Origin of the sequence: Pseudomonas sp. QD4, assembly GCF_049199125.1 — a bacterium.
GTDB lineage: Bacteria > Pseudomonadota > Gammaproteobacteria > Pseudomonadales > Pseudomonadaceae > Aquipseudomonas.
In genome coordinates, this window is record NZ_JBLZOM010000002.1 from 835891 (window position 1) to 1065804 (window position 229914).

Consider the following 229914-nt stretch of genomic DNA (forward strand, 5'->3'; position numbering starts at 1 on the left):
CTTGCGCTCGACGTACCAGATATCCGGCGGCAGTTCCTCCTCAGGATCCGCTTCGGGCTGGCCATCCAGGTACTTGCCGAGAGTCCGGTGACGAATCAGCCGGGCCCCCACCAAATCTTCGAAATACAGCACCAGGGCAGTGATAAATCCGCCGACGTTACCCACCGAAAGTGTCGGCGTCGGCTGCGAACCCTGGCCGGACATTTCAAAACCCTCGGCCTGAATCGGCCAAGGGGAATACTCCAGTCCCTGCCAAAAGATCGACGACTGCTGTGGGTAACCGTGAAAACGATAAAGCTCGGCACCAAGACTCGTGGCGTCGAGCTCAAAAAGCTCCACCCACGCGCCTGGCTCCAGGGTCTGGATATCGGCCGTGATCGGCATGGTGATTCCTCAGGCAAAAATAAACCCGCTTGGGGCGGGTAGCGGTGATCGCAGATGCTGTAGCGCTTAAAGCATCCAGTTGGGCTTGAATTGCAAAGGAACCAGGCAATCAACCGCAGCGTTCGAGAGGTACACCCCGTATTGGCCCTGGTGCCCCCAGCCGTAGATCATGCCTTCGTTGTCCATCGCATAGACTACCGAGGCCCCGGTAGCGGCATGAGTAGTGTTCAGAAAGCCAATGTTGTCGATGGTGATGGTCTTCCCGGAGTTGCCAAGCTTTGGCAGCGCTACCAGTGTAGGAGTGGTAAGGCCCCCAACAACGCCGCGTCCCCCGTCGCCATAACCATTGACGCCCATGTGGTACAGGTTGCCCGCAGCGCTCCGGATAAACATCGGGAAACAGTAACTGTAGTAAGGCCGGTCGTAATCTTGAGTCATGATTTTGCCGACTTTACGGTCTGCGGTCGTTCCGTCAAAAGTCGGATGTTTGGTAGGCACTAGAAGATTGGTCGCATTGCCATTGCCCAACTGCGAGGTAGCGTTATAGCCCCAGACCCAAAGCGCACCATCTGCATCCACACCGTAGCAACTGCCCACGCCACCGCCGCATACGCTCAGTTGAGTAAAGGCCTGCGGGATTTTGAAGGGAGTCGCCAGGGAGGTGGTACTCCCACTGCCCAGTTGAGCATAGGTGTTGACGCCACAAGTACGCACCGAGTCCGTGAACCACATCACAGTGAATCCGCTAGCGTTTGCAGCGGTGTCAGCCCATCCGCTGCCGCCTTTGATACTCAAGAGTTTGGCGATTTCATCGGCTCCACCCCACGCAGCGGTCACCTCAGTAAAGGAGACGATGTTAACCGGCGCAGCCACACCGGCCTGCCCATTCCCGTTATAGCCTGCAAAGAACAAACGATTATCCGAGGTCTGTACCCAAGTACGCCCGTAGGAACTGCCAAGGTTCCACACCGACTTGATACCACCTTGAGTCGGCACATCCCAAACCTTGGTCCAGGAGTTTCGCAGGGTGGTGTCACCACTACCGAGCTGGCCATACCCGTTATAGCCGGCAGCGTACAAGCCATCAGCCCTGCGAATCAGCGCCTTACCTCCGTCAAAACTGTGACCAGAGTTGGTCTCATGGAAGTAGATATCGAGCACTCCACTCGTGGATAGCGTGGGTAGTGGAACCAACGCCACGCTCCCAATCCCCAACTGCCCATAGTTGTTATAGCCCCAAGCCCAGAGTTCCCCGTTTGCAAGAAGTGCATAGCCGTTGTAACCCACAGCACCTGCTTTGATTACCGGAGACGTGCTGGGGATATTCACTCGACTGAAGTTATTCAGGCCATAAAGCGAAGTAGAAGCGTTAGGTCCGCGACCGGCTTGAAAGTTGCCATATACAGTCGCGGCACCACACGCGGACCACAGCACTCCATTGACGATGGCGTAAACGCTGTTGACCAGGCAATTGCTGATCCAGGAAGGCTTAATCGGATTGATAACTCCTTCCAACTTCGTGACCCGCTGGGCGCTGTTGTCCACTTGAGTGGCCAGGGCAGGAACATTCACTTCTCCGGGCACAGAAGCAACAGCGGCAGCCATTGTGATCCAGATTACGCTGGAGTTGGCCATACGGGTTTCTGAGCCAACCCGGGGGGGTCCATTAATACGATCGGATACCGCTCCCCCGGTGTGTGTGCAGTACATCGATGCCTGCACAGCTGCCGCGCTGCGTGCACCATTAGTGGTCGCGGTGTCCGTGTTAAAGCCAATAGGGACAAGCGTGCCAGGGGTAGCACTGGCTTCAGCCGTACGATGATTCATCGCCTGTGTCTGGTCAGCCTGGTGACCCCCTACAACCCCAGCAGAGTTCAACCCATAACCCCGGTAAGTGACCCCGCCCACACCAAGCTGGTCGTATTTGCCATTGTCATCCGGCATCCGGAAGGTCGTGGAACCATCACCATGGGAATAGCAGCCGCGGAGTCTGACATTTGACTTCCACTGATCGTCCGCCACTGCTGCAGCCTGGACCTTGGCCCACAACCCAGGCCATACGGCGCGCTGCAGAAGCTGTCCGGAGCGCTCCACGAACCCGGCTGGAATCGTCTCCACCGGCAGGGTCCAGGGAATGGTCGAGCCCACAGGCAAACCGGTGCCGCTGGCCACTTCCTTGAAGGTCCCATCACTGCACAGGAAGCGGTCTTTATCCGTCTCCAACACAGGCGGAGCGGGAACCAGGCCTTTTGCACCGCCAGCGGAGGCTGTCGCCCCCCTCATGGTGGCGCTGTAAAAAGCAGCAGGCTGGCCTGCGAGCTTGTCCGAGTCGGCCGCTGTCTCACTCTTGCCGAGCTTGGTGTTGAGCTGGCCCTGCACCTTGGCAAAGCCCTGCAGCAGCGTATCGCTAGCCACGATTGCAGCGTCGACCTGCTCCCCCATGCCCACCAGCGACGTCGAACGCACCCGGGCCGCAGTGAAATACTGGTTGGTCGCTCCTTCCGCCACCTGGTCGGTTGATCCTGGTGACGAAGGGATCAACACAAATGCCGAACCACTCCATCGATATTGCTTCGTGGGGTTGTTCAGGCTTTCACCATCGTTGACCGCAATATAGATCTTGCCGGCCTCCCCCATCACCGGAAAATCGGCCAGTGTTGGAAACTCCAGCACATCTCGAGGTAACTGCGAAGCTGGCACCGTTCCGTTGACCAACTGCGCCACAGTCGTGCCCAAGGCTGAGGCTGGAACTGCCGCATCAGCTTTGGCCTTGGCGACTGCGGCGTCCGTCACACCCTGGTCAGCCTTGGCCTGCGCGGCGGCAGTGCGGCTGTCCAGCTCCACAAAATTGTCGTTGATGGTCTGGGCACCCGAGCGCAGGTTCTGGCCACTGCCATCGTTGGGTGCACTGCCAACGTTGATCGGATCGATAGTCATGGATGAAACGCCTGTTCAAAAGTTGCGCTGAGCGAATAGACCCCCGCCCCTAACGGCGAGGGCTGATAGGTCTGGCAGCGATACAGCCCTTGCTCGCCCAGCGGCGGCGTCCAGTAAAAAGGCATGGCGCCTTGATGAGAGTCGATGAAGTCGATGATCGGCTTGATCTTCTTGTCATCACCGACAAAGGTCAGTGGCCAGGACTGGGTCTTGTTGTTGATCCCGTCCTGCGCCACCTGCCGATAACCATCACCGAACTGGGCAGATTTAAGACGAAACTCGACGCTGCCCACGGGTTCCACCTTGGGTACCCAGGTGAATGTTTCAATAGTCATGTTTTTCTCCGGGCGTGAGCCGTTGCGGCCGCTGGGAATCAGCGGCCGTTGATGACGGACCAGATTTGGCCGCCCGGTTTCAGGTCACGAGCGATCTGCTCGGCAGCGCCTTGCTTGGCGGCACTGGCGTAGGCATTGGCGAGGTTCTGCGAGTTCATGCCGGCCCCAGAAGCGCCAGCCTGACCGTCGGCCACATTGATGGTCTGCTGGATGACCACTTGCTGGTTACTGGTGGTGCCAGACTGTCCGCCGCCCAACGCAACAACACCCAGCGAACCGTCGGAGCCACGACTCAAAGGCATGATGGCTTCTGGTCCGGCTTCACCGAAAAGGGCCATTGGCGCCAGCGTCGGCCCCATGGCCACGGAGTTAGTAAAGACCCCACCTTTGGCATGAGAAAACACCGGCGGCGTTACACCGGAAGCATCGAGTTGCGGGGTGAACACATTCGATACACCACCCACAGTGAAGGTGCGGGATGCTGGGGCAGCACTGGGGAAAAGACTACTTACCGTAGAACCGATCATGCCGAACAACGAACTTAGCGCACTGGAAGCCGCCGTCTTTGCCGCCAGCATCGCCATGTCCTTGAGCACCGACTTGGCAAAATCTGAAAAGGAGAATTTGCCCGTGGTGGCGAACTGCAGGATCGCCTCATCCATTTGTTGGAAGGCACTGGTAAACACGGCCTTGGTCTTGCCTGCCACGTCGTTGGCGCTACTCATGTAGTCGCTAAAAGCGGACTGCGCTCCATTCTTCCATCCATCGAGCAACTCGCCCATCTGCCCATAATCGCTCTGGATCTGTTGCGTGGTTTCGCTGTGCTTGGCCTTCAATTCATCAAGTTTTGTCGCGTAATCGGCGCTCTGCTGCGTTACCCGGCCGTAAGCATCACCTACTGGAAAACTGATTCCCGCCTTGTCGGTGTAGCTCGCCGGGGCCTGCGCTGCGCTTTGTAACCACTGTTTATCCAGAGACTGGGCATACTCGGCTCCAACACTCTTGTTCTGCTGGAGCAGTGCGTTCAAGGCGCTCTGGCTTTTTACAAATTCATCGGCTGCTTTGGCTGCCGGGTCATAGGCCTTGCGTAGATCGCCGAAGGCACTGGAAGTCGCGTCCAACGCAGACGCAGACGAAATGGCTAAGGCATCAGCCATTTTCTTTCCGGCCTCTTCGACTCGTCGCTGCATGCTGCGCATGCCTTGATCGGTAATACGCTGTGCTTTATCCAAGGCCCGTTCCAGGCTGCCAAGGTCCAGCAGCAGATTCCCTTGGGAAGCAGTTGCCATAGGTTTCTCCGGGTCATGAAAAAACCCGTCGAAACGGGTTTGAGAAAAGTGGCCTGTCCTAGCACCACTCGTTCATTGCGCGCTCGAGTGACATCCCCAAGCGTTGTTCATAAGGCATGAAATCCAGCAATTCAGCCGTGCCCCCGCCCAGCCGGTGGGTCTGCAATGCAACCAGTGCGTTGCCCGCCTCCAGCCGCCTACCGGAATGCAGGGAGCCATATCGATCGATATAGCGCCCCCACGCCAGGGCTTCGTGATAGGTCATGCGCTCCTTGGCTTCAGCTATGGTCCGGCCGCCGACTCCGTTCAGTACAAGTTCGTGCCAGAACTCATCGGCGGCACTCAGTTTTTTGCGGCGGCGCCACCTGTGCCGTTGACCTCATTCACCGCGTTCAGGATCAGGAAACCCAACGACGGTTCAAGGTTATAGGCGTCGTCGTAACTGAGGCTTTCCGCGCCTTCAGCACCCAATGCCACCGATGCGGCGATGAAACTGGCATTGCGACTAGACTCGGACTCACCCTGGGCAAACAGGCGCTCGATCACACCGAAGGACTGCCGACGGATGTGCAGGGTGAAGGTGTCGGTCACCTCCTTCCCCGTTTTGCTGTCTGGATGAGTCCAGCTCACTTCCTTTTTGACTGCTTGACCGTCGACGATGCCGCCTTTGGCTTTCAGTTGTTTGAGGTTCATAGGGCCTCTCAGGCTTTCTTGATCCAGGTGGAACCACCCGTGCGTTGAATGGTGACGGTGGTAGTGACCACCGCGTTCAGCGCGAAGTTGAAAGGGAAGTCCGAGACGTAGCCGTCGAAGGCAAACCAGGTGCGAGTGGCCGGTAGCTCGAAGTTGTCACCCTTGGTGTTGACGGTGGGTACCACGCCTTTACCGTCGGACCAGCCCACCACCCACTTGACGCTGGTGTCGCCATCAGCCTCGGAAAGCTGATGCAGGCGGATATGGCTGGCGTTTGCAGGGTCGGCGTTCAGACCCAGGCTGGCGGTGCCTGGAGTACGCAGACCTTTTTTGTAGCTGCGCTCTGCTGCGTTGAGGCTGGTGTCTTCGATTTGCTCAGCGGGTGCACCGCCTGGATCGAAAGAGGTTGCGTGTTCGATTTCCAACACGGTGTACGGACCGCTGCCGGCGAGCGACGGAACAAGGGCAAAAATTTGAGTACCTTGGGTAAGAATCGACATCGGGTGTTCTCCTGCGAACAATAAAAAACCCGCAATGGCGGGCAATGGGTATGACTCGGTTTGAAAGGCTGGCTCAGGCCGCCCGGCAGCTCACGGAGCGGGCGTGCCATCGAGATAAGGGGGGGCGTTCGGATCTGGCTCTCGGCTCTTGATCAGATCGACCAGCGCCTGATTACTCTGGGCCAGCAGACGGATGGCTGCGTTCAACGCCAACTGACCATCTGCTTGGGTTTGCAGGGCCGCAACCAGACGATTGATCGCCGCCAGTTCTTCATCATTCATCGCTGTTCATTCTCTTCGCGTTGATCGGGGTGGTGATCACGTGGGGCGTTTCAAACGTTGATACATCCAGACTTGTCCTTAATTACTTGGTGATCAACAGGTCGATGGTGCTGGTATCGCAGTAATAAGCGCCCTTCTTGTCGAGAACAAAATAGAGGGAGGACGCTTTGGTAACAGGAACTTTACTTACTGAAACGATAGCCCCCTGACCTTTGGCCAAGGTGCCAGACTGAAGAACCGTACCGTCAAGGTTCAGGGACCAGCTGACACCGTCACCACAACCATAGTGGATGTGATTGATACGCCCGAGAACATTGACCTCTCCAACCACAGGGCTGGCCCAGCGGATGATTGTTTGGCTATTTTTGCCAGGGTGTAGCCCCACGTTACCTGGCTCGAGAACATAGCCGACGTTTTCGGTAAAGGTGTAAGTCTTGAAATGGACCGATACAAGAGACTCAGATACTGGATCTCTCCAGCAGGTTGCTGGCTTGCCGCCACAGTCGTCCGCTTTAAAGTAAGGCAGCAGGGTGTAGTTTTCGGGCTTATTCAGTCCCGAGGCATTCTGCATAAATGTCCAAGGCGAGTTCGTCGCAGGGTTCTCCTTTATAAAGATCACGTCCCTCGCCAAGTTCCAGGACAGTGCGGTATCCGCCCAGGAGTTAATTGAAATACTCATCAACGAAAACAGACTCAACAGCAATACAGCTTTAATCTTTCCCATAACATCTCCGATAGTATTTTTACGAGCTTACGTGCTCATTTTTGAAACGGCCTTGCATACAAAAAACTGCTGCAACTCCTTACGACGTGCGATCAACTAATCGGCGTCCATCACTCATAACTAATTATTAATTGCTCATTGATCAGAGTGAGAGTCCCGCGGTGGCACCTCGCACACCCCAATCCGCTTGGCCGCCCAACGTTCATAAAGGCCGATGGCGACATCGGCGCCGGCCATGGCGGTCAGGCAGCCGAGTGCGCAGGCGGTCCAGATCGACACGCCGACGCCGTACAGCAGCATGATCGCCGAGACACCGCAGACCACGCAGGCGCCGGAGCGCAGGGCCAGTCGTCGCACCAGCAGCCAGCCTCGGGCACCCTCCTTGTCAGCGCGCCACATCTCGCCGGACACGCCACCCACCAGAGCGAGGACGATGACCAGCCAGATCGGCATGTCCAGCAACGCTTGTTGCTCGTTTGTCATGTCTTACCTCCAGTGCGGGAAAAGCCAATTCATTGGCCGGAAAATAATGCGGGTGCTGCTGTGAGCCTGTATCGCCAAGGGGCATACAGTTAGGCAGGCATTCCAAAAAGCCCGGTTGCCCAGGCTTTTCAGTAATGCGGTCCTTCTGATCTTTCGGCGCTACTGGCGCGGTACGGATCCATTTAAATTGTTCCTCCGACCGCGACCCTGTCCGCCGGATAACTGCTTCTGGTGCTTTACGCTGCACACCCGGGTCAGTTGCCAACCCTCTGAACCGTTGAGGCCGGTTCATCGCTGCCTTTGCTTTGCCACTAAAGAGCGGTGTTGGTCGCCGTTGTTGAGCGGCTTGAGACAAAGAATATGCGTTTATGCATATACAGTCAATGCATAAATGCATTTATTTGCGCGCAAGAAATGCACGAGCGCATGAATCCCTTGTCGCACAAGGCTCACGGCTTTTCTGCATGCGAAAAAAAACCCACTCGGTGGCGGGTTTTATCTGACGGCGGTTCGGTTAGCGGGCGTACATGCCCCACCAGAAGACGTGGCCGAGGATGGTGATCTGCTCTTCCTGAATTTCCTGGAAGCTGTAGTCCTCATCCGGATGCTCGTCGCGATTGAAGCTGCGCAGGCGAATGCCGGTAGGCAGGCGATACAGCTGCTTCACCCGCAACTGGCCATTATGGTTAATGGCGTAGAGGTCGCCATCGACGATGTCGCCGATACCGCACTTGCCGGCATTGACGCCCACGGTGGCGCCGTCGCGCAGCACCGGCAGCATGCTGTTGCCGCGCACTGTGACGCACTTGGCCTGGTCAAACTGCACACCGTTATGGCGCAGGCTGCGCTTGCCAAAACGCAGGCTGGCGCGCTCGCTTTCCTCGATGACGAATCTTCCTGATCCTGCAGCCAATTCAACCTCTCGAAGAAAGGGGACCGAGACCTCGTCGTCATCGACAGGCGTATCGTCGTCCCACAGACTTATGTCCTTGAGTTCGGAATGTATCTCGTCGCCAATCGCCGCGCGGCCTGGGGCAATCTCAGCGCGCCCGCGCAGTTGATCGGTACTGACCTGGAAGTACTCGGCGATGCGCGAGATGTGCTTGTCCGACGGATCAACGATCTTGCCGCTGAGGATCCGCGAGAGTGTGGATTGAGGCACGCCGGTTCGACGGTGAAGCTCCGTAGGGGAGATTCCGTTGCGATCGAGCAGTTCTCTTAAGACGGTAGAAACATTGCGTTTTTGCATAACGCGCATATTGCTCGTTCTTTTCGCCGATGACAAATGCTGATTTGCATATTTTATGCATTCTTTTCAGAAACAACCTACGGCCTCACGCCTGCGAAGGGCCGACCGCCCATGGTAACCTTGCGCCCATCGCGGAAACGCCGGGCCGATGCCCCGCCCTTGCCCCACCACTTTCAACGAATTTGCCTACCTACCCGATGAATAAAGCACTCTCAGACTTGTCCTCCCACACACCGATGATGCAGCAGTACTGGCGCCTCAAGAACCAGCACCCTGATCAGTTGATGTTCTATCGCATGGGCGACTTCTACGAAATCTTCTACGAAGACGCCAAGAAGGCCGCCAAGCTGCTCGACATCACCCTGACAGCACGCGGGCAGTCGGCGGGCCAGGCGATTCCGATGTGTGGCATTCCTTACCATGCGGCGGAAGGTTACCTGGCGAAGCTGGTCAAGCTCGGCGAGTCGGTGGTGATCTGCGAACAAGTGGGCGACCCGGCCACCAGCAAAGGTCCGGTGGACCGCCAGGTGGTGCGCATCATCACCCCAGGCACGGTCAGTGACGAGGCGTTGCTCGATGAACGCCGCGACAACCTGATCGCCGCGGTGCTGGGTGACGAGCGTCTGTTTGGCCTGGCGGTCCTGGACATTACCAGCGGCAACTTCACCGTGCTGGAGATCAAAGGCTGGGAAAACCTGTTGGCGGAGCTGGAGCGGGTCAACCCGGTCGAGCTGATGATCCCGGATGACTGGCCACAGGGTTTGCCGGCAGAGAAGCGTCGTGGTGTGCGGCGTCGCGCGCCTTGGGACTTCGAGCGTGACTCGGCCCACAAGAGCCTGTGCCAGCAGTTTTCGACCCAGGACCTCAAGGGATTTGGCTGCGAGAACCTGACCCTGGCCATCGGCGCCGCCGGTTGCCTGCTCAGTTACGCCAAGGAAACCCAGCGCACCGCCCTGCCCCATCTGCGCAGCCTGCGGCACGAACGCCTGGACGACACCGTGGTGCTGGACGGCGCAAGCCGGCGCAACCTGGAGCTGGACACCAACCTGGCCGGCGGTCGCGACAACACCCTGCAATCGGTGGTCGACCGTTGCCAGACCGCCATGGGCAGCCGCCTGCTGACTCGCTGGTTGAACCGTCCGCTGCGTGACCTCAAGGTCCTACAGGCGCGGCAGACCTCGATTACCTGCCTGCTGGATGGCTATCGCTTCGAGAAGCTGCAACCGCAGCTGAAAGAGATCGGCGATATCGAGCGGATCCTCGCCCGTATCGGCCTGCGCAATGCCCGCCCGCGCGACCTGGCACGCCTGCGTGACGCATTGGCGGCGCTGCCCGAATTGCAAGTGGCAATGGCAGAACTGGAAGGTCCGCACCTTACTCAACTGGCACAGACCACCAGCACCTACCCGGAGCTCGCGGCGCTGCTGGAAAAAGCCATCATCGACAATCCGCCGGCGGTCATCCGTGACGGCGGCGTGCTGAAGACCGGCTACGACGTCGAGCTCGATGAACTGCAATCCTTGAGCGAGAACGCCGGGCAGTTCCTGATCGATCTCGAGGCCCGGGAAAAAGCCCGCACCGGCCTGGCCAACCTGAAGGTCGGCTACAACCGCATTCATGGCTACTTTATCGAGCTGCCAAGCAAACAGGCCGAACAGGCTCCGGCGGACTACATCCGACGCCAGACCCTCAAGGGCGCCGAGCGCTTTATCACCCCAGAGCTCAAGGAATTCGAAGACAAGGCCTTGTCCGCCAAGAGCCGGGCCCTGGCCCGCGAGAAAATGCTCTATGAGGCCCTGCTGGAGACCATGATCAGCCACCTGCCGCCCCTGCAGGACACCGCCGCGGCCCTGGCCGAGCTGGACGTGCTGAGCAACCTGGCAGAGCGTGCGCTGAACCTTGACCTGAATTGCCCGCGTTTTGTCAGCGAGCCCTGCATGCGCATCAGCCAGGGACGCCACCCGGTGGTCGAGCAGGTGCTGAGCACGCCGTTCGTGGCCAATGACCTGAGCCTGGATGACAACACCCGCATGCTGGTGATCACCGGTCCGAACATGGGCGGTAAATCCACCTACATGCGTCAGACCGCCTTGATTGTGCTGCTGGCCCATATCGGCAGCTTCGTACCCGCCGCCAGTTGCGAGCTGTCACTGGTGGACCGGATCTTCACCCGGATCGGTTCCAGCGACGATCTGGCGGGCGGCCGCTCGACCTTCATGGTGGAAATGAGCGAAACCGCGAACATCCTGCACAACGCCACCGAACGCAGCCTGGTGCTGATGGACGAAGTGGGCCGCGGCACCAGTACCTTTGACGGTCTTTCCCTGGCCTGGGCTGCGGCAGAACGTCTCGCCCACCTGCGCGCCTACACGCTGTTCGCCACCCACTACTTCGAGCTGACGGTGCTGCCGGAAAACCAGCCGCTGGTAGCCAACGTGCACCTCAATGCCACTGAGCACAACGAACGTATCGTCTTCCTGCACCACGTGCTGCCAGGGCCGGCCAGCCAGAGCTACGGCCTGGCCGTGGCCCAGCTGGCTGGGGTGCCGAGCGAGGTGATCCTGCGTGCCCGCGAGCACCTGAGCCGTCTGGAAACCACCAGCCTGCCCCATGAAGTCGCACGCCCGGCTTCGGAAAAAACGTCGGTTCCACAGCAAAGCGACATGTTCGCCAGCCTGCCTCATCCGGTGCTTGAAGACCTGGCCAAGCTCGATCTGGACGACATGACGCCACGTAGGGCATTGGAAATGCTCTATACATTGAAGACACGCATCTAACGCAGACGCCTTCAAGCTGTTAGAATCTCGCGCGGTTTGGGATGCTGCGGACTTTTAAGCCTGGTCCGCAGACTATCGCTCCCAAACCTGGCGACCCCGTCATGAAGGGGCTCCGCTGCCGCCGCCTGAGGAGAGAATTAGAAATGACCTTCGTCGTCACCGACAACTGCATCAAGTGCAAGTACACCGACTGCGTAGAAGTCTGTCCGGTGGACTGCTTTTACGAAGGCCCGAACTTCCTGGTGATTCACCCGGATGAGTGCATTGATTGCGCGCTGTGCGAGCCTGAATGCCCAGCTGTAGCCATTTTCTCCGAAGACGAAGTCCCGGACGAGATGCAGGAATTCATTCAGCTGAACGTTGAACTGGCCGAGATCTGGCCCAACATCACTGAGAAGAAAGAATCGTTGCCGGATGCCGAAGAGTGGGATGGCGTCAAAGGCAAGATCAAAGACCTCGAACGCTGATTACCGCCGCGTTCCCGAAAAGGCCCCTTGCGGGCCTTTTTGCTTTTCAGGGAAAGAGCTTTTCTACTGTCACTTTTTTACAGGCGAAAAAAAGGGGCGGTATGACCCGCCCACATTTTTCCCTATTCCCTGTAGTCCTTTTCATCGTCCTGATGAATCGCTTCCTGCGATGTCCCTGACCATCGTCCTTGATGGCAGTGTCTATCCGTCGACACAGGGCTGATATTAAAGACTTTCAGCCAGGTAGCAACTGCTGCCGACCCTGTAAGAAGTGCCTTTACTCAACCGCCACATAAAAATAAATACATATAAATCAATTACTTAGAAAAATACCCACACATAAAAGGGCAACTTCCAAGCCGTTAGAGCCCAAACACTTACGAAAGAGTAGGCTTTGGCTTACACGCGATTTCTAACTACTCCCATTTGGCAGTGCATCTCCTTTGCTAAAAACATTCCATAGCCCATAAAAAAGCCCCGAACAGGTCGGGGCTTTTTATCGACGACGGCGGCCAGCGCTATTATTGGAACAATGACTCGCTGGAAAGGCCGTTCTTCTCAAGGATTTCCCGCAGGCGTTTCAGACCTTCTACCTGAATCTGTCTGACTCGTTCCCGAGTAAGACCGATTTCGAGCCCTACGTCTTCAAGGGTGCTGCTTTCATGACCGCGCAAGCCGAAGCGCCGGATGACGACTTCACGCTGCTTGTCGGTCAACTCGGACAGCCATTGATCGATGCTCTGGGACAGGTCGTCATCCTGCAGCAGCTCGCAAGGGTCAGTTGGACGGTCGTCGGTGAGGGTGTCCAGCAAGGTTTTATCCGAATCCGGACCCAGCGAGACATCAACCGAAGAAACCCGCTCGTTCAAGCCCAGCATGCGCTTGACCTCTCCCACTGGTTTTTCCAGCAGGTTGGCGATTTCTTCGGGGGAAGGTTCATGGTCGAGCTTTTGAGTCAGCTCACGTGCGGCCCGCAGGTAGACGTTGAGTTCTTTGACCACATGAATCGGCAACCGAATGGTGCGGGTCTGATTCATGATCGCGCGTTCGATGGTCTGACGAATCCACCAGGTCGCGTAGGTCGAGAAGCGAAAACCACGCTCCGGATCGAATTTTTCCACCGCCCGGATCAGCCCGAGGTTGCCCTCTTCGATCAGGTCCAGCAGGGAAAGGCCGCGGTTGACATAACGTCGGGCGATTTTCACCACAAGTCGCAAGTTGCTTTCGATCATGCGCTTGCGCCCGGCCGGGTCACCGCTCTGCGACAGTCGCGCAAAGTGGACTTCTTCTTCCGGGGAGAGCAACGGGGAAAAGCCGATCTCATTGAGGTACAGCTGCGTCGCGTCGAGCGCTCGCGTGTAATCAATGTACTTGTGTTGCTTAAGCGTTGCGGAGTGTTTGGATTTGGCGCGAACGGAAGGCGGTGCAGCCCCTTCATTATTCGACATCGAATCCATAGCGATGCCGGTCTCCATAAGGAGCACCTCATCGTCGATGTCAAACTCCGGCACTTCTTTACTGAGAGCCATTGTTATAGTCCTTTGGTGAGTTCGACCTCAAGCTCAAGCGGCGCCTTTATCCTTGGCAACGCTGGAGCCTGTTCCCTCTACGTGACGGAACAGGCTGGTAACCGATCAACGACGTGGCAAGAATTGCAGCGGATCTACAGGTTTCCCTTGTCGGCGAATCTCAAAGTGCAGTTTCACCCGGTCTGTACCAGTTGACCCCATTTCGGCAATTGTCTGTCCGACTTTGACCTGCTGCCCCTCCCGAACCAACAACCTGCGGTTATGACCGTAGGCACTGACGTAGGTATCGCTGTGTTTGATGATGACTAATTCGCCGTAGCCCCTTAAGCCACTCCCGGCGTAAACCACCGTCCCATCAGACGCAGCTAAAACAGGCTGTCCCAAATCCCCGGCGATATCAATGCCTTTATTCAAACTACCGTTTGAAGAGAATTTACCAATCAAAATACCGTTCGAAGGCCAGCCCCAGCCAGTCGGGGCGGGGCCTGCAGGCGGTAATGGCGCCGGCGCCGGCTTGCTCGCAATCGTTGGCGAGGCGCCGACAGGGCGCCGCGTGACCGTAGTTTTACTCGAAGAAGAGGCGGTTGATTGTGAACTAGTGACAACTGTCGTTGGCGCCGAACCTGTACGGCCGTCAAAACGGATCGTCTGCCCAGGGTGAATGGTGTAGGGCTCGGGAATGTTGTTGCGCGCCGCCAGTGCCTTGTAGTCCCAACCGTAACGAAAGGCGATCGAGAACAAGGTATCGCCACGCCTTACGGCATATTGCCCAGTGGTCACGGTCGGACGCTGTGGGGCCGCATTGTTGCGGTCAACCACGCCGACGCTGCTGGATTTGGTACTGGAACAGCCGACCAACAAGGAACTCAAGACAAAGCCGATCATCAGTCGCTGAAAGCTTGTGGTACCCATACGCTGCGCAATGACCGTGAGACTCACCCGCCGCTCCCTTTGTGGTGGTGGAATATGAAAGCTGCCCGATTCGGGCATCAAGTGTCGCCAGTATAACTGGCCGCTCGCGCTTTACCGTGGGCTTGACCAAATCATTGGACGCACCACCAGGCTTGCGGGGGCACAAGGCGGGTTTCTTGATTCGTCCGGCTGTAAGACACAGCCGATCAAACAGAATTCACCCCGCGTAAACAAATGCTCAGGCCAGCGGGCCATTGAGCAACGGCACAAACCGCACGGCACCCAGCACATGCCGTGAAAAGCCCTGCTCTTCACGGACAATCAGCATCAGTTGCTGGACTTCGCCGGCGCCGACCGGGATCACCAGACGCCCGCCAGGAGCCAGTTGATCCAGTAACGCCTGGGGCACGTCGGTGGCGACGGCGGTCACGATGATGCCGTTGTAGGGCGCCAGCGCCGGCCAGCCTTCCCATCCATCGCCCCAACGGAATACCACGTTGCGCAGGTTCAACTCGACCAGGCGCTCCTTGGCCCGATCCTGCAGCACCTTGATGCGCTCGACGGAAAACACCCGCTCGACCAATTGCGAAAGTACTGCCGTCTGATACCCCGACCCCGTACCAATCTCCATCACCTTGTCCAGAGGCCCGGCAGCCAGCAGCAGCTCGCTCATGCGCGCCACCATGTAGGGCTGGGAAATGGTCTGGTTGTGACCGATCGGCAGTGCGGTGTCTTCGTAGGCTCGGTGCGCCAATGCTTCATCGACGAACAGATGGCGTGGCGTACGCCTGATGACTTCCAGTACCTGGGCGTTGGACAGGCCTTCGTCGTACAGACGCTGAATCAGCCGCTCGCGGGTGCGTTGGGAAGTCATTCCGATACCGCGACGCAGCAAATCGTCTTGCTCACGAGCCATCAGCGCAGCCCCTCCAGCCAGCCATCGAGGCTGTTGAATGCATCGCTGAAGGTGCGATCGAGCTGCAACGGAGTGATGGACACGTAACCCTGCATGACGGCATGGAAGTCCGTGCCCGGGCCGCCGTCTTCGGCGTCGCCGGCGGCGGCAATCCAGTAGCCGGCCTTGCCGCGCGGATCAACCACCTTCATCGGCGCCGCCGCACGTGCACGATGGCCCAGGCGAGTCAGCTGAATGCCGCGAATATGATCGAGTGGCAAGTTGGGAATATTCACGTTCAGCACTGTACGCGGCGGCAGATCCAGCGAGCCATGGGCCTCCACCAGCTTGCGCGCGAAATAGGCGGCAGTGGGCAGGTTCTCGACCTGGCGCGATGCCAGCGAAAAGGCAAAGGCCGGAAGCGCAAGGAAACGCCCCTCGAGTGCAGCCGCGACAGTGCCGGAATACAGCACGTCATCTCCCAGGTTCGCCCCCAGGTTGATCCCGGAAACCACCATGTCCGGTTCGCGCTCAAGCAGGCCATTGAGGCCAAGGTGCACGCAATCGGTCGGCGTACCGTTGATACCGATAAAGCCGTTGCTCAAGATATGCGGATGCAGCGGACGGTCGAGCGTCAGCGAGCTGCTGGCGCCGCTTTTGTCTTGATCCGGGGCGATAACCACGCATTCGGCATAATCCGCCAGCGCAGCATGAAGCGCGGCGAGACCGGGTGCTGTTACCCCATCGTCGTTAGAAATCAGAATACGCATGGGCTGTCCGTCTGCCCTACCGGCACCAGATCGACCAGTTCGCGCACCAATACGGTGGCGAAGCATCCAGCCGGCAGGACGAATTCCAATTGCAGAATGTCAGGCTCGGGATAATGCCACGTCAACCCGCCAATGGGCAGCCGCAGGATGCGACGTTCGTGGCTCATTCCGGCTTTTATCAACCAATCGCACAGGTCAGCCTCGCGGGTAGCGACTTGCTGCTCCAGGGCATGGGTCAGACCGGCGGCGGGCGATTCGCCCTCCCCCCACTGCGGCCCGGTCGGGTGCAGGTCAAGAATCGCCAGCCTTGGATCGCTGCATTCCGCCTCACCGGCCGGGAAAAAACTGCGGCTGTCGGTGAACGCCAGCAAATCGCCGACCTGGGCACGCTGCCAGCTGCCATCGGCCACTCGCGCCGCCAGCACCTGGTTGAACACATAGCTGCGGGCCGTCGAAAGCAGACGCGAGCGCACATTACGCTGCTCCGGCAAGGCCTTGCGTGCCGCCCAATCGCGAGCGTCCACCAGGTTGCCGCCGTCATGGCCGAAGCGTTGGGCACCGAAGTAATTGGGAATGCCCTGTTGCGCGATCAGTTTCAGGCGCTCGTCGATAGCGGCCTGGTCGGCCTTGAGCTGGGTCAGACGCAGGGTAAAGCCATTGGCGGCATGGGCACCGCGTTGCAGCTTGCGTTTGTGGCGGGCGGTCTTGAGGATCTTCAGGGTGTCGTTTTCCGCCGCGGCAAGATCGGGGTCGGCCTTGCCGGGCAACTGCACGCTAAACCACTGCCGGGTCAGCGCCTGGCGATCCTTGAGGCCGGCATAGCTGACGGTGCGCAAAGGCACACCCGCCGCCTTGGCAATCCGCCGGGCCGCCTCTTCGGTGTTCAGGCCACGCTTTTCCACCCACAACCACAGATGCTCGCCTTCACCCGTCAGCGGAATATCCAGCACTTCGTCGACCTGGAAATCCTCGGCGCTGGCTTTCAGCACCGCGCTGCCCAAAGCCTGGCCATAGGCCCGCGGGCCCAGCAATTCCTGTTCCGTCATGCGCGCAGCAACAAGGCGACGCTGTGCACGGCGATGCCTTCTTCGCGACCGACAAAGCCGAGTTTTTCGGTGGTGGTAGCTTTCACGTTCACTTGATCCAGTTCAACTTGCAGATCCGCGGCAATCAGCGCGCGCATCGCTTCGATATGGGGTGCCATCTTCGGCGCCTGGGCCACGATGGTGTTGTCGACATTGCCGACTTTCCAGCCTTTGCCGTGGATCAGTGCGACCACGTGACGCAGCAGCACACGGCTGTCGGCGCCCTTGAATTGCGGGTCGGTGTCCGGAAAATGCTTGCCGATATCGCCCAGCGCCGCAGCACCGAGCAAGGCATCGCTCAAGGCGTGGAGTACCACGTCACCGTCGGAATGGGCGAGCAGCCCGAAGCTGTGTGCAATTCGCACGCCGCCCAGAGTAATGAAGTCGCCTTCAGCAAAACGGTGCACATCATAGCCGTGGCCAATACGCATAAAAAAACGCCCCGATTTAGTCAGGGCGTGATTCTACCTGCTTTGTCGGACATTAGGCGCTAAGAGCACGCGCGTGATGCTGCAGGTGGTCGTCGATGAAACTGGCGATGAAGAAATAGCTGTGGTCGTAGCCCGGTTGCAAACGCAGGGTCAGCGGATGACCCGCGGCCTTTGCCGCCTGCTGCAAGGCTTCCGGCTTGAGCTGGGTCGCCAGGAAATCATCCCGATCGCCTTGATCCACCAGCAGCGGCAGCTTCTCGCTGGCTTCGGCGATCAGCACGCTGGCATCCCACTCACGCCAGCGCGAACGCTCTTCGCCCAGGTAACGGGAGAAGGCCTTCTGGCCCCATGGGCAATCCATCGGGTTACTGATCGGCGCAAGGGCCGACACCGACAGGTAGCGCCCGGGATTGCGCAAGGCGCAGACCAAGGCCCCATGCCCGCCCATGGAGTGCCCACTGATACCGCGCTTGTCCGAGGCCGGGAAATGCGCCTCGACCAATGCCGGCAGCTCCTGCACCACGTAGTCGTGCATCCGATAGTGCTGGGCCCAGGGCTCCTGGGTTGCATTGAGGTAGAACCCGGCGCCCAGGCCGAAATCCCAGGCACCGTCGGGATCCGCCGGCACGCCGGGGCCACGGGGGCTGGTGTCCGGGGCAACGATGATCAGCCCCAGTTCTGCAGCCATGCGCATCGCGCCGGCCTTGTGCATAAAGTTTTCATCCGTGCAGGTCAGCCCGGATAACCAGTACAGCACCGGCAGCTTGCTCCCCGCCTCCGCCTGTGGCGGCAGGTATACGGCAAACACCATGTCGCAGCCCAAGACCTGGGAGTGGTGCTTGTAGCGCTTATGCCAGCCGCCAAAGCTCTTTTGACACGAAATATTTTCCAAGCTCATAGGGCCTCCAGAGGCAATTGCAGGCCATCAGCTTCAAGTGGCAAGACCGCTGGAACCACTTGCCGCTGACAGCCTGCAACTCCCCGCTGCTCCTCAGAAATGAATGACGGTACGAATGCTTTTACCTTCATGCATCAGGTCGAAAGCCTTGTTGATGTCTTCAAGGCCCATGGTGTGGGTGATGAAGGTGTCCAACGGGATCTCGCCGCTCTGGGCCATTTCTACGTAGCTTGGCAGCTCGGAACGACCGCGCACGCCACCAAAGGCCGAACCGCGCCAGACACGCCCGGTGACCAACTGGAACGGACGGGTGGAAATTTCCTGGCCGGCACCGGCAACGCCGATGATCACCGACTCGCCCCACCCCTTGTGGCAGCATTCCAGCGCCGCACGCATCAACTGCACGTTGCCGATGCATTCGAAGGAGAAGTCCACCCCGCCATCGGTCATGTCGACGATGACCTCCTGGATCGGACGATCGAAGTCTTTCGGGTTGACGCAGTCGGTAGCGCCCAGTTGCTTGGCGATTTCAAACTTGGCCGGGTTGATATCAATAGCAATGATCCGCGCCGCCTTGGCCTTGACCGCACCGATCACGGCCGACAGGCCGATACCGCCCAGACCGAAGATGGCCACGGTATCGCCGGGCTTGACCTTGGCGGTGTTGATCACTGCGCCGATACCGGTGGTGACACCGCAGCCCAGCAGGCAGACTTTTTCCAGTGGTGCTTCTTTCGGGATCTTGGCGACAGAGATTTCCGGCAGCACGGTGTATTCGGAGAAGGTCGAGGTGCCCATGTAATGGAAGATCGGCTGACCCTTGTAGGAAAAGCGCGTGGTGCCGTCCGGCATCAGGCCTTTGCCCTGGGTGGCGCGAATTGCCTGACAGAGGTTGGTCTTGCCCGACAGGCAGAATTTGCACTTGCCGCATTCCGGGGTGTACAGCGGGATGACGTGGTCGCCCACTGCAACCGAAGTCACGCCTTCACCGATGGCTTCAACCACGGCCCCGCCTTCGTGCCCCAGAATTGACGGGAAGATACCTTCCGGATCAGCGCCGGACAGGGTGTAGGCATCGGTATGGCACACACCGGAAGCGACCACCCGCAGCAAGACTTCACCGGCCTTGGGCATGGCCACATCGACTTCGACGATTTCGAGAGGCTTCTTGGCCTCGAAGGCAACGGCAGCGCGCGACTTGATCATCCTGGGGGTCTCCAATGAATAAAAACGAGACGCGCAGTGTAAAACACCGCTGAACGATTAATAATCCAAGCAAAAGCAAAACATTATTGCTGTACAGGGATAATTGACATGAGTGAAAACCGCTGGGAGGGCATCGACGAGTTTGTCGCAGTGGCCGAATACAGCCAGTTCACTGCAGCAGCCGAGCGCCTGGGGGTGTCCTCCTCCCATATCAGCCGGCAAATTGCCCGCCTCGAGGAGCGCCTGCAAACTCGCCTGCTCTACCGCAGTACCCGCCGCGTCACCTTGACCGAGGCAGGTCAGACGTTTCTTCAACATTGCCAGCGCCTGCAGGACGGCCGCGAGGAAGCGTTGCGCGCCGTGGGTGATTTGACCAGCGAGCCCAAAGGCATGCTGCGCATGACCTGCGCCGTGGCTTATGGCGAGCGCTTTATCGTGCCGCTGGTGACCCGCTTTATGGGCCTCTATCCGCAACTGCGGGTGGACATCGAACTCAGCAACCGCCCACTGGACCTGGTGCATGAGGGGCTGGACCTGGCGATTCGCCTGGGGCGACTCCAGGATTCACGCCTTGTGGCGACGCGCCTGGCGCCGCGGCGCATGTTCCTGTGCGCCTCGCCATCGTATCTGGAGCGCTACGGGCGCCCCCATAGCCTGTCGGAGTTGAGCCGACACAATTGCCTGATTGGCAGCTCGGATATCTGGCAACTGGAACAGAACGGGCGGGAGTTTTCCCAGCGGGTGCAGGGTAATTGGCGCTGCAACAGTGGGCAGGCAGTACTGGACGCGGCGCTGCAAGGGGTTGGGTTGTGTCAGCTGCCGGACTACTACGTGCTCGAACACCTGCGCCGCGGTACGTTGATCTCCCTGCTGGAGGCCCACCAACCGCCAAATACCGCCGTCTGGGCGCTGTATCCACAACAGCGGCATTTGTCGCCCAAGGTGCGCAAGCTGGTGGATTACCTCAAGCAAGGCCTGGTCCAACGCCCCGAGTACCAAGATTTGTAGCGGCTGACGCGGGGCCTCTTGGGCGTTGGGCTGAATCTGGGAGAGAGCCGGTGTTGATCAGGGCCAGCGCAGGTTCGGCAGCGGCTACGGGGACTACGTATGTAGCCGCCACAGGCTGCGCTGGCCCTTACGTGTACCTAGGTGGTTCGCTGCTACGCAATCAGCGGCGGTTGGCCCAGCGCTGGCGCAGCCATTCGAGGTCTTCGGGGCGGGTGACTTTGATGTTGTCCGAACGCCCTTCGATCAGGCGTGGCGCCTGGCCCGACCATTCCACTGCCGAGGCTTCATCGGTGATCAGCACATCCGCCACCAGGCTGTCAGCCAATGCCCGATGCAAGGCGCCCAGGCGAAACATCTGTGGCGTGTAGGCCTGCCAGATCAGGCTGCGATCGACGGTTTCCACCACACGGCCGTGCTTGTCGACGCGCTTCAAGGTGTCCCGAGCCGGCACGGCAAGCAAGCCACCCACGGGGTCGTCCGCCAATTCACCGAGCAGCTTGTCCAGGTCATCGCGGGTCAGGTTGGGCCGAGCCGCGTCATGCACCAGCACCCAGTCCTCATCCGCCGCGCCCTGGGCATGCAGGTGCAACAAGGCATTGAGGACCGAACCGGAGCGCTCCTGCCCACCGTCCACGCGCTGAATCCGCGAGTCATGGGCACAGGCCAGGGTCGGCCAGAAGGGATCGTCGACAGCGAGACTGACCACCAGCCCCTTGAGGCAAGGATGGTCGAGGAAACAGCCGAGGCTGTGTTCAAGAATAGTGCGTCCACCCAGCTGCAAATACTGCTTGGGGCGGTCCGCGGCCATACGGGCACCAACGCCCGCGGCAGGAATCACGGCCCAGAAGGCCGGCAAACGCTCGATCATTGGGCCAACTGGTAGAGGGTCTCGCCCTCCTTGACCATGCCCAACTCATGGCGAGCCCGTTCTTCAACGGTCTCCATGCCCTTTTTCAACTCCATGACTTCCGCATCGAGTACGCGATTACGCTCCAGCAAACGCTCGTTTTCGGCGTGCTGATCGGCAATCTGCTGAGTCAGGTCAGCTACCTGCGCCAAACTGCCATTCCCCACCCACAGGCGGTACTGCAGGCCAGCCAGCAGCAAGAGCAAGACGAGGAACAACCAATTGGGACTGCGCATCGAATATCGGGTATCCAGTGAAAAAAGACAGCCATGCCCACAACTTCGAACCTACTGATAGCACGAAGCCTGGAAGAACCAGGCTTGTGCTCATAAGGCATCAGATTAGAGGCAAAAAAGCCGCTATAGCGATTTTTCCGACACAATCCGGTGTCTTTTTACCATCTACCGCTTAGCCGCGAAACTCGCTGCGACCGTTGTACTTGGCTTTGCCATTCAATTGCTCTTCGATGCGCAGCAATTGGTTGTACTTGGAAACTCGGTCGGAACGGCACAGCGAACCGGTCTTGATCTGGCCAGCCGCAGTGCCCACGGCCAGGTCGGCAATGGTCGAATCTTCGGTTTCACCGGAGCGGTGCGAGATGACGGCGGTGTAACCGGCGGCCTTGGCCATCTGGATGGCTTCCAGGGTTTCGGTCAGGGTGCCGATCTGGTTGAACTTGATCAGGATCGAGTTGGCGATCTTCTTGTCGATGCCTTCTTTCAGGATCTTGGTGTTGGTCACGAACAGGTCGTCGCCTACCAGTTGGATTTTCTCGCCGATCTTGTCGGTGAGGACTTTCCAGCCGGCCCAGTCGGACTCGTCCAGGCCGTCTTCGATGGAGATGATCGGGTAGCGCTCGGTCAGGCCTTTGAGGTAGTCGGCAAAACCTTCGGAAGTGAATACGTGGCCTTCACCGGACAGGTTGTACTTGCCGTCTTCATAGAATTCGCTGGCCGCGCAGTCCAGAGCCAGGGTCACGTCAGTGCCCAGGGTGTAACCGGCGTTGGCCACGGCTTCGGAGATCACTTTCAAAGCGTCTTCGTTGGATGCCAGGTTCGGCGCGAAACCACCTTCGTCACCTACTGCAGTGCTCAGGCCACGGGCCTTCAGCACAGCCTTGAGGTGATGGAAAATCTCGGTGCCCATGCGCAGGCCTTCCGAGAAAGACTTGGCGCCAACCGGCTGCACCATGAATTCCTGGATATCGACGTTGTTATCGGCATGCTCGCCGCCGTTGATGATGTTCATCATTGGAACCGGCATCGAGTACACGCCTGGGGTGCCATTGAGGTTGGCGATGTGGGCGTACAGCGGCAGGTCCTGGTCCTGTGCAGCAGCCTTGGCCGCAGCCAGGGATACAGCGAGGATCGCGTTGGCGCCCAGGGTGGCTTTGTTTTCAGTGCCGTCGAGCTTGATCATCGCGTGATCCAGCGCTTTCTGGTCACTTGGGTCTTTGCCCAGCAGCAGGTCGCGGATCGGACCGTTGATGTTGGCTACAGCCTTGAGCACGCCTTTGCCCAGATAACGGCTCTTGTCGCCATCACGCAGCTCGAGCGCTTCACGCGAGCCGGTGGAAGCACCGGACGGCGCGCAGGCGCTACCGATGATGCCGTTATCGAGAAGCACGTCCGCTTCGACGGTGGGATTGCCACGGGAGTCGAGAACTTCACGACCTTTGATGTCGACGATTTTTGCCATTGTTGTAAACACTCCAAAGTTGACGAAAACGACGCAGCTGTAGGAAATCTCTTTACCGTCGGCAAGTGATGGGCAGCGGGCAGGCTTGCAGACGATAAGGCTCAGGCCCGAGGGCCTGAGAAATAATCGTGCGGTACTTTACCGGAGAAATCGGTTTTAGGCGGTTTCTACCGTCGGAAAACTCTTCACCAGTTCGTCCAGCGCCTTGAGCTGAGCCAGGAACGGCTCAAGCTTGTCCAGGCGCAGGGCGCAAGGACCGTCACACTTGGCGTTGTCCGGGTCCGGGTGGGCTTCCAGGAACAGGCCAGCCAGGGACTGGCTGATACCGGCCTTGGCCAGGTCGGTGACCTGGGCCCGACGACCACCCGCCGAATCGGCACGGCCACCCGGCATCTGCAGGGCATGGGTCACGTCGAAGAACACCGGGTATTCGAACTGCTTCATGATGCCGAAGCCGAGCATGTCGACGACCAGGTTGTTGTAGCCGAAGCTGGAACCGCGCTCGCAGAGGATCAACTGATCGTTACCCGCTTCTTCGCACTTGCTCAGGATGTGTTTCATTTCCTGGGGCGCAAGGAACTGGGCTTTCTTGATGTTGATCACCGCACCGGTCTTGGCCATCGCGACCACCAGGTCGGTCTGACGCGACAGGAAGGCCGGCAACTGGATGATGTCGCAGACTTCAGCGACGATCGCCGCCTGGTCAGGCTCGTGGACGTCGGTGATGATCGGCACGCCGAAGGCTTGCTTGATGTCCTGGAAGATCCGCATGCCCTCTTCCAGGCCGGGGCCACGGTAAGAGGTCACGGAGGAACGGTTGGCCTTGTCGAAGCTGGCCTTGAACACGTAAGGGATCCCAAGCTTCTGGGTCACCTTGACGTACTCTTCGCAGACCTGCATCGCCATGTCGCGGCTTTCCAGCACGTTCATGCCACCGAAAAGCACCATGGGCTTGTCGTTGGCAATCTCGATATCGCCTACACGGATGATCTTCTGGGCCATCAGGGTTTATGCCTTCTTCTGGTGTTGAGCCAAGGCCGCCTTGACGAAACCGCTGAACAACGGGTGACCGTCGCGCGGTGTCGAGGTGAACTCAGGGTGGAACTGGCAAGCGACGAACCATGGATGATCCGGTGCTTCAACCACTTCAACCAGCGCGCCATCACCGGAACGACCGGAGATTTTCAGGCCGGCTTCCATGATTTGCGGCAGCAGGTTGTTGTTCACTTCGTAGCGATGACGGTGACGCTCGACGATCACGTCCTTGGCGTAGCAATCGTGAACCAGGGAACCCGGCTCCAGCAGGCAATCCTGGGCACCCAGGCGCATGGTGCCGCCCAGATCGGAAGCCTCGGTGCGGGTTTCGACAGCGCCGGTGGCATCTTCCCACTCGGTGATCAGGCCCACGACCGGGTGACCGCTGGCGCGATCGAACTCGGTGGAGTTGGCATCTTTCCAGCCCAGCACATTACGTGCGAACTCGATAACGGCCACTTGCATGCCCAGGCAGATGCCGAGGTACGGCACCTTGTTTTCACGAGCGTATTGCACGGCGGTGATCTTGCCTTCCACGCCACGCAGACCGAAGCCGCCAGGTACGAGGATGGCATCGACACCTTCGAGCAGCGCGGTGCCCTGGTTTTCGATGTCTTCGGAATCGATGTAGCGCAGGTTGACCTTGGTCCGGTTGCTGATGCCGGCATGACTCATGGCTTCGATCAGCGACTTGTAGGCGTCCAGCAGCTCCATGTACTTGCCGACCATGGCGATGGTGACTTCGTGTTCCGGGTTCAGCTTGGCGTCAACCACGGCTTCCCACTCGGACAAGTCAGCGCTGCCGCATTGCAGGCCGAAGCGCTCGACGACGAAATCATCCAGGCCCTGGGAGTGCAGGATGCCCGGGATCTTGTAGATGGTGTCCGCATCTTCCAGTGCAATCACCGCACGCTCTTCAACGTTGGTGAACTGGGCGATCTTGCGACGCGACGAGATGTCGATCGGGTGATCGGAGCGGCATACCAGTACGTCCGGCTGCAGGCCAATGGAACGCAGTTCCTTGACCGAATGCTGGGTCGGCTTGGTTTTGGTTTCGCCGGCGGTGGCGATGTATGGCACCAGGGTCAGGTGCATCAGCATCGCGCGCTTGGCGCCGACTTCGAAACGCAACTGGCGGATGGCTTCGAGGAACGGTTGGGACTCGATGTCACCCACGGTGCCACCGATTTCAACCATGGCCACGTCGGCATCGCCGGCGCCCTTGATGATCCGGCGCTTGATCTCGTCGGTGATGTGCGGAATCACCTGAATGGTCGCGCCCAGGTAATCACCACGGCGCTCTTTGCGCAGCACGTGCTCGTAGACACGGCCGGTGGTGAAGTTGTTGTTCTGGGTCATGGTCGTGCGGATGAACCGCTCGTAGTGGCCCAGGTCCAGGTCAGTCTCGGCGCCGTCGTGGGTGACGAACACTTCACCGTGCTGGAACGGGCTCATGGTGCCCGGGTCGACGTTGATGTACGGGTCCAGCTTCAGCATGGTGACCTTAAGTCCCCGCGCCTCCAGGATGGCCGCCAATGAAGCCGAGGCAATGCCTTTCCCCAATGAAGAAACAACACCGCCCGTGACGAATATGTAGCGCGTCATGAAAAACCCTAGAAGTCTGCGTTAAAGCGGTCCGAGCCGCCGGGGAAAGCGAAGGAAGGCCGAAGCCCCCGATCACCTGCATTAATCACAGTGCATCTTTCGAAAAAACCGCCGCGTTGTGACAGACCGGATGCAAAAACACCGGTACGTTGCTCGCTACACATTTTTTGGAATCGCCCAGCAAAGACTGCTTGGTAATCGGCAACTTCTGCAATTCAGGCGAATCCACAGAAGTTGTATCAAGAAGGGAGCGTAGTCTACCGGAAAGGGCCTTTCAGCTCAAACCTTGATCGCTCGTCGGCGGCTGCCAATGCAATTGCCAACAACCATGGGCGTTTGCGACAAGACCTGGCAGGTTTGCCACCGCCAACAACTGCTCGCCCTGATACAGCAGCGGCAATCTGCCACGGGCAAAGGCCGGCAGGCCACTTTCATTGAGCAAGCGCTTCAGGTCGCGATGGCCTCGACCCGGTAAATGCATGACTTCGCCACCTTGACGATAAGCCACCTGCAACGGTCCCCTGGGCCCCTGGCCGGTGATATGCAACTGCCCGTTATCCGGTAGCACCAGCGGTCGGGAAACGTCTGCCCAGGATGGCGCATCAGGCATCGGGCGCAACCAGGCGCCCGCCAACCACCACAACCGCCCGCAGGCTCGATGCAGTTCGCCATCCGCCAGGCGCCAGATCGGATGCCCATCTTGCGCCGCATCGCGTAGCGTCTCCCAACCCAACCAGTGCTCGCTATCCGGCAAACGGCTGCGAAGGCTCAGCCAGTGGCTCAGGGCGTTGCGCTGGCGAGCGGGAGAAAGCGCTTGCAGGGGTGCCAACTCCAGTGACGGCAGGCGCAACCAACTGACGTCGCTGGCAGTATCGGCCGCAGCAAGATCCATCTGCGCCAGCTCATCGAGCAGCCCTTGAGCCTCACTCAAGTGCGCCGCGCTGCGCGCCATGCTGGCCAGTGCCCGAGGCCAGCGAGCAGTGAGCTGGGGAAGCACCGCGTGGCGCAGGTAATTGCGTGAAAACTGCTGATCGAGATTGGAGGGATCCTCGATCCAGCTCAATCCACGCTCATCGGCATAACGCAGCAGTTCGGCCCGCGATACATCCAGCAACGGCCGCAGCAAATATCCCAGGCCCAAAGGGCGGGATTCAGGCATCGCTGCCAGCCCTCTTGCCCCCGCGCCGCGCAACAGCCGAAACAACAAGGTTTCCGCCTGATCGTCACGATGCTGCCCAGTCAGCAGCAACTCGTTGTCAGCTGTTGCGCGCTCAAAGGCGCCGTAACGCGCATCACGGGCCGCACGCTCGAGGCTGGCGCCCACTTGCACTTGCACGCGCATGACCTGCAAGGGCACCCCCAGCGCGTCGCACACGGACTGACAATGGGCCGGCCAGGCATCGGCCGCAGCCTGTAGACCGTGGTGGATATGCAGGGCAGTCAACGGTGGAAGTGGGTGTTGTTGCGCCAGATCGGCAAGCAGGTGCAGGAGGACGGTGGAGTCCAGACCGCCGGAATAGGCAATACGCCAGGCGCAGGCGTCACGCCAAGGAGCCAGGCGATGCAGCAATTGGGCAGATAGGTGATTCATCAACGGACAGGACCTGTGGGAGCCGGGCTTGCCTGCTGCAGACGCTGGAGCGGTGAAGGGATCCACCGCCGCGTCCGGACCGCAGGCAAGCTCGCTCCTACAAGAAGGAGCGACGGCGTATCAGAGACCGTAGCTCATCAGGCGGTCATAACGACGCTTGAGCAAGGTTTCGGTGTCCATGCCCTTGAGCATCGCCAACTGCGAAGTCAGCTCGGCACGGATCGAGGCAGCAGCGGCTGCTGGGTCACGGTGTGCGCCCCCCAGAGGCTCGCCGATCACCTTGTCCACAATGCCCAGGCCTTTGAGACGCTCGGCAGTGATACCCATGGCTTCGGCGGCATCCGGGGCTTTCTCGGCGGTTTTCCAGAGGATGGACGCGCAACCTTCTGGGGAAATAACCGCGTAAGTCGAGTACTGCAGCATGTTCAACTGGTCGCAAACGCCGATCGCCAATGCACCGCCAGAACCACCTTCGCCGATGACCGTGGCGATGATCGGGGTCTTCAGGCGGGCCATGACACGCAGGTTCCAGGCAATGGCTTCGCTCTGGTTGCGCTCTTCGGCGTCGATACCCGGGTAGGCGCCCGGCGTGTCGATAAAGGTCAGGATCGGCATCTTGAAGCGTTCGGCCATTTCCATCAGGCGGCAGGCCTTGCGGTAGCCTTCCGGACGCGGCATGCCGAAGTTGCGACGAACCTTCTCGCGGACTTCGCGGCCTTTCTGGTGACCAATGATCATCACCGGCTGGTCATCCAGACGGGCAACCCCGCCGACAATGGCAGCATCGTCCGAGAAGTGACGGTCGCCATGCAGCTCGTCGAACTCGGTGAAGATGTGGTCGATGTAGTCCAGGGTGTACGGACGACGCGGGTGACGCGCCAGACGAGCGATCTGCCAGCTGGTCAGCTTGCCGAAGATGTCCTCGGTGAGCGTGCTGCTTTTATCCTGCAGGCGGGAGATCTCATCGCCGATATTCAGCGAATTGTCATTACCGACCAAGCGCAACTCTTCGATCTTGGCTTGCAGGTCGGCGATCGGCTGTTCGAAATCTAGAAAATTCGGGTTCATAGGCGTCCGTCTTGGGTCGACATCCAAGAGAGCTTGGGTCGGCCGGTTGTCTATTCGCGCATTACCTTAAGGGACAGGCGCGTTCAGGTCGAGATTAAAATCCGGGTCGAGGTCAGGGCAAACCCGATAACGCAAGGAATGCCCGCTGACCGTCAACGGTATTGGAGGAAGACGTTGTCTCGCCCGAACTGGTCACGCAGGGCTTGAATCAATGCATCCGCCGGGTCGATTCGCCAGCCTTCGCCGAACTGCAGCAAGGCCTTGGAATCATCCCGGGCATATTCCATGGTCACCGGGCAGGCACCGCGATAACGCTTGAGCAGCTCGCCCAACCAGCGTAGCTGATCACCCTTGAGGGCCTCGGTATGAACCTTGAGCCGCAGGCTTTCCGCCAGGTTGGTCCGCGCATCCTCCATGCTCATCACGCGCTTGACCCGCAGGCGCAGGCCGCCGGAGAAGTCATCGTTGCTGACCTCGCCCTCGACCACCACCATCGCGTCGGTCTGCAGCAGGGACTGCGCCGAATGGAAGGCCTCGGCAAACAGTGAAGCCTCAATCCGCCCCGAACGGTCGTCCAGGGTAATGAAGCCCATCTTGTCGCCCTTTTTGTTCTTCATGACCCGCAGGGCAATAATCATCCCCGCCACGGTCTGGGTATCCCGCGCAGGCTTCAGATCGATGATGCGCTGGCGGGCAAAACGGCGGATTTCACCTTCATACTCGTCGATCGGGTGACCGGTCAGGTACAGCCCCAGGGTGTCTTTCTCGCCTTTGAGGCGCTCCTTGAGGGTCAGCTCCTTGGCCTTGCGGTGATTGGCGTAGACATCGGCGTCTTCTTCCACGAACAGGCCGCCAAACAGGTCGGCGTGGCCGCTGTCGTGGGTCCGGGCCGTCTGTTCGGCCGCCTTGATCGCTTCTTCCATGGCGGTCAGCAACACCGCCCGGTTCTGGTCGATGTTGGCCTGATAGGCCTTGGGCTCATCGTGGAAATATGGGCCCAGTCGGTCCAGGGCGCCACTGCGGATCAAACCGTCAAGGGTGCGCTTGTTGATACGCTTGAGGTCCACGCGGGCGCAGAAATCAAACAGGTCCTTGAACGGCCCGGCCTGGCGCGCCTCGGTAATGGCCTCTACCGGCCCTTCGCCAACCCCCTTGATCGCCCCCAGGCCATAAATGATCCGACCTTCGTCGTTCACCGTGAACTTGAACTCCGAGGTGTTCACGTCTGGCGCATCGAGGCGCAGCTTCATGATCCGCACTTCCTCGATCAAGGTCACGACCTTGTCGGTGTTGTGCATATCCGCCGAGAGCACCGCAGCCATGAACGGCGCCGGGTAGTGAGCCTTGAGCCAGGCGGTCTGGTACGACACCAGGCCATAGGCCGCGGAGTGGGATTTGTTGAAGCCGTAACCGGCGAACTTCTCCACCAGGTCGAAAATGTTACCCGCCAGGTCCGGGTCGATATTATTGGTGGCGCAACCCTCAATGAAACCGCCACGCTGCTTGGCCATTTCCTCGGGTTTTTTCTTACCCATCGCCCGGCGCAGCATGTCCGCACCACCGAGAGTGTAACCGGCCATGACCTGGGCGATCTGCATCACCTGTTCCTGATACAGGATGATGCCGTAAGTCGGTGCCAGTACCGGCTTGAGGCCTTCGTACTGGTAATCCGAGTGCGGGTAGGCCAGTTCGGCGCGACCGTGCTTACGGTTGATGAAGTCATCCACCATGCCCGATTGCAAAGGGCCCGGACGGAACAGGGCCACCAGTGCGATCAAGTCTTCCAGACAGTCGGGCTTGAGCTTTTTGATCAGCTCCTTCATGCCTCGCGACTCAAGCTGGAACACCGCCGTGGTTTCAGCCTTTTGCAGCAGGCTGTAGGTCGGCTTGTCGTCGAGCGGGATGAAGGCGATATCCAGCGGCTCTTCGTCGACCTTGGCCCGCTCGCGGTTGATGGTCTTGAGGGCCCAATCGATGATGGTCAGGGTCCGCAGACCGAGGAAGTCGAACTTCACCAGGCCCGCGGCCTCGACGTCATCCTTGTCGAACTGGGTAACCAGGCCATCGCCTTCTTCGTCGCAATAGATCGGCGAAAAGTCGGTCAGCTTGGTTGGCGCGATAACCACGCCACCGGCGTGCTTGCCGACGTTGCGCACCACGCCTTCAAGCTTGCGCGCCATCTCCCAGATTTCCGCCGCTTCCTCATCGACCTTGATGAAGTCGCGCAGGATCTCTTCCTGTTCGTAGGCTTTTTCCAGGGTCATGCCGACTTCGAACGGGATCATCTTCGACAGGCGATCCGCCAGGCCGTAGGACTTGCCCTGGACCCGCGCCACGTCCCGCACCACAGCCTTGGCGGCCATGGAACCGAAGGTGATGATCTGGCTGACCGCGTTGCGGCCATACTTCTCAGCCACGTAGTCGATCACCCGGTCGCGACCGTCCATGCAGAAGTCGACGTCGAAGTCGGGCATGGAGACCCGTTCCGGGTTGAGGAAACGTTCGAACAGCAGGTCATATTCCAGCGGATCGAGGTCGGTGATCTTCTGCACGTAGGCCACCAGGGACCCGGCACCCGATCCACGGCCCGGACCTACCGGGACACCGTTGCTCTTGGCCCACTGGATAAAGTCCATAACGATCAGGAAGTAACCGGGGAAGCCCATCTGGATGATGATATCCAGCTCGAAATTCAAGCGATCGACGTACACCTGGCGCCGGGCTTCGTAGTCTTCGGTCGTGTCTTTGGGCAGCAGCACCGACAACCGCTCTTCCAGGCCGTCGAACGAGACCTTGCGGAAATACTCATCGATGGTCATGCCATCGGGAATCGGGAAGTTGGGCAAGAAGTGAGTGCCCAGCTTGACCTCGATATTGCAGCGCTTGGCAATTTCGACCGAGTTCTCCAGCGCCTCGGGCAAGTCACTGAACAGTTCGGCCATCTCATCGGCGCTTTTCAGGTACTGCTGGTCGCTGTAGTTCTTCGAACGCCGCGGATCGTCGAGGGCGCGGCCCTCACCAATGCAAACACGGGTTTCGTGAGCTTCGAAGTCTTCCTGCTTGATGAAACGCACATCGTTGGTCGCCACCAACGGTGCACCGAGCTTGTCGGCCAGGGCCACGGCTGCGTGCAACTGCTCTTCGTCATTCGGACGATTGGTGCGCTGGACTTCCAGATAGAAGCGATCCGGGAACACCGCCATCCAATCGCGAGCGAGGGTCTCGGCTTCCGCCAGGTCACCACTGATCAAGGCGATGCCGATCTCACCTTCCTTGGCGGCCGACAGCATGATCAAGCCGTCCGCGGCCTCGGCCACCCACTCCCGCTCGATAATCACCTGGCCATTACGCTGCCCATCGATAAAACCGCGGGAGATCAGCTCGGTCAGGTTGCGATAGCCGACGGCGTTCATTGCCAGCAGGCTGATCCGGCTCAGTGGGTTGTCCGGATCCTTGTTCGACAGCCACAGGTCGGCGCCGCAGATCGGCTTGATACCCGCGCCCATGGAGGCTTTATAGAATTTGACCAGGGAACACATGTTGTTTTGGTCGGTGACCGCCACGGCGGGCATGCCCATGCCGGCCAGCGTCTTGACCAGCGGCTTGATCCGCACCAGACCGTCGACCAGTGAGTATTCAGTGTGCAGGCGCAGGTGAACGAATGAAGCCGGCATAGTGATCCTGTAAGTAAGCACAAAAACAACAAGGCCCGGATTGTACCGGGCCTCGGCTAAAACATCAGCCTCAGGACTGTGTCTCGCTCAAGCTCTCACGTGCTTCATAGGCTTGGCGGACCGGCGCGAACGAACGCCGGTGAATCGGCGTCGGCCCCAGGCGGGCCAGCGCTTCGAGGTGCACAGGCGTCGGATAACCCTTGTGGCCGCCGATGCCGTAACCCGGATAGATCAGCTCGAACGCCGCCATTTCACGGTCGCGACTGACCTTGGCCAGAATCGACGCGGCGGCGATTGCCGGCACCTTGCTATCACCCTTGACCACCGCCTCCGCGGGCATGGCCAGCCTCGGGCAACGATTACCGTCGATCATCGCCAGCTTCGGGGTAATGCTCAGCCCTTCCACCGCGCGCTGCATGGCGAGCATGGTCGCGTGCAGGATATTCAGTTCGTCGATTTCCTCGACTTCAGCGCGGGCAATGCACCAGCTCAGGGCTTTCTCGCAGATCTCGTCGTAGAGTTTTTCTCGCCGGGCTTCGGTGAGTTTCTTCGAATCGTTGAGACCAAGGATCGGCCGGTTCGGATCCAGAATGACCGCCGCCGTGACCACCGCACCGCACAACGGACCGCGTCCGACTTCATCGACGCCGCACACCAGCTCTTCTGTAGCGGCTACCAGGGTAAAGTCCAGGCCCATCTGCATCTTCAGGTTACTCATTGCGCTTTGCCGATCAGGTTCAGGACTGCATCAGCCGCCTGGTTCGAGGCGTCCCGACGCAACGTCCGATGGATTTCGTCGAAGCCGCGAGTCTGCTCCTCGCCCCCCTCGATGAGCGGCGACAACGTCCGCGCCAGGGCTTCGGGCGTCGCCTCATCCTGCAGCAACTCGGGCACCAGCAAACGTTGGGCCAGCAAGTTGGGCAGGGAGATGTAGGGGCTTTTAACCATGCGCTTGAGAATCCAGAACGTCAGCGGCGCCAGGCGATAGGCAACCACCATCGGCCGCTTGTACAGCAGCGCTTCCAAGGTCGCGGTGCCGGAGGCAATCAGTACCGCATCGCAAGCCGCCAAGGCCCGGTGGGACTGGCCGTCAAGCAAGGTCAACGGCAAGTCACGACCGGCCAGCAGTTGCTCCAGCTGGCTACGGCGCTCGGGGCTGGCACAGGGCATGACAAAGCGCACGCCGGGGCGCATGGCTCGCAGACGTTGCGCAGTATCGAGAAACAGCGCACCCAGGCGCCCGACTTCACCGCCACGACTGCCTGGCATCAATGCCACCAGCGGGCCATCGGGCAAACCCAGTTCAGCACGAGCCGCAGCACGATCAGCTTCCAGCGGAATCGCATCGGCCAGGGAGTGGCCGACAAACCGCACCGGGACACCCTTCTCTTCGTAGAATTTTGCCTCGAACGGGAACAGCGTCAGCATCAGATCGCAACCTTCGCGGATCTTCAGCACACGCTTCTGCCGCCAGGCCCAGACGGACGGGCTGACATAGTGCACCGTCTTGATCCCCGCCTGTCGCAGCTTGAGTTCGATATTCAGGGTGAAATCAGGTGCGTCGATACCGATAAACACGTCAGGTTTTTCGGCGATGAGGGTCTGGATCAGCTTCTTGCGCCGTGCCAACAGCTCACGCAGCCGCCCCAGCACTTCCACCAACCCCATGACCGCCAGGCGCTCCATGGGGAAGTACGAAACCAGGCCCTCGGCCTGCATCAGCGGGCCGCCGACACCGATAAATTCAACCGCAGAATGCCGGGCCTTGAGCGCGCGCATCAAACCGGCGCCGAGAATATCGCCGGAGGCCTCGCCAGCCACCAGCGCAATACGCAGATTGCTCATGATTAACGAGTGATGCCACGGGTCGAAGACTGGATCGAGTCACGGAAGATCGCGACTTCGGGGAATTGCACAGAAGGCTCGACCAACTCGGCCAGGGCCTGGTCAACGGTCAGCCCCTGGCGGTACACCACTTTATAGGCCCGGCGCAGGGCATGGATCGCGTCTTCGCTGAAACCACGGCGGCGCATGCCTTCAAAGTTCATGCTGCGGGCTTCCGCGGGGTTGCCGAATACCGTGACGAACGCGGGTACATCCTTGCCGATGGCAGTGCCCATGCCGGAAAAGCTATGGGCGCCAATATGGCAATACTGGTGAACCAGGGTGAAACCGGAGAGGATTGCCCAGTCATCCACGTGCACGTGCCCGGCCAACGCGGTGTTGTTGACCAGGATGCAGTGGTTGCCGATCACACTGTCATGGCCGATGTGGGCATAGGCCATGACCAGATTGTGATCGCCCAAGGTGGTTTCGGAGCGATCCTGGACCGTACCGCGGTGAATGGTCACGCCTTCACGGATGACGTTGTGATCGCCGATCACCAGGCGGGTTTCTTCACCCTTGTACTTGAGATCGGGCGTGTCCTCACCTACCGAGGAAAACTGGTAGATGCGGTTATGTTTGCCGATCCGGGTTGGCCCCTTGAGAATCACATGGGGGCCAATCACTGTACCCTCGCCGATTTCCACACCAGCGCCGACGATCGACCAGGGGCCGACCTCGACGTCGTCGGCCAGAACGGCCGTCGGATCGATGATTGCGCGAGGGTCAATCAAACTCATAGCTTGCGTTCCGCACAGATGATTTCAGCGGAGCAGACTGGCTTGCCATCGACCGAAGCCTGGCACTCGAACTTCCAGATCTGACGCTTGCAGCTGAGGAACTTGGCTTCAAGGATCAGTTGATCACCCGGCAGCACCGGCTGGCGGAAGCGCAGCTTGTCGGAACCAACGAAGTAGTAAAGGGTGCCATCGGCCGGCTTCACGTCCAGCATCTTGAAACCAAGGATGCCGGCAGCTTGAGCCATCGCCTCGATGATCAGCACGCCCGGCATGATTGGATGCGCGGGAAAGTGACCATTGAAGAAAGGCTCGTTGATGCTGACATTCTTGTAGGCACGAATGCGCTTGCCCTCAACATCCAAGTCCACCACCCGGTCCACCAGCAGGAACGGGTAACGGTGAGGCAGGTATTCGCGAATTTCGTTGATGTCCATCATTTCGTGGGGAAGCCTGTAGTAAAGATTGGGAGCGCGCGACTAATGCGTGCTCCTCTAGCAAATCAAGGAGGCAGTCTAGCGGCTGTGCACACTTGATATGGAAATGGTTTCAGCCATCTGATGAAGCATTACCGTCAGGGGTCACGTCCCCAACGCGCTTTTCCAGATGCCGCAGGCGTCGCGCGATGTCATCGAGCTGACGGATACGGGCCGCGCTTTTGCGCCACTCGGCAGCAGGTTGCATGGCAGTACCGGAGGAGTAGGAGCCAGCCTCGGTAATCGAGTGGGTCACCATGGTCATCCCGGTCAGGAAAACGTTGTCACAAATCTCGATATGGCCGACCAACCCGACACCACCTGCAAGCATGCAGTGCTTGCCAATCTTGGTGCTGCCGGAAATCCCCACACAGGCGGCCATGGCGGTGTGATCACCGACTTGCACGTTGTGGGCGATCTGAATCTGGTTGTCCAGTTTCACACCATTGCCAATGACGGTATCGGCCAGGGCGCCACGGTCGATGGCGGTATTGACGCCAATCTCCACATCGTCGCCAATGGTGACCCCGCCAATCTGGGCAATCTTCTGCCAGACGCCCTTCTCATTGGCGAATCCAAACCCTTCGCCACCCAGTACCGCACCGGACTGAATGACCACTCGCTTGCCGATCCGCACGTCGTGATACAGCGTGACCCTTGGCGCAAGCCAGCCGCCTTCGCCAACCACGCTGCGAGCCCCCACAAAGCAATGCGCACCAACCGTCACCCCGGCGCCAATCGACGCGCCGCTTTCGACCACCGCAAACGGCCCGATACTGGCCGACGGATCGACCACGGCGTCATCGGCAATCACCGCTGAGGGATGAACGCCAGCCACCGCCTTGGGCTTGGGGTCGAACAGATGGGAAATTCGCGCATAGGCCAGATAAGGATCAGGCACCACCAACGCATCACCGGCATAACTCTCGGCATCAGCCGCTTTAAGCAGCACAGCACCCGCCTGGCTATCAGCCAGGTACTTGCGGTACTGAGGATTTGCCAAAAAGCTCAACTGAGCTGGGCCAGCCTCCTGCAAGGTGGCTAGCCCAGTGATTTCTTTCTCCTGGTCGCCACGCAAGGTGGCGCCGAGGAACTCGGCCAATCGGCCGAGCTTAATAATCGCGGTCATGGGTTACTTCAGCTGATTCATGCGCTCGATAACCTGGCGAGTGATGTCGTACTGAGGTTTGACATCAATGACTGCGCCACGCTCGAAGACCAGGTCGAAACCGCCCTTCTTGATCACTTCTTCCACTGCGCTGTCGAGCTTGGGCTTGAGTTGCTTGAGCATTTCGCGGTCGGCAACAGCCTTGGCTTCGTTCAGCTCCTTGGACTGGAACTGGAAGTCACGGGCCTTTTGCTTGAATTCAAGCTCCAGGCGCTCACGCTCGCCCTGCTGCATCTTGTCGCCACCGGCAACCAGACGGTCCTGAATGCCCTTGGCACTGCTTTCCAGAGTCTTGAGCTTGGTCAACTGAGGACCGAACTTCTTCTCGGCATCCACTGCGTACTTCTTCGCAGCGTCCGACTCCAGCAGAGCCATCTGATAGTTCAGTACCGCGATCTTCATGTCTGCAAAGACCGGGGTCGCGACCAGAACGGTGGCCAGGAGAACCAATTGAGTCAACTTACGCACGATGCACTCCTACAAAATCCATTGTCATTATCTTGGATCAGGCTCTTAGAAAGTCTGACCGAGGGAGAATTGGAACACCTGGGTTTCAGCGTCATCCGGTTTCTTGATCGGCATCGCCAGGGCGAAGCTCAATGGTCCCAGGGCGGTGACCCATGTCACACCGACACCCACGGAACTGGCCAGATTGCTGAGACTGATGTCGTTACATTCCGTTTTAACGTTCGAAGCGGCGATGGTGTTGGAAGTCGAATCGCACTTGGAACTGAACACGTTACCCACATCCCAGAATACCGAGGTACGCAGGGAGCGCTGATCTTTGACGAACGGCAGCGGGAACAGGATCTCGGCACCACCCTGGATCAGAACGTTACCGCCGAATGGCAGTGGATCCTGATCCGGGTCGGCCGCTGTACCGGCGTTACCTGTCACACCTACACCACGACTCGGCGTACTGCGTGGACCCAGGGTGCTGTCCTTGAAGCCGCGAACCGAGTTGAAGCCACCAGCATAGTAGTTCTCGTAGAACGGCAAGCCCTTGGTGTCGCCAAAACCATCGCCATAACCCAGTTCGGTGTGCAGGCGCATGGTGTAGTTTTCGCTCAGTGGCTGGAACAACTGGCCACGGTAGTCGAGTTTGAAGAACGACAGGTCACTGCCAGGCGTGGTGGTTTCCAGAACCAGGCTCTGAGAGTGGCCACGGGTTGCCAGAACACCTTTGTTCAAGGTCGACTCGGACCAGCCGGCCGAAGCCTTGAAGTTCAGGTAGCTGTCGCCCTGCTTGTTCACGAAGTCGAAGATTTCGTCGACGGTGTACAGGCCAGTCTTGATCTTGTCTTGTTGCGCGGTCAGGCCGAAGGTCAGACGCGAGGTCTCGCTGATCGGGTAACCCACGCTGACACCCGCACCCAGGCTGTCAACGGCATAGCTGGCAACATCGACATCAAGGTCTTTGTAGTCAGTGGTGCGATAGAAAGCGTTGTAACCCAGGCTCACGCCGTCAGCGGTCCAGTAGGGGTCGACATAACCGAAGTTATAGCGGCTCTGGTATTCACTGCGGGTCAAACCGATGCTGACCTTGTTACCCGTACCCAGGAAGTTGTTCTGAGTGATGGAACCACCCAGGATCAGGCCCGCACTCTGGGCGAAACCGACGCTGGCGGTGATCGAACCGGACGCTTGCTCTTCAACTGCATAGTTGACGTCGACCTGGTCATCGACACCCGGAACTGCCGGGGTTTCGACGTTGACTTCCTTGAAGAAGCCCAGGCGCTCAAGACGGGTCTTGGATTGATCGATGAGGTAGGTCGAAGCCCAGCCACCTTCCATCTGACGCATTTCACGACGCAGCACTTCGTCTTCGGACTTGGTGTTGCCACGGAAGTTGATGCGGTTGACGTAGGCACGCTTGCCTGGATCCACGACAAAGGTGATGTCGACCGTGTGGTCTTCATCGTGCGGCTGAGGCACGCCGTTGACGTTGGCGAAGGTGTAGCCCTCGTTACCCAGACGGCGGGTGATCAGTTCGGAAGTAGTGGTCATCAGCTTGCGCGAGAACACCTGGCCTTTTTCCACCAGCAACAGGGACTTGACCTGGTCTTCAGGCACTTTCAAGTCGCCACTGAGCTTGACGTCGCGAACGCTGTACTTTTCGCCCTCGTTCACGTTGACCGTGATGTAGACGTGCTTTTTGTCCGGGGTGATGGACACCTGGGTCGAAGCGATATCCATATTGATATAGCCGCGATCCAGATAGTAGGAACGCAGACGCTCCAGGTCACCGGAGAGTTTTTCACGGGCGTACTTGTCGTCGTTCTTGAAGAACGACAACCAGTTGGTGGTCTTGAGTTCGAACAGGCCGATCAGGTCTTCGTCAGGGAATACAGTGTTGCCCACGACGTTGATGTGCTGGATCGCAGCAACCGTGCCTTCGTTGATGTTGACCTTGAGGCCGACGCGGTTACGCGGCTGCGGCACCACTTCGGTGTCGACGGTGGCCGAGTAGCGACCCTGAGCGACGTACTGGCGCTGCAGCTCGTTACGCACGCCTTCGAGGGTCGCACGCTGGAAGATTTCACCTTCGGCCAGACCGGACTGCTTCAGGCCTTTCATCAGGTCTTCAGTCGAAATCGCCTTGTTGCCTTCGATCTCGATACTGGCAACAGACGGACGTTCGACTACCGTAATGACCAGGACGTTGCCATCGCGGCCCAGCTGGATGTCTTGAAAGAAACCGGTTTTGAACAGCGCACGAGTGGATTCCACCAGGCGACGATCATCCGCCTGCTCGCCGACGTTCAACGGCAAGGCACCAAAGACGCTACCCGCGGAGACCCGCTGGAGGCCGTTGACGCGGATATCGGAGATAGTGAAGGACTCGGCGTGAACTTCGGCGATCATCAATACGGTGAGAACCGCAGTTAGCAGCAGACGTTTCATGAAGTCCTTTCTTATTCCAACTGGCAATAAACAAACTGCCGCAAAATGCGGCAGATTCGCAATTCAGCGAAGCGTTACAGTCGACCCAAATCGTTGACCAGGGCAAGAAACATCACCCCGACCACCAAGCTGATACCGATCTGTATCCCCCAACCCTGCACCCGATCCGACAAGGGGCGACCACGCACCCACTCGATCAGATAGAACAACAAATGCCCCCCATCCAGTACAGGAATGGGCAGCAAATTCAGAACCCCCAGGCTAATACTCAGATAAGCAAGGAAATTCAGGAAATCAGCGACACCCGACTGGGCAGAAGCGCCCGCCACTTTAGCAATGGTTATCGGTCCACTCAAGTTTTTTACCGAGAGCTCGCCGAACAACATTTTCTTCAGTGAATCGAGGGTCAATACACTCATGGTCCAGGTGCGTCGGGCACCTTCGCCAATAGCCGCCAACGGACCGTAGCTGACCTCGCGAATCATCTCCGGCGGCCAATCGACCGCTTTCACTCCAGCGCCCAGATAACCGGTAGCCGCCTTGGCTTCGCCACGGCTTGCCAAGGTCACAGGGACGTCGATTTGAGCACCATCACGCTCGACTTGCAGCACAATTTTGGTATCAGGACGTACACGCACCCAATCGACGACCTGCTGCCAATCGCCCAGCGCCTGACCATCCAGCGCCAGCAGGCGATCGCCGGTCTTCAACCCGGCCGCCAGGGCCGGCCCTTTCGGGTCGAGCTCAGCCAAAACCGGAGGCAACGCAGGTCGCCAAGGTCGAATCCCCAGGGAGTGGATCGGGTCCGGCTCATCTGCACCCTTGAGCCACTTGTCCAGCACCAGCTGGCGCGGCGAGTCGACCGTCGCACCCTGCTCGCGCACCGAAAACAGCAACGAGCCACTCTCGCCCAGACGTCGCACCAACTGCAGGTTGACCGCGGCCCAACCCGATGTCGGCTCGCCGTCGATGGCGACGATTTCCTCGCCGACATTCAAGCCGGCCTTGGCAGCAATACTGCCCGCCTCCACCGCGCCGATGACCGGTCGTACCTGCTGGCTGCCGAGCATCGCCAACACCCAGAAGAACACCAGGGCCAGCAGGAAGTTGGCAATCGGGCCCGCCGCAACAATGGCGATACGCTGGCGCACGGACTTGCGATTGAAAGACTGATCGAGCTGGTCGGCAGGCACCTCGCCTTCGCGCTCATCAAGCATCTTCACGTAGCCGCCCAGCGGGATCGCGGCGATGACAAACTCAGTGCCACGGCGGTCATGCCAGCGCAGCAGCGGCATACCAAAGCCCACGGAGAAACGCAGAACCTTGACGCCACAGCGGCGCGCCACCCAGAAGTGGCCGAATTCATGGAAGGTAACCAGCACGCCCAACGCAACCAGGGTGCCGACAATCATATAGAGCGCGCTCATCTACTTTCTCCGCAATCCTATCCGGTGCCGACCGCTTGGCCAGTCACAACGCTTATCGCCCGTTGCGACTCAACCATTGCTCAGCCAAGGCACGGGCTTTGGCGTCCGCCGCGAACACAGCGTCCAGCTCGTCGACCGCAACCACCGGCTCGAGGCTTAAAACTTCTGCGATGATACTCGCGATCTCAGGGTAACGGATGCGCCGTTCGAGAAACGCGGAAACTGCCACTTCATTGGCCGCATTCAGCATGGCCGGAGCGCTATTGCCTGCCTCCGCCGCCTGACGCGCCAAGCGCAAGCAGGGGAATCGCTGTTCATCCGGAGCCTGGAAATCCAAACGCGCAATGGCAAACAGATCCAGGGGCGCAACACCGGAGTCGATGCGCTCAGGCCAGGCCAGGGCATTGGCGATAGGCGTGCGCATATCGGGATTGCCCAACTGCGCCAGCACCGAACCGTCCACATAGTCGACCAGGGAGTGAATCACGCTCTGAGGATGGATCACCACTTCGACCTGGGAAGGCTTGGCGTCGAACAGCCAGCACGCCTCGATCAGCTCCAGGCCTTTATTCATCATGCTCGCGGAGTCGACCGATATCTTGCGCCCCATCGACCAGTTGGGATGGGCGCAGGCCTGCTCCGGAGAAACATCCTGCAACTCATTCAACGGCGTCTGCCTGAATGGGCCACCGGACGCGGTCAGTAGAATCCGTCGTACACCAACATTGCTCAAGCCGCGGGAAAAGTCCGTCGGCATGCACTGAAAAATCGCATTGTGCTCACTGTCGATCGGCAGCAGTACCGAGCCACTTTTACGCACAGCCTGCATGAACAAGGCGCCGGACATCACCAGCGCCTCTTTATTGGCCAGGAGAATCTTCTTACCTGCCTCGACCGCCGCCAGGGTCGGGCGCAAACCCGCCGCACCGACAATGGCCGCCATGACCGCATCGACCTCGGGGTCGGCAGCCACCTGACACAAACCTTCTTCACCCACCAGGACCCGGGTCTGCAGCCCGGCAGCACGCAGGTCATCCTGCAGGTTGCCGGCTGCTGCGGCCTCAGGCACCACGGCAAAGCGCGGTGCATGACGCACGCACAGCGCCAACAACTCCGCCATGCGACTGAAGCCGCTCAAGGCAAACACCTGGTAACGCTGCGGATGCCGGGCAATCACATCCAGGGTACTGAGGCCGATAGAACCTGTGGCGCCGAGAACCGTAATCTGCTGAGGACGACTCACAATCCAGCCATCCACAACAGCACCGCAAACACCGGAATAGCAGCCGTCAGGCTGTCGATGCGATCCAACACACCGCCGTGACCGGGCAACAGGTTACTGCTGTCCTTGATCCCGGACTGACGCTTGAACATGCTCTCGGTCAGGTCGCCGACCACCGAGATAAACACCACCAGCGCTGCACCCAGCAGGCCCAGCAGTATCTGAGCGACAGACCAATCGCGAACCAGGCCCACCACCGCGGTGATCACCAGGCTCAGCGCCAGGCCGCCATACACGCCTTCCCAGCTCTTGCCCGGACTGACCTGCGGCGCCAGCTTGCGCTTGCCGAACGCCTTGCCGGAAAAGTAGGCGCCGATATCAGCCCCCCAGACCAGAACCATCACCGCCATGATCAACCAGTTGCCCAACGGCAGCTGCTTGATGAACACCAGGCCTTGCCAGGCCGGCAACAGGATCAACAGGCCGATCACCAGCTTGGCGGCAGCGCCCGCCCAATGTTCGCTGGTGCGCGGATAGGTCAGCACCAGGAAGGTCGCTGCCGCCCACCAGAGCACCGCAGCACCCAGCACCCAGGGCGCAATACCGGGCACCAGGTACATGAGAAACAGCAGCACCGCGACCACCGCGGCATATACCACGCGTGCCGCCTGGCCATCGAACCCGGCCAGACGCGCCCATTCCCACGCCCCAAGCGTCACTACCAGCCCGATAAACAGGGCGAAACCGGCTCCCTGGAGCAGGAAGAACCCGCACAAGGCGATCGGCAGCAGGATCAGCGCAGTAATGATTCGTTGTTTAAGCATTAAACCCGGGCTCCAGCCTCGACCTGCTCGCTCGTTTTACCGAAGCGCCGCTGGCGAGAAGCGTAATCGGCCAGCGCAGTACGCATGGCATCGTGTTTGAAGTCCGGCCAGAACAGGTCGGAGAAGTACAGCTCGGCGTAAGCCAGCTGCCACAGCAGGAAGTTACTGATGCGGTGTTCACCGCCGGTACGGATGCACAGGTCGGGCAACGGCAGGTCGCCGGTCGCCAGGCAGGTCTGCAACAATTCCGGAGTGATGTCCTCCGGCCGCAGATGACCGGCCTGCACTTCGCGCGCAAGGCGCTGGGCGGCCTGGGCAATGTCCCACTGACCGCCGTAATTGGCGGCGATCTGCAGGATGAAGCGATTGCTGCCCGCCGTGATGGCCTCAGCCTCGCGCATCGCCGCCTGCAGTTCCGGATGGAAGCGGGAACGGTCACCGATGATCCGCAGGCTGATGTTGTTCTCATTGAGACGCTTGGCCTCGCGACGCAGCGCCTTGAAGAACAGATCCATCAAGGCACTGACCTCGTCCGCCGGACGCTGCCAGTTCTCGCTGGAAAAGGCGAACAGGGTGAGCACTTCGACCTTGGCCTCGGCGCACACCTCTATCACTGCACGAACAGCGTCGACACCCGCTTTATGCCCGGCGACACCGGGCATAAAGCGTTTTTTAGCCCAGCGATTATTACCGTCCATGATGATCGCGACATGTCGCGGCACCGAAAACGATACGGACTGCTTGGTCTTTTCCATGAAAACGTCTGACCCTTATACGGCCATCAAATCCGCTTCTTTCTGCTTGGTGGCGGTTTCGATATCAGCCACCGCCTTGTCGGTCAGCTTCTGCACGTCATCAGCGGCACGACGCTCTTCGTCTTCGCTGATTTCCTTTTCCTTGACCAGGTCTTTCAACTGGCTCAGCGCATCGCGACGGATATTGCGCACGGCAATCCGCGCGTCTTCCGCTGCGTCACGCGCCTGCTTGGCGAAAACCTTACGGGTTTCTTCGGTCAGGGCAGGCATGGAAATCAACAGCAATTCGCCCAGGTTGGTCGGATTGAGGTTCAGGCCGGCGCTCTGGATCGCCTTGTCAACAGCCGCCAGCATGTTGCGCTCGAAAGCCACGACTTGCAGGGTGCGGGAGTCTTTAACAGTGACGTTGGCCACTTGGCTCAGCGGGGTGTCCGAACCGTAGTAAGGCACCATCACGCTACCCAGGATGCTCGGGTGCGCCTTGCCGGTACGGATCTGACCAAATGCATGGGCCAGGGATTCCAGGGATTTTTTCATGCGCTCTTGAGCGTCTTTCTTGATCTCGTTGATCATTGTTGGCCTTCCTCGATCAGGGTTCCTTCGGCGCCACCATGCACAATATTGAGCAGGGCGCCGGGCTTGTTCATGTTAAATACACGCAACGGCATTTTGTGGTCGCGGCACAGGCAGATGGCTGTCAGGTCCATGACACCCAGCTTGCGATCCAGCACTTCATCGTAAGTCAGATGATCGAACTTCTCGGCATGCGGGTCTTTGAACGGATCTGCAGTGTAAACACCATCAACCTTGGTTGCCTTGAGCACTACGTCGGCATCGATCTCGATCGCGCGCAGGCACGCAGCGGAGTCGGTGGTAAAGAACGGGTTGCCGGTACCGGCAGCGAAAATCACCACTTCCTTGGAGTTCAGGTGGCGCATGGCTTTGCGGCGATCATAGTGATCGGTCACACCCACCATGGAAATAGCCGACATGACGATGGCCGAGATATTCGCACGTTCCAGCGCATCACGCATGGCCAGGGCGTTCATCACAGTGGCCAGCATGCCCATGTGGTCGCCCGTGACACGATCCATGCCCGCTGCACTCAGCGCTGCGCCACGGAACAGGTTGCCGCCGCCAATCACCAGACCGACCTGAACGCCGATGCCGACCAGCTGGCCAACCTCCAGCGCCATGCGATCCAGGACTTTGGGGTCGATCCCGAACTCTTCCGAGCCCATCAGGGCCTCGCCGCTAAGCTTGAGTAGAATGCGTTTATAGCGAGCTTGATAACCACTGCCCTGCTGAGCCATTGCGAATCTCTCCTGCGGCGTATTTTAAAAAATTCTCTGCAAGCTGTTTGCAGCCTGCGCTTACTCTAGCTTGACGCTGTCACAGCGCCATCAGAACACGGCTTTGTAAGCCAGTTCCGGAGGTAGCCAACTAAAATTGGCCTCCCCATTTGAAAAGAGGCTGCGCGCGTGAGCGGGCAGCCTCTTCAGGGCGACAGTTGAAAACTGTCTTATTGCTTGCTGGCAGCCAGCTGGGCAGCAACTTCTTCAGCGAAGTTGTCGACCGGCTTCTCGATGCCTTCGCCTACCTGGAAGCGAGTGAAGGAAACGATTTCAGCGCCGCCTTGCTTGGCCAGAGTACCGATGGTCACTTCTGGATTCTTGACGAAAGGCTGCTCAACCAGGCTGGCTTCAGCCAGGAACTTGCTGATACGGCCAGCAATCATCTTCTCGACGATTTCAGCAGGCTTGCCCTTCATCTTGTCTTCGTTGAGGCTCAGGAACACGGCTTTTTCGCGTTCGATGGCTTCAGCGGAAACTTGCGAAGGCAGCAGGAACTCAGGGTTGCTGGCCGCTACGTGCATGGCGATGTCTTTAGCCAGTTCAACGTTGCCGCCTTTGAGGGCAACCACAACGCCGATCTTGTTGCCGTGCAGGTACGAACCCAGCACGTCAGCTTCAACGCGAGCCAGACGACGGATGTTGACGTTCTCGCCTACTTTGCCAACCAGCGCTTCACGAGCCGGCTCTTGAGCAGCGATCAACGGAGCAACGTCGGTCAGCTTGTCAGCGAACGCTTTTTCAACGCTGGCAGCAACGAAGTTTTTGAAGTCTTCTTGCAGAGCCAGGAAGTCGGTTTGCGAGTTGACTTCGATGATCACGGCAGCTTTGCCGTCTTCTTTGATGGCGATCGCGCCTTCAGCAGCTACGTTACCTGCTTTCTTGGCTGCTTTGATCGCGCCCGAAGCACGCATGTCATCAATGGCTTTCTCGATGTCGCCGCCAGCCTTGGTCAAGGCCTTTTTGCAGTCCATCATGCCTTCGCCAGTACGCTCACGCAGTTCTTTAACCAACGCTGCAGTAATCTCTGCCATTTTCAAATTCCTCTTGGATAGGTTTTCAACCATTCCACCCGACCGAACGGGCGATCAAATCTTGAGCTCTGCCTCGAATACACTTGATAGCCGCATCGCGTTACAAAACAGCAAATACGCACACAACAAATGATTTCCGAGTTGGCAAAAAGGGGGCCAAGCCCCCTTTTTGCTTACTGAGTCAACGCCAAGGCGTCAATTACTCAGCTGCAGCTACCGGAGCTTCTTCGACGAACTGCTCGGTGCCGCCAGCAACGTGGTTGCGACCCTTGATAACAGCGTCAGCCATCGCACCCATGTACAGCTGGATAGCGCGGATTGCGTCATCGTTGCCTGGGATGATGTAGTCAACGCCTTCCGGGCTGCTGTTGGTATCGACTACGCCGATTACCGGGATACCCAGCTTGTTGGCTTCGGTGATCGCGATGCGCTCGTGATCAACGTCGATAACGAACAGTGCGTCTGGCAGACCGCCCATGTCCTTGATACCACCCAGGCTACGATCCAGCTTTTCCAGATCGCGAGTGCGCATCAGCGCCTCTTTCTTGGTCAGCTTGGCGAAGGTGCCGTCTTCGGCTTGCACTTCAAGGTCACGCAGACGCTTGATGGAAGCACGGATGGTTTTGAAGTTGGTCAGCATGCCGCCCAACCAGCGGTGATCGACGTACGGCGAACCGCAACGTGCTGCTTCTTCAGCAACGATCTTGCCAGCGGAACGCTTGGTGCCGACGAACAGAATCTTGTTTTTGCCCTGGGCCAGGCGCTCTACGAAAGTCAGAGCTTCGTTGAACATTGGCAGGGTTTTTTCAAGGTTGATGATGTGAATCTTGTTACGCGCGCCGAAAATGTACTTACCCATTTTCGGGTTCCAGTAACGGGTTTGGTGACCGAAGTGCACACCGGCCTTCAGCATATCGCGCATGTTGACTTGGGACATGATAGTTCCTTAATAAGTCGGGTTTGGCCTCCACGTATCCCAATGACCAACCAGCAGCATGAAAGCTTCCGGCACCCAGGTCATCGTGTCGACACGTGTGTGGATTTAAGCTTTTCAGGGTATCCCCGGAAAGCGGCGCATTTTATACCACAGGAAGGGTAAAAACGGAACCAGGATTGTGCATTGCGCTGTGGGGCTTTTTTACCAGGCCCTTGGAATCGGGCCAGAATGCTCCATTCTATAGAGAGAAGCGGCGTCAGAGGGTCAGATTTGCCTTGGCCGTCTGTTAGAATCGCACCTTTGCGGCTTTTGAAAACGGCGCGAGCCCACCCAGGCTTTGCCTTCAATACCGCCGTTTTCAAGCCATTCCGTGTTTATAGCGCCACCGAGCGTCGAGAGAGCCTGTATGACCGTCACCCTCAAAACCCCCGAGGACATCGCCAAAATGCGTGTCGCTGGCAAACTGGCCGCCGACGTGCTGGAAATGATTGCCGAGCATGTCAAACCCGGTATCACCACCGAAGAGCTGGACCGCATCTGCCACGACTACATCGTCAACGTGCAGCAGGCAATTCCTGCGCCGCTGAACTACAAGGGCTTTCCCAAGTCGATCTGCACCTCGATCAATCACGTGGTCTGCCACGGCATCCCGAACGAGAAGCCGCTCAAGGACGGCGACACCCTGAACATCGACGTCACCGTGATCAAGGATGGCTACCACGGCGACACCAGTCGCATGTTCCACGTCGGCAAAGTGCCGGTCTGGGCCGAACGCCTGTCGCAGATCACCCAGGAATGCATGTACAAGGCCATCGAGCTGGTCAAGCCAGGCTGCCGCCTGGGCGATATCGGCGAAGTGATCCAGAAACACGCGGAAAAGAACGGCTTCTCGGTGGTTCGCGAATTCTGCGGCCACGGCATTGGCAAGGTATTCCACGAAGAGCCGCAGATCCTGCACTACGGCCGCGCGGGCACCGGCATGGAACTCAAGGCCGGCATGACCTTCACCATCGAGCCGATGATCAACCAGGGCAAAGCCGACACCAAGGTCCTGGGCGACGGCTGGACCGCCATCACCAAGGACCGCAAGCTGTCCGCGCAGTGGGAACACACCCTGCTGGTGACCGAGACCGGCTACGAGATCTTCACCTTGCGCAGCGACGACACCATTCCCCGCGTTTCGGCCTGATTCCCTACGCCGGGTTGTTGCCCTTATAGAAAGAAAGGAAAGCCAATCGATGCCGCAGGTGGATCCCGAGTTGTTCGACCGCGGCCAGTTCCAGGCTGAACTGGCCCTGAAGGCAAGCCCCATCGCGGCCTTCAAGAAAGCCATCCGTCAGGCACGGGAAGTGCTCGACACACGCTTTCGCAACGGACGGGATATCCGCCGGCTCATCGAGGACCGCGCCTGGTTCGTCGATAACATCCTGCAAAAGGCCTGGGACCAGTTCAGTTGGAGCGAAGACGCCGACATCGCCCTGGTGGCGGTCGGCGGCTACGGCCGGGGTGAGTTGCACCCCTACTCCGACATCGACCTGCTGATTCTGCTCGACAGCGCCGATCATGAGATTTTCCGCGACTCCATCGAGCGTTTCCTGACCCTGCTCTGGGACATCGGCCTGGAAGTCGGGCAAAGCGTACGTTCGGTGGACGAATGCGCCCAGGAGGCGCGGGCCGACCTCACGGTGATCACCAACCTGATGGAAAGCCGCACCATCGCCGGCCCCGAACACCTGCGCCAGCGCATGCTGGAAGTCACCAGCACCGAACACATGTGGCCGAGCAAGGATTTTTTCCTGGCCAAGCGCGCCGAGCAGAAGGCCCGGCATCACAAGTACAACGACACCGAATACAACCTGGAGCCCAACGTCAAAGGCTCCCCCGGCGGCCTGCGCGATATCCAGACCATTCTCTGGGTCGCCCGCCGCCAGTACGGCACGCTGAACCTGCGGGCCCTGGCGGGTGAAGGGTTCCTGGTGGAGAGCGAAAACGCGCTACTGGCGTCGTCCCAGGAATTCCTGTGGAAGGTGCGCTACGCCCTGCACATGCTGGCCGGACGCTCGGAAGACCGCTTGCTGTTCGATCACCAGCGCTCGATTGCCAAGCTGCTGGGGTTCGAAGGCGATGACGCCAAGCAAGCCATCGAAAGCTTCATGCAGCAGTACTACCGGGTGGTAATGAGCATCGCCCAACTCAGCGACCTGATCATCCAGCACTTCGAGGAGGTAATCCTCGCCCCCGAAGACGAAGCACCGCCGCAGCCGATCAACTCGCGCTTCCAACTGCACGACGGGTACATCGAGGCGATCAACGACAACGTGTTCCGCCGCACGCCGTTCGCCATGCTGGAAATCTTCGTGCTGATGGCCCAGCACCCGGAAATCAAGGGCGTACGGGCCGACACCATTCGCCTTCTGCGCGAACATCGGCACCTGATCGACGACGAGTTCCGCAACGACATCCGCAACACCAGCCTGTTTATCGAACTATTCAAATGCGAATTCGGCATCCATCGCAACCTGCGGCGGATGAACCGCTACGGCATTCTCGGGCGCTACCTGCCGGAGTTCGGCTTTATCGTCGGGCAGATGCAGCACGACCTGTTCCACATCTATACCGTCGATGCCCACACCCTGAATCTGATCAAGCACCTGCGCAAACTGCAGTACACCCAGGTCTCGGAAAAATTCCCGCTGGCCAGCAAGCTCATGGGCAAGCTGCCCAAGCCCGAGCTGATCTACCTCGCCGGCCTGTACCACGACATCGGCAAGGGCCGGCATGGCGATCACTCGGAAATCGGCGCAGTGGATGCCGAAGCCTTTTGCCAACGTCACCAGTTGCCGGTGTGGGACAGCCGCCTGATCGTGTGGCTGGTTCAGAACCACCTGGTGATGTCGACCACCGCCCAGCGCAAGGATTTGTCCGACCCGCAAGTGATCCACGACTTTGCCCAGACCGTGGTCGACCAGACGCACCTCGACTACCTGTACGTCTTGACCGTCGCCGACATCAACGCCACCAACCCGACCCTGTGGAACTCGTGGCGTGCCAGCCTGTTGCGCCAGCTGTACACCGAGACCAAGCGCGCCCTGCGCCGCGGCCTGGAAAATCCGGTGGATCGCGAAGAGCAGATCCGCCAGACCCAGAGCGCCGCCCTGGACATCCTGGTGCGCAGCGGCACCGATCCGGACGACGTCGAGCAGCTTTGGTCGCAACTGGGGGATGACTACTTCCTCCGCCACACCGCTGGCGACGTGGCCTGGCACAGCGATGCCATCCTGCAGCAACCCGCAGACGGCGGCCCGCTGGTGCTGATCAAGGAAACCACCCAGCGCGAATTCGAGGGTGGCACCCAGATTTTCATCTACGCCCCCGACCAACACGACTTCTTCGCCGTGACCGTGGCCGCGATGGATCAGCTCAACCTGAACATTCACGACGCCCGAATCATCACCTCCAGCAGCCAGTTCACCCTCGACACCTACATCGTGCTCGACAACGACGGCGGCTCGATCGGCGATAACCCGCAACGCATCAAACAGATCCGCGACGGCCTGACCGACGCCCTACGCAACCCGGATGACTACCCGACCATCATCCAGCGCCGGGTTCCGCGCCAGCTCAAGCACTTTGCCTTTGCGCCCCAGGTGACCATTCACAACGACGCCCAGCGTCCGGTGACCGTGCTCGAACTGAGCGCCCCCGACCGCCCCGGCCTGCTGGCACGGATCGGCAAGATTTTCCTCGAGTTCGATCTGTCGCTGCAAAACGCCAAGATCGCCACCCTGGGCGAGCGCGTGGAAGACGTTTTCTTCATTACCGACGCGCACAACCAGCAATTGTCCGACCCGCAACTGTGCAGCCGCCTGCAGGACGCCATCGTCGAGCAGTTGAGTGTCAGCCAGGAACCGAATATTGAATTGTCGCGCCTGAGCATCTAACCGCGCGCCACGACCCGCCGCATTGAGTGAGATACCGCACCGATGAACAACGCTCTAAACCAGTTGCAGCCCTACCCGTTCGAGAAACTGCGCGCCCTGCTCGGCAGCGTGACACCCAATGCCGACAAGCGGCCGATCGCGCTGTCCATCGGCGAGCCGAAGCATCGCTCGCCAAGCTTTGTCGCCGAAGCCCTGGCCAACAACCTGGACCAGATGGCGGTCTACCCGACCACCCTCGGCATCCCCGCCCTGCGTGAAGCCATCGCCGGCTGGTGCGAGCGACGCTTTGGCGTGCCCGGCGGCTGGCTGGATCCAGCGCGCAACGTGCTGCCGGTCAACGGCACTCGCGAAGCGCTGTTCGCCTTCACCCAGACCGTGGTCAACCGTGGCGACGACGCGCTGGTGGTCAGCCCCAACCCGTTCTATCAGATCTATGAAGGCGCAGCCTTTCTCGCCGGCGCCAAGCCCCATTACCTGCCGTGCCTCGACGAAAATGGCTTCAACCCGGATTTCGACGCGGTTTCGGCCGACATCTGGCAGCGCTGCCAGATCCTGTTCCTGTGCTCGCCGGGCAACCCGACCGGGGCCCTGATCCCGCTGGACACCCTGAAGAAACTGATCGCCCTGGCCGATGAGCACGACTTCGTGATCGCCGCCGACGAGTGCTACAGCGAACTGTACTTCGACGAACAAACGCCACCACCAGGCCTGCTAAGCGCCTGCGTCGAACTGGGTCGCAAGGACTTCAAGCGGTGTGTGGTGTTCCACAGCCTGTCCAAGCGCTCCAACCTGCCGGGCCTGCGCTCCGGTTTCGTCGCCGGCGATGCCGAGATCCTCAAGGGCTTTTTGCTGTATCGCACCTACCACGGTTGCGCCATGCCGGTTCAAACCCAGCTGGCCAGCGTCGCAGCCTGGAACGATGAGGTGCATGTGCGGGCCAACCGCGCGCTGTATCGCGAGAAGTTCGATGCCGTGCTGGAAATCCTCGCGCCGGTGCTCGACGTGCAGCGCCCCGACGGCAGCTTCTACCTGTGGCCGAGCGTGGCCGGTGACGACGCAGCCTTCTGCCGCGACCTGTTCGCCGAAGAACACGTGACCGTGGTTCCGGGTTCGTACCTGTCGCGGGAAGTGGACGGCACCAACCCGGGCGCCGGGCGCGTGCGCATGGCCCTGGTGGCGCCATTGGCCGAATGCGTGGAAGCCGCCGAGCGGATTCGCGACTTCGTGCTGCGTCGCCGCGGCTGACACCTCGCCCGACTGGCACCTGCACTTATCCCCCGCAGGCGCCAGTTGGCATCAGCCGATCACTTGACTGGACCCAGATTCGCTTCGCTCAAATCCAGTTCGCCCAGCACTTCGCGCAATACATCGTCGCCAATCTGGTGATGCCGGCTGAGCCGGTACAGTTCCAGGCGTTGCGCGCGCAGGGCTTTCAGACGCAGGCGCCGCTCCAGTTGGTCCATCTGGAAGGCCAGGGCCTGAGCCTCGGCGGAATCGTTGAAGACCTCCAGTTGATGGCGGTATTCCGACATCAGGCGCGCCTTGAGTTCGGTAGCCAGGGCGGCCTGGGCCGCGTCCGGCGCATCGCTGGTTTCCACCAATTCCTCGGCCTCCAGGGCATGAATCGCCGCCTCGGCCGTCTTGCGCCAGGCATCACGCACCTCACCACGCCGCTTGTCATCCGGACTCTGCTGGATACCACGCAACAGCAATGGCAGGGCGATGCAGGCCGCCACCAATGACAACAGGATCACGCCGGCGGCAATGAAGATCAGCAGATCGCGCTCGGGGAACGCCTCCCCGGCCCCCAGCATCAGGGGCACCGACATCACGCCCGCCAGGGTCACCGCACCGCGCACCCCACCCACCGTCAACAGCCAGCAGGAACGCGCGGTCGGCACCAGGGTCAATTCACCCTTGCCGCGCCAACGGCGCAGCCAGCCCGACAGGCGCCAGATGCTTTGCACCCAGACAAAACGCAGCACCAGCAACACCAGGAAGATCGCCAGCACGTCCAGGCAACGGTAGAACAAGGTCGGCCAGAGCGAGGTTTCGTGGCTGGCCACGGCCTTGATGATGTCCGGCAGCTGCAAGCCCAGCAGCAGGAAGATCAAGCCGTTGAAGGCGAACTCGAGCAATGACCAGACGCTGCGGTTGAGCAGCCGGGTACTGGTCTGGCGCGGCAGCAGGTCGAGCCAGCTCTGCATCATCCCCGCCGCCACCGCCGACAGGATCCCCGATGCGCCCAGGCGCTCGGCCAATACATAAGCGGCGAATGGCAGCAGCAACATGAACACCACGTGGGTGGCCGGATCATCCCAGCCCCGGGCGATCATCCACGCCCGCAGGCGCCCGACCAGCCAGCTCAGGGCCACGCCTATGGCCAGGCCACCGAGCGCTACCAGGACAAAGGTCAGGCTGGCATTGGTCAGGGAAAACACCCCGGTGACCGCCGCCGCCAAGGCGAACTTGAATGTCACCAGGCCCGAGGCATCGTTCATCAACGCCTCGCCCTGCAGCATGTGCATCAAGGGCCGGGGCAAGCGGTTCTGGGCGATCGCCGAGACCGCCACGGCGTCGGTTGGCGAGAGCACCGCCGCCAGTGCGAAAGCGACCGGCAACGGAATGGTTGGCAACAGCCAGTGGATAAAGTAGCCAGCGCCGACCACGGTAAACAGCACCAGGCCCACCGCCAGGGTCAGGATAGGCCCGCGCAACTGCCAGAACTCGCGCTTGGGCATGCGCCAGCCATCGGAGAACAGCAGCGGCGGCAGGAACAGAAAGAGGAACAGCTCCGGGTCCAGCGCCACATGCAGTCCAAGGGTCGGCCAGGCCAGCAAGGCACCGGCGGCAATCTGTACCAGGGGCAGCGGCACCGGAATCATCCGCCCGACCAGTCGTGAAACACTCACCAACATCAGCAGAATGAGTACGGTGTAGGCGGTTTGCATAAAGCGAAAATTCTCCATCTAAACCAGGCAAAAGCGCATGCAGCTACGGCAACAGTCACCCGTAGAAGTGCCATATTAGCCGCTTAGACTGATCCCGACCGCTGCACAAAGGTCGCAATCACCCCATTCGCGCAATACATTGCGACAAAGCCGGGCGCTGGGCGACGCCGAAGTCGCGCGGCCATGGCATAATCCGTGACCTTTAATTTTCGGCACCTGCAAAGGGGGCAATTCCTTGACCGTTTCAAGCAAAACGTTGCACCTTTTCGGCATCAAAGCCTGCGACACCATGAAAAAGGCGCGCACCTGGCTCGATGAACACGCTGTCAGCTATGACTTTCACGATTACAAAACCGCCGGCATCGACCGCGAACACTTGACCCAGTGGTGCAATGAGCACGGCTGGCAGGTGGTGTTGAACCGTGCAGGCACGACCTTTCGCAAACTCGAAGACGAACGCAAAGCCGATCTCGACCAGGCGAAAGCTATCGAACTGATGCTCGCACAACCCTCGATGATCAAGCGCCCGGTGCTCGATCTCGGTGACCGAACCCTGATTGGCTTCAAGCCAGATATTTATTCGGCGGCCCTCAAGTAGGCCTGCCCATTCATTTTTTGTAGAGGTAACAACATGTCCAATTCCCTGTTCAGCCTGGGCTTCGGCGTCGGCACTCAGAACCGCCAAGGTGCCTGGCTGGAAGTGTTCTACGCGCAGCCACTGCTCAACCCATCTGCCGAAATCATCGCGGCCATCGCCCCGGTACTGGGTTACACCGAAGGCAACCAGGCCATCACCTTCACCGTGGCCCAGGCCTCGCAACTGGCCGACGCACTGAAAAATGTCGATGCCGCCCAGGCTGCCCTGCTGACCCGCCTGGCCGAAAGCCACAAGCCACTGGTCGCCACCCTGCTGGCCGAAGACGCCGCGCTGACCTCCACTCCCGAGGCCTACCTCAAGCTGCACCTGCTGTCCCATCGCCTGGTCAAGCCCCACGGCCTGAGCCTGGCGGGCGTATTCCCGCAGCTGCCGAACGTGGCCTGGACCAGCCAGGGCGCGATCGACATCAGCGAGCTGGCCGAGCGTCAACTGGAAGCCCGCCTGCGTGGCGACCTGCTGGAAGTGTTCTCGGTGGACAAGTTCCCGAAAATGACCGACTACGTGGTGCCGGCAGGCGTGCGTATCGCTGACAGCGCGCGTATCCGCCTGGGCGCCTACGTGGGCGAAGGCACCACCGTGATGCACGAAGGTTTCGTCAACTTCAACGCCGGCACCGAAGGCCCGGGCATGATCGAAGGCCGTGTTTCAGCTGGCGTATTCGTCGGCAAGGGCTCGGACCTGGGCGGCGGTTGCTCGACCATGGGCACCCTGTCGGGCGGCGGCAACATCGTGATCAAGGTCGGCGAAGGCTGCCTGATCGGCGCCAACGCCGGTATCGGTATCCCGTTGGGCGACCGCAATACCGTGGAATCGGGCCTGTACATCACCGCCGGGACCAAGGTTGCGCTGCTCGATGAAAACAACGCACTGGTCAAGGTGCTCAAGGCTCGCGAGCTGGCTGGCCAGCCGGACCTGTTGTTCCGTCGCAATTCGCAGACCGGCGCCGTGGAATGCAAAACCCACAAGTCGGCCATCGAACTGAACGAAGCGCTGCACGCTCACAACTAGGATCTGTACCAAAACTCGCCGAGCAAAGATCAGGCGCGCCTGTTTTTAACGCCGCATGATCGAAGCGCAGGCAGTTGTCGTACAGAGACTAAGCAGCAACTCGCACCAGCAGCGTCCGGGCGCGTATCATCAGCGCCCGGCCTGCTTATACGAGTCCCGACCACCATGCTTGTGCCCTCCCCCTGGCGCGCCGATTTTCCGGCCATCGCCGCCCTGCAACGGCAAGACCAGACCTACCTGGACAACGCCGCCACCACGCAAAAGCCCCAAGCCCTGATTGACGCCCTGACCCATTACTACGCCAATGGCGCAGCCAATGTGCATCGCGCGCAGCACCTGCCCGGCGCCCATGCGACCCAGGCATTCGAGGACAGCCGCAGCAAAGTGGCGCAATGGCTCAATGCCGGTGACAGCGGGCAGATCGTCTTCACCCACGGCGCGACTTCTGCGTTGAACCTCCTGGCCTACGGCCTGGAACACCAATTCAACCCGGGCGACGAGCTGGTCATCAGCGCCCTGGAGCACCACGCGAACCTCCTGCCGTGGCAGCAACTGGCGCAACGCCGCGGCCTGGAGCTGGTGGTCTTGCCCCTGGACACTGCCGGCCTGATCGATCTCGAAGCCGCCGCGCAGTTGATCGGCCCGCGCACCCGTTTGCTGGCCGTCAGCCAACTGTCGAACGTGCTCGGCGCCTGGCAGCCGCTGCCGCAATTGCTGGCCATGGCCAAGGCGCGGCAGGCGCTGACCGTGGTCGATGGCGCCCAGGGCGTGGTCCATGGTCGGCATGACGTGCAGGCGCTGGGCTGCGACTTTTATGTATTTTCCAGCCATAAGCTCTATGGGCCGGACGGCCTTGGGGTGCTGTACGGGCGCAACGAGGCGCTGCAAGGCCTGCGTCACTGGCAGTTCGGTGGCGAAATGGTGCAGGACGCCGAGTACCAGCACGCGACCTTCCGCCCTGCGCCCCTGGGTTATGAGGCGGGGACACCGCCCATCGCCAGCGTGATCGGCCTGGGCGCGACCCTGGACTACCTGGCCGGCCTCGACCAGGACGCGGTCGCCGCCCATGAAGCCGCGCTGCACGACTATCTGCTGCACGGCCTGCAGGCGCGCAAAGGCATCCGCCTGCTGGGCGCACCGCACTTGGCGCTGGCCAGTTTTGTGGTCGACGGCGTGCATAACGCCGACCTGGCGCACTTGCTCACCGAACAGGGCATCGCCGTACGCGCCGGGCATCACTGCGCCATGCCCCTGCTCAAAAGCTTCGGCCTCGCAGGGGCGATCCGGGTGTCGCTGGCGCTGTATAACGATTCCGCCGATCTGGAGCGCTTCTTCGAAGCCCTGGACCAGGCGCTGGAGATGTTGCGATGAGCCTGCCGGACGAGGCGCTGCTGGCGTTGCAGACCTTTCAACAGGCCACCGGCTGGGAGCAGCGCGCGCGCCTGCTGATGCAATGGGGTGATCGCCTGCCGGCCCTGGACGACGTCGACAAGGTCGAGGCCAACCGGGTGCATGGCTGTGAAAGCCAGGTCTGGTTGCTGGGCGCGGTGCATGCAGGGCATTGGCAGTTTGCCGCCAGCAGCGACGCACGCCTGATTCGCGGGTTGGTCGCGTTGTTGCTGGCGCGGGTCAATGGCTTGTCGACCCAGGAGCTGCAAGAGGTGGACCTGCCCGACTGGTTCAACCAACTGGGCCTGTCGCGCCAGCTCTCCCCCTCCCGCAGCAACGGCCTCAACGCCGTGCTGCAACGCATGCGCGAACTGGCTCTGTAGCCGCTGCCGCAGGCTGCGCTGGCCGGCATGGCGCTGTGGGCTGGGGCTGTGCCTGTGGGCGGTCAGGTCAACTTGTTGCGGCATTGAAGGCCAGCGCAGCCTCGCGGCGGCTACGGGGTTACGCGGGTTTGACGCGCTCTGCGGGGCGGCGCACGCCGGCAACGAGCTTATCCACAGCCTTGGTGGCGGCGACCATGCCGAAAGTGGCGGTGACCATCATCACCGCACCGAAACCACCGGCGCAGTCGAGCTTGACCCCATCGCCGACAAAGCTCTTCTGCAGGCAGATGCTGCCATCGGGCTTCGGATAGCGCAGCTGCTCGGTGGAGAACACGCAAGGCACGCTGTAGTGGCGGGTCACGGTGCGTGAAAAACCGTAGTCCCGACGCAAGGTGGAGCGCACTTTGGAGGCCAGCGGGTCATTGAAGGTGCGGTTCAAGTCGCAGACCTGGATCAGCGTCGGGTCGATCTGCCCGCCCGCGCCACCGGTGGTGATGATCTGGATCTTGCGGCGTTTGCACCAGGCAATCAGCGCCGCCTTGGCGTTCACGCTGTCAATGCAGTCGATCACGCAGTCAATGTTGGGGGTGATGTACTCGGCCATGGTCTCGCGGGTGACGAAATCCGCCACCGGGTGCACGTTGCAGTCCGGGTTGATCCCGCGCAAACGCTCGGCCATGACCTCGACCTTGGGTTTGCCCACGGTGCTGTCCAGGGCATGCAACTGGCGGTTGCTGTTGCTGACGCAGACGTCGTCCAGGTCAAACAGCGAAATTTCGCCCACCCCGCAACGAGCAATGGCCTCGGCCGCCCAGGAGCCGACCCCGCCCACCCCGACGATCGCCACATGGGCCGCGCGCAAGCGTGCCAGGCCCTCGATGCCATATAAACGGGCGACGCCAGCAAACCGTGGATCTTCTGTGCTCATGACCATTACCTGAAAAACCGGCGCGCATTATAGGGCTTCGCAGCGACAAGTTTTAAGTTGCCAGCTACAAGTTAAGAACTTAAGAGCAAATACAGTGCCCAAGGTCTGGCTTTTCTTTGTGCGCTGTACGCTCAATTGAGGGCCGGTGTAGGATGCCCACCGTTTGGCGCCTGCCAACCCTTCCCTCGTTCCACACCTTTTGGAACCCGAAATAGCTATGTCATCGCGTAAATTTGGACTCAATCTGGTGGTGGTGCTGGCAATTGCTGCGCTCTTCACCGGTTTCTGGGCGCTGATCAATCGCCCGGTCACGGCCCCCAACTGGCCTGAACAGATCTCCGGTTTTTCCTACTCGCCTTTCCAGCAAGGCCAGTTCCCACAGAAAGACCAGTTCCCGTCCGACGACGAAATGCGTCGCGACCTGGAAATCATGAGCAAGCTGACCGACAACATCCGTACCTACTCGGTCGACGGCACCCTGCAGGACATCCCCAAGCTGGCTGAAGAGTTCGGCCTGCGCGTGACCCTCGGGATCTGGATCAGCCCGGACCAGGAGCGCAACGAACGGGAAATCACCCGCGCCATCGAACTGGCCAACAGCTCGCGCAGCGTAGTGCGGGTGGTGGTGGGTAACGAGGCGATCTTCCGCAAGGAAATCACCGCCGAAGAACTGAGCGTGATCCTGGATCGGGTCCGCGCGGCTGTGAAGGTCCCGGTGACCACCTCCGAGCAATGGCACGTCTGGGAAGAGAACCCGAGCCTGGCCAAGCACGTCGACCTGATTGCCGCTCACGTCCTGCCCTACTGGGAATTCGTGCCGGTGGATCAGGCCGGCCAGTTCGTGCTCGACCGTGCCCGCGACCTGAAAAAAATGTTCCCGAAAAAGCCGCTGCTGCTGTCCGAAGTCGGCTGGCCGAGCAACGGCCGCATGCGTGGCGGTGCTGATGCCAGCCCGGCGGATCAGGCGATCTACCTGCGCACCCTGGTCAACAAGCTCAACCGCCAGGGTTACAACTATTTCGTGATCGAAGCCTTCGACCAGCCGTGGAAGGCCAGCGACGAAGGTTCGGTGGGCGCCTACTGGGGCGTGTTCAACGCTGCGCGCCAGCAGAAATTCAACTTTGAAGGCCCGGTGGTGGCCATTCCGCAATGGCGCGTGCTGGCCATCGGCTCGGTGGTGCTGGCGCTGCTGTCGCTGACCCTGCTGATGATCGACGGCTCGGCACTGCGCCAGCGCGGTCGGACCTTCCTGACTTTTATCGCCTTCCTCTGCGGTTCGGTGCTGGTGTGGATCGGCTACGACTACAGCCAGCAATACAGCACCTGGTTCAGCCTGACGGTGGGCTTCCTGCTCGCCCTCGGTGCCCTCGGGGTGTTTATCGTGCTGCTGACCGAGGCCCATGAACTGGCCGAAGCGGTCTGGACCCACAAGCGGCGACGTGAATTCCTGCCAGTGGTGGGCGATTCCGACTACCGGCCGAAGGTCTCGATCCACGTGCCCTGCTACAACGAGCCGCCGGAGATGGTCAAACAGACCCTCGACGCCCTGGCCGCCCTCGACTATCCGGACTACGAAGTCCTGATCATCGACAACAACACCAAGGACCCCGCGGTCTGGGAGCCGGTGCAAGCCTACTGCGAGACCCTGGGCCCGCGCTTCAAGTTCTTCCACGTCGCGCCCCTGGCCGGTTTCAAGGGCGGTGCGCTGAACTACCTGATCCCGCATACCGCCAAGGACGCCGAAGTGATTGCGGTGATCGACTCCGACTACTGCGTCGATCCGAACTGGCTCAAGCACATGGTGCCGCACTTCGCCGACCCGAAAATCGCCGTGGTGCAGTCGCCACAGGATTATCGCGACCAGAACGAAAGCACCTTCAAGAAGCTCTGCTACGCCGAGTACAAGGGCTTCTTCCATATCGGCATGGTCACCCGCAACGACCGTGACGCGATCATCCAGCACGGCACCATGACCATGACCCGGCGCTCGGTGCTCGAAGAGCTGGGCTGGGCCGACTGGTGCATCTGCGAAGACGCCGAACTGGGCCTGCGGGTATTCGAAAAAGGCCTGTCGGCTGCGTATTACCACACCAGCTACGGCAAGGGCCTGATGCCCGATACCTTTATCGACTTCAAGAAACAGCGTTTCCGCTGGGCCTATGGGGCGATTCAGATCATCAAGCGGCACACCGCGAGCCTGTTGCGCGGCAAGGACACCGAGCTGACCCGTGGCCAGCGCTACCACTTCCTCGCGGGCTGGTTGCCGTGGGTGGCGGACGGCATGAACATCTTCTTCACCGTCGGCGCCCTGCTGTGGTCGGCGGCGATGATCATCGTGCCGCAACGGGTCGATCCGCCGCTGCTGATCTTCGCGATCCCGCCTTTGGCGTTGTTCGTGTTCAAGGTCGGCAAGATCATTTTCCTCTACCGTCGCGCGGTAGGGGTCAACCTCAAGGATGCGTTCTGCGCGGCCCTGGCGGGCCTGGCGTTGTCCCACACCATTGCCAAGGCAGTGCTGTACGGCTTCTTCACCAGTAGCATTCCGTTCTTCCGCACCCCGAAGAATGCCGACAACCACGGCTTCTGGGTGGCGATCTCGGAAGCTCGGGAAGAGGTGTTCATCATGCTCCTGCTGTGGGGCGCGGCGCTGGGGATCTTCCTGGTGCAGGGCCTGCCGAGCAACGACATGCGCTTCTGGGTGACCATGCTGCTGGTGCAGTCGCTGCCGTATCTGGCCGCGCTGATCATGGCGTTCCTGTCTTCGCTGCCTAAACCGGCGGTGGAAACAGAGGCGGCACCGGCGGTCTAAATCCGCAGCAACGACTAAACGGCGGCCTCTGGCCGCCGTTTTGCTTTAAGATATCCGCCATTTTGCGCGCCCCCCATTACCTGTAGGAGCTGGCTTGCCAGCGATCAACACCACGCGGTGTCCCTGATAAACCGCCACCGCCGGCCAACCGGCCCCTACATAACGCCTTGCACCGGAGTTTTCCCATGACGGCCCCCGCCGAGCTTTCGCCGACCCTGCAACTCGCCTGTGACCTGATCCGTCGTCCGTCGGTGACCCCGATCGATGCCGACTGCCAGAAGCTGATGATGCAGCGCCTGGGTGATGCCGGTTTTGCGCTCGAGCCGATGCGCATCGAGGATGTGGATAACTTCTGGGCCACCCATGGCAAGCATCCCGGCCCGGTCCTGTGCTTTGCCGGTCACACCGACGTGGTGCCCACCGGCCCGGTCCAGGCCTGGCAGAACGACCCGTTCCAGGCGCTGATCGACGAACACGGCATGCTCTGCGGGCGTGGCGCGGCCGACATGAAAGGCAGCCTGGCGGCGATGCTGGTAGCCGCCGAGCGTTTCGTCGGCGACTACCCGGACCACAAGGGCTCTGTGGCGTTCTTGATCACCAGCGACGAAGAAGGCCCGGCCCATCACGGCACCAAGGCTGTGGTCGAACGCCTGGCCGCGCGCAAGGAGCGCCTGGACTGGTGCATCGTCGGCGAGCCGTCGAGCACCAGCCTGGTCGGTGATGTGGTCAAGAACGGCCGGCGCGGCTCCCTCGGCGCCACGCTCACCGTGCGCGGCGTGCAGGGCCACGTGGCCTACCCGCATCTGGCCAAGAACCCGATCCACCTCGCAGCCCCGGCCCTGGCCGAACTGGCCGCCGAGCACTGGGACAACGGCAACAGCTTCTTCCCGCCGACCAGCTTCCAGATCTCCAACCTCAATTCCGGCACCGGCGCGACCAACGTGATCCCCGGTGACCTGGTGGCGGTGTTCAACTTCCGTTTCTCCACCGAGTCGACGGTCGAGGCCCTGCAACAACGGGTCGCCGCCATCCTCGACAAACATGGCCTGGACTGGCACGTCGAATGGGCGCTGTCGGGCCTGCCGTTCCTCACCGAGCCGGGCGCCCTGCTCGACGCCGTATCGGCGAGCATCAAGCAGATCACCGGCCGCGAAACCAAGGCGTCCACCAGTGGCGGGACTTCCGACGGTCGCTTTATCGCGACCATGGGCACCCAGGTGGTCGAGTTGGGCCCGGTGAATGCCACCATCCACCAGGTCAACGAGCGGATCCTGGCCAGCGACCTCGACGTGCTGACCGAAATCTACTACCAGACCCTGATCAAGTTGCTCGCCTGATGCTCGCCTGTCCCATTTGCAGCGCACCGCTGGGCAACGTCGAGAATGGCGTGGCATGCCCGGTCGGCCACCGTTTCGACCGCGCGCGCCAGGGTTACCTCAACCTGCTGCCGGTGCAGCACAAGAACAGCCGTGACCCGGGTGACAACCAGGCCATGGTTGAAGCTCGCCGCGATTTCCTCAACGCCGGACATTACGCCCCCGTGGCCCGGCGCCTGGCGGAACTGGCCGCCGAGCGCGCCCCCCAGCGCTGGGTCGATATCGGTTGTGGCGAGGGTTACTACACTGCGCAAATCGCCGAGGCCCTGCCCGAGGCCGATGGTTATGCCCTGGATATCTCCCGCGAGGCGGTCAAGCGCGCCTGTCGACGCAACCCGCACCTGACCTGGTTGATCGCCAGCATGGCGCGCATTCCCCTGGCTGACGCCAGCTGCCAGTTTCTGGCCAGCGTGTTCAGCCCCCTGGACTGGGAAGAAGCCAAACGCCTGCTCAGCCCCGGTGGCGGCCTGATGAAAGTCGGACCCACCAGCGGCCACCTGATGGAGCTGCGCGAACGCCTGTACGACGAAGTGCGCGAGTACACCGATGACAAGCACCTGGCCCTGGTTCCCCAGGGCATGAGCCTGCAACACAGCGAAACCCTGGAGTTCACCTTGAACCTGGACCAGCCCCAGGACCGTGCCAACCTGCTGGCCATGACCCCTCATGGCTGGCGCGCCAGCGCCGAACGCCGGGCCCAGGTCATCGAGCAGGCCGAGCCGCTCAAGGTCAGCGTGTCGATGCGCTACGATTATTTCGTGCTGCAATAACCCTTTAACCCAAGGCCTTGAGCATCTGCCCGAGGCCGAATAAATCCGCGAATGGATTTTTCAGACCCGCAGTGAGGACATCCATGCGCCAACCCGATATCGAGATTTACCTGAAAGACGCCGACGTCGACTACAAGGCGATTGCCGCCTGGCTCGGCACCGCCCTAGGCCCTTGCACCGACTGGGTTCAGAAAGGCCAGACCTACAAGTGCAAGGCCGGCAATGTCCCGGTCACCTGGCTGCCCAAGGCCGTGGGCAAGTGGAACAGCCTGTACCTGGAGAGCGACCAGACGCCGTGGGAAGACGACATCGCCTGCGCCCGCGCCGCCTTTGCCGCGCTGAACGTTGAAGTGCGTTGCGCACCCGGCAGTTGGGTCGAGGAAGAAGGTGAGGAGTCGGCTGATCGCTGGATGCGCATCAGCGCCGATGGCGAAGAAGAAATTACCTGGCGTACTGCCTGATTGCGAAGGCCCCATGCGCGGCATGGGGCCTTTCGAAGCGCTGGAGGCTGAGCCTGGCCAGCGACCGGATTACAGGCCGACCACGTCTTCGGCCTGCAAGCCTTTCTGCCCTTCCACCACCGCGTATTCCACTTGCTGGCCTTCGAGCAGCGAGCGATGGCCTTCGCCACGGATCGCGCGGTAGTGCACAAACACGTCCGCACCGCCCTCACGCTGGATAAAGCCATAGCCCTTGGCGTCGTTGAACCACTTCACATTGCCGGTCTCGCGAGTAGACATGAATCGGTACTCCATCTTTTTATTATGGGATTGGCTCTGGAAAACAGAACCTTGAACGCGTGTCTTGAGAACTTTCGTCAGCATTGGGTAATCCATATGCCGGGTTGACGAGCCCGGCGGACAGCCGGCCGAGTATATGACAGGCAGAAAAACTCTCAACTCAATATTAACGGGTGGCTTTTTTGCCGAACTTCGGCGAATACGGCACACTGTCGAACCCGAGCAACTGCTCGGTTTTCACTCACTTACGCAGAAGCCGTATGACCCGCTCTCCGATCCGTCGTCTTGTGTTTGGCACCTTGCGCCGACTGTTGTACCTCTGGGTTCGCTCGGAGACGATCAACCAGTCGTCCTTCACCCTTAACCTCGACCGCAGCCGGCCGGTGTTCTACGTCCTGCAAAACCCATCGCTGACCGACCTGGCAGTGGTCGACGCCGAATGCACCAAGGCCGGCCTGCCGCGCCCGGTGCTGCCGGTTTCGGTGGGCAACCTGATGGAACCAGCGGCCTTTTTCTACCTGACCCCGGAGCCCGACTGGCTCGGCCGCCAGGACAAACGCGGCGCGCCACCGACCCTGACCCGACTGGTCAGCGCCCTGACCCAGAACGCCGCCGAAGACGCCCAGATCATTCCAGTCAGCGTGTTCTGGGGCCAGTCGCCAGACAGCGAATCCAGCCCCTGGAAGTTGCTGTTCGCCGACAGCTGGGCCGTCACCGGGCGCCTGCGCCGGCTGTTGAGCATCATGATCCTGGGGCGCAAGACCCGGGTGCAGTTCTCGGCACCGATCCACCTGCGCGAGCTGATCGACCACAACAAGGGCCACGAACGCACCGTGCGCATGGCCCAGCGCATCCTGCGGGTGCACTTTCGCAACCTCAAGGCCGCCGTTATCGGCCCGGACATCTCCCACCGGCGCAACCTGGTCAAGGGCCTGCTGAACCAGCCCCTGGTCAAGCAGGCAATCCTCGACGAAAGCGAGCGCGAGAAGATCACCCCGGAAAAAGCCAAGGCCCAAGCCCTGCGCTATGGCAACGAGATCGCCTCGGACTACACCTACACCGCGATCCGTTTCCTGGAAGTGGTGCTGAGCTGGTTCTGGAATAAGATCTACGACGGGATCAAGGTCAACAACATCGAAGGCGTGCAAAAGGTCGCCCAGGGGCACGAGGTGATCTATGTGCCCTGCCACCGCAGCCATATCGACTACCTGCTGCTGTCCTACCTGCTGTTCCGCAACGGCCTGACCCCGCCGCACATCGCCGCCGGGATCAACCTCAACATGCCGGTGATCGGCAGCCTGCTGCGGCGCGGCGGCGCGTTTTTCATGCGTCGCACCTTCAAGGGCAACCCGCTGTACACCTCGGTGTTCAACGAATACCTGCACACCCTGTTCACCAAGGGCTTCCCGGTGGAGTACTTCGTCGAGGGCGGGCGCTCGCGCACCGGGCGCATGCTGCAACCCAAGACCGGGATGCTGGCGATCACCCTGCGCAGCTTCCTGCGCAACTCGCGCATGCCGATCGTCTTCGTACCGGTGTACATCGGCTACGAGCGCGTGCTGGAAGGCCGCACCTACCTGGGTGAGCTGCGCGGCGCGAGCAAGAAGAAAGAGTCGATCTTCGACATCTTCAAGGTCATCGGCGCACTCAAGCAGCGCTTCGGCCAGGTCGCGGTGAACTTCGGCGAGCCGATCAAGCTGGCCGAATTCCTCGATCAGGAGCAACCGGACTGGCGCGCCCAGGAGCTGGGCCCGCAGTTCCGCCCGGCCTGGCTCAATGACACCACCAACCGCCTGGGCGAGCGTGTGGCCCAGCACCTGAACGAAGCGGCGGCGATCAACCCAGTCAACCTGGTGGCCCTGGCCCTGCTTTCCACCAGTCGCCTGGCCCTGGACGATCGCGCCATGGCTCGGGTCCTCGACCTGTACCTGGCGCTGCTGCGACGCGTGCCCTACTCGGCCCACACCACCCTGCCCGAGGGCGATGGTCAGGCACTGATCAAGCACGTCAAAGACATGGACCTGCTGTCCGAGCAGAGCGATGCCCTGGGCAAGATCCTGTATCTGGATGAGCAGAACGCCGTCCTGATGACCTATTACCGCAACAACGTGCTGCATATCTTTGCCTTGCCGGCGCTGCTGGCGAGTTTCTTCCAGAGCTCGTCGCGCATGAGCCGCGAGCAGATCCTGCGTTACACCCGCGCGCTCTACCCCTACCTGCAGGCAGAGCTGTTCATTCGCTGGTCGCTGGAGGAGTTGGACGCGGTGGTCGATCAGTGGCTGGAAGCGTTCGTCGAACAAGGCCTGCTGCGCTTTGAAGGCGAGGTTTACCTGCGCCCGGCCCCCAGCTCACGGCATTTTGTGCTGCTGACCCTGCTCTCCAAAAGCATCGCCCAGACCCTGCAACGCTTCTACATGGCCATCTCGCTGCTGCTCAACAGCGGCCAGAACAGCATCAGCGCCGAGGAGCTGGAAGACCTGTGCACGGTCATGGCCCAGCGCCTGTCGATCCTGCATGGCTTGAATGCCCCGGAGTTCTTCGACAAGAGCCTGTTCCGCCACTTTATCCAGACCCTGCTCGACGTCGGCGTACTGCGCCGCGACGAAGCCGGCAAGCTGAGTTATCACCCGGCCCTCGGCGAGTTGGCCGAAGGTGCGGCCAAGCGCGTATTGCCGGCGGACATCCGCCTGTCGATCCGCCAGGTCGCGTTGCACCGCAGCGAGGACGCCAGCGAAGACGCCGCCGAGCAGCTCGCAGCCCCCGTACAAACCGACTAGATTCTTACTGGCGCCAGGTTGTCGCTGGCGCCTTAGACGGAGATCCACCATGAAAAAAATCTGCCTGCTGGCCGTCAGCACTTTGCTTGGCGCCTGTCAGACCCTGCACCCCGCGGCCAAGGCCGACCTTTCAGGAGAAGTGTTCTACCTGCAACGCATCGCCCTGCCACCGGCGGCGACCCTGAGTGTCAGCCTGCAGGACGTGTCCCTGGCCGATGCGCCGGCGGTGGTCCTGGCCGAGCAGAAAGGCCCGGTCAAGGGCCAGGTTCCGCTGCCCTTCCACCTCAGCTACGACCCGGCCCAGGTCAAGCCCGGCCACCGCTACTCGGTGAGTGCGCGGATCGAGGTCGATGGCCAGCTCATCTTTATCAGCACCGAACATCACGCAGTCAACCTCGACGGCCAGGATCCTCAGCCGTTGAAAATCCGCGTCGACGCCGTCCGTTAATCCCCCTTGAACAAGGAAGCCGCCATGCTCCGCTCCTCCCTTCGCTTCACCGGCCTGTGTGCAGGCCTGCTGCTGTCCGCCAGCGCCCTGGCCCTGTCGCTCAGCGACCTGTCCCAGAGTGACGCCAGCGGCGGCCTCAAGGACGCCCTGACCCAAGGCGCGCAAATCGCCGTCAAGCAACTGGGTACCCCGGGTGGTTTCAGCAACAACCCCGAGGTGCGCATCGAGCTGCCGGGCAACCTGGGCAAAGTCGCGAAAAAAATGAAGCAGTTCGGCATGGGCGATCAGGTCGACCAGTTGGAAACCAGCATGAACAAAGCCGCCGAGGCCGCTGTGCCGCAAGCCCAGGCGCTGCTGGTGGATGCCGTGAAGAAAATGACCGTGGCCGATGCCAAGGGCATCCTCAGCGGTGGCAATGATTCCGCGACCCAATACCTGAACAAGTCGAGCCGCGAGCAGATTCGCGCCAAGTTCCTGCCCATCGTCAAGCAAGCCACCGATCAGGTGGGCCTGGCCAAGCAGTACAACTCGTTCGCCGGCCAGGCCGCGACCCTTGGCGTGGTGGATGCCAAGAGCGCCAATATCGAAAGCTACGTCACCGAAAAAGCCCTCGACGGCCTGTTCGAAATGATTGGCAAGCAGGAAGAAACCATTCGCCAGAACCCGGCAGCCGCTGCCACCAGCCTGGCCAAGAAAGTCTTCGGCACCCTGTAAAACCCCGCACCCCACCAGCGCCCGGGAGCAACTCCCGGGCGCTGGCTGCTAAGTCTTCTTGATCCTGAACCACGCCGCATACAACGCCGGCAGGAACAGCAGGGTCAACGCCGTCGCCACAATCAAGCCCCCCATGATCGCCACCGCCATCGGTCCGAAGAACACGCTGCGCGACAGCGGGATCATCGCCAGCACCGCCGCCAGCGCGGTCAGCACGATTGGGCGGAAACGCCGTACCGTGGCTTCGATAATCGCATCCCAGGGTTTGAGGCCAGCGCTGATGTCCTGCTCGATCTGATCCACCAGGATCACCGAGTTGCGCATGATCATCCCGGACAGGGCGATGGTGCCGAGCATCGCCACAAAGCCGAAGGGCTGGCGGAACACAATCAGGAACAGGGTCACGCCGATCAGCCCCAGGGGCGCGGTGAGGAACACCATGACCGTGCGCGAGAAGCTGCGCAGTTGCAGCATCAGCAAGGTCAGCACCACCACGATAAACAGCGGCACACCGGCCTTCACCGAGTTCTGGCCACGGGTCGAGTCTTCGACGGTGCCGCCCACGTCCAGCAGGTAGCCGTCAGGCAGCTCGGCACGGATCGGCTCCAGGGTCGGCAGAATCTGCTTCACCAGGGTCACCGGTTGTTCCTGGCCATAGATATCGGCACGGACCGTGACGTTCGGCAGGCGGTTGTAGCGCCAGATAATGCCCTCTTCGAAGCCATACTCCAGGGTAGCGATCTGCGACAACGACACGCTTTTGCCGTTGTCGGTGGGCACCGAGAGGCTCGGCAGCAACGACAGTTCGGTGCGCTCATGCACGGTGCCCCGCAGCAGGATCTCGATCAACTCGTTGTCCTCGCGGTACTGGCTGACGCTGGAGCCCGACAGCGAGCTTTGCAGGAACTTCGACAGGTTCGCGGTGCTCACCCCCAGGGCCCGCGCCCGGTCCTGGTCGACGTTGAGGTACACCACCTTGCTCGGTTCTTCCCAGTCCAGGTGAACGTTGACCACATGCGGGTTCTCGCGGACCTTGGCCGCCACCTTGCGCGCCAGGGCGCGCACCTCGGCGATGTTCTCCCCCGACAGCCGGAACTGCACCGGATAACCCACGGGCGGGCCGTTTTCCAGGCGCGTGACCCGCGAGCGCAAGGCCGGGAACTGTTCATTGAGGGTTGCGATCAGCCAGCTGCGCAGGGCTTCACGTTCCTCGATGGTCTTGGCCAGCACCACGAACTGGGCAAAGCTTGCCGCCGGCAGTTGCTGATCCAGGGGCAGATAGAAACGCGGTGACCCGGTACCGATATAGGCCACGTAGTTATCGATCCCCGCGTGGTCCTTGAGCATCGCTTCCAGGCGCTTGACCTGCTCGGCGGTGTTGCTCAGGGAGGCGCCTTCGGCCAGCTTCAGGTCGACCATCAATTCCAGGCGGCCCGAAGCCGGGAAGAACTGCTGCGGCACGAAGCGGAACAGCACCACCGAGGCCACGAACAGCACCACGGTCAGGGTGATCACGGTCTTGCGACGCCGCACGCACCAGCCCACCAGCCCCCGTACCCGCTGATAGAACGGCGTGCCGTAAGGGTCCGGCTGACCGTCCCCGGTGCCGTGCTTGGCGGCATGAATCTTCGCCAGATCCGGCAGCAGTTTTTCACCCAGGTACGGCACGAACACCACCGCGGCAATCCACGAGGCGATCAGGGCAATGGTCACCACCTGGAAAATCGAGCGGGTGTACTCGCCGGTGCCGGACTGTGCGGTGGCAATCGGCAGGAAGCCGGCAGCGGTAATCAGGGTCCCGGTGAGCATCGGGAACGCGGTGCTGGTCCAGGCGAAGCTGGCGGCCTTGATGCGGTCGTAGCCCTGCTCCATCTTGATCGCCATCATTTCCACGGCAATGATCGCGTCGTCCACCAACAGGCCCAGGGCCAGGACCAGCGCCCCCAGGGAAATCTTGTGCAGGCCGATGCCCAGGTAATACATGGTGGCAAACGTCATCGCCAACACCAGGGGAATCGCCAGTGCCACCACCATGCCGGTGCGCACGCCAAGGGAGAAGAAGCTCACCAGCAACACGATCGCCAGGGCCTCGACCAGCACCTGGACAAACTCGCCGACCCCGGTTTTCACCGCCGCCGGCTGGTCAGACACCTTGCGCAGCTCCATGCCGGCCGGCAGATGCTTCTGGATCCGCGCAAACTCGACCTCCAGCGCCTTGCCCAGGACCAGGATGTCGCCACCGTCCTTCATCGCCACGGCCAGGCCTATGGCGTCTTCGCCCATAAAGCGCATGCGGGGCGATGGCGGGTCGCTGAAACCACGGTGCACATCCGCCACATCGGCGATGCGGAAGGTGCGATTGTCGACGCGAATCGGGAAGTTCCGGATCTGCTCGACGCTCTGGAAATTACCGGAAACCCGCAGCTGCAGGCGCTCGCTGGAGGTCTCGAAGAAGCCAGCGGTAGATACCGCGTTCTGCTCCTGCAACGCCTGCTGCACCGCAGCCAGGGGCAGGCCGAGGGTGGCCAGCTTGACGTTCGACAGCTCGATCCAGATTTTCTCGTCCTGCAAACCCAGCAGGTCGACCTTGCCCACGTCCTTGACCCGTTGCAGTTGGATCTGCACGCGGTCGGCGTAATCCTTGAGCACCGCGTAGTCAAAACCGTCGCCGGTCAGGGCATAGATGTTGCCGAAGGTGGTGCCGAACTCATCGTTGAAAAAAGGCCCCTGCACACCCGGTGGCAGGTTCTGGCGGATATCGCTGACCTTCTTGCGCACCTGATACCAGAGGTCGGGGATCTCTGCCGAGTGCATCGAGTCCCGGGCAACGAAACGCACCTGAGATTCGCCGGGGCGCGAGAAAGAGATGATCCGGTCGTACTCGCCGGTTTCCATCAGCTTCTTTTCAATACGCTCGGTGACCTGGCGCGAGACTTCCTCGGCGGTGGCCCCCGGCCAACTGGTCTGAATGACCATGGCCTTGAAGGTAAAGGGCGGGTCTTCGCTCTGCCCCAACTTGGTGTAGGACAAGGCGCCGACCGTGGCCAGCAACAGCATCAGAAACAGGACGATCTGGCGATTGCGCAACGCCCATGCAGAAAGGTTGAAACCCATCGGGAATTACTCCTTGGCCGCCAGATTGACCACGCGGTTGGAGCGATCCACTGGGCGAACTTGCTGGCCCTCATGGAGCACATGGACCCCGGCAGCCACCACCCAGTCGCTGGCATTCAGGCCTTCGAGCACCGGCACGCTGTTTTCACCGAACGCACCGACCCGGACCGGGGTTTTCTGCAAGGTATTGTTGGCGTCCACGCGCCAGACATAGGTTGCGCCGTTTTCCGCCGTCAGCGCCGACAGCGGTACGGACAGCGGCACCACATCGGCGCTCTGGATAAACACCCGGGCGCTCTGCCCCAGCTCGGCAGGAACCTTGCCGGTGCTGAAGGCGATACGCGCGGCGAAAGTCCGCGACTTGGGGTCGGCCGCCGGCGACAACTCACGGATCCGCCCGGCAAAACGCTGGCCCGGCTGCGTCCAGAGTTCGACCGAGACCGGCTGCTCGATCTTGAAACGCCCGAAGCTCTGCTCGGGAAAGCTGATCAGTACCTCACGCTCGCCATCGGTGGCCAGGGTGAACACGGTTTGCCCGGCCGCCACCACTTGCCCGACTTCCACCGCACGCTTGGCCACCACGCCATCCTGGGGTGCACGCAATACTGCGTAGCCAGCCTGGTTATTGGCGACGTCGAACTCGGCCTTGATCTGCTGGAGGCGTGCTTCGCCGGAACGGTAGAGGTTTTCGGCGTTGTCGTATTGCGAACGACTGACCATCTGCCGCTCGAGCAAGGTCTTGTAGCGATCACGCTCGGCCCGCACCAGGCTCAGGTTGGCCTGGGCCGCCGCGACCTGCGCGCGACTGGCCTCCAGTTGCAGGCGCACGTCCTGGGGATCGAGCTCCGCCAGGGGCTGGTTGGCCTTGACCCGCTCACCCTCGTCGACCAGTCGTCGGCTGACTTTACCCGGGATGCGGAACGCGAGATCCGGCTCGTAGCGTGCCCGCACCTCACCGGGATAGCTGTCCATGCCGCGCGCCGATGGCTCTGGCTGAACCACCATGGCCGGGCGCACGGTGGTCTGCACCGGTTCTTCATGCCCGCAGGCAGACAATAAAAAAGCCAGACTGACTGGCAGGGCGATGGGCAGGGCATAGCGGAACATGGTGGCGGACCTTTCGCTAATGGCGCTTGGAATAATTATACTGGCCGGTATGTTATTAATAGCAAACTCACCAGTCCAGTATTAAAAGCGAAGAATGTCAGACAATAATTCCGTATCCACCGGCCCCGGCCGCCCCAAGGACCTGGCAAAACGCCAGGCCATTCTCGAAGCAGCTAAAAAACTGTTTTTGAGCAACGGATATGCAAACACCAGCATGGATGCGGTAGCCGCCGAAGCCGGCGTGTCAAAACTCACGGTTTACAGCCACTTCACCGACAAGGAAACCCTGTTCTCGGCCGCCGTGGTGGCCAAGTGCGAGACCCAATTGCCGAACTTGATGTTCGAGCTGCCGGACGGCGTGCCGATCAAGCAGGTGCTGCTCAATATCGCGCGCGGTTTCAACGTGCTGATCAACAGTGAAGACTCGGTGAACCTGCATCGGCTGATCATGGCCCTGGGCAGCCAGGACCCGAAGCTGTCGCTGATCTTCTTCGAAGCCGGGCCCGAACGCGTACTCAAAGGCATGGAGCGCCTGCTGAGCAAGGTCCATCAGCTCGGCACCCTGCACATTGAAAAACCGCACAATGCCGCCGAACACTTCTTTTGCCTGGTCAAGGGCGGCGCCAACTTCCGCTTGTTGTTCGGCTGCGGCGACGTCCTGATCGGCGACGCAGCAGAAGCTCACCTGCTGGAAGTGGTGGAATTGTTTATGCGGGCTTATCGGCCTGAACCGGCCTGAGAAATAACGCCCTGGCAGGTCGGCCCCTGCAGGCATGACCTGCCAGGGCCGACGCGGCGGCCATCAAGCCTTGAGCGCTTTTTTCGGATAGATGTCGTAGCGGCTGGACTTGCCGTCCAGCGCGTGGCTGGGCTTGGGCCCCTCGATGCAGGGCGCCTTGCGCGGCCGCTTGACCACCACCCGGTGGCTGGCCAAGGCCAGGGCCGCCTCAAGCAGCGCTGGGGCATCGGGGTCGTCGCCAACCAAGGGCCGGAACAGGCGCATTTCTTTCTTCACCAGCGCGGTTTTCTCGCGGTGGGGGAACATCGGGTCGAGGTAGATCACCTGAGGCGGCTCGCCCTGCCAATTGCGCATCAACTCGATGGAGTTGCCCTTGAGCAACTGCATGCGCGCGACGATCGGCGCCACTTCAAAATCCGCGGCAGCCCGCAACAGGCCATCTTCCAGCAGGGCACCGATCAGCGGCTGGCGCTCGATCAGGCTCATCTGGCAGCCCAGGCTGGCCAGCACGAATGCATCCTTGCCCAGCCCGGCGGTGGCATCCAGCACCCTGGGGCGCACGCCCTGGGCGACGCCGACCGCCTTGGCGATCATCTGCCCACTGCCGCCGCCATACAGCCTGCGATGGGCCGCACCACCCTCGACAAAGTCGACCCGCACCGGCCCCGGAGCGTCCGGCCCCAGTTGCTGCAACTGCAACCCCTGCTCGCCGAACTGCAGGGCAAACTCGGCATCTGCGTCCTGCAACGGCAAGCCCAGGCGCTCGGCCCACTGCCGTGCCGGGTCGGCGAACGCCTCGGCCAAGGCCTCGACTCTGATGCGGCAGGCCGCTGGTTGCTCACTCATCGTTAAAACACGCTCAAAAAATTAATGATCGGCAAAAACTGCCGATAAAAGAACTATCAGGCATTTTGCCAGAGCTGAGCGTCGACCGAGAGAAATGTCAGACATTCAATCCATCCCAGTAGGCTTTATCTCGCCCTATGGCGATTACGGCTTGCGCAATTCCCAGGCACTGAGCGGCGTCAGCCATCTGTGGCAGGATTTCTTTGCCCGGGCATTGGCCGAGCAACAGGGTGATGGAGCGAAGGCTGTTGGCGACCAGCCGCTGGCAGAACTTGACCCTGCAGTCGAACCCAGCGCCGGCAGTGACCTGTTGATGCAGATCGTCAGCCAGCGCCAGTGCGACGTGAAAGACACCGAAGTCCGTCCGCCGGAACCGTTGTTCCTGCCCATCGCCGAGTTCGAGACCGACCTGCTGGACAAACCGTTCCCGCCCTTCCCGCCGGAAGAAATCACCGCCCAGCAGCGCCAGCAGGATTTCGAGAGCGGTTGGGTCCGCCCAATCGTGCTCAACGCCGGCCAGCCACTGCCTGAGCCGGGCCCGGCGCCCGAGCCACGGCCGCTGCACCTGCCCATCGCCGAGTTTGAAATGGACCTGCTGGACAAACCGGCCGAGCCGTTCCCGCCTCAGGAAATCATCGAGCAGAACCGCCAGTTCGATTTCGATATCGGCTGGGCGCGCCCGCTGGTCCTGCAGAACCTGCGCATCGCCGCCTGACCCCTACCCGCTTCAGCGACAGATCCACCACGGCCCCACATCCAGATGGAAGTGATTGCGATGGGCGGCGTTGTAGTCCGGGCCCAACACCACATTGAAACTGTCGCAGGCCCCATCCCGGGCCAGGCGTAGAAAACGCGCGTCCGCCCCTTGCTTGGGCCAGTCCTTGAGTACGCTGATGCTGCGCCCGTCGGCCAGGCGAAAGCCGGCGATGTCCAGGGCATTGGCACTGGCATGCTGGCTGCGGGCACCCTGCTCGCGCCCGTACATGTTGCGGCAGGCAAAGCTGCCCAGATGATCGACCCGCACCACCGCCTGCCCATACACCGCTTGAGCGGCCGGCTGCAGCCCGTGACGCTCGAACAGGGCAAAGGCCACGGCCAACGGGCAGCTGGCGAGAAAGCTGCTGCTCAACGCCACCTCACCGCCCTGCACCCGCAAGGTATTGCTCAGCGGGCACGTCACATCCGGGCGGCTGTCCTGCTGGCGGGTCACCCGCAGGCCGGACCGGCTCAGCACCTGATCGCACAATTGCGGGTTGTCCCGCAGGCGGCTCAGCTTGTAGCGGGTCAGCAGGTTCGGTTCGGCGCGCACATCCAGCGGCGCCCAGGGATTCCAGGCCGGCGGCAACCAGTCGCGCCAGGCACTGAGGACAAACAGGGCAATGATGAGCAGTAACGGCAAAAGCACTTTCAGGGACCGCACGACAACTCCTGGCTGATCAGTTCTTGAACAATTGATTGATCTGCCCGAACGGCATCGCCTGGTTGGCCAGGTCAAAGCGCCCCTGGCCCTGAATCTCCTGTGCCGCCGCATAAAACGCCCCGTAGGCGGCGCGGGCCAGCGTCGAGCCGAGACTGATCCGCTTGACCCCCAGGGCCCCAAGCTCGGCCACGGTCAGGCTGAGGCCGCCGGACATCAGCACGTTCAACGGTTTTGGCGCCACCGCGCGCACCACCGCCAGGACCTCTTCAGGGGTCCGCAGGCCCGGGGCATACAGCACGTCGGCGCCGGCTTCGGCGAATGCCTGCAGGCGGCGAATGGTGTCCGCCAAGTCATTGCGGCCATGCAGCAGGTTTTCGGCGCGCGCCGTCAGGGTGAAAGGCAGGCCGAGACTGCGCACTGCCGTGACCGAGGCCTGGATGCGCTCCACAGCCAGCTGGAAGTCATAGATAGGGTCCTCGGCGCGGCCCGTGGCGTCTTCAATCGAGGCGCCGACCGCGCCACTGGCGGCCGCTTGCAACAGCGCCTGGGCGCAACCGGCCGGGCTGTCGGCGAAGCCGTTCTCCAGGTCCACCGCCAACGGCAGGTCGCTGGCGCCGACAATCGCCCGCATATTGCCCAGGGTGTCCTCCAGGGACAACGCGCCTTCGGCATCCGGACGCCCCAGGGAAAAGGCAAAACCGGCGCTGGTAGTGGCCAATGCCTCAAAACCCAAGCTCGCCAGCATCCTGGCTGAACCGGCATCCCAGGGGTTGGGGATTACAAAAGCACCATCGCGCTGGTGCAGGGCTTTGAAGGCATGGGCACGGCGGGTTTGAGCATCCATGGGCTCACTCCTGAAGAAGGTCGGGAACCCGCGTCAGAGCAAGCCGAGCTGCTCCGCGGCGGGTTCTCTGTATAACTCAGGCAAGGCGGGCAAGCCAGGCAAACGTGCCATCAATTGCTGATGAAAACGCCGCGCCAGCTCGGCGGCCAGACGGTTGTCGGCGGTGTGCAGGAAGATATAGGGGGTGCGCCCTTCCTCGATCCAGCCGGCGATTTTCTCGACCCAGGGCACCAGGAACGGATCATTGGCCTCAAGCTCCGGATGGCCGATAAAGCGCACCTGGGGAAACTGAGTGAAGGCCGCGGGCCGTGGTGGCACCTTGGGCTTTTTCGACTGGGCGTGGAGCAACGATGGCGCGGTGGAAGTGCAGCTGAACAACGCTCGTGGATCCAGGCAGATCCGCTCCACGCCGCGCTCCAGCAGCAAGCGGTTGAGCATGCGCTCGGCATCGCCCTTGGCGAAGAACTCCGGGTGCCGGACCTCCACCGCCAACGGCCGCTCAAGGCCATCGATAAAGCCCGCGAGCTCCGCCAGGCGCTGCGGGGCGAAGCTTGCCGGCAGTTGCAACCACAAGGGCGAGACCCTCGCACCCATGGGGCTGAGCAACTGCACAAAGGTTTCGGCGGCGGTCAGTTGCTCGCGCAGGTCGCCGCCGTGGCTGATGTCGCCGGGGAACTTGGCGGTGAAGCGAAACGTCTCGGGCATGATCTGCGCCCAGCGCTCCACAGTACTGGCCGAGGGCCTGGCATAGAACGTGGTATTGCCTTCCACCGCGTTGAACACCTGGCTGTACAGCCCGAGGAAGTCCGTCGGGCGCGCGTTATCCGGGTACAGGTACTCACGCCAGGCGTTTTCGCTCCAGGAAGGGCAACCCAGGTAATACGGCAGCATCAGATATGCAGATCGAGCCCCAGCACTTCCATGTCCCAATCAACAAAACCGGCGGTGGTCAGGTAACTGGCCAGGGCATTGGCCACGCTTTTGCTCATGGCGCGCTGGAAAATCATGTCTTGCTGGCGGGCGGGGAGATTGCTGGTGCGTCCGGCGGATGCCTGGGAACGCGGTTGGGCGGGGCTGGCGTCGGCTTGAACGTCAACGGCATCGGCATCTTCCAGGGACTCGTCAACCAGCACATTACCTTTGCGAGGCTTGCGCTTGATGGGATACGAGTGAGAGGAAACGCCGTCGATGCGCATAAATACATGCCCGGTATCAATGATGGCAATTTAGCGGCACAACACCGACTTAGCAAATGCCCAAGTGATAACTAGAACACAGAAAACGTAAAAGGTTTAAAAACCGGGGAAATCTGGCATGAAAACCAGACGATTGACCAGATCCTGAAGAGAAAACCGCAGAAAATCCGGCGTGGGCGGCACGCCGGTCAACCTGGCAGCAAGCCTCAGCGGGCCTTGGGCGTGGCCACTTTATCGCGCAGATACACCGGTTGCGCGTCATCCGCGGCAATCGCCTCGCCCCGAGCCCAGGCAAACCGCGCCAGGCTCAGCAGGTCTTCGGCGTGGGGCAGCATGGCCGCATCCTGCCCCGCCGTTTTGACGCCAATGCGTTCGGCATAACCCCAGCCGGTGCCGGCACCGAACCAATCGCCGCTGGCATCGACAGGCAGCGCTGCCGCTTCGGGTGGCAACACCGCTTCAGCACCGACCAGACGCATCTCGCCGGCGGTTTCCTGATAGCAGCCCCAGTAGACTTCATCCATCCGCGCATCGATGGCCGCGGCCACTTGGGTGGCGCCGTGTTCACGCAGGGCGCGCTGGGCCAGCACCGCCAGGTTCGACACCGGCAATACGGGGCGTTCCAGAGCAAATGCCAGGCCCTGGACCACGCCGATCGCAATCCGCACCCCGGTGAAGGCACCCGGGCCCCGGCCAAAGGCAATCGCGTCGACCGCCTGCAAGGTGGTGCCGGCATCGGCCAGCAGTTGCTGAATCATCGGCAACAGTTTTTGCGCATGCAGGCGCGGGATCACCTCGTAATGGCTCGTGACCTTGCCGTCATGCAGCAAGGCAACGGAGCAAGCTTCAGTCGCGGTGTCCAGGGCCAGCAAGGTGCTCATCGATGTTTCCGTTACAAAGTGGGAGTAAAAAAGTCACGCATTATAAACAGCAACGGCCCGCAAGCGGGCCGTTGAAGATGCAGCAAAACCGACTTATCAGCTCAGTGCTTCAAGCACCTTGCCGGTGATCGCTTCTACCGAGCCAACGCCAGCTATGTGGCTGTACTTTGGCTTGCCCTGGCTGGCGGCCAGGTTCTGGTAGAACTCGACCAGCGGTTTGGTCTGGGAGTGGTAGACCGACAGGCGATGACGCACGGTTTCTTCGGTGTCGTCTTTGCGCTGCACCAGCTCTTCACCGGTGATGTCGTCCTTGCCAGCGATTTTCGGCGGGTTGTAGACGGTGTGGTAAACCCGGCCAGAGGCCTCGTGTACACGGCGACCGGCGATACGCTGGACGATTTCTTCGTCATCGACGGCGATTTCGACCACGTTATCCAGCTCGACGCCGGCCTTGACCAATGCTTCAGCCTGGGGAATGGTGCGCGGGAAACCGTCGAACAGGAAACCGTTGGCGCAGTCAGCCTGGCTGATGCGTTCCTTGACCAGGTTGATGATCAGGTCGTCGGATACCAGGCCACCGCTGTCCATGACGCTCTTGGCGATCAGGCCCAGCTCGGTGCCGGCCTTGACGGCTGCACGCAGCATGTCGCCGGTGGAGATTTGCGGAATGCCGAATTTTTCGGTGATGAACTTAGCCTGAGTACCTTTACCGGCCCCGGGAGCTCCCAGCAGAATTACGCGCATCGATGTGCTCCTCAATTTTTTATTTAGAAACGCTCGGATTCGCCTCGTGGGGCCAATCTCGGAAATAGGATCGCGGCCGCCCAAACGGCCAAAGGCTGATCAAGATACACAGCCGACACAGAGCACACAAGCAGCCGAAAGTCGGAGGAACCCGCTCCATTTGTGCCCTGGCGACGGGGTGCGACAAGTCGCAACCCCATAACAAACTGTCGCCTGGCGACGCTGACCAGGGCCCGACGCACGGTTACCGGCCGACGGCGCCAAGCCCCTGAAATACCGGCAAATACCTCAACCGGTATTGCGCAACCCGGCGGCGATCCCCGCTACAGACACCAGCAGCGCTTGTTCTACCGGGCTGCCCTGGACCACATCCGGTTGCCGCGAGCGTGCCAGCAGTTCGGCCTGCAATAGATGCAGCGGGTCCAGGTAGGTGTTGCGCAAGCGGATGAACTCCAGGGTGTCCGGGCTATGTGCCAGCAACTGCGACTGGCCGGTCAGGCCCAGGACCACGGTGCACGCCTGCGACAATAGGTCGCGTAAATGGGCGCCCAAAGGCAGCAGATCCGCCTCGACCAGGCGCTCGTCATACGAGCGGGCGATGTCGGCGTCGGCCTTGGCCAGGACCATTTCCAGCATATCGATACGGGTGCGGAAAAACGGCCACTGCTCACGCATCTGCCCCAGCAACTCACCCTCGCCGCGTTCCAATGCCTTGCTCAGGGCCGCTTCCCAGCCGAGCCAGGCCGGCAGCATGAGGCGGGTCTGGGTCCAGCCGAAAATCCACGGGATGGCGCGCAGGCTTTCGATGCCGCCGGCGCGGCGCTTGGCCGGCCGGCTGCCCAGGGGCAAGCGGCCCAGCTCCTGCTCTGGTGTGGATTGGCGGAAATACTCGACGAACTGCGGGTTCTCGCGCACCACCGCGCGGTAGGCCTTGACCCCATCGCTGGCCAGTTCGTCCATCAGGTGGCGCCAGGCCGGCTGCGGCGGCGGTGGCGGCAGCAACGTCGCCTCCAGCACGGCGGCCAGGTACAGGTTGAGGTTCTGCTCGGCGATGTCCGGCAGGCCGAATTTGAAACGAATCATTTCCCCTTGCTCGGTGGTGCGGAAACGCCCGGCCACCGACCCCGGCGGCTGGGACAGAATCGCCGCGTGTGCCGGGCCACCGCCCCGTCCGACGGTGCCACCACGGCCGTGGAACAACAGCAGCTCGACCTGCTGCTCGCGGCAGATTTCGACCAATTGTTCCTGGGCCCGGTACTGCGCCCAGGCGGCCGCGGTGGTGCCGGCATCCTTGGCCGAATCGGAGTAGCCGATCATCACCTCCTGCGGGCCGTGCAAGCGCGAACGATAGCCCGGCAACAGCAGCAGCTTCTCGATCACTGGACCGGCGTTATCGAGGTCGGCCAGGGTCTCGAACAGCGGTACTACGCGCATCGGCCGCAGCACGCCGGATTCCTTGAGCAGCAGTTGCACCGCAAGGACGTCCGAGGCGGCGCCGGCCATGGAAATCACGTAGGAACCCAGGGACGCAGCCGGCGCAGCGGCCACTTCGCGACAGGTGGCCAGCACTTCGGCGGTGTCCGCCGAGGGTTTGAAATGGCCCGGCAGCAAGGGACGACGGTTGCTCAGTTCGCGCATCAGGAACTCGATGCGCTGCTCTTCGCTCCAGTCCTCGTAACGGCCCAACCCCAGGTAATCGGTGATTTCGCTCATGGCGCCGCTGTGGCGGCTGGAGTCCTGGCGCACATCCAGGCGGACCAGGAACAGGCCAAAGGTCACCGCCCGGCGCAGGCAATCGAGCAACGGCCCATCGGCGATCACGCCCATGCCGCATTCGTGCAGCGAGTGGTAGCAAAGCAGCAACGGATCAAGCAGATCGCGATTGTTCTGCAGCACATCCGGGGTGGCCGGCACCGGTCCCTTGAGCGCCGCCTGCGCCCAGTTGCGGGTTGCCCGCAGCCGCTCGCGCAATTGTTTGAGCACCGCGCGATAGGGTTCAGAGCTGTCCCCGGCCTTGGCCTGCAGGGCGGCACTGGCCTGTTGCATGGACAGTTCGGCCGCCAGGTGATCGATATCGCGCAAGTACAGGTCCGCCGCCATCCAGCGTGCCAGCAGCAGCACCTCGCGGGTCACTGCGGCCGTGACATTGGGGTTGCCGTCGCGATCGCCGCCCATCCACGAAGCGAAGCGGATCGGTGCCGACTCCAGCGGCAGGTGCAGGCCGGTCGCCGCATGCAGGGCTTTGTCGGCCTTGCGCAGATAGCTCGGGATGGCCTGCCACAGGGAATGCTCGATGACCGCAAAGCCCCACTTGGCCTCATCCACCGGCGTCGGCCGGGTGCGGCGGATTTCTTCGGTGTGCCAGGCTTCGGCGATCAGCCGTTGCAGGCGTTCGTGGATTTGCGCGCGCTCGGCACTGGTCAGGTCGCGATGGTCCTGGGCTGCCAATTGCGCGGCAATGGCGTCGTACTTTTGAATCAGGGTGCGACGGGCCACTTCGGTGGGGTGCGCGGTCAGCACCAGTTCGATTTCCAGGCGCCCCAACTGCTTGGCCAGGGACTCGGCACCGTGGCCCTCGGCGCGCAGCCGCGCCAGCAGCTCGGGCAGGACTCGTGCCTCGAACGGCGCCGGTTGCGACTCATCGCGACGGTGAATCAATTGGTATTGCTCGGCGATGTTCGCCAGGTTGAGAAACTGGTTGAAGGCCCGGGCCACCGGCAGCAGCTCGTCTTCGCTCAACTGGTCCAGGCTGGCACTCAGTTCGGCGCTGGCCGAACCACGCCGGTCGGCCTTGGCGCCCTTGCGAATCTGCTCGATCTTGTCGAGAAACCCCTCCCCGTACTGCTCGCGGATGGTGTTGCCCAACAGCTCACCCAAGAGGTGAACATCTTCGCGCAGGCGCGCATCAATATCGCTCATGTACCTGTTCTCCGGCTGATTCGGGGCGGCTCGCAAGCCTCAAGAGTGCCGTCAGCACAAGGTGCTTAGCAAGCGCGCGACCAACTGACTTTAAACCTTGCGCGTTGCGGCTAGTCTCAAGAGTACGCCGCACAACGGCGCAGCGCCGGCCCGGGCCGGTCATTCACCCACCCCTGCCACGAGCAGGTGTCGATTGAGGTCGCCATGAAAATCCGTGAGCTCGCGCAACACTGGGAAGAAAACGCCAAGGGTCGCCTGACCAAGACCGGCTATGTGATCCATCTGGATGTCGAAGCCGCTGCACGCCTGGCCGCCATTGCCGAGATGTACCCCAAACGCCAGACCGAGGAACTGCTGGGCGAACTGATCGGCGCCGCCCTCGGAGAACTGGAAGCCAGCTTCCCCTACGTCCAGGGCCAGCACGTCGTTGCTACCGATGAGGAGGGCGATCCACTGTACGAGGACGTCGGCCCTACACCCCGCTTCCTGGCCTTGTCCCGGCGTCATCTGCAGGATTTGTCAGCGCAACCCGACGAACAAAAGCACTGATCCAACCGCCCCTTTCCTGACCTTGCACAGTGTTATTCCCGACCCGTCCCCGGGTCGGGAATACCCCTGCGCGCCGCAAAAGTTCCCGGCCTAGAGCGCTGTCCGTTCGGTCAGAAATTTTTTTAGGCAATTCGCCATCTGTGCTGAACTATTCAAAAAAGCTTCGGGTCACAGCCAGTAGCCATCACTGGAACAGCCGTTTCAAATTTTGTGAAGAGCGTCACTGCCACTCAGGGTCGCGGCGCTAGAACCGGGATGGATTTAGATGTTTTCCAGGAGTTACCCAATGGAGTTGAAGACCATGAAGATCAGCACTGCCACATCCTCGTCTAACCCTTTGCGCGGGCTCAAACTGGCCGCCCTGGCCCTCGGTAGCAGCCTGGTTCTGGCCGGTTGTGCCGGCAACCCGCCAACCGAGCAGTACGCTGTGACCCAATCTGCGGTCAACAGCGCCGTCAGCGCCGGCGGTACCGAGTTTGCTGCCGTGGAAATGAAGTCGGCCCAGGACAAGCTCAAGCAAGCCGAGATTGCCATGCACGACAAAAAGTATGACGAAGCCAAGCGTCTGGCCGAACAGGCCGAGTGGGACGCCCGCGTCGCCGAACGCAAGGCCCAGGCCGCCAAAGCCGAACAGGCTGTGAAGGACTCTCAGAAAGGTGTTCAGGAACTGCGTCAGGAAAGCCAGCGCACCGTGCAATAAGCACCGTGCCCACGCCTACCGAACCTCGTTACCTGAAGTTTCAACCGATAGAAAGGACGAACCATTATGCGTAAACAATTGATGATCCCAGCCCTTCTGGCCCTGAGCGTTGGCCTGGCGGCCTGCTCCTCACAGCCAAACGTGAACCTGGAACAAGCCCGGACCAATTACTCGGCGCTGCAAGCCAACCCTCAGGCCAGCAAAGTAGCGGCCCTGGAAACCAAGGACGCCAGCGATTGGCTGGACAAGGCCGACAAGGCCTATATGAACAAGGAAGACCAGGCCAAGGTCGACCAACTGGCTTACCTGACCAACCAGCGCGTTGAAGTGGCCAAGCAGACCATCGCCCTGCGCACCGCTGAAGCCAATCTGAAAGATGCCGCTGCGCAACGTGCCCAGGCCCGCCTGGACGCTCGTGACGCACAGATCAAGCAACTGCAGAACAGCCTCAACGCCAAGCAGACCGAACGCGGCACCCTGGTGACCTTCGGTGACGTGCTGTTCGCCACCAACAAGGCCGACCTGAAATCCAGCGGTCTGGTGAACATCAACAAGCTGGCGCAGTTCCTTCAGGAAAACCCTGATCGCAAAGTGATTGTCGAAGGCTACACCGACAGCACCGGTTCGGCGGCTTACAACCAGTCGCTGTCCGAGCGTCGCGCCACTTCCGTGCAGGTTGCGCTGATCAAGATGGGTGTCGATCCATCGCGCATCGTGGTCCAGGGCTATGGCAAGGAATACCCGGTAGCGGATAACACCAGCGTTTCCGGCCGTGCCATGAACCGTCGTGTGGAAGTCACCATTTCCAACGACAACCAGCCGGTTGCCCCACGTTCTTCGATGAGCAACTAAGACGGGGTCGCCCCCAGCCTGGTAACCGCCAGTAAAAAGCCCCGCCTATGCAGATAGGCGGGGCTTTTTTTCGACCGCGATCTCTCGCCCGTGTGCTTACTGTTGCAGCTGCGGGGTTTCCTGGCCCATGCAGCGCACGGCTTTTTTCTTGCTGTTGATCAGCACGCCGCTCAGGCCCTTCTGCTCGGTATCGAACAGCACCAGCACGCCGTCGATGCACTGGGCAACTTGCGCCGCCGGTTCCAGGGAAACCTTGTAGTCCTCGCCCGGCACGGTCTTGAGCATGGTGAAATCGCTGAGCAGCAGCGCATCCTCGGGTTTGGCGAAGTGCAGGTAACCGTAGTACCAGAGGCAACCCACGGTGCCGAGGATGGTGCAGATACCGGTGATGATCAGGGGGATGGCGTTACGTTCTTCGCTCATTGCGGACTCTCTGGAGGTTCAACTTCTGAATTCGGGGGTGTCGGGTAGTTCGGGATCTCGCCAAGGCGGCGCAGGCCGTTGAAGTGCAGCGGATCCTCGAGGTAGCGCAGCATCACCTGGCGCCAGGTCGAATCGGCAAAGGTCTGCACGTGGCCGCCTCGGGTCAGTTGCAGCACCCGCGGCGCGGGCGCAGCTTGATACAGACGGATGCCATTGGAAAGGGGCACGATCGGGTCATCGATGCTGTGGTACAGCAGTTTCGGCACCCCGGTCAGGCGCGGTATGGCGTGGATGGCGCTGTCGGCGTCCGGCACCAGCCACGACAGCGGCACCTGCAACGGCCAGGTCAGCCATGAGGTGCTCAGGGCGTACTGCCCGACATCGCGGTAACTGGCCGGCACACCGTCGAGCACGATGGCCTTGAGCTGGCGCTGGCGCTCCGGGTGCTCCACCAGGTAATGAATCGCCAGCGCGCCGCCCAGGCTCTGGCCGAGCACGATCAGCGGCTTGCCCTGGACCTCCGGAGCCTGGTCCAGCCATTTGAAGGCGGCATCGACGTCCTGATAGACCGCCGGCAGGCTGGGCGCGCCCTGGGACAGGCCATAACCGCGATAGTCCACCAGCAACACCTGGAAGCCCTGTTCCGGCAACCACCAACTGCCACCCAGGTGCCAGGCCAGGTTGCCGCCATTGCCGTGCAGATGCAGCACCGTGCCCTTGAGCGGCACCCCGGCCTTGGCCGGCAGCCACCAGGCATGCAGCTTCAGGCCATCGGCGGTGGTCAGGGTGACGTCGCGGTACTCGAGCTTGGCGCGCTCGGGGGTAAAGGGCAGGCCCTGCTCGGGGTAGAACAGCAGTGAGCTGCAAGCGCTGAGAGAGAGCAGCAGCGCCAGGGCGGCAACGATTCGGATCATCGCGCGCCCCCGGTGGCGACTTTTGAGATCAGGGGTGAGCTCACGCTGGGCGTCGACAGCGCTGTCGAGCGCGGCCTGCGGCAGCGGCTACAAGTGGTGGGTGAAGCGTCCATGTGCAGCCCCCATGAGCGTCAAAGGATATTGGAGTAGTCGGCCTCGATCCGGTCCAGGCTCAGGTGATTGAGGAAGTTGGAGAAGCACATCCAGGCCGACAGCGCGTTCATGTCGCGGAACTGGTCCGGCAGGTACTTGGGCGGCACCACCAGGCCTTCGTCCACCAGCTGGCGCAGGGTACGCATGTCTTCCAGGGTGGTCTTGCCGCAGAACAACAGCGGCACTTGCTCCAGCTTGCCTTTACGCACGGCCAACTGAATGTAGTTGTAAACCATGATAAAGCCCTTGAGATAGGACAAGTCTTTGGTAAATGGCAGCCCGGTCGGCACCGAACCACGGAACACCCGGCTGGCGTTGCCGTAGCTTTCGGCCATTTCAAATCCCTGCTCGCGGAAGAACTCGAACACCTGCAAAAAGTCGGCGCCCTCCTCCACCATGTGGATCGCCCGGGTACGGTTGGTCAGTTTGCGCAGGCGGCTAGGGTAGGACGCGAAGGTGATGATTTCCATCAGGATCGCCAGGCCTTCCTGGGTCACGGTGGACGAAGGCGGCCCCTTGGACAGGAAGGTGCAGATCGGCTGGTTCTGCCCGTTGAGGGTGGTGCCCACATGCACCAGGCCTTCGTGGACTTCCAGGGCGCGCACGTCACGGTCGTTGAACATGGCGTCGGCGCGGATCTTGATGTAGTCGGCGCCAGCCGCGGCATCGGCGACGATCCCGTCCGACTCGAATACGCGGATGGTTTCCTCGGCCTCGCCGAACACCTTGTTCAGCCGGCTTTGCAGCAGGCTTACGGCGTCCTTGGCGGTCAGGGTCTTGGGCTCGTCCTTGAGGTCGCCACGGCCGTCGATGTTGTTCAGGTAGTCGGAAAGCATCAGCCCGAGGTCGGCCAGGGTCGGGTCGCCGGCGTGAAACGCATCGGATGCGGCGCCGTACAGCTCCTGGGAGATCAGGCCGAAGTCCTCGGTGCCGCGGGCTTCGAGCATGCGCACCACCATGCGGTATTCCTTGCACATGCGCCGCATGATCTGCCCGACCGGGTTGAACTGCCCGAGTTGGCGGGTGATGTCGCGCTCGATGTTCTGGAACTCCAGCTTGACCGCGCTGGAGTCGAAGGACAGGGGTCGGTTCTGGTAGTAATCACGGTCGACCGCAGGCATTTCCTTGCCCTGGGCCTTGAGGAAGCTCTTGCGGATGTTGTCGTCCCACTTCACCGCATCCAGTACCCGGATTGGCGTTTGTGCCAGCACTATGCGATCGGACAAGGTGCGTATCGTCTGCTGGTAATCGTCCACCCGAAGTTCCTCTTGATAACGTTTGTGCCGCGTCCTGGTTACTTGCCCGCGCGGGTGAAGCGCGCCGCCTCGACAAACACGTCAGAGTTGGCCGGGTCGTCCAGGTACGCGAAAACCTCAGGCAACGGGCTGCTGATCAGCACGCCATCGCCTTCGGTGGTAGTAAAGGCTTCGCCGCTCAGGGCTCTTTGACCCAGGGCCTGGTTGATCTGTTCCAGATCGAGGTTGTACAGCACCAGTTCGTGCTGCTCGTTGAGTTCAAAACCGGCGATGGTGAAGCGTCCGCCCAGACGCTGGGGAACCGCCGCCGACAGGTACCAGCGGTTGCCATGGCGCGACACGGTGAAATCATAGCTCTCGCGCTGCCGGGATTGCCCCGGGTGAGACGTCACGGCCTGGTAGCGATTGCTGGCAATGCGCTTGAGTTCAAGGCTCAGGGGCTCGCCCCAGGCATTCTTGCTGGTCCATTTGCCCAGCAACGCCGCAGGCGCGGCCTGATCGGCGGGCAGCGGGTCCTTGAAGGTCACCAGGCAGCCGCTGAGCAGGAGAAACGACAAGGCGATCAGGGCACGCCAGGCTTTCATTCAACACTCCTAATGGACACAACAGTGGGCCGGCGGCGGTGACCGGTGAACCTCAGACCGAGGCCAGCACCAGGTGCATGTAGCGGGTGAGGATACCGAGCATGTCTTCGTCAGCCAGAGGCTCTGCGCCGTTGAGCAGGCCCTGATATTCCATCCGTCCGATAATCGCCGTCAACACTTTGGCATCTTGTTGTGGCTCCCGAGAACCCAATACCTGAAAAAACTGGCAAGTGCCCTGCAAGAGAATTTGCTGGTGCGAGCGCACCAACAGCGCCAGGCGCGGGTTGAGCAAGGCTTCCTGGCGGAACGCCTGTTCAGCCATCAGGTGCTCGCGGCGGTTTTGCAACTGGCGCTGGACGTAGTCAGCCGTGAGTCGGGCAATGTCATCGGCCAGATGGGAGCGCGACTCGGGACTGCCGTCGCCGTAGGCCACCATCTCGCGCAGCAGGCCTTCATTGTTGGTCCAGAACTTGGCCATGTACGCGGCACTGCGCTCGACGTATTGGGCAAAGGTATCGGTGAGCAGGTCATCGATATCCTTGAAGTAGTAGGTGGTGGCCGACAGCGGTACACCGGCTTCGGCGGCCACCGCGCGATGGCGCACGGCGCGCACGCCGTCACGCACGACAATGCGCATGGCGGCGTCGAGAATGTCCTGTCGCCGTTGCTCGCTGCCCTGCCGGCTGGCTTTGCGCCCCTGGTACTGAACGCTTTCAGCTACCGCAGTGGCGATACCCGCTGCGCCTTCTTGAGCAATTGCACGGTTCACGACAGGTCTTCCTCTTAAAAATCACACAGAATTAAAAGCGGTACGTCAGTTCCACACAGACAATAAAAAGCCGCCTGATAAAGGCGGCTGATTATTCAAGGCACTTACGCCTGCGGCCGCATGTGCGGGAACAGGATCACGTCACGGATCGACGGCGAGTTGGTCAGCAGCATCACCAGGCGGTCGATACCAATGCCTTCACCGGCGGTCGGCGGCATGCCGTATTCCAGGGCACGTACGAAGTCGGCATCGTAATGCATGGCTTCGTCGTCGCCGGCGTCCTTGTCGGCCACCTGGGCCATGAAGCGCTCGGCCTGGTCTTCCGCGTCATTGAGCTCGGAGTAGGCGTTGGCGATTTCGCGGCCACCGATGAACAGTTCGAAACGGTCGGTGACGTTCGGGTTCTCATCGTTGCGACGGGCCAGCGGCGACACTTCGAACGGGTACTGGGTAATGAAGTGCGGCTGCTCCAGCTTGTGTTCCACCAGCTCTTCGAAAATCATCACCTGCAACTTGCCCAGGCCTTCGAAGCCCAGGACCTTGGCCCCGGCTTTCTTGGCGATGGCACGGGCCTTGTCGATGTCGTTCAAGTCATCGGCCGTCAGGTCCGGGTTGTACTTGAGGATCGAGTCGAACACCGACAGGCGCACGAACGGCTCGCCGAAGTGGAACACCTTGTCGCCGTACGGCACGTCGGTTGTCCCGAGAACAAGTTGCGCCAGTTCGCGGAACAGCTCTTCGGTCAGGTCCATGTTGTCTTCGTAGTCGGCGTAGGCCTGGTAGAACTCCAACATGGTGAATTCAGGGTTGTGACGAGTCGAAACGCCTTCGTTACGGAAGTTGCGGTTGATCTCGAACACTTTCTCGAAGCCGCCAACCACCAGGCGCTTGAGGTACAGCTCCGGGGCGATCCGCAGGAACATTTCCATGTCCAGCGCATTGTGGTGGGTTTCGAACGGCTTGGCTGCCGCGCCGCCAGGAATGGTTTGCAGCATCGGCGTTTCGACTTCCAGGAAGTCACGCTGCATCAGGAAGCTGCGGATGTGGGCGATCACTTGCGAACGCACGCGGAACGTCTGGCGTACTTCTTCGTTGACGATCAGGTCGACGTAGCGCTGGCGATAACGCTGCTCGGTGTCGGTCAGGCCGTGGTGCTTGTCCGGCAGCGGGCGCAGGGATTTGGTCAGCAGACGCACGCTGGTCATTTCAACGTACAGGTCACCCTTGCCGGAACGGGCCAGGGTGCCTTCGGCAGCAATGATGTCGCCCAGGTCCCAGGTTTTCACCTCGGCCAGGGTTTCTTCCGGCAGGGTCTTGCGGTTGACGTAGACCTGGATGCGCCCGGTCATGTCCTGGATCACCATGAACGAGCCACGGTTGAGCATGATGCGACCAGCAACCTTGACCGGGATCGCAGCCTCTGCCAACTCTTCCTTGGTCTTGTCGACGTACTGCTTCTGCAGGTCCTGGCAGTAGCTGTCACGGCGGAAGTCGTTGGGGAAGGCGTTGCCCTTGGCGCGCTCGGCAGCAAGCTTTTCCTTGCGCAAGGCGATCAGGGTGTTTTCTTCCTGTTGCAGGGCTTGCGGGTCGAGTTGTTGGTCGCTCATGTCTTTTGAAATTCCATCACAGGTTCGTTGCCCCCACGGGTGGCAGGGGACTTAAGGTCTAGGCTGACGGTTTACAGCCCCGATTTCAGGCTGGCTTCCAGGTATTCGTCGATATCGCCGTCGAGCACCTTGTCGCAGTCGCTGCGTTCGATGTTAGTGCGCAGATCCTTGATCCGCGATGCATCGAGCACATACGAACGGATCTGGTGACCCCAGCCGATATCCGACTTGGTGTCTTCCAGCGCCTGGGAAGCGGCGTTGCGTTTCTGCATTTCCTGCTCGTACAACTTGGCCCGCAGCATTTTCATGGCGGTGTCCTTGTTCGCGTGCTGGGATCGTTCGTTCTGGCAGCTGACCACGGTGTTGGTCGGTACGTGGGTAATACGTACGGCCGAGTCGGTGGTGTTTACGTGCTGACCACCGGCACCGGAGGAACGGTAGGTGTCGATCCGCAGGTCGGCCGGGTTGATCTCGATTTCCACCTTGTCGTCGATCTCTGGCGAGACGAACACCGCGGAGAACGAGGTGTGGCGACGGTTGCCGGAGTCGAATGGGCTCTTGCGCACCAGACGGTGCACGCCGATCTCGGTCCGCAACCAGCCAAAGGCGTATTCACCCTTGATGTGTACGGTCGCGCCTTTGATACCGGCCACTTCACCGGCCGACAGCTCCATGATGGTCGCGTCGAAACCGCGTTTGTCGGCCCAGCGCAGGTACATGCGCAGCAGAATGTTGGCCCAGTCCTGGGCCTCGGTGCCGCCGGAACCGGCCTGGATGTCCAGGTAAGCGTTGTTCGGGTCCATTTCGTGGCTGAACATGCGGCGGAATTCAAGCTTGGCGAGGTTTTCCTCGAGACGGGCCAGCTCGGCGACGACATCGCCCACTGCGCTCTCGTCATCTTCTTCGACGGCCATGTCCAGCAGGTCGCGGCAATCGCCCAGACCGGTGTTCAGTTCGTCGAGGGTTTCGACGATCTGTGCCAGCGCAGCGCGCTCGCGGCCCAGTTCCTGGGCGTATTCAGGTTTGTTCCAGACGCTCGGATCTTCAAGCTCGCGATTGACCTCGGTCAGACGCTCATGCTTTTGATCGTAGTCAAAGATACCCCCGAATAGTTTCGGAGCGCTCGGACAGGTCCTTGATGGTGTTAAGGATCGGGTTGATTTCCATGGCGGGCAGCACTCGTTGGCGAACTTTTGAAAGCCGGCGAGTATAACGGAATCGCCGATTCACGGCAGCCCGCTTAGCGGGTTTAGCGGCGAATCAGCCATCTAATTTTGCCGATAAGGCCTGCAAAAACCTGCTGTACGGGCAATTTGATCCCGCGTATCGCCCCGCCCCCCCTCGTAGCCGCGGACAACCACGGTACCCCGGGACCGGCCCGCGCTATACAATCCCCGGGCGAAATGACAAGGAAGCAGCAGGCACCATGGGCAGACGACTCAGCCACGCCGAGATCGAACACATCAAGCGCCGGGAGCGCCGAAACCTCAGGGGTGGCCAGGCGTTCATCTCGGCGCTGCTCAGTGCACTGGTCTGTATGCCGTTGATGGCGGTCTGGCTGATTGTCTCGCCGGAGCTGGCCTGCGTGCTGGGGTTGGTTTGGCTGATCTTTCTGTGGTGGTGGGTCTGCTACCGCCTGCGAGCGATGGTCGATGAGGTCGGCGAGCAAACCCAATGGCTGCAAGCCAGCTTCAGCGCACACCCGGTGTATGCCCACCGGAACTTCCACTTCGACTATCGCTTTGGCGACTACACGATTGCCGGCAGCAACCTGTTGAACAACTGGTTTATCGACAACACCCTCAACACCCACACCCTGTACCGCATTGAGGCGGTCACACTCACCTGCCCGCAGACCTCGGCCGTCAGCTATTACCTGCTCCGGGAGACCCTGGTCGAAGCGACACCCGCGCAGGTTGTCGCCAACGAGGCCGTCCCACAGGCGGCACGCTGAAAACGCCTACTCGATCCCGACCTGATTGCGCCCATTGTGCTTGGCCAGGTACAGGCCCTTGTCCGCCGCCGAAATCAACTGCCGGCAGTGGCTGTTGGGCTGCGGGGTCATGGTCGACAGGCCGATGCTGATGGTCAGGCTCGAACCTTCGGTCGGCGCCAGATGGGGGATTTTCAGCATGGCAACGGTCTGGCGCAGCTTTTCAGCCACCAGGCGCGCCCCGCCCGGCGAGGTGTTGGGCAGCACCAGGGCGAACTCCTCACCGCCATAGCGCGCCGGCAGGTCCGAAGGACGGCTGCTGGCCTCGCGGATGGCCGTGGCCACTTTGCGCAGGGCCTCGTCGCCCTCCAGGTGGCCGAAGTTGTCGTTGTAAGACTTGAAGTAGTCGACATCGATCATCAGCAGCGACAGCTGGGTCTGATCGCGCATGGCCCGGCGCCACTCCAGCTCCATGTATTCGTCGAAGTGGCGGCGGTTGGACAGCCCGGTCAGGCCATCGGAATTCATCAGCCGCTGCAGCACCAGGTTGGTGTCCAGCAGTTGCTGCTGGCTGACGCGCAGGGCCCGGTAGGCCGCGTCACGCTGCAACAGGGTCATGTAGGACCGAGAGTGGTAGCGAATACGCGCCACCAGCTCGATGTTGTCCGGCAGCTTGACCAGGTAATCATTGGCCCCGGCAGCGAAGGCCGCACTCTTGATCAGCGGGTCTTCCTTGGTCGAAAGCACAATGATCGGAATGTTCTGGGTCGCCGGGTGATTGCGGTACTCACGCACCAGGGTCAGGCCGTCGAGGCCGGGCATCACCAGGTCCTGCAGAATCACCGTCGGCTTGATACGGATCGCCTGGGCGATGGCCTGGTGCGGATCGGCACAGAAGTGGAAATCAATGTTTTCTTCATTGGCCAACCCACGCCGGACAGCTTCACCGATCATTGCCTGGTCATCGACCAACAACACCATGGCGGCATTTTCATCGGTCTTGAATTCGTCGAGCTGTAAATCATTCATGGGTTGTCACCTGAATTGCTACCTGGCCAGGACAGCTGCGTGTGTCAGTCATTTGGCAAATATCTCCAGCAAACGTGGAGCGATCTTGTCCAGTGGGCGAATCTCTACGGCGGCGTCGATGGCAGCGGCCGCCTTGGGCATGCCATACACCGCGCTGCTGTTCTGGTCCTGCGCGATGGTCATATAGCCTTGATCACGCATGAGTTTGAGGCCCTGGGCACCGTCGCGCCCCATGCCGGTCAGCAGCACGCCAACCGCATCGCCATTCCAGTAGGTGGCGACGCTCTCGAAAAACACATCGATCGAGGGTCGATAGATTTCGTTCACCGGCTCGGCGGTGTACGCCAGGGTGCCGTTCTTCAACAGACGGATATGGTGATTGGTGCCCGCCAGCAGCACCGTGCCGCTTTGCGGCGGCTCGCCTTCCCGGGCCAGGCGAACCTTGAGCCCGGAAGCGCTGCTGAGCCATTCGGCCATGCCCGCGGCAAACACCTGGTCAACGTGCTGGACCAGCACAATGGCGGCGCGAAAGTCCTGGGGCAAGCCCTTGAGCAGGACCTCCAGGGCCGCCGGACCGCCTGCGGAGGAGCCGATGGCCACCAGGCTCTGGCGCGGCGCGCTGCTGCGCAAGGGCGCCGGCGCCGAACGCACGCGGCTGCCACGCTGGCCGATCAGCCAGCCGATATTGAGGATCTTGCGCAACAGTGGCGCGGCCGCCTCCTGGGCATTGCCGGCGCCCAGGGCCGGGGTGTCGACCACGTCCAGGGCGCCATAGCCCATGGCCTCGAACACCCGGTGCACGTTCTGCTGGCGGTCGACGGTGACAATCACAATGGCGCAGGGAGATTCGGCCATGATCCGCCGGGTCGCCTCCACGCCGTCCATGACCGGCATGATCAGGTCCATGAGAATCAGGTCCGGGGTCAGCTCGGCGCAGTACTTGACCGCCTCCGCGCCGTTGGTGGCAACCCACACCAACTCATGGCTCGGATCGAAAGCCAGGGCTCTGCGCAAGGCCTCCACGGCCATGGGCATGTCGTTGACAATAGCGATTTTCATGCCCGCGCTCCTCCAATCAACTCCACCACCGCGTCGAGCAGGGCGTCGTCGTGGAAACTGGCTTTGGCTAGATAATAGTCGGCTCCGGCGTCCAGTCCACGACGGCGGTCCTCTTCCCGATCCTTGTAGGAAACCACCATCACCGGTAGCGACTGCAAACGGTTGTCGCGACGTAAAAGTGTGACCAATTCAATACCGTCCATGCGGGGCATATCGATGTCGGTGATCAGCAGGTCGAAGTCTTCGGAACGCAAGGCGTTCCAGCCATCCATGCCATCGACCGCGACCGCCACGTCATAACCGCGATTGAGCAGCAGCTTGCGCTGCAATTCACGCACCGTCAGCGAATCGTCGACCACCAGAATGCGCTTGCGCGCGGCCTCGGCCTGGGGCCGGTCATGCCGGGCAATCCGTTCCAGACGCCCGGTATTGAGCAGTTTGTCCACCGAACGCAGCATGTCTTCGACATCGACGATCAGCACCACCGAACCATCGTCGAGCAGAGCACCGGCGGAAATATCCTGGATCTTGCCCAACCGATCATCCAGCGGCAGCACCACCAGGGTCCGCTCGCCGATAAAACGCTCTACCGCCACGCCATACACCGCGTCGCGCTCGCGAATCACCACCACTTTCAGGGTCTGCTGGCTGCCTTGCGCCGCGGGGCGCTGCAACAACTGGCTGGCGGCCACCAGGCCGACGTGGCGGCCTTCATGCCAGAAATGCTGGCGCCCCTCGACCTGCACAATGTCCTCGGGCGCGAGGTCGCACATGCGTTCGATATGGGCCAGCGGGAACGCATAGGCCTCGCCGCCGACCTCCACCACCAGACTGCGCACCACCGACAGGGTCAGCGGCACTTCAAGGTGGAAGCGACTGCCTTCGCCGGCGGTCTGCTCCAGCACCACCGCGCCGCGCAGCTGGCGAACCATGTGCTGCACCGCATCCAGCCCCACGCCCCGTCCCGAGACCTCGGTAACTTTGTCACGCAGGCTGAAGCCGGGCAGGAACAGAAAGGTCAGCAGCTCTTCTTCGCTGAGCTGGGCGGCGGTTTCCGCCGGAGACAATTGGCGCTCGATGATGTTCTGCCGCAGCCGGTCCAGGTCCACGCCGTGACCGTCGTCAGTCAGCTCCAATACCAGCAGGCCGGCCTGGTGCGAGGCCCGCAGGCGGATCAGGCCTTCGGCCGGCTTGCCGGCCAGCAGACGATGGTCCGGCGGCTCGATGCCATGATCGACGGCATTGCGCAGCAAGTGGGTCAGGGGTGCTTCGAGTTTTTCCAGCACATCGCGGTCGACCTGGGTCTTTTCACCTTCAATCTCCAGGCGCACCTGCTTGCCGAGGCTGCGGCCCAAGTCGCGGACCATCCGCACCTGGCCTGCCAGCACATCGGCGAACGGGCGCATGCGACAGGCCAGCGCGGTGTCGTAGAGCACCTGGGCGCGCTGGCTGGCCTGCCAGCCGAACTCGTCGAGCTCGGCGGTCTTTTCCGCGAGCAACTGTTGCGATTCGGCCAACAGCCGGCGGGCATCCTCCAGCGCTTCCTGGGCCTCCAGGCTCAGGGCGTGCTCCTTGAGGTGCACATTGAGACTTTCGAGGGCGCGCAGGCTGTTGTTCTGCACGCGCTTGAGGCGCTGCAGATTGGCCAGATAAGGTTTCAGGCGCTGGGTTTCCACCAGCGACTTGCTCGACAGGTCGAGCAGGCTATTGAGGCGTTCGGCGGTGACCCGCAATACTCGCTCGCCGCCTTCGGTCAGGCGCGAGCCCTTGCGCACCGGGGCCGCCACGGACTCCGCAGGAGCCTCGGGCAGCAGCGTCTCGGGGTTGGGCTCGGCAGCGGGCTCGCTGCTCGGCGCCTGCAACTGCAACTGCAACTCGGCCATCGGCGGGGGCGCCACGGGCGGCGGGACCGGGCTCGCGCCAGGCGTTGCCGGCGCCAGCAGGCGCGCCATCAGCTCGACATAGGCCTCGATATCCTGGGGCCCGACATTGGCACTGCCCGGGGTGGCGATGCGCATCAGGAAGTCAGTGCCCTGGAGCAAGGCATCAATATGTTCAGGCAGCAGGTACAGGCGCCCTTCCTGGGCACTGACCAGGCAATCTTCCATGACGTGGGCGACGCTGACGCCGGCATCGACGCCGACAATCCGCGCCGCGCCCTTGAGGGAGTGCGCCGCGCGCATGCAGGCTTCCAACTGGTCGGCCTGGGTCGGGTTGCGCTCCAGGGCCAGCAGCCCGGCGCTGAGCACCTGGGTCTGGGCCTCGGCCTCCAGGCTGAACAACTCCAGCAGCGATGCGTCGCGCATTTGATCGGGGGTCATGAAAGGCTCCGGGTCACGGCCGCGAGCAATTGCTCTTCATCCAGCAGGCGCAAACTGCGCCCCTTCCACTGCAACACGCCACGGGTGTAGCGGGCGCTGGCCTGCGAACCCGAAACCGAAGCGGCATTGAGGGTGCGCTCATCGATGGCGTGGATGCCGTCCACCTCATCCACCGGCACCACCACTGGCCCGCCATGGGCCGCGATGATCAGCATGCGCGGCATGATCCGTGCGCCCGACGCCACGCCGACAGTGGCGTCCAGCCCCAGCAGTTCGACCAGGGACAGGCAGGCCACCAGCGCGCCGCGTACATTGGCCACGCCCAGCAGGGCGCGCGAGCGCTGGTGAGGCAACGAGTGAATGGTCTGCAACGGCGCCACCTCGACCAGGCAACGGGTCGGCAGGCCCAGCCATTCCTCGCCCAGGCGGAACATCAACAGCGAACGGGTGACGATGTCGCTGTCGACCTCCAGCGCCATGGATTGCACGCGGTCCTGTTGCTGCAACGAATATCGATCGAGCAAGCGGGTGGCCGCCGCCGAGTACACCGAACAGTTGCGGCAATGGATATGCTCGACCAGCAGCGGACAGGATTTGTCGCCATGGATGCCGATGCGATTCCAGCAGTCATCGATCTGCTGGGCATCTTCATGGGTCACGTTCAACGAATAGGAGCTGCTCATCGTTCAGGCTCACGGTCAACGGTGCGTACGCTGCGGGCGGCACGCTCCTGCAATCGACGGGCACCCGCGGTATCGCCCTGGGACGCCAGCAAGGCGGCCAGGTGCGCCAGCGCCTCGGGATGCTGCGGCTGCAGGTACAGGGCCTTGCGATAAAAACCCTGGGCTTGCAGGGTACTGCCGGCCACATCACTGAGCAGGCCCAGCCAGTAAAACACTTGGGCGACCGGCTCATGGCTGCGCAGATACAGCTCGCAGGCGGCACGGGCTTCGGCGCTCTTGCCTTCATTGGCCAGCGCGGCAATCTTCGCCAACAAGGCGTTGGCGTCGCTGGGCGGCGCTGCCGGAGCCGGCCGCGCAGGCGCCGGCATGGAACTGAAAGGCCGAGCACGTGGTGCCGGCGGCGGCACACTGCGCAGTGGCTGGCGCGGCGCCAGGGGCAACACCGGTGGCGCCAGGACCGGGGCAGGAACCGGCAACGGTGCCGGCTCGACATGGCGACTGAAGGCAAAAGACTGCGCGATACCGATCGAGCGCATGCCCAGGCGGCCCAACAGGCTGCCTTCGGCCGGGCCGATAAACAGCACGCCGTCGACATGGGTCAGCCGCTTCAGCACCTCGAACACCTGCTGCTGGGTCGGCTGGTCGAAATAGATCAGCAGATTGCGGCAGAACACAAAGTCATAGGGCGGCTCATTGGCCAGCAGGTGGGGGTCGAGCAAATTGCCGACTTGCAGGCGCACCTGCTCGCGAACCCGCTCATCCAGCCGATAACGCTCGTCCTCGACACTGAAGTGGCGCTCGCGAAACCCGCTCTGCTGGCCGCGAAAGGAATTCTTGCCATACACCGCCGCCTTGGCCCGCTCCACCGACAGCGGGCTAACGTCCAGGCCATCGACCTTGAACTGGTGCGGTGCGATGCCGGCATCCAACAGGGCCATGGCAATGGAATAGGGTTCTTCACCGGTGGAGCACGGCAGGCTGAGCAGGCGCAGGGCGCGCATGCCGCGAATCTCGGCCAGGCGCGCCTGGGCCAGTTTGGCCAGGGTTGCGAAAGACTCCGGATAGCGAAAGAACCAGGTCTCCGGGACGATCACCGCCTCGATCAGTGCCTGCTGCTCATCCTTGCTGCCGCGCAGGGTGTTCCAGTACTCCTCGGCATCCCGGGCCTGTTGCGCGGTCATGCGTTGGCGCACCGCGCGCTCGATGATGGCCTCGCCCACCGACGCCACGTCGAGGCCGATGCGCTCCTTGAGAAAATCGAAAAAACGCTGGTCGCGGCTCACGGCAGTTCCTCGAGCAGCGCCGGATCCAGCGGCGGAGACGGAAACAGCAGCCCACGCACCTGGGTATCGAGCAGGTCGTCGACCCGCACCCATTGCAGCAGGCCGTGCTCGTCTTCACGCACCGGGCCCAGGTACGGGCTCTGCCGGTTATCCAGGCCATAGGGCTGGAACTGCGCCGGGTCGCAGCGCAAGGTGTCGCTGGCCTGCTCCAGGATCAAGCCCAGCAACTGGCCGGCCTGCCCGGGGCTGGCGCGATAGTGCACCAGCACCAGGCGGGTGCTGGTCCGTGCCTGTGCCGGCTGGCCAAACGTCAGGGCGCTGAGGTCGATGACCGGCACCACCACGCCCCGATAGGCAAAGATCCCAGCAACCCAGGCCGGGGCCTGGGCGATGGGCTTGAGCAACAGGCGCGGCAGGACTTCGACCACCTCGGTGGCCTGCAGGGCATAACGTTGGTTGCCGATGCGAAACACCAGAAACAACACCTTCTTCGGCGGCGCCTGTGAGCCCCGCCTGGCCGCGAGATCGCTCATCAGACTTTGAAACGCGAGACGCCGCTACGCAGCCCCACGGCCACCTGGCTCAACTCGTCGATGGCGAAGCTGGCCTGGCGCAGGGATTCAACGGTCTGGCTGCTGGCATCGCCCAGTTGCACCAGCGCGTGGTTGATCTGCTCGGCGCCGGTGGCCTGGGCCTGCATGCCTTCGTTGACCATCAGCACCCGTGGCGCCAGCGCCTGGACCTGATGAATGATCTGCGACAGTTGCTCACCCACCTGCTGCACCTCGGACATGCCGCGGCGCACCTCCTCGGAGAACTTGTCCATGCCCATCACCCCGGCCGACACCGCCGACTGGATCTCGCGCACCATCTGTTCGATGTCATAGGTGGCCACGGCGGTCTGGTCCGCCAGGCGCCGGACTTCGGTCGCCACCACGGCAAACCCGCGTCCGTACTCACCGGCTTTTTCGGCCTCGATCGCAGCGTTGAGCGACAACAGGTTGGTCTGGTCGGCGACCTTGACGATGGTCACCACCACCTGGTTGATGTTGCCGGCCTTCTCATTGAGGATCGCCAGCTTGGCGTTGACCAGGTCGGCCGCGCCCATCACCGAGTGCATGGTGTCTTCCATCCTCGCCAGGCCTTGCTGGCCGGAGCCCGCCAATACCGACGCCTGGTCGGCGGCGGTCGACACTTCGGTCATGGTGCGGACCAGGTCCTTGGATGTGGCGGCGATTTCCCGGGAAGTGGCACCAATCTCCGTGGTCGTGGCCGCGGTCTCGGTGGCGGTGGCCTGTTGCTGCTTGGAAGTGGCGGCAATCTCGGTCACCGAGGTCGTGACCTGCACCGAAGAGCGCTGGGCCTGGGACACCAGGGCCGTGAGCTCGGTCATCATGTCGTTGAAGCCGGTTTCCACTGCGCCGAATTCGTCCTTGCGGTCGAGGTTGAGGCGCCCACTGAGGTCACCCGTACGCATCACGTCGAGAATCTTCACGATGCGGTTCATCGGCGCCATGATCGCGCGCATCAACAGCAGCCCGCACAACCCGGCGGCCAGCACCGCAATCAACAGCGACAGGCCCATGCTCACTTTGGCCGCGGCCACGGCATCATCGATCGCCGTGGTGGCGGCATCGGCCACCGACTTGTTCTCGCTGATCACATCGTTGAGACGCATGCGCCCGGCGATCCAGGCTGGAGTCAGTTGTTCGTTGAAAGTGCGATTGGCCTCGGCATCCTTGTTTTGCTGGTGCAGGTCGAGAACCACCGCCTGGATCCGGTTGAATTCCTGATGCTGGGTTTCGAAGGCGTCGAACTCGACCTGATCTTCACGGCCGTTGATGGTGGCCCTGTAGCTGGCCATGTGTTGCTGCAGGCGTTGTTCGAAGGATTTGAAGTCCGCGGCGTTTTCGGGGCTGATCCCCTGCCCTTGCTTGAACCCGAGGATCTGCTGGGTCAGCAGGTAGCTGTCGACCCAGGCGCTGCGAATCATCGAACTGTAATAGACCCCGGGGATGGCGTCGGTGCGCATGCGCTCTTCACCGGCCTCGATTTTCAACAGACGGGAGTACGAGACCACGACCATCAACAGCATGATGGCGATAATCACCGCAAAGCTCGCCAAAATGCGTTGGCGCAACGTCCAGTTCTTCACAGTCAGTCCTCGGGGCCGTTCAAATGGGGGGCAGTATAGCCGAGGGCGGGCCATCATTTATCTGCGGTTTGCGCACCAGGTCTCACTCGGCGCTAAAGCCTGCGTGGGCTCTGGGTGGCTACTTTCCGCCATATGACCGAGCGCGAGCCAGTGCTGTTTCGGCAAATACAGCCAGCATATCCGCCATCCACCCCGCCCCCCCCGGCGCGCCCACGCCGCAACCTCCCCGCCCCTGGCCTCAGGTCGCGGCCAGACGCACCTGGTTTTCCAGTTCGCGCTTGAGCCCCGGCTCGAGTTTGAGCTGACGCGCCAGTTCGTCCAGGTAGGACTTCTCCATGAAGTTCTCTTCATCCACCAGCATCACGCTGGCGATGTACATTTCGGCGGCCATTTCCGGGGTGCTGGCGACGCGGGCGACATCCGCCGGATCCAGCGGTTTGTTGAGCTCGGCGTGCAGCCAGTGCTGCAACTCCTGATCGTTATCCAGGCGGGTGAACTCGCCCTCGATCAGGGTCCGTTCGCGCTCATCGACATGCCCGTCGGCCTTGGCCGCGGCCACCAGCGCCTTGAGGATCGCCTGGCTATGCTGTTCGACCTGCTGCGCCGGCAGGCGGTCAATGGTCTGGGGTTCGCGCTGGGGAGCGGTTCCCTGCTGCGCCTGCCAGTTGCCATAGGCCTTGTAGGCGATCACCCCGAGGGCGGCCAGGCCACCATAGACCACCGCCTTGCCGCCGAACTTGCGGGCTTTTTTATTGCCCAGCAGCAGGCCCATGGCGCCGGCGGCCAATGCACCGCCGCCGGCACCGGACAACAGGCCGCCCAGACCGCCGGCACTGCCACCGAGCAAGCCGCCCAGCGCGCCCTTGCCGGCCGGGGCCTTGCCCGATGCGCCTGAGGCCTTGTTCTGCAGCAGGTCCTGGCCGGACTTGAGCAATTGATCGAGCAATCCACGGGTATTCATTGCGACCTCCGGAAACTTCGGTTCAGTGGCTAAATAAGGCCACCAGCCTAGTGGGAAGTGCCCGTGCGCTGTGCTCGAGAGTGCTTCGGGATGTTGCCTGGACGCAGCGGCCCATCGATTAAAAAGATATACACTGCGAAAAATCTATAAAACCGTCCAACCGGTATCCCCCACCATGATGACCCTGCGCCAGATCCGTCACTTTATCGCCGTGGCCGAAACCGGCTCGATCTCCGCCGCCGCCCAGGCAGTGTTCATCTCGCAATCGACCCTGACCCTGGCGATCCAGCAGTTGGAACAGGAGATCGGCGTCAACCTGTTCAATCGCCACGCCAAAGGCATGACCCTAACCCACCAGGGCCACCAGTTCCTGCGCCAGGCGCACCTGATCCTGGCCACCGTCGACAACGCCAAGCGCAGCCTGCAACAGAGCACCGACCAGGTGGCCGGGCAATTGATCGTCGGCGTGACCAGTCTGGTGGCCGGCTACTACCTGGCGGACCTGCTGACCCGTTTCCAGCGTGCCTACCCCAATGTGGAAATCCGCGTGATGGAGGACGAACGCCCGTACATCGAGCACCTGCTGGTCAGCGGCGAGATCGATGTCGGGGTGCTGATCATCTCCAACCTGGAAGACCGTCACGCGCTGCAGACCGAGGTCCTGACCCACTCGCCGCACCGGCTCTGGCTGCCGGCCCAGCATCCGCTACTGGAACGCGACAGCATCAGCCTGGCAGACGTTGCCGGCGAGCCGCTGATCCAGCTCAACGTCGATGAAATGGACCACAACGCCCAGCGCATGTGGACCGGCGCCGGCCTGCAACCGCGAATCACCCTGCGCACGGCCTCCACCGAAGCGGTGCGCAGCCTGGTGGCTGCCGGGCTGGGGGTGTCGATCCAACCGGACATGACCTACCGCCCGTGGTCGCTGGAGGGCGACATCATCGAGGCACGCTCCCTCGCGGACCTCGGCCAGACCCTCGACGTCGGCCTGGCCTGGCGCCGTGGCACCGCCCGTCCGGCACTGGTGGACCCGTTCCTGACCGTGGCCCGCGAGCAGCCCCACGGTGGGCGCAAGCCATCGATTTAATCGAATGTTCAATTCTGTATTTAGTATTTGTCGCCCTTCTGCCCGGCCACTAGTCTCTTCCCACTCCGGAAGCGGCGGTGGTCGGACACCGGGCACCCGGGAGCAACCATGGCTACGCAAGAAAAGAGAACCCGCAAAATGGCTGGCGTGCACACTCCGTTACTGACCGCGTTATTGATCGATGGTGAACTGGTGGCCGGCCAGGGCTTTGTCGAGCCGATCATCAATCCGGCCACCGGGGAAGTGCTGACGCACATTGCCGAAGCCAGTACCGAACAGGTCGAGAGCGCGATTCTGGCCGCGCACCGCGCCTTCTCCGGCTGGTCGCGGACCACGCCCCAGCAGCGCTCGAACATCCTCCTGGCCATCGCCGACGCTATCGAAAAACACGCCGATCACCTGGCCCGCCTCGAATCCCTGAACTGCGGCAAGCCATTGCACCTGGCGCGCCAGGACGACCTGAGCGCCACCGTCGATGTGTTTCGCTTCTTCGCCGGTGCGGTGCGCTGCCAGACCGGCCAGTTGTCCGGCGAATACCTGCCGGGCTTTACCAGCATGGTGCGCCGCGATCCGATCGGCGTGGTGGCGTCGATTGCGCCGTGGAACTACCCGATCATGATGGCCGCCTGGAAAATCGCCCCGGCCCTGGCCGCCGGCAATACCCTGGTGTTCAAGCCCTCGGAGCACACGCCGCTGTCGATCCTGGCCCTGGCGCCGACCCTGGCCCAACTGCTGCCGCGCGGGGTGATCAACATCATCTGTGGCGGCGGTGAAGGCGTCGGCAGCCACCTGGTCAGCCACCCGAAAGTGCGCATGGTGTCGCTGACCGGGGATATCGTCACCGGGCAGAAAATCCTCCAGGCCGCGTCCAAGACCCTCAAGCGCACCCACCTGGAACTGGGCGGCAAGGCGCCGGTGATTGTCTGCAACGATGCCGACTTGCAGGCGGTGGTCGCCGGCGTGCGCAGCTATGGCTACTACAACGCCGGGCAGGACTGCACCGCCGCCTGCCGTATCTACGCCCAGGCCGGAATCCATGACCGTCTGGTGGCCGAACTCGGCGCCGCCGTCAGCAGCCTGCGCTTTGCCGGCAAGCGTGACACCGACAACGAAATCGGGCCGCTGATCAGCACCCGCCAGCGCGACCGCGTGGCCAGCTTTGTCGAGCGCGCCCTGGGCCAGCCCCATATCGAGCGGGTCACCGGAGCCGCCGTGCACACAGGCCCTGGCTTCTATTACCAACCGACCCTGCTCGCCGGCTGCAAGCAGAGTGACGAAATCGTCCAGCGCGAAGTGTTCGGCCCGGTGGTCACCGTGACCCGCTTCGACGAACTGAGCCAGGCGGTGGACTGGGCCAACGATTCGGAATACGGCCTGGCGTCCTCGGTCTGGAGCCAGAGTCTGGACAAGGCGATGCAGGTTGCGGCGCGCCTGCAATACGGCTGCACCTGGATCAACAGCCACTTCATGCTGGTCAGCGAAATGCCCCACGGCGGCCTGAAACGCTCCGGCTACGGCAAGGACCTGTCCAGTGATTCGCTGCAGGACTACAGCGTGGTACGGCACATCATGGCCCGCCATGGCACCGACCTTTAGGAGCAGTTGCTGGCGGCGAGCTACAAGCTGCAAATGAGCGCGGGTTCTACTCGCAACTTGCCGCTTGCAACGTGCCGCGGCTCAAAAGCAGGTGCCTTCGGCGTCGCTGCACACCCCATACGGCGTATTGCTGATAAACCAGTTGAGCCAATGGGGCTCCCAGTCCCGCCACTGGATAAAGTAGGTCTTGGTCTCGGTGTTGAATGTCACGCCGAAAATACTCAGTTCCCGGACACTCTCCGACATGCGCATGTCCAGCGAATCGTCGTAGATCAAGGGCGAGCGGTAAACCCGCTGCGGGTTCTGGAGGTCAACCACCTGCAGATACCCCAGGTGCCTGAAGGGTATGAACAGGTTACCGGCATGGACATGCTGCATGAGGTAGCGCCCCGAAGATCCTCTGCTGGTGTAAGGCTCGCGATTGAGCACCTCACTCAACTGTTGGATGAACACCCCGGCGCCGCAGGCAAGCAGTATCAGCAGTCCGAAAACGGTCTTCCTGAGCTTCATCGGGCAGCGCCCTGGAGGCTGCAATTCATTGACCTGATCTCCCTGAAAAGGCGCCATTGAACGAGTTCTGGATAAGCGAATCAAGTTGCGGCACTATCCGCCGCCATAAAGTGCCCGCCGCCCTCCACCGGGGCGCTGGAAACGTACCCAGGTAGCAAGGACGCCCCCATGTCATACCCACCATTGTCCGTCCGAAGCGGGTCGACTCCGCTGCGGAGCGCCCGGCGATGACTTCCGCCCGTGACGAGCTGATTCGCCTGATCACCGCCCTTCTGGCCCACAGCCTCGCGGTGGCCGCTTGCGTGTTGATCGATTACTACGGCATCCCGTTCTACGAGCAGATGTTCGGCAGCATCAGCAAGTTTTTTGGCTTTGGCCCGATGATGCGCACCCTGTTCTGCCTGTTCGTCGCGGTCAATCTGCTGATCGCTATCATTCCGGTGCTCAGGATCAAGCTGTTGCTGATCCTGCCGCTGTTGCTGCTGACCGCTTACATAATGTTCCCCCACAACCCGATTCGTGGCCTGGTCTACTGCTCGGAGCTCGGCCTGCTGCCCTTGGCGGCGATCTATCTGTCCCGAGGGCTGCATCAGTTGCTCAGCCCAAGGGCGAAACGAGCCTGCGCCCCGTGAGCCGCGACACGTTCATCCGCATAGGCTGCGCGCTATTGGCACACGGCCTGGCGGTCGCGCTGTTTTACCTGGCGCATCTGCTGGGCGTGCCGCTCTACCTGCAGCTATTCGGCTCGATCTCGCGTGGTGTCGCGGTGGGACTTGGGGTCTATTACCTGTTCATCCTGTTTATCGGGGTCAACGTACTGGCCGCGCTGGTGCCCAACCTCAAGCTCAAGCTGGGCCTGATCCTGCTGCCGGTGCTGGCCAGCGCCTGGATGTTTTTCCCCAGCAACCCCATACGCGGCATGGTGTATTGCGCCTTGTCCAGCGGCTTGCCGTTACTGGCGATCTGGCTGGCGCAGCGCCTGCATCGATTGCTACGCCCCAAGGACCTGCCCCATGAGTGATGGCCTGCGCCTGCCGGCGCCCCTTCGGTACCTGAGCCTGCTGCTGGTGCTGGGCGCCAGCGGCAATTGCCTGGCCATGAGCCTGGACCAGCAGTTCGCCGGCCTGGCCAGTTGCAGCGTCGAGCAGGTGTTTCTCGACCCCAGCAACCAGCAGCTCAGCGGCCAGTACTTTGTCGAGCGCCAACTGCAACCCTGCGACCTCGATGAAGGTGCGCGCTTTTGCGTCAAGGACCAGTTCCACGGGCTGGCGGTGCATGCCATCGGCATTCCGTATCGCGGGCCGTTTTCAGTGCACGCGCTGTACCTTGACGCCGATGTGCAGACGGCGCGCCAGCAACTGGGCCAAGGCTTCGACGGCGACGGTGTACAGGCCCCGTTGTTGATTGCCGACCCGAAGAATCCCGGCGGCTCGGTGCTGTACTGCGACCCGGACAGCCAATAATCCCTTTTGCCCCACCCGCGACGGAGCTCTCGATGCCCTCTCCCTTCAACACCCTGGGCCTGGCCCTGCTCGGGCTGCTGATCAGCCTCGCGCCCCCGGCCCTGATGGCGGCGGAATCCGGCTGTCCGAGCGGCGATCTGCCGAGCTTCGTCCAGGCGTTCGCCAGCAGCCCCGAGTTGCAAAAGACCTACACTCGCTCGCCGCTGATCGAACAGCGCCCGGCCTATGGCGATCAGGGCTATGGGGTCACGACCCTGCACAAAGTGCCCGCCGCCAACCCCGCGAGCCTGGCCCTGCTCGACCCTAAGGTCCAGGCCAAGGCCGGTTTGCAGACCTTCTGGATCGACAAGCGCAGCCTGGTGGTGCACGACAGCCTGGGCGATGTGCTGCAGGTCTTTGTGTTCCAGCAGTTGCCGTGCTGGACCCTGGTCCGGGTCGAACAGTGGTCGCTGCAAGGCCTGCTCGATGAGCGGGTGCCGGCCAATGAAACGCCCTTGCAGCGCGAGCTGCGCAAAGCCGACCTGTTCGAAGGCTATGGCGCGGTGGAGCTGTATCCGCTGACCACGTACTTTTTCGAGCTGGCGCAGCGCATCGACCTGCACGCCGCCGACAACGGCTCGGCCGCCGGCGCCACCCGGGCCGTGATCCTGGGTTATTCGGGGATGTCACCGGAAGTGGAACCGGCGCGGATCGAATCCCTGCTGAGCACCTATGCCGAATCGGACGTCGAGGCCAAGTTGCTGCTGGCGGACTTTTACTGCTTCCGGGGCAATCAGGTGTCGGAACGAAAATGCCAGGCGCCGCGCCAGGCCGAAGACACCGTGACCCAGGCCGCCCGACAGTTCGACACCGGCATGGCCTATGCCACGCTCGGCTATGGCTACAGCGAAGGCCTTTGGGGCACCGCCGACCTGCCGCGTGCCCTGTCCTGCTTCAAGGAAGCCGCCGACCGCCATGAGCCGAGCGTGCTGCAGAACCTGGTCCACTACGCCAAGGAAGGCCAGGTGCCACAGCCTGGGGTCAGCTGCCTGCAAGCCCCGGCACCGACCGCCGGTTGAGTGTATCGGGCAATGGACTGGCGCCGCTGATCCATGCTTTCGGCCAGCAAAACCGGGGGAAATAAGGGCTTTTTGCTGGCGCGATGGCTTTTTTACCAATGGATACAGCTAATCATTTTTTCAGATATGGCGAACCGTTTATCCTCTGCGGCATCTGTTTAAAGTCCGTTGCGTTTGGCCGAAGGCATGACCGAACCTCACATAGCGATCCAGCGCGCAGCCAGGAAGGCCTCGGGATCCCCAGAACAAGGTTCACCTATGCACCGCAGGAATCTACTCAAAGCCTCCATGGCTCTGGCTGCCTACACCGGCCTTTCGGCCAGCGGCCTGCTGGCGGCCCGTGCCTGGGCCGGCGCTGCCGATGGCGAGGCGCAGACTTTTGATTTCGAGGGCCTCAAGGCCCAGGCCAAGCAGTTGGCCAGCAGTCGCTACCAGGACACCAAGCAGGTGTTGCCGCCCACTCTGGCGACCATGACCCCGCAGAACTTCAATGCCATCCAGTACGACGGCGCACACTCGCTGTGGAACGACCTGAATGGCCAGCTGGACGTGCAGTTCTTCCACGTCGGCATGGGCTTCAAGCAGCCGGTGCGCATGCACAGCGTCGACCCGAAGACCCGCCAGGCGCGGGAAGTGCACTTCCGTCCGCCGCTGTTCAACTACCAGAACACCAGCGTCGACACCACGCAGCTCAAGGGCGACCTGGGTTTTGCCGGGTTCAAGCTGTTCAAGGCTCCGGAGCTGGACAAGCACGACGTGGTGTCCTTCCTCGGCGCCAGCTACTTCCGCGCGGTGGACGCCACCGGCCAGTACGGCTTGTCGGCCCGTGGCCTGGCGATTGATACCTACGCCAAAAAACGCGAAGAATTCCCCGACTTCACCCAGTTCTGGTTCGAAACCCCGGACAAGGACAGCACCCGCTTCGTGGTCTACGCCCTGCTCGACTCGCCAAGCGCCACCGGAGCCTATCGCTTCGACATCGACTGCCAGGCCGAGCGCGTGGTGATGGACATCGACGCCCATATCAACGCGCGCACCGCCATCGAGCAACTGGGCATCGCCCCGATGACCAGCATGTTCAGCTGCGGCACCCATGAGCGGCGCATGTGCGACACCATTCACCCGCAGATCCACGACTCCGACCGCCTGGCCATGTGGCGCGGCAATGGCGAATGGATCTGCCGCCCGCTGAATAACCCGGCGAACCTGCAATTCAACGCCTTCGCCGACAAGGATCCGAAAGGTTTCGGCCTGGTACAGACCGACCACGAGTTCGCCAGCTATCAGGACACCGTGGACTGGTACAGCCGGCGCCCGAGCCTGTGGGTCGAACCCACCACGGCCTGGGGCGAAGGCTCGATCGACCTGCTGGAGATCCCGACCACCGGCGAGACCCTGGACAACATCGTGGCCTTCTGGACCCCGAAAAAACCGGTGGCCGCCGGCGAATCGCTGAACTATGGCTACAAGCTGTACTGGAGCGCCCTGCCACCGGTGGGCACGCCGCTGGCGCGGGTGCATGCCACGCGCTCGGGCATGGGCGGCTTCGTCGAGGGCTGGGCTCCAGGCGAGCACTACCCCGAGGTCTGGGCCCGGCGCTTTGCCGTGGACTTCACCGGTGGCGGCCTCGATCGCCTGCCGGCCGGCACCGGCATCGAACCGGTGGTCACCGCCTCCAACGGCCAGGTCAAGGACTTCAATGTGCTGGTGCTGGACGAAATCAAGGGCTACCGCATCACCTTCGACTGGTTCCCCACCAACGACAGCGTCGACCCGGTAGAACTGCGGCTGTTCATCCGCACCCATGACCGAACCCTGAGCGAAACCTGGCTGTACCAGTACTTCCCGCCCGCCCCGGAAAAACGCAAATACCCCTGACCCGTAACCTCGCAGCCCGGCAGCGGCACACACTTTGTAGCCGCTGCCGCAGGCTGCGCCGGCCCCAAAAGGGCGCCGTGCCGTGTCAGCTGTACTCGATGCTTTAACCGACCCTTCGATTACGGCGCGCCATAAAAAACCGGTCTACAGGGCCAATGCCGATCAGTTAAGCGCTAGAGCGAACGAAACATAACCTGTGGCGAGGGAGCTTGCTCCCGTGGGGCCGGCCGGGGCTCCGGGGCGTAGCAGCCCCATTTTTGGGGCCGCTGCGCGGCCCAGCGGGAGCAAGCTCCCTCGCCACAATGACGGTGCTTGCCCTTAACTGACTGGCATTAGCCGACAGGGCCGGTTTTTTATGCCGCGGGTTTGTCAGTCGCGCAGATCCGATTCATGAATCGGCTGGTCCCTGTGGGTCGCCCGCTGGTACTGCGCCGGCCAGGTGGCCTTGCGTCCGCCCAGGTCATCGTCGGCGTGCAGCGGCCAGTACGGATCGCGCAGCAGTTCGCGAGCGAGGAAGATGATATCGGCCTGGCACGTGCGCAGGATGTGCTCGGCCTGAGCCGGCTCGGTGATCATGCCGACGGTGCCGGTGGCAATCCCGGCATCCTTGCGCACCCGTTCGGCGAAGCGCGTCTGATAGCCGGGGCCGACAGGAATCTCGGCATTGGCCGCCGTGCCCCCGGACGAGACATCGATCAGGTCCACCCCCAACGCTTTCAGGCGCCGTGCCAGCTCCACCGTTTCATCCGGGTTCCAGCCGTCTTCCACCCAGTCGGTGGCCGACACCCGCACAAACAGCGGCAGCTCTTGCGGCCAGACCGCGCGCACGGCTTCGCTGACTTGCAGCACCAGGCGAATCCGGTTGTCAAACGAGCCCCCGTACTGATCGCGCCGCTGATTGCTCAACGGCGAGAGGAACTGGTGCAGCAGGTATCCGTGGGCCGCATGCACTTCGACCACCTTGAAACCGGCAACCAGCGCGCGTTTGGCGGCGTCGACAAAGGCCTGGATCACCTCGGCGATCTGCCCCTCGTCCAATTGGGTGGGTGGCGTGTGCTGCGGGTCGAAGGCAATCGGCGAAGGCCCGACCGGGGTCCAGCCGCCGTCTTCGACCTTGACGCTGCCATGCTTGCCCAGCCATGGCCGATGGGTGCTGGCCTTGCGCCCGGCGTGGGCCAGTTGAATCCCGGCTACCGCGCCCTGGGCGGCGATAAAGCGGGTGATGCGTTGCAGCGGTTCGATCTGTTCGTCATGCCACAGGCCCAGGTCCTGGGCGGTGATGCGCCCGTCGGCGGTGACCGCCGTGGCCTCGGTGAAAATCAGCCCGGCACCGCCCACGGCACGGCTGCCCAGGTGGACCAGATGCCAGTCGTTGGCCAGGCCATCGACGGCGGAGTATTGGCACATGGGTGAAACCGCGATGCGGTTGAGTAGGGTCAGTTGACGCAGGGTATAGGGTTCAAGCAGCAGACTCATGGGGCACCTCTCGATCAATGGTCAGGCTCCAGGGTTCTGTTTGAAAAGTCGACGAGTGACAACAAGGTGAAACGCCCGCCCCCGCGGGGTGAAAAAGGACAAGAGGTCACAAGGCCAATCAGACAGTGCTTAGAGACTAGTCGACAACATTGGCCGGAGCAGGGTTCCTGGTAAAAAGCCCGTGAGGGGTGGGCGCTGGAGTATCTGGAAGAACGGCGGCGGGTGTAGCCGCTGCCGCCAGGCAGTGCTGGCCGGGACAGCCGCCGAATGGTGCCAGGAAGAGCGGCGGTGAGGCTGATGGCCAGCGCAGCCTGGCGGCGGCTACAGGAGCCGGCCGAGGGGTGTCAGGCGGAGCTGGCCATCAGGATCAGCGGGGTTCGATATGGGCGATCATCAGTTGCACGGTTTCCTGGCCCCGGAATTCGTTGACGTCGAGTTTGTAGGCCAGCTCCACCCAGCGGATGGTCGGGTTGGGCCAGACTTCGCGGTCGATGCCGAAGGCAATGCCGTCGAGTTTGAGCGAACCGCACTCGCTGCGCAGCACCACCTTCAAATGGCGCTCGCCGACGACGCGCTGTTCCACCAACTGGAACACACCATGGAACAGCGGCTCCGGAAAATGCTGCCCCCAGGGCCCGGCATGACGCAGGGCCCGGGCCAGTTCCAGGTGGAATTCTTCGATGGCCAGGGTACCGTCCGACAGCAGGCGTCCGGTCAGGTCTTCCTCCTGCAACTGGCGTCGGACTTCTTCATCGAACGCCTCGGCAAATGCCGGGAAATTCCCCTCAGGCAACGACAAACCGGCCGCCATGGCATGCCCGCCGAACTTGCTGATCAACTGCGGGTGCCTGGCGGCCACCGCGTCCAGCGCATCGCGAATATGGAACCCCGGCACCGAGCGCGCCGAGCCCTTGAGCATGCCCTCGCCGGCATCGGCGAAGGCGATGGTCGGCCGGTGATAACGCTCTTTGAGGCGCGACGCGAGAATCCCGATCACCCCCTGGTGCCAGTCGGCATCAAACAGGCACAGGCCGAACGGCATGGACTCCAGCGGCAGGTCCTTGAGCTGGGCCAGGGCCTCGCGCTGCATGCCCTGCTCGATGGATTTGCGGTCCTGGTTCAGCTCGTCGAGCTGCCCGGCCATTTCCCGCGCTGCCGCCGCATCGGCGGTGAGCAGGCATTCAATGCCCAGGCTCATGTCGTCCAGGCGCCCCGCCGCGTTCAAGCGTGGGCCGATGATAAAACCGAGGTCCGTGGAGGTGATACGGGCGTGATCGCGCTTGGCCACCTCAAGAATCGCCTTGAGCCCCGGCCGCGCACGCCCGGCGCGAATCCGCTCCAGGCCCTGGTGCACCAGGATCCGGTTATTGGCATCCAGCGGCACCACGTCGGCCACGCTGCCCAGGGCCACCAGGTCCAGCAGCTCGCCGATGTTCGGCTGCGGCTGCTGCTCGTACTTGCCCAGGCTGCGCAGGCGAGCACGTAGCGCCATCAGCACATAAAAGATCACCCCAACCCCGGCCAGGGCCTTGCTCGGGAACTCGCAACCCGGCTGATTGGGGTTGACGATGGCATCGGCCGCCGGCAGCTCATGGCCCGGCAAGTGGTGGTCGGTCACCAGCACCTGCAAACCCGCTGCTTTGGCTGCGGCCACGCCCTCGACGCTGGAAATACCGTTGTCCACCGTGATCAGCAACTGCGGCTCGCGCTGCAGCGCCACCGCGACGATTTCCGGGGTCAGGCCATAGCCGTATTCGAAGCGGTTAGGCACCAGGTAGTCGACATGGGCCGCCCCCAGCAGTCGCAGGCCCAGCACGCCCACGGTGCTGGCGGTGGCACCGTCGGCATCGAAATCGCCGACGATCAGAATGCGCTGGCGCTGCTCCAGGGCCACCACCAGCAAATCCACGGCGGCATCGATACCCTTGAGTTGCTGATAGGGAATCAGCCGCGCCAGGCTCTTATCCAGCTCGGCCTCGGACTGCACGCCGCGGGCGGCGTACAGGCGGGTCAGCAAGGGCGGCAGATCACCGAGAAACGGCAGGGTGGCGGGCAACTCACGGGGTTCGATACGCATGGGGCGATTGGGGCTTCTCTTCTAATGCAGGGTGACGTCAGAGGACGGGAACGAACGGTTGGCAATCAGCCGCGATCGCCCATCAGCCATTCGAGCTGGACTTCGTGCTGGCCACGGTCATCGGTGACGAAGATCGTGCCTTCGCTGATCATCACGTCCCACTTGATCACCCGGGGCATGTCCTTGGCCAGGGTCTCCAGCACGTCCTGGGGCACGCCAGCGATGTTGACGTTTTTCAGGTTCTTCAGGGTGTCGACCACCCGGGTCTGCCACACACGCAGGCTGCCGTAGGCCAGCAGGCTGGTGCGCTCGGTGCGACGCGAGCACCAGGTCAGGCGGTCGGCATCCGGCTGGCCGACTTCGATCCAATGCAGGACGCGATCATCCAGGCTCTTTTCCCACAGGGCCGGCTCATCCACATCCGACAGGCCGCGACCGAACGACAAGTGCTCGTTGTACCAGAAAGCGTAGGCCAGCAGCCGCACGGTCATGCGCTCTTCGGTTTCCGAAGGATGACGGGCGATGGTCTGCTTGACGCTCTCGTACACCCCACGGTCGAGGTCGGTGAGGTTCAGTTCAAACTTGTAGGTGGTGGACGGCTGGGCCATGTGCGCGCTTCTTGATGTGCGAAAAGGCGGCAAGTCTAACCCGAAACCTTTCCCCCTGCCCGGCCGATGACCCGCCGTCGGGCACCTGGCGCCACCCCACGCCAGCCCGGCGGCCGCTATCCAAGCAGGCAGGCGAAGGCAAGACCCTGGCACCGATTGCCACGATCCGCGCGAGCAGGGGTTGTTCCCAGGCGCCGAGGGCTTTATAACGCTCGCGCGATTCAGGATGTGCGTTGTGCCGACCTGAAGCCATCAACGGAAAAGGAAGCTCATGGAAGTGTTTGTAGGAATCGGTGCCGTGGTTGCCGTGGTCGCGGCAGGCTATTGGTTTTACCGGCACAAGAAAGCCAAGGCCCTGCGCCTTAGCCCCCACGACGTCGCCCAGATCAATCGGGTCAATCTGGTGCTCAGGAGCGAACCGCTGCTGGCGCTGGAAATCGCCCAACGCCTGGAAGGGTATGCACGGCAGCTGGCGTTGCAATATGTGGCCCCGCAGTTGGTCAGGAACGGGCACCGCGCCGCCGGCTTCCAGGCCCTGGCCGAACTGGTCAAGCCCAACCACGCCGACCCGCTGAAAACCATCCTCGAGATCCTTCTCGAACAAGGCGATCCCAAAGCCGCCCGGGAGCTGCTGGATATCAAGGGCTCGCAACTGCCGATCGACGGGCATATCGTCGGCATCGACCTGGCCCTGGCCACCGGCAACAAGGCCTCGGCGGTGCAACAGCTCAAAGCCATCACTGAACTCCAGGAAGTCGCCGGGGCCTTTGTCCTGTCGCGCGCCGACAGCCTGAAAATGGCGGCCCGCCAGCGCGCCATGCATATGAAGCAAGCCGCGTCCGTGAGCATCGCCTGGGCCTGGTCGACCCTGGGCGCCGATGGCACCCTGGACCGCCAGGAAATACGCGCCATCCTCCAGGAGTTTTTCGCCCAGGAGGGCGCCGCGCGGGTTATCGAACTCGCCGAGCAACTGCCCGAGGCCTACAAGGATTGCGCCGCCAGCGTGCTGTTTGAAGGTGGCGCACTGGAACCGGCCTTTATCCTGCTGGGCCAGGCCGGCGCGGAGCTGCCCTATGAAACTTACCCGCAACTGCTGGCGCTGGCCCTCGCTGCCGAGCGTCGGGATGACGCCCTGCGCCTGATTGACGCGGATCCTGAGTATTACACCGACGATCTGCTGCTCACACTGCTGCAATGGCACGTGCAGCGCGGTGAAACCGCAGCCGCCGACGCCCTGATCCAGGCCCGCCTGAAAACACCCGAGCAGTACCTGACGCTGGGTCTGGAGCTGGCGACGTTCAGCCACGCCTACCAGCCGCAATGGAGCCTTGCCTTGCGCCAGCGCACCGAGCAACAGCTGGAGCATATGCAGGGCGCGGAAAACGAGACGTGGTATCAGTTACTGGTGCTGGAAGGCCGGTTGCAGGCCCAGGCTCACCTGCCCGAAGCACACCGCGATCAGGCGCTGATAGGCAACCTTCAGCAACAGATCGCCGAGCTCAACACCGCGCTGGAAATGCCGGCCATCCAGGAGCGTTATGAAGCACAAGCCGTGCTCCTGCATGCCCTGGGCCAGGACGATGCTGCCGGCCAGCGGCTGCAGGCGCTGGCGCAGTACATCAAGGACCATCCGGATGAAGATGACGAGGAGGAGGACGAAGGCCCGGGCAGCTATGGCTTCAGCCAGAAACTGGACCTGGAGTGCGTGGCCGAGGCCTATCTGCGGATCGACCAGCCGCTGCCCGCCATTGCACTGCGCGATGAACTCGAGCGGCACGACTATCCGTGCCGTGACGTGTCGCTGCAGATCGCGCTCAATCACATCCGCCACCAGCGCCTGACGCAAGCCATCGAAGCGATCGATGTGAGCACCCTGACAGGCGGTGAAAACCTGCTGGCGCCGCTGCACCAGGCCATTGAACAGTTGCAGGCACAAGCCCCGACCCGCTATCGCGAGTTGCGGGAAAAGCTCCTCGACACCTTGATCAACGGCGACCTCTAGCCAGCGCCATGACCCAGGCGCCCGCGCGCCGCTGACGGACGCGGGCACCACCCGCCATGCACAGGAAAGCTCATGGATACACTCACAGCAACCGGATTGGCCGTGGCCATTGCCGGCGTTGCGGCCTATAGCTTTTACCGCTACCGCAACGCCCTGACCCTGCGCGTGACGGCGTCGCAGTGGGCGGTGATCAATCGCGCCCTGCTCCTGGCGCGCAGCAACCCCCTGGTGGGCCTTGAGATAGCCCGTCAGCTGGATGGCCATGCCCGGCAAATCGCCCTGCAAGGCCTGGCCCCGCTGCTGGTCGGTGCCGGCTACCGCCAGGAAGGCCTGCAGGTCTTGGGCGAGCTGGAAAAAAACAACCTGCCACAGCCCCTCAAGGAAGTGGTCGAGCTGCTGCTGGACCAGGGTGATCACCTGGCCGCACAGGCCCTGCTGGATCAGACCGGGGTACTGATGCCGGTCGACGGGCATATCGCGCTGATGAAGCTGCGGTTTGCCAAAGGCGACCAGGACGGCGCACTGCAAATACTGAAGATGATCGGCAGCGTCCAGACCCAGTCAGGCGCGGACTTGATCTCGGCCCACGACAGCCTGCGCATCGCCCCGCTGCAACGCCAGTTCGGCCAGACCGAGTGCGCCGCCATGAGCATCGCCTGGGCCTGGATCAACGCACGCGAGGCAGACGGCAGCCTGGCGCCGAAAAAACTGCGCGCCCTCTTGCACGAGTTCTACCTGCAGGACGGCGCTACGCGGGTGATTGAGCTGGCCCAGCAACTGCACGCAAGCGAGAAAGCCATCGCCGCCAGCGTGCTGTTCGAGTTCGGTGCTCTGGAACCCGCCATGACCCTGTTGGGCGAAGCCGGCAAACACCTGGCTCACGACGCCTACGAGCAGTTGCAGCGCCAGGCCCTGGCTGCCGACGAGCTGGACAAGGCCGAACGTTTGATCGAACTCGCCCCCGCCTACGAACACCATGAATTGCTGCTGGGACTGATGAACTGGCACGCGAAACGCGGCGCCACCGCCCTCGCCGAGGAACTGCTGGAAACCCGTATCCACCCTGCCGAACAGCGCCTGGAGCTGCTGCTCAGGCTGGTGAAAATGAGCCATGCCAGCCAGCCGCAATGGAGTGCCGCACTACTGGATCGGGCCTCGGAGTTTCTGCCCGCGACGCCGCACGGGGAGGCCGACAACTGGTATCGCCTGCTGATCCTGGAAGGCCAGTTGCAGGCCCAGGCCCGCCTGCCCGAAGCTCGTCGCGACCCAAACCTGATCAGCCACAATCTGGTGCAACTGCAGGGGCTCAACCCGGACCTGAACCTGGAGGAAAAGCTCGATCGCTACTGCGCTCAGGCGCCACTGCTGCACCTGTTTGGCCAGACCGGATACGCTGTGCAGCTCCTCGATCACCTGGTGCAGCAACTTCGCGACAATCAGGAGGCGGACCCCATCGAGCAGCAGTTCGATCTGGAGCGAGTGGCGCAGGCCTATCTGAGCATCGACCAGGTCGAGCCGGCCATCGCGCTGCACGAGAGCCTGCGCACACTTGAGGCGCTCTACCGCCACGAACTGGCCCAGGGCATCGTGCTCAACCACGTCCAGCACCAGCGCTTTGCCGAAGCCATCGCCGCCATCGATTTCAGCATCCTGCTCGACCCGAACCGCGTGCTGACCGCCTTGCTCCAGGCCTTGCAGCACTTGCAGTTGCAGCAACCGGAGCAGGCCCGCGCCTTGCACCAGCACCTGCTCGACACCCTGATCCATAGCTCGCTGACCACAGGCACCCCGGACTGACATTCGCCTAGCCGCAACCCGGTGGTCCACGCCGGCCCTGACCCGTACCAGAGGAAAATCGAATCATGGAAGTGTTTATCATCCTGCTGCTCATCACCGGCGTGATCTCGCTGCTGGTGGTGTATGCCCACAAAAGCAGCAGCACCAGCCTGGGCCTGGGCATCACCGAGGGCGAGGCGGCGCAGATCAATCGCGCCGCCCACCTCAGCACCGTCGAACCCCAGGTAGCCTTGCAACTGGCCCAGCGCCTGACGGGCAAAGCCCGGCAACTGGGGCTGTTCCAGATACCCAGCGCGCTGTACAAGCAGGGAAATCAGGAACAGGCCCTGGAAGTACTGGCCGAACTCGATGAAACCTACCAGCCCATGGCGCTGAACCAACTGCTCGAAACCCTGCTCGACAAGGAGGGCCCCCAGGCGGTGCTGAGCCTGCTGGAGCGCCTGCAGCAACCCCTGCCGTCAGCGCCCCTGCTGCGCATCCCGCTGCTGGTGGCCATGGGTGAACGCGAGCAGGCCCGCGCGCTGCTGGTGACCTTCGGCGTCGAGCAGTTGAGTCCGGACTCCCCCAGCGAGCACCGGCAGTTGGCTGCCCTGCAACGCAGCCTGGGCCTGGCGGATAAAGCCGCCATCAGCATCGGCCTGGCCTGGCAACTGCTGCTGAAACAGCCGGCCGACGAACTGGACGCCTATGAAGTGGAAGAGACCCTGCTCGAGTACCGTGCCCAGGGGCAGGATGCGCAGTTCCCGGCCATGGCCGCGCAGTTGCCCGAGGCAGTGCAGATCATCGTCGTGGTCCTGCTGATGCAGGCCGGGGAGTTCGACGCCGCGTTCGAGGTGCTGGCGCTGAATCCCGAGCCCGACGATTACTTGCGCTACCCGCCGCTGCTCAAGCTGACCCTGGACGCCAACCGCCCGGAACTGGCGCGACAGCTGATCGCCCAGGTGCCGGAGACCTACGCCAGCGAGCTGCTGTTGAGCCTGTTGAATTGGCATGTCGCGCGCAATGAGATGGCCGAGGCCGAGTCGGCCTTGCAGGCCTGTGCCGTTTCGACCGGGCAGCGTATCTGGTGCCTGATCTGCCTGTGGGGCACCTACGTCGAGGAACACGCGCAATGGGGCGCCCACCTGCTGGAGCAGGCCTTGCAGGCATTGGAGACCTTGCGTGGCGATGAGCAATGGCCGTGGTTGCGCCTGCTGATCCTGGAAACCCAACTGCGGGTCCAGGCCGACCTGCCGCGCCTGCGCCGCGACAGCTGGCTGATCCGCAACAACCTGGAGGAGATGGCGCGCCTCAACACCCAGCTCGAATATGCCGATCGCCCGATGAAACAGGCCTTGCAGGCCAAGCTGCTGCACGACCTGGAGCAGACCCGGCAAGCCGGCGAACTGCTGGACCAGGCCGTGCAAGCCCTCGACGACGAGAGTCAGAATGCGGCGCTGGACCCTGGGGAAAAAAACCTGTTTCTGGAACAGCTGGCGCTGAGCTACGTCTACATCGACGACCAGGCAAAAGCGCTCGCGCTGCAGACCCGCCTGGAACAACAGGCGACCTTCACCCACCAGTTGAGCCAGGCCATGGTGCTGAACCATATCCGCCAGCAACGCTTTGAGGAGGCGATTGCCGGCCTGGAGCTGCGCAATCTGTTTATCGGCGAAAACCCGGTGCAACAGTTGCACCTGGCCCTGGAAACCCTGAGCCACAGCGCCCCGGAAAAAGCCCAGGGGCTGCGCCAGAAACTGATCGACAGCCTGGCTGCCGAGAGCGCCTGGGGTTACCCGAACGCAGCCTGAGGCCGTGTCGAGGCCAGCCGCTGCACGCCTTAACGCGGCGCGTAGCGGCTCCAGAGTTCGTTGAACTCCTTGAGATAACTGGTCACCAGTAGCGGATGGTCGATCACCAGCAGGTTTTCCTCATTGCCGGTGGTGGCGCTGCGGGTCCAGTTGAAGCTGCCGTTGAGCAAGGTGCGGCCATCGAACACAGCGAACTTGTGGTGCATGTGGAACGGCGTGTCGTCGATCCGTACCGGCACGCCGGCCTCGCGCAACGCGGCGATATCACTGCCGACATCGAACTGCTTTTCACTGTCGCTGATCACCCGCACGGCCACGCCGCGCTGGTGGCAGGCGCGGATTTCATCGCTCAGTTGATCATCGGAAATGGTGAACACGCAGATATCCACCGAGATTCGGGCCTGGCGACACAGATCGCGGATCTTGCGCCGGCAGTCTTCGCCAGGGCTGAAGTGGGCGCTCGCCTGGTCTCGCACCGGGGCGTTGTTGACATCCAGGGTCTTGATCACCTGCTCCAGCCATTTCAACGCCGGCAGCACATTGGCGCTGTCGGCCAGGGCCAGCTCGCGCACCAGGTCAAAGGCACGGTTACGCATGTAGCGCACCTGGTCCTGACCCAGTTCACTGCCCAACTGGCGCAGCTCGTCGCGCTCTTCGTTGCTCAGCCGCAGGTCCAGCACGCTGTCGCGCAGTTGACGGTCCAGCCCTTCAAAGTCCATGCAAACTCCCTGTTGTTCAGATCCACGCAAGTGGCGCCCGCAGCCTTGGCCCGGGCGACTCGGTTCAAGGCTGCTTGTCGTCCAGGGTCGGCACCTGGCCATTGCCAAGCATCTGCCCCAGCTCATTGAGACGGTTGGAGATGTCAGTGATGCGGTGGTGGGTGTAGAGATCGACGTCGATCTTCTTGTGCATGACCTTGATCAGCGGCAAGAAACTGCTCTCCAGGTTCACCGCCAGGCTTTCCAGGACCTCGCGCAGGCCCTTTTGCTCCGGCGCCAGCACTTCGACCTCGATGTTGGTCGGCTGGCGCCCCAACTGCTCCAGCCCGGCCAGCAGCTCGCGCCATGGCAAGCCGCTTTCGGCATTTTCAGCCGCAGGCTGGCGCGCCAGGCCACGCACACCTTCCACCAGGTCGTTGAGCTGGGCCACCACGCGGCTGCCAACGTCGCTGTCGCTGCCGCCCATGGAGCGGTTGCGCTGGAAGTCGCGCTTGATCTGCGTCCAGCGCTGCACCTGCTCCGGTGTCTGGTTACCGCGCAGCTCGGCGAGCTTGAGCAGGTTTTCCTCGGCACCGGTGGTCAGCAGCTGGGACTCGCCCTGGTAGTGATCGGCGAGCAATTGCAAAAGCTCGGCGTCGTTCATCACCGCGGAAATCTTCTCCGCCATTTTGTTCATGTTGCGGTAGCTGCCCTGCAACTTGAACGGCGGTTCGGTGCGGTACTGGTCGGCCTGGGCCGCACTGGCGATGTACTGCTGGTTGACCTTGAGCACCACGTCGCGCACTTGCATCAGGCGCTGCAAGGTGGTGGTGATCTCGTTGATCTCGGCACCGCTGTAGCTGTGGCTCAACTCGTTGCTGGAGAACGGCTTGCCCTCGGCCTTGGCCACGAAGCGATAGACGTCGGCCATGTCGCGGGTGGCCAGCGGCGCCAGCACCGGGTTGGAGGTCAGGCCGTTTTCGATGTAGCTCAGGGCGAAGGATTCCTGCATGCCGCCCAGGGTGTCGCCCAGGTTATAGATATCGGCCCGGTTGGCGAGCATGTCGGGGATCTTGAACACATCGCCGGACTCGGTGTACGGGTTGCCCGACATCACTACGCAGAACTTCTTGCCGCGCATGTCGTAGGTCTTGGTCCGTTCCTTCCATACGCCTTCGATGCGCCGGGTGCCGTCGCACAGCGAGATGAATTTCTGCAGGAACTCGGGATGGGTGTGCTGGATGTCGTCGACATACAGCATCACGTTGTTGCCCATCTCCAGGGCCAGGTTGAGTTTCTCCAGTTCCTGGCGCGAGGTGGCGTCCGGGGCCTGGGCCGGGTCCAGGGAGCGCACGTCGTGCCCCAGGGCCGGACCGTTGATCTTCATGAAGATCAGGCCCAGGCGATGGGCGACGTATTCCATCAGGGTGGTCTTGCCGTAGCCCGGTGGCGAAATCAGCATCAACAGGCCCATGAGGTCGGTGCGCTTGTTCTCGCCGACCGTGCCCATCTGCTTGGCCAGGTTGTCGCCGATCACCCCCAGGTACACATCGTTGATCAGCTTGTTGCGCACGAAGGAACTCAACGGACGCGGCTTGAATTCGCTCAGGCGCAAAGCCTCGCGCTCGCGGCCGATGATGCCCTGGCGCAATGCCTGGTAGCGCTGCAGGCCCGGCAGGAAGTGCTCGCGATGGCTGCGCAGGCGGGCGAAGAACTCGTCCACCGCCAGGGTCAGGCTGCGCTCCTTGATCCGCGGGTGTTCACCCATCAGGTTGTCGACGCTGAACCGCAGATCGACTTCGGTAATGCGCTTGGCGAAGTCCTGGGGCAGCAGCGACAGGGCCACGGCCTCGGGCACGTAGTCCGCCAAGGCGGCCAATTCGGCCTCCGAGCACAAGCCATCGAGCCAGTTGCCGGCCAGCGCCCATTGCGCCGCCGGGCGATCCTCCAGCCGCGCCAGCGCCTGCTGGTAGTCGTCCCACATGCGCGCACCCTGCAAGCGCACCTTGAGTGCTTCCTGCAGTTGCTTGGCGTACTTGCTGAAGGTGAATTCGATGCGTTCGGCAGCCAGTTCCTGGACCAGGTACTCGGCGGCCTCGGCCACCTGCGAGCCATTGAGCGCCAGGGGTTGTTCAAGCAAAAACTGCTGCATCGCCGTGGCGATTTCCGCCTGCAATTGCAACAGCCCTTCGCGACGCCCGAACAGTTGCTGGATATGCCGGCTGGTGCGCGCCCGTTCCGACCACTGCGCCGGGGCTTCAAGGCTGCGTTGCAGGTTCCAGAACACACTGGCGAAGGCCCGTGGCAGCGGGCCGTAGCGCAGCAGCCCGGCGCTTTCGCGCAGCGGCAGTAGCTGGATCAGAATCGCCGCCGCGTCGTGATCGTGGATGCCTTTTTCGTAGCCTTCCTTGTAGCGTGGCGCGGCGAAATCACGAATCACCCGCGCCAGTTCTTCCGGCTGCGCCAACAGCGGCTTGAGCAGTTCCAGACTCAGGCCTTCCTGCCCGGCATCGGCCGCATCCAGCACCTGGCCGGCGAGGTATTCGGCGCGGTAGAGCTGGGCCGATTCGGACTCCAGCGCCACCTGCCAGAAGTCGCGCAGCGCTTCGAGTTCGGCATCGTGCAACGGCTCGAGGAAATCGGTGCCGGTCAGGTGCAGGTGCAGCTCGTCACCCCGGGGCATCAGGGTCAGGTCGAGTTCCTGGGTGTTGACGCTGAAGCGATGGCGCGGGCCGAGCTTGATGACATTGCCGCCCTCTTCGAACAGCTCGGTCTTGTCGCGCAAAGCCCGTACCGCCTGGTCGCGGGCGCCCTTGAGGCGGGCCTCGACGTCGTCGGCCTTGACGCTGTCCTTGAGCTGGCGCAGGCGTTCGGCCAACTCGCGCAACTTGAGGATCAGCGGGTCGGCGGCGAAGAATGCATTGAGCTCTTCAGCCTGGGTGAACTTGGCGGTGCGCCGGGTCAGGCTGTCGAGAATCCGCCGCGCGGCGTCGAGCAGGCCCTGGGCCTTGCGCTGGCGCTCGTCGAGCAGGGATTGCTTGTGGGCTTCGAAGGTTTCCAGCAACTCCTCACGCTTGGTGAGGATGTCGCCCATGAATTGTTCGTGATCGCCGAAGCGGCTTTCCAGCTCCTCCAGTTGCACCAGCAGGCGCGACAATTGTTCGTCGCAACGCTCCGGGTCCTGGGCCTGTGCCAGGGCATTGGTGATGCCCTGGCTGAACAGTTTGAACTGGGCGCCGAACTGGGCCACGGTCTCGGTCGAGCCCAGGGCCTTGCGCCGCTGTTCGGCGCGGGCCTTGGCCTGGTTCAGGCGGGCGTAGATCTCGGAGATGGACTCGATGATCCGCGTGCGCTGGGTCGCGTCGTCGATCTGCAGCGAAGCCATCAGTCCGGACAGCATGTCCAGGTCGGCAGCCATGGCTTGCAAGGCCTTCAGCGGCTCGGCCAACTGGGCCACGGTCTGGGCTTTCTGCGCCTCGCCGTCGAGGGCCTCCAGACGCGTGACAAACGGCTGCAGCGCCTGCTCGCTGGCGAGGAAGGTCGCGGTGCCGGCGGCGGTGCGTTCCTGGGCCTGGAGCAGCTCGGCTTCCATGGCATCGATGCGCGCCACGTCGATGTAGCGGTATTCGCGAATGGTCAGCAGCAGGCCGCGCTGGGCGGTGATGGCGTTGAGCGCATCGACGAAGTTCTGCACCTGGTCCCAGCTGTCCACCAGCAGGCCGGCGAGCAGGGCTTTCTGCTTGTCCTCGGCGCTGAGCATGGCCTGGTCGGACTGGCGACGAATGCCCTCGACCTTCTCGTACTCATCGAGCACCAGCTCCGAGGTGGCGGCCACTTCGCGCAGCAGCGGCGCCAGGCCGCCGACTTCCTCGCTGCCCAGCCAGTGGTAGACGTCGAACAGGCGACGGGTGTTCTGGCACAGCAGCGAATAGCGCTGCACCGACACCGCCGGAGTGCCGATCTCACGGCACAGGTCGTAGAGGTCGGACACGCTGCGCACCAGCTCGGCATTGCCGATACGCCCCAGGAAACCGCTGCGCGCCGGCTGACGAGCCGCGTATTCCTCGGTGAAAAACGGCGTCTGCCAGACCTGCATCGGGTGGATACGGGTCGGCTCATCACCTTCGGCGGCAAAGATCACCATGCGCCCGTCTTCCAGGCGCGCGTAGCCGTGGCCGAACAAGGGGTTCTGCAACTGGCGGTTGATCATGTTGTAGGTGAGCAGGACCGAACGCCCCTGCTCGGGGTGATAGAAGATGTACTGCACGTCTTCGCCGTTGGGCGAGCGTACCGAGCGCTTGAAGCGCATGCCTTCCATCGATTGCTCGAAGGTCTTGTACTCGCCGCTCTGCAGGTAGTAGCCACCGGGGAAGATGATGCCGTGGTCTTCCGGCAGCTGCACGCAGGCCAGGCCAATGGCATCGATGCGCTCGACCTGACGGGTCAGGCTGTTGAACACCAGGTAGCGCCACTGCTCTTCGCGGTACGGCAGGATCTTGAGCAGGATCAGGCTGCCCAGGCGGGCGAATTCGATCTGGCCGTCGTCCAGGGACTGGGTCTTGTCCAGCACCTCCTCGCGGTAGATGCCCAGGCCATCCTCGGTGTTGTTCTCGACCTTGACGGTGAGGTCGCCGCCCATGGTTTCGACGAACACGGTGTCGAGGATGTTCATGTGCGGGAAACGGCCTTCGACGGCCATTTCCCGGGTTGCTTTGCGCCACTCGAAATCGAACGGGGCCGGCAGCGCTATGTCGCGCTCGCCGCGGTTGTCGATGTAGCGCACGTCGCGCCCATCCAGGGAGATGGACCAACGGAACACCCGCACGTCGGTGATGCGTTCTCCGATCTGGAAACTCGCCAGCAGCTTGCCGTCGCGAATCGCCAGTTGCAGCAGGCGGGTGTTCTTGTAATAGGTGTAGAGCTCGTTGAAGTCGTTGAGAAAGCCCTGGGCGGCAAGGAAAGTGCCTTCCAGCGGCACGGGTTCGGCCTCGTAGCCTTCGCCCTCTTCCACCAGCCGATAGAGGGAGAACACGTCGGCGACGCTGGTCTCCTTCTTCAGGCCGATAAAAACGTTGTAGCCAAACAGCAGGCAGTCGCCGACCTGGACGATGTCCCGGGCGATGCAGTTGTTTTCGGTGCGGATGCGCACGCGCCCGACCACTTCCATGCGGCTGTTGCCGAACTCTTCCAGGCGGCGCTGGTTGAGGCCTTCGGCGGTTTGCCGCAGGCGTTGGCCCTGGTCCAGCAGGCGCTTTTGCAGCACCTCATAGGCGCCGCCTTCGGCGACGGCCTTGTCCAATACATCCTGTGCGGGAGTTGCGGCTTGTGCGTCCGACATCGTGGCCTTCCTGGATCTACGGCGGTGTACAAAAAAAGAAACTGAGCGCTGCTAGCTGATGCGATGGGCTGTAGCTGGCGTGGCTGCTGAAGGTTGAGGGCGCTGGCGCCTGACAAACCGTTGATCTTCCGGGGTTATCCGGAGGGTTGTCAGGGCCAGCGCAGCCTCGCGGGCTCGGCAGCGACTACAGGTGCATCAGGCTTCGGCTGCCGGAGTTTCGAGCTTGCGCTCGGCAGCAGCGGCGGCCAGCTCGGCGGCTACGGCGGGAATGCCTTTGCCATTGAGCAAGCGGGACAGGACGTCCTGGACCACCGGGCTCTTGCCGACCACGCCTTCGATGGCCTTGCCCACCGACAGCGACTTGGCGAAGGAGTTGAAGAAGTCGCCTTCGCCGCCGACGATTTCGATCTTCGCCTTGCTGAGGGCAGCGGACAGCACTTGTGCCTGGTCCTTGGCGATGTCCTTGTTGGCGGCGATGGCAGCCATCGCTTCCTCGAAGTTCTTCTCCAATTGCATGCGGAACTCTTCGTGCTGACGGGCGCTGTCGCTGAGGGAATCCAGGGCACCGAACTTCTTGCCCAGGCCTTCGGCTTCGGCGTTCAGGCGCTCCAGCAATACTTCGGCCTCGGCCGAACCCATGTCCTTGGTGGCCTGGGCCTTGGCCGCGCCCAACTGGGCTTCGCCACGGGCCTGGGCACCGAGTTTCTCTTCCATGACCTTGGCTTCGGCCAGGCCATCTTTCTCTTTGGCTTGCGCCTGGGCTTCCATGACGCGGGCGTCGGCCAGGCCTTTTTCCTGCTCGCCACGGGCTTCAGCGATCATCTGCTCGGCGCGAACCCGTGCCTGGGCCATGCCTTCCTTCTCTTGCGCGGCGACGGTGACTTCCAGAACCCGCGCATCGGCCAGACCAGGTGCAGCGCGTTCGGCTTCCAGGCCTTCGGCCAGGCGTTTCTTGGCTTCGGACTGCTTGGATGCGGCTTCCAGATCGGCCTGGGCCAGGTTGTTGATTTCCACCGCGCGATGCTTGGAGCGGGTTTCGTCGGCTTCGGCCTGTTTCACCTGGCGGACCATTTCCTGCTCGGCTTCGGCTTGCGCCTGGAGCACGACGACCTGCTTGGCACGTTCGGCCTGGGAGATCTCGCGCACTTCCTTGATCCGCTCTTCTTCCTGGGCCACGGTCTTCTCGACCGCCACGCGCTCACGAATCACCACGGCGATGTTCTTGCGCTGCTCTTCCAGGGCTTTTTCGCTGTCGATGCGTTGCAGCTCGACTTCACGCTCGCGCGAGACGATTTCCAGGTCTTTGGCGCGGGTGACTTTCTCCACCTCGATCACCACCGCACGCTGGCGGTTCTGCTGCGCCACTTCGACTTCGCGCTGATGGTTCTCGGTGCGTACGTCGATTTCCTGCTGGGTCTGGATGCGAGCCTGCTCGGACTTCAGGCGCTCCTCTTGCTGGACCTTGGAGGTCTCGGCTTCTTCGCGGGCGCGGATGGTTTCGATCTCGCGCTTCTGCCGCGCTTCGGCATCGGCCTGCTGGCGTTCGAGGGACAGCGAGGCTTCGCGGGTCTCGACGTTTTTCTTCTGGATCGCCAGTTCCTGGTTACGTTCCAGTTCGTTGGTGATCACGTTCTGCATGGCGGTCAGTTCGGTGATCTTGCGAATACCCTCGGCGTCGAGAATGTTGCTCGGGTCCAGGGAATGCTTGGCGGTCTGTTCCAGGTAGTCGATGGCCACGTCTTCCAGCACATAGCCGTTGAGGTCGTTGCCGATCACTTCGATGATGCGATCGCGGAAATCCTGGCGGTTCTCGAACAGCTGCACGAAGTCGAACTGCTTGCCGACGGTTTTCAGGGCTTCGGAGAACTTGGCGTTGAACAGCTCGTTGACTGCCGAGCGATCGGAGGCACGATCGACACCGATGGCCTTGGCCACCTTGAGCACGTCTTCCTGGGTTTCATTGACCCGCAGGTAGAAAGCCACGGTGATGTCGGCGCGCATGTTGTCACGGCAAATCAGCCCGTCCTTGGCGCGACGGTCGACTTCCAGGGTCAGCAGGGAGATCTTCATGAACTCCTTGAGGTGGATGACCGGGTACACCAGGGCGCCGGTGAAATGCACCTTGGGTGTCGAGGACATGTCGTTGACGATCAGCGCGGTGCCCTGCGGGACCTTGATGTAGAACGCCTTGAACAGCGCCAGCAGGCCGAAGACCACCAGAACGACAAGGCCGACCCCGAACAGGATGGGCAGCAGTGACGGTAAGTTCATTGAAATCAATCTCCTTTGATCTGAGGGAGTCGGGGTCAGATGCCCCGGAACTCGGCCTCGGTAATGACCCGATAGGCGTGTTGCGCCTCCAGATACTCCAGTAACACGACGCGATCGCCGCGTTTGAAAGCCAGTGCCTCATCGGCACGCACGCGCAGGATCAGGCCCGCGCCACCGTCTTGCAGAATGGCTTCGCCGTGCTCCAGGGTGACCCGGCCACTGCGTATCACCGCCGTTTGCCCGATCACTGATCGGCTGTTGGGCGCTTCCATCTTGTGAAACAAGGGCCGCAACGGGCTGCATACCAGCGCACTGATGGGCGCGGCGATAAACAGCGCGATCACGGCCAGCACCAGGCCCAGGGGATAGCGCAACAGCCCCAGGTCCAGGTGGCTGAGAACGAACAGCTCGGCGAAATAGGTAATGAACCAGCTGAAAAAAAACAGCAGGGTCAGGACCAGGGTCAGCGGAATGCCGTTGAGTTTGAACTTGATCAGCAGGCCGGCCAGGCCCTCGGCGTTGCCAGTGCCTTCGAGCAGCGAGTCGGCCTCGACGTCCAGCAGGTCGATGTCGATCATGCCCAGGGCGACGATCGCCCAGTAGATGACCGCCAGGCACAGCATGAAGCTGAACAGCACGGTGGGAAATGACAATACGGTCTGCAGGAAGATTTCCATCGCGTTCCTATCCCTGAAAAAAGCGGGCAAGGCCAGTTGGCCCCGCCCATCGACAACGGTGAATCAGGTCTTGCCCTGGTCCTTCAGACGCGCCAGCACGCTGTTGGCGCTATGGCGGTCTTCAATGATCCCGGCGGCCCGCAGCTTGGCATGCAGCGCGTCCTCGGGGCTGGCGGCGCTGGCCAACTCCTCGGCCGCCTCCATCTGCGCCGCGCGTTCAGCCTGCTGGCGCTTGATGCGCTCCAGGGACTCGACCGCGGTTTGCAGTTTGTTCTGGGTACCGCCATAACGCTGGGCCACGGCCAACTGGGCCTTTTGCACGCTTTCGGTGGCCTTGACCGTATCCACCTGTTGTTTCAAATGCTTGATATTGCCCTCGGTCTGATTCACCGCCTTGCGCAACTGACTGACGCTGGCGGCAAAGCCCTCGGACTGTTCCCGCTCGGCACGCAACTCGGCTTCGAGCTGGGCGATCTTCTCTGCCACTTCCAGGGCCAGGGCTTCGTTGCCGACTTCCAGGGCCTTGAGGGCATGGGTTTCGTATTCACTGACACGGGCCGCGGTTTTCTGCACCTGCTCGGACGCCAGCTTCTGGCGCGCCATGATCTGCGCCAGAGACTCTCTTGATGAGCGCAACGCCTGCTCGGCATCGCGGATTTCCTGATCGAGAATACGCAGCGCCTGGCTGTCCACCAGGGCCTCGCCGGCTTCCGTCGCGCCACCACGCAGAGCGGTGAGCAATTTGCTCCAAACGTTCATGTGCATTCCTCCAATCAGGCCTGAGCCTTGAGATAGCCTTCGTAAGCCTCGGTCGCGCGAATCACGTTGCTGGCCAGGGTCTCGATCTCGTACAGCACGTTGGACAGCAGCGAGGTCGCGCTCAAGGCGCCGAACATGCTGTAGCAGCGTTCGCCATCGGCCTGGGCGTCCAGACCGATGCTCGACAGCGGAAACAGTTGGCGACTGAGCAGCACTTCCTCGTTGAAAGCCGCCACATCACTCACCGCGCTCTGCGGCCAGAGCAGCGCCTCAACCAGGATCTGCCCTCCGTGCAAGGCCACGAACAGCGGCAAGTCGCCGTATTCATGCATCGTCACGTGGAGGCTGGCGTCGGCGCCGTCGAGCAACTCGACACTGGCATCGCCAGCGCTGAACAACTCGGTGCCGGCCAGGGCCTGACACAGTGCTTGGGCATTCCAGGTTTGCGGCATGCTCATGTCTCCTTCCTTTTCCACCGGGCCCCGGTCATGCAGGCGTTGGCGAAATATTCGTGGGTATTAACTGAGGACTCGGTTTGCATGGAAGAGAGATTAATTCATCACGCGTGAGAATTTCAATAGCATCACGCGTGATACTAAAAAGACATTTTTTCGGCACGCAAAACAAAACCTCAGGGCACGCCTGAAGCCGGAAAAAGGGAGGGAGGTAAACAAGACACGAGGACCTTTCCCTGGTTTTCCGAAGCGCGCAATCCTTGGCAGACGGCAATTAAACCCGCTGGAGCCCTGAATGAGAAGCACCAATTGCCCGGCCACGCCACGCCGCCCAGGAAAAAGGCCAGCGCCCGGCAGTGCCCTAAACGCCATCAATGGTCTAGGCTAGGCGGATTTTCCTGCCTCGCGGACGCCCCATGGATACCCTCAGCAAGCCTCTCGCCGGATTGAAAGTGATCGAACTCGGCACCCTGATTGCCGGCCCCTTTGCCTCGCGCATCTGCGCCGAGTTCGGGGCCGAGGTGATCAAAGTCGAGTCCCCGGATGGCGGCGATCCACTGCGCAAGTGGCGCAAGCTGTATGAGGGCACTTCGCTATGGTGGTTTGTCCAGGCACGCAATAAAAAGTCCCTGACCCTCAACCTCAAGCACCCCGACGGCCTGGCCATCCTCAAACAGTTATTGAGCGATGCCGACATCCTGATCGAGAACTTCCGCCCCGGCGTCCTGGAAAAACTCGGGCTGGGCTGGGACGTCCTCCACGCCCTCAACCCGAAGCTGGTGATGGTGCGCCTCTCCGGCTTCGGCCAGACCGGCCCCATGAAGGACCAGCCGGGTTTTGGCGCGGTCGGTGAATCCATGGGCGGCCTGCGCTACATCACCGGCTTCGAGGATCGCCCGCCGGTACGCACCGGGATTTCCATCGGCGACTCGATTGCCGCCCTGTGGGGCGTGATCGGCGCATTGATGGCGCTCCGCCATCGAGAGGTCAACGGCGGCCAGGGCCAGGTGGTCGACGTGGCGTTGTATGAAGCCATTTTCGCGATGATGGAAAGCATGGTTCCGGAGTTCGATGTATTCGGCTTTATCCGCGAGCGCACCGGCAATATCATGCCCGGCATCACCCCCTCGTCCATTCACACCAGTGCCGACGGCAAACACGTGCAGATCGGGGCCAACGGCGATGCGATTTTCAAGCGCTTCATGCTGCTGATCGGTCGCGAAGACCTGGCCAACGACCCGGTCCTGGCCAGCAATGACGGGCGTGACAGCCGGCGTGACGAACTGTACGGAGTGATCGATCGCTGGGTCAGTTCGCTGCCGCTGGACCAGGTGGTCGAACAGCTGAACCGCGCCGAAGTGCCCGCCAGCCGGATCTTCAGCGCCGAGGACATGTTCAGCGACCCGCAGTTTCTGGCCCGGGAAATGTTCCTCCAGGCCAAGCTGCCGGACGGGAAAGATTTCAAGATGCCCGGCATCGTGCCGAAACTCTCTGAGACGCCGGGCACTTGCGAATGGGTCGGCGCGCAATTGGGCGAGCACACCACGCAGGTGCTGGACGCATTGGGTTATGACCGCGAGCAGATCAGCCGTCTGCGCGCAGCCGGGGCGATCTAGCCCCTGACGAGGATGCAGCAGGATGAATGTTTGCCACAGAGAATCGACCCCCTGATGGACCCACGCAGCAGCCGGCGAACCACTTCCGTGAAGCGCATCCTGCCGCTGCTGCTGGTATTGAGCGGGTTTCCACAGATCGGCCAGGCCAAGGAAACCCTACTCTGGCTGTTACGTGACCTGCCGCCGACCACGATTTTCGATGGCCCGCAAAAAGACCAGGGCGTGGTCGATCAAATACTGCCCGCCCTGTTCGCCAGCATGCCGGAATACGAACACACCATCGTCCACGTCAACCGCGCCCGCGGCATACAGATGCTCCGCGACTCGCCCTTCGCCTGCGACCCATCATTGATGCTGACCCCGCAGCGCGCGCAGTGGGTGGCGTTTTCCAAAATCAGTTTTCGCGCCTTCAGCAATGGCGTGGCGGCCCTGCGCCAGGATCATGCCAGCCTGCGGCCATTTATCCAGGACGGTCGGCTGGACCTGGCAGCGTTGCTGGCCAGCGGACCGCGTAGCGTCGGCATCGTTGCCGAGCGCAGTTATGGCGATCAGATCGACAGCCTGCTGGGCAAAGCCCCCAGCGACGCCCTGACCGCCCACTATGGCAACAGCGCCATTGGCAACCTGCTGCAGATGCAGCGCCTGGGCAGGCTCAAGACCCTGATCGGCTACCAGCCGGAAATCCGCTTCCAGGCGCAGCAGCAAGGCATCGACCCGAGCAGTCTGGAGTTCTATCCGATTATTGGCGTACAAAAATACCAGGCGGTGCATGTCGGCTGCTCGAACACGGCCCAGGGGCGACACGCCATAGAGCGCATCAACCAGACCCTGCTGCAACTGCGCCAGAACCGCCTGATCGAGCTGTATGCCGCCTGGCTGGAGCCGCCGATACGCGAGGAATACCGCAAGGATGCCCTGGCGCTTTTTCGGGAAAAACCCGAGCAGTAATAAACGCCGGACAAAAGAAACCCCGAGAAGTGGGGAGACGACTCGGGGTTAAACGTGGCCTACAAAGACCAGTACAACAAGCTACAAGCACCGGAGCACAATGCTTGATCCTGCTGATACAAGGTCTGACGACCCTGGGGCAGGAAGGTTCCGCAAAAAGTTAAATCAGGGCCTTCTGTCGAAGGCCTTTTCTTGCGCCGCATTGCGCAAGGCTGCAATCACGCAGGGTTCCAGACGCCCTTCGGCAATCAACAAATCTCGGTGCAGGCCATCAACGACATCGGTCAACAGGCGCTTGTCAGTCAACTGCGCCTGATTGATCTCACGTTCGAGCACAATGGCGCCCTGCACATTTTTCAAGGTCACCAGGCATTCGCCATGGGCACCCGACGGGGTCAGAGTTACCTGATACGGGCTCAAAGCTTCACCCAGCAATAGGCTGATACTTTCCATCTCGATCACCACTCAATAGTCCGAAAACACAGTGCTTTAGGGCGTGTCCACAATAAGTGACCACCGGCCCGAGAAGAAAGTTCGTCAGCAGGCCCCAGGTCATGCCGACCCGAGTCTTGCGAGCATGCACGGCAAAGATGACAAGGATAAAACACAGACCGGTTCCCATCGGCACAATCCGCCTGGGCGACAACCACAAAAAAGCCCGTCATCAGACGGGCTTCAAGAGCTGCGCAGCCTGCTCGATCAGAGCGGCTTGCCGCGGTTACCGTGCTGGCTGACAAACCCCTGGACCGCTTTCAGGTCGTTGGCCAGGACCGTGCAGCGCTCCTCGCGCTCGAACAGATCGGACAGGTGCGCCGGCAGCTCAAGGGCCTTGCCAACACCGGCCTTCTCCACCGCTTCCGGGAACTTGACCGGGTGTGCGGTACCGAGGATCACCATCGGCGTATCCAGGCTGCGACGGCACTCGCGGGCCGCTTTCACGCCGATGGCGGTGTGCGGGTCCAGGAGCTCGCCGCACTGGGCGAAGACTTCAGCGATGGTCTCGCAGGTCTGTGCGTCATCCACGGCCAGGGAATCGAACAGTTTGCGGGCTTCGGTCCAGCGCTCTTCTTCAACGCTGAAACCACCACCCTGCTTGAAGCTGTCCATCAGGCCGGCGATGGCCGCGCCGTTGCGACCGTGCAGGTCAAACAGCAGACGCTCGAAGTTCGACGAGACCATGATGTCCATGGACGGCGACAGGGTCGCGTGCAGGGTTTCCTTGACGTACTGATTGCCACTCATGAAGCGGTGCAGAATGTCGTTGCGGTTGGTGGCGACGATCAACTGGTTGATCGGCAAGCCCATGTTGCGCGCCAGGTAACCGGCAAAGATGTCGCCGAAGTTGCCGGTCGGCACCGAGAACGCCACCGAACGTGCCGGGCCGCCCAACTGCAGAGCTGCGTGGAAGTAATAGACGATCTGGGCCATGATCCGCGCCCAGTTGATCGAGTTCACCGCCACCAGCCGCGTGCCCTTGAGGAAGCCCTGGTCAGCGAAGCTGTTCTTGACCATTTCCTGGCAGTCGTCGAAGTTGCCTTCGATGGCGATGTTGTGGATGTTCTCGCCAAAGATGGTCGTCATCTGCCGACGCTGCACTTCCGACACACGCTTGTGCGGGTGCAGGATAAAGATGTCGACGTTTTCGCAATGCTTGCAGCCTTCAATCGCCGCCGAGCCGGTATCACCGGAGGTCGCGCCGATGATCACCACGCGCTCGCCACGCTTGGCCAGCACGTAATCGAGCAGGCGACCCAACAGTTGCAGGGCGAAGTCCTTGAACGCCAGGGTCGGGCCATGGAACAGCTCCAGGACCCATTCATTGCCATTCAGCTGACGCAATGGGGCGATGGCGCCGTGGGAAAACACACCGTAGGTCTCTTCCAGGATCTTCTTGAAATCCGCATCCGGAATGCTGCCTGCAACGAACGGGCGCATGACCCGGAACGCCAGCTCGTGATACGGCAGGCCGGCCCAGGAGGCGATTTCTTCCTGGGTGAAACGTGGCAGGCACTCCGGCACATAGAGACCACCATCACTGGCCAAACCTGCCAGCAGCACATCTTCGAAATTCAGGGCCGGTGCCTGGCCACGAGTACTGATATAGCGCATAGGAGCAAACCTTCGGTTTGAGCGACAAGCTGCAAGCTGCAAGCGACAAGTGAAAAGCGGCTCTGCTCTCACTTGCAGCTTGAAGCCTGAGGCTTGCAGCTGCTGTTAATTCAGATGTTCGACACGGATGCGGACCACCGGACCCACGACACCCTGCAGGGCTTCCAGGGCGTTGATCGCATCGTTGATGCGCTGTTCCACCACGCGGTGGGTCAGCAGGATCATCGGCACCAGGCCGTCATGCTCTTCGACTTCTTTCTGCATGATCGATTCGATGTTGATGCCGCGCTCCGACAGAATGCTCGCCACCTGGGCCAGCACGCCAGGATGATCCTTGGCCTGGATCCGCAGGTAGTAGGCGCTTTCGCAGGCCTCGATCGGCAGGATCGGGTGGGCCGACAACGAGTCCGGCTGGAAGGCCAGGTGCGGCACGCGGTTTTCCGGGTCGCTGGTCATGGCACGAACCACGTCCACCAGGTCGGCGATCACCGACGAAGCGGTCGGCTCCATGCCGGCGCCAGCGCCGTAGAACAGGGTCGAACCGGCGGCGTCGCCATTGACCATCACGGCGTTCATCACGCCGTTGACATTGGCGATCAGGCGATCAGCCGGGATCAGTGTCGGGTGCACGCGCAACTCGATGCCGGCAGCGGTGCTGCGCGCCACGCCCAGGTGCTTGATGCGGTAGCCCAGGGCCTCGGCGTAGTTCACGTCGGCAGTGGTCAGCTTGGTGATGCCTTCGGTGTAGGCCTTGTCGAATTGCAGCGGGATACCAAAGGCGATGGACGCCAGAATGGTCAGCTTGTGCGCTGCATCGATGCCTTCGACGTCAAAGGTCGGATCGGCTTCGGCATAGCCCAGGGCCTGGGCTTCGGCCAGCACGTCTTCGAAGGTACGGCCCTTCTCGCGCATTTCGGTGAGGATGAAGTTACCGGTGCCGTTGATGATCCCGGCCACCCAGTTGATGCGGTTGGCCGACAGGCCTTCACGAATCGCCTTGATCACCGGGATACCGCCGGCCACTGCAGCTTCAAAGGCGACGATCACGCCCTTTTCACGGGCCTTGGCGAAGATTTCATTGCCGTGGACGGCAATCAGCGCCTTGTTCGCGGTAACCACGTGCTTGCCGTTTTCGATGGCCTTGAGCACCAGCTCGCGGGCCACGGTGTAGCCACCCATCAACTCGATGACAATATCGATTTCAGGGTTGGTGGCCACGGCGAAGACATCGTTGGTAATCGCAATACCGGTCGTCTGGAACTGAGGCTTTGGCGTACGCATGGCAATTTGTGCCACTTCGATTCCACGCCCGGCACGGCGGGCAATCTCCTCGGCGTTACGCTGAAGTACGTTGAGGGTGCCGCCACCGACGGTACCCAGCCCACAGATGCCTACTTTGACCGGATTCACTTTGAACTCCCCATAAAACGGCCGACTCAAGGTCGGCCGTGGAAATCAGCCGCAGACCGCGCGGCTCTCTATTAATGACGCAGCGACCGAAAGCGCCACGCCATGATCGTCAAAGGCTCGACGACGCAGGATTATTTCGCACCCAGCGCCAGTTTGGCGACTTGTGGCGCAGGCTGGTAGCCCGGAATCACTTGGCCATCAGCCAAAACGATGGCCGGCGTACCGTTCACACCAATCGACTGGCCCAGGGCGAACTGCTTGGAAACCGGGTTGGCGCACTTGGCCGCCTTGACTTCCTTGCCGTCGGTCATCTTGTCCATGGCGGCTTTTTTATCCGCCGAACACCAGACCGCCTGCAACTGCTCGTCGCCCGGCGAGCCAAGACCCTGGCGCGGGAACGCAACATAACGCACTTCGATACCCAGCTTGTTCAGCTCGGGCACTTCGGCGTGCAGCTTGTGGCAGTAAGGGCAGGTGGTGTCGGTAAAGACGGTGATGTGGGTCTTGGTTTCGCCGATGGCCGGGTAAACCACGGTTTCCGCAACAGGGATGCCGTTGATCAATTTGGAAATGCCCAGGCGCTCGGTTTTTTCGGTCAGATTGACCGGCTTGCCGTCCTTGAGCTGAAACAGGTAACCCTGCATCACGAACTGGCCGTCGGCGCTGGCGTACAGCACGCGGCTGCCCTTGAGCTTGACTTCGTACAGACCGGGCAGCGGGCTGAGGGTGATGCTTTCCACCGGCACTTCAAGCTGCAGGCCTTCAAGGCTCTTGCGAATGGCTTTTTCAGCGCCGTCATCGGCAACGGCAAAGGTACTGACCAACGCAATGGCTGCGGCGGCGATAATCTGGGTCACGCGCATGGGAACTCCTGGAGGCGGACAAATGGGACGGGTAGAACGCCCGTACTGGAACACCGGGTCATAACCGCCCACTTTGCAAACCGGCAAAGCCTATCACATATGCCCGCAGGGGCCGACTACAGCTGACGCAAGAGCGTTGGCAGCGGTCGGTTATCGATCAGCCGCGCGGATGATGCCGGGCATGCAGATCCTGCAGGCGGGCGCGGGCCACATGGGTGTAGATCTGGGTGGTCGAGAGGTCGCTGTGCCCCAGCAACATCTGCACCACACGCAGGTCGGCGCCATGGTTGAGCAGGTGGGTGGCAAAGGCATGGCGCAAGGTGTGGGGCGACAGCGACTTACCGATCCCCGCGACCTTGGCCTGGTGCTTGATGCGATGCCAGAAAGTCTGGCGGGTCATCTGCTCACCGCGCTGACTGGGGAACAGCACATCGCTGGGCCGTCCGCCGAGCAACTCGCCCCGGGCATCGCGCATATAACGCTCGACCCAGACAATCGACTCCTCGCCCATGGGCACCAGGCGCTCCTTGCTGCCCTTGCCCATCACCCGCAACACGCCCTGGCGCAGGTTGACCTGTTCCAGGGTCAGGCTGATCAATTCAGTGACCCGCAAGCCGCAGGCATACAGCACTTCGAGCATGGCGCGGTCGCGCTGGCCGATGGCATCGCTCAAGTCCGGCGCGGCCAGCAGGGCTTCGACATCCGCTTCCGACAGCGACTTGGGCAGCGGCCGGCCGAGTTGCGGCATGTCGACTTGCAGGGTCGGGTCGACGGCGATCAGTTTTTCCCGCAGCAAGTAACGGTAGAAGCCCCGTACCCCGGATAGAAAACGCGCGGTGGAACGCGGCTTGTACGCCTGCTCGACGCGCCAGGCCAGGTGATCGAGGATCAGCTCGCGCCCGGCATTGGGCAGCTCCAGCCCTTGCTCCTGCAACCAGCCGTTGAACAGCGCCAGGTCACTGCGATAGGCATCGCGGGTGTTGTCCGACAGGCCTTTTTCCAGCCACAGCGCATCGAGAAAACGGTCGATCAGGGGATGGTCGATGGCGGCCATAAATACTCGAAAGGCGCAGGCCAAAGGCCGCGCTTAAATAAATAGTGAACTGTGCTGAGGGTCGCTAGTCTTTCATAGCCGGCTATTTCAAGGAACAGGGAGCTTCAATGAACGAACAACAGATACTGCTGGCCATCGGCGGCATCGGCGTCGCTGCCCTGGGCTGCCAATGGCTGGCCTGGCGCCTGAAGCTGCCGGCCATCCTGTTCCTGCTGCTGAGCGGGATCCTCGCCGGCCCGCTGCTCGGCTGGCTCGACCCGCAAGAGCTGTTCGGCCCGCTGCTGATGCCCATGGTGTCGCTGGCGGTGGCGCTGATCCTGTTTGAAGGCAGCCTGACCCTGCGCCTTTCCGAGTGGCACGAAATCGGCCGAGTCGTGCGGCGCCTGGTGACCATCGGCGCCCTTTCGACCTGGGCCGTGATCAGCCTGGCAACCCATTGGCTGCTGGGCTTCGACTGGATGCTGGCCCTGCTGTTCGGAACCCTGACCCTGGTCACCGGACCCACAGTGATCGTGCCGATGTTACGGGTGGTGCGCCCCCGGGCCTCGATCGCCAACATCCTGCGCTGGGAAGGAATTGTCATCGACCCCATCGGCGCCCTGCTGGCGGTGGTGGTCTACAGCTTCATCATTGCCAGCGCATCCGGCGACGGCCTGAGCCACAGCCTGATGACCTTTGGCGGCGTGATCCTGTGCGGCAGCCTGTTCGGTATCGGCGGCGGCTGGGCCCTGGGCAGTGTCATGCGTCATCAATGGCTGCCGGAGTATCTGCACAACCTCGCCACCCTGGCCACGGTGCTGGGGATTTTCATTGCCGCCAACCAGGTGATGCACGAGTCGGGCCTGCTGGCGGTGACGGTGATGGGCATGTGGCTGGCCAATATGAAGGGCGTCGATGTGCGGCAGATCCTGCACTTCAAGGAAAACCTCAGCGTGCTGCTGATTTCCGGCCTGTTCATTCTGCTGGCGGCGCGCCTGGACCTGCAGGCACTGATCGCCCTCGGGCCACTGGTGCTGATTCTGCTGCTGGTGATCCAGTTCATCGCCCGCCCGCTGAACGTCATGCTGTCCACCGCCGGCTCAAGCCTCAACTGGCGCGAGCGCGCCCTGCTCTGCTGGATTGCCCCCAGGGGCATCGTCGCCGCAGCCGTATCGGCAATCTTCGCCATCCGCCTCGACCAGGCCGGCCACGAAGGCGCCTTGCTGCTGGTGCCGCTGACCTTTGCCGTGATCATTGGCACCGTGGTCCTGCAAAGCGCCACCGCACGCCCACTGGCGCGCCTGCTGAAAGTCGCGGAGCCGGCGCCCAGCGGCTTTCTGATCGTCGGCGCCAACACGCCCGCGCGAACCATCGGCAAAGCCCTGCAGCAACTGGGCAGCCGGGTACTGCTCACCGACTCCAACTGGGAGAACATCCGCGCCGCCCGCATGGACGGCCTGCCGACCTACTTCGGCAACCCGGCCTCACAACATGCCGACGCTCACCTGGACCTGGTCGGCCTCGGCCACCTGCTGGCGCTGTCTCCCGCCGGCGAGCTGAATGCCGTGGCCGCCATGCGCTTTCGCCACGACTTCGGCCACCAGCGCCTGTTCACCCTGACCAGCGGCCTGGAAAACCGTCGCACCGACAAACACCGCGCCAGCCTTGAGCACCGCGGGCACCTGCTGGGCAGTGAAACCCTGACCTACAACAGGCTGGCCAGCCTGCTGAACCAGGGCGCCGAGCTCTACAGCACCCACCTGACCACCGGGTTCACCTGGGACGACTACCAGACCCTGCACGGCGAACGCGCGACCCTGCTCTTCGCCCGCGACAGCAGCGGCTGGGTGCACGTGGTCACGCCAGAGAGCGCATTGCAACCGACTGCCGGCTGGACCTTGCTGGCGCTGATCGAGAAGGACAGCGCCTGAGTCGTTACTCAGGCGGCAAAACCCGGCAGCACCGGGACCGGGCGTTTGTCTTCGTCAATCGCAACAAAGCTGAACAGGCCGTGAATGGCCTTTTCACGCCCATCGCAACTCATGCTTTCGACAAACACCTCAACCTCGACCTTGAGGCTGGTATTCCCCACTTTCACCACCCGCCCCACCAGCTCGACGATCGAGCCGGCGGCAATCGGGTGGTTGAAGTCGATGCGATCGGTGGACACGGTCACCAGCGGCAGGCGGCAGAAACGGGTCGCGGCGATAAACGACACTTCGTCCATCCAGGCCAGAGCAGTACCGCCGAACAGGGTGTTGTGGTGGTTGGTGGTGGAGGGGAAGACCGCCTTGGTCACACGGGTGACCGACAGCTCGGTACGGCGCTGGATTTCTTGCTCACGAAGGGTCATGGGTCTACTGCCTGAATGGGTCGACCCGCGCATGGGCACGCTGCGGGCATAAAGGGCCGATGAGCGCTGCACGGCAGCGACCAGGGGGCTCGATGGGAACAACGGGGTGGCCGCCCGCCTGTGGATAACAACAGGCCGGGGCCGCCGTGAGGATGTGACGCACCCTCTGGCCCATGCAGGCTGCATGGCTCGGGCGATCACACTTTATTGGGGGCGGCGAGTATATCGCCGCCCGCCCGGGGCCGATAGAACCCGCGATACGCCAGAGGCGACGCTCAGCCACAAAAAAATGCGATTATCCGCGCACCGAAAAAGGAGACCCTGCGCCATGGATGCCCTGCCCACGCCCTTGCTCGTCGAGCACCTGCTGCAACGCCTGAGCACCGACAGGCCGGATCATCCAGCCTTTGTTGGCGCACCGATCGATATCAGCCCCCTGACACCCGCTCAGTTGGGCAGCCTCTGGCCGGCTATCCGCCGGGCCCTTCGCGACTATGCAAACCCGGCTGCGCAACAGATGGCGACCTCGATCCTGCAACAGGTCACGCAGCTGGAACTGAGCCCGACTCTCGATCAAGGCACCCTGCTGGAGGCCCTGCGCACTTGCCTGAACTGGCAGGAAGCTGTGGAGCAACTGGCTTATGCCACCGGCCAGCCGAGCGCAGCATTGGCCAGCGAGCTGCGCAGGATCCTCGATGAACCCTCTGCGCACTGGGCGGCGAATTACCACCAGGCCTACGTCCTGACGCAGTGGGTCGATGAAGAAGCCCAGGCCGCGCTGCGACGCTGCGTGCAAGAGCGTTACGCCAATGCGCCCTATGCCCGGCAGGAGTTCGAGCTGCTTGAGCAACTGGAGCCACAATCACGACTGGCCCTTGCCGGCAGCGACTACTGGACCGGTCATCACCACCTGAGCGCCGATCCCGCCTGGGTGCTGATGGGGGACGCCGTGTACGTCGAGTTCTCGCAGCACATCCTCAACCTCGCCGCCCGGCGCCTGGAAGATATCCACAGCGGTCACACGCCCTATGTGGCCGATGGCGCTTTCACCATCGATGACACGCCGGTGATCGCCCGCGCTGCCCGGGTGGCGTTAATGCGCGATGCCCCGTGGCTGCCGCCGCTGATGGACAGCTTACTGCCCAAGGCCTGCGTCGCCCCGACCCAGGCCAAGACCGCGCCGTCGCAATCCCTGGCCATCGCCCTGGGTCACTGCATTGAGCAGGTCCCCACTCCGGAAAGTGTGCAGGCTCTGCGCAGCGCCTTGAGCCTGGTGCGGCATGCCAGCGTCCAGAAAAAACTCACGCGCAACCTCAAGCCTGCCGAACGCGGCCTGGCGCAACGCCCCGAAATCGCCCTGCGCCTGGCACCGACCACCGCGCCCGGCAAGGCCCAGCACGCACTCCTGGCCAGTTGCCTGGAGTCCGGGCTGTGGCAGCCCTTTGAGTTATCTTTTAGCGACTGGCGAGCGCAACTGGCGGACTCCGCCGTGGGCGCGCCCTTTGCCCGCTCACTGATATGGGTTGCCCATCAGGACCAGGGGCCAGGTCGCAGCTTCGTGCTGAACGCCAACGCCCATGCGGTTGATGCCCAGGGTCAGCCGCTGACACTGGAGGCCGGGGGCCGGATTTCGCTGTGGCATCCATTGTCAGCCGGCGCAGCGGAACGCCAGGCCTGGCAACGCCTGATCATCGAACGCCGGATCAAGCAGCCACTGCGCCAGGTGTTTCGCGAGTTCTACCTGCCGCCGCCAGAGGAACTGGAGAGCCACGCCAGCCAGGTATTCGCCGGGCACAGCCTGTCCATCCGCCCGCTGATCGGCCTGGCGCGTCGCGAAGGCTGGAAGATCGACCGCGACGGCGGCCTGAACCGGAACCTGGGGGATATCCGGGTCACCTTCGAAGTGGGAGCCGAACTCTACCCGGGCCTGCAGGGCCACTGCCTGTCCGGCGCCGTACATTTCGCCCGGCGTAGCGAGAAACACTGGCGGCCCGTGCTGCTGAAAAATGTGCCGCCACAGGTATTTTCAGAAGCCTGCCGGGCCATCGATCTACTGGTCAGCATCAGCAGTTTCGCCATCGAGGAGCTGACGCAGAACACCGCTGGCGAGCCCATCAGCCCAATGCCCCCAGGCAAGAGGGAGCAACGCCTGGAGCTTCTGTCTGGACATAATCTCAACCAGATGACACTGATGCGCCGACAGGTACTGAGCACGGCCTTCGCCCCGCTGATCGAGGAAGGCAAGGTGGCGATGGATGGGCGTCATGTGCGGGTCGGGGATTACGCGGTGCACCTGGTCACCGGGCGCGTGTCGCGCGACGGAGCGCCGGCGGATGTGGCGTTGGCGGCGCAAAGTGGCAAGTTGGCTGCCCTGCCCTGGCTGCCGTATGACGAGGTACTGCTGGAGAGGATCGCCAATACCGTCTGCGCCCTGCTGAATCCGTCAGGGCGCTAAAAGCCAGATAATAAAAAAGCAGCCCGTAGGCTGCTTTTTCTGCATCGGAAGCTGGACTTAAGCCAGTTTTTCCTTGATGCGAGCTGCTTTACCCGACAGGTCACGCAGGTAGTACAGCTTGGCTTTACGTACGTCACCGCGACGCTTAACAGCCATGCTGTCGATTTGCGGGCTGTAGGTCTGGAAAGTACGCTCTACGCCAACACCGTTGGAGATTTTACGAACAGTGAAAGCACTGTTCACACCACGGTTACGCTTGGCGATTACGACGCCTTCGAACGCTTGCAGACGCGAACGGTCGCCTTCCTTCACTTTCACCTGAACGACAATAGTGTCGCCCGGGGCAAAGGTAGGGATCTCTTTGGTCATCTGCTCTGCTTCGAGTGCAAGAATGATTTTGTTAGTCATGCTGTGCTCCTAAGGTAAATCGTCTGACTTACCATCGATACGTTGTTAACTATCGTCCCGCTCGCGGATGTATTCCTCGAGCAGCTTCTTCTCTTCTCCAGAAAGCGAGCGGCTTTCCAGAAGATCGGCGCGTCGTTCAAAGGTCCGACCAAGGGACTGCTGTAAACGCCAACGCCGGATGTGTGCGTGGTTGCCACTTAGCAACACGTCGGGAACACGCTGATCCGCATACACCTCCGGTCGGGTGTAATGCGGGCAATCAAGCAGACCGTCCGTAAAGGAATCTTCCTCAGCGGAGTCCGCATGCCCTAAAGCTCCAGGCAGCAGTCGTGTAACCGCATCTATCAGGACCATCGCCGGCAGCTCGCCACCGGAGAGTACATAGTCGCCAATCGACCACTCTTCATCGACATGAGCTTCAATAAAACGCTCGTCAATGCCTTCATAGCGGCCGGCAATCAGGATCAGTGCATCCTCATTCGCCAACTCGCGTACCGCCGACTGAGTCAGTTGACGGCCTTGGGGGGACAGGTAAATAACCTTCGCCGCCTCCCCGGCTGCTGCCTTGGCCTGAACCAGAGCATCTTCCAGGGGCTTGATCTTCATCACCATGCCCGGGCCACCGCCAAATGGGCGATCGTCCACAGTGTGATGTCGATCCGTCGTGTAGTCTCGCGGATTCCAACAGGTGAGCTGCAACAGCCCCTGTTTCACCGCACGACTGGTGATGCCGTACTCGCTGATGGCGGAAAACATCTCGGGAAACAAACTGATCACTTCAACGCGCAAATTAGCCACGCTTAGAAGTCCGCGTCCCATTCCACCTTCATCTCGCCCGCTGCCAGGTCGACGGCCAACACGCATTGCCCGGTATAGGGCAACAAGCGTTCACGATCATCCAGGCTGCCAGCGCAAGGCTTGACCACCATTACATCATTGGCGCCGGTCTCCAGAAGATGATCGATTTTCCCGAGCAATTGCCCAAGTTGATCAATAACCTTCAGACCTTCCAGCTGGTACCAGTAGTACTCGCCGTCGGTCAATTCAGGGAACAGGTTGCGCGGCACGCAGATCTCATAACCAGCCAGAAGACGAGCTTCTTCACGATCATCAAGACCCTTGAGCTTTGCGACCAGGAACTTATCGCTCCCGCGTCCACTGACCAGCTCGACCTGTTTCACACTACCCTCGCGCTTGAGCGTCCAGGTTTTGTACTGCAACAGGTTTTCGGTTGGATCAGTAAAGGAATAAACCTTCACTTCGCCGCGAACGCCATGAACAGAATAAATCTTGCCGATAACGATCAAATCATCAGCAATGGCAGGCGTCGCGTTCATATTGCTCAGGCCGCAGCCTTAGATGCATCCTTCAACAACTGAGCAACGCGCTCAGAAGGTTGTGCACCAACGCTCAGCCAGTAGGCTACGCGCTCTTGGTTCACGGACAGGCGGACTTCTTGACCACGAGCGATCGGGTTGAAGAAACCAACTTGTTCTTTGTGCGAACCGTCGCGTGGGTTACGGCTGTCGGTCACGGTCAAGTGGTAAAACGGGCGCTTTTTGGAGCCGCCAAGGGCAAGACGGATTGTTAGCATGTGAACATCGTTCCTGTAGTCGGTGCTGCAAATCTAAATGCACAGCGGGCATAGGTGCCCGAAAGGCCGCATATTCTAAGGAATATCCGGACTTTTGCAAATGTCTTTTTCCGGCGCCTATCGGCTCGCCATCCAGATTTGCTATGGAGCCATTGCGAACAACGGCTGGTCAGCGCCCCCAAGTGCGGGTTTGCTGGAGATTCCACGTCCCCGTGGAAAGCGCCGGCATGACTGCCGACGCGGATTCTTTACATCTTCGGCATGCCGCCGCCGGGCAACATTCCGCCCATGCCGCGCATCATTTTGGCCATTCCGCCCTTGGCGGAGAACTTCTTCATCATCTTCTGCATCTGCTTGTGCTGCTTGATCAAGCGACCGATGTCCTGCACCTGGGTGCCGGAGCCCATGGCGATCCGACGCTTGCGCGAACCGCTGATCAGCTCAGGGTCGCGGCGCTCGGCCGGGGTCATGGAATTGATGATGGCTTCCATCTGCTTGAATTGCTTCTCTGCCGCGCCCTGGGCATTGCCCATTTGCGCCAGGTTGACGCCACCGATATTCGGCAGCTTGTCCATGAGGCCGCCGAGGCCGCCCATGTTCTTCATCTGTTGCAACTGATCACGGAAGTCTTCGAGGTCGAAGCCCTTGCCCTTCTTCAGCTTCTTGGCCAGTTTGTCGGCCTTGTCCTTGTCGAGGGTCGCTTCAGCCTGCTCGATCAGGCTGAGCACGTCGCCCATGCCGAGGATCCGCGAAGCGATACGCTCAGGGTGGAACGGTTCGAGCGCTTCGCTCTTCTCGCCCATACCGATGAACTTGATCGGCTTGCCGGTAATGGCCCGCACCGACAGCGCGGCACCACCACGGGCATCGCCGTCGACCTTGGTCAGGATCACACCGGTCAGCGGCAACGCATCGCCAAAGGCCTTGGCCGTGTTGGCGGCGTCCTGGCCGGTCATGGCGTCGACCACGAACAGGGTTTCTACCGGGTTGATCGCGGCGTGCAGAGCCTTGATCTCGCCCATCATCTCTTCATCGATGTGCAGGCGACCGGCGGTATCGACGATTACCACGTCGATGAATTTGAGTTTTGCTTCTTTAATAGCTGCTTGCGCGATATCGACCGGCTTCTGGCTCAGGTCGGACGGGAAGAAGGTGACACCGACTTCGCCTGCGAGCATTTCCAGCTGTTTGATGGCTGCCGGACGATAAACGTCGGCGGACACCACCATCACCGATTTCTTTTTGCGCTCTTTAAGGAAGCGCGCGAGTTTGCCGGCGGTGGTGGTTTTACCCGCGCCCTGCAAACCGGCCATCAACACCACGGCAGGCGGTACGGCGCTGAGGTTAAGGTCCTCGTTGGCCGCGCCCATCAGGCTTTCGAGTTCGGCCTGGACGATCTTCACGAAGGCCTGGCCCGGTGTCAGGCTGCGCGACACTTCGGTGCCGACCGCACGCTCCTTCACCGAGTTGACGAAGTCCTTGACCACCGGCAGGGCGACGTCGGCTTCGAGCAACGCCATGCGCACTTCACGCAGGGTGTCTTTGATGTTGTCCTCGGTCAGCTTGGCCTTGCCAGTGACATGGCGCAGCGTCTGCGAGAGACGGTCGGTTAAGTTTTCAAACATTGCGCGATCCTTTCAGGCCCTGTGTAGACCGGGATAATGGCGGCCCAGACCGGAATCAACATGTGCTCGGCGAGCCTGCGGCGTGGGCAGGTCGCGGATTATAGCGAAGACTGCGCGCGGCGGACACCTCGCTGTCTGGTTGCGCGGTCTTTCGTGCCATAAGGGTTCTATGCCAAACTCAACGCCTTTCGGGCTTGTCTCACAGGATTTATGCTCCCCTTGTCACCCAGCTTGCTAACCACTCTCGCCGCCGCCTGTTTATATGCCGCTGCGACCTTCTATCAAGGCACTCGTCTGGCCAAGGGCGCCAAGGCGAACAAGCGCCTGCTGGTCACGCTGGGCATCCTCGCCCTGCTGGCCCACAGTGCCAGCCTTTTCACCCACCTGATGACGCCGGTCGGCCTCGGCCTGGACTTCTTCAGCGCCGCCAGCCTGATTGCCGCTGCAGTGATCGCGCTGACCCTGCTGGCCTGCTCGCGGATCCCGGTGGAGAACCTGCTGTTGCTGCTGTTCCCATTGGGTGCAGCCACGGTGCTGCTGGCGCAGTTCGCGCCCACCGGCACGGTGCAGATCATCGACGAAGCGCCGGGGATTCTCGCCCACATCCTGTTGTCGATCCTGGCCTACGGCATGTTCACCATCGCCGTGTTCCAGGCCTTGCTGCTGCTGGTGCAGGACCATCAACTCAAGAACAAGCACCCCTCCGGACTGATCAAGAATTTCCCGCCGCTGCAAACCATGGAAAGCCTGCTGTTCGGATTCCTCTGGGCCGGCTGGACCCTGCTGTCGCTGTCGCTGATTTCCGGCTGGCTGTTCGTCGAAAACCTGTTCGCCCAACACCTGGTGCACAAGACCCTGCTGGCCTGCCTGGCGTGGATCGTGTTCAGCGTGCTGCTGTGGGGGCGCAACCGCCTCGGCTGGCGCGGCCACAAGGCCATTCGCTGGACCCTGGCCGGTTTCTGCCTGCTGATGCTGGCCTATTTCGGCAGCAAGCTGGTCCGCGAATACATCCTGCATATCTGACGAGCAGCCATCATGGACAACTTGCCCATAGGGCCGATGCTCGCTGTATTGGCCCTGCTGGTTTTATGGTCGGCACTGTTCACCGCCATCGAAATCGCCCAGCAGCACCTGCTGACCCTGCGCAACGCCTCTCGCTCCGGCGACAGGCCCCTGGCCCGCCTGAGCTTCCCTCGCGAAAGCCTGATCCTGTGCAACACCCTGTGCCGGGTGTTGACGGTGATCCTCAGCACCCTGCTCGCGCTGTTCTACTGGGAACAGAACGGCCCGTGGATGGCCTGCCTGATCGCCACCTGCCTGCTCCTGGTGCTCGCCGACTACCTGCCGCGAGCCCTCGCCGTGCGCTACCCGGAAGGGGTTCTGGCCCTGGGCAATACCCTGCTGGGCGTACCACTGAAGATCATCTATCCGGGGGCCTGGTTGCTGAATGCCATCAGTCTGTTGCTGCTGCGCCCCTTTACCCCGAAGGTCGGCGTGGTCAAGCACAGCGAGGATGACCTGGCGCCCGAGTCGGAACATCCGTCGGGCCACGAGCCCGCCAACTGCCGCCCGCACCTGCTGTCGGGCATCCATGCCCTGGACAACATCACGGTCAACGACATCCTGGTGCCGCGCAGTGAAGTCGACGGGATCAACCTCGACGACCCCATCGAAGACATCATCGAGCAGCTGCGCGTCTCCAAGCGCACTCGGCTGCCGGTGTTCCACAGTGATATCAACCAGGTCGAGGCGGTGCTCAACACCCGGCAGATCCGCCACCTGCTGCCGGATGCCAGCCTGACCAAGGACGCTCTGCTCAGCGCCTGCCACGAACCCTATTTCGTTCCGGAAAGCACACCGCTGCAACTGCAACTGCTGAACTTTCACAAACAGCAGCGCCGCCTGGGCATGGTGGTCGACGAATACGGCGAAGTCCTGGGCATCGTCACCCTGGAAGACATTCTCGAAGAAATCGTCGGCGAGTTCGAAAGCGAACACAGCCTCGACAACCCGCACATCCACCCGCAAGCCGATGGTCGCTACGTGATCGAAGGGGCCGCGTCGATTCGCGAGTTGAACAAGAGCCTGGGCTGGCACCTGCCCAGCGATGGCCCGAAAACCCTCAACGGCCTGGTCACCGAAGCCCTGGAAACCATCCCCGACAGCGCCGTCTGCCTGAAGATCGGCCGCTATCGCCTGGAAATCCTCGAGACCGAAGACAACCGCATCAGCCGCGTGTTGATCTGGCACACCAGCTCGACACCCGTCACGAGATAAATCTCAAGCTAAGGCGAAATCAGCGCAAAACAGCCGCCTCATAGCGATAAAACCCGCAAGCTAGCGGCTGTTTTCTGAAAAAAAACGCTGTTTTCCCCCCTTGTTGAATCGATAGCCCCCTTCCTATAATCCCCTGGCTTACCCAAGCCCCGCCCGACCGCGTGCTACCCGCACTCAGCGCGTCCAGGCACCGCTTTACTGTGTCTGAACGGTGTTTGCTCCCATCCCGAGCCACCCCGCGCACGCCCCTGACCCAGGGGGTGTACGACTAATAATAATCCGCGTCCAAACGCGCAATGACCGTCAGGGATATTTCAATGAGCACCACCTATAACGAGGCCGCGACCGCCGCCCCGACCAACTCGACCGCTCGCGTTGCCACGGCGAGCATCGTTGGCACTGCCATCGAGTTCTACGATTTCTACATCTACGCCACGGCCGCCGCGCTGGTGATCGGCCCGGTATTTTTCCCGCAAACCTCCGGCACGGCGCAGATGCTTGCCTCGTTCCTGACCTTCGGCATTGCCTTTATCGCCCGCCCCATGGGTTCGGCGCTGTTCGGCCATTTTGGCGATCGCATCGGCCGCAAATCGACCCTGGTGGCCTCCCTGCTGCTGATGGGGGTCTGCACCACGCTGATCGGCTTGCTGCCCGGCTATGACAGCATCGGGGCCTGGGCGCCGATCCTGTTGTGCGTACTGCGCTTCGGCCAGGGCCTGGGCCTTGGCGGCGAATGGGGCGGCGCGGCGTTGCTGGCCACCGAGAACGCGCCAAAGGGCAAGCGCGCCTGGTTCGGCATGTTTCCGCAACTGGGCCCCTCCATCGGCTTCCTGGCAGCCAACGGCTTGTTCCTGATCCTGGCCATGAACCTCAGCGACGAGCAGTTCCGCAGTTGGGGCTGGCGCATCCCGTTCATTCTCAGCGCCGCGCTGGTGATGGTTGGCCTGTATGCCCGCTTGAAGCTGCATGAAACCCCGGTGTTTGCCAACGCGGTGGCCCACGAAGCGCCCGTCAAAGTGCCGCTGGTAGAACTGTTCAGCCAGCATTGGCTGCCGGTCCTGCTGGGCGCGGCGTCAATGGTGGTGTGTTACGCGCTGTTCTACATCACCACGGCGTTTTCCCTGAGCTACGGCGTGTCGACCCTGGGCTACAGCCGTGAAACCTTCCTCGGACTCTTGTGCTTCGCCGTGCTGTTCATGGGCCTGGCGACACCGATTGCCGCCCTGGCCAGCGACCGTTACGGGCGCAAGCCGGTGCTGATCGTCGGCGCGGTGCTGGCCATCCTGTCGGGCTTCACCATGGAGCCGCTGCTGACCCACGGCTCGACCTGGGCAGTGGCGCTGTTCCTGGCCCTGGAACTGTTCCTGATGGGCGTGACCTTCGCCCCGATGGGCGCGATGCTGCCGGAGCTGTTCCCGACCCGCGTGCGTTATACCGGCGCTTCGGCGGCGTATAACCTGGGCGGAATTGTCGGCGCATCGGCGGCGCCCTTCTTTGCCACTAAGCTGGTGGCGATGGGCGGCCTGAGTTATGTCGGCGGGTATGTGTCGGCGGCAGCGCTGCTCAGCTTGATCGCTGTGCTGTGCCTGAAAGAGACGCGGGATAACGACCTGAATCGGGTCGCTTGATAGAACGGATCGCCGGCAATCCGGCCCCTACACGGTTAAACGCACACCTGTAGGGGCCAGCTTGCCGGCGCGGCCTTTAGAGCTCGACCACCACCGCTTGCGAAGCGCGGGTCGCCTTGGCCCGTGCGGCCTCGATCGACTCGTCACGCGCCAGGGCCACGCCCATACGGCGCTGACCATTGACTTCCGGCTTGCCGAACAGGCGCAGGGCGGTGTCTGGCTCGCTCAGGGCGGCGCCCAGGTTGGCGAATGCGGTCTGGGTCGACTGGCCTTCCACCAGAATCACTGCCGAAGCCGATGGCCCGAACTGGCGAATCAGTGGAATCGGCAAGCCCAGGATCGCCCGCGCATGCAGGGCAAACTGCGACAAGTCCTGGGAAATCAGGGTCACCAGGCCGGTGTCATGCGGGCGCGGCGACACTTCGCTGAACCACACCTGATCGCCCTTGATAAACAGCTCGACGCCAAACAGGCCACGGCCACCCAGCGCCTCGGTCACGGCCTTGGCCACGCGCTCGGATTCCGCCAGGGCCTTGGGGCTCATGGCCTGGGGCTGCCAGGACTCCTGATAGTCACCTTTCTCCTGACGGTGCCCGACCGGCGCGCAGAAGGTGGTGCCGCCGATGTGACGCACGGTCAACAGGGTGATTTCGTAATCGAAATCGATAAAGCCTTCGATGATCACCCGGCCCTTGCCGGCACGTCCGCCTTCCTGGGCGTAATCCCAGGCCTTCTGCACGTCGTCGGCGCTGCGCAGCAGGCTCTGACCCTTGCCCGAGGAGCTCATGACCGGCTTGACTACGCAGGGGAAGCCCAGGTCTTGAACCGCCTTGGAATAGTCCTCGAAGGTGTCGGCGAAGTGGTAGGGCGAGGTCGGCAGGTCCAGCTCTTCAGCGGCCAGGCGGCGGATGCCTTCACGGTTCATGGTCAGTTGCGTGGCACGCGCAGTCGGGATCACGGTGAAGCCTTCGGCTTCCAGTTCGACCAGGGTCGCCGTGGCGATGGCTTCGATCTCCGGCACGATAAAGTGCGGTTTCTCCGCCTCGATCACTGCCCGCAGGGCCGCACCGTCGAGCATGTTGATGACGTGGCTGCGGTGAGCCACTTGCATCGCCGGCGCATTGGCATAGCGATCCACGGCAATCACTTCAACGCCCAGGCGCTGCAGCTCGATCACCACTTCCTTGCCCAACTCGCCACAGCCACAAAGCAAAACGCGGGTCGCGGTTGGCGACAATGGAGTTCCGATACGGGTCATCTGCAGGTCCTCAAAAGGAGCGGATCATCGAGGGCCGCGCACCAGACGGGCGACCCATGGGGAGAAAGCGCGGCATTTTACATGAACCGCGGGGTTTGGCCTCAGCTGGCGCACGTCGCCTTGCGCAAGCGCCAGGCCATGGCCAGCCAGACCACCGTCACGCCGGCGAACTTGGAACCCAATGCGGTGAGCACGACTCCGGGTGTCAGCGCGTCGATCAGGCCGAAGAAGATAAAGGTGTCCAGCGGGATGCTCAGCGCCGAACTGATCCATAGCCGGTCGTGCAGCGGGCGCTTGGTAATGCTGAACACCAGCCAGTCGATGCACTCGGAGACCGCGAATGCCGTGGCGCTGGCCAGGGCGATCGTCGGATCGGAGGTCACGTAAGACAGCACCAGCGCCGCCAGCATGGCGAGCAGTGCACCGTGGCCGAAGCGGGTCTGCACCATATCGCGCAGCACAAACACCAACCCGCCCCAGGCCGACCAGATGATGTCCAGGTGCGGGGCACTGGAAAAGGCGTAGTTGATCAGCACGACGCTGCTGATGTAAGCGATCAGGAAGAGCATGGCGCGAAAGGTACCTGTAGATAAGGCGCACAGGGTACTTGAGCGGCCAGGCGCACGCAAAATCTGCCGCCCTCCAATCATCCCACCGGTGCCGCTGCCGCAGGGTCGGGCCGCGTTCGGACGCTGGCCCTAAAAGAGATCGTGAATCCGGATGGAATGGACGGTGTCTGATGGCCAGCGCAGCCAGCCGCAGCAGCTACAGGTCAGTTGGAGGTGCCCACCATCCACACCAGGCCGCTGGCTTTGGCTCGCTCGTGGCACAGGCCGAGCACTGTGCGCCGCTCGTCGTTGTCCATGCGGCTCCAGCGGGTGATTTCATCCACGGTTCGCTGGCAGCCGGTGCAGATGTCGTCATCATCCAGGGCGCAGATGCTGACGCAGGGCGAGGCAACCGGGCGCTCGGTGCTGGTCATTGTTCTTGCTCGACCAGGTCACGGGCGTAGCGCTGGGCGTTGTGCACATAGTGCGCGGCACTGGCTTCGAGCATTTTCTTTTGCGGCTCGGTCAGTTCGCGCACCACTTTGCCGGGCGAACCCATCACCAGCGAGCCATCGGGAATTTCCTTGCCTTCGCCAATCAGCGAATTGGCGCCGATGATGCAGTTTTTGCCGATTTTCGCCCCGTTGAGGATCACTGCATTAATACCGATCAGGCTGTAATCGCCAACGGTGCAGCCATGCAGCATGGCGTTATGGCCGATGGTGACGCCCGTGCCGATGGTCAGCGGGTAGCCCATATCGGTGTGCATTACCGTGCCATCCTGCACATTGCTGTTCTTGCCGATCAGGATCAGTTCGTTGTCGCCACGCAACACCGCGTTGAACCAGACATTGGCACCCTCCTCCAGCTTGACCTTGCCCACCAGCGTGGCGTTCGGGGCGACCCAGCTTTGCGGGTGGGTTTCAACTCGGGCATCGCCCAGGCGGTATTTCATCTTCTTATCCTCAGGGCTCAGGCGGCCGCGGGTTCATGCCATACGAGCGATGGCTTCAAATATTGATAGAGCTCTTGGGGGGGTGATGCAGGCTGATTTTGGCGTCATACAGCAGATTGATCAGTTCGACGATCATGATCGCCGTCAAACCCCAGATCTTGTATTCGCCAAAGCGATAACTGGGCACATACCAACTGCGGCCCTGATAGTCGATGCGGTGGGTATGCTCGCGCGGGTCCTGGCGGAAGAACTCCAGCGGCACACTGAACACCGCGGCAATCTCGGCGTCGTTGGCCAGGTACTCGACATAATCGGGAATCACCCCGACATAGGGTGTGACCTTGATCCCGTGCAACGAAATCAGCGGGCTCAAGGGACCAATGACTTCCACCAGCCCCGGAGGCAGGCCGATCTCCTCTTGCGCCTCGCGCAGTGCGGTGAAGATCAGGTCGGGGTCTTCCGGGTCACGCCTTCCACCGGGAAACGCCACTTCACCGCCATGGGTCGACAGCCCGCTGGCACGCAGGGTCAGCACCAGTTCCGGCTCTTCACTGCGGGTAATAGGCACCAGCACCGCCGCCTCCGGAAAACGGCGATCAGTCTCCAGCGTTCGTGGCGTATGGTTGGTTACCCGATGAAGTAGCTCGTCCAGCATGAGTCATCTCGATCTGTTGGCTACCGTGCATCATGCACCAATCCCGGCATCGGCCCAACCCCCGGCCCCTGGCATGTCGCTTAACGACAACTTGCCGACAAACTGGCCGCACGCCAAGATAGGCCCAGCCTTTTCGGAAGCCCAGCATGAAATTTTGCAGCCAGTGCGGTAAACCGGTAACCCAGCGTATTCCCGAGGGCGACTCACGCCTGCGGTTTGTCTGCGACCACTGCCAGACCATCCACTACCAGAACCCGAATATCGTCGCCGGCTGCGTGCCGACCTGGGGCACCCAGGTGCTGCTGTGTCGCCGCGCCATCGAGCCACGCCGTGGCTACTGGACCCTGCCCGCAGGCTTTATGGAAAACGGCGAGACCATCGAACAGGCCGCCATCCGCGAAACCGCCGAAGAAGCCTGCGCCCGGGTCCGCAACCTGAGCATCTACACCTTGATCGACGTCCCCCATATCAGCCAGGTGCATGTGTTTTTTCGCGCCGAGCTGGCGGACCTGGACTTTGCCGCCGGCGAAGAGAGCCTGGAAGTGCGCTTATTCGAAGAGTCGGAGATCCCTTGGTCCGAGCTGGCTTTCCGCACGGTCGGGCGTACCTTAGAATGCTTTTTCGCTGACCGGCACACCGAGGACTTCCCCGTGCGCTCCGAGTCGATTCCTCCGCTCGCTCAGCCGGCCATCACGTAGAACCTGCTCCCGATCTGACGAGCGACGCTCAGGCTGGACAAAAAATGGCTGAGATCGCTCAATTTAAGCAGCTAAATGAGCATTTCGAAGGCATTTTTAGCGCCACATGAACCAAGCGCAGCAGATCGCAAAGTGGTTCTTAAACAATAAAACGTACGCAGCACCGGTGTACGCCTAGGGATATCGTTTCAATGCGCTGGTTGCTTGCCCTTCTCTGCTTGTCACTCACTGTTGCGTCCCACGCCTCTACGGTAGAAACCCTGGACGGCAAGATCATCGAAAAAGTGCTGGTCCTCAAGTCGGCCCACCAACTGCAACTGATCAACGACGGCAAGCCGCTCAAGACCTATCGCATTTCCCTGGGCAAGCAGCCCAAGGGACCAAAACTGATGGAAGGCGATAAACGCACGCCGGAAGGCTTCTACTGGCTCGACTGGCGCAAGACCAGCGATCGCTTCAACCTGGCCATGCACATCTCCTACCCGAATATCAGCGACTCCGCCCGCTCACGCCGCGAAGGCGTTCCACCGGGCAGCATGATCATGATCCACGGCACGCCGGACAGCGAAGACTACCCCGAGCAGTTCTTCCACACCCTGGACTGGACCGACGGCTGCATCGCCATGCGCAACGTCGATATGCGAGAAGTCTGGGGCCTGGTCAAGGACGGCACCATGATTGAAATCCGCCCCTGAGCGCTGGCTCCGCCTCATGAAAAAGCCCGCTGACCGTTACCGGTTCAGCGGGCTTTTTCGCAATGGCGGGCCTAGAAGTCTTCCAGGCGCCAAACCTCATAAGCCGGCGTTTCGTAGGGATGGCTCTGTTTCAGGGCCATCACCACCGAACGGATCAGCTCATCGGCCACCACCAGCTCGACCTTCCACTCCTCGACCTGCTCGACCAGGCCGTTTTGCCCGAGAAACGGCTGGCTGCCGTCCAGCGGGCGAAACTGACCCTGGCCCAGCACCTGCCAGGCGCAGTGGTCGTAGGCACCGATTCTACCGCCACCGGCGGCGAATACAGCGCTCTTGACCACGTCCACATGGCTGGGAGGAACAAAGAAGCTGAGCTTGTACATGTCCCTTAGTTCACCCAGACCCGAGCGTTACGGAACATGCGCATCCACGCCGCATCTTCGTTCCACTCTTCCGGGCGCCAGGAGTTCTGCACCGCGCGGAACACCCGCTCCGGGTGCGGCATCATGATGGTGACGCGACCGTCACGGCTGGTGAGACCGGTGATCCCGCGCGGCGAGCCGTTCGGGTTGGCCGGGTAGTTCTCGGTGACCTTGCCGTGGTTGTCGACGAAACGCAGGGCCACGCAACCGGACAGATCGGCTTCGAGCAGAGCGTCTTCGTTGGCGAACTCGGCATGGCCTTCACCGTGGGCGATGGCGATCGGCATGCGCGAACCGGCCATGCCCTGCAGGAAGATCGAGTTCGACTTCTGCACTTCGACCATGGCCACACGGGCTTCGAACTGCTCGGAACGGTTACGCACAAAGTGCGGCCAGAACTCGCTGCCCGGAATCAGCTCGTGCAGGTTGGACATCATCTGGCAACCGTTGCACACACCCAGCGTGAAGCTGTCGGTACGTTCGAAGAAGCCCTGGAAGGCGTCCCGCGCACGGCTGTTGAACAGCGCCGACTTGGCCCAGCCCTCACCGGCACCCAGTACGTCGCCGTAGGAGAAGCCACCGCAAGCGACCATGCCCTTGAAGTCGTTCAGGTCGACACGCCCGGCAAGGATGTCGCTCATGTGCACGTCGATCGCGTTGAAGCCCGCACGGTCGAAGGCCGCAGCCATTTCCACCTGGCCGTTGACGCCCTGTTCACGCAGGACCGCCACTTGAGGACGGACGCCCTTCTTGATGTAAGGCGCGGCAACGTCCTGGTTGACGTCGAAGGCCAGCTTGACGCTCAGGCCCGGGTTGTCTTCTTCCAGCAGCACGTCGAACTCTTGCTCGGCGCAGTCGGCGTTATCCCGCAGGCGCTGGATCTGGTAGCTGGTTTCAGCCCACTGACGTTGCAGCAGACGACGCTGGCCGGAGAACACGGTGTCGCCATTGAAGGTGATGCTGACTTCGCCGTTGTTCAGTGGCTGGCCGATGACCGACACGCAGTCGCCCAGGCCGGCGGCGCTGAACTGTGCCAGTACGTCTGGGGTGGCGTCCTGGCGTACCTGGATCACGGCGCCCAGCTCTTCGTTGAACAGGATCGCGGCGATGTCGGCCGAGGTTTCAGCCACGCCGTCGAGGTTCAGGCTCAGGCCGCAGTGACCGGCAAAGGCCATTTCCACGGTGCTGGTCAGCAAACCACCGTCGGAACGGTCGTGGTAGGCCAGCAGGTGACCGTCGGCGTTGAGGCCCTGGATCACTGCGAAGAAGGCCTTCAGGTCTTCGGCGTCATCGACGTCCGGTGCCTGCTTGCCGAGCTTGCCGTGAACCTGGGCCAGGATCGAGGCGCCCATGCGGTTCTGGCCACGGCCGAGGTCGATCAGGATCAGGTCGGTGATGCCCTTGTCCATGCGCAGCACGGGGGTCAGGGTCTTGCGGATATCCGCCACTGGCGCGAAGCCGGTAACGATCAGCGACAGCGGCGAGGTCACGCTTTTGTCGACGCCCTCGTCGCTCCAGCGAGTGGCCATGGACATCGAGTCCTTGCCCACCGGAATGGTGATCCCCAGCTCCGGGCACAGCTCCATGCCGACCGCTTTCACGGTGTCGTAGAGGCGCGCATCTTCACCCGGGTGGCCGGCAGCGGACATCCAGTTGGCCGACAGTTTGATGTCGGAGATTTTCTCAATGCGCGAAGCCGCGATGTTGGTCAGGGTTTCGCCAATCGCCATGCGCCCGGACGCCGGTGCGTCGAGCAGGGCCAGCGGCGTGCGCTCACCCATGGCCATGGCTTCACCGGTGTAGACGTCGAAGCTGGTAGCAGTGACGGCCACGTCAGCCACCGGGACCTGCCACGGGCCGACCATCTGGTCGCGGGCAACCAGGCCGGTAATGGTGCGGTCGCCAATGGTGATCAGGAAGCTTTTGCTGGCCACGGCCGGGTGGTGCAGGACGCGCTCCACGCAGTCGTCGATGGACAGGCTGCTCGGGTCGAAATCATCGCCCAGCTCGGTCTCGCGGACCGCCGAACGGTGCATGCGCGGGGCTTTGCCCAGCAGCACTTCCAGAGGCATGTCCACCGGGCTGTTGCCGAAGTGGCTGTCGGTGACAGTCAACTGCGGCTCGGCGGTGGCTTCGCCCACTACGGCGAACGGGCAGCGCTCGCGCTCGCAGATCGCCTGGAAGCGCTCGAAATCTTCAGCGCCGACGGCCAGGACGTAACGCTCCTGGGATTCGTTGGACCAGATTTCGTGCGGGGCCATGCCCGGCTCGTCATTGGGAATATTGCGCAGCTCGAAACGGCCGCCACGGTCGCCATCGTTGACCAGTTCCGGGAAGGCGTTGGACAACCCACCCGCACCGACGTCATGGATGAAGCTGATCGGGTTCTTGTCACCCAACTGCCAGCAACGGTCGATGACTTCCTGGCAACGGCGTTCCATTTCCGGGTTTTCGCGCTGTACCGAGGCAAAGTCCAGGTCAGCCGAACTGGTGCCGGTGGCCATCGAGGAAGCAGCGCCGCCACCCAGGCCGATCAGCATGGCCGGGCCACCGAGCACGATCAGCTTGGAGCCGACGGTGATCTCGCCTTTCTGTACGTGTTCGGCACGGATGTTACCCATGCCGCCGGCCAGCATGATCGGCTTGTGGTAGCCACGAACCTCATCGCCACGCGGGGTGGTGATGGATTGCTCGAAGGTACGGAAGTAGCCGGTCAGGGCTGGACGGCCGAATTCGTTGTTGAACGCGGCGCCGCCCAGCGGGCCTTCGATCATGATGTCCAGCGCGGTGACGATGCGCTCGGGCTTGCCATACGGCACTTCCCACGGCTGCTCGAAACCCGGGATCTGCAGGTTGGATACGGTGAAACCGGTCAGGCCAGCCTTGGGCTTGGCGCCGCGACCGGTGGCACCCTCGTCACGGATCTCGCCACCAGAGCCGGTGGACGCGCCCGGGAACGGGGCGATCGCCGTCGGGTGGTTATGCGTCTCGACCTTCATCAGGATATGCACCGGCTCCTGGACCGCGCCGTACTGGCGGGTCTCGGGGTCCGGGAAGAAACGGCCGGCGACGTTGCCGACGATCACCGAGGCGTTGTCCTTATAAGCCGACAGAACACCTTCGCTGTGCATCACGTAGGTGTTCTTGATCATGCCGAACAGGCTCTTGTCCTGGCTCTGGCCGTCGATGTCCCAGCTGGCATTGAAGATCTTGTGCCGGCAATGCTCGGAGTTGGCCTGGGCGAACATCATCAGTTCGATGTCGTGCGGGTTGCGCTTGAGGCCCTGGAAGGCACTCATCAGGTAATCGATTTCGTCTTCGGCCAGGGCCAGGCCCAATTCGCGGTTGGCGCTTTCCAGCGCTTCGCGACCACCGCCGAGGATATCGATGGCGGTCAGCGGCTTGGGCGTGGCATGGCTGAACAGGCCGGCAGCCTGCTCCAGGTTGCCCAGGACGATCTGGGTCATGCGGTCGTGCAGGACGTCGGCGACCTGTTGCGCCTGGACATCGCTGAACTCACCGGCCACGTAGAAGGCAATACCGCGCTCCAGGCGCTGGATTTTTGCCAGGCCACAGTTGCGGGCGATATCACTGGCCTTGCTCGACCATGGCGAGATGGTGCCAAACCGCGGCAGCACCAGGAACAGGCGACCGGTCGGTTCTTGGACCGGTACGCTTGGACCGTACTTCAGAAGGCGCGCAAGCACCTGCTGTTCGTCGCCGGTCAGGTCGCCGGTGACTTCGGCGAAGTGAGCGAATTCAGCATACAAGCCACTGACAGCCGGGACAGATCGGCTCAGTTGCTCAAGGAGTTTGCTGTGGCGAAAGGCAGAAAGGGCAGGAGCGCCGCGCAGGATCAACATCTTCGGGACAGCCTCGGGAAGGGGTGTGCTTTGAGGCCGTGCATTCTAGCCTAAAGCGCCCGCCACGGCACCCGAAACGGCACGCGAGACTGCGGCCAGACGTCGGCCCAGGGACCGCCGGCTATAACAAAGAGGCATCAGGCCCATTCAGAAGGGTTATTTTAAGCGTCACATTGAGCAGCGAGCCGCCATTCACAAGGGCTCCAGCGCCGGCGGCGAATCTCTAGCAGACCAGCCCTTATCTGTCGAGATATGGCGGCCGTGGTCCTTTGCGTATACTGCGCAAATGTTTTCCCCTATGGCTTTACGTCCGCGCTGTGCCAGATGGCTCATCGCAACCGGACTCTTCCTGATGCTCGGTGCCTGTGTTGAAAAACCCAGCACCCTGGAGCGTATAAAGGAGGATGGTGTGCTGCGGGTGGTCACCCGTAACAGCCCGGCCACCTACTTTCAGGATCGCAATGGCGAAACCGGCTTCGAATACGAGCTGGTGAAACGCTTCGCCGACGATCTGGGCGTTGAGCTGAAGATCGAAACCGCCGACAACCTCGATGACCTTTTTGGCCAGCTGGGTAAACCTAACGGCCCGGTGCTGGCTGCTGCCGGTCTGGTCAGCAGCGAGAAACGCCAGCAACAAGTCAGGTTTTCCCATCCTTACCTTGAAGTCACCCCGCAGATCATCTATCGCAACGGCCAGTCCCGGCCGACCAACGCCGCCGACCTGGTGGGCAAGCACATCATGGTGCTCAAGGGCAGCACCCACGCCGAGCAACTGGCCGATCTGAAGCTGAAGTACCCCGGCATCGAATACGAAGAATCGGACGCGGTGGAAGTGGTCGACCTGTTGCGCATGGTCGACGAAGGGCAGATCGACCTGACTCTGGTCGACTCCAACGAAGTGGCGATGAACCAGGTGTACTTTCCCAACGTGCGCGTGGCCTTCGACCTCGGCGACGCCAGCAACCAGAGCTGGGCCGTGGCCGCCGGCGAAGACAACAGCCTGCTCAACGAGATCAACGCCTACCTCGACAAGGTGCAGAAGAACGGCACCCTGCAGCGCCTGAAAGATCGCTACTACGGGCACGTGGATGTTCTGGGCTACGTGGGCGCCTACACCTTTGCCCAGCACCTGCAGCAGCGTTTGCCCAAATACGAGAAGCACTTCAAGGCCTCGGCCAAGCAGGAGAAGGTCGACTGGCGCCTGCTGGCAGCGGTCGGCTACCAGGAATCCATGTGGCAGCCCGCGGTGACGTCCAAGACCGGCGTGCGCGGCCTGATGATGCTGACGCAAAACACCGCCCAGGCCATGGGCGTGTCCAACCGCCTGGACCCCAAGCAGAGCATCAGCGGCGGGGCCAAGTATCTGGCCTATATCAAGGAACAACTGGACGACAAGATCGAGGAACCGGATCGCACCTGGTTCGCCCTCGCCGCCTATAACGTCGGCACCGGCCACCTGGACGACGCGCGCAAGCTGGCGGAGAAAGAGGGGCTCAACCCCAACAAGTGGCTGGACGTGAAGAAAATGCTGCCACGGCTGTCGCAGAAACAGTGGTACAGCAAGACCCGTTACGGCTACGCCCGGGGCGGTGAGCCGGTGCACTTTGTGGCCAACATCCGGCGCTACTACGACATCCTGACCTGGGTCACGCAGCCGCAGCTGGAAGGCGACCAGGTGGCTGAAGGCAATCTGCACGTGCCCGGCGTCGACAAGACCAAGCCCCCGGCGGAAAACCCACCGCTCTAAAGCCCCACTCTCAATACATCCCGTAGCCGCTGCCGAGCCCGCGAGGCTGCGCTGGCCATCCGCAACGCATCAATCTACCTGACACCCCACAGCGCCCGGCACGGCCAGCGTCCGAACGCGGCCCGAGCCTGTCGTCAGCAGCTACAGAGTTGGGTCAGGCTTTGGCGGCGGCCAGGATCAGGGCCTTCATTTCCGCCACGGCGCCTTTGAAGCCGACGAACAAGGCATGGGCCACCAGGGCGTGACCGATGTTCAGTTCGTTGATGCCCTTGATTGCCGCCACCGCCTCGACGTTGTGGTAATGCAGGCCGTGCCCGGCATTGACGATCAGCCCTTGAGCCAAGCCGATTGCCACGCCCTCAGCCACACGCTGCAGCTCTTGCGCGACCTCGGTTGGGGTCTGCGCATCGGCGTAGCGCCCGGTGTGCAGCTCAATGGCCGGGGCGCCGACACGGCGGGAAGCTTCGATCTGCCGCTCATCCGCGTCGATGAACAACGACACTTCGGCGCCGGTTTTCGACAGGCGCTCGACCGCGGCCTTGATCCGCGCTTCCTGGCCCGCAACATCCAGGCCGCCCTCGGTGGTCAGTTCCTGGCGGGTTTCCGGGACCAGGCAGATGTGTGCCGGACGGATGCGTTCGGCGAACGCCATCATTTCCTCGGTAACGCCCATCTCGAAATTCATGCGGGTCTGCAGCACGTCCTTGAGCAGCACGACGTCGCGCTCCTGGATGTGCCGCCGGTCTTCGCGCAGGTGCACGGTGATGCCGTCAGCGCCCGCCTCTTCTGCATCCAGCGCGGCCTTGACCGGATCGGGATAACGGGTGCCCCGCGCCTGACGCAAGGTGGCGACGTGGTCGATGTTCACGCCAAGAAGAATGCGATTGCTGGTGGTCACGGAAGCGCTCCTGAATAAATGAAGATTCGGCGCACAGCATACGGGGTGATCAGGGCTTGCGAAACAACTCGCGACTGACCAATGGCCGACCGCCCAGGTGCACCGCCAGGGCCTGGCGCATCAAGCGCTTGGCGGCCGACAGCGCACCGGGGGCACTCCAGTCGGCCTCAGCCATGGCCAGCAGCTCGGTGCCGTTGAACAACCCCGGCTGCAACAGGTAAACCTGCTCCAGCCCGGCATCCACTTGCAGGCGGTACAGGCCCTTGGCGTCTATCGGCTGGCCATGGATATCGCTATCCAGGGCAAAGCCGTAGCCCAGGTCATCCAGCAGCCGCCATTCGAACGCCCGCAACAAGGGCTCCAGGGGACGCCCCTCGGCCAGGGCCAGCAAGGTCGCGGCATAGTGATCGAAGACCGCCGGATGAGGATCCTCGGCAGGTAACAGACGAATCAGCAGTTCATTGAGGTAGAGCCCGCTGAACAGAGCCTCGCCATTGAGCCAGGTGGAGACGCCGGCACTTTCCATGCGCCCGACGTTCTTCAGCTCGCCGCGCCCGCGAAACTCGACTTCCAGTGGCACGAATGGCCGGGCCAGGGTTCCGGCCTTGCCGCGCGCACTGCGCAGTACCGCACGCAGGCGGCCTTGGGGCGTGAGGAAGTCGACCAGGGCACTGGTTTCGCGGTAGGCGCGACTGTGCAGGACATAAGCGGGCTGGCCGACGGGGGGGTGGGTAGACATCAGTGTCCGGTTCTCAGGTGAGAGAGGGTGAGGGAGCGCACTCCCCCACTCCAAGAGCCGGCGCTATTACAGGTCGCCGTAGCCCAGGGAACGCAGGGCGCGCTCGTCGTCGGACCAGCCGCCTTTGACCTTGACCCACAGGTTGAGCATGATTTTGGAGTCGAACAGCACTTCCATATCCTTGCGCGCCTCGGTGCCGATGCGCTTGATGCGCTCGCCCTTGTCACCAATGATGATTTTCTTCTGGCCATCGCGTTCGACGAGAATCAGCGCATGAATATGCAGGGTTTTGCCCTGCTGCTTGAATTCTTCGATTTCCACGGTGATCTGGTACGGCAGCTCGGCCCCCATCTGGCGCATGATCTTCTCGCGCACCAGCTCGGCGGCGAGAAAGCGGCTGCTGCGGTCAGTGATCTGGTCTTCAGGGAAGAAGTGATCGTTTTCCGGCAGGTGCTCGGCGATCACTCGCTCCAGCGCTTCGAGGTTGTGCCCGTGCTGGGCCGAGATCGGCATGATCTGCGCGTTCGGCAACTGCTCCTGCAACCAGGACAGGTGCGGCATCAGCTCGGCCTTGTCTTCGATGCGATCGGTCTTGTTCAGCGCGACGATCAGCGGGCCGGTCACGTACTGCACACGCTCGAGGACCATCTGGTCTTCGTCGGTCCACTTGGTGCGATCAACCACGAAGATCACCACGTCGACGTCTTTCAACGCCGCCGAAGCGGTCTTGTTCATGTAGCGGTTGAGGGCCTTTTCGCCACCTTTGTGCATGCCTGGGGTGTCGACGTAGATCGCCTGGACAGCGCCCTCGGTCTTGATCCCGAGCATGTTGTGACGGGTGGTCTGCGGCTTGCGCGAGGTGATGGCCAGCTTCTGTCCGAGGATGTGGTTGAGCAGCGTCGATTTGCCCACGTTCGGGCGGCCGACGATGGCGACATAGCCACAGCGTGTTGCAGTTGAATCAGTCATGGCCATTCTCCACGCCCAGGGCAATCAGTGCTGCAGCGGCCGCTACCTGTTCGGCAATACGACGGCTGACACCCTGACCTCGGCTTTTTTCATTCAGTAAGGTGATTTCACATTCGACGAAGAACGTCCGGCAATGGGGCTCACCCTGGATATCCACCACTTCGTAACGCGGCAGGTCGCAGGCACGCGATTGCAGGAATTCCTGCAGGCGGGTCTTGGGATCTTTATTGGTGTCGACCAGCGTCAGGCTGTCGAACTCGGAGGTCAGCCAGGCCAGCACGCGGTCGCGCGCTGCGTCCATGCCGGCATCTAGGTAGATCGCACCGATCAAGGCTTCCAGGGCATCGGCAAGGATCGACTCACGACGAAAACCGCCGCTCTTCAACTCACCGGACCCCAGGCGCAGGTACTCGCCCAGGTCGAAACCACGGGCCAGTACGGCCAGTGTTTCACCTTTTACCAGGCGCGCGCGCAAACGCGACAACTGGCCTTCGCGAGCCTGGGGGAAACGCTCGAACAGCGCCTCGCCGGCCACGAAGTTGAGAATGGCATCACCGAGGAATTCCAGGCGCTCATTGTTGCGCCCGGCAAAGCTGCGGTGAGTGAGGGCCAGGATCATCAGTTCCTGGTCCTTGAAGGTGTAGCCGAGCTGACGCTCGAGACGGCTCAAAGAAACGCTCACGGTTTACCCACGCTGAGTTCGTGGTCGAATTTCACCACCATAGGGAGGCATACAGTGCCTGTGGCAATTAACGCAGTGTTCAAATGCACATCCTGAATATCGTTGACTGCATGCTTCTGGAGCCTGGGCGATCCCGGTCGTTCGCCGTTATCCCCGCTCCAGAAAAGCATTCGGCGCTGTGTTCAACAGCGCCGTGGGTGTGATTACTTGATCAGGCCAACCCGCGAGAAATTCGGCAGGTGGCTGAGTTTCGGTTCGGGCCAGCTCATCCAGACTGCAAAGGCCTTGCCGACGATATTCTTGTCGGGAACCATGCCCAGCAAGTCTTTGGGAATGCTCGGATCATCCCAGTAACGGCTGTCGTTGGAGTTGTCGCGGTTGTCGCCCATCATGAAGTAATGACCGGCGGGGACCACCCACTGACCATCGGTCGGGGCGTGGTAGCGACTCATCTCTTTGCGAATCAGGTGCTCGACTTCGCCGAGTTTTTCCTTGTACAGCTCCGCACTGCCCAGGCTACCGGGCTGCGAGCCCACCAACAGTTCAGCGACCGGCTGACCATTGATGAACAGCTTCTTGTCGCTGGTGTAGCGCACTTCATCACCCGGCAGGCCGACTACACGCTTGATGTAGTTGACGTTGGGGTCGCTCGGGTAGCGAAACACCATCACATCGCCGCGTTTCGGATCACCGACTTCGATGACTTTCTTGTCGATCACCGGCAGGCGGATCCCGTAAGAAAACTTGTTCACCAGGATGAAGTCGCCTACATCCAGGGTTGGCATCATCGAGCCCGAAGGGATCTGGAACGGTTCCACCAGAAACGAACGCAGCACCAATACGATGAACAGCACCGGAAAGAACGACTTGCCGTATTCAACCAGCAAAGGCTCTTTGTTCAGCTTCTCGACCACCACCCCATCCGGCTCGCTGACGCTGCCCTGATAGTTGGCGATGGCCGCACGCCGACGTGGCGCCAGAAAGATCAGATCGAGCAACGCCAGGAAACCGCAAACGGCGACGGCGATGACCAGCAACAGCGGGAAATTTAGTGACATAGGACCTAACTATCCAACCTGAGCACTGCAAGGAAGGCTTCTTGTGGAATTTCCACGTTACCGACTTGCTTCATGCGTTTTTTACCGGCCTTCTGCTTTTCCAACAGCTTGCGCTTACGGCTAACGTCACCACCGTAGCATTTGGCCAATACGTTCTTTCTGAGTGCCTTGACGGAGGTCCGCGCAATGATCTGCCCGCCGATGGCGGCCTGGATCGCGACGTCGAACATCTGGCGCGGAATCAGTTCTTTCATCTTCTCGGTCAACTGGCGACCTTTGTAGTGCGCGTTATCCTTGTGCACGATCAGCGCAAGAGCGTCGACCTTGTCACCGTTGATCAGCACATCCAGTTTCACCAGATTAGCCGACTGATAACGATCGAAATGGTAATCCAGCGAAGCATAACCACGGCTGGTGGATTTGAGACGATCGAAGAAGTCCAGGACCACTTCGTTCATCGGCAAATCGTAGGTCACCTGGACCTGGGAGCCGAGGAACAGCATGTCGTGCTGCACGCCACGCTTTTCGATACACAGGGTAATGACGTTGCCCAGGTGCTCTTGCGGCACAAGAATATTGGCGCGAACGATTGGCTCGCGCATGTCTTCAATGGACGACAAGTCTGGGAGCTTGGACGGGTTGTCGACGTAAATCGTTTCACCGGTTTTCAGCAACAGCTCGAAAATAACGGTCGGCGCGGTGGTGATCAGGTCCAGGTCGTACTCGCGTTCGAGGCGCTCCTGGATGATTTCCATGTGCAGCATGCCGAGGAACCCGCAACGGAAGCCGAAGCCCAGGGCGTCGGAGCTTTCCGGGGTGTACTGCAGCGACGAGTCGTTCAGGGTGAGCTTCTGCAGGGCCTCACGGAAGTCTTCGAAGTCGTCGGAGCTGACCGGGAACAAACCGGCGTAGACCTGCGGCTGAATCCGCTTGAAGCCTGGCAGCACATCGACATCGGGCGTCGAACTCAGGGTCAGGGTATCGCCCACTGGCGCACCGTGAATGTCCTTGATACCGGCGATGATGAAGCCCACTTCACCGGCCTTGAGGTCGGTGGTGGCGGTGTGTTTCGGGTTGAATACACCGACGCTATCCACCAAGTGGATCTTGCCGGTGGATTTGACCAGGATCTTGTCGCCCTTCTTCACTCGGCCATGGCGCACGCGCACCAGGGACACAACGCCCAGGTAGTTGTCGAACCAGGAGTCGATGATCAACGCTTGCAGCGGATCTTCGTAGTTGCCGGTTGGCGCAGGAATGGTCTTGACCAGACGCTCGAGCACTTCATCGACGCCCAGGCCGGTCTTGGCACTGCACTCGACCGCGTCGGTGGCATCGATGCCGATGATTTTCTCGATTTCTTCCTTGACCCGATCCGGATCGGCCTGGGGCAGGTCGATCTTGTTCAGGACGGGCATGACTTCCAGGCCCTGCTCGATCGCCGTGTAGCAGTTGGCAACCGACTGCGCTTCAACGCCTTGGCCGGCATCCACCACCAGCAATGCACCTTCACAGGCCGCCAGCGACCGGCTGACTTCATAGGTGAAGTCGACGTGGCCCGGGGTATCAATGAAGTTCAGCTGGTACTTGATGCCATCGCGGGCGGTGTAATACAGGGTGACACTGTGGGCCTTGATGGTGATACCGCGCTCACGCTCAAGGTCCATGGAGTCCAGGACCTGGGCTTCCATTTCGCGTTCGGCCAGGCCGCCGCACATCTGGATGAAGCGATCAGCCAGAGTCGACTTGCCATGGTCAATGTGGGCGATGATGGAGAAATTGCGGATATGACTCAAATCACTCACAGGTCAACACTCAAAAAGGCTGCAGGCATAGCCCGCCGAAAAATAGCCGGGAATTGTACCTGAAACACCGCGCTAGCGTCACGTTCGCCTGTCAGCCACCGGCAAATGCGCAAACGCCCCGATCTTGCGACCAGGGCGTTTGTCATCCTGCAGCGCCTGTCGGCGGCATCATCAGCCGGCGCGACGCAACAACCAGAAGCCGGCCAGGGTGCAAATAGCGGCGGGCACCAGCACCGCGAACAGCGGCGAGAAGCCGAACACCAGGCTCGACGGCCCCAGCAAGTCCTGGGCGATGCGGAAGGTAAAGCCCACCAGCACCCCGGTGAACACCCGCTGCCCCAGGGTTACCGAGCGCAAAGGCCCGAAAATGAAGGAAATCGCCATCAGCACCAGGGCGGCGGTGACCAGCGGTTGCAGCACCTTGACCCAGAAGGCCAGCCAGTACCGGCCGTTGTTCAGGCCCTGGTCCGCCAGATAGTGGATATAACCCCACAGGCCGGTGATCGACAATGATTCCGGGGCCATGACCACGGTGCTCAGCAATTGCGGGCTCAACGCTACGTCCCAACGCTCATCCGGGGTGCTGATGACCTCGGTGTGGCCTTCACGGAAGTAGGTGGTGGTGACATCCGTCAGCTGCCAGTAATCCTTGTCGAACTTGGCATGCTTGGCGAAGCTCGAGGACAGCAGGTGGCGTTCCTTGTCGAAGTGGTAACGGGTCACGCCGTACAGCAAACCATTGGGCTGGACCGCGTTGATGTGGATGAATTCATCACCCTGGCGGTGCCACAGGCCGTGCTTGGAGCTTTGCGCATCGCCCGAACCCTGGGCCAGGGCGCGGTTGGCCTGGGCCTGGCTTTCGGTGGCGGGCGCCACGTACTCACCCACCAGCACGCCGACCAGCATCAGCACCAGCATCGGCTTCATCACCGCCCAGACGATACGCCCGACCGAAACACCGGCCGCACGCATGATGGTCAGTTCGCTGTTGCTGGCCAGGCTGCCCAGACCGATCAGGCAGCCGATCAGCGCCGCCATCGGCAGCATCTCGTACACCCGACGCGGCGCGGTCAGCAACACGAAGCCCAGCACGTCCATCACGGTATAGCTGTCGCTGACACTGCCCATCTCATCGATAAAGGCGAACAACGAAGCCAGGCCGAGAATAATCCCCAGCACCGCCAGGATGGCCATGAATACACTGCTACCAATGTAGCGATCGAGCTTAACCACGGGCCATCTCCTGCACGCTGCGGCGACTCGCCAGTTTCAAGCGCAAAGGCTCCCAATACAGCAGGGCCAGGCCGACCAGCAGGAACAACACATGCACCCCCCATAGGCCCAGCACTGGCGACAGCTTGCCCTTCTCCAGGGAACCACGGGCGGCAATCAGGATAGTCAGGTAAGCCATATAAAGAAGAATCGCCGGAATCAGCTTGAGGAAACGCCCCTGCCGCGGGTTGACCCGCGCCAACGGCACGGCCATCAGGGTCACGATAAACACCAGCAACGGCAGCGACAGGCGCCATTGCAACTCGGCCACGGCCCGCAGGTCGGTCTTGCCGAACAGGTCGCGGGTCGGCATGGCGTCGCGGTCGGTGACTTCGTCACTGACGTCCGGCTTGGCCAGCAATACGCCGTAGGTGTCGTACTTGATCACCCGGTAATTGGCCTCGCCCGGGTTGCCGTCATAGCGATAGCCGTTTTCCAGAATCAGGTAGCGGTTGCCGTCCGGACGGATGTCCTGGTGGCCTTTTTCGGCGACCAGCACCGAAATCCCCTGGTCCTTCTTGTCCTTGTTCAGGCGTTTTTCCGAAATGAACACGCCGCCCAGATTGGCCCGGTCCTCGGACAACTGCTCGGTGTAGGTCACACGAGTACCGTCGTTGAGCGCCTGGAAGCGACCCGGCACCAAGGTGTCGAACTCGGTCATGGCGTCCTGCTTGTTGAGCAGCAGCTGGAACTGGTTCGCTCCCTGCGGCGCCAGGCCCAGGCTCAACCAGCCGACCAGCACGGCGATCAGCGTGGCCGGAATCATGGTCATGCCCAGCAGGCGCTGCTGGCTCATGCCCGTGGCCGAGAGCACGGTCATTTCACTTTCGAGGTACAACCGGCCATAGGCCAGGAGAATGCCGAGGAACAGGCCCAGCGGCAGAATCAGTTGCAGGAACCCGGGCAGACGAAAGCCCATGATCAGGAACAGCGAACCCGGATCCAGCGCTCCCGAGGCAGCTTGGGCCAGGTATTTGACGAAGCGCCCGCTCATGATGATGACCAGCAGCACCGCGCTCACGGCGCTCAGGGTCAGCAGGACTTCGCGAGATAGATAACGAAAGACGATCAAACCAGACACTCCAGGGCTGTCAGGCTAAGGCGGCCAAACAAGCAAACGTATCGAGCCGGCCCGCCAAGGCAGGCCGCCGAAAAAAGATGGCGCATTATCCTGTGAATGCGTGCGCCTGTCACTGCACATGCTCATGCAGGCCTCTAAAGCGGCGAAGTTCGCACGCTGGAGGGTTGTCAGGCTCGGGCGGCGAGGTTCAAACTGGCGGCTTTGTCGTCGCTGGCTGACGATACTTTCTTCTATATATAGATACGCCCCGCGCAGGGCATCGACCTTGCGCTCTTTGACCATTACCTCAGGGATCCGGACATGGAACTGGTTGTAAAAAGCGTTAGCCCAGAAACCTTGAAGACCGCCACTCTGGTGGTCGCCATCGGCGAAGGCCGCAAGCTCGGCACGGTCGCCAGCCAACTCGACGAACTCAGCGGCGGCGCCATCAGCGCCGTCCTCAAGCGCGGCGACCTGACCGGCAAGGTCGGCCAAAGCCTGCTGCTGCACAACGTGGCCAACCTCAAGGCCGAACGCCTGCTGCTGGTCGGCATCGGCAAGGACGCTGAACTCGGCGACCGCCCGTTCCGTAAAATCGCCAGCGGCGTACTCAATACCCTCAAGGGCCTGGGCGGCAGCGATGCCGTGCTGGCACTGGACGAAGTGGTGGTCAAGGGCCGCGACAGCTACGGCAAGTCCCGGCTGCTGGCCGAAACCCTGGTCGATGGTGGCTATGTCTTCGACCAGTTCAAGAGCCAGAAGGCCGAACCCCGCGCCCTGAAGAAAATCACCCTGCTGACCATCAAGGCCGCCCAGGCTGAAGTCCAGCGCGCAGTCACCCACGCCACGGCCATCGCCAATGGCATGGCTTTCACCCGCGACCTGGGCAACCTGCCGCCGAACATCTGCCACCCGACCTTCCTCGGCGAACAGGCCAAGGCCCTGGGTAAGGAGTTCAAGGGCCTGAAAGTCGAAGTGTTCGACGAGAAGAAGATCAAGGAACTGGGCATGGGCTCGTTCTATGCCGTGGGTCAGGGCAGCGACCAGCCTCCACGCCTGATCGTCATGCAATACAACGGCGGCAAGAAATCCGAGAAGCCGTTTGCCCTGGTCGGCAAAGGCATCACCTTCGACACAGGCGGCATCAGCCTCAAGCCGGGCGCGGGCATGGATGAAATGAAGTACGACATGGGCGGCGCAGCCAGCGTCTTCGGCACCCTGCGCGCGGTCCTCGAGCTCAAGCTGCCGATCAATCTGGTGTGCATCCTGGCCTGCGCCGAGAACATGCCAAGCGGCGGCGCGGCGCGTCCGGGCGACATCGTCACCACCCTGAGCGGCCAGACCGTGGAGATCCTCAACACCGACGCCGAAGGCCGCCTGGTGCTGTGCGACGCCCTGACCTACGCCGAACGCTTCAAGCCGCAATCGGTGATCGATATCGCCACCCTGACCGGTGCCTGCATCGTAGCCCTGGGTTCCCACACCTCAGGCCTGCTGGGCAACAACGACGAGCTGATTGGCCAACTGTTGAGCGCCGGCCAACAAGCTGACGACCGTGCCTGGCAACTGCCGCTGTTCGACGAGTACCAGGAACAACTGGACAGCCCGTTCGCCGACATCGCCAACATTGGTGGGCCGAAAGCCGGCACCATCACGGCGGCCTGCTTCCTGTCGCGCTTCACCAAGAACCTGAACTGGGCGCACCTGGACATCGCCGGCACCGCCTGGACCAGCGGCGGCAAGGACAAGGGCGCCACTGGCCGTCCGGTTCCCCTGCTGACCCAGTACCTGCTGGATCGCGCCAAAGCCTGAAACCCATGACCTCGGTCGGCGCCGCTTGCGGGCGGCGCCAGCCCAGGCTCAGGAATCGCAATGACCAAAGTCGACTTTTATATCCTTCCCAGCGCGGATCCTTCAGCGCGCCTGGATTTTGCCTGCAAGCTCACGGAAAAAGCCTGGCGCATGGGCCACCGCATCTACCTGCATTGCAGCGATGCCGCCCAGCGCGAAGACCTGGATGCCCGCCTGTGGCGCTTCAAAGGTGAGACCTTCGTGCCCCACGGCCCCGCCGAAAACGAGCCAGAGGGCTTGATTGTCCTTGGCCTGGGCGATGACTGCGGCGCCCACCAGGATCTGCTGGTGAACCTGGACCTGAAAGTCCCGGGCTTTGCCAAGGCGTTTGCCCGGATCGCCGAAGTCGTGGTCGAAGACCCGACGATTCGTCAGGCCGCCCGCGAGAGTTTCCGTTTCTATCGCGAACAGGGCTATCCTCTGCAAGATCACCGTTTACAGCGACTCTGAGCACCCGATGGACACTCCAAAACCGCAGCAAAAGTCCGCGCACCTGCTGGACGACCTCGAGTCGATCCGCCAACTGCTCGGCGATGACAACCTGCAACCGCCGCTGCTCACTGAGACCGTGACCGGCGACGTGCAAATCCCCCTGCTGTTCGACATGGTCGGCGGCAAGCAGCCCGAGGCCGCCGTTGAGCCCGCCCCCGCCGCATCCGTCGAGGCGCCAACCCCTACACCAGCGCCCACCCCGGCAGTGGCAGCACCTGCCGCCAACTCCGGCCCGGACGCCCTGCTGCACCTGGATCGCGAGCTGCGCGCCGCAGCGCAGTTGATCATGCAAGACGTGATCGACGACTTTGCCCCCCATATCGAAACCGAAATCAAACGCCGCCTCGAAGCACGTATGGAACGGCTGCTGAATAACCTTTAGCGCCTGCCGAGCTTGCGAGGCTGCGCGGGTCATCCGCAACGCTCTTGTTCCATCAGGTAGTTCTCTAGCGTCAGTCCCGACCAGCGCAGCCTGCGGCAGCGGCTACAGGCCGATTTCGTAGGCGCCGCTGACCACAAGCAACGCCACTGCTTTCCCGGTCACGCCTGCGCATGCGGCTGGCCGGTAGCTTGCTGGCGGGCGCCTCCGCTATACTTGCCGGCTTTCCTGAATAAATGCCAATAGGGTCCCGCCGCGCATGGATAAGACCTACCAGCCGCACGCCATTGAAACTTCCTGGTACCAGACTTGGGAGTCCGAGAACTACTTCGCCCCGCAAGGCGCGGGCGACTCCTACACCATCATGATTCCGCCGCCGAACGTCACTGGCAGCCTGCACATGGGCCATGGCTTCAACAACGCGATCATGGACGCCTTGATCCGCTTCCGCCGCATGCAGGGTCGCAACACCCTGTGGCAACCGGGTACCGACCACGCCGGTATCGCCACGCAAATGCTGGTAGAGCGTCAGATCGAAGCCCAGGGCCAGAATCGTCATGACCTGGGTCGGGAGAAATTCCTGGAAAAAGTCTGGGAGTGGAAGGATCAGTCCGGTGGCAACATCAGCCGCCAGATCCGCCGCCTGGGCTCCTCCGTGGACTGGAGCCGCGAGCGCTTCACCATGGACGACGGCCTCTCGGAAGCAGTCAAAGAAGCTTTCGTACGCCTGCACGAAGACGGCCTGATCTACCGCGGCAAGCGCCTGGTCAACTGGGACACCAAGCTGCACACGGCGATTTCCGACCTCGAAGTGGAAAACCACGACGAGAAAGGCTTCCTGTGGAACCTCAAGTACCCGCTGGCCGACGGCGCCAAGACCGCTGAAGGCCAGGACTACCTGATCGTCGCCACCACCCGTCCGGAAACCATGCTCGGCGACTCCGCCGTGGCCGTGAACCCGGAAGACGAGCGCTACAAGGCCCTGATCGGCAAGTTCGTCGAACTGCCGCTGGTAGGCCGTCGCATCCCGATCATCGCTGACGACTACTGCGACCCTGAATTCGGCACCGGCTGCGTGAAGATCACCCCGGCCCACGACTTCAACGACTACGAAGTCGGCAAGCGCCACAACCTGCCGCTGCTCAACATCTTCGACAAGAACGCTGCCGTGTTGTCGGCCTGCCAGGTGTTCAACCTGGATGGCACGCTCAACGAAAGCATCGACGGCAAGATCCCGGCCGAGTACGCCGGCCTCGACCGCTTCGAAGCACGCAAGCAGATCGTTGCCGCATTCGACGCCGCCGGCCTGCTGGTCAGCGTCGATGATCACGCCCTGAAGGTGCCCAAGGGCGACCGCTCCGGGACCATCATCGAGCCGTGGCTGACCGACCAGTGGTATGTCTCCACCAAGCCCCTGGCAGAACCTGCCATCGCGGCGGTGGAAGACGGTCGCATCGCCTTCGTGCCGAAACAATACGAAAACATGTACTTCTCCTGGATGCGTGACATCCAGGATTGGTGCATCAGCCGCCAGCTGTGGTGGGGCCACCGGATTCCGGCCTGGTACGACGAGTCGGGCAAGGTCTACGTAGGCCGCGATGAAGCCGAAGTACGGGCCAAGCACAACCTCGGCCCGGACGTTGCCCTGCAGCAGGATAACGACGTGCTCGACACCTGGTTCAGTTCGGGCCTGTGGACCTTCTCCACCCTGGGCTGGCCGGAGCAGACCGACTTCCTCAAGACCTTCCACCCGACTGACGTGCTGGTGACCGGTTTCGACATCATTTTCTTCTGGGTTGCCCGGATGATCATGCTCACCATGCACCTGGTGAAAAACGAGGACGGCACACCGCAGGTTCCATTCAAGACCGTTTACGTCCACGGCCTGGTCCGCGATGGCCAGGGCCAGAAGATGTCCAAGTCCAAGGGCAACGTCCTGGACCCGCTGGACATCATCGACGGCATCGAACTCGAAGCCCTGGTGCAGAAACGCACCACCGGCCTGATGCAGCCAAAACTGCAGAAGTCCATCGAGAAGCAGACCCGCGCCGAATTCGCCGACGGTATCGCCAGCTATGGCACCGACGCCCTGCGCTTCACGTTCTGCTCCCTGGCGTCCACCGGTCGCGACATCAAGTTCGACATGGGCCGCGTCGAGGGTTATCGCAACTTCTGCAACAAGATCTGGAACGCCGCGCGCTACGTGCTGGACAAAGGTGAAGACTGCGGCCAGAACGGCGAGGCCTACGAGCTCTCCCTGGCGGATCGCTGGATCATCTCGCAGTTGCAACGCACCGAAACCGAAGTCACTCGCCAGCTCGACCAGTTCCGTTTCGACCTGGCTGCCCAGGCGCTGTACGAGTTCATCTGGAACCAGTACTGCGACTGGTACCTGGAACTGTCCAAGCCTGTGCTGTGGGACGAGAACGCGCCGGTCGAACGCCAGCGTGGCACCCGTCGCACCCTGGTCCGAGTACTGGAAGTGGCCTTGCGTCTGGCTCACCCGTTCATGCCGTTCATCACCGAAGAAATCTGGCAGCGCCTCGCGCCGCTGGCAGGTAGCACGGGCAAGACCATCATGCTGCAGCCTTGGCCGGTGGCTAATGAAGCACGCATCGACGAGGCCGCCGAAAGCGATATCGAGTGGCTCAAGAACCTGATGCTCGGCACCCGCAACATCCGCGCCGAAATGAACATCGGTCCAGGCAAGCCGCTGGCGGTGTTCGTGAAAAATGCCAGCGCCGAAGATCAGCGTCGTCTCACCGAGAACGATGCACTGCTCAAGAAGCTGGCGAAGCTGGAGTCGATCACCGTATTGGCTGCAGGCGCAGAAGCACCGCTGTCCGCCACCGCCCTGGTCGGCGAGATGGAAGTGCTGGTGCCCATGGCGGGCCTGATCGACAAGGGCGCCGAACTGGCACGCCTGGACAAGGAAATCCAGCGCCTGCAAGGCGAAGTGCAGTGGGTCGGCGGCAAGCTGTCCAATGCCTCGTTCGTCGACAAGGCCCCGGCCGAAGTCATCGACAAGGAACGCGCCAAACTGGCCGAAGCCGAACAGGCTCTGGGCAAGCTGGCTGAGCAGCACGCACGGATTTCCAGCCTGTAAGGTGGGGCCCGAGTGAAAAAAGAGACCTTCGGGTCTCTTTTTTTATGGGCGGCCACTTTTGACCGGGCTTGCCCAGGAATATGGGACAATAGCCGCCACTTTTGAAACAAGCCCAGAATCGACGCAGCCCATGACCGCCCCCAGCACACCCAAAGCACCGCGCAAAAAGCCAAAACCCGCCACCCCGGCCAAGGCCGTCGTGCCCCGGAAAGAGGCCACCCTGCACCCGCGTAACCGCCACCAAGGCCGCTACGACTTCCCGGCCCTGATCAAGACCACGCCGGAGCTGGCGCAGTTCGTGATCATCAACCCGTACGGCAAGGAAAGCATCGACTTCGCCAGCCCCGACGCGGTACGGGTGTTCAACCGCGCGCTGCTCAAGGCCTTCTACGGCATCAAGCACTGGGATATCCCGGCCGATTACCTGTGCCCGCCGGTGCCAGGGCGTGCCGACTACGTGCACTTCCTCGCCGACTTGCTGGCCAGCGTCAACGAAGGCGTGATCCCCCGTGGCGCGCCGGTCAAGGTGCTGGACATCGGCATGGGCGCCAACTGCGTCTACCCGCTGATCGGCTACAGCGACTACCGCTGGCACTTCCTCGGTTCGGAAATCGACCCGACAGCCGTGGCCGCCGCCAAGGCGATCGTGCAGTCCAACGGGCTGAGCAAGGCCATTCAACTGCGCCAGCAAAGCAATCCCAAGCACATTCTGCTGGGCCTCCTGGAGCCGGGCGAGCGCTTTGACCTGACCATGTGCAACCCGCCCTTCCATGCCTCCATGGACGAAGCGACCAAAGGCAGCGAACGTAAATGGCGGGCCCTGGGCCGCGCCGACCCGAAACGCAAATTGCCAGTGCTGAACTTCGGCGGCCAATCGGCTGAACTGTGGTGCGAAGGTGGCGAGGCGCGGTTTGTGACCCAGTTGATCGCAGAGAGCGCACACTTCCAGCACAAAGTGCTGTGGTTCAGCACCCTGGTGTCGAAAGCGTCCAACCTGCCGGCGATTCAGACTGCGCTGAAGAAGGCCGGGGTGCTGGAGAGCCAGGTGGTGGAGATGTCCCAGGGGCAGAAGCAGAGTCGTTTTGTCGCCTGGACCTTCCAGACGCCGAGCGAACAACAGATCTGGCGCCAGCGCTGGGTGCGCAAGGACTAAAAGCTGCAGGCAACAAAAAACCGTGCCCGGATCGCTCCGGAGCACGGTTTTTTTGCTGCGTCTTACTTGTTAACAGCGTCGGTCAGGCCTTTAGCCACGACCAGCTTGATAACTTTCTTGGCAGCGATTTCGATGGCAGCGCCAGTCGATGGGTTACGGCCAGTACGGGCAGGACGCTCGGTCACTTTCAGCTTGCCGATACCTGGCAGAGTGATTTCGCCGCCATTTTCCAATTGATCAGCAACGATTTGGGCCAGTTGGTCCAGTGCGTTACGCGCGGTGGTTTTCGGCGCGTCGATAGCTTCAGCGATATCAGCGATCAGTTGGTCTTTAGTAATAGCCATTGTGGTGTTCCTTCCCTATCAAATTCATTTGGATTGCAGAGTGCAGTGTCAGCCATCGAGCCAGATCTTTTGGATCTGGCACCCCGGTTACAACCACGACAGATCGGGGTTATAGATACCGAAATCAGGGTTTGGTTCGACCTGACAAATGCTGAATGCACGCTTAACGCTGATACATCGCGTAAGACGGGGCAAAACTAGCACAGAGACGGGGAAATATCCGCCTCTACCTAGCCATTTGGTCAGCTTTATTGCTCTAAATCCGTAAAAAATTGCATAAGCCCCGGGGTCGGGCCATTCCTGTCCCGGCAAACACCGCCAAAACCAGCAGGTGCGGTACACTGGGCACTTTTTCGGGGAGCCCGCCCTCCCCCAGCCAACCAGCCGAGAAGCCCATGCCGATCCGTCATTGCATCGTCCACCTGATCGACAAAAAACCCGACGGCACCCCTGCAGTTCTTCACGCCCGCGACTCCGAACTGGCCGAGTCCGCGGCGATCGAAAACATGCTTGCCGACCTCAACGAAAGCTATAACGCCAAACAGGGCAAGGCCTGGGGTCTGTTCCATGCCGAATCCGGGGCGCACCCCTTCAGCGGCTGGCTGAAGGAATACCTCGATGGCGGCAAGGACTTCACCGCATTCAGCCGGGTTGCGGTCGAGCATCTGCAGAAGCTGATGGAAGAGTCCAACCTGTCGGTCGGCGGCCATGTGTTGTTCGCTCATTATCAGCAAGGCATGACCGACTACCTGGCGATCGCCCTGCTGCACCACAGCGAAGGCGTGGCGGTCACCGACCAGCTGGACGTGACCCCCTCGCGCCACCTGGACCTGGGCCAACTGCACCTGGCCGCGCGGATCAACATTTCCGAATGGCAGAACAACAAGCAGTCCAAGCAGTACATCTCGTTCATCAAGGGCAAGAACGGCAAAAAGGTCTCGGAATACTTCCGTGACTTTATCGGCTGCCAGGAAGGCGTCGACGGCCCCGGCGAAACCCGGACCCTGCTCAAGGCCTTCAGTGATTTCGTCGAAAGCGAAGACCTGCCCGAAGAAGATGCCCGGGAAAAGACCAAGACCCTGGTCGACTACGCCAGCAGCCAGGCCAAGCTCGGCGAACCCATGGGCCTGGAAGAGCTCTCGGAGCTGATCGACGAAGACCGCCCCAAGGCTTTCTACGACCATATCCGCAACAAGGACTACGGCCTGTCGCCGGAAATCCCTGCCGATAAACGCACCCTCAATCAGTTCCGCCGCTTCACCGGGCGCGCCGAGGGCCTGTCCATCAGTTTTGAAGCCCACCTGCTGGGCTCGAAGATCGAATACGACGAAGAGGCCGGGACCCTGATCATCAAAGGCCTGCCGACCCAACTGACCGATCAGCTCAAACGGCGTAACTGATGGTGGGCGGCGTACTGAAAAAGGTACTGCTGATCCTGCTGGTGGTAGTCCTGTATCAGAACTGGGGCAAGATCGAACGCCTGTTCAACCCGTCGGGGATGGCATCGGAGCAGGTCCGGGCCAACGCCCGGGTCGTGCTCTATGCCACTGACTGGTGCGGCTACTGCAAGGCCACCCGGCGCTTCCTCGATCAGAAGGGCATTGCCTACCGCGAGTTCGATATCGAAAAAGACGCCCAGGCGCGCAGTGCCTATGAGGCCCTGGGCGGGCGCGGCATTCCGATCCTGGATGTCAACGGTAGCTTGATCCGCACCTATGACCCCGAGGCCATCATGGCGGCGCTGAAGTAACAACGCGCCGCCATTTGCCCTCGCTTACTGGGCTTCGATGCGAAAGCCCAGGCGCGGAAAGTGCACATGCACCACACCGCCACGGGGGTCTTCGCGACGCAGGATCAGTTCCTCGCTACCCGCGAACAACAACTCCCCCAGCACCGGGTCGACGCCGTAGTCGGTCGCCGCAATCAGCACCTGCTGCCCGGGCTTGAAGCCATTGGGGTCGATGAACGGCTCGGCCGGCAGCGCCGCCGGCGTGGCCGTGCGGGCTACCTCCAGCGCTTCCTCGGCGCTCATGTCGCTGGCGGCGCCATGGCCGAAGCCCATTACCCGCGCGTGCCAGGCGCTTACCGCAGGGTAGGCATCGACCAGAGGTGCAGTGACCGGCGTCGCCTTGAGGAACCACAGCGGATGCGCCAGGGCGAAGTCGGCAATCGAGGGCTCGCCGAACAGAAAGTCGCCCTGCTCGCGCTGCAGTTGCTGCTCGAGGCGAGCCATGAGGGTCGGCCACTGATGCTTGGCCTGCTCAGCAGAGACGCGGGTGGCACTGCCGCCACTGAACAGCCCGGCGCGGTCTGCGAGAAAGGCCTTGATCGCTTCCGGCGACAACTTGCCAAAACGCACGGCGACCGATTCCGGCTGGAACACCAGGCTCACCGCATGCTGGAACACCACCGAATCGGCCCACGCGGCGAACGCGGCAACCACCAGTTCCTGGCCTTCGGGGTACAACGTCGGCGCGGCCTTCTCCTGCTCCAGGCGACGGGCGATCAGGGCGGTGTCGCAATAGATATCGGCCCCCACCTGCAACACCGGCGTCTTGCGATAACCACCGGTCAGCGCCGTCAGATCAGGTTTTGGCATCACCGGGGAGATCTTCACCGAGCGCCAGGACAGGCCCTTGAAGCCCAGCAGCAGGCGTGCTTTTTCCGCAAAAGGAGAAGTCGGGTAATGATGGAGAATCAACTCTGACATGCTGCAGTCCGCCGGATAAGTAGGAAAAACCAGCTTAGCGCGCAAATCCCCGGCGGCCTACAGATGCGCCTGATGGGAACTTATCAGTCAGGGTGATAAGCCCGGGGAGGCCGAGGCCACCAGGCATTCCTTGGCGCTTTTTCGAAGCTTTTTGATCAGCCGCTCCTGGCGCAACGCATCACTCTTGTCGCGGCAGACTTCGGTGTACACCAGGGCCACCGCCGGGCTGGAAAGGAAGAAGCGCGCGCCCTTGCCGCTCTGATGCTTGGCAAAACGCTTGTGCGGGTCGTCGCTGATGCCGCAGTACAACGAACCGTTGGCCGCCCTGACCAAGTACACAAACCAGGGTTTGCTGGCCACGGCGGCAGGTTCGGGTTCGGCGCAGGGGATTGGGCTGGGGGTGCTCACGTGACGATCAGGGCTTGTGGATAACAAGCCGCGATCTTAGCAGAGGACGCGCCTCAACGACCGGCCTGGAACGCCTTCAAGCCTTTCAGGGCCTGGCCGCGAACTGCGTTTTTGACCAGCGGCGTCCAGCCCAGCAGCAGGCCCTTGGTGCCCAACGCCTGCCGCGCCCAACGCCACAGGTCGAAGTGATCGTGGTGCTCGCAGATCTTGCCGTCACGAAACACGAAGCGCGCCTGGATATCGTTGACCACGATGTTGCCGGTCTGGCTGAACAGGTAAGTCGCGACCCAGTGCGCGCCGCCGGTGCGCTCATCGGCGCGGACGTTGTCGAACGTCAGGGAAAAGTCCTTGGCCCGGGTCGTGAGCAGGCGCCACATGTCGCCGGCATCGCGCCCGCGCAACTCGCCGAAGGCCGGGTCGCTGAACAGCACATCGTCGGTATAGCAGGCAGCCATGGCCTCGGCATCCAGGCGCTGGAACGCTTGATAGAAGGTGGTAATCAAGGCGCTGTGGGCATCACTCATGGGCAGGCTCCGAACGATCAAAATATGATGCGCACAATAATCTGCCCACGCGCAGAACACTATCGGCATTCGTGGCGGGAATACCGAGAGTAGTGCGGGTCAGATTTTTTCGCTTTCGACCTGCACAAACAGCGAGCGACCGGCACCCAGGCCGGCAGCGATGGCCCCCAGGCCGATCACCCCGAAGATCCAGCCCAGGGCCGTCCAGCCGCCGGTCCAGTCGTGCACCAGACCGACTGCGAATGGCCCCATCGAGGCCAGGGTGTAACCGATGCCCTGGGCCATGCCCGACAGGTTGGCCGCCACATGAGCGTCGCGAGAACGCAGCACAATCAGGGTCAGGGCCAGGCTGAACGTCCCTCCCTGCCCCAGCCCGAGCAGGATCGCCCAGCCCCACAGCCCGTCGATCGGCGCATACAGGCAACCGAACAGGCCGCCCAGGGTCAGCAGCATGACAATCACGATCGCCAGGCGCTGGTCCTTGCCACGGGTCGCCAGCCAGGGCGCCGCCAGGGAGCTGGCCAGTTGCACGATCACCGAACCGGACAACACCAGCCCAGCCTGAGTCGGGGTCAGGCCACGGCCAATCAGAATCGACGGCAACCAGCCAAAAACGATGTAGGCCAGGGATGATTGCAGGCCCATGTAGAGGGTCACCTGCCAAGCCAGGGGGTCCCGCAACAGGCCGCGCACGCGGTAGGCCGCATGATGTGCGCCCTGCTTCTTGCCGACCTGGGGCAGCCAGAACACTGCCGCCACCAGCGCCGGCAGCACCCAGAACCCCAAGCCCATGGCCCAGCTATCACTGAAATGATGGCTGAGCGGCACCGTGGCCCCGGCCGCCATGGCCGCGCCCAGGCACAGCGCCATGGTGTAGACCCCGGTCATGGTGCCAGCGTGCTTGGCAAAATCGCGCTTGACGATGCCCGGCAACAGGACGCCGATCACGCCGATGCTGGCGCCGGCCAGCAGGCTGCCGGCAAACAGGCCGAACTCGCCAAGGCTGCTGCGCAGGATAATCCCGCCCGCCAGGGTCAGCAGAATCCCCAACACCACCCGCTCGGCCCCGAAACGCCGCGCCAGCAGCGGTGCCAGGGGCGCGAACAGGCCCAGGCAGAGCACCGGCAAGGTGGTCAGTAACCCGGCCTGGGCCGCTGACAGGCCGAGGCTTTTAGAAACGTCGCTGAGCAGCGGCGCCATGCTCGACAGCGCCGGACGCAGGTTCAACGCCACCAGGATCAAGCCCAGCAACAACAGCCAAGGGCGGCGCAGCACCGGGTGGCTGTGCTGGACCTGCTCGTCATCGGCCTCGGCGTCGATCAGCAGTTCTTCAAGTTCCGGCGTACGCCGGCTGGGGGATGGCGTGGCGTTGTCGGCCTGGTGACTGGACATGGGCTTCTCGGTATCAAGGTTCATTGATCAACTGCCGGGAAAGGGCTTTGGCCCGCTCCGGGTCACGCTGTTCCACCGCATCGAGCAGTTGCACATGCAGGTCGAAAACCTGCTGACGCCGTGGAGAAATATTCAGGGTCTTGCGCAACTGGGCACCGACCACGCTGGAGAAGTAGCGGTACAGCTCGCTCAGGGTCGGATTGTGCGCGGCATCCACCAGCAACCCGTGGAACACCAGGTCGCAGGCAATGTAACGGTCCAGGTCGCCGTGATAATGCGCACCGCTGACCGCGAGCGCTTCGCGCAGGGCCCTGAGGTCCTCATCGGTGCGGCGCAACGCGGCCAGGCCAATGGCCTCGACTTCGAGAATCTGCCGCGTCTCCCGAGCCTGCTCCTGGGTGCAGCCGGACAGCGCCTTGAGGGTGTCCAGAGGGTCGGCCAGGGCACGCAGGTAACTGCCATCGCCCTGGCGGATCTCGATCAACCCGGAAAACGCCAGCACGCGCATGGCTTCACGCACGGTATTGCGGCTGATGCCCAGTTCGGCAGCCAGTTCCGGCTCGGTAGGCAAGCGCTGACCAACGCTCCAGGCGCCATGATTGATGCGCAGGCGCAGTTGCTCCAAGGCCTGGTCAACCAGGGAGCGTTTCACCAACGGGGAAATATCTGACATAAACCTCAGCCTTTCATCCAATCATCGGACGAATTTTCTGACATGTTAGTCAGCTTCATCTGAGAAGGCAAAAGGTTAGGGTTACGGAGCAGGCAATCTGGGAAAAATTCGATTGCTTAAAAAACCCTTTGAGGGTAATTTCCAGCCACGCAATGCAAGGTGTCTTATGGAAAAGCACACAGCGCATTACCACCTGTCAGTGGTCAAGGCCGAGGTTTTGCGGCTCGGCGCCAGAGCCTTCACCCGATCCGCCCTGGAGGGCGGTCGAAGGCTCGGCCTGAGCCTTGGGCACATGCAGCGCATCGTCTGCACCCTGAAGCCCGCCATGCTCGACAAATCCATGACCAGCTACGCCGACCATCAACTCTGGCAGGACATCTAGCACGCAACACACCAGGGCCTGGAGATCTACATCAAAGTGACGTACCGCCCAGGCGGTACCGCTCCGGTGATCTCCTTCAAGGAGAGAAACACATGAACCGACAGCAATGCATGAGTTGCGGCTCCCCCGATGAGATGAAGCCGTTCAACCATCGCAGCGAAATCATCGACTACAAGCACCTGACCCGCCCGGTGCATGACCTGGCAGGCTGGGAATGCCAGGTCTGTGCCGAAGTCGAATTCGACGCTGACAGTGCAGATCGCTACGCCGCCGCCGGCGATCAGCTGATCGAGGACTGCCGGCAATTGATCGCCGCCGAGATGAAACGCATGCGCCGCAAACTGCACCTCTCGCAAAAGGAGGCCGTGCAGCTGCTTTCCGGCGGTGGACACAATGCCTTCTCCCGCTATGAACGGGGTGAAGTCGCGCCGCCCCAGCCACTGCTGATGCTGATGCGCCTGCTCGATCGCCACCCTCACCTGCTGGCGGATGCCCGCGAATTGAGCGAGGCCGGCGACCTGCAGCAACTGCTGTTCGCACGCCACCCGCCGCACGAAACCACCCTCGCCAGCTGAACCCCAGGCAAAAATAAACCCGGCGCCAGGCCGGGTTTATCGTCAGACACCGGGCTCGATCAATGCAGGATCTGGCTCAGGAACAACTTGGTGCGATCGTTTTGCGGATTGTCGAAGAAGTCGTTCGGCGCGGCCTGTTCGACGATTTCGCCCTTGTCCATGAAGATCACCCGGTTGGCCACGGTCCGGGCAAAGCCCATTTCGTGGGTCACGCAGAGCATGGTCATGCCGTCTTCGGCGAGGCCGATCATGGTGTCCAGCACCTCTTTCACCATCTCGGGGTCGAGGGCTGAAGTCGGTTCATCGAACAGCATGATTTTCGGTTTCATGCACAAGGCGCGGGCAATCGCCACACGCTGCTGCTGACCGCCGGAGAGTTGCCCCGGGAATTTGTGCGCCTGCTCTGGAATGCGTACGCGCTCCAGGTAGTGCATGGCAATTTCCTCGGCCTTGCGCTTGGGCATCTTGCGCACCCACATCGGCGCCAGGGTGCAGTTCTGCAGGATGGTCAGGTGCGGGAACAGGTTGAAGTGCTGGAACACCATGCCCACTTCACGGCGGATCGCTTCGATCTGCTTGAGGTCATTGGTCAGCTCCACGCCATCGACCACGATGCGGCCCTGCTGGTGTTCTTCCAGGCGGTTGAGGCAGCGGATGGTGGTGGACTTGCCCGAGCCCGAAGGCCCGCACAGGACGATACGCTCGCCCTGTTTGACGTTGAGGTTGATGTCTTTCAACACGTGGAACTGGCCGTACCACTTGTTCACGCCCTGCATCTGGATAATGCCTTCAGGGCTCACAGGCTGTTTGATCGCTTCACTCATGAAAAAACTCCTAACGCTTGTGGCCAGTGTCCAGCTTACGTTCCAAATGCATGGAGTAGCGGGACATACCAAAACAGAAAATCCAGAACACCAGGGCCGCGAACACATAGCCTTCAGTGGCCATGCCCAGCCATTTCGGATCGGCGGCGGCTTGTTTGACGCTGTTGAGCAGGTCGAACAGGCCGATGATGATCACCAGGCTGGTGTCCTTGAACAGCGCAATGAAGGTGTTGACGATGCCGGGGATCACCAGCTTCAGGGCTTGCGGCAGAATCACCAGGCCCATGCTGCGCCAGTACCCGAGGCCCATGGCCGCAGCCGCTTCGTACTGACCTTTGGGAATCGCTTGCAGACCGCCCCGTACCACTTCCGCCACGTAGGCCGACTGGAACAGGATCACGCCGATCAAGGCCCGCAGCAGTTTGTCGAAGTTCATGCCTTCAGGCAGGAACAGCGGCAGCATCACCGACGACATGAACAGCACGGTAATCAGCGGTACGCCACGCCAGAACTCGATGAAGGTCACGCAGACCACACGAATCGCCGGCATGTTCGAGCGCCGCCCCAGCGCCAGCACGATGCCCAACGGCAAGGCCCCGGCAATACCGACGGTGGCGATGACCAGGGTCAGCATCAGGCCGCCCCATTGGCTGGTTGCCACGTTGGTCATGCCGAAGATGCCGCCATGCAGCAGGAAGTAGGCAACGATCGGGTACAGCACCAGAAAGCTCAGGCCGTAGATCGCCTTGCGCGGGAAGCGCGAGACGAACAGCGGCGCCACGCCCACCACCGCCAGCCACACAGTCAGGTCCACACGCCAGCGCAGGTCCTGCGGGTAGTAGCCGTACATGAACTGGCCGAAGCGCTGCTGAATGAAGACCCAGCAGGCGCCCTCCTTGGTGCAGTCGGCACGCGTGGTGCCGACCCAGTTGGCATCGAGAATCGCCCAATGCAGGATCGGCGGCACCACCAGGTAAATCAGGTAGAACGCAAACAGGGTCAGCAGGGTATTGAGCCAGCTGGAGAACATGTTGGCGCGCATCCACGCCACCACCCCGATGCTGCTGCTCGGAGGGGGCATGTCAGGTTTGAATGTATGAGTTGTCATGCGCGTTTCCTCACCGCTCGATCAGCGCAATGCGCTTGTTGTACCAGTTCATCAGCAGGGAAATGCTGATACTGATCGCCAGGTACACGCTCATGGTGATGGCAATGACTTCAATCGCCTGCCCGGTCTGGTTGAGCACCGTGCCGGCAAACAACGAGACCATTTCCGGATAACCGATACCGGCTGCCAGCGAGGAGTTCTTCGCCAGGTTCAGGTATTGGCTGGTCAGCGGCGGAATGATCACCCGCAGCGCTTGCGGAATGATCACCTTGCGCAGCGTTGGGCCGTTGCGCAGCCCCAGGGAGCGTGCCGCCTCGGTCTGGCCGTGGCTGACCGACTTGATCCCGGAACGTACGATCTCGGCGATAAACGCCGCGGTGTAGACGGTCAGGGCCAAGGTCAGGGCCAGCAGCTCCGGGATCAGCACCCAGCCACCGACGAAGTTGAAGCCTTGCAGCTTTGGCAATTCCCAGTGCAGCGGCGCGCCGAAGATCAGCGCGCACAACCCGGGGATCACCAGGATCAACGCCAGGCCGGTCCAGAACTTGTGGAACGGCACGCCGGTGGCCTCGAAGCGCTTATTGGCCCAGCGGCACATCAGCACAATGGCGACGATGGCCAGCACCACGCTCACCACGAATGGCCAGAACCCGTCTGCCGCCTGGGCGGCCGGCATGTTCAGGCCACGGCTACTGACAAAGAAGGTGTCACCGAAGTTGTGGCTGTTGCGCGGCCCCGGCATGGTCAGGAACACCGCGAAGTACCAGAACAGAATCTGCAGCAACGGCGGGATGTTGCGGAATACTTCCACATACACCGTGGCCAGCTTGCTGATGATCCAGTTCTGCGACAGACGCGCCACGCCGACGATAAAGCCGAGAATGGTCGCCAGGATCACCCCGATAAAGGTCACCAGCAGGGTATTGAGCAAGCCGATGACGAACACCCGGGCATAGCTGTCCGATTCGGTGTAGTCGATCAAATGCTGCGCGATGCCGAAACCGGCGCTGCGCTCGAGAAAGTCGAAACCCGAGGTAATGCCCCGGTGCTGGAGGTTGGTTTGGGTGTTGTTGAACAGAAACCAGCCCAGCGAGACCACCGCCACAATGGTGATGATCTGGAATAACCACGCACGCACTCGTGGATCGCTGAGACTGAGCCTCTGCTTTGGTGCGCCGATTGAATTTTGCATGAAGTGCCCCAGAAATAATGGAACAGAACATCACCCGGTGGTTGGCCCACCGGGTGATAGAACCATCAGCGCACTGGTGGTGCGTATTGGATGCCGCCGTTGTTCCACAGCGCGTTCAGGCCGCGGTCGATGGCCAGTGGTGTGCTCTTGCCGAGGTTTTTCTCGAACACTTCACCGTAGTTACCTACTTGCTTGACGATCTGTACTACCCAGTCCTTCGGCAGTTTCAGGTCTTTGCCGTATTCACCGTCCGCACCCAGCAGACGTGCAACATCGGGGTTCTTGGTGGACTTGGCTTCGGCTTCGACGTTTTTCGAAGTCACACCGGCCTCTTCGGCATTGAGCATGGCGAACAGGGTCCATTTGACGATGCTGAACCATTCTTCGTCGCCTTTACGCACGACCGGGCCCAGAGGCTCCTTGGAGATGGTTTCCGGCAGAACGACGTAGTCGGTCGGGGTCGCCAGCTTGCTGCGTTGTGCGTACAGCTGGGATTTGTCGGAAGTCAGCACGTCGCAACGACCGGATTCCAGCGACTTGGCGCTTTCATCGGAAGTGTCGAAGGTGATCGGGGTGTATTTTAGGCCGTTGCCACGGAAGTAGTCGGAAACGTTCAGCTCGGTAGTGGTACCGGCTTGGATGCAGATGGTTGCACCGTCCAGTTCCTTGGCGCTTTTGACGCCCAGCTTATTGTTCACCAGGAAGCCGATGCCGTCGTAGTAAGTCACGCCGGCAAACACCAGGCCCATGCCCGAATCGCGGGAGCTGGTCCAGGTGGTGTTGCGCGACAGCACGTCGATTTCGCCCGATTGCAGCGCGGTGAAGCGCTCCTTGGCGTTCAACTGGCTGAATTTGACCTTGGTCGCGTCGCCAAATACGGCGGCCGCAACAGCCCGGCACACGTCAGCGTCGATGCCCAGGATCTTGCCGGTGGCGTCCGGTACCGAGAAGCCCGGCAGACCGTCGCTCACACCGCACTGCACAAAGCCTTTTTTCTGCACTGCATCAAGGGTCGCACCCGCCTGCGCGAAGCCGCTCATACCCAGTACCGCGGCTGCCGTGACGACGGCCAGGGTGGATTTCAACATCTTCATTCAAACCTCCAGTTTTGCTCTTGTTGTGTCGGAGCTTGAGTCCTGCCGCACCCTTATGAGGCGCTGTTGACCCTGTGCTGGCTTTTTTTAGGGTCAAGCGGCGTAAGACCTTCGCTATGAGTCTAGTAGGATAAATCCCCGTAACGGAGCCCCCACATCTCACCAATCGGCCGAACGGGCTGTAGCCCTTTCATGTTCGCGAAGCCCGTAGCGGCCAGTGGCGAACGTCCATCACCGGATTTTTGCTATGCCCCAGCCAGCGGCAGCCTGATAGTGTTACCGCCGGGGGTAAGTGCAATCACTTCGATATCCCTGTTAGCAAAGCCCGTACCATATTCAGCGCTTAAGCGTTTCAGCCAATGGTCAATAGCAAAACGTTCAACCTTGCGACATCTTCTTCACAGATCAACATGCTGCGCACCTTGACCACGCACCTATTCAGCGCGCACGCACAACAATGGAGCAACCATGACCGAACCCTTGATTCTTCAGCCCAGCAAGCCCGTCGACGCCTGTGTTATCTGGCTCCATGGCTTGGGGGCAGATCGCTATGACTTCCTCCCGGTGGCCGAAATCCTGCAGGAAACCCTGCTGACCACCCGCTTCGTGCTGCCCCAGGCACCGACCCGCGCCGTGACCATCAACGGCGGTTATGCCATGCCCAGCTGGTACGACATCCTGGCCATGAACCCGGCCCGCGCGATCGACCGCGACCAGCTCGATCAGTCGGCAAAACAGCTTATCGATCTCATCGAACAACAACGGGCCGGCGGAATAGACGCCTCGCGGATTTTCCTCGCAGGTTTCTCCCAGGGTGGTGCGGTGGTGCTGCACACGGCCTTCCTGGAGTGGCAGGGCCCCCTGGGCGGCGTACTTGCCCTCTCGACCTACGCCCCGACCTTCAGCGACGAACTGCAACTTTCGGCCAGCCAACAGCGGATTCCGGTGCTGTCGCTGCATGGGCAATACGATGAAGTGGTGCAGAACGCCATGGGGCGGACCGCTTATGAGTATTTGAAACAGCATGGTGTCACCGTGACATGGCAGGAATACCCAATGGGCCATGAGGTGTTACCCGAAGAAATTCGCGACATCGGCGTCTGGTTGAGCGAGCGTTTACGCTAAAAACGAAACTTCCTGTAGTCCGAGACCCAACACACTACGCCGCGCCCGATTCTTGCATTACACTGCCCGGCGTACATTCCTTAACCAATTGATGAGATGACCGTGCTCAAAGCACTCAAGAAAATCTTCGGTAAAAGCGAGGCTGAGCAGCTCGCGCCAAGCTCCAGCGTCCCCTCCCCCAGCCCCAGCAGCCATCATGAAGGCCGTCAATCGGGCCGGACCGCGCCAGCTACCGCAAGCCAAAAAGAGCCGGTGACCACACCCGCCGCCCCTGCTGTTGCAGCCCCATCGACTCCCGCCCGCAGCGAAAAGCCCAAGGCCGAACAACCTCGTCGTGAGCGCGCGCCAAAGCCGGCCGTCAGCACCTGGAAACTCGAAGACTTCGTCGTCGAGCCCCAGGAAGGCAAGACCCGCTTCCACGACTTCAAGCTCGCCCCCGAGCTGATGCATGCCATTCATGACCTGGGTTTTCCTTACTGCACGCCGATCCAGGCGCAGGTCATGGGCTTCACCATCAATGGCCAGGACGCCATCGGCCGGGCCCAGACCGGCACTGGCAAGACCGCCGCGTTCCTGATCTCGATCATCACCCAGCTGTTGCAGACCCCGCCGCCGAAAGAGCGCTACATGGGCGAGCCACGGGCACTGATCATCGCGCCGACCCGCGAACTGGTGGTCCAGATCGCCAAGGACGCCGCCAGCCTGACCAAGTACACCGGCCTGAACGTGATGACTTTCGTCGGCGGCATGGACTTCGACAAGCAGCTCAAGCACCTCGAAGCCCGCCACTGCGACATCCTGGTCGCCACCCCGGGCCGCCTGCTGGACTTCAACCAGCGCGGCGACGTGCACCTGGACATGGTCGAAGTGATGGTGCTGGACGAAGCCGACCGCATGCTCGACATGGGCTTTATCCCCCAGGTACGGCAGATCATTCGTCAGACTCCGCCGAAAAATGAACGTCAGACCCTGCTGTTCTCCGCGACCTTCACCGAAGACGTGATGAACCTGGCCAAGCAATGGACCACCGACCCGGCCATCGTCGAGATCGAATCCGAGAACGTGGCCAGCGAAAACGTCGAACAGCACATTTATGCCGTGGCCGGCGCCGACAAATACAAACTGCTCTACAACCTGGTCACCGACAACGGTTGGGAGCGGGTCATGGTCTTCGCCAACCGCAAGGACGAAGTCCGGCGCATCGAGGAACGCCTGGTACGCGATGGCGTGAATGCCGCCCAACTGTCGGGCGATGTACCGCAGCACAAGCGCATCAAGACCCTGGAAGGTTTCCGCGAAGGCAAGATCCGCGTGCTGGTGGCCACCGATGTGGCAGGTCGCGGGATCCACATCGACGGCATCAGCCACGTGATCAACTTCACCCTGCCGGAAGTACCGGACGACTACGTGCACCGCATCGGGCGTACCGGCCGGGCCGGGGCCAACGGTGTGTCCATCAGCTTCGCCGGTGAGGACGACTCCTATCAGCTGCCATCGATCGAAGCCCTGCTGGGGCGCAAGATCAGCTGCGAAACACCGCCCACCGAGCTGCTGCGCCCCGTGGAGCGCAAACGCCCGCAAGCGACCTGAGGCACGGGCAGCGCCCGAAGCCTCTGCCCTGAAGAAAACGCAGCCCCACCAGGCTGCGTTTTTTTTCGCCTGGCGATTGCCGAACAAAACTAAAAGTCCATAATAGACAAATTAGTTTATATCCACTGCCGTGGGAGCCCCCGCATGTCCAGCACGCCTTATGTGATTGCCCAACCCCAAGCCCGCGAACTGCTGGCCCAGGTCGATGTGCCGCAGATCCTGCGCAAACTGTTTATCGACCTGGCCGCCGGGCGTGCGGTGCAACCGGCGCAGCAACTGGTGGAATTCCCCCAGGGGGCCGGCGACTTCATCAACTACCTGGGGGTGCTGGCCGATGATCGGGTGTATGGGGTCAAGACCTCGCCCTATATCGTTCGCGCCGAAGGCCCGCTGGTCACCGCCTGGACCCTGCTGATGTCCATGGACAGCGGCCAGCCGCTGTTGCTGTGCGATGCCGGCGAACTGACCACCGCCCGCACCGCCGCCACCACGGCCGTGGCGGTGGACGCCCTGGCGCCTGTCGACGCCCGCCAGCTGTGCATCATCGGCAGCGGTCCCGTGGCCCTGGCCCACCTGCATTACGCCAAAGGCCTGCGGCCATGGCAGACCATCCGCCTGTACTCGCCGAGTCTCGCCAGCACCAGCGCAGAACAACAGGCTCGGCTCCAGGCCCTGGACCCGCGGCTACAAATTACCAGCAGCCGTGAACAGGCCCTGGCCGACGCGGATGTGATCATGCTCTGCACCTCGTCCGCCGGGCCGGTCATCGACCCAGCGCAACTGAGCCGTCCGGCGTTGATCACTTCCATCAGCACCAATGCGCCACGGGCCCACGAGGTGCCGCCGCAAAGCCTGGGCCAGATGCAGGTGTATTGCGACTACCGCCAGACCACACCGGACGCCGCGGGCGAAATGCTGATCGCCAGCCAGCAGCACGGCTGGCACAAGGAGGCGATTGTCGGCGACCTGGGCGAATTATTCAGCGGCCAGGCCCCGCGCCCGAACGCCACCGGCTCGGTGTTTTTCCGCTCCATCGGCCTGGGCCTGGAGGACATCGCCCTGGCCAATGCGCTGTACCGCTTGCAGCTCAAGGCTGACGCAGCGCCAGCGCCCGCCCGATAAGCGCGGCACCCGGCCCTACCCAGACTTTTCCGGAGACACCCATGCCTCAGGCAGACTTCATCATCATTGGCGGCGGCATCGCCGGGGCATCCACCGGCTACTGGCTGTCAGGCCATGGCCGGGTCGTGGTGCTCGAGCGCGAGTCGCACCCGGCCTACCACTCCACTGGGCGCTCGGCGGCCCTGTATACCGCGGCCTATGGCACCGCCCAGGTGCGGGCCCTGACCCTGGCCAGCCGCGCGTTCTTCGACGCGCCGCCCGCCGGTTTCTGCGAACACCCGCTGCTGACGCCGCGCGGGGAGATGACCGTGGACTTCAACGGCGACCCGCAAGAGTTGAACAATCAGTACCTGAGCGCCAAGGCCTCGGTGCCGGAGATGCAACTGCTCAGCGCCGACCAGGCCTGCGCGCGCCTGCCGATCCTGCGCCGGGAAAAAGTCCACGGCGCGCTGTATGACCCCAGCGCCAGCGATATCGACACCGACGCCCTGCACCAGGGCTATCTGCGCGGTATTCGGCGCAACCAGGGTGAGCTGCATACCGACTGCGAAGTGCTGTCCCTGGCGCGTGACGCCCAGGGACTGTGGCACGTGACGACCGCCAACCAGACCTTCAGCGCGCCCATCATCATCAACGCCGCCGGCGCCTGGGCCGACCAGATCGGCGCCATGGCCGGCGCCCGGCGCCTAGGGCTGCAACCCAAGCGCCGCGCAGCCTTTATCTTCGCCGCACCCGAAGGCCTGGATATCCACCATTGGCCGATGCTGGTGAGCCTGGATGAGTCGTTCTACATGAAGCCCGATGCCGGGATGTTCCTCGGCTCGCCGGCCAACGCCGACCCCGTCGAACCCCATGACGTGCAGCCCGAAGAACTCGATATCGCCATGGGCATCTACCAGATCGAAGAAGCCACCACCTTGAGCATCCGCCGCCCGATCCGCACCTGGGCCGGCTTGCGCAGTTTCGTCAGTGACGGTGACCTGCTCTCGGGGTTCGACCCAAAGGTTGCGGGGCTGTTCTGGGTCGCCGGCCAGGGCGGTTACGGCATCCAGACCTCACCGGCCATGGGCCAGGCCAGCGCCGCACTGGTACGTGGCCTGCCCCTGCCCGAACCACTGACCCGCTTTGGCCTGGAGGCCGCCATGCTCTCCCCTGCACGCCTGGGCTGAAGCCTGGCTCAGGTGACGCGCCCCTGGGATTGCGGCAAACTCCCAGCGCCCTGGATGCCAGGGCGCTGACACCGCCTGGAGTACGACCCATGACCACACCTGTGCAGGACCCTGCCCTGGACAACTTCCGGGCGATCGCCGATGCCATCGCCACGCTGTTTTTCCCCCATGCCGAGGTGGTGATCCACGACCTGCGCACGCAAAAGATCGACTACATCGCCAACAACATTTCCAAGCGTGAAGTGGGCGACGACGCCGCGCTGGAGGACATGCTCAGCGAGGAGGTCAGCGAACGTAATATTGGGCCGTACGAAAAACTCAATTGGGATGGTCAGAAGATTCGCAGCCTGAGCAGTGTGCTGCGCGACAGCCAGGGCCATCCGTTGGCCGTGCTGTGCATCAACCTGAATATTTCCCTGTTTGAAAACGCCAAGGCGGCGCTGGACCTGTTTCTCTCGCCGAACAAACTGATCCCGCAGCCCGACTCGCTGTTTCGCGATGACTGGCAGGAACGGATCAACACCTTCCTCCACAACTGGCTGCGCGAACGCCAGCTGGGGCTGAACCTGCTGACCCGCGAGCACAAGCGGGAGCTGGTGCTGGCGTTGCACGCCGAGGGCGCCTTCAAGGGCAAAAGCGCCTCCAACTACGTGGCCAACGTGCTGAGCATGGGCCGCGCCACGGTGTACAAGCACCTCAAGGAATTGAAAGGCTGAACCTGTGTCACCCGGGCTCCGCTCAAGGAGCCGGGTGACGTCGCCGATCAATCGCCGTAGATGTCCGACTTGAAGTACTTGGCCTGGATCTTCTGGTATTCGCCGTTGGCGCGGATACCGTCGATGGCCTTGTTCAGCTCGCCAACCAGCTCAGTGTTGCCCTTGCGCACCGCGATCCCGGCGCCTTCGCCGACGTATTTCGGGTCCTTGAGCTCGGGGCCGACAAAGGCATAACCCGCGCCGCGCGGCATCGCCAGGAAATCGCTCAAGGGGATGGTGTCGGCAAACACCGCGTCCAGGCGACCGGACGCCAGGTCCATGTAGAGCTCTTCATTGTTGCTGTAGCGCATGACCTTGATGCCCTTGGGCTCGAACACCTCGGTGGCGTAGCGGTCGGTGGTGGTGGCCCGCTGCACGCCAACGGTCTTGCCCTTGAGGCTGGCGTACTGGTCATCCACCACTGCGCCCTGCTTCATCACCAGGCGCGAGGACGTGAAGTAGTACTTGTGGGTGAAATCCACCGACTTCTTGCGCTCCTCGGTGATGGTCATGGACGACAGCGCGAAGTCGATTTTCTTCACTTTCAGCGAGGGAATCAGGCCGTCGAACTCACCCTCGATCCACTCGCACTTGACCTGCATCTGCGCGCACAGCGCATTGCCGATGTCGTAGTCGAAGCCTTCGATCTTGCCTTCGGAGGTCTTGAAAGCGAACGGTGGGTAGGCGGCTTCGATGCCGATGCGCAGGGTTTTGTCGGCGGCGAACAGACTGCTGCACGCCAGCAAGCTCAGCACCAGGCCACTGATAAGGGGGAGTTTCTTCATGATCGTTCTCTCGCGGGGTTGTTGTAGGTTTGGCAAGACAGAAGAAAAGAGCAACGCAGGGGGAACCGCTATTTTGTACTTATAATTCCATACTGGACTTTTATGTATTTATCGTCAATGGAGCGCGCGCAGTTGCGCCGCGCCATCAAGCGCAGGGAATGTTCAGCAAGCCAGGAATGACGCAGGCGCCGGCAAGCCGGCGCCACGGGGGAAGGGATTAACGCTTATCTGAGGATCAGGGCTTCCAGCGATCCGCCGCCGCGTGATCGCTGTCGCGCCCTTGCACCCAGCGCGGCCCGTCGCGGGTGTTTTCTTTCTTCCAGAACGGCGCGCGGGTTTTCAGGTAGTCCATGACAAACGCGCAGGCCTCGAACGCCGCCTGGCGATGGGCACTGGCGACGCCGACGAACACGATCGGCTCGCCAGGCAACAACTCGCCGATGCGGTGCAGCACCTCCAGCTTGAGTAGCGGCCAACGCTGCTCGGCTTCAGCGACAATTTTGGCCAGAGCCTTTTCGGTCATGCCCGGGTAATGCTCGAGAAACATCCCCGCCACTTCCAGGCCGTCATTGAAGTCGCGCACATAGCCGATAAAGCTGACCACCGCGCCGACGCCGACGTTGGCGGCATGCAGCGCATTGACCTCAGCGCCCGGGTCAAAGGCGGCGGACTGCACGCGAATCGCCATCTCAGCCCCCGGTCACGGTTGGAAAGAATGCCACTTCATCGCCATCGCTGAGGGGCTCGTCAAGCTGGCACAGCTCCTCGTTGCGCGCACACATCAGGTTTTGCTCGGCCAGGACCTCGGCGCCATGACGCTCCACCAGCAAGCGCCGCACCTCCTCCACCGTGGCGAACTCACCCTCCAGCAGCAAGCCATCCATCCCCAGCGCTTCGCGGTAACGGGCGAAAAACTTCACGTTCAGCTTCATGGCGTTGGCGCCTGGTAATGGCCGCTCTTGCCGCCGAGTTTTTCCAGCAGGCGCACGCTTTCGATGGTCATGCCTCGGTCTACGGCCTTGCACATGTCGTAGATCGTCAAGGCGGCGATGCTGGCGGCGGTCAGGGCTTCCATCTCGACCCCGGTCTGCCCGGCAAGCTTGCAGCGGGCGACGATGTGCACGGTGTCGTCGCCTTCGGCAGTGAGCTCGACCTTGACGCTGGTGAGCATCAACGGATGACACAGCGGGATCAGATCACTGGTTTTCTTCGCCGCCTGGATCCCGGCGATTCGGGCCACGGCAAACACATCCCCCTTGGGGTGGCCGCCGCTGACGATCATGTCCAGGGTTTGCGGGAGCATGCGCACCCGCGCTTCGGCCACGGCTTCACGGGAGGTCACGGCTTTTTCGGTAACGTCGACCATATTGGCGCGACCTTGGGAATCGAGATGAGTCAGCACAGCCTTACTCCTGATCAGGAGCGGCGATTGTAAACCCCTGGGTCAATTTTTCGCACGCGCCTTAGCGCCCTTTCCCAAGCAAGCGTCTGGCCCGCCCAAGGGCCATCAGCCTGGGGAATGCACGGCATCAGAACAACGAATTGGCCGGGGTCGGCGAATCACCGTACAAGGTCGAAAACACAGGAGTTCATTGCATGACATTGCTCGTTCCAATCCTTCTCAGCCTGCTTGCCGGGTTCGCCGTCCCCCTCCAGGCCGGGACCAACGCCCGACTGGGGACGCTCCTGGGCCACCCACTGTGGGCCACCGGGGTTTCGCTGCTGGTCAGCCTGCTGGCGCTGATGGTCGTGCTGCTGGTGATCAAAGTGCCCAAGCCCAACCTCAGCGCCTTGTCAGGCGCCCCCTGGTGGATCTGGATGGGTGGGATCGCCGGCGTGCTCTACATCACCATCGCCCTGCTGATGGCCCCACGCCTGGGGGCACTGAACTTCATCATGGCGGTGATCATCGGCCAGTTGGTGATCTCGCTGATCATCGACTATTTCGGCCTGGTGGGCTTGCCGCGCAAGGACATCAGCCTGCAAAAGCTGGTCGGGGTACTGGTGGTAGTCGGCGGTTTTGTCATCACCACCCGCGGTTAAACCCTGGGGGCGGCCGCCACCTCGCTGACCTGCCGACGCAACCAGGCATGGGCCGGATCATCGCTGAAGCGCTGATGCCAGATGTGCACAAAAGGGAATGGTGCAATCGCCAGGGGGGGCGGCAGGCACAGCAGCAGCGGGTCGTTTGCGGCTTGATCCAGGGTGCGGGTGGCGACCGTCAGGATCAGGTCAGTGCCCAGGATCATCTGCGGCGCGATCCGCCAGTGGGGCACGCTGACCACCACGCGTCGCTGCAACCCACGGGCGCGCAACTGGCTGTCGACTTCACCGTTGAGGCTGGCATCTATCGACACCTGCAAATGGGGCCGGGCCAGGTACTCGGGCAGATCCAGCACGCCGCTGGCGGGCAACGTTTGCCGGTCCACCAGGCAGGAAAATGTTTCCTCGAACAGCACCTGCATGGCGATATCCGGCCCCAGGCTGGGAAACACCCCCAGGGCCAAGTCGATCTTGCCCCGGCTCACTTGTTCGAACATCTCGTGGCGGCTGCCCTGGGTCACGTTGAGGCTGATATTCGGCGCCTCGCGACGCAGGCGCACCAGCAAACCCGGGAGGATGAGCGCCGCCCCGTAGTCGGACATCGCCAGCTCAAAGGTGCGCTCGGAGCTGGCCGGATCGAAGTCCAGGGTCTTGCCGAGCAGGGTCTCGACCTGGCGCAGGATCTCCTTGAGCGGCGCCCGCAGGTTCTGCGCCAGCACGCTGAGCACCACCTCATTGCCGTCGCGGATCAGCAGCGGATCGTCCAGCAGGGTGCGCAGCTTGCCCAGGGAGTGGCTGATGGCCGGCTGGCTCAGGTGCAGGCGCTCGCCGGTGCGGGTCACGTGTTTCTCCGTGAGCAGGGCGTCGAGCACCACCAGCAGGTTCAAGTCGATGTTACGCAGTAACTGGGTGCTCATCCTGGCCTCATCTGGGCGGGCGCACGCCATGGCCGGGGCCAGGGCACGGGTCTGAATCGGCGCCCAGAATACCCGGTTGCCCGGTGCGCGATGCAAACAAAACGGGCGACCCAAGGGCCGCCCGCGTTCACAACTGCGTGGGTTACAGGTGGGTTTCGGCGTATTCCGCGAGAATCGAGCGTGGCACCCCTTGCAGGGTGATATGCACGCCGTTCGGGAAGTCCTTGAAGCGTTCGGTGAGGTAGGTCAGCCCGGAGCTGGTCGCGGACAGGTAAGGGGTGTCGATCTGCGCCAGGTTGCCCAGGCACACCACTTTGGAACCTGCGCCGGCACGGGTGATGATGGTTTTCATCTGGTGCGGGGTCAGGTTCTGGCACTCATCGATCAGGATCAGGCTTTGCTGGAAGCTGCGACCCCGGATGTAGTTCAGGGATTTGAACTGCAACGGCACCTTGCTCAGGATGTAGTCGACGCTGCCATGGGTGTTTTCGTCATCCATGTGCAGGGCTTCGAGGTTGTCGGTGATGGCGCCGAGCCAAGGCTCCATTTTTTCCGCTTCGGTGCCGGGCAGGAAGCCGATTTCCTGGTCCAGACCCTGCACGCTGCGGGTAGCGATGATCCGCCGATAACGCTTGCTGACCATGGTCTGCTCAATGGCGGCAGCCAGGGCCAGGATGGTTTTACCCGAACCGGCGGCCCCCGACAGGTTGACCAGGTGGATGTCCGGGTCGAGCAAGGCATACAGCGCCAGGCCCTGGTAGATGTCACGCGGTTTCAGGCCCCAGGCTTCCTGGTGCAGCAGGGGCTCCTGATGCAGGTCGAGGATCAGCAAGGTGTCAGCGCGGATTTCCTTGATCCAGCCGACAAACCCTTGTTCGTCGATGATGAATTCGTTGATGTGCACCGCCGGCAGGTTGTCGATGAGCTGCACCTGGTGCCAGGTACGGCCATGGTCCTGACGGGTTTCCACTTTGCTCACGCGGTCCCAGAACGAGCCGGTCATGTTGTGGAAACCGTTGGGCAGCAGGGACACGTCGTCGACCAGTTGGTCGGTGCTGTAGTCCTCGGCCGCAATTCCGCAGGCGCGCGCCTTGAGGCGCATGTTGATGTCTTTGGTCACCAGCACCACGCGCAGGTCCTTTTCGCGCGCGTGCAGGTCGATCAACTGGTTGATGATGATGTTGTCGTTGAGGTTTTCCGGCAGCAGGCTGTTGGGCTCCGAGCGCTTGGTCATCAGGATCGACAACAGGCCTTTGGGGCCGCTCTTGCCACGCTGGATAGGCACGCCCAGTTCGACATCTTCCGGTGTCGCTTCGCCTAGGGTCTTGTCGATCAGGCGAATCGCCTGCCGACATTCCGCGGCAACGCTGTGATGGCCGCTCTTGAGCTTGTCGAGTTCCTCCAGAACGATCATCGGGATGGCGACGTGGTGCTCTTCGAAGTTCAACAGCGCGTTTGGATCGTGAATCAATACATTGGTATCGAGTACATAAAGGATTGGCTGGTTGGAAGAAGGGCTGCGTCCGTGATCATCCATACTCGGTCACCTTATGTGGGAGCCAGTCGACGCAATACCATGGCGGTGCTGCGCCTCGAAAGGACCACCGAGTTCGTCCGTGGGGGCTCGGGCGACATGAACACAAAAGGAGTCTTGGAAGACGCCACCTGTGTTGCAGGTTTCGGCGGTCTGACTTTGGTAATACTCCAAAACCTGTGACAGGAAAAAGCACTTTGACGTTTTTTTGAAGTTTATTTTTCAGGGTGACGAATAGCCCTTGGCGCGCTGCCCGTCCACCGTTAAAGTCGGAAGTCCGCCTGCAACCATTTCTCGTCAAAAATCGCCCCTATCCAGCCAAAAACCCAGCATTTGCGGGCTTTTACGGCTTTCAGCGAAAGGCATCCTGGCAGTCTTCCCAACCAATCCCGCTTTGCGCGGTTTGTGTCAGCAACCAGGGCATAGCGGCCTTGACCGTGTCTTGTTTGGCGTTGAAAGCGATCACGCCGCGCCGCCATAACAACATCAGGGTCAGGACCCGCTGGCCGCTCTCTTCAGCCTTGAGCTTGCCCGGACCGTCCTGAGCGTCGATATCCCACAACGCCACCTGCAACCCCTGGGCATTGAAGAAGGCCTGGGCGTCGGCGCGGCGCTGACCATAGGGTGGGCGGAACAGGGGCACATAGTTTTCCGGCAGCTTGTTGCGCACCAGCTCGGCGCTGCGCTGGACCGAGTACTGCCAGTCCTGCCAGTGGCTGTGGGAGCGGTACTCCCAGCCCTGCACGCCAACACACTGCCGCGAGTACAACGACTGCAGGCTGGCCACCGAGGCCTGGTTCAGGCGGTTCTGAATATCGCTGCCAAGGACGAAGAAGGTGCCGTTGAGGTTCGACTTGCGCAGGTAGTCGGTCAACCACGGGGTGTTGTCGGGGGCCAGGTTGGCGGCGCTGTCGAACGTCAGCAGAAACAGGCGGTCGTTGAGTTCGTCGCCATTGCGCTCGTAGTCGCCAAAGCGGGCGACCTCGCTGCTGGTCTGCGGGAACAGCGCAGCCTTGCGCAACAGCTCGTCCAGGTATTGCTCATGAAACGCCCGGCTCGGCTCGGCCCAGCGGATATAGAAGGAATCGTCCCCCAGGTGAAACTTGCCGGCCTGCTCGCGCAGGCTGTCCATGTCTTCCACCAGGAAGCAAAAAGACGCGTCCTGGTCGCAGCTCTGCTGGGCATAGTTGTAATTGCTCAGCAGGCGCTGCCAGAGGCGCTGACGCAACGCATCGATCGCCTCCCTATTAATGATGCGCAGACCCAGGCGCTGCTTGAGCGAGGCCTCGTCCCAGGCTTCGCTGACCAGCAGGGTGCGGGCAAAGGTCAGGATCTCGGCGCGCGAGGCGACGTCGAACAGGGTCGGGCTGTTGAGCTTCTCCGGCCAGGTGCTGCGATCCAGGGTCGCCACGTCATTGGCCGCCGCCAGGGCGCCAAAGCTCATGAGCCAGGCCGAAAAAACAAATGCGATACGCAAAACAAACGCCTCCAGAACAAAACCCGCGCCGCACTATAGCCGATCCTCCCCTGTGGCGAGGGCACTTGCTCCCGCGCCAACCGCCACAACGCCCAGCACCCCCACCTTGCGTCACCTATCGCCTTCATAGGTGGAGTCCGGGCGCCCAAGCCCCTAGAATCCCCCGACGCTTACAGGAGACGACTTCATGCTGATGGTGATTTCACCCGCCAAGACCCTCGATTTCGAGACCCCACCGGTTACCCAGCGCTTTACCCAGCCGCAATACCTGGACCATTCCCAGGAGCTGATCGAGCAATTGCGCGAACTGAGCCCGGCCCAGATCAGCGAACTGATGCATGTCTCCGACAAGATCGGCGGCCTCAATGCCGCGCGTTTCGGCAGCTGGAACCCGGCCTTCACCCCAGCCAACGCCAAACAGGCGCTGTTGGCCTTCAAGGGTGACGTGTATACCGGCCTGGATGCCCAGACCCTCAGCGAAGCGCAGTTCGACTACGCCCAGCAGCATTTGCGCATGCTTTCCGGCCTGTACGGCCTGCTGCGCCCCCTGGACCTGATGCAGCCTTATCGGCTGGAGATGGGCACCAAACTGGCCAATGCCCGTGGCAAGGACCTGTACGCCTTCTGGGGCACACGCATCAGCGAATGGCTGAATGAAGCCCTGGCCGAGCAAGGGGATGACCTGCTGCTCAACCTGGCGTCCAACGAGTACTTTTCGGCGGTGAAACGCAGTGCACTGAATGCACGCATCATCAACACCGAGTTCAAGGACCTGAAGAACGGCCAGTACAAAATCATCAGCTTCTATGCCAAGAAAGCCCGCGGCATGATGAGCCGTTTTGTGATCGAAGAGCGCATCAACGACCCGGCCGCCCTCAAGCAATTCGATGTGCAGGGTTATCGCTACAGCGCCGAACAGTCAAAACCGGAAAATCTGGTGTTCCTGCGCGACCACGCCCCGGAATAAAGCACGTCTCGACGCGCTGTTGTCCTACAATCAGCGCGCCAACTTTACATCCTTCCCATACTCCCCGATCTTTTCGCGTCATTTAGTTGACGCGAATAGCCTTTGTTCTGAATTTATAACTTTTCTTTCACTCGACAGATGTGACTTTTTTCAGTAGTGGCACTTGTTTTTTTTAACGGTAGTGGCACAAAAGTATCCCCGCCTTGCAACTCCCCATAACTAAAGGTTCAAACCGCACGTGCCATCAATATGAGAGCAGTGCCATCTTTGTCCGTATTTCAAGAAATTTCAGAAAACAGGATGAGTGGGTCGGAACTATGTCCTTAACCACCGCTCATACCACCGGTAACGATTCTCATCGTCGCTGTAAGAGATGACTTACACGCAGGCAACTAACACTAGGCAAGTTAGCTTCAAAGTTTGACCGTTCAGTCTAAAACTTGAACTAACCCTTTAAGGACAGGAGATAACGCATCATTACTATCCCCTACAAGGCCAAGGCATAGCCCCTATTCAGCGCTTCCGAAAGCGCCGCCAACGCACGCCCGTCATGGCTTCCAGCCATTGCCACAGGGTCTGCAGCGAAGCTCGGAAAGGCCCTCCCACGGACGGCCGGCTACATTCAAGGGCAAGCCCTTACAACAAGGCCAAGTTGCGCACAACTTGAGTGCATTTATTTAGTCACTCGGAAATTAGTCTGCCCGCCACGGCATTACAGCGCCTGTTCGCTGCACTTCCGAGTGCGTAACTACAGCTGGCAAACATTAACTCCAGCCATTTAATGGCATGAATAACACAGAGGTAAATGCGATGCGCATCAGCATATTTGGTTTGGGTTACGTCGGTGCAGTGTGTGCCGGTTGCCTGTCTGCACGGGGCCATGACGTGATTGGCGTCGATGTTGCCAAAGACAAGATCGACATGATCAACGCCGGTAAATCGCCGATCGTTGAACCGGGCCTGGGCGAACTTCTGGCCAAGGGCATCGAGACCGGCCGCCTGCGTGGCACCACCAACTTCGCCGAGGCGATTCGCGATACCGACCTGTCGATGATCTGCGTCGGCACGCCGAGCAAGAAGAACGGCGACCTGGAGCTGAACTACATCGAAGCCGTGTGCCGCGAGATTGGTTTTGTCCTGCGTGACAAGACCACCCGCCACACCATCGTGGTTCGCAGCACCGTATTGCCGGGCACCGTCGCCAACGTGGTGATCCCGATCCTTGAAGACTGCTCGGGCAAGAAAGCCGGCGTCGACTTCGGCGTTGCGGTCAACCCCGAGTTCCTGCGTGAAAGCACCGCGATCAAGGATTACGACCTGCCACCGATGACTGTCATCGGCGAGTTCGACACCGCTTCCGGCGACGTCCTGCAATCGCTGTACGAAGAGCTCGACGCGCCGATCATCCGCAAGGACATCGCGGTGGCCGAGATGATCAAGTACACCTGCAACGTCTGGCACGCGACCAAGGTCACCTTCGCCAACGAGATTGGCAACATCGCCAAGGCGGTCGGCGTCGACGGCCGTGAAGTGATGGACGTGGTCTGCCAGGACAAGACCCTCAACCTGTCCCAGTACTACATGCGCCCGGGCTTTGCCTTCGGCGGCTCGTGCCTGCCCAAAGACGTGCGCGCCCTGACCTACCGCGCCGGCTCTCTGGACGTGGAAGCGCCGCTGCTCAACTCGCTGATGCGCAGCAACGAATCCCAGGTGCAGAACGCCTTCGACATCGTCGAAAGCCACGACAAGCGCAAAGTCGCGCTGCTGGGCCTGAGCTTCAAGTCCGGCACCGACGATCTGCGAGAAAGCCCGCTGGTGGAGCTGGCGGAAATGCTGATCGGCAAGGGCTACGACCTGAGCATCTACGACAGCAACGTCGAGTACGCCCGGGTCCACGGGGCGAACAAGGACTACATCGAATCGAAGATCCCCCACGTCTCGTCCCTGCTCAACTCGGACTTCGACTCGGTGATCGACAACTCCGACGTGATCATCCTCGGTAACCGCGACGAGAAGTTCCGCGCCCTGGCCGAAACCGCCCCCCACGGCAAACAGGTGATCGACCTGGTCGGCTTCATGTCCAAGGCCACCAGCGTCAGTGGCCGTACCGAAGGCATTTGCTGGTAAAGCAGCGGCAAGCTTCAAGCTACAAGCCGTAAGCAAGGGCTCCGCGCTTGGAGCTTGCGGCTTGGAGCTTGCAACTGATTTTAGGATGCTGATTATGCAATGGCTCAAGCACAGCCTGTTACAAGCCGCCGGTTGGCTGTTCTACCTCAGTTTGTTGATGGGTCTCGCCCTGGCGTTGCCCGCCTCGACCTTTGACGCCGAGTCGAAGGATTTCATATTCCTGATTGGCGCCGTAGGCATCTGGCGCTATTCGATGGGGGCCACGCACTTTCTGCGCGGCATGCTGTTCCTGTACGTGGTCTACCCGCACCTGCGGCGCAAAGTGCGCAAGCTGGGTAAGGCCGCCGATCCATCCCATGTGTTTTTGATGGTCACCAGCTTTCGCATCGATGCCCTGACCACCGCCCAGGTCTACAGCTCGGTGATCCGTGAAGCCATCGAATGCGGCTTCCCCACCACCGTGGTCTGCTCCCTCGTGGAAATGTCCGACGAGCTGCTGGTGAAAAGCCTGTGGGCCAAGATGAACCCGCCGGAGCGCGTCAAGCTCGAATTCGTACGCATCGCCGGCACCGGCAAGCGTGACGGCCTGGCGTTCGGCTTCCGCGCCATCTCCCGCCACCTGCCGGACGACCGCGCCGTGGTGGCCGTGATCGACGGCGACACGGTGCTGGCCGAAGGCGTGGTACGCAAGACCGTGCCCTGGTTCCAGCTGTTCGGCAATGTCGGCGGCCTGACCACCAACGAGTTCTGCGAAGTACGTGGCGGCTACATCATGAGCGAGTGGCACAAGCTGCGCTTCGCCCAGCGTCACATCAACATGTGCTCCATGGCCCTGTCCAAGCGCGTGCTGACCATGACCGGGCGCATGTCGGTATTCCGCGCCACGGTGGTCACCGACCCGGACTTCATCGCCGACGTCGAAAGCGACTCGCTGCAACACTGGCGCCTGGGCCGCTTCAAGTTCCTAACCGGCGACGACAAGTCCAGCTGGTTCAGCCTGATGCGCCTGGGCTACGACACCTTCTACGTGCCGGATGCCGCGATCAACACCGTCGAGCACCCGCCGGAAAAGAGCTTTATCAAGGCCAGCCGCAAACTGATGTTCCGCTGGTACGGCAATAACCTGCGGCAGAACTCCCGGGCCCTGGGCCTGGGGATGAAACGCCTGGGGCTGTTCACCAGCGTGGTGCTGTTCGACCAGCGCGTGTCGATGTGGACCTCTCTGCTCGGCCTGACCGTGGCAATCATCGCCAGCTTCAAATACGGCTTTGCCTTCATCCTCGCGTACCTGCTGTGGATCGGCATCACCCGCCTGATTCTGACCCTGCTGCTGTCCTGCTCCGGGCACCGGATCGGCCCCGCTTACCCGTTGATTCTCTATTACAACCAGATCGTCGGTGCGCTGGTGAAGATCTACGTGTTCTTCCGCCTCGACCAACAGTCCTGGACCCGCCAGGACACCAAACTGACCCGTGATCTCGCCAGCTTTCAACGTTGGTTCAACACCTGGTCGTCTCGGACCATGACCTTCTCTGCCGGCAGCGTGTTCGTCGCCGTGTTGCTGCTGATGGTCTGACCTGCCTTGCCTGAATTAACTAGGAAATAGCCCTTATGAACACCGCCGTGAACGTCAACGTAGTGCATGAATCCGAAGCCCAACGCCAACATGCCCGGGTCAAGATCCCGGCCAAGCTGCGCTTTTTCGGGACCGACCGTACGCCCCTGGAAGTCCGGGTCCACGACCTGTCCGCGGGCGGCCTGAGCTTCAACGCCGGGCAGCAGGTGCTCACCGTCGGCGAGGTGCATAAAGGCCGTCTGCAATTCGTCATCGACAACCTCGGCCTGGCCATGGACGTCGAGTTGCAGATCCGCTCCCACGACCGCCAGACCGGCCGCGTCGGCTGCCAGTTCCAGAACCTGGAGCAGCAGGACATTTCGACCCTGCGTCACCTGATCACCTCCCACCTGTCCGGCGATATCGTGACCATGGGCGACGTGCTCGCCACCCTGCAACGCGACAACTTCACCAAGGCGCGCAAGGTCAAGGACGGCGGCCACGGCATGACCGCCTTCGGCCGCCTGCGGGCCGTGACCTTCAGCGCCGGGATCTTCATCGTCGGCCTGGCCGCCTTCGGCTTCATCCTCAAGTCGGTGTACGGCATGTACTTCGTCAGCCACGCCCAGGCTGGCCTGGTCAACGTTCCGGGGATGAACGTGACCATGCCTCGCGACGGTACCGTGCAAAGCCTGGTGCAGGCCGACGGCGTCGCTGCCAAAGGCGCACCGCTGGCCACCTTCAGCACCAGCATGCTCGACGTGCTCAAGGGCCACCTGGACGAAGATCAGCTGCAACCGGCCAAGGTCGAAGAGCTGTTCGGCAAGCAGATGACCGGCACCCTGACGTCGCCCTGCGACTGCACCGTGGCCCAGCAGATGGTCGCTGACGGCCAGTACGCCAGCAAAGGCGACGTGATCTTCCAATTGGTGCCGCGCAACAGCCAGGCCAATGTCGAGGCGCGCTTCTCCTATCGCCAGTTCGCCGACGTCCGCCCGGGCACCCCGGTGAGCTTCCAGATCGCCGGCGAAGACAGCACCCGCACCGGCAAGATCGTCAGCAGCACCAGCCTCAACAGCGCCGACCTGTCGTCCGATATCCGGGTCCAGATCAAACCCGATGCCCCGCTGAGCAGCACCTTCGCCGGGCGTCCGGTGGAAGTCAGCAGCGATCGCGGTCCTTCCATGAACTGGCTGATCGATAAAGCCATGGCTGCGGGTCTGTAACCATGACAGTGCCTACCCATACCTCAGTCGCCGCGGCCCCAGGCTGCGACCGGCCACACAGCGGACTCCTGACACAACGCGCGGCCTGCCCTGGCCAGCGCCTTGCTTTCGATCGTCGCAGCCTGCGGCGGCTGCAGGTATCGGTGCTGCCCCTGGTTGCCGCCCTGGCCCTGGCCGGTTGCGCCGGCCTGCCCGACCAGCGCCTGGCCAACGAAGCCCTGAAGCGTGGCGACACCGCCCTGGCCGAACAGAACTACCGCCAGCTGGCGGACCTGGGCTACAGCGAGGCCCAGGTTGGCCTGGCCGATATCCAGGTCGAAAGCCGCGACCCGGCGCAGATCAAGCAGGCCGAAGCCACTTACCGCGCCGCCGCCGACACCTCGCCACGGGCCCAGGCCCGCCTTGGCCGGCTGCTGGTGGCCAAGCCGGGTTCGACCGAAGCCGAGCAGCACGAGGCCGAAGGCCTGCTGAAAAAAGCCTTTGCCAATGGCGAAGGCAATACCCTGATTCCCCTGGCGATGCTGTACCTGCAATACCCCCACAGCTTCCCCAACATCAACGCCCAACAACAGATCAGCCAATGGCAGACCGCCGGCTACCCTGAAGCCGGCCTGGCCCAGGTGCTGCTGTATCGCACCCAGGGCACCTATGACCAGCACCTGGATGAAGTCGAGCGCATCTGCAAGGCCGCGCTCAACAGCACCGATATCTGCTACGTCGAGTTGGCCACCGTGTACCAGAAACGCGGCCAGCCCGAGCAACAGGCCGAGCTGCTCAAGCAACTGCAAGCCGGCTACAGCCGCGGCACCGTCAGCGCCCAGCGCGTCGACAGCGTGGCCCGGGTACTGGGCGATGCGACGCTGGGCAAGCCCGACGAAAAAACCGCGCAGGCCCTGCTGGAACAGGTCGCCCCGGGCTACCCGGCGTCCTGGGTCAGCCTGGCGCAATTGCTCTACGACTTCCCGGAACTGGGCGACGTCGACAAGATGATGCAATACCTGGACAACGGCCGTGCCGCCGACCAGCCACGCGCCGAGCTGCTACTGGGCAAGCTGTACTACGAAGGCAAGTGGGTCCCGGCCGACGCCAAGGTCGCCGAGGAACACTTCCAGAAAGCCGTGGGCAAGGAAGTGGCCGCCGATTACTACCTGGGCCAGATCTACCGTCGTGGCTACCTGGGCCAGGTCTATCCGCAAAAGGCCCTGGACCACCTGCTGACGGCCGCCCGCAACGGCCAGAACAGCGCCGACTTCGCCATTGCCCAGCTGTTTTCCCAGGGCAAGGGCACCCAGCCCGACCCGGTCAACGCCTACGTCTTCAGCCAACTGGCCAAAGCCCAGGACACCCCGCAAGCCAATGAGCTTGCGCAACAGCTCGACACCCAACTGCCGCCTGCCCAGCGCGCCCAAGCCCAGCGCCTGCTGCAACAGGAACAAGCCCTGCGCGGCACCCTGAGCCAGAACACGCTGCAATTGCACGCCCTGCAAGAAGAAGACGGCGAGGAAACCCTATGACCCGCAATTCCCCATTCCACACCGCGGCGACAGGCATGCGCTTTCGTCTCTCGCAACTGGGCATCGCCCTGGGTTGCGTGCTGGTCTGGTCGACGCCGTCCCTGGCGGCCATGACCGACACCAAGAATTTCGGCCTGGAAGTGAAAATCACCGGCCAGTCCGAAGACGACCGCGACCTCGGCACCGCCAGCGGCGGCGACGTCAACGGCCTGGGCCTGGACCTGCGGCCCTGGGTCTACGGCGAACGTGGCGCGTGGAGCGCCTACGCCATGGGCCAGGCCGTGACGTCCACCGACATCATCGAGACCGACACCCTGCAGCAGGCCGACAGCGACGGCACCCAGGCCACCGACAACGGTGATCGCAAGACCAAAAAGAACTACCTGGCGATGCGCGAGTTCTGGGTCGGCTACAGCGGCTTCACGCCCTATCCCGGCGAGCAGTTGAAACTCGGCCGCCAGCGCCTGCGCAACGACGACGGGCAATGGCGCGACACCAATATCGAAGCCTTGAACTGGACCTTCGACACCACCTTACTGCGGGCCAACGTCGGCGCCGCCGAACGCTTCAGCGAGTACCGCACCGACCTCAAGGAGCTGGCGCCCAAGGACAAGGATCGCCTGCACGTCTACGGCGATGCCGCCTATCAGTGGACCCCGGGCAACTGGGTGGGCATTCGCGGCCATCACACCCATGACGACGGCAAGCTCGACTACCCGACCCCGGGTGAAGCAGCCGACTCCCTGGACAAGAAAGAAAACGGTGACATCAGCTGGCTTGGCCTCACCGCCGACAGCGACGCCTATAACTGGCGCAACACCAACACCGTCAACTACTGGGCCAGCCTGACCGGCATGCGCGGCGACCGCGACACGGTCAACGCCCTGACGACCGACGGCAGCCGCCCGGCCGAGGCCAAGCGCAGCGACGATATCAGCGGCTGGGCCACCGACCTGGGTGTGCGCCTGCGCCTGGACCCTCATTGGCAAGTCGGCGCGGCCTATGCCCGCGCCAGCGGCGACTACGAGCAGAACGGCCTGGAAAGCAACCGCTCCAACTACACCGGGACCCGCTCGCGGGTGCACCGTTTCGGCGAAGCCTTCCGCGGCGAAATGAACAACATGCAGACCGCCACCCTGTTCGGCTCGTGGATGCTCAACGACGAATACGACGCCAGCCTGATCTACCACAAGTTCTGGCGCGTGGACGGCAACAAGCCGGTGGGCAGCAACGGTATCAGCGCGTTCGACAACACCTACGACGGCTCGGGCGCGCTGATCTCCAGCACCTCGCTGCCTGAAGACGGCAAGAAAGACCTGGGCCAGGAGATGGACCTGGTGGTCACCAAGTACTTCAAGCAAGGCTTGTTGCCCGCCGCGCTGAGCCAATCCATCGACGAACCTTCGGCGCTGGTGCGCTTTCGCGGCGGCGTGTTCAAGCCCGGCGATGCCTACGGCAAAGACGTCGACTCGTACATGCACCGCGCGTTTATCGACGTGATCTGGCGCTTCTGATGCGAACCGCGAAGGGAGTGCCCACGATGAATTGCTACCCCATGAACAGCCATGCCGCGAAAGGCTGCCTCAGCCTGCTGGCCGGCGCGATGCTGCTGGCCAGCTCGGCCGCCTTCGCGACGGCCGAGCCGGCCAAGGCGCCAGTCGTGGCCAAGGAACTGCAACAGGCCAAGACCTACACCGTCAGCAGCGCGCCGACCGAGCCGCTGGAACTGGCCAAACCGACCCTGCCCGACCTCTCCGGCTACACCGCCGAGGCCGCCGCGGCCAAGATCGTGCGCAGCAAGCCGGGCAAGATCAGCGTGCGCCGCATGATGCAGGAAGACGCCCTGAAGGACTTTATCGGCGGCGATAACAAAATGGCCGAGTGGGTGGTGCGCCAGCACGGGATCCCCCAGGCGATTTTCGTCGACGACGGCTACATCAACCTCAAGGACCTGGTGAAAAAACTGCCCAAGCAGTACATCAGCGAAACCGCGCCCGGGGTCTACCTGGCCAGGATCCCGATCGTGGTCGGACGCCACGGCATCCTCGACATCGACCAGCAGACCAAGGAGCTGCGCCTGTCCCAGGAAGGCGGTTCGTTCCTGGTCAACGATGGCCAGCTGTTTGTGCGTGACACCAAGGTCACCGGCTGGCGCGAGAAGGACAACGGCCCGGCGACCTTCCGCTCGCCCAAGGAATTCCGGCCGTTCCTGCTGGCCTGGGGCGGCACCGAGACCTACATCGTCAACAGCCAGATGGCCAGCTTCGGCTACGCCAACAGCAAGTCCTACGGCGTGAGTATTTCCCAATACACGCCGAACATGGCCAAGGTCCTCAAGCGCCCTGAACCCACCGGCTGGATCGTCGGCTCGGAGTTTTCGGACATGTGGTACGGCTTCTACTGCTACGAAACTCGCGACTTCGTGGTCAAGGGCAACACCTACAAAGACAACATCGTCTACGGCATCGACCCCCATGACCGTTCCCACGGCCTGATCATCGCGGACAACACCGTGCACGGGACCAAGAAGAAGCACGGGATCATCATTTCCCGCGAGGTCAACGACAGCTTCATCTTCAACAACCGCAGCTTCGACAACAAACTCTCGGGCCTGGTGATCGATCGCAACAGCATCAACAACGTGATCGCCTACAACGAGATCTACCGCAACCACACCGACGGCATCACCCTCTACGAGAGTGCCGACAACCTGTTGTGGGGCAACAAGGTGCTGAGCAACAAGCGCCACGGCATCCGCATTCGTAACAGCGTGAATATCCGCCTCTACGAAAACATCTCCATGGCCAACGGCCTGACCGGGGTCTATGGCCACATCAAGGACCTCTCCGACACCGACCGCGATATCAAGCTCGATCCGTTCGATGCCCAGGTTTCGCTGATCGTGGTCGGCGGCGAACTGGCGGCCAACGGCAGCGGCCCGATGTCCATCGACTCGCCGCTGAGCGTGGAGCTGTACCGCGTATCGATGCTCGCACCGACCAAAAGCAGCGGCATCAGCTTCTCGGGGATTCTCGGCGAGCGCCAGGACGAGATTCTCGACCTGCTGGTGCGCCAACAAAAAGCGGTGCTGATCGACCCCGTCGAACGCCAGACCGAATTGCGCGATTGAGGATGACTTTTATGCACCCACACCTGATCAAGATCCTGAGCCTGTCGGCGTTGACCGCCGGCATCCTCGCTGCCAGCGCCGGCGCCCGCGCCGATGACGCGGCTGCCGAGGCCAAGGCGCCAACATTCAGCGCCGAGCCGTGCTGCAACCTGTGCCCGGCCGCCCACGACGCGAAGAATTACGTCACCCGCTACCAGCAGAACTTCACCACCCTGGTACAAGCCCAGGGCGACTGGCTGTTCCGCACCCAGGAAGACCTGCGCACCGAATTCAACACCACCCCGGAAGGCTTCCGGCGCATGAAGCAACTGCACGATGCCTTCCAGAGCAAGGGCGTGGAGTTGGTGGTGGTCTACCAGCCGACCCGGGGCCTGGTGAACCGCAACAAACTCAACCCCGAGCAGAAGGCCCGCTTCGACTATGACAAGGCGCTGAAAAGCTACCAGGGCATGCTCGGCCGTTTTGCCCAGATGGGTTATGTGGTGCCGGACCTGTCGCCGCTGACCAACGAACAGCTGCCCGACACCCTGCCGGCCCATGACTTCTACTTCCGTGGCGACCAGCACTGGACCCCCTACGGCGCCCAGCGCACAGCGAAGATCGTGGCTGAAAAAGTCAAACAGATGCCGGCCTTCGCCGACATTCCCAAGCGTGAATTCGAGACCCACAAATCAGGACGCATGGGCAAGACCGGCACCCTGCACAACATGGCCGGGCAACTGTGCGGCACCAGCTACGCGGTGCAGTACATGGACCAGTTCACCACCGAGCCCAAGGGCGAGGCCGGCGATGGCGACCTGTTCGGCGATTCCGGCAACCCGGAAATCACCCTGGTGGGCACCAGCCACAGCGGCAAGAACTACAACTTCTCGGGCTTCCTGCAGCAGGAACTGGGCGCCGATATCCTCAACGTCGCCTTCCCCGGCGGTGGCCTGGAGGGCTCGATGCTGCAGTACCTGGGCAGCGAAGAATTCCAGAAAAAGCCGCCGAAGATCCTGATCTGGGAATTCTCGCCGCTGTATCGCCTGGACCAGGAAACCATCTACCGGCAGATGATGGCGCTGCTCGACAACGGCTGCGAAGGCAAAGACGCCCAGCTCAGCGGCAGCACCACCCTCAAGCCCGGCAAGAACGAGCTGATGGTCAACAGCAAGAACATGGACCTGCGCAACAGCAGTCATCAGGTCGATATCCGCTTCGCCGACACCTCGGTGAAAACCTTGCAAGCCACCCTCTGGTACATGAACGGGCGCCACGAGGACATCAAGATCGAAAAACCGGAAACATCCGACACCGATGGGCGTTTCGCCTTTGAACTGCGCACTGACGAAGACTGGGCCTCGCAGAATCTGCTGGCGGTCGAAGTCCAGGGCCCCGAAGCGGGCACCGCAGGACAGAAAGTCGAAGCGAAAATTTGCAAACGCAACGTATTCCCGAGCGCCGGGCAACGCACCGCGCAAATCGGGCAATGAGGTTTCTATGCAAACTGCAACGCTGAAAAAACTCCTGACACCGACCCTGCTCAGCCTGGCGATGTTCGCCGGCAGCACCCAGGCCGCCGCCCCGCTGCGTCCGCCCCAGGGCTACTTTGCGCCGGTGGACAAGTTCAAGACTGGCGACAACAGCGAAGGCTGCGATGCCATGCCCGCGCCCTATACCGGCGCCCTGCAGTTTCGCAGCAAGTACGAAGGCTCGGACAAGGCCCGTTCGACCCTGAATGTGCAGTCGGAAAAAGCCTTCCGCGACACCACCGCCGACATCACCAAGCTCGAGCGCGGCACCAGCAAACGGGTGATGCAGTTCATGCGTGACGGTCGTCCGGAACAGCTGGAATGTACCCTCAACTGGCTGACCTCCTGGGCCAAGGCCGACGCGCTGATGTCCAAGGACTTCAACCACACCGGCAAGTCCATGCGCAAATGGGCCCTGGGCAGCATGGCCTCGGCCTATATCCGCCTGAAGTTCTCCGACTCCCATCCCCTGGCCGCCCACCAGCAGGAAGCGCAATTGATCGAAGCCTGGTTCAGCAAGATGGCCGACCAGGTGGTCAGCGACTGGGACAACCTGCCGCTGGAAAAAACCAACAATCACTCGTACTGGGCCGCCTGGTCGGTGATGGCGACCTCCGTCGCCACCAACCGCCGCGACCTGTTCGACTGGGCCGTCAAGGAATACAAGGTCGGCGCCAACCAGGTCGACGCCGACGGTTTCCTGCCCAACGAACTCAAGCGCCAGCAACGCGCCCTGGCCTACCACAACTACGCCCTGCCGCCGTTGGCGATGATCGCCAGCTTCGCCCAGGTCAACGGGGTTGACCTGCGCCAGGAAAACAACGGCGCCCTCAAGCGCCTGGGTGACCAGGTGCTGGCCGGGGTCAAGGACCCGGATATTTTCGAGAAGAAGAACGGCAAGGAACAGGACATGACCGACCTCAAGGTCGACTCCAAATTCGCCTGGCTCGAACCCTTCTGCAGCCTCTACACCTGTGGCCCGGAGGTGCTGGAACGCAAGCACAAGATGCAGCCGTTCAAGACCTTCCGCCTCGGCGGCGACCTGACGAAGGTCTATGACCCGTCCCATGAAAAGGGCTCTTGAAACGGATGCCGGTCGAGCGCGGGTGCGGCCAGGGAGCTGACTCCCTGGCCACATGAAGTCTTTGCAACAGGGTAACAACCCAACCGTTTTCCAACGGGGGGGTTTGGGGGGGCTGCGGCCTCTGTCTATTGGTTAAACACGGAGAGATCGGGATGGTTTTCTCATCCAATGTGTTCCTGTTTCTGTTCTTGCCGATCTTTCTCGGCTTGTACTACTTGAGCGGGCAACGCTATCGCAACTTGCTGCTGCTGATCGCCAGCTATGTGTTCTATGCCTGGTGGCGCGTGGACTTCCTGGCGCTGTTCGCCGGCGTCACCCTGTGGAACTACTGGATCGGCCTCAAGGTGGGCGCCGCCGGTGTGCGCACCAAACCCGCCCAGCGCTGGCTGCTGCTCGGGGTCGGGGTCGACCTGTGCATCCTCGGCTACTTCAAATACGCCAACTTCGGCGTGGACAGCATCAACGCGATGATGACCTCCTATGGTCTGGAGCCGTTCATCCTGACCCACATCCTGTTGCCGATCGGGATCTCGTTCTACATCTTCGAGTCCATCAGCTACATCATCGACGTCTACCGCGGCGACACCCCGGCCACCCGCAACCTGATCGACTTCGCGGCGTTCGTGGCGATCTTCCCGCACCTGATCGCCGGCCCCGTCCTGCGCTTTCGCGACCTGGCCGACCAGTTCAACAACCGCACCCACACCCTGGATAAATTCTCTGAAGGCTGCACGCGCTTCATGCAGGGTTTTATCAAGAAGGTGTTTATCGCCGACACCCTGGCGGTGGTGGCCGACCATTGCTTCGCCCTGCAGAACCCGACCACGGGCGATGCCTGGCTCGGCGCCCTGGCCTACACCGCACAGCTGTATTTCGACTTCTCCGGCTACAGCGACATGGCCATCGGTCTGGGGTTGATGATGGGTTTCCGCTTCATGGAAAACTTCAAGCAGCCCTACATCAGCCAGTCAATCACCGAGTTCTGGCGGCGCTGGCACATCAGCCTCTCCACCTGGCTGCGGGACTACCTGTACATCACCCTGGGCGGTAACCGCAAAGGCACCCTGACCACCTACCGCAACCTGTTCCTGACCATGCTCCTGGGCGGCCTGTGGCACGGGGCGAACATCACCTACATCGTCTGGGGCGCCTGGCACGGCATGTGGCTGGCGATTGAAAAAGCCATTGGCCTCAACACCTCGCCGCGCAGCTTCAACCCGATCCGCTGGGCCTTGACCTTCCTCCTGGTGGTCATGGGCTGGGTGATCTTCCGCGCGGAAAACCTGCACGTGGCCGGACGCATGTACGGCGCCATGTTCAGCTTTGGCGACTGGTCGCTGTCGGAACTCAACCGCGCCAGCCTCACCGGTCTGCAAGTGGCAACCCTGATCGTGGCCTACATGACCCTGGCGTTCTTCGGCCTGCGGGACTTCTACCGCAACCGTCCGCCCGTCAAGACCCAGCCTGAAGTCAGCGCCGCCAGCGATGGCCCGGCCGCCGCCCAGCCCGGCCTGATCAAGGCTGTGCCTGGCGACAACCCCGGCAGCATCCACCAGCCGGGTTACATCGTGGGCACCGACGCCCAGGTGCAACCGGCCTATTGGACTGCCGACTGGCCGCGCTACCTGATGCGCACCCTGGTGCTGCTGCTGTTTATCGCCTCGATTCTCAAACTCTCGGCGCAAAGCTTCTCGCCGTTCCTTTACTTCCAGTTCTGAGGGATCTGCCCATGACCCGCTCATTACGTATTTTCTATATCGCCCTGTTCCTGGTGACCCTGATGGTCCTGGGCCTGTGGTCGGTGCGCAGCTTCTTCGGCTTCAGCACCAACAGCGATGCCACCGTACTCAACGGACGCTGGACCAAGGCCGTGGAAACTCACTACGACAAAGAGTTCCCGATCAAGCGCCTGGGCACCAACCTCTGGGCTGCGCTGGACTTCAAGCTGTTCAACGAAGGTCGTCCGGGCGTGGTCCTGGGCCGCGACCAGTGGCTGTACAGCGATGAAGAATTCAACCCCATCGTCAACGAAGAACTGAACCTGCAAGGCAACTACGCCCTGGTCGAAGGCGTGCGCCAAACCCTGAAGGCCAAAGGCGTGAAACTGGTGATGGCGATCGTGCCGGCCAAGGTCCGCCTGTACCCGGAACACCTGGGTGACGTGCAGCCGGCGAGCATCCACGCCAACCTCTACCAGGACTTCCACGCCCGGGTCGCGGCCGACAAGATCCTCGCCCCCGACCTGCTGGGCCCGCTGCAACAGGCCAAGCAACAGGGTGAGCAAGTGTTCCTGCGCACCGACACCCACTGGACCCCGAGCGGCGCCGAAATCGCCGCCCGGCAACTGGCCAAGGCGATTGCCGAAAAAGCCCCGCTGAGCGGCCAGCCGCAGCGCTTCGTCACCGAAGCCGAGCAGACCGTGGAGCACAAGGGTGACCTGCGCCTGTTCCTGCCCCTGGACCCCTTGTTCGAAAACCTGATGCCGGCCCAGGAGCCGCTGCAAAAACGCGTGACCCGCGCCGCCGACGACCAGCCGGCCGCCGACGATGCGCTGTTCGCCGACAACCAGGTCCCGGTGGCGCTGATCGGCACCAGCTACAGCGCCAATCCCAACTGGAACTTCGTTGGCGCACTGAAGCAGGCGCTGCACAGCGACGTGGTCAATTACGCCGAAGACGGCCACGGCCCGATCCTGCCGATGCTCAGCTACCTGAAAAGTGACGCCTTCAAAAACGATCCGCCGCAAGTGCTGATCTGGGAATTCCCCGAACGCTATCTGCCTGTGAACAACGAAATCGGCGACGCCGACCCGCAGTGGGTCGCCGAGCTGAAAAAAGCCGGCGCCAGCCAACAAAACGTAGCTGCACTCAACAAATCCGAGACGCCCGACCGGGCGCAAAACTGAAAGAGAGGTACACCATGACTTTCACTACTACTCCGCGTCGTCTCGCCAAGGCCCTCACTCTGGCCGCCGGCATGAGCGTGCTGTCGATGTCCGCCTTCGCCGGCGACGCCGCGCTCTACGGCCCGACCGCGCCTAAAGGCTCGTCCTTCGTGCGTATCTACAACGCCAGCAACAGCGAAGTCAGCGCCACCGTCGGCAGCACCAACCTCAACGACGTCGCCCCGCTGGCCAGCAGCGACTTCAGCTTCATGCCCGGCGGCGACTACAGCGCCAAGGTCGGCAGCCAGACCGTGCCGGTCAAACTCGCCGCCGACCACTATTACACCCTGGTCAACAACGCCAGCGGCCAGCCGCAACTGATCGAAGAACCGCCGTTCAAGAACAAGCAGAAGTCCCTGGTACGGGTGCAGAACCTCAGCGACAAATCCCTGACCCTGAAAACCGCCGACGGCAAGACCGATGTGGTCAAGGCCGTGGCTGCGAAGGGCCGCGGCGAGCGCGAGATCAACCCGGTCAAGGTCAGCTTCGCCCTGTACGACGGCGAGAAAAAAGTCAGCGACCTCAAGCCCGTGGCCCTGGAGCGCGGTGAAGCCGCCGTGCTCTACGTCACCGGTAATGGCAGCAGCCTGTCGCCAGTGTGGGTGAAACGCCCCGTGTCGACGCGCTAAGCAGAATCTGTCGCCGCTGCCCAGACACGAGGCAGCGGCGACAACGAGACAAAAACAAGAGTGAAACGACAGAACGCAGTAGCTCTAACCCATACGATATTTGAAGGAGTAACAACATGATTCCGGTGATCTTGTCAGGTGGTAGCGGCTCACGTCTTTGGCCGCTTTCGCGCAAGCAATTCCCCAAGCAATTTCTCGCCCTGACCGGCGAACAGACCCTGTTCCAGCAGACCCTGGAGCGCCTGGTGTTCGACGGCATGGACACCCCGATCGTGGTCTGCAACAAGGACCATCGCTTTATCGTCAATGAGCAACTCAGTGCCCGCAAACTGGAATCGCAGCGCATCCTGATGGAGCCCTTCGGTCGCAACACCGCACCGGCCGTGGCATTGACCGCAATGATGCTGGTCAACGAAGGCCGTGACGAACTGATGCTGGTGCTGCCCGCCGACCACGTGCTGGACGACCAGAAAGCCCTGCAGCGCGCCCTGGCCCTGGCCACCGTGGCCGCCGAGCGTGGCGAGATGGTGCTGTTCGGCGTACCGGCGACCAAACCGGAAACCGGTTATGGCTACATCAAGTCCAGCAGCGATATCCACCTGCCCGAAGGCGTGAGCCGGGTCGCCCAGTTCGTCGAAAAACCCGACCACAAGCGCGCCACCGAATTCGTCAAGGACGGTGGCTATTTCTGGAACAGCGGCATGTTCCTGTTCCGCGCCAGCCGCTTCCTCGAAGAGCTGAAAAAACACGATCCGGACATCTACGACACCTGCCTGCTGACCCTGGAGCGCAGCGTGCAGGACGCCGACACCGTGGACATCGACGAAGCCACCTTCGCCTGCTGCCCGGACAACTCCATCGACTACGCCGTGATGGAAAAAACCCAACGCGCCTGCGTGGTGCCGCTGAGCGCCGGCTGGAGCGACGTGGGTTGCTGGTCGTCGCTGTGGGACGTGCATGAAAAAGACGCCAACGGCAACGTCAGCAAAGGCGATGTGGTGATCCAGGACAGCCACAACTGCATGATCCATGGCAACGGCAAACTGGTGTCGGTGATCGGCCTGGAAAACATCGTCGTCGTCGAAACCAAGGACGCCATGATGATCGCCCACAAGGACAAGGTCCAAGGCGTGAAACAGATGGTCAACACCCTCAACGAACAGGGCCGCAGCGAAACCCAGAACCACTGCGAGGTCTACCGTCCGTGGGGCTCCTACGACTCGGTGGACATGGGCGGACGCTTCCAGGTCAAGCACATCTCGGTCAAGCCGGGCGCCTGCCTGTCCCTGCAAATGCACCACCACCGCGCCGAACACTGGATCGTGGTCAGCGGCACCGCCGAAGTCACCTGCGACGAAAACGTGTTCCTGCTCTGCGAAAACCAGTCGACCTACATCCCCATCGCCTCGGTCCACCGCCTGCGCAACCCAGGCAAAATCCCCCTGGAAATCATCGAAGTGCAATCGGGCAGCTACCTGGGCGAAGACGACATCGAACGTTTTGAAGACATCTACGGCCGCTCCACACCGGTGGAACGCGGCGTGTCGGTCAAGACAATCGCGCAGTAAGCGCAGCGGAAAGCTTCAAGCGGCTAGCTGCAAGTAAAAGCGGATCGCCGTTGTCAGCAATACCTTCAACCCTCTGGTCCATTGCCTGCGTCCCCTATCCGCAGGCAATGGGCCAGGGGGATTTTTTTGAGGGGGCCTGTAGCCGCCGCCGCCAGGCTGCGCTGGCCTTTGAATACGCCGTGATGTGTCAGGTGTATTGGTGGCGTGATTGATGGCCAGCGCAGCCTGGCGGCAGCGGCTACAGGTGTAGCGTCACGCTACAAATATCGGGTTGACCGCCCCAGCGGGCCTCCCTATCCTCGCGCCTGTCACGACTCATTCGTGATCGGGTTTGACGGCTCGGCAACACTTTCAGGACGCATAGTTCCTCGACTCTGCTTGCGCTCTTCTGCGCTCGCAAAAAGTCTTATGGCGACTGTGCGTGGGGCATCTTCGGATGCGCCGGGTTCCTGAGACCGGTCCGTCAACCTGCGTACAGTTGCCACCCCATTCGTTTGACGGCGATCCAGTGGCAGCTCTATTTATTTCAGGAGCAACACACCATGACGGACCGCATCGCGCTAACCAGCAACGAATCCTCCACTCCCACCCTGTTCATCGACACCCGCGCGCCCCTGGACGAACTTCACGCCAGCGCCGCCTACCGCATCCTTGCGGTCACCCAGTTGATGGAAAGCATCGTCCATATGGACAACCGTCAAGCCGACGCCACCGACCTCTCACAAATCGCCCACGCCAGCGTCATCCTCCTGCGCGATGGATGCGATCTGCTGGACGTACTGGGTCGGCGTATTCGTGGCAGCCAGCACCTGAGCTGACACCCACACCACCCGCCCCCACCCAAGCGCCGCCCGGTAGGGCGCGCCAACAGGCGTTTGATCTTGATCCACCCGCCCCTTCGGCAGGCCGAGTGGAGGTGTTCATCAGGGGAATGGCGCGTAGCGCCCCTCGACGCAGTCGAGGACATCGCTAGTAGCGATGCCCCCTGAGGGACGCCGGAACGAGGGAACCCGAGCGCAGCGAGGGCCGTACGCTCGGGGCGAGACTTTTTGGTTCCTTTTGTGGCGTTTGACAAAAGGGACTCGCCGTAAGGGCGAAACCCTAAGCCGCCGTTACCGCAGCAACGGATATGCACCCAATCCGCAAAAAACCAGGCCGGCTAGCAGACCACCCCGAACAAAACAGCAGCACACATCCCAGCCCTGGACACCGAGCGCTTAAAACTGCGCATGAACATCCGCAAGCGTCTCAAAGATCTCCTTCCCATCAGCCGCCAGAATACCCAGCTCAGCAAACACCGCTTCCCAATTGCCCAACGCCTCCAGCGTCTGATCAATGTAGTCATCCGGCTTGAGAAACTTGTAGTCCGCACACAAGCGCCTGATCGCCTTTCTGGACGGACGCCCCTGGCCATCGAACGCGGTAGTGTGCTCGCCCATACCGGTGGAGAAGGTCAGGTCGTACGCGGGCGCCAGCACCCACTGCCCGTCCTGATCGCCTTGCCCCTCTTCGTACAGAAAAGCGAAGTTCTTCGCGTGATCGTCGTAGTTGTGGGCCAGGCCGTTGAACACCATGAGCCGGGCCATTTTCTCCACTTCCTTGGCGCTCCTGGTCAGGGCGAACGTCAACCTCAGCAAGTCCTTGTAGTCCAGGCACGGAACTCTGAAGTCCGCATGCAGAATCCCGGCAGCGGTCATCATGTGCACTTTCTGATTGTGCTTGCGATCAAAGCGCCGGGTCGCAAAAAAACGCTCGTTCCAGCCCTGCTCCGAGGGCACGGTGATGAGCTCGCTGTGAGCCATATCGACTCCAGCGGCGCGGGCCATGCGGGCGTAGGCGCATTCAATCGCGCCCATGGACCAGGGTTCCTCAAGGGACCTGAATTTCACGATCCAGTGCGCGTAGCCCTCCGGCAAGGGTTCAAACGCCGAAACCACCTGGGACAGATCCGCCGAAAACGCAACGGCAGCCTTGGGCCGTGCGCCCCCCGGCGAGCCACCGGCAATCCGCAGCGCTTTCAACACCTCAACCGTCTCCCCCACCTGGACCTGGACCGATGCCTCATACAACGCTGAAAGGCTGATGGGCTCCCGGGCCACTTTTTCCGACATGGGGTAGTACTCGAGGGCACCCATTCCCCGGTTGCCGATGTAGGCAAGACGGTCGAGCTGAGTCAGGCCGTGGGTAACCCGCGATCCATACTCCGCGGTAAAAAAACGCCCCATCAACAGCAAGCCCCAACCGTCGGGAAGAGAATCGGCGAAGGCCCCATGAAGGCCCAGAAACAGATGGGTATCGGGTTGCTGCGGCCTCTCGTCGAAGGCCAGTTGGGGCGACAGGTTGAACCCCTGGGTCAGCCACTCCTTGGCATAAGTGAAGTAAGTGCCTTGGCGGTTCCAGCTAAGCAGCCCCACCTGACGGCCATGCATGAAGACGCCCAACTCTTCGATCGGCTTGTACTTCTTGATGCCTCGTTCAGTCATCGGGTGCCCCTCTGGCGTTTTGAGTTTTGCAGCTCAAACAGCGTGTTTGGCGAAGGCGGCTTGAACAACTTGAGCAGCGGATCAAGCTCATCCAAAGCCGCCGCGATCAGCACCATCGACTCAAGGGAAATGGCTCCCTGCAGCTCAAAGCGCTTGATCGTCGACGCCGGCACCCCGGATTTTTCAGCCAAGGTTTTGCGCGACAGATTTTTTGACAATCTGAGGGCCTGGGCGTTTTTTCCGATCTCGGCCGTGATCTCGGACGGGGTGTACATAAAGCGAGTCAGTGACATAACTGATAGACCTGCCCAAGCGAGTGGGTACTTAACTTAATATGGACAACCTGATATCCATTATAGGCGTTTTATAGAAATAGAAGACCTTATATGGTCCACAAAAATCAGGCAGAGAGTGCTAGAGCAAAACGTATAAGGGCCATCAGCCTTCAAGCGGCAGGGAACTTTCCAGCCCCGACTCCGCCTGCGCGGTGTCGTACGCAGCCTGCGGCAGCGATTACAGGTCCGAGGCCTCTCGCCTACTCAAAATTTCTGCCTCCAATGCCCCAGAGGCGCCGCCCGGTAGGGCGCGCCAACAGGCGTTTGATCTTGATCTACCCGCCCCCTTCGGCAGGCCGAGTGGAGGTGTTCATCAGGGGAATGGCGCGTAGCGCCCCTCGACGCAGTCGAGGACATCGCTAGTAGCGATGCCCCCTGAGGGACGCCGGAACGAGGGAACCCGAGCGCAGCGAGGGCCGTACGCTCGGGGCGAGACCTTTTGGTTCCTTTTGGCTGGGCCGGCATTCCGGGCGTTTGACAAAAGGGACTCGCCGTAAGGGCGAAACCCTAAGCCGCCGTTACCGCAGCAATGGATATGTACTCCAACCATCCTCTCCAAGTAACCGCTACCACAAACTGCGCGGGCCCCTAAAACCGCCACAATCCTTCCTGGCCTATCCCGTCCAGCGCAGCCTGGCGGCCGCGGCTACAGACAGCGGATCGTGCAACCCCACGCGAATGCCATCCTGTTGCGTGCACTGCTGGCGAATTCGAAATCACCGTAGGTTGACGAGTTGCTACATTGACGCATTGACGCATAAAAAATAGGGAGCTAGCCTAAGGTCACTGAAAAACCACCCGCACGGGAGGGGAAAATGAAGACTGCCATTGGCAAACCCACTCAACAACCAATCCATTCCCAAGAGGCTGCCAAGGCTGCACTGATGGAGGGTTTTGAAAACTTCCTGGACAACCTGTCTCAGCCGCTTCTTATGGAAATAGCCAACCATGGGGCAGAAGAAACCTATTTCGACGCACTTCAGGCACTCCTGAAAAAAGTCGGCACCCAACAGCTGAGCCCCCAGGTACGTAATCAAATTGCCTATACAAAAGGCAAAGCGCTTTCATTTGAAAACATTAAGAAAACCTACGAACTGCTTGACTCTAAAACCGTCTGTGAAATCCTCGGCATCTCTCGGCAAGCGCTCAACAAGAGAGTCCAGGCCGGACAGGTCATTGCTTATACCGAAGGTGCTCGTAAGCACTACCCCGCGTTCCAGTTCAAGAACAACGCCGTGATTGCAGACATTGGCAAGTTGACCAAGGCCCTGGCCATCGACTCCAAAGAGGGTGCGAAAACCAATGTACTTTTGGGATATTTAGCCCAGGACATGGACTTTTCCAACCCAGGGGAGCCACAAAACCTGCAGCCCAGGTACACACTGCTCTCCAACAAGGATGCTTTTGAAATAATTGTTCGCGACTTCCAAAACAGATTGACCATGGGCAAGTGAAATCGGCGCCATTAAAGGGCCAACTCATTCTCACTCGATTGGAACCCGCATGCGATTTAACAACTCACCGACCGTTTCCCCATTAGAAAGCACCACACTTCCCAACGGCTGCTTACTCACTGCGACCAGTTGAGTAGGCCGGCCTTCAAACAACACCAGATTGCACCCCTCCAGGCTTGCCGTGATGGGATACACCTGCGAGGGATAGAGGATGCCGTCGACAGCAGGTTGCCAGCGCATGACAACGCCACTCAGGGTTTGCGTGTAGGCATAACCTTCATCGCCCTGTCCGCGCGACTTGACGATTGCGCCAAGGGTTTTGCCAGCGTTGCGAGCCAATGCCGCCGCATCGACCACCACCAATTGGCGAGTGGTTTGAATAAGATACAGTGACCTTTCCTCTACTTCGGACTGCAAAACAGGGCTTCCTGCCCCAGACCTTCCATGTTGCAACGTTTCCGCAAGTGCCACCCTATCGCTGAAGGAAACATAGCAGGTGCCGATTTTCTTCTGAGGATCGCCGTAGCGGGTGTCCGAATTGCGATTGTAATAAAGCGGGTCAGAATACTGTTGTTCTTGTACGCGATATACCGACATTCGCTCAGCGATGAGCCTGGTTGGCAGATCGTGCATTGAAAGGGCGGCATGAACTTCCTGCTTAGCTACTTCGAACGTAGTCTTTTTCTTGGTCATCGATTATTGGGCCTCTAATAAGGTTGTTTTTTTGCACTGGGCTTTTCCATTAGCACGTTCAAAGATTGCTCACATCAATTGAAACGCCATGTAACCCTTATGCAACTCATGATATCCGCCGGATTAAAAAACAGTTGTCCAAGACTGATCCTGGTGCAGATTCAATCTCAAAACCCAAGACCTTTCCAGACATTTTTATATTAAAAAACAATAAAAAAACTATGCCCGCCAAAGAATTACATCAATTAATACAGGCAGCCAACCCCATGAACCTTGGGGGACACCTTAGTTAACAAAAAACCGCCCAGATTATTTGATACAAATAAAACCCAATGTTTTTCCTGCTCTTATTTGATAAAAACCATCTTCACCCTGGAAACTTCTGGATAAGCTCTTTGGCTGACCCTATAACTGAAACACCGTTAAACTTTCGCCCATTTGCAAAAGCCCCTGATCAAAGCCATCCCTCATCGCCAACCCCACCTACGCTTAGGTAGGATGTCCCCCTCTCTTCCCCGAGGCGCATGTCATGTTCATCGGCGTTCTGCTGGTCATCACCTGGTTGATCCTGCTCCTGCGCTACCCCGCCAAAGCCCTGCCCGTGTCCCTGGCGGCAGCTTTTGGCCTGGGCCTGGTGGCCTGCTGGGTGGTCTGGCTCGACAACCGCGAAGCCCAGCAACTGGCGCGCCTGGAACTGCGCATCGCCTACGCTCCCCAAGCCTGCCCGGCCGACCGCCCCTTGCAGTTGAAGATGAACAACGGCAACGACGTACCCCTGATCGAATTGCGCTGGCGCATCGCCGCCTACGCCCCGGGGGATACGGTCAATCTTGCCGACAACCAGTACAGCGCCCCGCGCTATCGCGGCCCCGGCGAGTTGCAAGCCGGCGCCAACTGGGAAGACTGCTTGCCGCTGCCGCCCCTGCGCCCCGGCTACCGCCCACAGACCCTGGAGTTTCGCGCCGAGCGTTTGCAGGGTAGTTTCTCCGACTGATTGCCCCCTCCCTTCTTCCAGCACAAGGACCGCGCCATGCCCGTCGCGTTGATCACCGGTTGTTCCAGCGGTATTGGCCGCGCCCTGGCCGACGTTTTCAAAAACGCCGGTTTCACTGTCCTGGCCACCGCACGCAAGGGTGAGGATGTGGCTGCCCTGCACGCCGCCGGTTTTACCGCACTGCAACTGGATGTGAATGACGGCCCGGCCCTCAGCGCCCTGGGCGAGCAGATCAACCTGCAGTACGGCGGCCTCGACGTGCTGATCAACAATGCCGGCTACGGCGCCATGGGCCCGCTGCTCGACGGTGGCGTCGAAGCCATGCAGCGCCAGTTCGAAACCAATGTGTTCTCGGTGATCGGGGTGACCCGGGCGCTGTTTCCGGTGCTGCGCCGCAGCCGGGGGCTGGTGGTGAATATCGGCAGCGTTTCCGGAGTGCTGGTGACGCCCTTTGCCGGTGCCTACTGCGCCTCCAAAGCGGCGGTGCATGCCCTGAGCGACGCGCTGCGCATGGAGCTGGCGCCGTTCGGCATCCGCGTGATGGAAGTCCAGCCCGGGGCCATTGCCTCAAGCTTCGCCCGCAATGCCGGGCATGAAGCCGAGCAACTGATCAACGAGCAATCGCCCTGGTGGCCGCTGCGGGAAGGGATTCGCAACCGGGCCAAGGCCTCCCAGGACAAACCGACCCCCGCCAGCGAGTTCGCCGCCCACCTGCTCAAGGCCGTGCAGCAGGACTCGCCGCCGCGCCTGGTGCGGATCGGCAATGGCAGCCGTGCGCTGCCGCTGCTAGCCGCGCTATTGCCCAAGGGGCTGCTGGACAAGGTACTGATGAAGCGTTTCGGATTGAGCGCCAGGCTCTGATCGTTCAACGCCGGCCATCACGCGCATGACAGCGTTGTGCGCAGCGCCGATGCCCGTAGAATGCGCGCACTCAAATCGCAGGGAAGCGGCACCTCAAGCACGGAACGGCTGCACCCCGTCCCTGCTCATGCCCTCCTGGCGCCCTCGCTTTTACTCGATTGAACCTCAGGGACTCTCCATTGAAATGTCGTAGCCTGCTGCCCTTGGCCATCTTCAGTCTGCTGGTGGGCTGCAATGCCGCGTCACCGGACGAGAAACTCAATAACTCCCTGCCGGACTTGAGCCTCGAAGAGATCCTGCCCAAGGTCGAGGCCAACCAGTACTGCACGCCGGATATGGACAGCGAGTTGCTGCTCGGCCTCGGCAGCCGACTGAGCGATGAGGACGACCTGCTCTATGGCGCAGGCCGTACCTTGCAGGCCAGCAAGGAAATAAAAATGGCCCGCAGTTGCCTGATCATGGCCGCCCCTCGCTACACCACGAGCCTGTGCGTCCTGGCCGGCATTGTCGGCGCCAGACAAAACGACTATGACAAAAGTGAAGCCTTCAACTACATCGCTTACGCCGCCAAGCACAATGAATCCTGCGCGGAAGCAGGCCTGGCCGACCTCTACAGCGTGGGCAAGCTGGGCATTGCACCGAACAAGGAATTGGCCATGGGCTGGCTCGAGCGTGCCGCACGGCACGGCGACCAGGACTCGCAACAGGACATGGTGCGTTGGAGCCGCGACCAGGGCAATTTCCCGGTGGCCTATGCCTGGGCCAGGGTCCTGGATGATGCAGAAACAGTCGAGGCAGTGAAGCGCAAAATGAGCCCGCAGCAAATTGCCGAAGGCGAGCAGCACTACACCCAACTGCTCAGCCAACTCACCCCCGAAAAGGATATCAAGGAGGCGCTGCGCAAGATCGTCATCGCCATCAGCTCAGCGGATCTGTACTACAGCCACCCGCAGGTGTTCGAGGGCATGTCCCCTGTGCAACGGCGCGCGTTCGTGGCCCAGTTGGTGGACATGCAAGATCTCTACCCGCAGTTCCACACCCGTGGCCAGGTGATGGCCTACGCATTGATTGCCCGCAGTGTGCAAACTACCGGCCCGGCCGTGGACCTGTGGCAGGACCCGGCGCTGCATGCCTTGCTGATCAATGATGAGCTGAGCGTGGAAGAGATCGTCGCCAAGGCCAAAACCATCCTGGCCAAGCGCAAGCAGTAACGGCGCAAGTGACCGGCCCGCCCTCAAATGACCAGCATCGCGCCCAATGCCGTCAGGGCCAGGGCCCCCAGCAGCGCGCTGATAAACAGCCCGTTCCAGGTATCGGGGATGACCTCGGCAGGGTTGCCGGGGTTGTAGAACACCCCCACCGTGTCGCCGACCTTGGATTTGGAAAACTGACTTTTGAAATCATGGGTCAGCAGCGTGCCGTCAGCGGTGACATAGGACACGGTTCTGGAGGAGATATAGCTGGTGCCGCCCTGCACCCCGACCATCCGCGAACTGGAAAAGCTCAGCACCTGGGCCGGCGCATAAACGCCGTTGAGCCTGAGGGCAAAAAAATCGCGGGACGTATGATAAATACCCAGCCCACTGCCCAGCACCATCAGTAAAAAGAAAAACTTCGCGATATATCGCACCTGCACACTCCTGATCTGCTTCAACAGCTGACGCCCTACGCTCTTTCAACGCCCGGTTCAGGGCTCGACGGGCGGCCCCTGCGGCGGCGCTTTCATGGGCGTAAACGACGAAAACGCCAGCAGCCCGGCCAGGGCCCCGAGCGTCATCATCAGCCCGAAAAACAACGTCAGCCAACTGGCCGAAACCACGTCCTGGGGGTTCTCAGGTTTATACAGGAGGTCGACCTGGTCGCCCTCTTTCGCCCCGGACAACTCATCGTGAAAGCTGTGCTTGATCAGCGTGCCCTCGGCCGTGGCGAACTGGACATCGGTGTATCGGGTGTAGCTGGACTTGCCGCCGTTGTGCACCGGGTACACCGTGACCCGAAGCACCGTGCCGACACTGGGCAGGCCATTGAGGCGGTAATCGACAAACTGGTGGAAGAAATGCACGGCACCGGCGCCGAAAGCCAGTGCCGCCAGTAAAAAAATACTCCCTGGAAAAATCCTCACCCACGTCATCCCTGCTCAACAAAGTGCGGCGAATATAGAGAGCGGCTACAGGCAGCAGCAACCGTTTTGTGCAGCGGCTGCCATTCTGCCCCTATTGCTCCCCCTCCTGCCTGACTACCACGGTGCAGGTGATGCCCGCCGCCAGCAGCACGCCGTCCGGCACTTCATCGATGTGGATACGCACCGGCACCCGCTGGGCCAGGCGCACCCAGTTGAAGGTCGGGTTGACGTCGGCGATCAGCTCGCGGCTTTCCGGGTTGTCGCGGTCGTATATGCCGCGGGAGATGCTTTCCACATGACCCTTGAGCACTTCGCCGCTCATCAGTTGCATGTCGGCTTTATCGCCCACCCGCACGTGGGGCAACTTGGTTTCTTCGAAGAAGCCGTAGACCCAGAACGAGTTCATGTCGACCACGGCCATTTTCGGTTCGCCGATGCGCGCGTAGTCACCGCGATGCACGTTGAGGTTGGTGACATAACCGTCCACCGCCGCCCGTACCTGGGTGCGCGCGAGGTTGAGTTCGGCGGCGTCCAGTTGCGCCTGGGCATGCTGGTAATCGGCCAGGGCCGAGTCGGCGATGTTGCTGGCGTCGTCGCGGTTTTCCTTGGAGATCACCAGGTTGTCCAGGTCGGCGCGGCGGTGGGCGTTGACCTTGCGCATCTCCCAGGTGGCCTTTTTCGAAGCCACCAGCGATTGCGCCTGCTTGACCGCGATGCGGTAGTGCTCGGGGTCGATCTGCATCAGCAGGTCGCCTTTTTTCACCAACTGGTTGTCGCGCACCGGCACCTCGACCACTTCGCCGGTGACGTCGGCGGCGACGTTGATGATGTCCGCCCGCACCCGACCATCGCGGGTCCAGGGGGTGTTCATGTAGTGCTCCCACAGGGTGCGGCCGATCCACAGGGCAAGGGCCAGCACCAGCAGGGTCGCGAGCAGGCTGAAGAACTTTTTCATCGGATCACTCTCAACGGTAAACAGTGAGCGCCATGGCGCCGAACAGACAGGTGAACAGGCTCAGGCGCAGCAGCGCCGGGTGCCAGAAAAAGCGGTACAGGTCGTAGCCGGCGATAAACCGGTCCAGGGCCCAGGCCAGGGCCGCGGCGACAAAAAACATCAGGGTCATGGTCGGCATGTAAACGCCGTGGAAGGCGATTTCACGAGGCATGTTCGGGTCCTTGGACAGCAACGGGGCGCGGCGTGGCATAGGCCGCCAGCGGCGACTGGGGGTCGAGCAATGAGCTGCGGATAAAGTGCAGGTAGCTTTTCACCCGGCGCAGGGCCGAGGTGTCGAAGTGCGGGGCAAAGGGCTCGTCGGTGGCCTGGACCCGGCTGATGGCGTGGTCGACCGCGATCAGGCCGCGCTCCAGGTTGCTCTGGCTCGGTTGCAGGAACAGTCGCACCAGCGAGCGGCCCATGACCCGGATCGCCTGGCGCCACGGCTGGGATTGGGCATAGGCCGGGTGCACCGGCAGGATCGCCTGCTCTTTGCGCAATTCGATGATCGCGTGGCCGACTTCCAGCACCACGAACATCCAGCGCAGTAGCTCGCGCTGCACCTGGGGCTGCCCTACCGCCAGGCCATAGGCCTGGTGCAGCAGGTCGCGGGTTCGGCTCTCGAAGCTGGAGGCCAGACCCTTGAGCTTGCCGCTGATGGCGTACACCACCTGGCCGCGCAGGTCTTGTTCGAGTCGGCGCCACAGCCAGCGGCTGTTGGGCGGCAGGATGATCGCCCCGGCCGCCGCGCACACCAGCATGCCCATGACCATGGCGATGTAGTCGTTGATAAAGCTGTAGGGGTTGTAGACCGTGAGGTTGTCCGGCACCGAGCCGGTGCTGAAGAAAATCAGCAGCCCCAGGCCGACCCCGGCGTATTGCGGACGCGAGGTGAGGAACGAGCCCAGCACGATCACCGGCGCCAGCATCACGCACAACAGCGGGAAGCCGTCGATCCAGGGGAACACGAAGAACATTTCGACAAAGCCGATGATCGCCCCGATAAAGGTCCCGCACGCCATCTGGAACGCCATGCGTTTGGGGTTCGGCGTGGCCGCCGACAGGCCGATGGTGGCGGCGGCGATCAGGGTCATCGTTGCGCCGCTGGGCCAGGCCGTGGCCACCCAGTAACTGCCCAGTACCACCAGCACGAAGGCCGCGCGGATCCCCGAGGCGGCGGAGGCCAGCCAGTTGGTCTGCGGGGTGAAGGGTTCGTCCCAGCGCTCGCGTTCGTGGCTGTGGTCGGCCAGCGAGGCGTGGGTCTGGGCGTAGCCGTGCAGGTCGTCGACAAAGCGGTACAGCAGTTCGTAGGCGGTGTGGAAATCCAGCTGCTCGGCGTCACTGGGCTGCAGCTCCTGGAACTGCGCCCGCAGGCTGCGTACCCGGGCCGGCAGCTCGGCCTTGTAGGCCGCCAGGGCCGTGGCCAGGCGCGCCGCGTCGGGGCTGGTCAGGGCCCGGCCGGAGAAGCCGTCCAGCAGTTCGGCCAGGTCCTGCAACCCGGGCTTGATCGCGCCCACCACAGGGTCGGCACCGCTGCCACGCAGGCGCTCGAGCAATTGGTGCAGGGCGTTGAAGCGGGTGGTGATGCTCATGAACTCGCTGTTCAGGCGACTCAGGCGGCCGTTGCGCCGGCGCATGTGCGGGTCTTCAAACACCGTGACGCTGCGCAGGCCCTCCAGGCCCACCGCCTCGGCGATAAAGCGCACGTTGCCGCTCTCGAACGCCTCGCGCTGGCTGCGTCCCCGCAGGCCATCGGTGACAAACAGGGCAAACACCCCGAAGCGCTGGTACAGGGCATTGCGCATCGCGGCGCTGGCGGTCTGCGGCAGGATCGCGGCACTGACCAGGGTCGAGCAGAGAATCCCCAGGGAGATCTCCAGCACCCGCCACACGGCCGCCATAAAGGCCCCGTCCGGATGGGCCAGGGCCGGCAAGCCGACCATGGCGGCGGTGTAGCCGGCCAGCACGAAACCGTAGGCGCGAAAGTTGCGATAACGCGCCGCGCCGGCCGAACAGATGCCGACCCAGATCGCCAGGCAGCCGAGGAACAGCTCGGTGTTCTGGGCGAACAGGGCAATCAGCGCGACCATCACCGCCGACCCGGTCAGGGTCCCCAGGAAGCGGTAGAAACTCTTGGCGAACACCTGGCCGCTCTGGGGCTGCATCACGATAAACACGGTGATCATCGCGGTACGCGGCTGCGGCAGCTCCAGGCGCATGGCCAGCCACAAGGTGAGGAACGCGGCGGTCAGCACCTTGAAGATGTAGACCCAGGTCACGCCGTCGCTGCGCGCCCAGTCAAAGAAACCCCGGCGCCATTCAAGGGAGTGCAGCCAGCGCAAAGGTGCAGGCAAGGGAGTCATCGGGTCCTTCTCAGTCGTCAGCGATCAGTGGTCAAAGACGGCCAGGGCCGCCGGGGTCTTGCTCGGTTGGATCTTGACGTCCGCTGGCACATCGCGCCCCGCCTCCAGGCCGCCGCCCAGGGCCGTCACCAGCTCGGCATGGGCCGTGAGCCGCGCCGCCTGCACCTGCTGCTGGATCTGTTGCTGCTGGAACAACAGGCTCTGGGCGTTCAGCACATTGAGGTAGTCGGTGAGGCCGCGCTGGTAGGCGATCATCGCGATGTCATAGGTTTTCTGCGCCGACGCCACCGACTCGGCGGCAAAGCCTTGCTGCTTGTCCATGGACTCGCGGCGGATCAACTGGTCGGAGATGCTTTTCAGCGCAT

The 229914-nt window shown here is 61.7% G+C and carries 207 protein-coding genes and 1 pseudogene (2 of these 208 cut by a window edge); 76 read left to right on the forward strand and 132 right to left on the reverse strand.

The genetic code is table 11. The annotated features are described in order from the left end of the window. The 11 genes from ACOZJV_RS14810 to ACOZJV_RS14860 form a co-directional block, all read right to left on the reverse strand. Positions 1–384: the 5' portion of a phage minor tail protein L gene (locus ACOZJV_RS14810; protein WP_201129654.1), read on the reverse strand. It extends 300 nt beyond the left edge of the window; 384 of the gene's 684 nt are visible here — the first part of the coding sequence; its start codon is at positions 382–384; its stop codon lies off the left edge, out of view. Between the two features lie 66 nt (positions 385–450). Further along, positions 451–3321, reverse strand: coding sequence for a hypothetical protein (locus tag ACOZJV_RS14815; RefSeq protein WP_421547946.1), 2871 nt, complete (start codon positions 3319–3321; stop codon positions 451–453). After that, positions 3318–3656, reverse strand: coding sequence for a phage tail protein (locus ACOZJV_RS14820; protein WP_421547947.1), 339 nt, complete (start codon positions 3654–3656; stop codon positions 3318–3320). Before ACOZJV_RS14820 ends, ACOZJV_RS14815 begins: the two co-directional genes overlap by 4 nt. A gap of 38 nt (positions 3657–3694) precedes the next feature. Then, positions 3695–4945 carry a phage tail tape measure protein gene (locus ACOZJV_RS14825; RefSeq protein ID WP_421547948.1) on the reverse strand — a complete coding sequence of 417 codons (1251 nt, stop codon included), beginning with the start codon at positions 4943–4945 and terminating at the stop codon, positions 3695–3697. A gap of 58 nt (positions 4946–5003) precedes the next feature. Next, the gene (locus ACOZJV_RS14830) at positions 5004–5210 is read right to left on the reverse strand and encodes a hypothetical protein (RefSeq protein WP_421547949.1); all 207 of its coding nucleotides are present in this window, start codon (positions 5208–5210) and stop codon (positions 5004–5006) included. Between the two features lie 77 nt (positions 5211–5287). Further along, on the reverse strand, positions 5288–5638 hold the full coding sequence (locus ACOZJV_RS14835) for a phage tail assembly chaperone family protein, TAC (RefSeq protein ID WP_421547950.1): 351 nt from the start codon (positions 5636–5638) through the stop codon (positions 5288–5290). A gap of 8 nt (positions 5639–5646) precedes the next feature. After that, positions 5647–6138 carry a phage tail tube protein gene (locus ACOZJV_RS14840; protein ID WP_201129648.1) on the reverse strand — a complete coding sequence of 164 codons (492 nt, stop codon included), beginning with the start codon at positions 6136–6138 and terminating at the stop codon, positions 5647–5649. A 90-nt stretch (positions 6139–6228) separates the two neighbouring features. Then, positions 6229–6420, reverse strand: a complete 192-nt coding sequence (locus ACOZJV_RS14845) for a hypothetical protein (RefSeq protein WP_201129647.1) — start codon at positions 6418–6420, stop codon at positions 6229–6231. Positions 6421–6502: 82 nt separating this feature from the next. After that, complete coding sequence (locus tag ACOZJV_RS14850) at positions 6503–7144, reverse strand: hypothetical protein (RefSeq protein WP_421547951.1); 642 nt, start codon at positions 7142–7144, stop codon at positions 6503–6505. 135 nt (positions 7145–7279) lie between these two features. Then, positions 7280–7627 carry a phage holin family protein gene (locus tag ACOZJV_RS14855; protein WP_421547952.1) on the reverse strand — a complete coding sequence of 116 codons (348 nt, stop codon included), beginning with the start codon at positions 7625–7627 and terminating at the stop codon, positions 7280–7282. Between the two features lie 514 nt (positions 7628–8141). Further along, positions 8142–8885 (reverse strand): XRE family transcriptional regulator, encoded by a 744-nt coding sequence (locus ACOZJV_RS14860; RefSeq protein ID WP_078470086.1) that lies wholly within the window; start codon positions 8883–8885, stop codon positions 8142–8144. A 188-nt stretch (positions 8886–9073) separates the two neighbouring features. Between ACOZJV_RS14860 and mutS the strand changes: the two genes are divergently transcribed. Beyond that, positions 9074–11653: a DNA mismatch repair protein MutS gene (gene mutS / locus ACOZJV_RS14865; RefSeq protein WP_421547953.1), complete on the forward strand. Its 2580-nt coding sequence runs from the start codon at positions 9074–9076 to the stop codon at positions 11651–11653. Between the two features lie 143 nt (positions 11654–11796). Next, complete coding sequence (fdxA, locus tag ACOZJV_RS14870) at positions 11797–12120, forward strand: ferredoxin FdxA (RefSeq protein ID WP_020296593.1); 324 nt, start codon at positions 11797–11799, stop codon at positions 12118–12120. 521 nt (positions 12121–12641) lie between these two features. Here the strand turns inward: fdxA and rpoS are convergent. The 8 genes from rpoS to ACOZJV_RS14910 form a co-directional block, all read right to left on the reverse strand. Further along, entirely contained in the window at positions 12642–13649 is a 1008-nt protein-coding gene (rpoS, locus tag ACOZJV_RS14875) for an RNA polymerase sigma factor RpoS (RefSeq protein WP_020296594.1), read from the reverse strand. A gap of 105 nt (positions 13650–13754) precedes the next feature. Next, a complete protein-coding gene (locus ACOZJV_RS14880; RefSeq protein ID WP_020296595.1) occupies positions 13755–14588 on the reverse strand; it encodes a peptidoglycan DD-metalloendopeptidase family protein in 834 nt (277 codons plus the stop codon). A gap of 211 nt (positions 14589–14799) precedes the next feature. Beyond that, entirely contained in the window at positions 14800–15435 is a 636-nt protein-coding gene (locus ACOZJV_RS14885) for a protein-L-isoaspartate(D-aspartate) O-methyltransferase (RefSeq protein ID WP_177326767.1), read from the reverse strand. 41 nt (positions 15436–15476) lie between these two features. Beyond that, positions 15477–16226 (reverse strand): 5'/3'-nucleotidase SurE, encoded by a 750-nt coding sequence (surE, locus tag ACOZJV_RS14890; RefSeq protein ID WP_421547954.1) that lies wholly within the window; start codon positions 16224–16226, stop codon positions 15477–15479. Further along, positions 16214–17272 (reverse strand): tRNA pseudouridine(13) synthase TruD, encoded by a 1059-nt coding sequence (truD, locus tag ACOZJV_RS14895; RefSeq protein WP_421547955.1) that lies wholly within the window; start codon positions 17270–17272, stop codon positions 16214–16216. The genes surE and truD overlap by 13 nt, the downstream gene beginning before the upstream one ends. After that, entirely contained in the window at positions 17269–17742 is a 474-nt protein-coding gene (gene ispF, locus ACOZJV_RS14900) for a 2-C-methyl-D-erythritol 2,4-cyclodiphosphate synthase (RefSeq protein WP_020296599.1), read from the reverse strand. The genes truD and ispF overlap by 4 nt, the downstream gene beginning before the upstream one ends. A gap of 52 nt (positions 17743–17794) precedes the next feature. Further along, a complete protein-coding gene (gene fghA / locus ACOZJV_RS14905; RefSeq protein WP_078470082.1) occupies positions 17795–18640 on the reverse strand; it encodes an S-formylglutathione hydrolase in 846 nt (281 codons plus the stop codon). A gap of 93 nt (positions 18641–18733) precedes the next feature. Next, positions 18734–19846, reverse strand: coding sequence for an S-(hydroxymethyl)glutathione dehydrogenase/class III alcohol dehydrogenase (locus tag ACOZJV_RS14910; RefSeq protein WP_020296601.1), 1113 nt, complete (start codon positions 19844–19846; stop codon positions 18734–18736). 108 nt (positions 19847–19954) lie between these two features. Between ACOZJV_RS14910 and ACOZJV_RS14915 the strand changes: the two genes are divergently transcribed. Then, on the forward strand, positions 19955–20854 hold the full coding sequence (locus ACOZJV_RS14915) for a LysR substrate-binding domain-containing protein (RefSeq protein WP_421547956.1): 900 nt from the start codon (positions 19955–19957) through the stop codon (positions 20852–20854). A 160-nt stretch (positions 20855–21014) separates the two neighbouring features. Here the strand turns inward: ACOZJV_RS14915 and ispD are convergent, their stop codons facing one another. The 23 genes from ispD to rpsB form a co-directional block, all read right to left on the reverse strand. Beyond that, positions 21015–21722, reverse strand: a complete 708-nt coding sequence (ispD, locus tag ACOZJV_RS14920) for a 2-C-methyl-D-erythritol 4-phosphate cytidylyltransferase (RefSeq protein WP_078470080.1) — start codon at positions 21720–21722, stop codon at positions 21015–21017. Continuing rightward, the gene (gene ftsB, locus ACOZJV_RS14925; RefSeq protein ID WP_011059544.1) at positions 21719–21997 is read right to left on the reverse strand and encodes a cell division protein FtsB; all 279 of its coding nucleotides are present in this window, start codon (positions 21995–21997) and stop codon (positions 21719–21721) included. The genes ispD and ftsB overlap by 4 nt, the downstream gene beginning before the upstream one ends. A 172-nt stretch (positions 21998–22169) precedes the next feature. After that, complete coding sequence (eno, locus tag ACOZJV_RS14930) at positions 22170–23459, reverse strand: phosphopyruvate hydratase (protein ID WP_078470079.1); 1290 nt, start codon at positions 23457–23459, stop codon at positions 22170–22172. Between the two features lie 156 nt (positions 23460–23615). Then, a complete protein-coding gene (gene kdsA / locus ACOZJV_RS14935) occupies positions 23616–24461 on the reverse strand; it encodes a 3-deoxy-8-phosphooctulonate synthase (protein ID WP_020296605.1) in 846 nt (281 codons plus the stop codon). Positions 24462–24467: 6 nt separating this feature from the next. Then, positions 24468–26099, reverse strand: coding sequence for a CTP synthase (locus tag ACOZJV_RS14940; protein WP_020296606.1), 1632 nt, complete (start codon positions 26097–26099; stop codon positions 24468–24470). Positions 26100–26373: 274 nt separating this feature from the next. Further along, positions 26374–27690, reverse strand: coding sequence for a tRNA lysidine(34) synthetase TilS (gene tilS, locus ACOZJV_RS14945; RefSeq protein WP_421547957.1), 1317 nt, complete (start codon positions 27688–27690; stop codon positions 26374–26376). Positions 27691–27810: 120 nt separating this feature from the next. Then, positions 27811–28758, reverse strand: a complete 948-nt coding sequence (locus ACOZJV_RS14950; RefSeq protein WP_078470077.1) for an acetyl-CoA carboxylase carboxyltransferase subunit alpha — start codon at positions 28756–28758, stop codon at positions 27811–27813. Positions 28759–28910: 152 nt separating this feature from the next. Continuing rightward, the gene (gene dnaE / locus ACOZJV_RS14955) at positions 28911–32432 is read right to left on the reverse strand and encodes a DNA polymerase III subunit alpha (protein WP_078470076.1); all 3522 of its coding nucleotides are present in this window, start codon (positions 32430–32432) and stop codon (positions 28911–28913) included. Positions 32433–32502: 70 nt separating this feature from the next. Continuing rightward, positions 32503–33135 carry a ribonuclease HII gene (gene rnhB / locus ACOZJV_RS14960; protein ID WP_153050226.1) on the reverse strand — a complete coding sequence of 211 codons (633 nt, stop codon included), beginning with the start codon at positions 33133–33135 and terminating at the stop codon, positions 32503–32505. Positions 33136–33146: 11 nt separating this feature from the next. Next, complete coding sequence (lpxB, locus tag ACOZJV_RS14965; RefSeq protein WP_421547958.1) at positions 33147–34277, reverse strand: lipid-A-disaccharide synthase; 1131 nt, start codon at positions 34275–34277, stop codon at positions 33147–33149. A gap of 2 nt (positions 34278–34279) precedes the next feature. Continuing rightward, positions 34280–35056, reverse strand: a complete 777-nt coding sequence (gene lpxA / locus ACOZJV_RS14970; RefSeq protein ID WP_421547959.1) for an acyl-ACP--UDP-N-acetylglucosamine O-acyltransferase — start codon at positions 35054–35056, stop codon at positions 34280–34282. After that, entirely contained in the window at positions 35053–35493 is a 441-nt protein-coding gene (fabZ, locus tag ACOZJV_RS14975; protein ID WP_007907157.1) for a 3-hydroxyacyl-ACP dehydratase FabZ, read from the reverse strand. The genes lpxA and fabZ overlap by 4 nt, the downstream gene beginning before the upstream one ends. A 109-nt stretch (positions 35494–35602) precedes the next feature. Continuing rightward, positions 35603–36658 carry a UDP-3-O-(3-hydroxymyristoyl)glucosamine N-acyltransferase gene (gene lpxD / locus ACOZJV_RS14980; RefSeq protein ID WP_078470072.1) on the reverse strand — a complete coding sequence of 352 codons (1056 nt, stop codon included), beginning with the start codon at positions 36656–36658 and terminating at the stop codon, positions 35603–35605. A gap of 3 nt (positions 36659–36661) precedes the next feature. Beyond that, on the reverse strand, positions 36662–37165 hold the full coding sequence (locus ACOZJV_RS14985) for an OmpH family outer membrane protein (RefSeq protein ID WP_020296614.1): 504 nt from the start codon (positions 37163–37165) through the stop codon (positions 36662–36664). 45 nt (positions 37166–37210) lie between these two features. Further along, positions 37211–39601, reverse strand: coding sequence for an outer membrane protein assembly factor BamA (bamA, locus tag ACOZJV_RS14990; RefSeq protein WP_020296615.1), 2391 nt, complete (start codon positions 39599–39601; stop codon positions 37211–37213). A gap of 74 nt (positions 39602–39675) precedes the next feature. Further along, a complete protein-coding gene (rseP, locus tag ACOZJV_RS14995) occupies positions 39676–41028 on the reverse strand; it encodes a sigma E protease regulator RseP (protein ID WP_421547960.1) in 1353 nt (450 codons plus the stop codon). A 52-nt stretch (positions 41029–41080) separates the two neighbouring features. Then, a complete protein-coding gene (ispC, locus tag ACOZJV_RS15000; protein WP_421547961.1) occupies positions 41081–42271 on the reverse strand; it encodes a 1-deoxy-D-xylulose-5-phosphate reductoisomerase in 1191 nt (396 codons plus the stop codon). Next, positions 42268–43074: a phosphatidate cytidylyltransferase gene (locus ACOZJV_RS15005; RefSeq protein WP_078470069.1), complete on the reverse strand. Its 807-nt coding sequence runs from the start codon at positions 43072–43074 to the stop codon at positions 42268–42270. The genes ispC and ACOZJV_RS15005 overlap by 4 nt, the downstream gene beginning before the upstream one ends. Further along, a complete protein-coding gene (uppS, locus tag ACOZJV_RS15010; protein WP_020296619.1) occupies positions 43074–43829 on the reverse strand; it encodes a polyprenyl diphosphate synthase in 756 nt (251 codons plus the stop codon). The genes ACOZJV_RS15005 and uppS overlap by 1 nt, the downstream gene beginning before the upstream one ends. Positions 43830–43844: 15 nt before the next feature. Further along, complete coding sequence (gene frr / locus ACOZJV_RS15015; RefSeq protein ID WP_020296620.1) at positions 43845–44402, reverse strand: ribosome recycling factor; 558 nt, start codon at positions 44400–44402, stop codon at positions 43845–43847. Continuing rightward, the gene (pyrH, locus tag ACOZJV_RS15020; RefSeq protein ID WP_003189161.1) at positions 44399–45142 is read right to left on the reverse strand and encodes a UMP kinase; all 744 of its coding nucleotides are present in this window, start codon (positions 45140–45142) and stop codon (positions 44399–44401) included. Before pyrH ends, frr begins: the two co-directional genes overlap by 4 nt. Before the next feature lie 209 nt (positions 45143–45351). Then, positions 45352–46215: a translation elongation factor Ts gene (tsf, locus tag ACOZJV_RS15025; RefSeq protein WP_020296621.1), complete on the reverse strand. Its 864-nt coding sequence runs from the start codon at positions 46213–46215 to the stop codon at positions 45352–45354. A 199-nt stretch (positions 46216–46414) separates the two neighbouring features. Beyond that, a complete protein-coding gene (gene rpsB, locus ACOZJV_RS15030; protein WP_020296622.1) occupies positions 46415–47152 on the reverse strand; it encodes a 30S ribosomal protein S2 in 738 nt (245 codons plus the stop codon). A 406-nt stretch (positions 47153–47558) separates the two neighbouring features. Between rpsB and map the strand changes: the two genes are divergently transcribed. The 3 genes from map to dapC are packed head-to-tail and all read left to right on the forward strand — an operon-like array spanning position 47559 to position 52338. Beyond that, positions 47559–48341 (forward strand): type I methionyl aminopeptidase, encoded by a 783-nt coding sequence (gene map / locus ACOZJV_RS15035; RefSeq protein WP_078470067.1) that lies wholly within the window; start codon positions 47559–47561, stop codon positions 48339–48341. A gap of 49 nt (positions 48342–48390) precedes the next feature. Then, on the forward strand, positions 48391–51093 hold the full coding sequence (locus ACOZJV_RS15040; protein WP_020296624.1) for a [protein-PII] uridylyltransferase: 2703 nt from the start codon (positions 48391–48393) through the stop codon (positions 51091–51093). 42 nt (positions 51094–51135) lie between these two features. Beyond that, positions 51136–52338 (forward strand): succinyldiaminopimelate transaminase, encoded by a 1203-nt coding sequence (dapC, locus tag ACOZJV_RS15045; RefSeq protein WP_201129627.1) that lies wholly within the window; start codon positions 51136–51138, stop codon positions 52336–52338. Positions 52339–52397: 59 nt separating this feature from the next. Here dapC and ACOZJV_RS15050 read toward each other — a convergent pair whose 3' ends face one another. Then, positions 52398–54044 (reverse strand): Na+/H+ antiporter, encoded by a 1647-nt coding sequence (locus ACOZJV_RS15050; RefSeq protein WP_421547962.1) that lies wholly within the window; start codon positions 54042–54044, stop codon positions 52398–52400. A gap of 235 nt (positions 54045–54279) precedes the next feature. Here ACOZJV_RS15050 and ACOZJV_RS15055 point away from each other — a divergent pair, with 235 nt between their 5' ends. The 4 genes from ACOZJV_RS15055 (at position 54280) to ACOZJV_RS15070 (ending at position 57482) form a co-directional block, all read left to right on the forward strand. Continuing rightward, positions 54280–54642 carry an ArsC family reductase gene (locus tag ACOZJV_RS15055; RefSeq protein ID WP_043229113.1) on the forward strand — a complete coding sequence of 121 codons (363 nt, stop codon included), beginning with the start codon at positions 54280–54282 and terminating at the stop codon, positions 54640–54642. 33 nt (positions 54643–54675) lie between these two features. Beyond that, positions 54676–55710, forward strand: coding sequence for a 2,3,4,5-tetrahydropyridine-2,6-dicarboxylate N-succinyltransferase (gene dapD, locus ACOZJV_RS15060; protein WP_078470064.1), 1035 nt, complete (start codon positions 54676–54678; stop codon positions 55708–55710). Between the two features lie 165 nt (positions 55711–55875). Continuing rightward, positions 55876–57081, forward strand: coding sequence for an aminotransferase class V-fold PLP-dependent enzyme (locus ACOZJV_RS15065; RefSeq protein WP_201129626.1), 1206 nt, complete (start codon positions 55876–55878; stop codon positions 57079–57081). Next, positions 57078–57482: a SufE family protein gene (locus tag ACOZJV_RS15070; protein WP_421547963.1), complete on the forward strand. Its 405-nt coding sequence runs from the start codon at positions 57078–57080 to the stop codon at positions 57480–57482. Before ACOZJV_RS15065 ends, ACOZJV_RS15070 begins: the two co-directional genes overlap by 4 nt. A 118-nt stretch (positions 57483–57600) precedes the next feature. Here ACOZJV_RS15070 and tcdA read toward each other — a convergent pair whose 3' ends face one another. Then, positions 57601–58410: a tRNA cyclic N6-threonylcarbamoyladenosine(37) synthase TcdA gene (gene tcdA / locus ACOZJV_RS15075; RefSeq protein WP_421547964.1), complete on the reverse strand. Its 810-nt coding sequence runs from the start codon at positions 58408–58410 to the stop codon at positions 57601–57603. A 217-nt stretch (positions 58411–58627) separates the two neighbouring features. On the opposite strand from tcdA, the gene ACOZJV_RS15080 reads away from it, so the two are divergent. The 4 genes from ACOZJV_RS15080 to ACOZJV_RS15095 all read left to right on the forward strand — a co-directional run bounded on the left by ACOZJV_RS15080 (position 58628) and on the right by ACOZJV_RS15095 (position 63826). Next, positions 58628–61219, forward strand: coding sequence for a glycosyltransferase (locus ACOZJV_RS15080; RefSeq protein WP_201129623.1), 2592 nt, complete (start codon positions 58628–58630; stop codon positions 61217–61219). A gap of 185 nt (positions 61220–61404) precedes the next feature. Further along, positions 61405–62556: a succinyl-diaminopimelate desuccinylase gene (gene dapE, locus ACOZJV_RS15085; protein ID WP_020296633.1), complete on the forward strand. Its 1152-nt coding sequence runs from the start codon at positions 61405–61407 to the stop codon at positions 62554–62556. Further along, positions 62556–63365, forward strand: a complete 810-nt coding sequence (locus tag ACOZJV_RS15090; protein WP_421547965.1) for a putative RNA methyltransferase — start codon at positions 62556–62558, stop codon at positions 63363–63365. Before dapE ends, ACOZJV_RS15090 begins: the two co-directional genes overlap by 1 nt. An 83-nt stretch (positions 63366–63448) precedes the next feature. Then, complete coding sequence (locus tag ACOZJV_RS15095; protein WP_020296635.1) at positions 63449–63826, forward strand: hypothetical protein; 378 nt, start codon at positions 63449–63451, stop codon at positions 63824–63826. A 69-nt stretch (positions 63827–63895) separates the two neighbouring features. On the opposite strand, the gene ACOZJV_RS15100 is transcribed toward ACOZJV_RS15095, so the two are convergent. Further along, positions 63896–64105, reverse strand: a complete 210-nt coding sequence (locus tag ACOZJV_RS15100) for a cold-shock protein (RefSeq protein ID WP_020296636.1) — start codon at positions 64103–64105, stop codon at positions 63896–63898. A 260-nt stretch (positions 64106–64365) separates the two neighbouring features. Between ACOZJV_RS15100 and plsB the strand changes: the two genes are divergently transcribed. From plsB to ACOZJV_RS15115, 3 genes are read left to right on the forward strand one after another with little or no spacing between them, the layout of a single operon-like run. Next, entirely contained in the window at positions 64366–66882 is a 2517-nt protein-coding gene (gene plsB, locus ACOZJV_RS15105; protein ID WP_421547966.1) for a glycerol-3-phosphate 1-O-acyltransferase PlsB, read from the forward strand. A gap of 49 nt (positions 66883–66931) precedes the next feature. After that, positions 66932–67330, forward strand: a complete 399-nt coding sequence (locus ACOZJV_RS15110; protein ID WP_078470057.1) for a YbaY family lipoprotein — start codon at positions 66932–66934, stop codon at positions 67328–67330. A 24-nt stretch (positions 67331–67354) separates the two neighbouring features. Beyond that, complete coding sequence (locus tag ACOZJV_RS15115) at positions 67355–68044, forward strand: DUF4197 domain-containing protein (protein WP_078470056.1); 690 nt, start codon at positions 67355–67357, stop codon at positions 68042–68044. Positions 68045–68092: 48 nt separating this feature from the next. On the opposite strand, the gene ACOZJV_RS15120 is transcribed toward ACOZJV_RS15115, so the two are convergent. Both ACOZJV_RS15120 and ACOZJV_RS15125 read right to left on the reverse strand, forming a co-directional pair. Further along, positions 68093–71158 carry an efflux RND transporter permease subunit gene (locus tag ACOZJV_RS15120; RefSeq protein WP_078470055.1) on the reverse strand — a complete coding sequence of 1022 codons (3066 nt, stop codon included), beginning with the start codon at positions 71156–71158 and terminating at the stop codon, positions 68093–68095. 6 nt (positions 71159–71164) lie between these two features. Next, a complete protein-coding gene (locus tag ACOZJV_RS15125) occupies positions 71165–72265 on the reverse strand; it encodes an efflux RND transporter periplasmic adaptor subunit (protein WP_078470054.1) in 1101 nt (366 codons plus the stop codon). Positions 72266–72359: 94 nt separating this feature from the next. Here ACOZJV_RS15125 and ACOZJV_RS15130 point away from each other — a divergent pair, with 94 nt between their 5' ends. Beyond that, on the forward strand, positions 72360–73004 hold the full coding sequence (locus tag ACOZJV_RS15130; RefSeq protein ID WP_078470053.1) for a TetR/AcrR family transcriptional regulator: 645 nt from the start codon (positions 72360–72362) through the stop codon (positions 73002–73004). Between the two features lie 63 nt (positions 73005–73067). Here the strand turns inward: ACOZJV_RS15130 and ACOZJV_RS15135 are convergent, their stop codons facing one another. Then, on the reverse strand, positions 73068–73850 hold the full coding sequence (locus tag ACOZJV_RS15135) for a class I SAM-dependent methyltransferase (protein ID WP_078470052.1): 783 nt from the start codon (positions 73848–73850) through the stop codon (positions 73068–73070). 94 nt (positions 73851–73944) lie between these two features. Here ACOZJV_RS15135 and ACOZJV_RS15140 point away from each other — a divergent pair, with 94 nt between their 5' ends. Next, entirely contained in the window at positions 73945–74565 is a 621-nt protein-coding gene (locus ACOZJV_RS15140) for an energy transducer TonB (RefSeq protein WP_201129620.1), read from the forward strand. Between the two features lie 12 nt (positions 74566–74577). Here ACOZJV_RS15140 and ACOZJV_RS15145 read toward each other — a convergent pair whose 3' ends face one another. From ACOZJV_RS15145 to ppc, 7 genes are all read right to left on the reverse strand, one after another. Further along, positions 74578–75270, reverse strand: a complete 693-nt coding sequence (locus ACOZJV_RS15145; RefSeq protein WP_078470050.1) for an extensin family protein — start codon at positions 75268–75270, stop codon at positions 74578–74580. A gap of 16 nt (positions 75271–75286) precedes the next feature. Next, positions 75287–76114, reverse strand: a complete 828-nt coding sequence (locus tag ACOZJV_RS15150) for an isocitrate lyase/PEP mutase family protein (RefSeq protein ID WP_421547967.1) — start codon at positions 76112–76114, stop codon at positions 75287–75289. A 33-nt stretch (positions 76115–76147) separates the two neighbouring features. After that, positions 76148–77008: a DUF72 domain-containing protein gene (locus tag ACOZJV_RS15155; protein ID WP_421548325.1), complete on the reverse strand. Its 861-nt coding sequence runs from the start codon at positions 77006–77008 to the stop codon at positions 76148–76150. Next, positions 77005–77310, reverse strand: a complete 306-nt coding sequence (locus tag ACOZJV_RS15160) for a hypothetical protein (RefSeq protein ID WP_078470047.1) — start codon at positions 77308–77310, stop codon at positions 77005–77007. Before ACOZJV_RS15160 ends, ACOZJV_RS15155 begins: the two co-directional genes overlap by 4 nt. Before the next feature lie 206 nt (positions 77311–77516). Continuing rightward, complete coding sequence (tsaB, locus tag ACOZJV_RS15165) at positions 77517–78191, reverse strand: tRNA (adenosine(37)-N6)-threonylcarbamoyltransferase complex dimerization subunit type 1 TsaB (RefSeq protein WP_078470046.1); 675 nt, start codon at positions 78189–78191, stop codon at positions 77517–77519. 96 nt (positions 78192–78287) lie between these two features. Next, positions 78288–78935 (reverse strand): adenylate kinase, encoded by a 648-nt coding sequence (gene adk, locus ACOZJV_RS15170; protein ID WP_020296650.1) that lies wholly within the window; start codon positions 78933–78935, stop codon positions 78288–78290. A 288-nt stretch (positions 78936–79223) separates the two neighbouring features. Next, a complete protein-coding gene (gene ppc / locus ACOZJV_RS15175; RefSeq protein WP_421547968.1) occupies positions 79224–81854 on the reverse strand; it encodes a phosphoenolpyruvate carboxylase in 2631 nt (876 codons plus the stop codon). Positions 81855–82058: 204 nt separating this feature from the next. Here ppc and ACOZJV_RS15180 point away from each other — a divergent pair, with 204 nt between their 5' ends. The 3 genes from ACOZJV_RS15180 (at position 82059) to ACOZJV_RS15190 (ending at position 83955) form a co-directional block, all read left to right on the forward strand. Then, positions 82059–82403, forward strand: coding sequence for a pilin assembly protein (locus ACOZJV_RS15180; protein WP_421547969.1), 345 nt, complete (start codon positions 82059–82061; stop codon positions 82401–82403). Positions 82404–82689: 286 nt separating this feature from the next. Further along, positions 82690–83103: a DUF4398 domain-containing protein gene (locus ACOZJV_RS15185; protein WP_020296653.1), complete on the forward strand. Its 414-nt coding sequence runs from the start codon at positions 82690–82692 to the stop codon at positions 83101–83103. Positions 83104–83169: 66 nt separating this feature from the next. Then, positions 83170–83955: an OmpA family protein gene (locus tag ACOZJV_RS15190; protein ID WP_078469997.1), complete on the forward strand. Its 786-nt coding sequence runs from the start codon at positions 83170–83172 to the stop codon at positions 83953–83955. Positions 83956–84051: 96 nt separating this feature from the next. On the opposite strand, the gene ACOZJV_RS15195 is transcribed toward ACOZJV_RS15190, so the two are convergent. From ACOZJV_RS15195 to prfB, 7 genes are all read right to left on the reverse strand, one after another. Continuing rightward, a complete protein-coding gene (locus tag ACOZJV_RS15195; RefSeq protein ID WP_020296655.1) occupies positions 84052–84378 on the reverse strand; it encodes a hypothetical protein in 327 nt (108 codons plus the stop codon). Then, entirely contained in the window at positions 84375–85289 is a 915-nt protein-coding gene (locus tag ACOZJV_RS15200) for an alpha/beta hydrolase (RefSeq protein WP_421548326.1), read from the reverse strand. Before ACOZJV_RS15200 ends, ACOZJV_RS15195 begins: the two co-directional genes overlap by 4 nt. Before the next feature lie 134 nt (positions 85290–85423). Next, a complete protein-coding gene (locus ACOZJV_RS15205; RefSeq protein WP_421547970.1) occupies positions 85424–86701 on the reverse strand; it encodes a flavohemoglobin expression-modulating QEGLA motif protein in 1278 nt (425 codons plus the stop codon). Positions 86702–86739: 38 nt separating this feature from the next. Then, complete coding sequence (locus ACOZJV_RS15210) at positions 86740–87285, reverse strand: hypothetical protein (protein ID WP_421547971.1); 546 nt, start codon at positions 87283–87285, stop codon at positions 86740–86742. A gap of 52 nt (positions 87286–87337) precedes the next feature. Continuing rightward, the gene (locus tag ACOZJV_RS15215; protein ID WP_020296659.1) at positions 87338–88054 is read right to left on the reverse strand and encodes a TetR/AcrR family transcriptional regulator; all 717 of its coding nucleotides are present in this window, start codon (positions 88052–88054) and stop codon (positions 87338–87340) included. Positions 88055–88158: 104 nt separating this feature from the next. Continuing rightward, positions 88159–89661: a lysine--tRNA ligase gene (gene lysS / locus ACOZJV_RS15220; protein WP_020296660.1), complete on the reverse strand. Its 1503-nt coding sequence runs from the start codon at positions 89659–89661 to the stop codon at positions 88159–88161. Positions 89662–89732: 71 nt separating this feature from the next. Continuing rightward, a protein-coding gene (gene prfB / locus ACOZJV_RS15225; RefSeq protein ID WP_102047897.1) for a peptide chain release factor 2 occupies positions 89733–90828 on the reverse strand; the annotation gives its coding sequence in 2 pieces (ribosomal slippage) (positions 89733–90755 and positions 90757–90828; 1095 coding nt in all). A gap of 259 nt (positions 90829–91087) precedes the next feature. Between prfB and ACOZJV_RS15230 the strand changes: the two genes are divergently transcribed. Then, positions 91088–91615, forward strand: coding sequence for a hypothetical protein (locus tag ACOZJV_RS15230; RefSeq protein ID WP_421547972.1), 528 nt, complete (start codon positions 91088–91090; stop codon positions 91613–91615). A 6-nt stretch (positions 91616–91621) separates the two neighbouring features. Here ACOZJV_RS15230 and ACOZJV_RS15235 read toward each other — a convergent pair whose 3' ends face one another. From ACOZJV_RS15235 to ACOZJV_RS15270, 8 genes are all read right to left on the reverse strand, one after another. Then, on the reverse strand, positions 91622–92623 hold the full coding sequence (locus tag ACOZJV_RS15235) for a response regulator (protein ID WP_020296663.1): 1002 nt from the start codon (positions 92621–92623) through the stop codon (positions 91622–91624). A gap of 48 nt (positions 92624–92671) precedes the next feature. Further along, entirely contained in the window at positions 92672–93682 is a 1011-nt protein-coding gene (locus tag ACOZJV_RS15240; protein WP_201129616.1) for a chemotaxis response regulator protein-glutamate methylesterase, read from the reverse strand. Further along, positions 93679–96003 carry a hybrid sensor histidine kinase/response regulator gene (locus ACOZJV_RS15245; protein WP_421547973.1) on the reverse strand — a complete coding sequence of 775 codons (2325 nt, stop codon included), beginning with the start codon at positions 96001–96003 and terminating at the stop codon, positions 93679–93681. The genes ACOZJV_RS15240 and ACOZJV_RS15245 overlap by 4 nt, the downstream gene beginning before the upstream one ends. Beyond that, on the reverse strand, positions 96000–96686 hold the full coding sequence (locus ACOZJV_RS15250; RefSeq protein ID WP_078469991.1) for a chemotaxis protein CheW: 687 nt from the start codon (positions 96684–96686) through the stop codon (positions 96000–96002). The genes ACOZJV_RS15245 and ACOZJV_RS15250 overlap by 4 nt, the downstream gene beginning before the upstream one ends. After that, positions 96683–97969, reverse strand: a complete 1287-nt coding sequence (locus ACOZJV_RS15255) for a CheR family methyltransferase (protein ID WP_078469990.1) — start codon at positions 97967–97969, stop codon at positions 96683–96685. Before ACOZJV_RS15255 ends, ACOZJV_RS15250 begins: the two co-directional genes overlap by 4 nt. Further along, positions 97966–98502: a chemotaxis protein CheW gene (locus ACOZJV_RS15260; RefSeq protein ID WP_421547974.1), complete on the reverse strand. Its 537-nt coding sequence runs from the start codon at positions 98500–98502 to the stop codon at positions 97966–97968. The genes ACOZJV_RS15255 and ACOZJV_RS15260 overlap by 4 nt, the downstream gene beginning before the upstream one ends. After that, positions 98502–100124 carry a methyl-accepting chemotaxis protein gene (locus ACOZJV_RS15265; RefSeq protein ID WP_078469988.1) on the reverse strand — a complete coding sequence of 541 codons (1623 nt, stop codon included), beginning with the start codon at positions 100122–100124 and terminating at the stop codon, positions 98502–98504. The genes ACOZJV_RS15260 and ACOZJV_RS15265 overlap by 1 nt, the downstream gene beginning before the upstream one ends. A gap of 238 nt (positions 100125–100362) precedes the next feature. Continuing rightward, positions 100363–101085, reverse strand: coding sequence for a tellurite resistance TerB family protein (locus ACOZJV_RS15270; protein WP_421547975.1), 723 nt, complete (start codon positions 101083–101085; stop codon positions 100363–100365). Positions 101086–101260: 175 nt separating this feature from the next. On the opposite strand from ACOZJV_RS15270, the gene ACOZJV_RS15275 reads away from it, so the two are divergent. Further along, positions 101261–102175 carry a LysR family transcriptional regulator gene (locus tag ACOZJV_RS15275; protein WP_078469986.1) on the forward strand — a complete coding sequence of 305 codons (915 nt, stop codon included), beginning with the start codon at positions 101261–101263 and terminating at the stop codon, positions 102173–102175. A gap of 108 nt (positions 102176–102283) precedes the next feature. Next, positions 102284–103771 (forward strand): gamma-aminobutyraldehyde dehydrogenase, encoded by a 1488-nt coding sequence (locus ACOZJV_RS15280; protein WP_421547976.1) that lies wholly within the window; start codon positions 102284–102286, stop codon positions 103769–103771. An 81-nt stretch (positions 103772–103852) separates the two neighbouring features. Here the strand turns inward: ACOZJV_RS15280 and ACOZJV_RS15285 are convergent, their stop codons facing one another. Then, positions 103853–104281 (reverse strand): hypothetical protein, encoded by a 429-nt coding sequence (locus tag ACOZJV_RS15285; protein ID WP_421547977.1) that lies wholly within the window; start codon positions 104279–104281, stop codon positions 103853–103855. 227 nt (positions 104282–104508) lie between these two features. On the opposite strand from ACOZJV_RS15285, the gene ACOZJV_RS15290 reads away from it, so the two are divergent. The 5 genes from ACOZJV_RS15290 (at position 104509) to ACOZJV_RS15310 (ending at position 108680) form a co-directional block, all read left to right on the forward strand. After that, positions 104509–104913 (forward strand): hypothetical protein, encoded by a 405-nt coding sequence (locus ACOZJV_RS15290; protein ID WP_421547978.1) that lies wholly within the window; start codon positions 104509–104511, stop codon positions 104911–104913. After that, positions 104910–105302, forward strand: coding sequence for a hypothetical protein (locus ACOZJV_RS15295; RefSeq protein ID WP_201129609.1), 393 nt, complete (start codon positions 104910–104912; stop codon positions 105300–105302). Before ACOZJV_RS15290 ends, ACOZJV_RS15295 begins: the two co-directional genes overlap by 4 nt. Further along, positions 105295–105744 (forward strand): hypothetical protein, encoded by a 450-nt coding sequence (locus ACOZJV_RS15300; RefSeq protein WP_421547979.1) that lies wholly within the window; start codon positions 105295–105297, stop codon positions 105742–105744. Before ACOZJV_RS15295 ends, ACOZJV_RS15300 begins: the two co-directional genes overlap by 8 nt. A gap of 32 nt (positions 105745–105776) precedes the next feature. After that, entirely contained in the window at positions 105777–106802 is a 1026-nt protein-coding gene (locus ACOZJV_RS15305; RefSeq protein ID WP_421547980.1) for a hypothetical protein, read from the forward strand. A gap of 258 nt (positions 106803–107060) precedes the next feature. Continuing rightward, positions 107061–108680: a glucan biosynthesis protein D gene (locus tag ACOZJV_RS15310; protein WP_201129602.1), complete on the forward strand. Its 1620-nt coding sequence runs from the start codon at positions 107061–107063 to the stop codon at positions 108678–108680. Positions 108681–109049: 369 nt separating this feature from the next. On the opposite strand, the gene ACOZJV_RS15315 is transcribed toward ACOZJV_RS15310, so the two are convergent. The 3 genes from ACOZJV_RS15315 to ACOZJV_RS15325 all read right to left on the reverse strand — a co-directional run bounded on the left by ACOZJV_RS15315 (position 109050) and on the right by ACOZJV_RS15325 (position 112841). Further along, complete coding sequence (locus tag ACOZJV_RS15315; RefSeq protein ID WP_421547981.1) at positions 109050–110156, reverse strand: NADH:flavin oxidoreductase/NADH oxidase; 1107 nt, start codon at positions 110154–110156, stop codon at positions 109050–109052. A gap of 367 nt (positions 110157–110523) precedes the next feature. Then, on the reverse strand, positions 110524–112233 hold the full coding sequence (recJ, locus tag ACOZJV_RS15320) for a single-stranded-DNA-specific exonuclease RecJ (protein WP_421547982.1): 1710 nt from the start codon (positions 112231–112233) through the stop codon (positions 110524–110526). A gap of 65 nt (positions 112234–112298) precedes the next feature. After that, the gene (locus ACOZJV_RS15325) at positions 112299–112841 is read right to left on the reverse strand and encodes a YaeQ family protein (protein WP_020298997.1); all 543 of its coding nucleotides are present in this window, start codon (positions 112839–112841) and stop codon (positions 112299–112301) included. Positions 112842–113112: 271 nt separating this feature from the next. On the opposite strand from ACOZJV_RS15325, the gene ACOZJV_RS15330 reads away from it, so the two are divergent. The 3 genes from ACOZJV_RS15330 (at position 113113) to ACOZJV_RS15340 (ending at position 118430) form a co-directional block, all read left to right on the forward strand. Next, on the forward strand, positions 113113–114843 hold the full coding sequence (locus ACOZJV_RS15330; RefSeq protein ID WP_421547983.1) for a hypothetical protein: 1731 nt from the start codon (positions 113113–113115) through the stop codon (positions 114841–114843). 72 nt (positions 114844–114915) lie between these two features. Beyond that, positions 114916–116640: a hypothetical protein gene (locus tag ACOZJV_RS15335; RefSeq protein WP_421547984.1), complete on the forward strand. Its 1725-nt coding sequence runs from the start codon at positions 114916–114918 to the stop codon at positions 116638–116640. A 65-nt stretch (positions 116641–116705) separates the two neighbouring features. After that, the gene (locus tag ACOZJV_RS15340) at positions 116706–118430 is read left to right on the forward strand and encodes a hypothetical protein (protein WP_421547985.1); all 1725 of its coding nucleotides are present in this window, start codon (positions 116706–116708) and stop codon (positions 118428–118430) included. Between the two features lie 29 nt (positions 118431–118459). On the opposite strand, the gene ACOZJV_RS15345 is transcribed toward ACOZJV_RS15340, so the two are convergent. The 6 genes from ACOZJV_RS15345 to ACOZJV_RS15370 form a co-directional block, all read right to left on the reverse strand. Further along, positions 118460–119149, reverse strand: a complete 690-nt coding sequence (locus ACOZJV_RS15345; RefSeq protein WP_201129596.1) for a phospholipase D-like domain-containing protein — start codon at positions 119147–119149, stop codon at positions 118460–118462. A 64-nt stretch (positions 119150–119213) separates the two neighbouring features. Further along, positions 119214–124466: a DNA repair ATPase gene (locus tag ACOZJV_RS15350; RefSeq protein WP_421547986.1), complete on the reverse strand. Its 5253-nt coding sequence runs from the start codon at positions 124464–124466 to the stop codon at positions 119214–119216. 195 nt (positions 124467–124661) lie between these two features. Beyond that, entirely contained in the window at positions 124662–126737 is a 2076-nt protein-coding gene (locus ACOZJV_RS15355) for a flotillin family protein (RefSeq protein ID WP_078469971.1), read from the reverse strand. Between the two features lie 35 nt (positions 126738–126772). Beyond that, positions 126773–127414 carry a hypothetical protein gene (locus ACOZJV_RS15360; protein ID WP_078469970.1) on the reverse strand — a complete coding sequence of 214 codons (642 nt, stop codon included), beginning with the start codon at positions 127412–127414 and terminating at the stop codon, positions 126773–126775. A gap of 63 nt (positions 127415–127477) precedes the next feature. Then, positions 127478–128173: a PspA/IM30 family protein gene (locus ACOZJV_RS15365; RefSeq protein ID WP_421547987.1), complete on the reverse strand. Its 696-nt coding sequence runs from the start codon at positions 128171–128173 to the stop codon at positions 127478–127480. Positions 128174–128187: 14 nt separating this feature from the next. After that, positions 128188–128682 (reverse strand): DUF2170 family protein, encoded by a 495-nt coding sequence (locus ACOZJV_RS15370; RefSeq protein WP_201132109.1) that lies wholly within the window; start codon positions 128680–128682, stop codon positions 128188–128190. 362 nt (positions 128683–129044) lie between these two features. On the opposite strand from ACOZJV_RS15370, the gene ACOZJV_RS15375 reads away from it, so the two are divergent. Both ACOZJV_RS15375 and ACOZJV_RS15380 read left to right on the forward strand, forming a co-directional pair. Beyond that, the gene (locus tag ACOZJV_RS15375; RefSeq protein WP_020298987.1) at positions 129045–130244 is read left to right on the forward strand and encodes a CaiB/BaiF CoA transferase family protein; all 1200 of its coding nucleotides are present in this window, start codon (positions 129045–129047) and stop codon (positions 130242–130244) included. A 54-nt stretch (positions 130245–130298) separates the two neighbouring features. Then, positions 130299–131192, forward strand: a complete 894-nt coding sequence (locus ACOZJV_RS15380) for a TIGR02285 family protein (protein WP_078469968.1) — start codon at positions 130299–130301, stop codon at positions 131190–131192. 165 nt (positions 131193–131357) lie between these two features. Here ACOZJV_RS15380 and ACOZJV_RS15385 read toward each other — a convergent pair whose 3' ends face one another. The 5 genes from ACOZJV_RS15385 to xerD all read right to left on the reverse strand — a co-directional run bounded on the left by ACOZJV_RS15385 (position 131358) and on the right by xerD (position 136628). Then, positions 131358–131645 carry a DUF3509 domain-containing protein gene (locus ACOZJV_RS15385; protein ID WP_020298985.1) on the reverse strand — a complete coding sequence of 96 codons (288 nt, stop codon included), beginning with the start codon at positions 131643–131645 and terminating at the stop codon, positions 131358–131360. 246 nt (positions 131646–131891) lie between these two features. Further along, a complete protein-coding gene (gene thrC / locus ACOZJV_RS15390) occupies positions 131892–133301 on the reverse strand; it encodes a threonine synthase (protein WP_421547988.1) in 1410 nt (469 codons plus the stop codon). A 105-nt stretch (positions 133302–133406) separates the two neighbouring features. After that, positions 133407–134711, reverse strand: a complete 1305-nt coding sequence (locus tag ACOZJV_RS15395) for a homoserine dehydrogenase (protein ID WP_020298983.1) — start codon at positions 134709–134711, stop codon at positions 133407–133409. Between the two features lie 131 nt (positions 134712–134842). Continuing rightward, on the reverse strand, positions 134843–135574 hold the full coding sequence (locus tag ACOZJV_RS15400; RefSeq protein WP_421547989.1) for a thioredoxin fold domain-containing protein: 732 nt from the start codon (positions 135572–135574) through the stop codon (positions 134843–134845). Between the two features lie 157 nt (positions 135575–135731). Further along, a complete protein-coding gene (gene xerD / locus ACOZJV_RS15405) occupies positions 135732–136628 on the reverse strand; it encodes a site-specific tyrosine recombinase XerD (RefSeq protein ID WP_078469966.1) in 897 nt (298 codons plus the stop codon). A 107-nt stretch (positions 136629–136735) separates the two neighbouring features. Here xerD and ACOZJV_RS15410 point away from each other — a divergent pair, with 107 nt between their 5' ends. Then, a complete protein-coding gene (locus ACOZJV_RS15410) occupies positions 136736–138538 on the forward strand; it encodes a cation:proton antiporter (protein ID WP_078469965.1) in 1803 nt (600 codons plus the stop codon). An 8-nt stretch (positions 138539–138546) separates the two neighbouring features. Here ACOZJV_RS15410 and ACOZJV_RS15415 read toward each other — a convergent pair whose 3' ends face one another. Continuing rightward, positions 138547–138960, reverse strand: coding sequence for an acyl-CoA thioesterase (locus ACOZJV_RS15415; protein WP_020298979.1), 414 nt, complete (start codon positions 138958–138960; stop codon positions 138547–138549). Positions 138961–139288: 328 nt separating this feature from the next. On the opposite strand from ACOZJV_RS15415, the gene ACOZJV_RS15420 reads away from it, so the two are divergent. Continuing rightward, positions 139289–141415: a DUF4132 domain-containing protein gene (locus ACOZJV_RS15420; RefSeq protein WP_421547990.1), complete on the forward strand. Its 2127-nt coding sequence runs from the start codon at positions 139289–139291 to the stop codon at positions 141413–141415. A gap of 57 nt (positions 141416–141472) precedes the next feature. Here the strand turns inward: ACOZJV_RS15420 and rplS are convergent, their stop codons facing one another. The 5 genes from rplS to ffh form a co-directional block, all read right to left on the reverse strand. Further along, positions 141473–141823 carry a 50S ribosomal protein L19 gene (gene rplS / locus ACOZJV_RS15425; protein WP_003175895.1) on the reverse strand — a complete coding sequence of 117 codons (351 nt, stop codon included), beginning with the start codon at positions 141821–141823 and terminating at the stop codon, positions 141473–141475. Between the two features lie 45 nt (positions 141824–141868). Beyond that, positions 141869–142642, reverse strand: a complete 774-nt coding sequence (trmD, locus tag ACOZJV_RS15430) for a tRNA (guanosine(37)-N1)-methyltransferase TrmD (RefSeq protein ID WP_177326797.1) — start codon at positions 142640–142642, stop codon at positions 141869–141871. After that, positions 142624–143160 carry a ribosome maturation factor RimM gene (gene rimM, locus ACOZJV_RS15435; protein ID WP_020298976.1) on the reverse strand — a complete coding sequence of 179 codons (537 nt, stop codon included), beginning with the start codon at positions 143158–143160 and terminating at the stop codon, positions 142624–142626. Before rimM ends, trmD begins: the two co-directional genes overlap by 19 nt. Positions 143161–143165: 5 nt before the next feature. Then, on the reverse strand, positions 143166–143417 hold the full coding sequence (gene rpsP, locus ACOZJV_RS15440) for a 30S ribosomal protein S16 (RefSeq protein WP_003209587.1): 252 nt from the start codon (positions 143415–143417) through the stop codon (positions 143166–143168). 248 nt (positions 143418–143665) lie between these two features. Beyond that, positions 143666–145042, reverse strand: a complete 1377-nt coding sequence (gene ffh / locus ACOZJV_RS15445) for a signal recognition particle protein (protein WP_003209589.1) — start codon at positions 145040–145042, stop codon at positions 143666–143668. Positions 145043–145252: 210 nt separating this feature from the next. On the opposite strand from ffh, the gene ACOZJV_RS15450 reads away from it, so the two are divergent. From ACOZJV_RS15450 to ACOZJV_RS15460, 3 genes are all read left to right on the forward strand, one after another. After that, on the forward strand, positions 145253–146065 hold the full coding sequence (locus ACOZJV_RS15450; protein ID WP_020298975.1) for a cytochrome C assembly family protein: 813 nt from the start codon (positions 145253–145255) through the stop codon (positions 146063–146065). A gap of 12 nt (positions 146066–146077) precedes the next feature. Continuing rightward, positions 146078–147319: a transporter associated domain-containing protein gene (locus ACOZJV_RS15455; protein WP_421547991.1), complete on the forward strand. Its 1242-nt coding sequence runs from the start codon at positions 146078–146080 to the stop codon at positions 147317–147319. A 317-nt stretch (positions 147320–147636) separates the two neighbouring features. Beyond that, entirely contained in the window at positions 147637–148947 is a 1311-nt protein-coding gene (locus ACOZJV_RS15460) for an MFS transporter (protein ID WP_020298973.1), read from the forward strand. Positions 148948–149023: 76 nt separating this feature from the next. Here the strand turns inward: ACOZJV_RS15460 and purT are convergent, their stop codons facing one another. The 5 genes from purT to ACOZJV_RS15485 form a co-directional block, all read right to left on the reverse strand. Then, positions 149024–150205 (reverse strand): formate-dependent phosphoribosylglycinamide formyltransferase, encoded by a 1182-nt coding sequence (gene purT, locus ACOZJV_RS15465; protein ID WP_078469961.1) that lies wholly within the window; start codon positions 150203–150205, stop codon positions 149024–149026. A gap of 101 nt (positions 150206–150306) precedes the next feature. Then, positions 150307–150774, reverse strand: a complete 468-nt coding sequence (locus ACOZJV_RS15470) for a VUT family protein (protein WP_078469960.1) — start codon at positions 150772–150774, stop codon at positions 150307–150309. Positions 150775–150977: 203 nt separating this feature from the next. Further along, entirely contained in the window at positions 150978–151187 is a 210-nt protein-coding gene (locus tag ACOZJV_RS15475; protein ID WP_078469959.1) for a DUF1289 domain-containing protein, read from the reverse strand. Next, positions 151184–151708, reverse strand: a complete 525-nt coding sequence (locus tag ACOZJV_RS15480; RefSeq protein ID WP_020298969.1) for a gamma carbonic anhydrase family protein — start codon at positions 151706–151708, stop codon at positions 151184–151186. The genes ACOZJV_RS15475 and ACOZJV_RS15480 overlap by 4 nt, the downstream gene beginning before the upstream one ends. Positions 151709–151763: 55 nt before the next feature. Next, complete coding sequence (locus ACOZJV_RS15485) at positions 151764–152363, reverse strand: CoA pyrophosphatase (protein ID WP_020298968.1); 600 nt, start codon at positions 152361–152363, stop codon at positions 151764–151766. Between the two features lie 146 nt (positions 152364–152509). On the opposite strand from ACOZJV_RS15485, the gene ACOZJV_RS15490 reads away from it, so the two are divergent. Together ACOZJV_RS15490 and ACOZJV_RS15495 are read left to right on the forward strand one after the other, a co-directional pair. Beyond that, positions 152510–153061 carry an NUDIX hydrolase gene (locus tag ACOZJV_RS15490; RefSeq protein WP_078469957.1) on the forward strand — a complete coding sequence of 184 codons (552 nt, stop codon included), beginning with the start codon at positions 152510–152512 and terminating at the stop codon, positions 153059–153061. A 191-nt stretch (positions 153062–153252) separates the two neighbouring features. Continuing rightward, complete coding sequence (locus tag ACOZJV_RS15495; RefSeq protein WP_078469956.1) at positions 153253–153756, forward strand: L,D-transpeptidase family protein; 504 nt, start codon at positions 153253–153255, stop codon at positions 153754–153756. Between the two features lie 71 nt (positions 153757–153827). Here the strand turns inward: ACOZJV_RS15495 and ACOZJV_RS15500 are convergent, their stop codons facing one another. Next, complete coding sequence (locus tag ACOZJV_RS15500; RefSeq protein ID WP_078469955.1) at positions 153828–154139, reverse strand: YqfO family protein; 312 nt, start codon at positions 154137–154139, stop codon at positions 153828–153830. A gap of 5 nt (positions 154140–154144) precedes the next feature. Further along, complete coding sequence (gene purL, locus ACOZJV_RS15505; RefSeq protein WP_421547992.1) at positions 154145–158041, reverse strand: phosphoribosylformylglycinamidine synthase; 3897 nt, start codon at positions 158039–158041, stop codon at positions 154145–154147. A 286-nt stretch (positions 158042–158327) separates the two neighbouring features. Between purL and mltF the strand changes: the two genes are divergently transcribed. Next, the gene (mltF, locus tag ACOZJV_RS15510) at positions 158328–159788 is read left to right on the forward strand and encodes a membrane-bound lytic murein transglycosylase MltF (RefSeq protein WP_078469953.1); all 1461 of its coding nucleotides are present in this window, start codon (positions 158328–158330) and stop codon (positions 159786–159788) included. Between the two features lie 154 nt (positions 159789–159942). Here mltF and pdxJ read toward each other — a convergent pair whose 3' ends face one another. The 8 genes from pdxJ to lptF all read right to left on the reverse strand — a co-directional run bounded on the left by pdxJ (position 159943) and on the right by lptF (position 168283). Then, positions 159943–160686, reverse strand: a complete 744-nt coding sequence (gene pdxJ / locus ACOZJV_RS15515) for a pyridoxine 5'-phosphate synthase (protein WP_020298962.1) — start codon at positions 160684–160686, stop codon at positions 159943–159945. A gap of 49 nt (positions 160687–160735) precedes the next feature. Further along, positions 160736–161425 carry a DNA repair protein RecO gene (gene recO, locus ACOZJV_RS15520; RefSeq protein WP_078469952.1) on the reverse strand — a complete coding sequence of 230 codons (690 nt, stop codon included), beginning with the start codon at positions 161423–161425 and terminating at the stop codon, positions 160736–160738. Positions 161426–161491: 66 nt separating this feature from the next. Next, positions 161492–162394, reverse strand: coding sequence for a GTPase Era (era, locus tag ACOZJV_RS15525; protein ID WP_020298960.1), 903 nt, complete (start codon positions 162392–162394; stop codon positions 161492–161494). Beyond that, positions 162387–163076 carry a ribonuclease III gene (gene rnc / locus ACOZJV_RS15530; protein WP_020298959.1) on the reverse strand — a complete coding sequence of 230 codons (690 nt, stop codon included), beginning with the start codon at positions 163074–163076 and terminating at the stop codon, positions 162387–162389. Before rnc ends, era begins: the two co-directional genes overlap by 8 nt. Before the next feature lie 203 nt (positions 163077–163279). Continuing rightward, positions 163280–164134 (reverse strand): signal peptidase I, encoded by an 855-nt coding sequence (lepB, locus tag ACOZJV_RS15535; RefSeq protein ID WP_020298958.1) that lies wholly within the window; start codon positions 164132–164134, stop codon positions 163280–163282. A 5-nt stretch (positions 164135–164139) separates the two neighbouring features. Further along, positions 164140–165939, reverse strand: coding sequence for a translation elongation factor 4 (gene lepA, locus ACOZJV_RS15540; protein ID WP_020298957.1), 1800 nt, complete (start codon positions 165937–165939; stop codon positions 164140–164142). Positions 165940–166110: 171 nt separating this feature from the next. Then, complete coding sequence (gene lptG, locus ACOZJV_RS15545) at positions 166111–167172, reverse strand: LPS export ABC transporter permease LptG (RefSeq protein WP_078469951.1); 1062 nt, start codon at positions 167170–167172, stop codon at positions 166111–166113. Continuing rightward, complete coding sequence (gene lptF, locus ACOZJV_RS15550; protein WP_078469950.1) at positions 167165–168283, reverse strand: LPS export ABC transporter permease LptF; 1119 nt, start codon at positions 168281–168283, stop codon at positions 167165–167167. The genes lptG and lptF overlap by 8 nt, the downstream gene beginning before the upstream one ends. A 309-nt stretch (positions 168284–168592) precedes the next feature. On the opposite strand from lptF, the gene ACOZJV_RS15555 reads away from it, so the two are divergent. From ACOZJV_RS15555 to rlmF, 5 genes are all read left to right on the forward strand, one after another. Continuing rightward, a complete protein-coding gene (locus ACOZJV_RS15555) occupies positions 168593–170083 on the forward strand; it encodes a leucyl aminopeptidase (RefSeq protein WP_078469949.1) in 1491 nt (496 codons plus the stop codon). Between the two features lie 60 nt (positions 170084–170143). Then, positions 170144–170572, forward strand: coding sequence for a DNA polymerase III subunit chi (locus tag ACOZJV_RS15560; protein WP_078469948.1), 429 nt, complete (start codon positions 170144–170146; stop codon positions 170570–170572). A gap of 7 nt (positions 170573–170579) precedes the next feature. Next, entirely contained in the window at positions 170580–170996 is a 417-nt protein-coding gene (locus ACOZJV_RS15565) for a DNA polymerase III subunit chi (protein ID WP_421547993.1), read from the forward strand. Between the two features lie 256 nt (positions 170997–171252). Then, the gene (locus ACOZJV_RS15570; protein ID WP_421547994.1) at positions 171253–174099 is read left to right on the forward strand and encodes a valine--tRNA ligase; all 2847 of its coding nucleotides are present in this window, start codon (positions 171253–171255) and stop codon (positions 174097–174099) included. Between the two features lie 130 nt (positions 174100–174229). Next, on the forward strand, positions 174230–175252 hold the full coding sequence (gene rlmF, locus ACOZJV_RS15575; protein WP_201129576.1) for a 23S rRNA (adenine(1618)-N(6))-methyltransferase RlmF: 1023 nt from the start codon (positions 174230–174232) through the stop codon (positions 175250–175252). Between the two features lie 62 nt (positions 175253–175314). Here the strand turns inward: rlmF and ACOZJV_RS15580 are convergent, their stop codons facing one another. Then, positions 175315–175596 (reverse strand): HU family DNA-binding protein, encoded by a 282-nt coding sequence (locus ACOZJV_RS15580; protein WP_003440137.1) that lies wholly within the window; start codon positions 175594–175596, stop codon positions 175315–175317. A gap of 395 nt (positions 175597–175991) precedes the next feature. Here ACOZJV_RS15580 and yejK point away from each other — a divergent pair, with 395 nt between their 5' ends. Further along, complete coding sequence (gene yejK / locus ACOZJV_RS15585; protein ID WP_078469944.1) at positions 175992–176996, forward strand: nucleoid-associated protein YejK; 1005 nt, start codon at positions 175992–175994, stop codon at positions 176994–176996. Further along, on the forward strand, positions 176996–177346 hold the full coding sequence (locus ACOZJV_RS15590; protein WP_078469943.1) for a glutaredoxin family protein: 351 nt from the start codon (positions 176996–176998) through the stop codon (positions 177344–177346). Before yejK ends, ACOZJV_RS15590 begins: the two co-directional genes overlap by 1 nt. Before the next feature lie 24 nt (positions 177347–177370). Here ACOZJV_RS15590 and ACOZJV_RS15595 read toward each other — a convergent pair whose 3' ends face one another. The 5 genes from ACOZJV_RS15595 to ACOZJV_RS15615 form a co-directional block, all read right to left on the reverse strand. Continuing rightward, positions 177371–178306: a glutathione S-transferase family protein gene (locus ACOZJV_RS15595; protein WP_421547995.1), complete on the reverse strand. Its 936-nt coding sequence runs from the start codon at positions 178304–178306 to the stop codon at positions 177371–177373. Positions 178307–178393: 87 nt separating this feature from the next. Next, positions 178394–178714 (reverse strand): GIY-YIG nuclease family protein, encoded by a 321-nt coding sequence (locus ACOZJV_RS15600; RefSeq protein WP_421547996.1) that lies wholly within the window; start codon positions 178712–178714, stop codon positions 178394–178396. A 53-nt stretch (positions 178715–178767) separates the two neighbouring features. Next, positions 178768–179238, reverse strand: coding sequence for a nuclear transport factor 2 family protein (locus ACOZJV_RS15605; RefSeq protein ID WP_078469940.1), 471 nt, complete (start codon positions 179236–179238; stop codon positions 178768–178770). A gap of 99 nt (positions 179239–179337) precedes the next feature. Further along, positions 179338–180654, reverse strand: coding sequence for a CynX/NimT family MFS transporter (locus ACOZJV_RS15610; RefSeq protein ID WP_078469939.1), 1317 nt, complete (start codon positions 180652–180654; stop codon positions 179338–179340). After that, positions 180644–181303, reverse strand: coding sequence for a FadR/GntR family transcriptional regulator (locus tag ACOZJV_RS15615; RefSeq protein ID WP_421547997.1), 660 nt, complete (start codon positions 181301–181303; stop codon positions 180644–180646). Before ACOZJV_RS15615 ends, ACOZJV_RS15610 begins: the two co-directional genes overlap by 11 nt. Before the next feature lie 166 nt (positions 181304–181469). Here ACOZJV_RS15615 and ACOZJV_RS15620 point away from each other — a divergent pair. Further along, a pseudogene (locus ACOZJV_RS15620) lies at positions 181470–181781 on the forward strand (type II toxin-antitoxin system MqsR family toxin). Then, positions 181778–182260 carry a type II toxin-antitoxin system MqsA family antitoxin gene (locus ACOZJV_RS15625; protein ID WP_421547998.1) on the forward strand — a complete coding sequence of 161 codons (483 nt, stop codon included), beginning with the start codon at positions 181778–181780 and terminating at the stop codon, positions 182258–182260. Before ACOZJV_RS15620 ends, ACOZJV_RS15625 begins: the two are co-directional and overlap by 4 nt. Positions 182261–182319: 59 nt before the next feature. Here ACOZJV_RS15625 and ACOZJV_RS15630 read toward each other — a convergent pair whose 3' ends face one another. From ACOZJV_RS15630 to ACOZJV_RS15645, 4 genes are all read right to left on the reverse strand, one after another. Then, entirely contained in the window at positions 182320–183084 is a 765-nt protein-coding gene (locus ACOZJV_RS15630; protein WP_003171943.1) for an amino acid ABC transporter ATP-binding protein, read from the reverse strand. 10 nt (positions 183085–183094) lie between these two features. After that, positions 183095–184192 (reverse strand): amino acid ABC transporter permease, encoded by a 1098-nt coding sequence (locus ACOZJV_RS15635; RefSeq protein ID WP_078469935.1) that lies wholly within the window; start codon positions 184190–184192, stop codon positions 183095–183097. A gap of 10 nt (positions 184193–184202) precedes the next feature. After that, positions 184203–185384: an amino acid ABC transporter permease gene (locus ACOZJV_RS15640; protein ID WP_078469934.1), complete on the reverse strand. Its 1182-nt coding sequence runs from the start codon at positions 185382–185384 to the stop codon at positions 184203–184205. A gap of 65 nt (positions 185385–185449) precedes the next feature. Then, the gene (locus tag ACOZJV_RS15645) at positions 185450–186478 is read right to left on the reverse strand and encodes an amino acid ABC transporter substrate-binding protein (protein WP_020298417.1); all 1029 of its coding nucleotides are present in this window, start codon (positions 186476–186478) and stop codon (positions 185450–185452) included. Positions 186479–186946: 468 nt separating this feature from the next. On the opposite strand from ACOZJV_RS15645, the gene ACOZJV_RS15650 reads away from it, so the two are divergent. The 5 genes from ACOZJV_RS15650 to ACOZJV_RS15670 all read left to right on the forward strand — a co-directional run bounded on the left by ACOZJV_RS15650 (position 186947) and on the right by ACOZJV_RS15670 (position 192200). Then, positions 186947–187603 (forward strand): alpha/beta hydrolase, encoded by a 657-nt coding sequence (locus ACOZJV_RS15650; RefSeq protein WP_421547999.1) that lies wholly within the window; start codon positions 186947–186949, stop codon positions 187601–187603. Between the two features lie 96 nt (positions 187604–187699). Further along, positions 187700–189193 (forward strand): ATP-dependent RNA helicase RhlB, encoded by a 1494-nt coding sequence (gene rhlB / locus ACOZJV_RS15655; protein ID WP_078469932.1) that lies wholly within the window; start codon positions 187700–187702, stop codon positions 189191–189193. 144 nt (positions 189194–189337) lie between these two features. Further along, positions 189338–190315 (forward strand): ornithine cyclodeaminase family protein, encoded by a 978-nt coding sequence (locus ACOZJV_RS15660; RefSeq protein ID WP_421548000.1) that lies wholly within the window; start codon positions 189338–189340, stop codon positions 190313–190315. Positions 190316–190356: 41 nt separating this feature from the next. Further along, positions 190357–191484, forward strand: coding sequence for an NAD(P)/FAD-dependent oxidoreductase (locus ACOZJV_RS15665; protein WP_421548001.1), 1128 nt, complete (start codon positions 190357–190359; stop codon positions 191482–191484). A gap of 89 nt (positions 191485–191573) precedes the next feature. Further along, complete coding sequence (locus ACOZJV_RS15670; RefSeq protein WP_078469929.1) at positions 191574–192200, forward strand: helix-turn-helix transcriptional regulator; 627 nt, start codon at positions 191574–191576, stop codon at positions 192198–192200. A gap of 47 nt (positions 192201–192247) precedes the next feature. Here the strand turns inward: ACOZJV_RS15670 and ACOZJV_RS15675 are convergent, their stop codons facing one another. The 4 genes from ACOZJV_RS15675 to moaC all read right to left on the reverse strand — a co-directional run bounded on the left by ACOZJV_RS15675 (position 192248) and on the right by moaC (position 194426). Continuing rightward, positions 192248–193024: an ABC transporter substrate-binding protein gene (locus ACOZJV_RS15675; RefSeq protein WP_421548002.1), complete on the reverse strand. Its 777-nt coding sequence runs from the start codon at positions 193022–193024 to the stop codon at positions 192248–192250. Between the two features lie 235 nt (positions 193025–193259). Next, positions 193260–193712 carry a molybdopterin synthase catalytic subunit MoaE gene (gene moaE, locus ACOZJV_RS15680; protein ID WP_078469928.1) on the reverse strand — a complete coding sequence of 151 codons (453 nt, stop codon included), beginning with the start codon at positions 193710–193712 and terminating at the stop codon, positions 193260–193262. 1 nt (position 193713) lies between these two features. Continuing rightward, entirely contained in the window at positions 193714–193956 is a 243-nt protein-coding gene (gene moaD, locus ACOZJV_RS15685; protein ID WP_078469927.1) for a molybdopterin converting factor subunit 1, read from the reverse strand. Further along, entirely contained in the window at positions 193953–194426 is a 474-nt protein-coding gene (moaC, locus tag ACOZJV_RS15690; protein WP_201129565.1) for a cyclic pyranopterin monophosphate synthase MoaC, read from the reverse strand. Before moaC ends, moaD begins: the two co-directional genes overlap by 4 nt. A gap of 194 nt (positions 194427–194620) precedes the next feature. Here moaC and ACOZJV_RS15695 point away from each other — a divergent pair, with 194 nt between their 5' ends. Then, complete coding sequence (locus tag ACOZJV_RS15695) at positions 194621–195067, forward strand: DMT family transporter (protein WP_421548003.1); 447 nt, start codon at positions 194621–194623, stop codon at positions 195065–195067. Here ACOZJV_RS15695 and ACOZJV_RS15700 read toward each other — a convergent pair. The 3 genes from ACOZJV_RS15700 to ACOZJV_RS15710 form a co-directional block, all read right to left on the reverse strand. Then, positions 195064–195984: a LysR substrate-binding domain-containing protein gene (locus tag ACOZJV_RS15700; protein ID WP_078469924.1), complete on the reverse strand. Its 921-nt coding sequence runs from the start codon at positions 195982–195984 to the stop codon at positions 195064–195066. The genes ACOZJV_RS15695 and ACOZJV_RS15700 overlap by 4 nt on opposite strands. A 142-nt stretch (positions 195985–196126) precedes the next feature. Next, the gene (locus ACOZJV_RS15705; RefSeq protein WP_078469923.1) at positions 196127–197521 is read right to left on the reverse strand and encodes a PhoH family protein; all 1395 of its coding nucleotides are present in this window, start codon (positions 197519–197521) and stop codon (positions 196127–196129) included. Positions 197522–197870: 349 nt separating this feature from the next. Next, positions 197871–198995 carry a polysaccharide deacetylase family protein gene (locus ACOZJV_RS15710; RefSeq protein ID WP_078469922.1) on the reverse strand — a complete coding sequence of 375 codons (1125 nt, stop codon included), beginning with the start codon at positions 198993–198995 and terminating at the stop codon, positions 197871–197873. Positions 198996–199182: 187 nt separating this feature from the next. On the opposite strand from ACOZJV_RS15710, the gene yaaA reads away from it, so the two are divergent. From yaaA to ACOZJV_RS15780, 14 genes are all read left to right on the forward strand, one after another. Further along, positions 199183–199962 (forward strand): peroxide stress protein YaaA, encoded by a 780-nt coding sequence (yaaA, locus tag ACOZJV_RS15715; protein WP_078469921.1) that lies wholly within the window; start codon positions 199183–199185, stop codon positions 199960–199962. A gap of 810 nt (positions 199963–200772) precedes the next feature. Further along, entirely contained in the window at positions 200773–202089 is a 1317-nt protein-coding gene (locus ACOZJV_RS15720; RefSeq protein ID WP_201129560.1) for a nucleotide sugar dehydrogenase, read from the forward strand. 94 nt (positions 202090–202183) lie between these two features. Beyond that, a complete protein-coding gene (alg8, locus tag ACOZJV_RS15725; RefSeq protein WP_421548004.1) occupies positions 202184–203665 on the forward strand; it encodes a mannuronan synthase in 1482 nt (493 codons plus the stop codon). 35 nt (positions 203666–203700) lie between these two features. Continuing rightward, on the forward strand, positions 203701–204870 hold the full coding sequence (locus ACOZJV_RS15730) for an alginate biosynthesis protein Alg44 (protein ID WP_078469918.1): 1170 nt from the start codon (positions 203701–203703) through the stop codon (positions 204868–204870). Between the two features lie 2 nt (positions 204871–204872). After that, entirely contained in the window at positions 204873–206384 is a 1512-nt protein-coding gene (gene algK, locus ACOZJV_RS15735; RefSeq protein ID WP_421548005.1) for an alginate biosynthesis TPR repeat lipoprotein AlgK, read from the forward strand. Positions 206385–206419: 35 nt separating this feature from the next. Beyond that, the gene (locus ACOZJV_RS15740) at positions 206420–207898 is read left to right on the forward strand and encodes an alginate export family protein (protein ID WP_078470225.1); all 1479 of its coding nucleotides are present in this window, start codon (positions 206420–206422) and stop codon (positions 207896–207898) included. Between the two features lie 41 nt (positions 207899–207939). Next, positions 207940–209514: a mannuronan 5-epimerase AlgG gene (gene algG, locus ACOZJV_RS15745; protein WP_421548327.1), complete on the forward strand. Its 1575-nt coding sequence runs from the start codon at positions 207940–207942 to the stop codon at positions 209512–209514. Positions 209515–209525: 11 nt separating this feature from the next. Further along, on the forward strand, positions 209526–210986 hold the full coding sequence (locus tag ACOZJV_RS15750) for an alginate O-acetyltransferase (protein WP_421548006.1): 1461 nt from the start codon (positions 209526–209528) through the stop codon (positions 210984–210986). A 7-nt stretch (positions 210987–210993) separates the two neighbouring features. Then, positions 210994–212109 (forward strand): mannuronate-specific alginate lyase, encoded by a 1116-nt coding sequence (locus tag ACOZJV_RS15755; RefSeq protein ID WP_078469915.1) that lies wholly within the window; start codon positions 210994–210996, stop codon positions 212107–212109. 152 nt (positions 212110–212261) lie between these two features. Then, a complete protein-coding gene (locus ACOZJV_RS15760) occupies positions 212262–213827 on the forward strand; it encodes an MBOAT family O-acyltransferase (RefSeq protein ID WP_421548007.1) in 1566 nt (521 codons plus the stop codon). A gap of 11 nt (positions 213828–213838) precedes the next feature. Beyond that, a complete protein-coding gene (locus tag ACOZJV_RS15765; RefSeq protein ID WP_201129556.1) occupies positions 213839–215014 on the forward strand; it encodes an alginate O-acetyltransferase in 1176 nt (391 codons plus the stop codon). A gap of 14 nt (positions 215015–215028) precedes the next feature. Then, positions 215029–215682, forward strand: coding sequence for an alginate O-acetyltransferase AlgF (locus ACOZJV_RS15770; RefSeq protein WP_020298391.1), 654 nt, complete (start codon positions 215029–215031; stop codon positions 215680–215682). Positions 215683–215798: 116 nt separating this feature from the next. Then, positions 215799–217250 carry a mannose-1-phosphate guanylyltransferase/mannose-6-phosphate isomerase gene (locus tag ACOZJV_RS15775; protein WP_078469912.1) on the forward strand — a complete coding sequence of 484 codons (1452 nt, stop codon included), beginning with the start codon at positions 215799–215801 and terminating at the stop codon, positions 217248–217250. Between the two features lie 542 nt (positions 217251–217792). Next, positions 217793–218068, forward strand: coding sequence for a short-chain dehydrogenase (locus ACOZJV_RS15780; protein ID WP_201129555.1), 276 nt, complete (start codon positions 217793–217795; stop codon positions 218066–218068). Positions 218069–218467: 399 nt separating this feature from the next. On the opposite strand, the gene ACOZJV_RS15785 is transcribed toward ACOZJV_RS15780, so the two are convergent. Together ACOZJV_RS15785 and ACOZJV_RS15790 are read right to left on the reverse strand one after the other, a co-directional pair. Then, positions 218468–219733, reverse strand: a complete 1266-nt coding sequence (locus ACOZJV_RS15785; RefSeq protein ID WP_421548008.1) for a type II toxin-antitoxin system HipA family toxin — start codon at positions 219731–219733, stop codon at positions 218468–218470. After that, a complete protein-coding gene (locus tag ACOZJV_RS15790; protein ID WP_072451362.1) occupies positions 219730–220026 on the reverse strand; it encodes a helix-turn-helix domain-containing protein in 297 nt (98 codons plus the stop codon). The genes ACOZJV_RS15785 and ACOZJV_RS15790 overlap by 4 nt, the downstream gene beginning before the upstream one ends. 857 nt (positions 220027–220883) lie before the next feature. Between ACOZJV_RS15790 and ACOZJV_RS15795 the strand changes: the two genes are divergently transcribed. Beyond that, positions 220884–221522 (forward strand): hypothetical protein, encoded by a 639-nt coding sequence (locus ACOZJV_RS15795; RefSeq protein WP_421548009.1) that lies wholly within the window; start codon positions 220884–220886, stop codon positions 221520–221522. A 30-nt stretch (positions 221523–221552) separates the two neighbouring features. On the opposite strand, the gene ACOZJV_RS15800 is transcribed toward ACOZJV_RS15795, so the two are convergent. After that, positions 221553–222215 carry an RES family NAD+ phosphorylase gene (locus ACOZJV_RS15800; RefSeq protein ID WP_421548010.1) on the reverse strand — a complete coding sequence of 221 codons (663 nt, stop codon included), beginning with the start codon at positions 222213–222215 and terminating at the stop codon, positions 221553–221555. Between the two features lie 529 nt (positions 222216–222744). Here ACOZJV_RS15800 and ACOZJV_RS15805 point away from each other — a divergent pair. From ACOZJV_RS15805 to ACOZJV_RS15815, 3 genes are all read left to right on the forward strand, one after another. Further along, positions 222745–223209 carry a multidrug transporter gene (locus ACOZJV_RS15805; protein ID WP_078469907.1) on the forward strand — a complete coding sequence of 155 codons (465 nt, stop codon included), beginning with the start codon at positions 222745–222747 and terminating at the stop codon, positions 223207–223209. 36 nt (positions 223210–223245) lie between these two features. Next, on the forward strand, positions 223246–224070 hold the full coding sequence (locus tag ACOZJV_RS15810; RefSeq protein WP_421548011.1) for an SDR family oxidoreductase: 825 nt from the start codon (positions 223246–223248) through the stop codon (positions 224068–224070). A 179-nt stretch (positions 224071–224249) separates the two neighbouring features. Continuing rightward, positions 224250–225281 carry a sel1 repeat family protein gene (locus ACOZJV_RS15815; RefSeq protein ID WP_421548012.1) on the forward strand — a complete coding sequence of 344 codons (1032 nt, stop codon included), beginning with the start codon at positions 224250–224252 and terminating at the stop codon, positions 225279–225281. 23 nt (positions 225282–225304) lie between these two features. On the opposite strand, the gene ACOZJV_RS15820 is transcribed toward ACOZJV_RS15815, so the two are convergent. The 6 genes from ACOZJV_RS15820 to ACOZJV_RS15845 all read right to left on the reverse strand — a co-directional run. Further along, entirely contained in the window at positions 225305–225700 is a 396-nt protein-coding gene (locus tag ACOZJV_RS15820) for a DUF3592 domain-containing protein (protein WP_078469904.1), read from the reverse strand. A gap of 57 nt (positions 225701–225757) precedes the next feature. Further along, a complete protein-coding gene (locus tag ACOZJV_RS15825) occupies positions 225758–226192 on the reverse strand; it encodes a DUF3592 domain-containing protein (protein ID WP_421548013.1) in 435 nt (144 codons plus the stop codon). 91 nt (positions 226193–226283) lie between these two features. Next, positions 226284–227147, reverse strand: a complete 864-nt coding sequence (locus tag ACOZJV_RS15830) for an HlyD family secretion protein (protein ID WP_201129546.1) — start codon at positions 227145–227147, stop codon at positions 226284–226286. Between the two features lie 10 nt (positions 227148–227157). Then, a complete protein-coding gene (locus ACOZJV_RS15835; protein WP_078469901.1) occupies positions 227158–227358 on the reverse strand; it encodes a DUF1656 domain-containing protein in 201 nt (66 codons plus the stop codon). After that, complete coding sequence (locus ACOZJV_RS15840; protein WP_421548014.1) at positions 227348–229549, reverse strand: FUSC family protein; 2202 nt, start codon at positions 229547–229549, stop codon at positions 227348–227350. Before ACOZJV_RS15840 ends, ACOZJV_RS15835 begins: the two co-directional genes overlap by 11 nt. Positions 229550–229573: 24 nt before the next feature. Then, positions 229574–229914: the 3' end of an efflux transporter outer membrane subunit gene (locus tag ACOZJV_RS15845; RefSeq protein ID WP_421548015.1), read on the reverse strand. 1171 nt of this gene lie beyond the right edge of the window; the window shows 341 of its 1512 coding nt (coding positions 1172–1512); its start codon lies beyond the right edge, outside the window — the gene reads right to left on this strand; the stop codon is at positions 229574–229576.

Bases quoted from the DNA above. Each gene is read 5' to 3' on its own strand.
- ACOZJV_RS14815 (WP_421547946.1), bottom strand. From the start codon at position 3,321: ATGACTATCGATCCGATCAACGTTGGCAGTGCACCCAACGATGGCAGT.
- ACOZJV_RS14820 (WP_421547947.1), bottom strand. From the start codon at position 3,656: ATGACTATTGAAACATTCACCTGGGTACCCAAGGTGGAACCCGTGGGC.
- ACOZJV_RS14825 (WP_421547948.1), bottom strand. From the start codon at position 4,945: ATGGCAACTGCTTCCCAAGGGAATCTGCTGCTGGACCTTGGCAGCCTG.
- ACOZJV_RS14830 (WP_421547949.1), bottom strand. From the start codon at position 5,210: ATGACCTATCACGAAGCCCTGGCGTGGGGGCGCTATATCGATCGATAT.
- ACOZJV_RS14835 (WP_421547950.1), bottom strand. From the start codon at position 5,638: ATGAACCTCAAACAACTGAAAGCCAAAGGCGGCATCGTCGACGGTCAA.
- ACOZJV_RS14840 (WP_201129648.1), bottom strand. From the start codon at position 6,138: ATGTCGATTCTTACCCAAGGTACTCAAATTTTTGCCCTTGTTCCGTCG.
- ACOZJV_RS14845 (WP_201129647.1), bottom strand. From the start codon at position 6,420: ATGAATGATGAAGAACTGGCGGCGATCAATCGTCTGGTTGCGGCCCTG.
- ACOZJV_RS14850 (WP_421547951.1), bottom strand. From the start codon at position 7,144: ATGGGAAAGATTAAAGCTGTATTGCTGTTGAGTCTGTTTTCGTTGATG.
- ACOZJV_RS14855 (WP_421547952.1), bottom strand. From the start codon at position 7,627: ATGACAAACGAGCAACAAGCGTTGCTGGACATGCCGATCTGGCTGGTC.
- ACOZJV_RS14860 (WP_078470086.1), bottom strand. From the start codon at position 8,885: ATGCGCGTTATGCAAAAACGCAATGTTTCTACCGTCTTAAGAGAACTG.
- mutS (WP_421547953.1), top strand. From the start codon at position 9,074: ATGAATAAAGCACTCTCAGACTTGTCCTCCCACACACCGATGATGCAG.
- fdxA (WP_020296593.1), top strand. From the start codon at position 11,797: ATGACCTTCGTCGTCACCGACAACTGCATCAAGTGCAAGTACACCGAC.
- rpoS (WP_020296594.1), bottom strand. From the start codon at position 13,649: ATGGCTCTCAGTAAAGAAGTGCCGGAGTTTGACATCGACGATGAGGTG.
- ACOZJV_RS14885 (WP_177326767.1), bottom strand. From the start codon at position 15,435: ATGACTTCCCAACGCACCCGCGAGCGGCTGATTCAGCGTCTGTACGAC.
- surE (WP_421547954.1), bottom strand. From the start codon at position 16,226: ATGCGTATTCTGATTTCTAACGACGATGGGGTAACAGCACCCGGTCTC.
- truD (WP_421547955.1), bottom strand. From the start codon at position 17,272: ATGACGGAACAGGAATTGCTGGGCCCGCGGGCCTATGGCCAGGCTTTG.
- ispF (WP_020296599.1), bottom strand. From the start codon at position 17,742: ATGCGTATTGGCCACGGCTATGATGTGCACCGTTTTGCTGAAGGCGAC.
- fghA (WP_078470082.1), bottom strand. From the start codon at position 18,640: ATGAGCTTGGAAAATATTTCGTGTCAAAAGAGCTTTGGCGGCTGGCAT.
- ACOZJV_RS14910 (WP_020296601.1), bottom strand. From the start codon at position 19,846: ATGATCAAGTCGCGCGCTGCCGTTGCCTTCGAGGCCAAGAAGCCTCTC.
- ACOZJV_RS14915 (WP_421547956.1), top strand. From the start codon at position 19,955: ATGAGTGAAAACCGCTGGGAGGGCATCGACGAGTTTGTCGCAGTGGCC.
- ispD (WP_078470080.1), bottom strand. From the start codon at position 21,722: ATGATCGAGCGTTTGCCGGCCTTCTGGGCCGTGATTCCTGCCGCGGGC.
- ftsB (WP_011059544.1), bottom strand. From the start codon at position 21,997: ATGCGCAGTCCCAATTGGTTGTTCCTCGTCTTGCTCTTGCTGCTGGCT.
- eno (WP_078470079.1), bottom strand. From the start codon at position 23,459: ATGGCAAAAATCGTCGACATCAAAGGTCGTGAAGTTCTCGACTCCCGT.
- kdsA (WP_020296605.1), bottom strand. From the start codon at position 24,461: ATGGCCCAGAAGATCATCCGTGTAGGCGATATCGAGATTGCCAACGAC.
- ACOZJV_RS14940 (WP_020296606.1), bottom strand. From the start codon at position 26,099: ATGACGCGCTACATATTCGTCACGGGCGGTGTTGTTTCTTCATTGGGG.
- tilS (WP_421547957.1), bottom strand. From the start codon at position 27,690: ATGAATCACCTATCTGCCCAATTGCTGCATCGCCTGGCTCCTTGGCGT.
- ACOZJV_RS14950 (WP_078470077.1), bottom strand. From the start codon at position 28,758: ATGAACCCGAATTTTCTAGATTTCGAACAGCCGATCGCCGACCTGCAA.
- dnaE (WP_078470076.1), bottom strand. From the start codon at position 32,432: ATGCCGGCTTCATTCGTTCACCTGCGCCTGCACACTGAATACTCACTG.
- rnhB (WP_153050226.1), bottom strand. From the start codon at position 33,135: ATGCAGATGGGCCTGGACTTTACCCTGGTAGCCGCTACAGAAGAGCTG.
- lpxB (WP_421547958.1), bottom strand. From the start codon at position 34,277: ATGAGCAATCTGCGTATTGCGCTGGTGGCTGGCGAGGCCTCCGGCGAT.
- lpxA (WP_421547959.1), bottom strand. From the start codon at position 35,056: ATGAGTTTGATTGACCCTCGCGCAATCATCGATCCGACGGCCGTTCTG.
- fabZ (WP_007907157.1), bottom strand. From the start codon at position 35,493: ATGATGGACATCAACGAAATTCGCGAATACCTGCCTCACCGTTACCCG.
- lpxD (WP_078470072.1), bottom strand. From the start codon at position 36,658: ATGACCGCGATTATTAAGCTCGGCCGATTGGCCGAGTTCCTCGGCGCC.
- bamA (WP_020296615.1), bottom strand. From the start codon at position 39,601: ATGAAACGTCTGCTGCTAACTGCGGTTCTCACCGTATTGATGATCGCC.
- rseP (WP_421547960.1), bottom strand. From the start codon at position 41,028: ATGAGCGCGCTCTATATGATTGTCGGCACCCTGGTTGCGTTGGGCGTG.
- ACOZJV_RS15005 (WP_078470069.1), bottom strand. From the start codon at position 43,074: ATGCTTAAACAACGAATCATTACTGCGCTGATCCTGCTGCCGATCGCC.
- uppS (WP_020296619.1), bottom strand. From the start codon at position 43,829: ATGGAAAAGACCAAGCAGTCCGTATCGTTTTCGGTGCCGCGACATGTC.
- frr (WP_020296620.1), bottom strand. From the start codon at position 44,402: ATGATCAACGAGATCAAGAAAGACGCTCAAGAGCGCATGAAAAAATCC.
- pyrH (WP_003189161.1), bottom strand. From the start codon at position 45,142: ATGGCTCAGCAGGGCAGTGGTTATCAAGCTCGCTATAAACGCATTCTA.
- tsf (WP_020296621.1), bottom strand. From the start codon at position 46,215: ATGGCAGAGATTACTGCAGCGTTGGTTAAAGAACTGCGTGAGCGTACT.
- rpsB (WP_020296622.1), bottom strand. From the start codon at position 47,152: ATGTCCCAAGTCAACATGCGCGATATGCTGAAGGCCGGTGTGCACTTC.
- map (WP_078470067.1), top strand. From the start codon at position 47,559: ATGACCGTCACCCTCAAAACCCCCGAGGACATCGCCAAAATGCGTGTC.
- ACOZJV_RS15040 (WP_020296624.1), top strand. From the start codon at position 48,391: ATGCCGCAGGTGGATCCCGAGTTGTTCGACCGCGGCCAGTTCCAGGCT.
- dapC (WP_201129627.1), top strand. From the start codon at position 51,136: ATGAACAACGCTCTAAACCAGTTGCAGCCCTACCCGTTCGAGAAACTG.
- ACOZJV_RS15050 (WP_421547962.1), bottom strand. From the start codon at position 54,044: ATGCAAACCGCCTACACCGTACTCATTCTGCTGATGTTGGTGAGTGTT.
- dapD (WP_078470064.1), top strand. From the start codon at position 54,676: ATGTCCAATTCCCTGTTCAGCCTGGGCTTCGGCGTCGGCACTCAGAAC.
- ACOZJV_RS15065 (WP_201129626.1), top strand. From the start codon at position 55,876: ATGCTTGTGCCCTCCCCCTGGCGCGCCGATTTTCCGGCCATCGCCGCC.
- ACOZJV_RS15070 (WP_421547963.1), top strand. From the start codon at position 57,078: ATGAGCCTGCCGGACGAGGCGCTGCTGGCGTTGCAGACCTTTCAACAG.
- tcdA (WP_421547964.1), bottom strand. From the start codon at position 58,410: ATGAGCACAGAAGATCCACGGTTTGCTGGCGTCGCCCGTTTATATGGC.
- ACOZJV_RS15080 (WP_201129623.1), top strand. From the start codon at position 58,628: ATGTCATCGCGTAAATTTGGACTCAATCTGGTGGTGGTGCTGGCAATT.
- dapE (WP_020296633.1), top strand. From the start codon at position 61,405: ATGACGGCCCCCGCCGAGCTTTCGCCGACCCTGCAACTCGCCTGTGAC.
- ACOZJV_RS15090 (WP_421547965.1), top strand. From the start codon at position 62,556: ATGCTCGCCTGTCCCATTTGCAGCGCACCGCTGGGCAACGTCGAGAAT.
- ACOZJV_RS15095 (WP_020296635.1), top strand. From the start codon at position 63,449: ATGCGCCAACCCGATATCGAGATTTACCTGAAAGACGCCGACGTCGAC.
- ACOZJV_RS15100 (WP_020296636.1), bottom strand. From the start codon at position 64,105: ATGTCTACTCGCGAGACCGGCAATGTGAAGTGGTTCAACGACGCCAAG.
- plsB (WP_421547966.1), top strand. From the start codon at position 64,366: ATGACCCGCTCTCCGATCCGTCGTCTTGTGTTTGGCACCTTGCGCCGA.
- ACOZJV_RS15110 (WP_078470057.1), top strand. From the start codon at position 66,932: ATGAAAAAAATCTGCCTGCTGGCCGTCAGCACTTTGCTTGGCGCCTGT.
- ACOZJV_RS15115 (WP_078470056.1), top strand. From the start codon at position 67,355: ATGCTCCGCTCCTCCCTTCGCTTCACCGGCCTGTGTGCAGGCCTGCTG.
- ACOZJV_RS15120 (WP_078470055.1), bottom strand. From the start codon at position 71,158: ATGGGTTTCAACCTTTCTGCATGGGCGTTGCGCAATCGCCAGATCGTC.
- ACOZJV_RS15125 (WP_078470054.1), bottom strand. From the start codon at position 72,265: ATGTTCCGCTATGCCCTGCCCATCGCCCTGCCAGTCAGTCTGGCTTTT.
- ACOZJV_RS15130 (WP_078470053.1), top strand. From the start codon at position 72,360: ATGTCAGACAATAATTCCGTATCCACCGGCCCCGGCCGCCCCAAGGAC.
- ACOZJV_RS15135 (WP_078470052.1), bottom strand. From the start codon at position 73,850: ATGAGTGAGCAACCAGCGGCCTGCCGCATCAGAGTCGAGGCCTTGGCC.
- ACOZJV_RS15140 (WP_201129620.1), top strand. From the start codon at position 73,945: ATGTCAGACATTCAATCCATCCCAGTAGGCTTTATCTCGCCCTATGGC.
- ACOZJV_RS15150 (WP_421547967.1), bottom strand. From the start codon at position 76,114: ATGGATGCTCAAACCCGCCGTGCCCATGCCTTCAAAGCCCTGCACCAG.
- ACOZJV_RS15160 (WP_078470047.1), bottom strand. From the start codon at position 77,310: ATGCGCATCGACGGCGTTTCCTCTCACTCGTATCCCATCAAGCGCAAG.
- tsaB (WP_078470046.1), bottom strand. From the start codon at position 78,191: ATGAGCACCTTGCTGGCCCTGGACACCGCGACTGAAGCTTGCTCCGTT.
- adk (WP_020296650.1), bottom strand. From the start codon at position 78,935: ATGCGCGTAATTCTGCTGGGAGCTCCCGGGGCCGGTAAAGGTACTCAG.
- ppc (WP_421547968.1), bottom strand. From the start codon at position 81,854: ATGAGCGATATTGATGCGCGCCTGCGCGAAGATGTTCACCTCTTGGGT.
- ACOZJV_RS15180 (WP_421547969.1), top strand. From the start codon at position 82,059: ATGAAAATCCGTGAGCTCGCGCAACACTGGGAAGAAAACGCCAAGGGT.
- ACOZJV_RS15185 (WP_020296653.1), top strand. From the start codon at position 82,690: ATGGAGTTGAAGACCATGAAGATCAGCACTGCCACATCCTCGTCTAAC.
- ACOZJV_RS15190 (WP_078469997.1), top strand. From the start codon at position 83,170: ATGCGTAAACAATTGATGATCCCAGCCCTTCTGGCCCTGAGCGTTGGC.
- ACOZJV_RS15195 (WP_020296655.1), bottom strand. From the start codon at position 84,378: ATGAGCGAAGAACGTAACGCCATCCCCCTGATCATCACCGGTATCTGC.
- ACOZJV_RS15210 (WP_421547971.1), bottom strand. From the start codon at position 87,285: ATGAAAGCCTGGCGTGCCCTGATCGCCTTGTCGTTTCTCCTGCTCAGC.
- lysS (WP_020296660.1), bottom strand. From the start codon at position 89,661: ATGAGCGACCAACAACTCGACCCGCAAGCCCTGCAACAGGAAGAAAAC.
- ACOZJV_RS15230 (WP_421547972.1), top strand. From the start codon at position 91,088: ATGGGCAGACGACTCAGCCACGCCGAGATCGAACACATCAAGCGCCGG.
- ACOZJV_RS15235 (WP_020296663.1), bottom strand. From the start codon at position 92,623: ATGAATGATTTACAGCTCGACGAATTCAAGACCGATGAAAATGCCGCC.
- ACOZJV_RS15240 (WP_201129616.1), bottom strand. From the start codon at position 93,682: ATGAAAATCGCTATTGTCAACGACATGCCCATGGCCGTGGAGGCCTTG.
- ACOZJV_RS15245 (WP_421547973.1), bottom strand. From the start codon at position 96,003: ATGACCCCCGATCAAATGCGCGACGCATCGCTGCTGGAGTTGTTCAGC.
- ACOZJV_RS15250 (WP_078469991.1), bottom strand. From the start codon at position 96,686: ATGAGCAGCTCCTATTCGTTGAACGTGACCCATGAAGATGCCCAGCAG.
- ACOZJV_RS15260 (WP_421547974.1), bottom strand. From the start codon at position 98,502: ATGAGCGATCTCGCGGCCAGGCGGGGCTCACAGGCGCCGCCGAAGAAG.
- ACOZJV_RS15270 (WP_421547975.1), bottom strand. From the start codon at position 101,085: ATGAATACCCGTGGATTGCTCGATCAATTGCTCAAGTCCGGCCAGGAC.
- ACOZJV_RS15275 (WP_078469986.1), top strand. From the start codon at position 101,261: ATGATGACCCTGCGCCAGATCCGTCACTTTATCGCCGTGGCCGAAACC.
- ACOZJV_RS15280 (WP_421547976.1), top strand. From the start codon at position 102,284: ATGGCTACGCAAGAAAAGAGAACCCGCAAAATGGCTGGCGTGCACACT.
- ACOZJV_RS15285 (WP_421547977.1), bottom strand. From the start codon at position 104,281: ATGAAGCTCAGGAAGACCGTTTTCGGACTGCTGATACTGCTTGCCTGC.
- ACOZJV_RS15290 (WP_421547978.1), top strand. From the start codon at position 104,509: ATGACTTCCGCCCGTGACGAGCTGATTCGCCTGATCACCGCCCTTCTG.
- ACOZJV_RS15300 (WP_421547979.1), top strand. From the start codon at position 105,295: ATGAGTGATGGCCTGCGCCTGCCGGCGCCCCTTCGGTACCTGAGCCTG.
- ACOZJV_RS15305 (WP_421547980.1), top strand. From the start codon at position 105,777: ATGCCCTCTCCCTTCAACACCCTGGGCCTGGCCCTGCTCGGGCTGCTG.
- ACOZJV_RS15310 (WP_201129602.1), top strand. From the start codon at position 107,061: ATGCACCGCAGGAATCTACTCAAAGCCTCCATGGCTCTGGCTGCCTAC.
- ACOZJV_RS15315 (WP_421547981.1), bottom strand. From the start codon at position 110,156: ATGAGTCTGCTGCTTGAACCCTATACCCTGCGTCAACTGACCCTACTC.
- recJ (WP_421547982.1), bottom strand. From the start codon at position 112,233: ATGCGTATCGAACCCCGTGAGTTGCCCGCCACCCTGCCGTTTCTCGGT.
- ACOZJV_RS15325 (WP_020298997.1), bottom strand. From the start codon at position 112,841: ATGGCCCAGCCGTCCACCACCTACAAGTTTGAACTGAACCTCACCGAC.
- ACOZJV_RS15330 (WP_421547983.1), top strand. From the start codon at position 113,113: ATGGAAGTGTTTGTAGGAATCGGTGCCGTGGTTGCCGTGGTCGCGGCA.
- ACOZJV_RS15335 (WP_421547984.1), top strand. From the start codon at position 114,916: ATGGATACACTCACAGCAACCGGATTGGCCGTGGCCATTGCCGGCGTT.
- ACOZJV_RS15340 (WP_421547985.1), top strand. From the start codon at position 116,706: ATGGAAGTGTTTATCATCCTGCTGCTCATCACCGGCGTGATCTCGCTG.
- ACOZJV_RS15345 (WP_201129596.1), bottom strand. From the start codon at position 119,149: ATGGACTTTGAAGGGCTGGACCGTCAACTGCGCGACAGCGTGCTGGAC.
- ACOZJV_RS15350 (WP_421547986.1), bottom strand. From the start codon at position 124,466: ATGTCGGACGCACAAGCCGCAACTCCCGCACAGGATGTATTGGACAAG.
- ACOZJV_RS15355 (WP_078469971.1), bottom strand. From the start codon at position 126,737: ATGAACTTACCGTCACTGCTGCCCATCCTGTTCGGGGTCGGCCTTGTC.
- ACOZJV_RS15360 (WP_078469970.1), bottom strand. From the start codon at position 127,414: ATGGAAATCTTCCTGCAGACCGTATTGTCATTTCCCACCGTGCTGTTC.
- ACOZJV_RS15365 (WP_421547987.1), bottom strand. From the start codon at position 128,173: ATGAACGTTTGGAGCAAATTGCTCACCGCTCTGCGTGGTGGCGCGACG.
- ACOZJV_RS15375 (WP_020298987.1), top strand. From the start codon at position 129,045: ATGGATACCCTCAGCAAGCCTCTCGCCGGATTGAAAGTGATCGAACTC.
- ACOZJV_RS15380 (WP_078469968.1), top strand. From the start codon at position 130,299: ATGGACCCACGCAGCAGCCGGCGAACCACTTCCGTGAAGCGCATCCTG.
- ACOZJV_RS15385 (WP_020298985.1), bottom strand. From the start codon at position 131,645: ATGGAAAGTATCAGCCTATTGCTGGGTGAAGCTTTGAGCCCGTATCAG.
- thrC (WP_421547988.1), bottom strand. From the start codon at position 133,301: ATGCGCTATATCAGTACTCGTGGCCAGGCACCGGCCCTGAATTTCGAA.
- ACOZJV_RS15400 (WP_421547989.1), bottom strand. From the start codon at position 135,574: ATGCGCGTGACCCAGATTATCGCCGCCGCAGCCATTGCGTTGGTCAGT.
- xerD (WP_078469966.1), bottom strand. From the start codon at position 136,628: ATGGCCGCCATCGACCATCCCCTGATCGACCGTTTTCTCGATGCGCTG.
- ACOZJV_RS15410 (WP_078469965.1), top strand. From the start codon at position 136,736: ATGAACGAACAACAGATACTGCTGGCCATCGGCGGCATCGGCGTCGCT.
- ACOZJV_RS15415 (WP_020298979.1), bottom strand. From the start codon at position 138,960: ATGACCCTTCGTGAGCAAGAAATCCAGCGCCGTACCGAGCTGTCGGTC.
- ACOZJV_RS15420 (WP_421547990.1), top strand. From the start codon at position 139,289: ATGGATGCCCTGCCCACGCCCTTGCTCGTCGAGCACCTGCTGCAACGC.
- rplS (WP_003175895.1), bottom strand. From the start codon at position 141,823: ATGACTAACAAAATCATTCTTGCACTCGAAGCAGAGCAGATGACCAAA.
- trmD (WP_177326797.1), bottom strand. From the start codon at position 142,642: ATGGGACGCGGACTTCTAAGCGTGGCTAATTTGCGCGTTGAAGTGATC.
- rimM (WP_020298976.1), bottom strand. From the start codon at position 143,160: ATGAACGCGACGCCTGCCATTGCTGATGATTTGATCGTTATCGGCAAG.
- rpsP (WP_003209587.1), bottom strand. From the start codon at position 143,417: ATGCTAACAATCCGTCTTGCCCTTGGCGGCTCCAAAAAGCGCCCGTTT.
- ffh (WP_003209589.1), bottom strand. From the start codon at position 145,042: ATGTTTGAAAACTTAACCGACCGTCTCTCGCAGACGCTGCGCCATGTC.
- ACOZJV_RS15450 (WP_020298975.1), top strand. From the start codon at position 145,253: ATGCTCCCCTTGTCACCCAGCTTGCTAACCACTCTCGCCGCCGCCTGT.
- ACOZJV_RS15455 (WP_421547991.1), top strand. From the start codon at position 146,078: ATGGACAACTTGCCCATAGGGCCGATGCTCGCTGTATTGGCCCTGCTG.
- ACOZJV_RS15460 (WP_020298973.1), top strand. From the start codon at position 147,637: ATGAGCACCACCTATAACGAGGCCGCGACCGCCGCCCCGACCAACTCG.
- purT (WP_078469961.1), bottom strand. From the start codon at position 150,205: ATGACCCGTATCGGAACTCCATTGTCGCCAACCGCGACCCGCGTTTTG.
- ACOZJV_RS15470 (WP_078469960.1), bottom strand. From the start codon at position 150,774: ATGCTCTTCCTGATCGCTTACATCAGCAGCGTCGTGCTGATCAACTAC.
- ACOZJV_RS15475 (WP_078469959.1), bottom strand. From the start codon at position 151,187: ATGACCAGCACCGAGCGCCCGGTTGCCTCGCCCTGCGTCAGCATCTGC.
- ACOZJV_RS15480 (WP_020298969.1), bottom strand. From the start codon at position 151,708: ATGAAATACCGCCTGGGCGATGCCCGAGTTGAAACCCACCCGCAAAGC.
- ACOZJV_RS15485 (WP_020298968.1), bottom strand. From the start codon at position 152,363: ATGCTGGACGAGCTACTTCATCGGGTAACCAACCATACGCCACGAACG.
- ACOZJV_RS15490 (WP_078469957.1), top strand. From the start codon at position 152,510: ATGAAATTTTGCAGCCAGTGCGGTAAACCGGTAACCCAGCGTATTCCC.
- ACOZJV_RS15495 (WP_078469956.1), top strand. From the start codon at position 153,253: ATGCGCTGGTTGCTTGCCCTTCTCTGCTTGTCACTCACTGTTGCGTCC.
- ACOZJV_RS15500 (WP_078469955.1), bottom strand. From the start codon at position 154,139: ATGTACAAGCTCAGCTTCTTTGTTCCTCCCAGCCATGTGGACGTGGTC.
- purL (WP_421547992.1), bottom strand. From the start codon at position 158,041: ATGTTGATCCTGCGCGGCGCTCCTGCCCTTTCTGCCTTTCGCCACAGC.
- mltF (WP_078469953.1), top strand. From the start codon at position 158,328: ATGTTTTCCCCTATGGCTTTACGTCCGCGCTGTGCCAGATGGCTCATC.
- recO (WP_078469952.1), bottom strand. From the start codon at position 161,425: ATGTCTACCCACCCCCCCGTCGGCCAGCCCGCTTATGTCCTGCACAGT.
- era (WP_020298960.1), bottom strand. From the start codon at position 162,394: ATGACTGATTCAACTGCAACACGCTGTGGCTATGTCGCCATCGTCGGC.
- lepB (WP_020298958.1), bottom strand. From the start codon at position 164,134: ATGTCACTAAATTTCCCGCTGTTGCTGGTCATCGCCGTCGCCGTTTGC.
- ACOZJV_RS15555 (WP_078469949.1), top strand. From the start codon at position 168,593: ATGGAACTGGTTGTAAAAAGCGTTAGCCCAGAAACCTTGAAGACCGCC.
- ACOZJV_RS15560 (WP_078469948.1), top strand. From the start codon at position 170,144: ATGACCAAAGTCGACTTTTATATCCTTCCCAGCGCGGATCCTTCAGCG.
- ACOZJV_RS15565 (WP_421547993.1), top strand. From the start codon at position 170,580: ATGGACACTCCAAAACCGCAGCAAAAGTCCGCGCACCTGCTGGACGAC.
- ACOZJV_RS15570 (WP_421547994.1), top strand. From the start codon at position 171,253: ATGGATAAGACCTACCAGCCGCACGCCATTGAAACTTCCTGGTACCAG.
- rlmF (WP_201129576.1), top strand. From the start codon at position 174,230: ATGACCGCCCCCAGCACACCCAAAGCACCGCGCAAAAAGCCAAAACCC.
- ACOZJV_RS15580 (WP_003440137.1), bottom strand. From the start codon at position 175,596: ATGGCTATTACTAAAGACCAACTGATCGCTGATATCGCTGAAGCTATC.
- yejK (WP_078469944.1), top strand. From the start codon at position 175,992: ATGCCGATCCGTCATTGCATCGTCCACCTGATCGACAAAAAACCCGAC.
- ACOZJV_RS15590 (WP_078469943.1), top strand. From the start codon at position 176,996: ATGGTGGGCGGCGTACTGAAAAAGGTACTGCTGATCCTGCTGGTGGTA.
- ACOZJV_RS15595 (WP_421547995.1), bottom strand. From the start codon at position 178,306: ATGTCAGAGTTGATTCTCCATCATTACCCGACTTCTCCTTTTGCGGAA.
- ACOZJV_RS15605 (WP_078469940.1), bottom strand. From the start codon at position 179,238: ATGAGTGATGCCCACAGCGCCTTGATTACCACCTTCTATCAAGCGTTC.
- ACOZJV_RS15610 (WP_078469939.1), bottom strand. From the start codon at position 180,654: ATGAACCTTGATACCGAGAAGCCCATGTCCAGTCACCAGGCCGACAAC.
- ACOZJV_RS15615 (WP_421547997.1), bottom strand. From the start codon at position 181,303: ATGTCAGATATTTCCCCGTTGGTGAAACGCTCCCTGGTTGACCAGGCC.
- ACOZJV_RS15625 (WP_421547998.1), top strand. From the start codon at position 181,778: ATGAACCGACAGCAATGCATGAGTTGCGGCTCCCCCGATGAGATGAAG.
- ACOZJV_RS15630 (WP_003171943.1), bottom strand. From the start codon at position 183,084: ATGAGTGAAGCGATCAAACAGCCTGTGAGCCCTGAAGGCATTATCCAG.
- ACOZJV_RS15635 (WP_078469935.1), bottom strand. From the start codon at position 184,192: ATGACAACTCATACATTCAAACCTGACATGCCCCCTCCGAGCAGCAGC.
- ACOZJV_RS15640 (WP_078469934.1), bottom strand. From the start codon at position 185,384: ATGCAAAATTCAATCGGCGCACCAAAGCAGAGGCTCAGTCTCAGCGAT.
- ACOZJV_RS15645 (WP_020298417.1), bottom strand. From the start codon at position 186,478: ATGAAGATGTTGAAATCCACCCTGGCCGTCGTCACGGCAGCCGCGGTA.
- ACOZJV_RS15650 (WP_421547999.1), top strand. From the start codon at position 186,947: ATGACCGAACCCTTGATTCTTCAGCCCAGCAAGCCCGTCGACGCCTGT.
- rhlB (WP_078469932.1), top strand. From the start codon at position 187,700: ATGACCGTGCTCAAAGCACTCAAGAAAATCTTCGGTAAAAGCGAGGCT.
- ACOZJV_RS15660 (WP_421548000.1), top strand. From the start codon at position 189,338: ATGTCCAGCACGCCTTATGTGATTGCCCAACCCCAAGCCCGCGAACTG.
- ACOZJV_RS15665 (WP_421548001.1), top strand. From the start codon at position 190,357: ATGCCTCAGGCAGACTTCATCATCATTGGCGGCGGCATCGCCGGGGCA.
- ACOZJV_RS15670 (WP_078469929.1), top strand. From the start codon at position 191,574: ATGACCACACCTGTGCAGGACCCTGCCCTGGACAACTTCCGGGCGATC.
- ACOZJV_RS15675 (WP_421548002.1), bottom strand. From the start codon at position 193,024: ATGAAGAAACTCCCCCTTATCAGTGGCCTGGTGCTGAGCTTGCTGGCG.
- moaE (WP_078469928.1), bottom strand. From the start codon at position 193,712: ATGGCGATTCGCGTGCAGTCCGCCGCCTTTGACCCGGGCGCTGAGGTC.
- moaD (WP_078469927.1), bottom strand. From the start codon at position 193,956: ATGAAGCTGAACGTGAAGTTTTTCGCCCGTTACCGCGAAGCGCTGGGG.
- ACOZJV_RS15695 (WP_421548003.1), top strand. From the start codon at position 194,621: ATGACATTGCTCGTTCCAATCCTTCTCAGCCTGCTTGCCGGGTTCGCC.
- ACOZJV_RS15700 (WP_078469924.1), bottom strand. From the start codon at position 195,984: ATGAGCACCCAGTTACTGCGTAACATCGACTTGAACCTGCTGGTGGTG.
- ACOZJV_RS15705 (WP_078469923.1), bottom strand. From the start codon at position 197,521: ATGGATGATCACGGACGCAGCCCTTCTTCCAACCAGCCAATCCTTTAT.
- yaaA (WP_078469921.1), top strand. From the start codon at position 199,183: ATGCTGATGGTGATTTCACCCGCCAAGACCCTCGATTTCGAGACCCCA.
- ACOZJV_RS15720 (WP_201129560.1), top strand. From the start codon at position 200,773: ATGCGCATCAGCATATTTGGTTTGGGTTACGTCGGTGCAGTGTGTGCC.
- alg8 (WP_421548004.1), top strand. From the start codon at position 202,184: ATGCAATGGCTCAAGCACAGCCTGTTACAAGCCGCCGGTTGGCTGTTC.
- ACOZJV_RS15730 (WP_078469918.1), top strand. From the start codon at position 203,701: ATGAACACCGCCGTGAACGTCAACGTAGTGCATGAATCCGAAGCCCAA.
- algK (WP_421548005.1), top strand. From the start codon at position 204,873: ATGACAGTGCCTACCCATACCTCAGTCGCCGCGGCCCCAGGCTGCGAC.
- ACOZJV_RS15740 (WP_078470225.1), top strand. From the start codon at position 206,420: ATGCGCTTTCGTCTCTCGCAACTGGGCATCGCCCTGGGTTGCGTGCTG.
- algG (WP_421548327.1), top strand. From the start codon at position 207,940: ATGAACAGCCATGCCGCGAAAGGCTGCCTCAGCCTGCTGGCCGGCGCG.
- ACOZJV_RS15750 (WP_421548006.1), top strand. From the start codon at position 209,526: ATGCACCCACACCTGATCAAGATCCTGAGCCTGTCGGCGTTGACCGCC.
- ACOZJV_RS15755 (WP_078469915.1), top strand. From the start codon at position 210,994: ATGCAAACTGCAACGCTGAAAAAACTCCTGACACCGACCCTGCTCAGC.
- ACOZJV_RS15760 (WP_421548007.1), top strand. From the start codon at position 212,262: ATGGTTTTCTCATCCAATGTGTTCCTGTTTCTGTTCTTGCCGATCTTT.
- ACOZJV_RS15765 (WP_201129556.1), top strand. From the start codon at position 213,839: ATGACCCGCTCATTACGTATTTTCTATATCGCCCTGTTCCTGGTGACC.
- ACOZJV_RS15770 (WP_020298391.1), top strand. From the start codon at position 215,029: ATGACTTTCACTACTACTCCGCGTCGTCTCGCCAAGGCCCTCACTCTG.
- ACOZJV_RS15775 (WP_078469912.1), top strand. From the start codon at position 215,799: ATGATTCCGGTGATCTTGTCAGGTGGTAGCGGCTCACGTCTTTGGCCG.
- ACOZJV_RS15780 (WP_201129555.1), top strand. From the start codon at position 217,793: ATGACGGACCGCATCGCGCTAACCAGCAACGAATCCTCCACTCCCACC.
- ACOZJV_RS15785 (WP_421548008.1), bottom strand. From the start codon at position 219,733: ATGACTGAACGAGGCATCAAGAAGTACAAGCCGATCGAAGAGTTGGGC.
- ACOZJV_RS15790 (WP_072451362.1), bottom strand. From the start codon at position 220,026: ATGTCACTGACTCGCTTTATGTACACCCCGTCCGAGATCACGGCCGAG.
- ACOZJV_RS15795 (WP_421548009.1), top strand. From the start codon at position 220,884: ATGAAGACTGCCATTGGCAAACCCACTCAACAACCAATCCATTCCCAA.
- ACOZJV_RS15800 (WP_421548010.1), bottom strand. From the start codon at position 222,215: ATGACCAAGAAAAAGACTACGTTCGAAGTAGCTAAGCAGGAAGTTCAT.
- ACOZJV_RS15805 (WP_078469907.1), top strand. From the start codon at position 222,745: ATGTTCATCGGCGTTCTGCTGGTCATCACCTGGTTGATCCTGCTCCTG.
- ACOZJV_RS15810 (WP_421548011.1), top strand. From the start codon at position 223,246: ATGCCCGTCGCGTTGATCACCGGTTGTTCCAGCGGTATTGGCCGCGCC.
- ACOZJV_RS15830 (WP_201129546.1), bottom strand. From the start codon at position 227,147: ATGAAAAAGTTCTTCAGCCTGCTCGCGACCCTGCTGGTGCTGGCCCTT.
- ACOZJV_RS15835 (WP_078469901.1), bottom strand. From the start codon at position 227,358: ATGCCTCGTGAAATCGCCTTCCACGGCGTTTACATGCCGACCATGACC.
- ACOZJV_RS15840 (WP_421548014.1), bottom strand. From the start codon at position 229,549: ATGACTCCCTTGCCTGCACCTTTGCGCTGGCTGCACTCCCTTGAATGG.